We start from the raw sequence: 230686 nt of genomic DNA, 5'->3' as shown, positions 1-230686 counted from the left end.
AGATCGGTGATCAGCGCGGCCGTGCCCCGGTCACGGCGGTCGGCGCCGCTCTCCAGCCGCAGGCTCTCCAGCACCGCCCGGGCCCGAACCTCCCAGTCGACGAACAGCGAACGCGCGTCCTCGGCCAGGAACATCCACCGCGCGTAGTTGCGCTCGCCGGGCGGGACGGCCTCGAAGTCGGCGAACAGTGCCCGCGCCATCACGTTGGCGGCCAGCACGTCGGTGCTCCGGCCCAGGAGGAGGGCCGGTTGGCGGAGGAACGCGGCCAGGAGCCAGTCGCGGCTCGGGCGCATGCGCTGCACCGAGGGCCGGGCCTGGTTGCCCGGGCCGGCCAGGCCGACGAGGTTCTCGAGGTAGGCCCGCCCCGCCGCGTCGAGGTTCAGCGCCCGGGCGAGCCCCTCGAGCACCGCCGGCGAGGGCACGGTGCCCTGTTCCAGCCGGGCGTAGTAGCCGGTGGAAATCCCCGCCAGCAGCGCCACTTCCTCGCGGCGAAGGCCAGGCACGCGCCGGTTCCGGGAATCCGGCGGCAATCCGAGCCGGGCCGGGTCGCACCGGCTGCGGGCGCGGCGCAGGAAATCGGCGAGCACCCGGTTCTTCTCGGGCAGGTGTCGATCCACAATGGCCTTTCGGTCTCCAGGGCGGGAATCGACCTGGTTCGTCACCGGCGCCGGTTCCATCGACGGGTCGAGGAACCAGCGCCGGTGACCTCCCGGACATCCGAGTGGCCAGGGCCACACCGGACTCACGGCAGACGGTGCCATCCGTCCACAATGTCCACCGGTCAGGAGATCGTGGTCGACCGGCTGAGCGACTCCCACGCGGTGACGTCGGCCAGCAGGGCCTCGTGGTGCTGGCTCAGGCCCTCGAGCGCGTCTTCACCGAGGAGGAAGTGCAGGGGCGGGTTCTCGGACTCGACGACCTTGACGATCGCCGCGGCACCCTTGGCCGGGTCGTTCGGTTCCTGGCCCACGACGTTCTTGACCATCTGCCGCAGTTCGCCCGAGCTCGCGCGGTAGGCGGGGTTTTCCGGGGTCCACTGCAGACTGGTGCTGAACTGGGTGCGGAACATCCCCGGTTCCACCACCACGACCCGGATGCCGAGAGGGGTCAGTTCGAGCGACAGCGCCTCACCCAGAGACTTGAGCGCGTGCTTGGTGGCGTTGTAGCCGCTCAGGCCCGGGAAGGTGATCAAGCCGCCGATGGAGCTCATCACCACAATCGTGCCGTTCCCCTGCTCGCGCATCACGGGCAGGACGGCCTGGGTCAGCTCCACAGCACCGAAGTAGTTGACGTCGAACATGCTGCGCAAGTACTCGACCGGGGTTTCCTCGACGGCACCGATCACGCTGACCCCGGCGTTGTTCACCAGCACGTCGATGCGGCCGAACACCGCCAGCGTCGCGTCGACCGCGGCCCGGATGGATGCCGGGTCCGTGACGTCCATCGCCGCCGTGCTGAGCCGGTCGCCGCCGGCCTCCGCGAGGTCGGCGAGGGTCTCCGGGCGGCGCGCGGTGGCCATCACCCGGTCACCGGCGGCCAGCGCGGCCCGCACGAGCTCGCGACCGAAGCCGCTGGAGCAGCCCGAGATCAGCCAGACACGGCCCGGTGTTTCGTTCGTCATTCCCATGCCTTTCACGTTGGTGTCTTCCGATGTCAATGGTCGTCTCGGCCGCTGCGCGCCGTCCAACACCGGTTACCTGTCGTGGTTGTAGGCTTTTCCTGTGACCCCTGATCTTCGGCAGCTGAGGTACTTCGTCGCCGTCGCCGAGGAGTCCAGCTACACGCGGGCGGCCGAGCAGCTCCTGATCAGTCAGCAGTCGCTGTCGCAGCAGATCACCTTGCTGGAACGCATGCTGGGCGTGAAGCTCTTCGACCGCGACACCCGCGGCACCCGCCTGACCGCGATCGGCGCGCTGTTCCTCCCCGAGGCCCGTGCGGTCCTCGCCCGGGCGGACGAAGCGTTCGATCGCGTCGCCCGGGCCACGCGCGGCGAAGTCGGCAGCCTGTGCCTCGCGTTCCTCGCGACCACCACGAACTACCTGCTGCCGCCGGTCGTGCGCGCGGTCCGGCAACGACTCCCCGAACTCCGGCTGACCACCGAGGAGACGACCATCGCCCTGCTGGTCGAAGGGCTGCAGAAAGGCCGCTACGACGTGGCGTTCACCCGGCCGCCCCTCGTTGCCGGTCTGCGATCCCGGACACTCGTGACGGAACCGGTGTGCGCCGTCCTGCCCGAAGGCCACCCGCTCGCCGGCCGCGCCGAACTGGCGCTCGCCGAGCTGGCCGGCGAACGCTGGGTCCTGACCCCGCGCAGCTCCTGGGAGCCGTGGCACCAGGCGTTCGACAGCTCCTTCCGGACAGCCGGATTCACCCCGGACGTGGTCCACCGCGACGCGAGCGTTCAGGCACTGCTCGGCCTGGTCGCCGCCGGAGTCGGGATCACCCGGCTCGCCCGGTCGGCCAGCAGCCTGCGCCGCTCCGGTGTGGTCTTCGTGCCGATCGCCGGCGAGTTCGTCTCCACCGAGATGGTCTGGTTGGAGGGCAACGACTCCGCCGCGCTGCACGCACTGCTCGACGTCGTCACCGACGTCGCCGCCTCGACCGACTTCGCCGAAGCCGGCTGACCCGCGGGCGCACCACAGATCAGGCGGCGGCCCGTTCCCTGATCTCCACCGCCTTCTCGAGCATCTGCCCTGTGCCGGTGAACCAGTCCTGCAGGTTCAGGTCCACGATGAGCTCGTCCGCACCGGCTTCTTCGGCCGTGTGGATGTCCTCCATGATCTGGTCGAGCGTGCCGACGAACGCCGATCGGCCGGGGTCGGCCGGGCGGTCGGTGAAGGTGACGTTTCCCACCACGACCAGCTCCATCCTGCTCGCGTCCCGGCCGTACCCGGTTGCCATTTCCCGGATGCGGTCCCAGTCCGCGCGCAAGGCCGCGGCTCCGGCCGGCCCGGGTGTGGTGAGCAGCGGCAGCCAGCCGTCCGCCCGTTTCGCGATGCGCCGCAGGGCCGTGGAACTGGAGCTGCGGCCCAGGTTGCTGGCACCACCGGCGAGCATCACGGGGATTTTCGAAGCGGGCTTGGGCAGGACCGACGCGTTGTCGATGACGACACGAGAACTCCGGAAGGTCACCGGGTCCGGGCCCCACACGGCCTCGAAGACGTCCAGCATCTCGTCGAGGAAGCACCCGCGGTCCGCTCGGGTGGCGCCGGTGGCCCGCAGTACGTCGCTGGACCAGCCGGCGCCCAGGCCCGCGATGACGCGGCCACCGCTGATCTGATCGACCGTGGCCAGCGCCTTCGCCAGCGGGACGGGGGTGTGCAGGGCCGCGATCAGCACGGCCGTACCGAGGCGCACCCGCTCCGTCACCACCGCCGCGGCCGTGAGAACCGCCAACGGGTCGGCGGTCTGCCGCCCGCTTTCCGGCCACGGCACGTTCGGCGGCGCATACGGTTCGATGGGCGCCTCCGGGAACAGCAATTGTTCATAGGTCCACAAGCTCGAGTATCCGGCCGCTTCCGCCGTTCTAGCGGCCTCGACCACGTCGTGGTGCAGGTCCACGCCCAGCCGTTGGGGCAGGCGAAGTCCGAGTTTCATGCGAAGCCTCCGAGGTGATCGTGATTGTCGCGGGAAGGGTCCCTGCCGCGAGTCTCAACGCTCACATCGATGTGAAGGTCAAGGTAGGCTGCCACACGTGAGAATCGGAGAGCTCGCGGAGCGCACCGGCGTATCCCGTCGGCTACTGCGCTACTACGAGGAGCAGGGACTGATCACGCCCACCCGTTCGCCCAACGGTTACCGCGAGTACGGCGAGCCGCACGTGGACGTCGTGCAGCAGATCAAGGGACTGCTCGACGCCGGCCTCCCGACCCGCATCATCCAGCAGCTCCTGCCGTGCCTGGACAAGCCGCACACCATCTACGCGCCCTTCGTGACGCCCGAGATGATCGTCACGCTGCAACACGAACAAGCCCGGCTGTCCGAACGCATCGAATTCCTGACCCGCAACAGAGACGCCATCGCCGACTACCTCGGCACCGTTCTCACCGTCAGCGAACGGCGGGAACAGATCACGTCCTGAATTGCCGAGCGCTCATCGACCGCTCGCGCGGCGGTCGGGAGCAGAAGGCGCGACCTTGAAAAGTTTCTCGCTTGGCGGGCGGCCCGAACTCAGGCGATGGCCGCGTAGGCGCTGACGTGCTCGATGCGCATTCGCACGAGCAGCATGCCGGGAACGCTGTTGCGTTCGCCGAACTCGCGCGCACGGTCTTCGCCCATGTATCGCGCCGCGATGCTCGTTGCCCAGGTGCGCAACTGCCCGGGGTCCTCGGAGATGTCCGTGTGTCCCCACAGGACAGCGTGGGAGTAGGGCGCCACCTCGTCGTCGACGCAGACTGCGGCCCGTCCGTCGCGGACGAGGTCGTGGGCTTTCGCCGTCACGTTCTCCGTGGTGAACACGAGATCATCGCCGTCCAGGAGGAACCACACTGGTGCGATGTGCGGGCTGCCGTCCGCCCGCACGGTGGCCACCTTGCCCGTGCGGGTGCCTTCCGCGATGAAGGCTTTCCATTCGTGCTCTTCCATTTCGGTCATGCCGGCCAGCGTCCGTCCGCACTGCGGCAGACGCAATGCTGCCACCTTGTTTCTGCGCGCCGACCTGCGCAGACGCGTGATGTGGAGCATTCGGCGACGGTGAACCGTTCACGGCGGGTACCGGGCGGAACCGGAACAGTCCACAATAGACCGTAACAAGCGAGCGCGGTGACCCCGGCACCGCAGTCACCGCGTGGAGCGTCCCACGCTGCCCTCCGAGCCATAAACTGGTCCTCCCGCGGCAGCGCCCCGGCGACGCCGGGCAGCCGTGGCCTGGAGCTGGTGGACGGAGGCGATCAGGTGCTGCTGGGCCGGCACCGCGAGTGCGCGACGCTCGACAGGCTCGTCGGAGCCGTGCGGGCGGGGCAGGGCCGTGCCCTGCTGCTGGTCGGCGAACCCGGTGCCGGAAAGACCGCATTGCTGCGGTATACCGCCGCCCACGCCGCGGAGTGCCGGGTGTTGCGCACGGCCGGCGTCGAGGCCGAGATGGAACTGCCGTTCGCCGGCCTGCACCAGCTGTGCGTGCCCCTTCTGGACCGGCTGGACCGGCTGCCGGTCCCGCAGCGCCAGGCGCTGAGCACTGCCTTCGGCCTGACCGCGGGTCCGGCGCCGGATCGGCTCCTGGTCGGGCTGGCCGTGCTGGGCCTGCTGGCCGACGCCGGCGCGGAGCATCCGCTGGTGTGCCTCGTCGACGACCTGCAGTGGCTCGATCACGCTTCGACGCAGGCGTTGGCGATCGCGGCGCGCAGGCTGTTCGCCGAGTCCGTGGGCTTGGTCTTCGCGACGCGAGAGCAGGTGCCGGTGTTGATCGGAGTCACCGAGCTGCCGGTCCTGGGTCTGCCCGCCGGGGACGCCCGGGCCTTGTTGCGGACGGCGCTGCCGGGGCCGGTGGACGAGCGCGTGACGGAGCAGATGGTCGCGGACGCCGGGGGAAACCCGCTGGCCTTGCTGGAGTTGCCGCGGAGCCTGTCGCCCTCCGAGCTCGCCGGCGGCTTCGGCCTGCCGGCCACCCGAGACTCGCCGGGCCGGATCGAGGCGAGTTTCCAGGAGCGGGTCGCGCGATTGCCGGAAGCGTCCCGATGGCTCCTGCTGGTCGCGGCGGCCGACCCGCTCGGCGACGCGGTGCTGGTGTGGAGTGCCGCCGAACGGCTGGGGGTGGGGGTCGACGCGGCGGCCCCCGCCGTGGCGGCGGGCCTCGTCGACTTCGGCGCACGAGTGGGGTTCCGGCACCCGCTCGTGCGATCGGCCGTGTACGACGGCGCGACCGCGGAGCAACGGCAGCGGGTGCACCGGGCGCTGGCGGAGTGCACGAACCCCGAGTCCGATCCGGACCGCAGGGCGTGGCACCGGGCCCGGGCCGTCGCCGGGCCGGACGAGGACGTCGCGGCCGAGCTGACCCGGTCGGCGACCCGCGCGCAGGCACGAGGCGGCCTACCCGCCGCGGCGGCGTTCCTGGCTCGTGCGGTCGAGCTGACCCGCGACCCGGTGATCCGGGCAGAGCGGGCACTCGCCGCAGCGCGGGCCGCGTTCGACGCGGGCGCGCCCGAACTGTCGCTGGGTCTGTTGTCGGTGGCGCAGGCGGGCCGCTTCGACGACCTGCGCCACGCGCAGGCCAACCTGCTTCGAGCCGAGGTGGCGTTCGCGGTGAGCCGGGGCGCGGAGGCACCCATGCTGCTGCTCAAGGCCGCTCAGCAGCTGGAGTCGTTCGACACGCGCCTGGCCAGGGACACGTATCTGCAGGCCCTGTCGGCGGCGCGGTTCGCGCTCCACCTCGCGGTGGGCGGCAGCGTGGTGGAGGTGGCGGAAGCGGCGCTGCGCGCTCCCACCCACCCGGGTCCGCCCACCCCGGCGGACCTGCTCCTCGACGGCCTGGCCGCTCGCGACACCGGTGAACTCGCCGCCGGCAGCCATCTGATGAAACGGGCCTTGCGGGCGTTCTGCGACGAGGCCGACGCCGGCGTGGACGAACTGCGCTGGCTCTGGCTCGCCGGCACCACCGCACCGGACCTGTGGGACTACCGCAGCTGGGAGCGGCTCGCGACGCACCACCTCGATCGGGCCCGTGCGGCCGGGGCACTCACCACACTGCCGCTGGCCGTGACCTCGCGGGTGGCAGTGCACGTGGTCCTGGGTGAGCTGGCCGAGGCAGCCGCGCTGGCCGGCGAGATCGACGTCCTGGCCGAGGCGATCGGCGTCGGCCTCGCGCCTTACGGTGCGGTCATGCTCGCCGCCTGGCAGGGCCGCGCGGGAGAGACTTCGGCGATGATCGCCGCCACCCGCGGCGAGGTGCTGGCTCGCGGTGAGGGCGCCGGGGCGCAGATCTACGCGTGGGCGGAGGCGCTGCTGGGCAACAGCACGGGCCGCTACGCCGACGCGGTCGCCGCGACCGACCTCGCGGAGCGGGAACAGCTGCTGGTCGGAGCGGGTCTGTGGCTGTTGGCCGAACGCGTCGAAGCGACGGCCCGGAACGGGCAGCCGGAGGAAGCTGCCCAAGCGTTCCGACGGCTTTCCGCGCACACGACGGTCAGTGGCACCGAATGGGCACTCGGCATCGAGGCCCGCTGCCGGGCGCTGGTCACCGAAGGCTCGGTCGCCGAGGACAACTACCGGGAGGCGATCCAACGACTCGGCCGGACGCGTGTGCGCGGCGAACTGGCCCGAGCCCACCTGCTGTACGGCGAGTGGCTGCGCCGGAACCGGCGGCGACGGGCCGCGCGCGAGCAGCTGCGGACCGCACACGACCTGTTCACCGAGATGGGCATGAACGCGTTCGCGCGCCGGGCGGAGCGGGAGCTGCGTCCGGGCGGGGAACTGCCGCGCCGGCACGCTGCCGAAGGAAGTTCCGAGCTCACCGCGCAAGAAGTCCAGATCGCCTGGCTGGTGCGGGAAGGGCTGTCGAACGCCGAGATCGGGACACGGCTGTTCCTCAGTCCGCGCACCGTGGAATGGCACCTGGGCAAGGTGTTCGGCAAGCTCGGAGTCTCGTCGCGCAAGCAACTGCGCACGCGGGCGTGGCCGGCCCACCCCGGGCCCGACCGGGGCCGACCGGGGTGACTCCCGGGTCCGGGGACGGCCGCTGCGGCCCACTCTGGACGGATGACCTCTACGCCCGAGCTACGCACGGCGTCGCGGACTCTCGCCCCGGACGCCACCGAGATCACCACGGCACTCGTCGTGAACGGAGAACCGAGGGTGGTGGTCGCCGACTCACGCGTCACGCTGCTCGACGCGCTGCGCGACCGGTTGGACCTCACGGGTACGAAGAAGGGCTGTGACCAGGGCGCCTGCGGCGCGTGCACGGTGCTCTCCGACGGGCATCGGGTGCTGTCGTGCCTGACGCTCGTCGCGCAATGCGAAGGCCGTGAGGTGACCACCGTCGAGGGGCTCTCCCGCGACGGACGTCCGCACCCGATGCAGGAGGCGTTCGTCCGGCACGACGCTTTCCAGTGCGGCTACTGCACACCCGGCCAGCTCATGTCGGCCGTGGCGCTGCTGGCCGAAGGCCGCGCGAAGACCGACGCGGACGTCCGCGAGTTCATGAGCGGGAACCTCTGCCGCTGCGCCGCGCACCCCCACATCGTGGCCGCGATCCGGGAAGTGGCGGACACCGGAGGTACCGATGCGCGCGTTTGAGTACGTCCGGACGTCCGAGGTGGACGACGCGCTGGCGGCATCCGAGCGCGCCGGCGCCGCCTACCTCGCCGGCGGCACCACCCAGGTCGACCTGATGAAGGACGGCGTCCTCACCCCCGAGCGGCTGGTCGACATCACCCGGCTGCCGCTGCGCGGGGTCCTCGGCACCGGGAGCGCGCTGCACGTCGGCGCACTGACCACCATGGAGGAGCTGGCCGCGGACCCGCTCGTCACGCACCGGCTGCCCGTCGTGCGCGAGGCGCTCCTGCTCGGAGCCTCCGTGCAGCTGCGGAACATGGCCACGATCGGGGGCAACCTCCTGCAGCGCACGCGCTGCCGCTACTTCCGCGACCCGGCGGTCGCCGCCTGCAACAAGCGTGCGCCGGGGTCCGGCTGCGCCGCCGTCACCGGACCCGCCCGGATGCACGCCGTCCTCGGCGTCAGCGAGCGGTGCATCGCCCTGCACGCGTCCGACCTCGCCGTGGCCCTCGTGGCGCTGGACGCCCTGGTGCACCTGGAGAGCGCCCGCGGAACGCGGACCGTGCCACTGACGGAGTTCTACCTGGAGGCGGGCACGACGCCGGACCTCGAAACCGTGCTGGCACACGGTGAGCTGATCACCTCCGTCGAGATCCCGCTACTGGCGAAGACCACGCGCTCGGGCTACCTGAAGGTACGGGACCGGGTGTCGTACGAGTTCGCCCTGGTCTCGGTGGCGGCCGCGCTCGAGATCGCGGACGGGGTCGTGCGCACGGCGCGGATCGGCCTCGGCGGTGTCGGTTCGAAGCCCTGGCGGGCCCGGGCGGCCGAGGAGGTGCTGCGGGGCGCACCGGCGACCGTGGCGAGCTACCGCGAGGCCGCTGACGCCGCGGTCACCGGGGCGTGGACCGTGCCGGGCACCGCGTTCAAGGTCGAGCTGGCCAAGCGGGCGCTGGTCCGGCAGCTCCGGACGGTATCGGAGATGTCGCGATGACCACCTTCAAGGCGCTGCCGTTCATCGGTGCCGGACTCAACCGGGTCGACGGGCCCCGCAAGGTCAGCGGCCGGGCGCCCTACTCGTCGGACTTCAGTGCGCTCGGCCAGGCGCACGCCGCCCTCGTGCGGAGCACCGTTGCGGCCGGACGGATCACCGCGATCGACACAGCCGCCGCCGAATCGGCACCCGGGATGGTCCGGGTGTTCAGCCACCTGAACGTGCCCCCGCTGGTGCGGGGACCGATGACCCCGCTGGGCGCGTCACCGCCGGCTCCGATGCAGGACGACCGCGTGCTGCACCACGGGCAGCACGTCGCGCTGGTCGTCGCGGAGACCCGCGAACAGGCCGAGGCGGCCGCGGCGCTGGTGCGCGTCGAGTACGCGGCCGCCGATCCGGTCCTCGACCCCGACGATCCCCGTGCGGTCACCGTCGACAACCCGTGGGGCCTGGACAGCGAGCGAGGTGACCTCACGGCGGGTCTCGCCGCGGCCCACGTGACGATCGAGGCCGAATACGCCACTTCCGACAACACCAACAACCCGCTGGGCCTGTTCGCCACCCTCGCCGAGTGGGAGGACGACGGGCTCACGGTGCACGACGCGACCCAGTGGCCGTCGATGGTTCAAGAGACACTCGCGGTGGTTTTCGGACTGCCCGAGGAGTCGGTGCGGGTGCTCAGCCCCTTCGTCGGCGGCGGATTCGGGGCCGGGCTGCGGGCGTGGCCGCACGTGATCCTCGCCGCGATGGCGGCCCGGGAACTGGGCCGGCCGGTGAAGCTCGTGCTGACGCGGCCGCAGATGTTCACCGCGGTCGGCCACCGGCCCAAGGGCGTCCAGCGGGTGCGGCTCGGCGCGAGCGCCGACGGCCGTCTGCTGGCGCTGGAGCACCGCAGCCGCTCGCTGCTGGCTGTCGAAGACGACGACTACGAGCCCTTCGCGGCGGGCTCGGCCGTGGCCTACGCCTGCCCGAATGTCCGCACGCAGGACCAGCAGGTGCGGGTGAACATCCCGGCACCGGTGTCGATGCGGGCACCGGCCGAGGCACAGGGGAACTTCGCGCTCGAATCGGCGATGGACGAACTGGCGCTGGCCCTGCGGATGGATCCGCTGGACCTGCGCCTGCGCAACTACGCCGGCACGCATCCCGGGCTGGGCCTGCCGTGGTCGGGCAAGGCGCTGCGGGAGTGCTACACCGTGGGCGCCGAGCGGTTCGGGTGGTCCCGGCGCCCGGCCGAGCCGCGCACTTCGCGCGACGGGCACTGGCTCGTCGGCCAGGGCATGGCGGGCGTGAGCTACCCGTGGTACCAGGCACCGTGCTCGGCCCGGGCGACGATGGCGGCCGACGGGCGGGCCACCGTCAGCAGCGCGGCCATCGACATCGGCACCGGGACCTACACGGTGATGACCCAGCTGTCGGCGGAGCTGCTCGGCTTGCCCCCGGAGCGAGTGCGCTTCGACCTCGGCGACTCGGACCTGCCGAAGGCACCCCAGGCGGGCGGTTCGGGACTCACCGGCGCACTCGGCTCGGCCGTCCACGACGCCTGCGCGCGGCTGCTCGGCGCGGTGCTCGACCTCGTGCGCGACGACCCCCGATCACCGCTGTGTGGCAGTGATCCCGCCGACGTGGTCGCGACCGGCGGCCGGATCCAGCGGGACGACGACCCGGAGCGCGGCGAGACCTACACCGCCATCCTGGGCCGCCACGGACTGCCGGACCTGTCCGCCGAAGGGAGCAGCACTCCGGCTGATCCCCATGACCTCGGGATGGCGCCCGCCGGCGCGTTCGGAGCGCATTTCGCCGAGGTCCGCGTCGACGAGGATCTCGGCCTGATCCGGGTGGCGCGCGTGGTCTCGGTGATCGACGGTGGCCGCATTCTCAACGAAAAAACGGCCACCAGCCAGATCATCGGCGGTGTGATCGGCGGGATCGGCATGGCGCTGTTCGAGGAAACCGTCACCGACCCGGACACCGGCCGCATCGCGAACGCGACCCTCGGCGACTACCTGGTCCCCGTGCACGCGGACATCCCCGACATCGACGTCACCTTCGTCGGCGAGCCGGACCGGATGAACCCGATCGGGACCAAGGGCGTCGGCGAGGTCGGCCTGGTGGGCGTGGCGGCCGCAGTCGCCAACGCCGTGCACCACGCGACCGGGGTGCGCGTGCGGTCCCTGCCGATCACCCTGGACGCATTGCTGTGAGGGTCGCCAGGAGATCTTTGCGAACCCGACCCGGCCTTGATCGCGCCACCGAACACTGGACGAACAGCAGCATCAAATCGGCTTCGTCCACACCTTCCGCGCTGCCGCGTCGGTCAGCGAGAACTGCCGGAGCAGGTCGTCGGTGCTCGCGCCCGCCTTGAGCAACGGGGGGGAGAATCTTCCGACATCCGGCTGACACGACACTGACGCTGATCACGCTCAGCGCGCCCTCGCATCGACCGGCGTGGCCGTGTCCGGGTTCAGCAGCAGTGTTCGCCGCGCCAGGGTTCGCGGCCTTCCTTGACCGCGACCGCGGCGATGACGAGGGCGACGACGGGATCGGCCCAGGACCAGCCGAACACCGCGTTGAGCAGCAGCCCGACCAGCAGGATGCCGGACAGGTAGGTGCACAGCAGGGTCTGTTTGGAGTCGGCGACGGCGCTGGCGGAACCGAGTTCGCGGCCGGCGCGGCGCTGGGCGTGGGACAGGAACGGCATCACCAGCAGCGACACCGCCGCCAGCACGATGCCCACCGTGGAGTGCTCCGCGGGCTCCGCGCCGAACAGGCCGCGGAGCGACTCGACGCTCACGTAGGCGGCCAGTGCGAAGAACGACAGCGCGATCACCTTCAACGCGGTGCGCTCGCGGGCTTGCGGATCGCGGCCGGAGAACTGCCACGCCACCGCCGCAGCAGAGGCGACCTCGATGACCGAGTCCAGTCCGAACCCGATCAGGGCCGTCGACGACGCGAGCGACCCCGCGGAGATCGCCACCACCGCCTCGACGACGTTGTAGGAGATCGTGGCACCGACCAGCACCCGCACCCGGCGGGACAGCACCGCGCGACGTTCGGCGGGGACCGCGGCCGTCGGCCGGGGTGCCGGCGCGCAGCAGGCCTCCGTGCAGCCGTCCGGTTCGGGCTTGGCCAGTGGCAGGTTCGGGCGCTGGCGGGCTTCACTCACCGGGCCGCCTCCACACTCGCCGAAGACGCCGCGGGGCCGGCCTCGTTCAGGCACGCCTCGTCGGTGTCCACCGCCAGCACCACGTGCACCAGCTCGCTCAACGCCTTCGCCAGGTGCGCGTCCGCCAGCTCGTACCGCACCTGGCGCCCCTCGTAGGTCGCGACCACGAGGCCACAGCCACGCAGGCACGCGAGATGGTTCGACACGTTCGAACGGCTCAGGCCCAGCCGCTCGGCCAGCTGCCCGGGATACCGGACCCCGTCCAGCAGCGTCACCAGGATCCGGCACCGGGTCGGGTCGGCCAGCGCCTTGCCCAGCCGGGCCAGTGTCGCGCCCCGTGTCTCGCACGTCAGCACACGCCGAACAGTACAGCCAGCACTGATACAACAGCAAGGGCTGAACCGTTCCCGCGGACGCCGAGGCTCAGTGCATGGCTTCGCCGCGCTCACCCGGGGACCGGGCGCACGATCAGAGCGCGCCGAGGGTGAGGCCCACGCGCGCGAGCGCGATGGTCAGGGTTGGTGGACCCTTTCGGTGCGGAGTACCTCGACCTCGTCGAGAAGGACGGTGCCGTCGGTGATGAGCTCGTCGAGCTCGGGCAGGAACGCACGGATTTTGTCTTCGGCGTCGACGATGATCACGACAAGGGGAAGGTCCTCGGTGAGGCTCAAGATCTCGTCGGTGTGGATCAGTGACGTTGTCCCGAAGCCTTCGCAGCCGTGCAACACCGTCGCGCCGGCCAGGCCGGCGGCATGGGCGCGTTTCACGATTTCGTGGTGCAGTGGCCGGTGATGCCACGTATCGCTCTCACCGAGGAAGATCAAGGTACGCAACGCCTTTCCGATGAGCCGCATCGGTCGCACCTCCTGCCGGGAGTACTCGTGCCGGCTGCCGTTCTGGTCCGGTCGCGGGCTACTCGCGGTGATGCCACCAGCGGGCGGGTGGCCGCCCGGGCGCGCTGTAGTGGATGCCTTCGACCTCGTCGAGGGTCACCAAACCGCTCATGTCGAGGTCGTCCAGTTGCGGCAGAAAGGCCCTGATCCGCTCTTCGACGTCCGCGATCGTGATCAGCAAGGGGAGATCGTCGCCGAGTCGGAAGGCGTGCTGGGTGTGGATTCGGGAGGTGGCGCCGTAGCCCTCGATGCCGCGGATGACGGTCGCGCCCGCGAGACCGGCGTCGTGGGCACGGTGGACGATCTCCGCGGATAGCGGTTTGTGGTGCCAGAGGTCGCCGTCGCCGATGAAGATCGAAAGCCGCAAGACCCGCTTCGAGTTCTTGGTGTTCATCCGCGTCCTCCTGGCACGAGTGGTCGTCACACGTGTGCACCAGGAAGCCATCAGCCCCTTGCGAGGCGGTTCGGCCCGTGGGCCCGGCGGGATCCATCGCCAGGTCAAGTACAACCCCGGGAGCCCGATCGCGTCAAGCTCCCCGATATCGGGTTCATCGTGTGGCCCGGCATGGTCGCTTTCGTGCAGCCACCGCGCTTGGCGTTGGCTGGACTACCGGTGACCACGGTCCTCGTCGTCGCCGCAGCCGCTCCGCCGGTGTCCGTCGCGGTCATCACGCTCGGTCGTCCGAAAGGACACCAAGCCAGCTGCCGCCTGTCTCGTGCCGGGTCAGCAGGCGCAGGAACCGGGCCAGCGGGGAGAGGGCCGCGTCCGACGAACCACCTCGGGATCCCGTCGGGGCGCGAGAACTTCCCGGGCCGGCCGAAGGCGGACTCCGGCCGGCCCGACCGCAGGTGAAGCCGAGGCCTAGGCTTGCCCGTCGACGAACTCCGCCGAGTGGTCGTTCCACCAGCGGGCGATGTCGGCCCGGCGGGCGAACCAGGCGCCGCCCTTGGCCTGGGCGTATTCGATGAACTCCCGCAACGCCCCGGTCCGTGCCGCCTGCCCCACCAGCCGCGGATGAAGGCCGATGGACATCATCTTGGGACGGCCCCTTGAGCCTTCGAGCCACAGCTCGTCAAAGCCACGCTTCAGGTAGTCGAGAAACAGGCTCGGTGAGCGGGTTCCCTGAATGTCGTTGTAGGTCAGCGAATAAGGGACGACGAGCTGCCGGACTCCCTTGACGTCGACGTAGTACGGCAGATCGTCGTTGTAGGCGTCCGAGTCATACAGGAAACCTCCGTGCTCCACGACCAGCTCGCGCGTGTTGATCGAGGGCCCGTAGCGGCAGTACCAGCCGCTGGGCGCTTCCCCCCACGTCTCCTTGAAAGACGCCACGGCCTTCTCGATCCGGTTGGCCTCTTCCTCGCGCGACAAGCGCCATTGCTCTTCCCAGCGCCAGCCGTGCCCGAGCAGGTCGTGCCCGGCTTCCCGGGCCGCCGAGGCGACCTCCGGATTGCGCTCGAAGGCCACCGCACAGCCGAAAAAGGTCGCCTTGACGTCGTACTCGTCGAAGAGGCGAAGCAGCCGCCACACGCCGACCCGGCTGCCGTACTCGTACATCGACTCCTTGGCCAGATCCCGCAGATGAGCCGGAAAGGCGTAGTCCACTTCGGCGAGACTGTCGTTCTCACCGTCTCCCATCTCGTGCGAGTACTCGGAACCCTCCTCGTAGTTCACCACGAGGTTGACGGCCACGTTGGCTTCGTTCGGCCACCGGACAACCGGAACGTCCCTGCCATAGCCGACCAGGTCTCGACTGAGGTTGCTCGAAATGTCTTGCATCGACCTCAAATCCTCACTCACGAAGTTTTCATTTTACTTGGCGGACCCGTGGAGAACCTCGAGGGGAACCCGATGGGTTTCCGGAACGAACAGCGCGGCCAGCCCCAGCCCCAAATACATCACCGCCACGATGGCGAACACCCAGAACTCGCCGACACCCTGCAGCAAAGAGCTGGCAATCAAGGGCAGAAGTGCTCCGCCGACAAATCCGGTGTTGACGACGACCGCCGTTCCAAAACTGCGGACGCGGGTCGGGAAGAGCTCCGGCGCCCACGTCCAGATGGTGGTGTTGACGAGGAGCACGAAGATCTGGAACACGAAACCCAGTGTCAGGATGAGCCCATCGCCTTGAGCGAAGACGGCGAAGGCGAGCACGGCCACGGCAGCGCACACCGCACCCACACAGACCACGGTCCGGCGTGAAATGGCGAATCCGCCGTACGAGGCGATCGCGCAGCCGAGGAGGCCGCCCAGGTTCTGCAACATCGTGAACGTCACGCTGCCCTGCACCGAATAACCTCGGTCGACCAGCATGATGGGCATCAGCAGCACCACACTGAACTCCGCGCCCCACGCCAGGAACGCCGCGATCCCCAAGGCGATGGTGCGCCGGCGAAGCGGCTTGGCGAGCACACTCTTCAACGCCCGGGACGCGGGGCCGTCACCCTGCGCGCTCTCCGAGACGGCAGCGGTCTGGCTGTCGACGTAGGAGTGGATTTCGCCGCTTCGCAGGCGTAGCCGTCCGGTCGCCAGCCGGGTGAGGGCCTCGTTCGCCTCCTGGATCTTGCCCCGGCTCAAGAGGTAAGCCGGCGTCTCGGGCAGATACCGCCTGAAGAAGAAGATCAAGACCGCGGGCAGGCCCAGCAGGCCGAAGGCCCACCGCCAGTCGTTGTCGCCGGCGCCGACCGCCGAGGCGACCGGGCCGATCACGAGCAACGTGTAGGCGTAGGCGAGAAACAAGCCGACGCCCGCGGAGATCGTGTTGAACAGGGAGACGAACACGCCCCGGACCTTGGTCGGCGTCAGCTCGGACAGGTAGGTGAGCCCGACGGCGATCTCGCCGCCGACCCCCAGACCGGTCACGACCCGGGTGACGCCGAGAACGGCCGAGTTCGGCGCCAGGGCCGAAAGCACCGACCCCAGGCAGTAGATTCCCAGGCTGACGGCCAGCAGGCTCCTGCGGCCCAGCAGGTCCGCGACCACTCCGCCGATGATGCCGCCGATCACAATCGCGATGAGACTTACCGTGGAGAGCAACGCCAAAGCAGAGGCATCGATGCCGAGATCTTTTTGGAGAGAAGGGCCGAGCGCGGAGAGAATGAGTTGCTCGAAAACCTCGAAGAGGCCGCCCAGCACCACAAGGGTAAGCGCCAGATAATGAGTTCTGGTGAGCCCCATGTCATCGATGATTTCACCAAGTGACCTGGGTTTTCTGCCCATGGCGGCCTTCGCATCGAATGCCATGATTCCACTTCCTACGTTCGAGTGTTGTTGATCCGGTCCTCAAGACACCCTTTTGGCGCGCGTTGACGGCCGCGAAGGAGAGGGGAAGGAGAACACGGAGACGAGGTCTTCGCCTCCGGTGTTTTCGAGCGCATGCCACGAAGCCGCCGGAATGAAGATCGCCTGGCCTCGGTCGAAATCCAGAACGCCCTGGTCGGTGTGCAGCCGGCCGGCCCCTTGGGCGACGTACATGACCTCGGAAGTGGCATGCGCAATCGTGTCCGTCCTGGGCGATCCCGGTGGGATCGTCACCACTCCCAGACAGTTCTGGATCTCTGGGACATTGGCGGCGCTCAGCAACAAGCCGTCGGCCGGCGGATTCGCGGGATCGTAGGTGACCTGGACGTACTTTCCCGTGACACTGTCAGTCATGATTTCCTCTCCCGGATTCGGTCAGAGACCTGGCCACTCGACCCCCGCCTGTCCGGGGAAGAGCTGTTCCTTGTTCAGCCGCAGGTGATCCCTCATGGCATCTTCCGCACCGCGCGGGCCATCGCTGCGAATCGCGTCGAGGATGCGCTGGTGATCGTTGATCAGCTTGAGGCGATTTTCGCGGTCCTGCAGCACGATCTGGTTGATCAAGACCCACAGTGGCTGCCGGTCGATCTCGACCAGTTCCAACGCGAAGTGGCTGAGAATGTGGTTCGGGCACATCGCGGCCAGGTCGGCATGGAACGCCATCGAATGGTTGACGAAGTCGGGAAGCTGCGCCGGCTCGTCGATCAAGCGGGCGGCCAGGTCGAGTTCGTGTTGCACCTTGTCCAGGTCGAGATCACCGGGATTCGCCGCAAGCAGGCGGGAAAGCGGTGGCTCGACCACCAGCCGAGCGGCGATGACGTGCTCGGGCGTCGAGCCGATCTCATGCCCGGAGCGCTTGAACAGCCCCCGGCTCAGGTCCGCCACGTAGGTCCCGTCGCCGTGGCGCACCACGATGGCACCGCTCAGTTCCAGCGCGAACAGCGCCTCGCGCACACTCGCCCTGGACACCTCGAACTTGGCGGAGAGGTCGCGGTCGGACGGCAGCCGAGCCCCAGCAGTCAAACCCCCCTGCTGTATCTCACTCAAAAGCGCCTGAGCCACGCGCAAGTACCGCCGCTGCGGCAAAGAGGTCCGCTCGGAGTGGTCTGAAGACTGCATCCTGAGAGGTTAGACCAGTGCCTCAGGGCGCACAAGAGTCGGCTCATCGATCGGTCGACGTTGCGTGTTCGACCGCCCGGAACTGCGGGTATTACGCACAGTGGGCGACGAATCGCGGATCGACACCGCGCTGCGGACGGGTACCCGGGCCTCACCTCACCGAGCCGGCAAGGGATGAACGTTCGCCGGAGCACGCCGGTCCGGCCTGCGACGGATGTGCTCGCCACGGCATTCAGCCGAAGATGCTCTGGTGACCCAGCCGGTCCGATCGCCGTGCCGGTGATGCCGATCGGCATCACCGGCGCCGCGAACCCCGACGGTTCCGTCGTCTCGGCGACGGCTCGTCGGTGCCCCGCCCCGGGCGGCTGAGCCAGTATGAGCCTTCCGCGCACCCGGTGCTTCGAATCGACCTCGTTACGCGGTGACCGCGCCGTCGACGACCAAGTCGTGGCCCACCGCGAAGCCCGAGTTCCCCGACGCCGGCCACAGCACCGCGCCCGCGACCTCGTCCAGCGAACTCTGACGCCCCAGGCGAACATGCGCCTCCACGCTGTGCCGGGGGCCAAGTTCGAGCCGGGAGTGGCATCGGCCGGGGAAGGGGGAGCTACGTCGTCGCCGTTGTGGCGAAGGGAGGATTCGAGCGCATGGTCGGGGCGACCGTGGAGCGGTACGGCGCCTTCGACATCGCGCACCACAACGCCGGCGTGGCGCGGCGCTGGACCGCATCGGCGACGGCATCCGCAGCAACGCGGTGAGCCGGGGCGCTTCGACGAGCCGTGTCGTACCGGCCCGGCGAGAGCGACGACGTGCGCAAGGCGCGCTTGACCGGCGAGATTCCCGCTGCTTTCGTCGCCTCGATCGTGTCGACATCGGATCACCCGGTGCGACCGGTCGAGGGGCATCGTCTGCTCCGGCGATCCACCACGATCGTGGCGTCTTCTCGTCCCGTAGCGCAGGATGTGGGCATGCTTTCGTATCCGATGTGGCACCGGTGTGGGACGAACGTCGAGATCCCGGGGGTGCACGCGTGACCGAACCGACGATGCCCGGGCACCGGCTGCGGGGCTACGTGTCGCACGGCGAGGACCTGCGGTCCGGCCGGCTCAGCCCCCGTACGTACCTCGAAGAGACGCTGAACCGCATCGACGAGCTCGACGGCACGGTGGCCGCGTTCGTCGTCGTCAACCGGGAGGGGGCGCGGCGGGCCGCGGACGAGTCGGCGGAACGGTGGTCCGCGGGGAAGCCGCTGTCGCCGATCGACGGCATGCCCGTCGCGATCAAGGACATCATCGAGACCGCCGACATGCCGACCGGTCAGGGCTCGCCGCTGTGGGAGGGCACCGACTGGAAGCGCGACTCGGCGAGCGTGCACGCGTTGCGCGAGGCCGGCGCGGTCATCGTGGGCAAGACCACCACGACTGAACTGGCCTCGAAGCACCCGTGGCACGAGACCACGAACCCGCACGACCCGCGCCGCACGCCGGGCGGCTCGTCCAGCGGCACGGCGGCGGCCGTCGGTGCCGGCATGGTCCCGGTGGGCCTCGGCACGCAGCTGCTCGGCTCGATCCTGCGTCCGTCGAGCTTCTGCGGCGCGGTGGGCTTCAAGCCGAGCGTCGGCGCCGTCAACCGGAGTGGCTCGCACGACCACTTCAGCCAAAGCTGCCAAGGCTCGATCGGCGCGACGCTCGCCGACACCTGGGCGGTCCTGCGCGCCATCGCCGACCGCGCGGGCGGCGATCCGGGATATGCCGGCCTGGCCGGCGACGTGGACTTCACCCGGCGCACCAAGCCGGTGACGCTGGCCGTCCTCGAGACCGGCGGGTGGAGCGCGACGACCGATGGCGCGCGCCGCGCGTTCGCCGCGGTCAAGCAGCGCCTGCAGGACCACGGCGTCCAGGTGGTGGACCGCACTCAGGACGACCGGGTCGAAACCGTCGAAAAGGCGGTCGCCGACGCGCTGCGGCTGACCCAGGCGATCGTCGCGTGGGAAGGCCGCTGGCCGCTCAACACCTACGCCGACATGGACGCCGCGAAGCTCAGCCTTGACGCCCGCGACCGCTTGAAAACCGCCGAAGCGATGACACAGCAGGAATACCGCGAGCTCCTCGACCAACGCGCCACGGCGCGCGCCACCTACGAGGACGCCGCGGCGCACTACGACGCGATGATCACCCTCGCCGCCTGCGGCGCCGCCCCGGCCGGCCTCGACTCGACCGGCAACGTCGCCATGAACGTGACCGCCTCACTGCTCGGCTGCCCCGCACTGACCCTCCCGGTGCTGGCCGACGAAGACCTGCCGCTCGGCCTGCAGGTTCTAGGCCGCACCGGCCACGACGCGGCGCTGTTCGACGTGGCGAACTGGATCGCGGGCGACGCGCTGGGCCGTTCCGACCTGGTGGGCACGGTGGGGTGACCTCGGTACCTCGCTCCGCGCTCGGCGAGGCCGTCTGCGGTGTCGACGGCCTCGCCGAGGAACGCCGGGGCCGGGAGCGGTGGTCGGCAGACCGGCGGGCATGCCGAGAGATCCCGCTGTGGTGCTCGACAGCGCATCCGGCTCTCGACCACCCAGCTCGCGCACCGCGGTGCCCCAGGCTTCTCACCTCACCTTGCGGGAAGTCGCAAAGCGCAGCTCACCCCTGATCAAACCGGCACCCGCGTGGCCTCGGCCTGAGGTGGGCACCCCGCGCCCGCCAGGAGCAGACCAAGCAGCGATCTCTTCGCGCGTGGCCTGTCGGAGGCAATCCTCGATCCGCCGGCGAGCCGAATCGGCGCCCTCACCCAGGCGTACTCACGGGCCCGTGCGCGCTGTCTCCGCCAACCGTCGCACTCAACCTCCAGGGGAAGCCTGGCCCTGCTGACCGGCCCGGTGCCGGCCCGGTGTCGTGCCCACGAGGTTGGTGAACGCGGCGATGAAGTGGCTCGGGTTGGCCCAGCCGCAGGCGTGCGCGACGTGGGTCGTGTCGTGGCCTTCGGAGAGCAGGATGAAGGCGAGGGCTCGCAAGCGGTCGTCGCGGGGTTGCGGGGTTGCGGGAGCTGCAGGGGCTGTTTGTTCGGGGGCCTCGTGGAACTCGTCGACGAGGAAGCGGCGGAGGCGGGCGCGCGCGGCGGGGTCAAGAGGGCGCGCGGAGGGGTCGTCGTTGCGGGGCCCGGTGAGGGTCAGCAGGGCGCTGCGAGCGTGGTCGGAGGCCGCGAACACGGCGGGGTGGTCCGGCACGAGCCGCGCGAGGGACGGGGGCAGGAAGACGATCCGCATGTCCGTGTCGCCGTGGGCGCGGTGGTGGTGGGTGGTATCGGCGGGAGTCCAGGCGACCCGGTTGGCCGGGACGATCGAGGTGCCCTGTCCGGTGTGGACCGACAGCACGCCGCGGGCGGCGCACACCAGGTGGCCACGCGGGTGGGAGGACACGGCGCTCGTTCCGCCCGACGGCCAGAAGTGCGCGCCCCCGGACGGCCAGACGTGCGAGCGGGCGGGTCGGCGGCCGTCGGGCATGGGTTGGCATGTTACCGGTGGCCGGTCAGCCCGCGTCCAAGCGAGAGTGCAGGGCACGAGTGCGACGATTGCAGCGGCGGTTTGCGTCCGGGCGGGCGGGCCGGAGGTGCTGGAGATCCGTGGGGTGCCGGCGCCGGCGGTTCGCGCAGGCTGGAGCCTGGTGCGGGTGCGCGGCGCGGGCCTGAACCGGTCGGAGCCGAGGACACGCCAGGGGCACTCCCCCGACGTGACGTTCCCGCGGGTGCTGGGCATCGAGTGCGTGGGAACCGTGGCGGTCTCCACCGATCCCCTGCTGCCTGAGGGCACGACGGTCGCGGCGGTGATGGGTGAGCTGGGGGCGGGGGTTCGACGGCGGCCACGCGGAGTACGCCGTGGTGCCCGACCCGCTGCTGATGCCGATCACGACGACGTTGCCCCCGGGGCGTCCTGGCCGCGCTGCCGGAGGCGTACCTGACCGCGCAGGGCGCGCTCGACCCCCTGTCTGCCACGCGGGGACGGCTGCTGATCCGCGACGGGACGTCGTCGGTGGGGCGGGCGGCCGCGTCGATCGCGGGGTCGAGATCGCGGCCACGACCCGGCGGCCGGATTAGGCCGGCGCCTGCGCACGGCCGGCGTGGACCACGTGCTCCTCGACACCGGTGGCTCGCCGGCGTCGAGCGTGCACGCGCTCTGGCCCGCAGGCCCGGACCACGTGCTGGACCTCGTCGGGGCGAGCACGGCGGTCGACTCGCTGAGCCTGATCCGGTGCACCGGGACCGTGTGCGTGGCAGGTTCGCTGAGCGGGTGGCTGATCCCGGACCTCGAACCGGATCGCGATGATCCCGTCCGGAACGAAGCTCACGGCGTTCCACAGCGACAACCTCAAGGGGAAGCACACCTGTGCTGCAGCGGGTCGTCCACGAGGTCGAGGCGGGCGTCTACCGGCCCCACGTCGACCGGGTCTTCGGCCTCGAGGACCTCGTCGCGCCCCACCGCTACAGGGAAAACGACCGAGCCACCGAGAAACTCGTCGTGCTGCCCTAGCCGGGGCACCCGCAACGTCCACTCAGGACGGCAGCTCCACCTCGAGCCCCATGATCGTCGTGGTGCGGCTGCGACGGAACCACCTGCGGGCCGGGGTGATGTCGGGCAGCTCGTCGAGCAGAGCCTTGCGCTGCGCCGGGGTCACCGCGCGCCAGCGCAGCTCCAGCACGGGCCGGACCGGGGACACGTAGGCGCGCACCCGCTCGTGGACCTCGGCGACGCGGGTGTGGTAGTCGCGGTCCGGCTCGTAGGACAGTTCCAGGTCGATCAGCGGTTCGGCACCCCCGGCCCGGTGCCGGCACCGCGACAGCAGTCGCGCGATCTCGTCCACGGCGAGCTGAACCGTGGTGGTCATCCGGTCCTGCCAGGGGCCGGGGTGCGGAGCGTTGACCCCGGCCGGCGCCAGGTCCGCCAGCGGCACGATCAAGGCGCCGATGGCGGTCCCGGTGAGCTCGACGCGGAGCCGGCGCCCACCCGCGTCGGCGGTGAACCGGGGCACCCGGCCGGCCAGGCCGACGCCGGACCGCAGCCGCACCCACTCCGAGACGTCGCCGGGCGGGTGGCCCGACAGCACGAACGTGAACTCCAGCTCGTCACCCGCGAGGTTCATCCTCGCCGGGAACGGGGACCCGAGGTCGGTCATGAACGCCGAGCCGATGGTGAGTGCGACGCTGGACCCGCCTCCGGTCATCACCGCCTCCTCTGTGGGGGTGGAGCTAGACCTGCAGGTCCGTTTCGATGCGCTTGAGGTAGTGCCGCGCCAGCGCCAGGTTGGCTCGCTCGCGGTCCAGCACCAGGTAGAGGAACAGCGAGTTCCGGGAACCGACCGAGTTCAGCAGACGGATCAGGTGGTACTGGCGGTGCAGGGTGATCAGGATGTCCTCGATGCTGTCGTTGAGCGCGAGCGACGCCATCACGCGCAGCTTGGAGCGCACCACCTCGGTGTTGCCTGCCGCGGCGACCTCGAGGTCCAGCCAGTCGCCGCCGCCGCTCGTGCCCAGCGACATCCCGCTGTCGTAGTCGACCAGGGCGACGCCGATGGCGCCGGCGATGGACATGGCTTCCTTCAACGCGGTGTCGATGTTCATCATCACTCGAACTCCTCCTGTGAACTGGTGGTGGACGGGGTGCCGGGTCCGGCTAGGCGGCCAGGATCGTGCCGAGCCGCTCGATGACGGGGCGGGACTCGAACAGCAGGCGTCCGACGTTGAGTCCCTTGTCCCCCATGACGACCAGCACCGCCACCCGGCCGATCGCATAGACGGCCATGTAGCCGTCGCTGCTGAAAACCACGGTCTGCTTCAACGTGCCTTGCCCGCACACCTCCGACGCCTGGCGCGCGATCCCCAGGTCCGCGGCCGCCAGCGCGGACAGCTTTGCGGGATCGAGGTGGTCGGCCGCGTCGGCCATGATCGGTATCCCGTCGACCGCCGCGAGCACCGTGTCGGTGATGCCTGCGACGTTTTCCCGGAGTTTTCTCAGCTCGGCGGCCAGCGCGTCGAAATCCACTACTCTTTCTTCCTGCATCGAAAAGGACGAACGGATCGGATGGAATTCCGAAGACCCGGTGTGCCCCGGCGACCGGGTGGGCAAGATACGCGCACAGCACATTCGGAGTCGATCCGATGATCACGTTCCAGCAATGACTCCGAGTTCACTTCGTGGCGCGAAACCCGGCCGGCCGACTCGATCATCGCCCATTGGGGTCACTCTTGCGAGCGCAAACACTACCCACACGATCACTCCCGACCAACGGGCGGCACAAGATCACTTGCTGCGCTACACGATCGGCCCAACCACTTTGCGTCACCCCGGCCCAGAACCCGGGAAATGGTCTGGTCGCCGTCAAAAAATCACCGAACCGCGGTTCGGTCCGTTCCCCTTCTTCGATCACCCGCGCGAACTGCCACGACACAGCCGGGGAATCGCAGCCGCCGGCTCCGGATTTGCCGTCGGCTCACCTGCCCGGGCGCGCACCGGTTCACGGATCACGCAGGACTGGTACAACTGTGAAACACGCCACCTCGCCTCCGCAGCCGCGTCCATTCGGCCGCCGCGAATACGGCATTTCGACGAGTTCGTCTGCGCCTTCGAGTGCGGCGTTCCCAGCAGCACCACGGCGCCGGTTCGACACTCCGATGTGGACGCTGCCGGATCGCGCCGGCGCAGGTTAGCCCGAATGGCGCAGCAGCAGGCCTCACCCGAAGTGAGAACCATTCAGCGACCGCAGGCCGACCCTCCGGCGTCGAAGGCGTCCAGAACCGTCCAGCTCACCCGGACCGGGCGAGGCGGGCGAACGGCCCGGGCCGCGACCATGGCGGACAGACCACCGTCGGCACGCAGACGAGGAGGCGGACGTGGCCGAGGAAACCGGCGCCGGACGCCACCCCCAGGCGCGGCGGGCCCTCGCGGCCGTCGCGGCGCTGCTCGGCGCGCTCGCGGTGACCGCCGCGTGCTCGGGCGACCAAAGTGGACAGACGCCGGCGCCGTCCAGTGCGGTGTCCGCCCCGGCGTCGCCCGCGCCGACCTCGGGCGAAGGGAGCGTCGAGTGCGCTGCGGTCGCCACGGCGGGCCGGAACCTCGCGACCAAGACGGCCTCGCTCGTCGCCGGCCAGGCGAGCCGCGACGAGGTGACCACCGCGGCGCGTGACCTGCGCTCCTCCCTCGACGCCGCCCGTGACGTGCTCGGGCCGCAAGCGCAGTCCGACCTCGACGCCGCCGGGACGGCGCTCCAGCAGCTGCAGGACGTGCTGACGACCCAGCCGCTCGACGTCACCGCGCTGCGCACGGCCGCTACGCAGGTCGCCACGGCGGTCAGCGCCGTCGTCTCCGTGTGCGGCGGCTCGCGCACACCGAGCACCCCGAGCACACCGACGACGACGTAGCCGGCGCACGCGGTCCGCCGCGGAAGTTCACCGGGCTCGGTACCGCCGCCACACCACCGCGCCGGACTACCGTTCACCTCGGCGGTACCGGTGCCGGCCACGACGCCACGTCCGGAGGCTCCGCACCCACTCCGATCGAGCTCTACTACGAAGACCACGGCGCGGGGCGTCCGGTCGTGCTGATCCACGGCTGGCCGCTGTCGAGCCGCTCGTGGGAGGCGCAGGTGCCGGCGCTCGTCGACGACGGCTACCGCGTGATCACCTACGACCGCCGCGGGTTCGGGCAGTCGTCGCAGCCGTGGGAGGGCTACGACTACGACACCTTCGCCGACGACCTCGACCAGCTCCTCACGACCCTCGACCTGTCCGAGGTCACGCTCGTCGGGTTTTCGATGGGCGGCGGCGAGGTCGCCCGCTACGTCGGCCGCTACGGCACCACCCGGATCGCCAAGGCCGTGTTCGCCGCGGCCGTGCCGCCGTACCTGTACCAGGAAGACGGCAACCCCGAGGGCGGCTTCGACCAGGCGCTGCTCACCTCGTTCCACGACGGCATCCGCGCCGACCGGCTCGGGTTCGTCGAGGGGTTTGTCACGAACTTCTTCGCGGTGAAGGGCCGCACTGAACTGGTCAGCCCGTCGGTGCGCGCGTACAACACCGCGATCGCCGCGTTCGCGTCGCCGAAGGGCACGCTGGACTGCACCACCGCGTTCACCAAGACCGACTTCCGCGACGACCTGAAGGCCTTCACCATCCCGACGCTGGTGATCCACGGCGACTCGGACGCGATCGTGCCGTTCGAGATCAGCGGGAAGCGGGCCGCGGAGGCCATTCCCGACAGCCGGCTCGTGCTGGTCGAGGACGCCCCCACGGCCTCAACGTCACCCACACCGCCGCCTTCAACGTCGAACTGCTCACGTTCCTGCGCGAGTGACGGCCCGCGCCGGTGTGGTGCACGGGCACCATACCGGCGCCGGATCACCCGACCGGGTACCCCGCCTCGGCGAGCAGCCGAGCCGAGAGCGTCCACAGCCGCCGCGCCTTCGCCGGGTCGAGCGCGAAGTCCGCGACGCCGCGCCGCACGCCCTCCGTGAACGGCTCGGACTCCTGGCAGTCCTCGAAGTACTTCCCCGTCACTCCTTCCACCAGTGGCGACGCCGCGAGCAGCACCGAGGTCGCGGCACCCTGCGGGATGTCCTTCACGGACACCCCGGTCGCGCCGGCGGGATCGAAGGCCGAAGGCGGGTTCTCCCTGTGCCGGCCGAGGTTCGTGGACCAGATGCGGCCCGGGTTGAGCGCGTTCACCGTGATCCCCTCGACCGCCCAGAGCCGGGCCGCCTCGACGGCGAAGAGGATGTTGGCCGTCTTCGACTGGCTGTAGGCCGCCCACGGCTCGTACGGGGTACGCGTGAAGGAGACGTCGTCGAAGAGCACCTCGCCGTTGACGTGTCCCACCGAGCTGACCACGACCACGCGGGCGTGTCCCGCCGCGGCGAGCGCGCCGTGCAGGCCGGTGGCCAGCTGGAAGTGCCCGAGGTGGTTGGTGGCGAACTGCAGCTCCCAGCCCTGCGCCGTCCGCCGCTCGGGTGTGGCCATCACGCCGGCGTTGGCCACCAGGATGTGCAGCGGCCCTTCCCAGGCCCCCGCGAACGCGCTCACCGAGGCCGGGTCGGCGAGATCCAGCGCGGCCACGTGCACGCCCGGGTTGCCCGTGCTCGCCACGATTTCGCGCGCCACCCGATCTCCCGCTGCCACGTCGCGCACGGCCAGCATCACCTCCGCGCCGGCCGACGCGAGCGCGCGGGCCGTCTCCTCGCCGATCCCCGAAGCCGCCCCGGTCACGACGGCGCGCCGGCCGCTCAGGTCGACCCCGGCGCTCACCTCGGCCGCCGTGGACGTCGCGCCGAAGGGCGTGGTCACTCGCTGGGTCATGGTGCTGTCCTCTCTGCTCCGCTAGTCTCGTATGTGGAGCCGGTTCCACTTACGACTATAAGCGGATTCGGGTCCACTTAGCGGAAAGGAGTGGCGTGACGAACACCGGGCGGTCGTTGAGGGCCGACGCGCAGGAGAACCAGGACCGCATCCTCGAGGCCGCGGCGCGCGCGTTTTCCCGCCCGGGGGCCGACACCTCACTCAAGGCCATCGCGAAGGAGGCCGGCGTCGGCATCGCCACGCTGTACCGGCGCTTCCCGGCACGGGAAGACCTCGTGGAGGCGACCTACCGCAGCGAGACCGAGCGCCTGGCCGCATCCGCCGCGGACCTGCTCGCCGAGCTGGCACCCGACGCCGCGCTGCGCGCGTGGATGGACCGGTTCGTGGACTACATGCTCACCAAGAACGGCATGGCCGAAGCGCTGCCCGGCATCCTCGCCGCGCGCGAGGGCCTGCGCACGCACAGCCGCGACCTGCTGCGCGCGGCGATCGAGCGCATGCTGACCGCCGCGGCCGAGGCCGGCACGCTGCGCGCCGATGTCCCGGCCGACGACGTGATGATGGCGATCGGCGGGGTCACCCTGATCTCGGACCACGAAGACCAGCGCGAGCTGGCGACCCGGCTGCTGGACCTGGTCGTGGCGGGGCTCCGGCCCCGCTGAGCCTCAGGCGGTCTTCACCCCGACGAGCTCGGCCGAACGGTCCCACAGCCGGCGGGCGAGTTCGTCGTCGTTCGCCCGCGGGTTCACGCGCCGCGCGGGTTTGCCGCGCTCGTAATACACGCCGGACTCCCACTCGACGCCCGGCGCCGTCGTCGCCAGCCAGACCAGCTGGCGCGCGCCCTTCTCGGGGCTCACCATGGCCATCCGGCCGAGCGGGTTCTTGTAGATCAGGCTGAAGAAGCTGGCACTCTCGGTGGCGAAGGCCGTGGTGACGACACCGGGGTGGAATGCGGCCGCCGACAGGCCCCGGGCGTGGAACCGGGCGTGGAGCTCGCGCGTGAACAGGATGTTCGACAGCTTCGCGGTGCCGTAGGCCTTGTGCGCAGTGAAGGCCGCGTCGTGGTCGAGGTCGTCGAGGCGCAGGTCCCCGAAGAGCCGGGCGCCGGAGCTCGAAGTCTGGATCAGTGACGCACGCGAAGCCAGCAGCTTGTCCATCAGCAGTGTGGTGAGCAGGAACGGCGACAGGTGGTTGACCTGCAGCGTCTTCTCGAATCCGTCGGTCGTTTTCGCCCGGTCGCCGAAGATGCCGCCGGCGTTGTTCACGAGCACGTCGATACGCGGGTGGGTCGCGTCGAGTGCGGCGGCCAGGCGTCGCACGTCCGCGAAGCGCGCGAAGTCGGCGGTGTGGTGCTCGACCCCGAGCTCCCCGGCGACCGCCTCGGTCTTGGCGGGCGAGCGCCCGACGACCACGACCCGGTGGCCGTCGGCGTGCAGGCGGGGGGCCGCGGCCGCACCGATGCCGTCGCTGGCACCGGTGATCACGATCGTCTTCGGTTCGGACATGACGCTCCTCGTTCTCGAACTCCCCACCCGGCACTGTACGCCACTTGTGGCACCCAGTGCCAAATGTGCCACTCGCTGCTAGTGTGGCCCGGTGAACGACCACCCCCCCGGCCTGCGCGAACGGACCCGCCGGGCCGTGCAGCAGGACATCACCGAGGCCGCACAGCGGCTGTTCGTCGAACACGGCTACGAGCGCACGACAATGGACGACGTCGCCGAAGCCGCGGGCCTGTCGCGGCGCAGCCTGTTCCGCTACTTCCCCACCAAGGAAGACCTGATCGTCGGCAAGTTCGAGGTGCTGGCCGAGACGATGGTCGAGCGGCTGCGCGAGCGCCCGCTCGACGAGCCGGCGTGGACGTCGCTGCGCCGGGTGTTCGACCTGCTCGTGCCCTACGTCGACGCACCCGGCAAGTACGAGGTCGCCGAACCCATGCAGCGCATCGTCTTCGCGACGCCCGCTCTGCTGGCGAGCTACCTCGAGAAGCTGCACCGCATGGCGGCCGCGGCCGAGACCGTGCTGCGCGAACGCGCCGAAACCCGGGGCGCGCCGTCCGACCCCACCGACCCGGCGCTGCCCGCTGTCACCGGCGCCGCGTTCTCGTGCCTGCTCGCCGCGCAGCACGCGTGGCTCGCCGGCGGGGCCCAGGAGACGTTCGCCGTGTGCCTCGACCGGGCGATGGCCGCCGTCGCCCCCGCCGGGAAGGCTTGATCCCCACCGGTTTTCCCGATGTCGGCGGGGATTTTTCCTGCCAGCGCTGCCCTGCGGCGGGCCGGAGCCGCTGAAATCGTTGCCGTGGAAGGTGTGTCCGGGTCCCGCACAACGGCGCACCGAGCGCGTAGGGTGCGAAGAGCCGCCCCTGCCCCCGGCGGCGAGAGCCAGCGCAGTGAGGGGCCGCCATGGATTCCGTGGACTTGACGGGCATCGCCGAACCGCACCTGAGCACCGTGGCCGCCATCGTCGGCTACGTGCGCCAGGGCCGGTTCACCGAGGCCGAGGCGCAGCGGATGATCGACCGCGTCCGGGCGCGGGGCCCGGAGAGTCCACACGGGACAGTCGGTTCCGGGCTGACGCCGGCCGCCGGGGAGAAAGCCCCGGCGGAGCGGGCGAACTCGTGATCAGTTCTTGCGGTACGCCCGCGTCAGCACCACGGCCGGGTCGAGCTCGCGTTCGGCCAGCGAGCGGGCTACTTCGCTGAGCCGGGCGTTGTTGCTGCGCGCGTACCGGCGCAGCGCTGTGAACGCGTCGGCCATCGACAGGCGGCCGCTGACTGACAGCACACCCTTCGCCTGCTCGATGACCACGCGGCTGCTCAGCGCCGACTGCAGCTGGCCCGAAAGCACCTCGCCGCGACGGATGGCGCGTTCCTGCAGGATCCCGATCGTGGCGGTGTCGGCGAGGCCCTGCGCCAGCTCGAGATCCTCGGCCGGCACGTGCGCGCGGCCGAACAGATTCAGCGCGCCGATCGTCAGCCCGCGCAGCCGCAGCGGCAGCGCGTGTACCGAGGCGAACCCCGCCCGCTGCGCCGCCGCGGCGAACCCTGGCCACCGCCGGGTGTACGCGCCGATCGAGGCCGCGTGTACCGCCGCCCCGGTCCGGAAGCAGTCCACGCCCGGCCCCTCGTCGGCACCGAGCTGCAACAGTTCCCGCAGCCCGTCCTGGTCCGTCGAGGACGCCCGCACTTCCAGGCTCCCCCGCTCGTCCGCGAGCGTCAGCCCGGCGGCGCCGACGCCGAGCAGCTCGACGCAGCGCTGCGCCAGGATGTGCAGCAGCTCCGTGACGTCGTACTCGTCGACCAGTGTGTCGGCCATCGAGACGAACGCGTTGATCATCAGCCGTTCTCGGTCACCCATCGCGGCCACCTCCCCCATCTCGCCCGTTGTACCCATATTGGTCCTTTTTCCTCCGCTACGTCCAACGCCGGGCGATCGGCACGCCGGACGCCCGGCGGATTTCCCGGCGCCGAGCCGGCGACGAGTTCAGGATCCAGCGCACGCGCGCGGGATTCCGCACGCGGTCCCTCACCCAGTGAGGGCCGCGGCGCAGTCGAGCCACCGGGTCGGCGCGCGCACGGCACTCCGGCAGCCGGCGTCGTCGCAGCCCTCACCCACGCCGGCCGGCGGTGTGTCGATTTCCGCCGTCACCGGCGGGCGTTCGCGATCAGGAAGGTGTAGTGGCCCTCCAGGTCCTCCCGGACGTCGAGGACCTTCTCCGCGAGCCCCACCCTGGCCTCGCGCGAAAGGAACAGCTGCGTGTCGTCGATCGCGACGACATCGTCGCCCTTGGCCGGGCACGTCGCCACCTCCACCTCGACCGCCGCCCCGGCCCGGGGCGGCCCGTCGAGGAGCAGGCGGCAGCCGCCACGCCGCCCGACCTGGTGGGCCTCGGTGATCCGGTCGATCGCCGCGATCGCCGATCGGGTCATGGTGAGCATCCGCCATCCCGCCTTTCTCCGGTCGTTTCTCCAGTCCTGCTTCGTCTCCCGGTCAGGACCGCGTCTTGCGGTCCAGCTCCAGCGTCCACTCCTGCTGCCAGCGGCTGAGCCGCCGGCGGTCGAGCCCGAAGACGAGGACGCCGTAAAGCAGGCTCAGCAGTGCGCAGAAGCCTGCCCACGCACCGAATCCCGTCATCGCGCCCTCGACCGAGGCCGTGCGCGGGTCGAGCGGCGGCGGCACCGGGTCGCCGGCCCGGTCGAGCCACACCACGACCGTGTCCCCGGCCTTGGTCAGTGGTTCCGCGTCGACCTGCGCCACCCGGAAACCACCGTCGGGCAACCGCCACCGGGCGTCGCGCGGCTGGGGTCCACCCGGCACGCCGTCGGGGCCGACAGCCTGCGGCGGCGGCCCGTCGACGAGCAGCGTCGCCTCGACTCGGTCGCGGCTCGCCGCTTCCTCGATGGCCTGTTTTCCGCGCTGTGCGGCGGTTTCCGACCCGAGGACACCGGCGAACGGCACCGCCAGGAGCGCGAGCACCACGAAGGCGGCCAGCACCGCCGCCTGGAACCGGTCCGACGGCCGGACCACCACGCCGCCCCGCGGGAGCAGGGCGTGCCACATCCGCCTGAACCACTCGGCCGACCGGGTCACGGTGCTCGCCCCCTGTCGCCGGAACCTCCTCCGGCCACCGGCACGGGCGTGCGGGCCCGGTGCCCCGAAGCGCTGCGGGCCGCGACCCAGATGCACGCGACGCCACCGGCCAGGAACACCACGCCGACCACGACGAGCAGGACCGACAACCAGCCGATCGCCGGCACGGTCGCGCCGGCCTCCGCGTCGACGGCGACGCCGCGCGAGCCGTCGGCGTTCATCACCACGACGGTCCAGTCCCCGTCGCGCACGGGCCACGCGACGGACTGCGTGCCGGGGCCCGACGCCTGCCCGGCCCAGATGCCGGCCTGCTGCGGCGGGGTCGCGAGCGCGCCGCCCGGGTTGTCGAAGCCGACCGCGCCGCGGTCGCCGAAGTCGGTCACGGTGGTGTGCTCGACGCCGGCGAGGTACCGCGCCGCACCCGCGGCGGGCGCGATGCCGATGAAAACGCCCTGCGTGGCGTCGACGGCGGTGGCGCGGATCCGCGTGTCGCCGACGATCGCCGTGAGGTCCGGCCCGCCGGTACCCAGCCCGTGCAGCTGTACGGGGTCGCTCGCGAGCGCGTAACCCGAAGCGTTGAACGGCGCCGAGCCGGAGAAGTAGCCGTCGGCGTCACGCTGGTTGCGATCGGCCCACATCAGTGCGCTGCCACCGGAAAGGAGACCGGTGGAAAACAGCACGAGCACCGCGCCGCAGACGGCGGCGGCGACGCGGCCGCCCGTCCAGCCCGTGACCGCCGGGCCGGATCCGCTCGCGGTTGGTGTCGTGGGCGGGCTGAACGGCGTTGTCCCCGGCTCCGTGCCGGGCTCGGTCGCGGAACCGGAGGGCGGCTGGGTCAGCGGTTCCGGCCAAGGCGCCGGTCCGCCCGGTTCGCTGCCGCCCAGGTCGAGCCGGAACGGCGGGTACCGGTCGGTCAGCAGCGACACGTAGGCGGCCACCCGCAGCACCCAACGGTCGAGCCCGAGGACGAAATCGAACAGCGGGCGCGGGTACTTTCCGGTGAACAACAAGATGATCGCGGCAATCAGCACCAGGATGCCGACGAGACCGCCGGCCGCCCAGGTGAAGTCGTACCGGCCCGGCCGCGTGAACAGCCACGTGCCGCCGCCGACGAACAGCCCGACGATGATGAGCTGCGGCAGCGCCAGGAGCCACCACTTCACGAGCACAAGCCCCCGGGAGAGCCGTTGCGGGTACTCGACCTGCAGCCGCGCCGGGTACTCGGGCACGTCGCCGAAGGTGAACGGCGGGTACCGGTCGGTGCCGAGCGCGGCGTAGGAGTAGTACTGCACGCGAAAGCTCCACCGCAGCACGCCCACGGTGAACTCGAACAGCGAACGCGGGTAGCGGCCCGTCACGAGGATCGCGAAGAACGCCGCGAGGCCCACGAACGGGTAGGCAATCCACAGGGCCGCCAGAATGAGGTGGTGTGGCAGCGCCAGCAGCCACTTCACGAGCCAGAGCCAGCGGGACAACGGTTCGTCCAACTCGGCGTCGACGCGAACAGGGTAGACGGTGTGCACGGTCGTACCTCCTTCACCTCGGCCACCGGCGAGGCCGCGGATGCCCGCTCCGGTCCGAAGTGGACTGCTCTGCCCGGAACCGCCGGAGGTGGGCCGGTGGCGCACCGCGGGCGCGCCCCGCGCGGAACCTCCCGGGCGCTCGGTGGTGGAGTCCCACCTCGCCGAGGTCCGGAGCCTGCGCCGGGCAGTGCCCGAAGGGGAAGGACAGGCTTCGAGTGTTGCACGCTGTGACCGCACCCACCAGGGCCGCGGCCCGCGGTGGGTTCACCGTGACCCTCCGGAGACCACCGCGTGAGCCGGGCTCACGGGGACCGTCCACACGAGACGGGTGCCACCCGACGACGGGCACTCCACGCGAAACGTGCCACCCGACTCCCTCGCGCGCTGCTCCAGGTTGAGCAAGCCACTGCGCGCCACCCCCGCCGGCAGGCCCACGCCCGTGTCGGACACCTCGACCACGAGGTACTCGCCGAGCGTCACGGTGAGGACCAGCTCGTCCGCGCGGGCGTGGCGCAGTACGTTGCTCACGGCTTCGCGGACCACGGCTTCGGCGTGTTCGGCGAGGATCGGCGGCACCCGTTCGAGCGGACCGGACAGCCGCACGGTGGTGCGAATCGCCGAGTCGCCGGTCGTTTCGGTGACGGCGTGCCGGAGGCTCGCGCGAAGGCCGCCACGACGCCCCGGGGCTACGTGCAGCTCGAAGATCGCGCTGCGGATCTCCTCGATGACCTCCTGCAGCTGGTCGATGTGCCGCCCCAGCCGCGACGCGACGGCCGACGTCCCCGCCCGGCGCAGCGTGTCCTGCATCTGCAACCCGACCGCGAACAGCCGCTGGACCACGTGGTCGTGCAGGTCGCGGGCGATCCGGTCGCGGTCGGTCACCACGTCGAGCTCGCGGCGGGCGGCCTGGTTCCCGGCGTCGCGCAGCGCGAGCGCGGCCTGGTCGGCGAACGCGGACACGATCTGCAGCTCCTGCTCGTCGAACCGCGCCGCGCCCGGAGCGCGCACGGTGAGCAGGACACCCGCGATCGACTCGCCCGAGCGCAGCAGCACCACGAGCGCGGGGCCGAGGTCGACGCGCGGACCGTCGGCCAGGTCCACGGCGAGCCCGGAGACGCTGCGCGGCACGTGATCGCGCAGCACGGCACCGGACGTCGAGCCGGCGACGAGGATCCGGCGGCCGGTCAGGGCGTCGGAGTCCGGGCCGGCGCAGACGGTGACGACGAGCGCGTCTTCGCCGGCGGGCACGGCGATCAGCGCGTCGACGGAGCCGGTGAGACCGGCGGCGCGGCTCGCGATCAGGCGCAGGACCTCGCTGATCTCGGTGCCGCCGAGAAGGGCGGCGGAGATTTCGCCGGTGGCTTCGAGCCAACGCTGGCGGTTGCGGGCTTCCTCGTACAGGCGCGCGTTGTCGACGGCGATGCCGGCCGCGGCCGCGAGCGCGGCGAGCGCTTGTTCGTCGTCGTCAGTGAACCCGGTACCGCTTCGTTTTCCGGTGAGGTGAAGGCGTCCGAGCAACGTGCCGCGCGCTCGCAGGGCGACGCGAAGGGAAGTGCGGCCGGCACCCCGGTTCCGCGAGCGGTCGAGGGGGTCGAGTTCGGTGACGACGAGGCCGGTGGTGGCGCCGTCGGCGTCGAGCACCGCGAGCGCGCCGTAGCGCGCATCGACGAGATCCGCCGCGGTCGCCACGATCCGGCGCAGCGTGCCGTCCAGCTCCAGGCCGGAGGACAGCTCGAGAACGGCCGTGAGCAGCGCGTCCAGCCGGTCACGGTCACCGGCCGGCGCGGTCACGGGTACCCGGTCGACGTCCGGCATCCCGCCACTGTGGCACACCGATCCGGGCCCGGGGTCACCCGTGAACGGCGACCTTGGACCCGGCGCGCGGGACGTTCGGCACTAGGCCGGGACGGGTGCGCCGGCGCAGCGTGGGGGCCGGGGTGCGGAGGTGACCCATGAAGTCCGGAGTCATACCCGTCGGGCGGCTGAGCGCGCGCCAGGTCCGGTCCGTGCTGCTCGCCGCGACGACCCCGCCGCCTCTGCACGACACCCGGCCGTGGCGGTTCCTGTGCACGCCGGGGTCCATCGAGCTCCACGCCGGCCCGGCCGCGGGCGGCCGCCGCGGGCAGCTGCTGGACTGCGGTGCGGCGCTGCTGAACCTCCGGCTCGCGGTCAAGGCCCAGGGCTGCCACCCCGACGTGCGGCTGCTGCCCGCCGCCACGCGGCCGGACCTGCTTGCCGTGGTGCGCCCGCGCGGGCTCGAACCGGTGACGCCGGTCGACCGCCGCCTCGCCGAGGCGATCCGGCTCAGGCGCGGCAACCGCAACCCGTTCAGCTCGGCCCTGGTGCCCCCGGCGGTGCAGCGCGAACTTCGCAAGGCGGCCGAGCTCGAACGCGCCTGGCTCGCGACGATCGGCGACGCGCAACTGCCGCAGCTGTGCGAAATCATGCTTCCCCAGGGCGCCGCGTGCACCGAATTCGCCGTGGCGCCCGGCCGGCTGCTGGTCGCTGTCGGCTCGCTGCACGACACCCCGCTCGCCCAGCTGCAGGCCGGCCAGGCCGTGCAACGCGTCCTCCTCACGGCGGCGTCCGCCGGGTTGTCCGCCGCCCACTGGTCCGACACCCTCACCCCCGCCCGGCGCCGCGAACTGCGCCGCCTCCTCGGCGGTGGCGTGTGGCCCCAGGCCCTGCTGCGCCTCGGCCACGGCGCCCCCGTCCCTTTGCGACCCCACCCCGACCTCGACAGCGTGGTCGCGAGCGACGAACGCCCGCTCTCCCGCGGCTGGCCGTGATCACCCGCCCCGAGTGCGTACACGTCACCTTCACCCAGAGAATGTCCCTTCTTTCACCATCAGCCGGGATCACTCGCCCGCGCAACGCCTTCTGCCGGGCAACGCGGTCGGGCGCACGGCTGCGCGATGTGGTGCAGGCGCGTCGCTGCCGCGGTTTCAGCGACACCCCAAGCCGCGCCCGCCGAAACCGCTGCCACCCGAAGGGAACGGACGTTCTCTCCCGGGGCAGCCGGCTAGGCTCACCCCTCGGCCCGGCGTTCCTCGTCGCGGACCGCCGTCACCAGGACCGCCGCCTGGGTGCGGCGTTCCACGCCGAGCTTGGCGAGCAGGCGGGAGACGTAGTTCTTCACCGTCTTCTCCGCCAGGAACATCCGTTCGGCGATCTGCCGATTGGTCAGCCCCTCGCCGATGAGGTCCAGCAGCACGCGTTCCTGGTCGGTCAGCGCGGCGAGCGGACCGGGGCCGCGGGCGCCCTCGCGCAGCTTCGCCATCAGCGCGGCGACCGCGCGTTCGTCGAGCAGGCTGTGGCCCGCGGCGACGCGGCGGATCGCGTCGACGAGCTGGAGTCCCTTGATGTCCTTGATGACGTAGCCGTCGGCGCCGGCCAGGACCGCGTCGACCATCGAGCGCTCGTCGGTGAAGGACGTGAGCATCAGGCAGCGCAGGCCGGGCAGGGTGGCACGCAGGTCGCGGCACAGGCGGATCCCGTCGCCGTCGGGAAGGCGGACGTCGAGCACCGCGACGTCCGGGCGCACGGCGGGAATCCGGGCCAGCGCCTCGGCGACCGAGGCGGCCTGACCCGCCACCGTGAGGTCGTCCGCGTCCTCCACGAGCTCGGCCACGCCGCGGCGCACCAGCTCGTGGTCGTCGACGAGGAAGACGGTGATCAACCGCGGTCCGTCCACGGACCGAGGTTACGCCCCACCCGGCCGGTTAGACTGCGGGTAGCCACGTGGACCCCAGCCCCCGGCCACCGCGGGTTTCCGGAGAGGTACGGGATGTCCGTGGAGGACCAGCCGAAGGCCGATATACCGCAAATGCTTGCGCTGCCCGGGGTTTCCCGGGTGCGCACGCTCGTGAGCGGCGGGCTCGTGACCGTCGAGGTCTCCGGCGCGCTCAGTCCCGCGGGTGACGCGGTACTCGCCGCGCACCTCGCCGAAGCCGTGACCCTGCGGGCGGCCGCCGTCGTGGTGGACCTGACGGCGTGCACCGCCCTCGGCCCGGACTCGGTGGCCGCGCTCGACGGCGAACGGTTCCGCGTGCGCGCCGGAAACCCCGGAGTGACGGCCGTCCTCGACCGAGCGGGAGTCGCCCACGAAGCCCCCGACGACTCCGTGGAATCTCCCCCGCCCGGCCCGGCGACCGTCATCCGGTCCAGCGCCGCACGCTGAACCCGCTCAGGCGCGCCGATGGCGCCCGACGTGAAAAACCCGCCACGGCAACGAACGCGGCCGGTTGCCCGCCGAATGGCGGTTACGGCCCTGCGCCGCGTCGGTGACGTCCGTGACCGGAACCAGCTTGCTGGACCGTGGATCCGGTGTTTCGGCGTCCACGATCGGCACGTGCGAAACCGCGGCCGCGTCGACGCACTCGCCCGCGACCACCCCGGTCCGCACCGTCACGCCGTCGTCTTCCCGTGCCAGGTAGGCGAACTTCCGCCCCACCGCGAACGGCCCGGTTTCCGTCTCGAGTCCGTTGGTCATCCGCCTCCACCCTTCGCCGCCCAGGACCGCGAAGCCGGGTCCGGGGCCTCGTCGGCGAATCTACCCCATGATTTCCGCTTTCCGGGTTTTTCACCCGAACAGTCGCACCGTCCTCAGTGGATCATCAGCGCGGCCAAGGCGTTTCCCCGGCCCGGTTCGCACCCTCGGCAGGAGGGCAGGCGTCGAGGATGTCCGTGGCCCGCACCAGGCTCACCGGGGTGTCGGCAGCGGTGCCGCGCGGACGCACCGGGACCCACGTGGTGCTGGTGTGCTCGTCGCGCAGGCTGCGTCCCGCGATCGTGCCCGTCTTCTCTTGCCACGACGGTTCTGCGGATTCCCGAGTGGCACGGCGCACCCGGCACCGATACCGCACCCGCCAGCCCGGCGGGTACCCGCCGCCGTGGCGCAGCGGCCAGTCTCGGAAAGCGCTTCCGGTCTTCAGATCGCCGCCCTCAACGGACGGATTGCGCGGACCCTCGTCCCCCGACACCGCCGGTCACCCCGATCCCGCGTGAAAAATCGCCGTTGCCGGGGTCCTGGGCAAGAAGTTCACAGATTAGGCGCGCGCAGGCCGGTGGTCGCTCGGCCACCCGGGTGGTTACGGCGAGCGGCCGGATACGGTCCGTGTCCGAATTGAAGATCCACAGTGGACCCGAACCCCGCCCGGGTCCCCGGGGAAGCGTTTTCCCATCGCTCGTCACCCCACCGGGCACGCCGGAACGGGATATGCTGAACGATCCCCGCCCCTGCCCCCGGCGGCGGCCCCCGAGGCCGAATGAACGGAGGGCCCGATGACCATCCCTGCCCCACGCGCCTGCGCCGGCACCCCTGGCGGGCAGCCGTGAAGCGCACGACGGTGCCGTCCGTCGCCGACCTGCACAGCACCCGCGACCTCCCCGACGACCAGCGCCGCCACGTGGTCCGCCTGGTCGCCTCCGCGGCCGAGGACGTCGACGATTGCGCGCTGCTGCTGGCGATCCTCGGTCTCGACGCCGCCGACGGCCTCGCCCAGGACCGCCGCTGACGAAGCCCGTCAGCCGGTCGTTTCCAAGGCCAGCAAGGCCAGTTTCGCGTGTTCGCCGCCGCGGTACCGCCCGGAGCTGCCGTCGCAACGCACCACGCGGTGGCACGGCACGACCAGCGGAACCGGATTGCGCGCGCACGCCGAGCCAACCGCGCGCACCGCCTTGGGACTTGCCCGCCGCGGCGGCGACTTCGGAGCAGCTGCGCGTGCTGCCGTACGGGATCTCGCCGAGCCGCCGCAGGACCTCGCGGCGGAAACCCTTGGCCAGCCTCAGGTCCACCGCGACGTCGAACGTGTGGCGCCGGCCGGCGAAATACTCGTCGAGCTCACGAGACACCGCGTCCAGACGGGTCGGCGCGGCGAGCACCCGCGGGCTGATGGCAGCGGACAGCTCGGCGAGCACGGAACCGTGGTCCTCCACGGAGAACGCGACCCGCACGAGCCCGGCACCGGTCGCGGCCAGCAGCAGTGGGTCGACCGGCGAGTCGACCGTGCGATACGCGACGTCGAGCAGACCGTCGCGTTCTGCCGCGGCGATCAGCCTGGCGCGCAGGCGGTCCCGCGTGGCTTCGTCGTCCACCGGCAGCGCGGCGAACGGATCGGTGGTCATGGCGCCGCGCCTTCCAGCTCGCCTCGGCGGGACGCGGCGCGCAGGGCCTTCACCCCGTCGGCGGCCGGGCGGCGGGCGGCCGACCCGGCGCCGCCCGTGATGGTGGCGACCTCCTCGTAGGGGAACCCGCCGAGGCAGTGGTACGCGACGGCCGCCCGCTGCTCGTCCCGCAACGCGGCCAGCGCGTGCCACAGGTCCCCGTCCCAGTCTTCCGGCCGGCCGGTGCGGCTCGGCTCGTCGGGGGTGCGCTCCACGGGCACGGCGTGGTGCGCGCGGGCGCGGGTGATGTCCACCGCCTTGCGGTGCGCGATGGTGACCAGCCACGCCGCCACGTTCGCACCGGCCGGCAGGTCGGGGTAGGCCTTCATCGCGGCCAGGAACGTCTCGGACCACGCGTCCTCGGCGTCGTGCGGACCGACCACCGCCCGGCAGACTCGCAGCACCATGGCCCCCGTGATCCGCGACGGGCTCGTCGAACGGGCGCGGGCTCAGAACAGCCGGCCGTCGTCCTCGGCGGGCGGCTCCTCCAGGCTCAGCAGGAACCGCTTGCGGGTCATGCCACCGGCGTACCCCGTCAGGCCGCCGCTCGCGCCGACCACGCGGTGGCACGGCACGATGATGCTGATCGGGTTCCAGCCGTTCGCGTTGCCCACCGCCTGCGCGGCGCCGGGGTCGCGCAGCGCGGCGGCGAGTTCGCCGTACGTGCGCTTCTCGCCGTACGGGATCTTCGTGAGCAAGTCCCACACCTTGCGCTCGAAGCCGGACCCGCGGGGCGCCAGCTCGAGGTCGAACTCCCGGCGTTCGCCCGCGAAGTATTCCCCCAGCTGCCCGATCGCCTCGGCGAAGCCCTCGTCCGAGCGCGGCCCCAGGCTTCCCAACCGCGGTTCGCGCTGGTGGCCTTCGAAGTAGAGGCCGACGAGCGCCGTGCCGTCCGCGACCAGAGTGAGGTCGCCGATCGGCGACGCCGTGACCGTGTGCCGAACGCTCATGTCCCCCGTTCCCTTCTTGTCGCCTCTCACCGGGTAGACGCGCGGGCGCGCCGAAACGTGAGATCCGCGAGGCGAGCGATTCCCCCCTGCGCAACGATAGTCGGGCGAAGTCGGGGACGACCGTCCGGACGAGCCGCTAACGTCGCCGTCGGGCGCCGACGTCGCGGGAGGAACGCATGGACCCGAACCTGCTTTCGGCCGGGCGGCTCGCTGCGGCCCTGCGCGCCGGCGAAGTGACGGCCGTCGAGCTGGCCGAGTCGGCGATCGAGCGCATCGGAAAGTACGACGGGGCCGTCAACGCGATCTGCGTCCCCGATTTCGCCCGCGCGCTCGACGCCGCCCGCGCGGCCGACGCGGCGCGTGCGCGCGGCGAGGACGGTCCGCTGCTCGGCGTGCCGATCACCGTCAAGGAGTCGTTCAACGTGGCCGGGCTGCCGACCACCTGGGGTCTCCCGGCGTTCGCCCGCAACGTCCCGGCCCACGACGCGCTGCCCGTCGCCCGGCTCAAGGCGGCCGGTGCGGTGCTGCTGGCCAAGACCAACGTGCCGCTCGCCCTCGGCGATCTGCAGACCTACAACGACATATACGGCACCACGGCCAACCCGTTCGACCTCGCCCGCACGCCCGGCGGTTCGTCCGGCGGCTCGGCGGCTGCGCTGGCCGCGGGGTTCGGCGCACTGTCGATGGGCTCGGACATCGGCGGTTCGCTGCGCACCCCTGCGCACTTCTGCGGGGTCTACGCGCACAAACCGTCGTACCGGCTGCTGCCCTCGCGGGGCCACACACCGCCGCCGGCCCCCGCGCTGCCGACCGAAGTGGACCTGGCTGTGATCGGCCCGATGGCGCGCAGCGCCGCCGACCTCGGCGTGCTGCTCGACCTGCTCGCCGAGCCGGATCCGCTCACGTTCGGGGTCGCCTTCGAGCTGAGCCTGCCGCCGGCCCGCCACGAGCGCCTGGACGAGTTCCGCGTGCTCGTGCTCGAAGACCACCCCGACATCCCGACGTCGGCGAGCGTGCGCGCCGGCCTCACCCGCGTGGCCGACGCGCTGAGTGCGGCCGGCGCCCGCGTGCACCGCGGCGGCGGGCCGGTGCCCGACCTGGCCGAGTCGGCGCGGCTGTACCTGCGGCTGTTGTTCGCCACCTTCGGCACGAACTTCCCCGCCGAGGTCTACGAACGGTTCGGCGAGCGGCTGGCCGACCTCCCTCCGTGCGACGACAGCCTCGACGCCGCCCGTGTGCGCGGGGCCCGGCTGAGCCACCGCGACTGGTTCGCGGCCGACCTGGCCCGCGAACGTCAGCGCCACGCCTGGCGCGCGGTGTTCGCCGAGTACGACGTGGTGCTCTGCCCGGCCTCGCCGACGCCCGCGTTCGCCCACGACCAGTCGCCGCACCAGGAGCTGCGGCGCGTCCTCGTCGACGGCGCCGAGCACGCCTACGGCGACCAGCTGGTGTGGGCCGGCCTCGCCACGTTGCCGGGACTGCCGGCCACGGTCGTGCCCACGGGCCTCGACCCCGCGGGACTGCCGGTCGGCGTCCAGCTCGTGGGGCCGATGTTCGAGGACCGCACTCCCCTGCACCTGGCCGAGCTGCTGGAGCGGGAGATCGGCGGGTTCACCGCTCCGGACCTCGACCGCGGGTAGCTCCTAACCCGGCGGGGCCATCGACTCGAACTCGAGGGCGCCGAGCAACGCGAGCCGCGCGGCCGACTCGGTGCCGGGCCGGGCCGTGCAGACGACGATGCGCAGGTCGCCGTGGCGGCTGGCGAGCACGTCGCGGTCGAGGTCGAGCCGCCCGACCTCGGGGTGCACCACGGTCAGGCACGTCGGCTGGCGCGCGAGGTCGTCGACGCCGGGCGTGTCCCACCGGCTGCGGAACCCCTCGCTCACCGAGCCCACCCGGCCGACCAGCGCCGGCAGGTCCGGGTCCCGCGGGTAACGCGACTGCGCCAGCCGCAGGTCTGCGACCAGGGCCGTCTCGTAGTCCTCGCGCTCGACCGCGGTCAGCACCGCGCGCGTCGGGCAACCGGTGAAGTGGCGCCACACGGCGTTGCGCTCGTCGCCGCGCGCGGCGGGCTCGCCCAGCAGCGCGACCCACTGCCGGTTCCACGCGATGAGCGTCCACATCGCGTCGTGCACGGCGATCGGATGGTCGTCGAGACGTTCCAGCAGACGCCGCGTGCTCTCGGGCACCAGCCGCCCGACACGGCCGCCGCCCAGCTCGTGGCCGGCGAGCCGGAACAGCCGTTCCTGCTCGGCGTCGGACAGGTGCAACGCCCGCGCGAGCGCGACACACACCTGCACCCCGGGAGCCGGCGCACGGCCCTGTTCCAGGCGCACGACGTGGTCGACCGAGAGCCCGGCCAGCACGGCCAGCTCCTCGCGCCGCAGCCCACGCGCCCGTCTCGGCCCGTGCACCGGCAGGCCGGCCCGGCCGGGTACCAGCCGTTCCCGCCAGCCCCGCAGCGTCGACGCCAGCTCGTCCGGGCTGTTCACACCATCCATCCTCGCAAATCGCGGCCGGTGATCCTACCGCCGCTTTTCGCAAGCCTGGGGAGGCGTTCGGCTCCGGCCGGGTCGGCCACCCGTCTGCCGCCGCACCGCCGGGCGCAGCACTCAGTGGCGCAGACCTGCCTGCTTCAGCAGCGGCATCACGTTGTCGCCGAAGTACTTCAGCTCCTCGTTGTAGTCGATGAGGCCGAAGATCATGCCCTCCATCCCGGCCTCGTTGAGCGCGCCGAGTTCCTCGGTGACCTGCTCCGGCGTTCCCACGATGGGGTAACCGCCCCAGCCGGCGATGAAGCGCTCCTGCATTTCCTTCACCGCGTGGTCGAACGACTGGCTCGCACCCGACCCGGCGATCTTGATGACGTTGCCCGCGGCTCCCCAGTCGCCCTCGTCCACGACCTGCTGGAAGGCGCGCTTGGCTTCCTCCTCGGTGTCCCGGCAGACGACGAGGCCGTACGTCATCACCTTGATGTCGCGCTGGTAGTCGTCGCGGGCCTTGGCCTTGACCTTCGCGGTGTAGGCCTTGATGTTCTCCAGCGTGTCGAGCGAGGCGAAGTTGATGTCCACGTTGCGCGCGGAGAACTCGATGCCCGCGGGCGAGTTGCCCGCGTTGAGCAGCGCCGGGCGGGGGGCCTGGTGCGGCTTGGGGTAGGCCTCGACGTCGTTGCCCTGGAAGTACTTCGAGGCGACGTCGAACGACCCGGGCTCGGTCCACAGCCGGATGGCGTAGTCGATCCACTCCTGGCCGAACGCGTAGCGCTCGTCGTGCTGGCGCTGCTCGCCGCCGAACATCTCCATCTCCGGCGGCACCCAGCCCATCACCAGGTTGAGCGCGAAGCGCCCGCCCGAGATGTGGTCGATCGTGGTGGCGGCCTTCGCCGCGACGATCGGGTGCACGGTCGGCAGATGCGAGGTCGACGCGATGGCGATCCGCTCCGTCGCCTCGGCCAGGCCGGCGGCCCACGCGTAGGTCTCGAAGCAGTTGCCGTTGAAGTTCGTCGAGCCGCCGAAGCCCTTCCAGCGCGCGACCGGCACGAGCACGTCGAAGCCGAGGCCGTCGGCGCGCTGCGCGATCTCGCGGGTGTGCTCCCAGGTGATCTTGTAGGTGCTCGGGGCGTGGCTCATGATCAGCCCGTACGAGCAGTTGGTGCCGAACAGGCCCAGCTTCATCTTCTGGTCGCCGAACAGCGGGTTCGTCTCGGCCCGGTCCACCAGCGGCCGGGTCTCCTCGGCCGGGCGCGGGTCCGTCGGGGCGAGGCCGAGGCGTTCGTTGGCGGTCAGCGTCATGGTGGTCTCCTTCGAGGAACGGTGGTGGCTCAGCCGAGCTGGAACGGGTCGCGGGTGCCGCCGGTGAGCTCGACGAACACGGACTTGTTCTCCGTGTACTCGTTGATCGCGTCGACGCCGTTCTCGCGGCCGATGCCGCTGGCGCCGAAGCCGCCGAAAGGCATGTTCGGGGCGATCACGCGGTAGGCGTTGATCCACACGGTCCCGGCACGCAGCTTGGCGGCGACGCGGTGGGCGCGGTGCACGTCCTTCGTCCAGACGGCGCCGGCCAGGCCGTAGGGCGTGTCGTTGGCGAGCTTGAGCGCCTCGTCCTCGTCGTGGAACGGGTAGACGGCCAGCACGGGGCCGAACACCTCCTCGCGGACGATGGTGTTCTCCGCCGTCACGCCCGTGACCACGGTCGGCTTCACGAACAGGCCACCGCGAGCGGCGTCGGGCTCGCCGCCGCACGCGAACGTGGCGCCCTCCGCGGCCGCGCCCTGCAGGTAGCCGAGGACCTTCTCGTACTGCGGCCGGTTGGCGACCGGGCCCATTTCGGTGTCGGCGGCCGTCGGGTCGCCGAGCTTGATCGCGTTGGCCCGCGCGACGACCTTCTCCACCAGCGCGTCGTGGACGTCGGCGTGCACGATCAAGCGCGAACCGGCCATGCAGGTCTGCCCGGTGGCCGCGAACACCCCCGCGACCAGGCCGTTGGCGGCCGCGTCGAGGTCCGCGTCGGGGAACACGACCTGCGGCGACTTCCCGCCCAGCTCCAGCGTCACGCGGTTGAAGTTCGCCACCGCGGCCTGCGCGACCTTGGCGCCGGTCGCCGACGAGCCGGTGAACGCGACCTTGTCGATGCCCGGGTGCTTGGCCAGTGCCTCGCCGGTGGCGCGGTCCCAGCCGGTGACGACGTTGAGCACGCCCGCGGGCAGCCCGGCCTCGTGCAGCACCTCGGCGAACGCGACGGTGGAGGCCGGCGCGTGCTCCGACGGCTTGACGACCATCGTGCAGCCCGCGGCGAGCGCGGGGGCGAGCTTGAACGTGAGCAGCAGCAGCGGCGAGTTCCACGGCGTGATGGCGCCGACCACGCCGACCGGTTCGCGCCGGGTGTAGCCGAAGTAGTTGGGGTTGACCGGCGGGACCGTGCGGCCCTCGATCTTGTCGGCCAGGCCGGAGAAGTAGTAGTACCACTGCGGCAGGCTGTTGAGCTGCCCCAGCATCTCGCGCAGCAGCTTGCCCGAGTCGTTGACCTCCAGCCGGGCGAGGCGCTCGGCGTTGGCTGCGATCGCGTCGCCGCAGCGGCGGATGATCGCGGCGCGCTGGAAGCCGGTCATCGCGCCCCACTCGCCCTCGAACGCCGCCCGGGCCGACGCGACGGCCTCGTCGACGTCCTCGGGACCGCCGTCCGCGAGCCGGGCCCACGGTTGGCCGGCGTAGGGGTTCTGCGACTCGAAGGTCCGGCCCGAGCGGGCGTCGACGGACTTGCCGTGGATGAAGAGCTTGAGTTCCTCCAGCGGCGGCGCTGAGGTGGTCGTCATCGACCTCTCCTTCGTTGCAGGGGGCTGGACCTGGGGATGCCGGGAAACGCTAGGGATCGACGGCGGCCCGCCGATATCCCCGGACGGCAGCCTCGGATCCGCTCCGTGCGAAGGTGCCCGTCCCACCCGGCGAGACAAGAAGCACACGCAACCGGGCAGTGCTGCACTCAGCGGATAGCGTCACGCGCTTTCGGGCTAGTAGGGGGCCGCGGAGAGCACCTACTGTCGAGCTGCCCCGATCACCGGTCTGCTCGCCGAGGCCCGAACGGAACCGCGCGGACGACCACGACCCGCAGCAGATCGACGACACAGAGCAGATGAACGACACAAGGAGGTGTCGGATGGCTGCCCGTCCCGAGGGCGTCCCGGCCGAGGCGCCGCTGTCGCGCTACCGGGTGCTCGGCACCCGCTCGCTCGAGGAGGCCCGCGACGCGGTCACCAGGATCTACCTGGACCACGACCTGACGGTGCCCGGCAACGAGCTCGACATGACGCTGAACTCGACCGCGGACCGCATGTTCACCGTCGGCTACCTCAGCTACCAGTCGTGCGCGAAGCTCGTGATGCCGCCGACCGAGGACTGCTACCACGTCAACCTCACCATCAACGGCCGCACCGACGCCGACCGCACCGACGGGCGGCGCGCCACCACCCGCGCACGCACCAGCGGCGTCGTGCTGCTGCCCGACCAGGTCAACACCGTGCGGTGGTCACCGGACGCGGAGCAACTGATCCTCAAGATCGGGCGGCGGACGCTGGAGACCCACCTCGGCGAGCACCTCAACCGCCCGGTGGACGAGGTGCTCGACTTCGACTTCGGCATCGACTTCACCACGCCCGCCGGCAGCACCCTGCTCTCGTCGGTGGAGTTCCTCGCCCGCGAGCTGGAACGGCCCGGCGGCCTGGCCGACATGCCGATCGCGCGAGAGCAGCTGGAAGCCTTCGTGATGACGCAGCTGCTGCACGCCGGGCGCCACCAGTTCGCCGACGACCTCGCGGCGCCCGACGACCCCGTGCGCCAGAGCCGCCTCGGCCCGGTGATCGAGTACATGGAGGCCCACGCCGACGAGCCCCTCACGCCGCAGGAGCTGGCGAAGGTCGGTTGCATGAGTGTGCGCACGCTGCACGCCACGTTCCAGCAGGTCCTGGGCGAGTCGCCGATGAACCACCTGCGGCGCATCCGCCTCGACCACGTGCGTGCCGAGCTGCTGCGCAGCGATCCCGCCCTCACGCGTGTCACGGACATCGCGCTGCGCTGGGGTTTCTTCCACCAGAGCCGCTTCGCGCAGCAGTACCGGGAACGCTTCGGTGAGCTGCCGCGCGAAACGCTACGGGCCGTCTCGGTCGGAGCCGCGATCAGTTCTGCGCGCTGATTCCGTAGGCGCCGCGGTGAAACAGCAGCGGTGGGCGCGAGGGATCCGCGCCCAGCGCCCGCACCCGGGCGGCGACGATCGTGTGGTCCCCGCCCGCGTACTCGTGTTCCAGCGTGCAGTCGATCCACGCGGCGACGCCCTCGAGGATGGGCGCGCCGGACGGGGCCGGACGCCACTCGACGCCGGCGTACTTGTCGGTTCCGGAGCGGGCGAACGCAGTGCTGAGCCCGGCGTGGCCTTCGGCGAGGACGTTGACGCAGAAGCGGCCGGCGGCGCGGATCTTCGGCCAGCTCGTGGACGAGCGGGCAGGCGCGAACGACACCAGCGGCGGGTCGAGGGAGAGCGAGCTGAACGACTGGCAGGTGAACCCGGCGGGGCCGCCCGGCGCGATGGCCGTGACGACCACGACGCCGGAGGCGAAGTGCCCGAGAACCTCGCGCATGTGCGTGGGCTCGACCTGCGGCGGCTCGGTGCGTGTCCGGTTGTCCATGCGCCGCAACGGTAAGAGCAGTTCCGTCCCGGCACCATCCGCCGACCGCGGGCGAATAGCCGCGGCGCGCTGACCGGTTTCCGCGGCGGCGCACGGGACGGATAGTCCGCCACCGCGATCGGATATCTCGCCGCGCGCCCGCGTTCCTACGGTGTGCGTCGTGTCTGCCACCGACCTCCCCGCCGGCGCGCTCGCCGGGATCCGCGTCCTCGAGCTCGGCACGCTCATCGCCGGCCCGTTCTGCGGCCGGCTGCTCGCCGACCACGGCGCGGACGTGATCAAGCTCGAAGCCCCCGACCGGCCCGACCCGCTGCGCGGGTGGGGCCAGGCCGAGCTCGACGGGCACCACTTCTTCTGGACCGTCCACGCCCGCAACAAACGCTGCGTCACGCTCGACCTGCGCCGTCCCGAGGGCCGGGAGCTGTTCCTGCGCCTGGCCGACTCCGCCGACGTCGTGGTCGAGAGCTTCCGCCCCGGCACGCTCGAGCGCTGGGGCCTCGGCTTCGAGGTGCTGGCCGCGCGCAACCCCGGCCTGATCCTCGCCCGCGTCTCCGGCTACGGGCAGACCGGCCCGCACGCCGCGCGGCCCGGCTACGCGTCGGTGGCCGAAGCCGTCGGCGGAATGCGCTATCTCAACGGGTTCCCGGGCGGCCCGCCGCCGCGCGCGGCGCTGTCACTCGGCGACTCCCTCGGCGGGATGTTCGCCGCGCAAGGGGTGCTCGCGGCCCTGCACGCGCGCGGGACGAGCGGGCGCGGCCAGGTGGTGGACGTCGCGCTGGCCGAGGCGTGCCTGGCGATGCTCGAGTCCGTGATCCCCGACTACGACGCCACCGGGCTGGTGCGGGAACCGTCGGGTACGAGGCTCGACGGCCTCGCGCCCTCGAACCTCTACCGCTGCGCCGACGAACGCTGGATCGTCATCGCCGCCAACCAGGACACGGTGTTCGCGCGGCTGTGCACGGCGATGGGCCGCGAAGACCTCGTGACCGACCAGCGGTTCGCCACCCATGGGGCCCGCGGGCGCAACCAGGACCGGCTCGACGCGCTCGTCGGCGAATGGGCCGCGCGCCACGATTCCGCCACGCTCACCTCGATCCTCGAAGCCGCCGGCGTGGTCGTCGGCCCGGTCGCCACCGTCGCCGACGTGGTCGCCAACCCGCAGTTCCAGACGCGCGACATGCTGCTGCCGCACTTCGACGAGGCGATCGGCAAGGAAGTGCTGGGCCCCGGGGTGATGCCGGTGCTGAGCGGCACGCCGGGTGCGGTGCGCTGGGCCGGACCCGCTCGGCCGGGCTCGCACAACGCGGAGGTCTACACCGGACTGCTGGGCCTCACCGGCGCCGAGCTGGCCGCGCTCACCGAAGCCGGAATCGTCTGAGGGGCAAGCATGAACCTGCGTGAAGTCGGGCTGCGCGACGGTCTTCAGCTCGAAGCGCCGATCCCGCTGGCCGCCAAGCTGGACATCGTCGACGCCGTCGCCGCCACGGGCGTGCGGCGCGTCGAGGTGACGTCGTTCGTCTCCCCCGCCGCCGTGCCCGCGCTGGCCGACGCCGAGCAGCTCGCGGCCGAGCTCGGCCGCTGGCCCGATCTCGCGTTCTCCGCGCTGGTGGCCGGTCGCGGCGGCGCGCACCGGGCCGTGGCCGCCGGGATGGCCGACCTCGAGTACGTGATCTCCGCGTCCGACGGGCACAGCCTCGCCAACGCGCGCCGGACCACGGACGAGGCCCTCGCCGCGGTGCCGGACATCGCGAAGCTCGCGCACGACGCCGGTGGGCGGCTCGAGGCGATTCTCGCCGTGGCGTGGGACTGTCCTTTCGACGGGCGCACGGCGGTGAGCCGCACCGTGGACCTCGCGCGGCGGGCCGTCGACCTCGGCGCGGACGAGCTGTGTTTCGGCGACACCATCGGCACCGCCGTGCCCGGGCGGGTCACCGAGCTGCTGGGCCGGGTGCGCGAGGCGTGCCCCGACGTCGAACTCGGCGTGCACTTCCACAACACCCGCGGCTCCGGGCTCGCGTGCGTGCTCGCCGCGCTGCAAGCGGGTGTCACGAAGATCGACGCGTCGGTCGGCGGCCTCGGCGGCTGCCCGTTCGCGCCCGGCGCGAGCGGGAACATCGCCACCGAGGAGGTGGTGTACCTGCTGGAAGAGTCCGGTGTGGACACCGGAGTCGACCTCGGCAAGGTGCTCGAAGCCGCAGCCGTGGTGGAACGCGCCGTGGGGCATGAGCTGCCGAGCAACCTCTACCGCGCGGGCGGACCGAACCGGCCCCGCGGGCGCGGCTGACCGATACGCACAACGGCCATTCCGCTGCGGGTTACGGCTATCCCGGCGGCCGCGGTCCTCGTAGCCTCACGCCACGCCCACGACCACCGACCTTCCAGGAGCCGACGATGACCCAGCCCCGCACCCCGGCCGGCCTGCCCTCGACGCTCGCGGTGCAGCGCGCGGTCGCGGCGCTCGCGGCGGGCCGGATGATCGTGGTGACGGACGCGGCCGACCGGGAGAACGAGGGCGATCTGGTCCTGCCCGCCGCCGTCGCCGACGCGGAGCGGCTCGCGTTCGTCGTGCGCCACACCACCGGCATCGTGTGCGCGCCGATGACCGCCGAGCGCGCCGACGCGCTGCGCCTGCCGCCGATGGTCGAGGACAACACCGACGCCCACGGCACCGCGTTCACCGTAACCGCCGACCACGTCGGAAGTGGCACCGGCGTGTCGGCGGCGGATCGGGCCACGACGCTGCGCGCGCTCGCCGCACCCGGCACCCGGCCCGGCGAGCTGCGGCGGCCCGGGCACGTGTTCCCGTTGCGCGCCAGGGAAGGCGGGGTGCTCGTGCGTGCCGGGCACACCGAGGCCGCCGTCGACCTGCTGCGCCTGGCCGGGCAGGAGCCGGTGGGCGTGATCGGCGAGATCGTCGCCGAGGACGGCTCGATGTGCCGCGGCGAACGGCTGACGCGGTTCGCGGCCGCGCACGACCTGCCGGTGCTCGCGATCGCCGACCTCGTGCGCTACCGGCGGGCCACGGAACGGTTCGTGGAGCACGTCGCCACCTCCTCGATGCCCACGCTCTTCGGCGAGTTCCGCGCCGTCGCCTACCGTTCGACGACCGACGGCACCGAGCACCTCGCCCTCGTCCACGGCGACGCGGCCGCCGCGAGCCGCGGCCCGCGCGGCGCTCTCGTGCGCGTGCACAGCGAGTGCCTCACGGGCGACATCGTCGGCTCCCTGCGCTGCGACTGCGGCGCGCAGCTCGAACAAGCCCTGCGCGCCATCGCCGCCGAGGGCGCGGGCGCCGTGGTCTACCTGCGCGGCCACGAGGGCCGGGGCATCGGGCTGGGGCACAAGATCCGCGCCTACGCCCTGCAGGAGACCGGTCTCGACACCGTCGACGCCAACACCGCCCAGGGCCTGCCCGTCGACTCCCGCTCCTACGGCGTCGGCGCCCAGATCCTCGCCGACCTCGGCATCACCCGCCTGCGCCTGATCACCAACAACCCCGCGAAATACGGCGGCCTCGACGGCTACGGCCTCGAGATCGTCGACCGCGTCGGGCTGCCCGCCGCCGCCACGGCGCACAATCTGCGCTATCTGCGGACCAAGCAGCAGCGCCTCGGCCACACCCTCGACGTCGGCGAGAGCACCGGCTGAGCCGTTACCGAACCGGTACGCGCCGCGGACAGCCCGCGCACACCCGCCCGGCACCGTCGGTCTCGACGAAAACCGACGACGGGAAGGCGGACTAAGTGGCCAAGGGTGCGGCCGTGGTGCTGGCGGTTCTGGCGGTGCCGTTCACGACGGCGGTGGCGCCGCCACCGGCGCAAGGCTTGCAGTGGCAGCAATGCGCGAAAATCGCCGAAGGCTGGGCGAACGGCGAAGCGAGCGAGTGCGCGACGGTCCGCGTACCGCTGGACTACCGGCAGCCCGGCGGCCGGCAGCTCACGATCGCCGTCAGCCGTGTCCGCGCGAGCGATCCGGCGCACCGGCAAGGCGTCGTGCTCGTCAACCCCGGCGGCCCCGGCGAGCAGGGCACCACGTTCCCGGACGAGCTCACCCGGACTGAGCTGGCCGGCATCGGCCGCACGCACGACCTGATCGGCTTCGACATCCGCGGTTCGGACTACAGCGACAAGATCCTCTGCCCGGAGCTGGATCCGGCGAACGTGCCGCGGCCGCCCGCCACCGGCACCGCCGAGCAGCGCTTCAAGGACCAGGCGAAGATCGTGGCGGACCGCGTGCGCACCTGCGCCGGGAAGGACCCCGACCTCGCTCGGTCGATGACCACGGCCAATGTCGCCCGCGACATGGACGTGATCCGCCAGGCACTCGGCGAGGAGAAGATCGGCTACTTCGGCAACTCGTGGGGCACGGCGCTCGGCACCGCCTACCGCAGCCTGTTCGGCGACCACGTCGACCGGATGCTGCTGGACTCCGTGCTAGCGCCGGGCGAGGCGGTCGCGCGGTCCGACGACCAGACCGCCGCGTCCGAAGCGCATTTCGACGACTTCACGCGCTGGCTCGCCGAGCGCGACGCGATTTACGGGTTCGGCAGCACCGCCCCGGCCGTCTCACACGTTCTGCTCGCGCTGCAGAGCCGGCTCGCGGCCCAGCCCCTGGGCGACCGCGATGACCACTGGGCCAACCGGCAACTGCTCGCCTCGCGTGCAGACTGGGCGACGGCCGCGAAAGCGCTCGCCGCCGCCCGCGACGAGAAGCCGCCGGCGACCACGGCCCCGCCCGCGTCCGCGCCGGCCGGCAACGGGTTCGACGTCGGCTACCGCGACGGGGAGATCGGGTTCGTCCTGGCTGCTGTGAACTGCAACGACTCCCCCGGCGCCCGCGACATCGACCAGGCGTGGGAGCACGGGCGCGAGCTCGCCGCCCGGTACCCCGTGGCCGCCTACGAACCGGGGGGCGACGCGCGGTGCGCCGGGTGGCCGTTCGCGCCGCAGCCCACCGAGCTCGTGCGCGGTTCCGGCCCGCTGCAGCTCGTCGGGCACCGGTACGAGACCAACACCCCGTTCCCGTGGGCGCGTGAGATGCAGGCGAAAGTCGGCGGCGCGCTCCTGACCGTGGCCGACGATGTGCACTCGTCGTTCGCCCACCTCCCGTGTGCCGCGAAGGGCGTCGAGTTCTTCACCACCGGGACGACGTCGAACGGCACCTGTTCCGGATAGTCCTTTGTGGACCCGGCAGCCGGGTACCCACGAGGTGGAGTGGCAGGCCCCCGGGCGGACTTCGATCATGCTGACCGGGGGTTCCACCACGACCACGAGGAGTTGCAGGAAAATCGGTATCGGCCTGCCCAACCAGGTGCGCGAAGTGGACGCGACGGTGATCCCGGCGTGGGCGGCGAAGGCGGAGGAAGCCGGGTTCTCGACGCTCGGCACGGTCGGGCGCATCGCCTACCCGGCGGTGCTCGACACCGTCGCGCTGGCGGCGGCCGCGGGTGCCACGCGCACGATCGGGCTGCTCAGCACGGTGATGCTGGCGCCGGTCTGGCCGGCGACGCTGCTGGCCAAGGAGCTCGCGGGCATCCAGGCCGTGTCCGGCGGGCGGCTGACGTTCGGCGTCGGCGGACGGCCCGACGACTTCGTGGTCGAGGGCACGAGCACGAAGGGCCTCGGCAAGCGGATGGACGCAGCACTCGAGGCGTACCGCGACCTGTGGTCGGGCAAGCCCGTCGGGGCAGGGACAACGCGGGAGTTCCGGGTGGTGCGGTCGCGCTGCCGATGCTGTTCGGCGGATTCGCGCCCGCCGCGCTGCGCGGATGGCCCGGTGGGCGAGGGGTACGTCGCGGAGGCGATGCCGGCGCCGCAGGTGGTGCCCGCATTCGACGCCGCGCGGGAAGCGTGGCGCGCGGAAGGCCGCGAGAGCGAACCTCGACTGGTCGCGATCGCCTACTTCGCGCTCGGCGACGTCGCGCAGGGCCGCGCCAACGCCAACCACTACTACTCGGTGGCCGGGCCCCAGTACGCCGACCTCGTGTCCGCGGGCGTGCACGGCAGCACCCACGTGCTGCGCGAAACCGTGAAGTCGTCCCCGACCACCGACGACCTCGACGACGTCGCGCGGCTGGCCGAGATCGTCCTCTGACGCGGCGGGCACGGCGCGGCCGAGGGGCGCGCCGGGCCCTTGCCCGCCGCGCCGTTATGCGCCGAGGCCGGTGAGCGCGGCCCGCACAGGTCAGGTCACTGAACTCCGACGCGCTCCCTGCACGCTCAGCGCCTCGGCCGCCGGGCGCTGCCGGGGTAGCGCTCGCCGTTGAGCGCGGAGGCTGCGGCGTAGAGAATCGTGCCGTCGGCCCAGACCTTCACGCGGACCAGCGATCCCTCCGGCACTGGGGGATGAGCCCGGCCAGTGCCGCGAGCACGACCACCCCGGCGATCGCGAAGCGGGCCAGGAGCCCGACCGTGGGCCGGCTCCGCAGCGGGGACCTGCGCGCGCGGATATCGGCCCGGGCGCCCGGCCCGTGGCTGTCCGAGCGGACTACGACCTCCAGGGCCGGGCGGGACGGGAAACACGCACCCGGGCGGAGCACCCCGGCGGTCACTCTGCGTGGCATCTTGCGGGATCCGCTCGGCGTAGCCGCAGCTACGCCGTTTCGTGGCCCAGTCGTTGCTCCGCGTGAAGCGCGACGCGGCGGCGTTCGCCGGGTCCTGTGAGGGCGATCACTGCAGCGTAGCGGCCGGATGTGGGCGGTGTGCCCCGGTTTCCACCTGGTCGGCAGCGTCTCTAAATGAGACTCCCGCCTTCCGGGGACAGGCGTATACCGAGCGATGTGCCACCGCGACGACCAGGCACACGACCAGGCACATTCCGGATGCCCGACCAGGGAGCCAGCTCATGACCACCCTCGATACCAGTGCCGAAAGTGTCCCCCGAGTACCTGCCCAGCACACTGCGGAGGCCGCCCCCGAAGCGCCCCCGGCCGCCGACCCGATGATGGTCGGTCTGCCCAGTTTCATCGTCGGATCCGTCGCGCTGGGGCTCGTCCTCATCGGCTACGTGCCCGCGACCGCCGTCGGCGCGTCACTCGCCGTCATCATCGCCGCGACCGGCCTCGGACTGCTCATCGCAGCGGTCTGGGCCGCCGCCGTGGGCCAGAGCGCGGTGGCGGGCGTGTTCGCCATCTTCTCCGGGTTCTGGCTGAGCTACGCACTGCTCGTGCTCGGCCTGACCCACAACTGGTTCGGGATCGACGCGACAGCGGCCGTCGACACCCAGGGGTTGTTCCTCATTTCCTGGCTCGTCATCGTCGGCATGCTGACGCTCGCGACCCTGCGGTTGCCGGTGGCCTACACCCTGTTGTTCGCCCTCATCGAGGTCGCGCTCGTGCTCGTGCTGGTCGGCACGCTCCAGGGCTCGGCCGGCATCCTCCAGGTCGGCGGGTACGTCGTGCTCGTGTTCGCCGCCGTCGGCGTGTACCTGTTCTTCAGCTCGGCCTCGACGGCCACGGGCGGGTCCGCGCTCCCGCTCGGCCCGCCGATCATGCACTGAGCGAACTGCGTCACACGTGCCCCGGAGTCCGCGACTCCGGGGCACTTTCCTGCGACGATCGCGGTCTCGCCCAGGGGACACCAAGACGTGACAGGAGGACCATGCCCGACGGATTCCGCGGCATCCCGACCACGACCCTCGCCGACCTGCTGAGCCGCGACCAGGTGATGGACATCGGCGTGCGCCCGCTGTGGGGCCCGGTGCCGCGCGTCGCAGGCCCGGCCTACACGGTCCAGTGCCCGGCGGGCGACAACCTGATGCTGCACGCGGCCATCCACCGCGCCCCGGTGGGCTCGATCGTCGTGGTGGAGTCCGGCGACCTGGACTACGCGCTGGCGGGCGGGAACGTCTGCGCCGTGGCGCAGCGCAACGGGATCACGGCGTTCGTGCTCGACGGCGTGATCCGCGACCTCGCCGAGGTGCGCGAACTGGGGTTCCCCGTGTTCGCTCGCGGCCTGATCCCGATCCCCGGCACGAAGGCGGCCGTCGCGCCGCTGGGCGAGCCCGTGAGCTGCGGTGGGGTCACCGTGCACGCCGGCGACATCGTGACCGCCGACGAGGAGGGCGTCGTGGTCACGCCGGCCGCCGACGTGGAGCGGATCCTCCTGGCCGCACAGGCCCGGCTCGCCAAGGAGGAGGCGCAGACGCTCGACGAATGGGACGCCGACCACAAGGCCCGGATCGACGCGATCCTGAAGGAGCGCGGGTTCGAAGGCTGAGGGTTCCGCGCCGCGACCGTCGAGAGTGGACGGTCGCGGCGCGGTTTTCGTCGTCCGGAGCAGCCTTTACGGGTACGACTTCAGCATCGCCAGGCCCGTGACGGCGTCCGACGGGCCACCCGTTTCGTTGACGACGTGGGCGATCGTGCCCTGGCCGCCGCCGAGCGAGAAGGTGATCATGCTGTGGAACCGCACACCCGGCCGCTGCGGCGCGGCGATGGCCCGGTCGGACACGATCGTGCGATCCTCGGCGAAGATGCAGTAGCTGCCCAGGCCCCACGCTTCGTGCGTGCGGACGTTGTCGCCCACCGCGTAGGCGGGGAAACCGCGGTGGGGCCCGTCCATCCACGCGGCCTGGTTCGGTGGGTCGTAGGGCATCTCGTTCTGGAAGAAGTAGGTGCGGCCGCCTTCGCCATTCCACTGCACCTGCGCCTTCTGGTGGTGCTCGACGAACAGACCGTAGGCGATCACGCCCGAGCCGTTCACGACCAGACCGACGTCGGAGGTGTTGGCGTCCCAGCCGACGCCCGCGCCGTGATCGGCCCGCCACAGCCACATGTTGTCGATGAGCACGTCGTCGCTGTTGACGACCACGCACCGCTTGGCCTTGCCCACGCCGGCACCGCCGACGCGCACGAACACGTCGTGCATCGAGCTCGGGTTGCGTGCGTGGCCGCGGCGCGACCCGTCGGGCCCGAAGCGGATCAGCGGGTCGGACGTGACCGGTCCCGCGTCCACGAGCAGGCCGGCGACGCGCACGCCGTCCACGTCGGCGACGTCCAGCGCGGTGACGCCGTTGTCCGGGATCAGTGTGGCGTAGCCGAGGCCGAGCACGACGGTGTTCGCGCGCGTGACGGTGAGCGGCTGGTCGACGTGGTAGATCCCCGGTGTGAGCAGCAGGTGCTGGCCCTTCGCGAGGGCGGCGTTGAGGTCGGCTGCGGACTCCGCCGGCTTGGCGATGTGGAACGCCTCGATGGGCAGCGACGTGCCCTCGGGCTTGCGCGCCTCCCAGCTGGTGGCCTCCGCGTTGGTGCGGACGGCGGGCACGAACACCTGGTAGGCGCCGGCTCCGTCCACGTACAGGAACGGCTTCTCGCAGATCACCGGCGTGCGCTCGACAGATGTGTACGGCGGGGTCGGGAACGAGGTCGCGGGTGCGCCGGGCGAACCGACGAACACGAAGTTCCAGTTCGAGCCCACCCACGAGCCGACCACTGAGTTGCGCGTGAGCCACTGTTGCTGGGTGCCGGAATTGACCTGGCCGGTGAGCTGGCAGTCGGCGATGAACCCACCGCTGGAATAGCCGCCGTCGGACAGCTTGAGGTCACCGAGCAGGTAGATGCGACGGTAGTAGGTGGCCTGCGAGACCGCCCAGGTGTCGACGCCGCTCTTCGGCACGGCGTTGAGGTTCTCGGCGCCGCGCCAGAAGTTCACGAGCGTGCCGTTGCCGTGCGCGTCGCCTTCCACCCCGAGCGAGCCGGTGATGCTGGCGCCGCTGGGCTGCAGGCCGAGGCCGGCGACCTGGGTGTAGTAGCCGAGCTTGACGTCGACGGAGTAGGCGCCGGGTTTGAACAGCAGCGCGTAGCGGCCCTCGCCGAACTGGCTGCCGCGCTGCTGGGCGTAGACGGCGTCGAGGGTGGCCTGGATGTTCGCGGTACCGGAGTCGAAGATGTGGACGTTGGGGCCGAAGTCGGGCTGGCCGGCGGCGTGGGTGGCCGGGGACGGGGCTTGTTTCGGGGTTTCCGCCGTGGGTGCGGCCGCGGCGGGGCTCGCGAACGCGAGCCCGGACGTCGCCGCGAGGGCGGCGCCGGAGCCCAGCGCCAGGAAGCTTCTTCTCGCGAGTGTCTGGTCGGGGTGTTCGGACTGTGCTGGCACTGAGGAGGACCGTCCTTTCGACACGACACGACACGTGGCGGCGTGTGCGGGCCGAGGAATCCGTGCGGCATCGACATTTCCGAGCCGGGCTCACCGGTGTCAAGGCGGCTGTCGGTGACCGGGACAGCCGAAAGTCCTGAACACCGCGGTCGCGCAGCTACCGGGCAAAGGCGACAGGTTGCGGAAACGGCTAGGGTCGGGGGTGGGGACCGCGACGGCAGGAGAGCCACATGACCAAGAACCAGCCCGGCGACAGCCAGGAGCCAGTGGACGCCGAGATCGTCGAGAGCCCGGCAAGCTCTGGCGTTCCGGCGGCGGACCTGCCCGGGCCCGACTACAGCGAGGGCGGCGTGCCGTCGTTCGACTTCGTCCGCGACCGCATCGAGAACCGCTACAACACCTCGGTGGGCGCGCAGGAGCTCGCGGGCATCGGCGGGCCGGAGACGATCGAGTCGCTCGACAAGAAGATCGCCGACCGAGACAAGGCCGCGAAGGACAAGCTCGCCGAGATCCGCCGGTCGATGGGCAAGCAGTAGCGTCCCTTGTGGACGGTCAGCCCAGCAGGCCCAGCACGGCGTCGGCCGCCGCGGCGGCACCACCGGCGGCGGTGATCTCCTCGGCCAGCCGGGCCAGCCGGTCGTGCACGCCCGCGTTGCCGGCGACGCGCAGCACCGTCTCGCGCACGAGCTCCGGGGTGCGGACCTCGGAGTCGAGCACCTCGCCGAGGCCCAGCTCCCGCACGCGGCGGGCGTTGAGGGCCTGCTCGGGCATCTGGGGCAGCGTCATCAGCGGCACGGCTCGCGAAAGCGCCTCCATGATCGAGTTCATGCCGGCGTGGGTGACGAACGCGGTCGCGTGGCCCAGCACCGCCTGCTGCGGCACCGACGGCAGCGCCTCGACGTTCGGCGGCGGCCCGCCCAGCAGCGTGGGATCCGTGCGGCCGAGCGACATCACCACGTGCCACTCCGTTGCGGCGAAGGCCTGTGCGCACGCACGGAACACGTCCGGCCGGTCGGTGAACGCCGTACCCAGCGACACGAGCAGCACCGGCTGCGCGGCCGGCGGCGCCCATTCCCCGGCACGCACCGCCGGGCCCACGAACCGGTAGGTCTCGTCGAACGTCTCCGCCGCGTTCTGGAACACGGCCGGCACGAACACCAGCGTCAACGGCACCGACGGGGCCGCCATCGGCATCAGCGGCGCGGACAGGCCCTGCTGGCGAGAACTCATGCAAGCGCGTCGGGAACCGGACCAACGCCTCGTTGTCCGGCCGGAGGTCGGGCGGCCGCGGGGCGCCGCTCGGCCTGCGTGCACCGCGAAGGTGGTTTCTGCGCCGGGTCGCCGCCACGCTGCCAACGCAACCGGACCACTCGCCACGGGAACGCCGCACGGACCGCCCATTCGCACATCACCAACACCACGACGGGATCCTCGCGCCGCAGCAACCGCGCGAGCAGTCCCCTCACCCGATCCTCCGCCAGCAACTCCGCCGCGCCACACACCCCATCACGCACGGCCCCCTCACCCGATCCTCCGCCAGCAACTCCGCCGCGCCACACACCCCATCACGCACGGCCCCCTCACCCAATCCTCCGCCGCGCCACACCCGATCACGAACGGCCCCGCAGCGCCGTCGTTGCTGTGCGACCCCCACAGCCGCACATCGCCGAAGCCCGCCACACGACCACTCGCGCGGCGGCAGCGGCGCGGGTGGACCACTCGCGCCGTCCCGAGCGCCGCGACCACGCGGACGGCCACGCGGAGTAGCCCGCCGAAATCCACCCACCCCGCCGGCTCGGGCGTGCTTTGATCGACCCCATGCCTACCTCTGTGCGCGTCCCCGGTCTGGTCCTCAGCGAGCACGAGTTCGACGTCCCGTTGGATCACGGCGAGCCCGGCGGCGAGCGCATCACCGTGTTCGCGCGGGAGGTCGCGGAGCCGGGCGGCGGGGAGGAGCGGCCGTTCCTCGTGTTCCTGCAGGGTGGCCCCGGGCACGAGGCGCCGCGGCCGACGGGCGGTGCCTCGGGGTGGCTGGGGCGGGCGCTGCGGGACTACCGGGTGCTGCTGCTGGACCAGCGTGGCACCGGCAACTCCACCCCCGTCGGCACGTTGCCGGGGCGCACGCCCGCCGAGCAGGCGGAGTACCTCGCGCACTTCCGCGCCGACTCGATCGTGCGGGACGCGGAGCTGATCCGGCAGCGGCTGGGCGTGGCGCAGTGGAGCGTGCTGGGCCAGTCGTTCGGCGGGTTCACCGCGCTCGCCTACCTCTCGCAAGCGCCGCAGGGCCTGCGGGAAGCGTTCTTCACCGGCGGCCTGCCGCCCGTCGACCGCCACCCCGACGAGGTGTACAAGGCGACGTACGCGACGCTGCTGGAGCGCAACCGCCGCTACTACCTGCGCTACCCCGGAGACCGTGAGCGCGTGCGGAAGCTGCACACGCGCCTCGACGCCGGCGAGCTCGCGCTGCCCGACGGCACACCGATCACGTCACGCCTGTTCCGCCAGCTCGGCCACGTCCTCGGCTCGAGCGAGGGCGCCGAGACGCTGCACTACCTGCTGGAGCGCGACCCCGGCTCCCCGGCTTTCGCCCACGACGTCGCGGCGACGCTGCCGTTCTCGGCGCGCAACCCGCTGTACGCGGTGATCCACGAGGCCTGCTACGCCGACGGCCACGCCACCCGCTGGTCGGCCGAGCGCACGCGCCCGGCGGAGTACGACGACGACGTCACGCTCTTCACCGGCGAGCACGTCTTCCCCTCGGTGTTCACCGACCTGCCCGGCTTCGCCCCGCTGCGCGAAGCCGCCGAGCTGCTCGCCGAGCGCGAGTGGCCGCGCCTCTACGACGCCGACGTGCTGCGAACCTGCGAAGTGCCGTGCGCCGCCGCGATCTACGTCGAGGACGCGTATGTGGACCGCCGGTTCTCCGAAGAAACCGCCCGGCTGATCCCGGCGATGCGCCCGTGGGTCACGAACGAATACGAGCACAACGGCCTGCGCGCGGCGGGCGAGCACGTGCTCGGCCGGCTGATCGACCTCGTGCGCGGCCGCGCCTGAAGATCGAAAAGAAGTGCCGGATAGCGCTAGGGAATGGTGGGCGTGTTACGATCGGTTTCGTTATCAGGTCGTTTCCTGAGACCACACCAGAGCAATTTCATCGGCCCGGAAGCGCGGAACTTTACAGAATTCGAGCGTGGATTTTCCCACCCGGGAATCATTTCCCTTCGACGCTTTTCTGCGGCAGAATCCCGCCATTGCCCAACGTCGGGCACTGTCGCAGCAGGGAGTCGCCGTGAAGAAACCGCTGGGCCGTCTCGCAGGTGCCGTGCTCGCCGGCGCCGCCCTCACGCTCGCGTCCGCGCCGGCCGCCTTCGCGCAGGACGACCCCACCACGCCGGTCGAGACCACCGCGACGTCCGAGTCGACGGACCCGCCGGCACCGGCCACATCGGACTCCAGCACTTCCGAGACCACGACCGGCGACGCGAGCACCCCTGCGTCCGCCCCTGCGCCGAGTACCACCGGCGCTATCGAGACGCCTGCCGGCCCCGAGGTACAGACCACCGAGGGCCGACGCGCCCCGGCCGCCGCGAAGCCCCGCGCCGCCGAAGAGTCCGAAGGCTCCGAAACCGACCAGGACGCCGCCGAGACCACGGATACCTCCGCCCCCACCGACTCGTACACCAACAACGCCGGCCACGGCTTCGTCGGCCTCGGTGGTGAAGGCGTGCTGGTCATCGCCTGCGCGTCCGGCGCGCCCGGGAACGTCGCCACCGTCGGCCTCACCGTGACCGCCGGTCCGGACCAGGACGGCGCCGACGGCCGCTACTGGAACTACGACGTGCGCGTGGTCGACGGGTTCACCGGCACGACCGCGCCGTTCAGCTGGACCTGCGACGGCCAGGAAGGCCACGGCGACGTGTCCTTCGAACAGGTCACACCGCCCACTTCGGACACCAGCGAGACTCCGACGACCAGCGACACGACGACCTCCGCCAGCAGCCCGCCCGGCTCCACGTCCACTCCGGACACCACGCAGACGACGCCGGCACCCGTCCTCACCCGCCCGGCGGTCCAGGTCCGCTACGCACCCCAGGGCGGCGTCGAGACCGGCTTCGGCGGCACCGCGCGGTTCTGGTTCTGAGCCGATGAAGCGAACCAAGCTCGCGGCGGCAGCAGCCTCGGCGCTGGCCGTCATCGCCGTGCTGGCCGGCTGCGGTTCTTCGCCCACCCCGGCACCGGCCGCCGCGGCCAAACCGGCCCCGAGCAGCGTCCCGGTCACGAAACCGTTCAAGGGCCTGCGCCCGACGTCGGTGAGCATCCCGAAGATCGGCGCGAAGTCCAGCCTGGTCTCCGTCGCGGTCAACCTCGAAGGCAAGATCTCCGTGCCCTCGGTGAAAACGCCGATGCAGGCCGCGTGGTACCGCCTCTCCCCCGTACCCGGCGAAGTCGGCCCGGCCGTCGTTCTCGGTCACGTGGACGGCGACAAGAAGCCGGGTATCTTCTACAAGCTCAAGGACCTCGTGCCCGGCGACGAGGTGGACATCGACCGCAGCGACGGCAAGAAGCTGAAGTTCACCGTCGACCACCTGACGCAGGTCCCCAAGGACCAGTTCCCCCAGGACGCCGTCTACAGCAACAGCACCAAACCGGAGCTCCGCCTGATCACCTGCGGCGGCGTGTTCGACCACGCCGAGCACAGCTACGAGGACAACATCGTGGTCTACGCGAACCTCGCCCCGTAACTCAGACGAGCGCGCCGACCACCGCGTACCCGAGCGTGGCCGCGCCCAGCCCCGCGACGACGCTCAGCACCACGTTGGCCACCGCGAGACCGTACGCCCGCCGCTCGAGCAGGCGTACGGTCTCGTAGCCGAAAGTGCTGTACGTCGTCAGCGCCCCGCAGAACCCCGTGCCCACCAGAATCGAGACGGTGCCGGGCAATGTGGACCCGGCGCCGGCGAGCGAGCCCAGCACCAGTGACCCCACCAGGTTAACCGTGAACGTGCCCCACGGAAACCCACTGCGGTGGCGAGCCTGCACGAAGCGATCGGTGACGTAACGCAGCGGCGCGCCGACCACCGCGCCGACGAACACGAGCAGCGCCATCACGGCTCGACCGTCCTTTCCGGACGGATAAACGCCTTTCGCGCGAGCGCCATCCCCGCCACCACCGCGAGCAACGCCGCCACGAGCGTGCCCGCGAGGTAGCCGAACGCGAGCCCGACCGTTCCCGGCCGCAGCAGCCCGTGGATCTCGACGACGTAGGTCGAGAACGTGGTGTAGCCGCCCAGGATCCCGACCCCCAGGAACGGCCGCACCAGCCGATGCGCGGTCCACGCCTCGGTGACCGCGACCATGAGCACCCCGATGAGGAAACAGCCGGTGACGTTGATCAGGAACGTCGCCAGCGGGAAGTGCCCGGGTGCGGTGGGGAGCAGCTCCGTGAGGCCGTACCGCGCGAGCGCGCCGAGGCCGCCGCCGAGGGCGACCACGGCGAGGACCGGCGCGTTCTCCCGCACGGCCGTTCGGCGCCACAGCGGCGTCCGCGGGGAGGAACCAGGTGATTCGGGCACAGACGTCTCCTACTCAACGCGGGCATGCTAGCGCCCTCGGTTCGAGTAGGGACTGTCGGCAGCGAGCGCTGCGGTTGTCCGGAAGGCCCGAAGCGGCGAGCCCCACCGCCGCGCGCGCAGCTTATCCGGCCAGGCCCGCCGGCGTGCGCAGGGCCGTCAACGCGGGCGCGAACATCGTGGACTTGATCGCCCCGAGCGTGCCGCGGTCCTTGCCCGCCAGCGGCGCGACGACCTCGGTCGCCGTGCTGACCAGCGCGGCCTCGTCGGCCGTCGCGTCGACCAGGCCGAGCTCCCGGGCCTGCGGGCCGCCGAAGCGCCGCCCGGTGGTCATCGACGCGATCGCCGTGGCCGGCGTGAGCTTGGCCTGGATGAGCGCGGCCATGCCGGGTGTGAACGGGATGTTGATGTCGGCCTCGGGGAAGCAGAAGAACCCGCGGTCGGTCCGCATCACGCGGAAGTCGTGGGCCATGGCCAGCATCGCGCCGGCACCGAACGCGTGCCCGTTCAGCGCCGCGACGGTCGGCACCGGCAGGGCGAGCGCACGGGCGAGCAGGTCGTGGACGTCGGTGACGTACTTGCCGGCTTCGTCACCGTGGGCGGTCAGCCACTCGAGGTCGAGGCCGTTGGAGTAGAACTTGCCGCTGCCCGTGGTCACGAGCGCGGCGGGTGCCGAGCCGGCCGTGACCGTGTCGAGGTGGGTGTTCACCTCCTCCAGCCACGCGGGTGAGAACCGGTTCTCGTCGGCGCCGAAGCCGAGCACGGAGACGGCTTCGTGGTGGGTCAGTGCGGTCATCGCGAGGTCCCTTTTTCAGACGGTGGTTGCGGTGCGGGACGAACGCCGTTTCGGCGGCGGCAGAGCGAGCACCGCGCGGACGGCGGCGGCGAGCCTGCGGCGGCTGTCCTCGCCCACGCGGCCTTCGGCCAGCTCACGGCGGTAGATCGCGCTCGGCAGGTCGACGACGCACGTGGTGATCACCTCGACGGCCACGCCGTCGCCGCGCTGCCACAGCTCGCGCGCGAGGCGCACGAGCAGGCGCACCAGGCGTTTGTCCAGCGCGTGCAGCGCCTCGGCGACCTCGTCGGGCAGCTGCGGGCCGAGCACGCGGTCGGGCGAGACGGTGATCATCAGCCGTGCGGCATCCGGGCGTTGTCCCGCCACGACGGCCGGCGCGTCGGCTGCGGCGACGACCGCCGCGACCGGGCCCGCCTCGGCCAGAGCGGCGTCGACCAGGCCTTCCTGCACGTCGACGAAGTGGGTCGCGGCCCGCAGCCACGCCCGCCCGACGAGCGCGGGCAGCGAGCCGAAGCTGTGGTAGATCGCGCTGTTCGGCACGCCCGCGGCGAGGGCGAGACCGCGCGCGGTGACCTCTTCCGGACCGCGGTCGGCGACGAGCCGCTCGGCAACGTCGAGCAGCCGTTCGGGGTCGTGGATCCGCGGCCTGGGCACGAACTCGAGAGTAAGGGACACGCGCTCCACAACAACGGTGTTGTGGAGCACAGGTTCCCTTACTCGGCGACGAAGACGCAGTCGTGCCCGTCTCGGGTGCTCACGTCGGGGTCGTCGAGCCACTGCCCGCCCGTCGCGAGGTAGCGGAAACGCAGCCTCGCGCCGGGCCGCACCTCGACGGCGGCCGAGCGCGTGCCGTTGGACCGCTTGCGCAGCTCGTGACGCCCGGGCTGCCAGTCGTTGAAGTCGCCGACCACGCTGACGGACCCGGGCGGGGTGTCGAGCGGGAGGACGAACGTCACCTTCCGCACCCCGCCGCCACCTCGGCTGGTCTTGATCACGAGCGCTTCCCTTCACTTTCCGGCTGGTTTCGCCGAAAAGCGTTCCACGCGTTCTCGCTCACGGGCGCGCGAACCGCCTGCCCGTCCGGGTGAACTCACGGCGTGCGGCCGGGGACCACCTTCACGTTCTTGTTCGGGAACCGGCGTTCCACATGGGACTTGGCGGCCGATCCCGGCGTCACGTAGATCGTTTCTTCCTTGTCCTGCAACGGTCGCAGCACCGTGCGCATGAACTCGCGACGGTCTTCGAGGTACGGCCCGAGCACGTCCTCACCCGCCGGGCACACGGCCATGCAGTAGGCCGCCTTGTAGTTCGCCTTGAAGGAAAGGCTTTGCCACATCGACGCGTTCTCGGAATCGGTGACGCGCTCGCGGAACTCCGCGCCGTCCGCGCTGTCGGCCACGGTTTCCACCCAGTCGGTGAACCCGCCCATGAACTCGCGGTAGTTGTGCGTGGAGCAGGCCGCCCAGTCGAACTCGCCCGTCTTGGCGATGGCGCCGACCGGGCACGCGGCCACGCACAGCTTGCACTCCACACAGGGGTTGTAGTCCAGCGCCTCGCCGTAGTCGGTCACCTCGGCGTCAACGAGCAGCGTGGCCAGCAGGACGAAGTTGCCGAACTTCGGATGGATCACGTTGCGGTGCAGGCCCATCACGCCGAGGCCGGCCGCGACCGCCACGGTCTTGTGCGCCACCACCCAGATCCGGCCGGGGAAACCGTCCATCTCCATCGGGAAGGTCGCCGACGGGTTGAGCGCGCGGTAGCCGGCGTCCTGCAGCGCGCGGGTGATCGTGCGGGCCGCCTCGTTGATGATCTCGCCGCTGCGGTGGAACTCCTGGTTCGCGACGCTGCGCGCCGGCGTGCGCACGTTGTCGCGGTTCATCCGCACGACGAGGGAGACCAGGGTACGGGTGCCGGGCAGCGCGGCGAGCGCGTGCGGCCGCTCCCCCGCCAGGTCGGCGTGCTCCAGCGACACGGCCGCGACGTCATCGGCGCCCGCTGCCAGCGCCAGCTCGCGCAACCACGCGGCGTCGATCGGCCCGGGCTTCGGCCGGGTGCCGCGCGCCAGCACGGCCTGCACCGACGGGTGGGCGGCGAGTTTGCGTGGCAGCTCGGTCACGAGGAGTCCTCCATCGGTAGGAATTTCCAACCAACCCTCCCACGTGCTGAGTCCGATAACAAGACCGCGCCTACCGCGCCTGCCGCGGCGGGGCGCGCCCCGCCGCGGCGCCGGGCTCAGCCGGTGACCGAGATGTCGTCGAGCTGCTCGGCGGCCGGGCGGACCGGGTAGAGATCACCTCCCGGCGGGGCGGGGATGTGCGGCAGCGCGGCCTTGGCCTGGGCGTCACCCGCGTCGGCGGCGGCGTGGACGCTGTCGAGCGCCGCGTACTGCAGGAAGTTCAGGTCGGGCAGCGGCCACTGCGACGCTCCGCCCGTCGCGGCGGGCAGCAGGTGGTCGACGGCCTTGAACAGGCTGCCGCCCTCCGGGGTCCGGTAGGCCCACAGGTCCACGCCGACGTGGCGGCCGATCTGCGCGAGGCGGGTCAGCGCGACGAGGTTGAACGTGTGGTAGTGGAAGCTGCGCGTGCGCGTCGACTCCTCGGGCTGGCTGCCGTCGGCCGCGATCTGGTGGTCGAGGCGGGTTTTCTCCGCGGTGGCGACGATCTGCTTCGTGAGCGATTTGTCGCCGGTGTAGAGCGCGATGCCGGCGGAGAGCATGTCGTAGAAGGAGCCGTGGTTGTTGGTCTCGGCGGCTTCGTCCGTGCCGTTCTTGCTCGTGCGCAGCCAGGTCAGGAAGTCGGCCGACCAGCCCTTCATCGCCGTGGCATCGGTCTTCGACCAGCCGGGCGCGCCCGCGTCGAGGATCCGCGCCGCGTCGAGGACCTGGGTGAAGGTGTAGGCGAACTCGATGATGCCGATGCCTCGGCCGTCGTTCTTGCACGGGATGCCCTGCGCGAAGTTCAGGTTCGGGTTCATCTTCGTGGCCGCGTCGAGGAACCAGGTGCGCAGGTCGAGGGCCGCGCGCTGCGCGTACTCGGGCTTGCGCGTGTAGAACCAGGCGAGGGAGAGCTGGTAGATGGAGCTGAATGCGGTGAGCCGCTCGGCTTTGTCGGGCACGGCGGTGGTCTCGGGGTTGAGCACGCCGTCGCGCTGGACGTACGGGCAGCCCTGCGGGTTGTCCGCCGTCGCAGGCTGGCTGGGCCACCAGTACGGCGCGAGACTCAGGTAGTCGTGCTTGTCGCCGCTCGGCGGCACGCGCTCCTTGTCGACGACCGTCCACGGGCCCTTGGTGAGTGCCGCGTCGGCCTGCTTGAGGAGGTCGGTCAGCGATGTGCGAAGGGTGCCGTCACCGAGCAGCAACCCGATGCGGTTCTTCGTGAGCCGTGCCCCGTCGAGCACGACCGTGTCGGGCTGGCAGGCGAGCGAGGCGATCGGCAACGAACACACCTGAGGCGGCGGCTGCTGGGCGGGCGCGGCACCGGCGGCACCGGCGGTGGTGGCGAGCAGCCCGGCGACGGTGGCGAGGATCAGTGAGAGTCGGAACCGGGACCGTGAAGGAGGCAACACCGCAACTCCGTTCAAGTATCTGAATAGCTGGCAGATATGTGAACTCAACGTAGGCAGTGGAACGGGTCGAGCCCAGTCGGCAGCACGGCCCTGCGTTACGAAACTGCTAATCAGATGCCCTAAATGGCCCTGGCGGACGTTACGGTTGCGATCCTAGGGTCCAGACCATGCCGACGGACCCGCGCTGCCTCAGCTGCGGCGCTGCCCTGCCGGCGCCGCCCGGCCCCGCCGGCGGCCGCCGTGCCCGCTTCTGCTCCGGCGCCTGCCGCCAGCGCGCCTACCGCTGCCGGGTGCGGTCCCGCCCGGGCGGCGCGGGGTGCCCCGGGCGCGCCACGGAACTCGCCACCCTGCGACGGCTGCTGAGCCACCACCGGCTGGTCACGATCACCGGGCCCGGGGGCATTGGCAAGTCTCGCCTGGCGGCGCAGCTGGATGGGGCGTGCCGGGTGGATGTGTCCACGGTGGAATTCGTGCCGGCCAGGCCCGGGGAGCCGGCTGCGCAGGGAGAGAACGACGCCGAAACCGACCCGACCACAGCCGGCGGCGCGGCGGAGCTTGGGCGGTCGCCGGTTCGCCCCGGCCGCGAACGCCTGCCTGAAACAGGCACGATCCGCAGCACCTCCGACGCCGGCCGGCCGCTCGCGCCCGACGACGCGCTCCGCCTTGGCGCGAGCACGATCCACGTCCGGGACAACCCGGGCCAACCACTCGTGCGCAACCGGAGTGATCGCCTGCCCGGCGCGACCACAGCCGGCGCCCCAGCCACCCCCGGACTGGCGCTCGTTCCCGATGGCCGCGGCCACCAGACCCGCGCCAACACGATCAACGCCCCCACCAACGCACGACCGCTCACACCCGACCACAGCCACCAGACCCGCACCGACACCACGGACATCCCAGGCGACCCCACACAACCGCTCGCGTCCGACGAGCGCGAGCGGCTCCTCGATACGAGCACGCTGCGCATTCCCGCCGAGTTCGGGGACCTGCTCGTGCTCGATGGCTGCGAGGGGCGGGCCGAGGTGTGCGCCGCGCTGGTCACGCGGTTGCTGCGGGAACACCGAAACCTGCGGATCGTGGCGACCAGTCGTGTGGTGTTGGGGGTCGAGGGTGAGCAGGTGCTGCCGTTGCGTGGGCTGGCGCCGGCCGATGCGGCGCGGGTACTGGTGGACCGGATCCACCTGCTCGACCCGTTCTTCTCCGTGACCCCGGCCGAGGTCGCTGAGCTGTGCCGGGTGCTCGAAGGCGTGCCCGCAGCCCTCGAGCTGGTCGCGCCGCGCGTGCGGCTGCTGGGGCCGGCCGGGGCGCTGGAGGGCCTCCGGACCGCACTCGACCTGTCGCCCGGCAAAGGTTCGCTGCGCGCGGACCTGGAGCGCGACCACCGGCGGCTCGGAGCGGCCGAACGGGAAGCGTGGCAGCGGCTGTCGGTGCTGCCCGGGCCGTTCGACGCCGAGCTCGCGGCCGTGCTGGGCGCCGGCCCCGAGGTGCTGGAGCGGCTGGTGGCGGCATCGCTGCTGGTGCCCGAGCCGGCGGCCGACGGTACGACCGGCCTGCGCCTGTGGGCGGCCGGCCGCGCCTTCGCCCGCGAGCAGCTCGAGGCGGCGGGCGGTGCCGACGCCGCGTTCGAGCGGCTGGCCACCTGCTTCGTCGCGGAGATCGAGCCACACCTCACGGCGTTCCTGCTGCCGGACGGGCTCTGCCGGAAGCTGGTGGCGCGGGCCGAACCCGTGCTCGCCACGGTCGGCTGGCTCACCGCGCGGGGCGACGCCCGGCTCGCGGTGCCGGTGTGCGGGCTCGCGCGGTCGTGGCTGGCGCTGGGCCGCAACCTCGCCGAAAGCGAGGAACTGCTGCGCGGCGCGCTGCCGCACGTCGAGGACCGGCCGGACCTCAAAGCATCGCTGCTCGCCGCCCTGTGCAAAGCGGCGCACCGCACCGGCCGGTACGCCGACCAGCTGCGCCTCGGTGAGGAAGCCCTCGCACTGGAGTCCACTTTGGACCGAAAGGCGCGCGTCGCGTCGATCCTCGACCTGCTCGCCGCCGGGCTGCGGGCGTCGGGGCGGCGCGCGGACGAGCGTTACCGCGAAGCGCTGACGATCGCGCGCGAACTCGCCGACCCGGCCGTGATCTCCTTGCTGCTCAACGATCTCGCCTGGGCCGATCTCGAGTCAGGCGACCTCGCGACCGCCCGCGAAGTCCTCGCCGAAGCCCTCCCCCTCGCCCGCGCGCACGCGACACCCGGCCGGCTCGCCAGTGCGCTGCACACGGCCGGCTCGCTCGCCCTCGCCACGCACGACCACGCGACGGCCGAGGCCCGGTTCGTGGAGGCGCTGCTCGTCACCAATCCCACCGATGGGTTGAAGGTCCCGTACTTCACCGAGGGCGTCGCGATCGTCCTGACCGCCCGCGGCGAACACGAGCGCGCGCTGGGGCTGTTCGCCTGCGCCGACGCCGTCCGCCGCGGCCTGGGCGCCGCCGCCGAACCTGCGTGGCGCCGCCGCGTCCAGCAGGCGACCGCGACCGCCGTCGCCGGTCTCGACCCACGCCGCGCCCACGCCGCCACCCGGGCCGGCGCGCGCGTCTCCCTCGCCGCAGCCGTCGCCCACGCCCTCGACGCGAGCGCGCACTTCCACGCCACCGGCCACGGCCGCCTGACGCCCCAGGAGCACACCGTCGCCGCCCTCGTCACCGACGGCCTCACCAACCAGCAGATCGCCCGCCGCCTCGGCATCGCCCCACGCACGGTCGCGACCCACCTCGAACGCATCCGCGCGAAACTCGGCGTCCGTCCGCGGTCCGCCCTGGCGGCCTGGTTCACCCGCACAACCGCCGACGGGTGAGCGGACCCCGTCAGTGCGAATCGCGCGGAACGCCCGGGCCACGGGTGCCGTGCAGGAAGTCGAAGTCCGCGCCTTGGTGCGCCTGGGTCACGTGGTGCGTGTAGAGCCACGTGTACCCGCTGGCATAAGGCGATTCCGGTGCCTCCCACTCCGCACGGCGGGCCGCCAGCTCCTCGTCCGGCACGTGCAGGGTCAGCGAACGGGCAGGTGTGTCCAGGGTGATCCGGTCGCCCGTGCGCACCAGCGCGAGCGGGCCGCCCGCGGCGGACTCCGGGCTGACGTGCAGCACGACCGTGCCGTAGCCGGTGCCGGACATGCGGCCGTCGCAGATGCGCACCAGGTCGGTGATGCCGTCCTTGAGCAGTTTGGCCGGCAGGGGCACGTTGGCGACCTCCGGCATGCCCGGGTAGCCCTTCGGGCCGGCGCCGCGGATCACCAGCACGGTGTCTGCGGTGACGTCCAGGTCCGGGTCGTCGGCGACGCGGTGGTAGTCCTCGGCGGTATCGCACACCAGCGCCGGGCCGGTGTGCGTGAGCAGCTCCGGCGAGGCGGCCGACTGCTTGATCACCGCGCCGTCAGGAGCGAGGTTCCCGGTGAGCACGGCCGTGCCCGAGCCCGTGGGCTGAAACGGTTCGGCCACCGGGGTGATCACCTCGTCGTTCCAGCATTCGGCGTCGGACACGTTGTCCGCCAAGGACTTCCCGGTCACCGTGACCGTGCCGGGATGCAGCAGGCCGGCTTCGGCCAAGCGCCGCACGACGACGGGCAGGCCGCCGGCGTAGCAGAAGTCCTCCATCAGGAACTTGCCCGACGGCATGAGGTTCACGAGCGTCGGGACGTCGCGGCCCAGCACGTCGAAGTCCGCCATCTCCAGCGGCACGCCGACGCGGCCCGCGAGCGCCAGCAGGTGGATGATCGCGTTCGTGGAACCGCCGATGGCCGCGTTCACCCGGATCGCGTTCTCGAACGCCTCGCGCGTGAGAATCGACGACGGCCGCAGCTGTTCGTCCACCAACGCCACGATCCGCTGCCCCGCCGCCTGCGCCGTTTCGAAGCGGCGCGCGTCGACGGCCGGCCACGTCGCCGAGCCGGGCAGCTGCATGCCGAGCGCCTCGGCGAGGCACGCCATGGTGGACGCGGTGCCCATGGTCATGCAGTGGCCGTTGGACCTCGCCATGCAGCCCTCGGCGAAGAAGCACTCCTCCTGGCTCATGCGCCCGGCTTTGAGCTCCTCCTCGAACTTCCACACGTGCGTGCCGGACCCCACGTCCTCGCCGCGGAACTTGCCGTTGAGCATCGGCCCGCCGGTCACCATCACCGCGGGCAGGTCCACGCTCGCCGCGCCCATCAGCATCGCCGGGGTGGTCTTGTCGCAACCGGACAGCAGCACCACGCCGTCGAGCGGGTTGGCGCGGATGAGCTCCTCGACCTCCATCGCCATCAGGTTGCGATAGAGCATGGCGGTGGGGCGCATGAGCGTCTCGCCGGTGGCCATCGTGGGGAACGCCAACGGGAACCCACCGGCCTGCCACACGCCGCGCTTCACCGCCTCGGCCACGCGCGTGAGGTGCACGTTGCACGGCGCGAGTTCCGACGCACTGGTCGCGATCCCGATCACCGGCCGGCCGTCGAACACGTCCGGGCCGAAGCCCTGCGACCGCATCCACGACCGGTGGATCATCCCGGCGCGGCCCGACGCCCCGAACCAAGCCGCGCTGCGCCGTTCTCCAGCCTGCTCACCCACGCGAACCTCCTGCCGCCGACGGTCCGTACCTCCTCACTCCACCGCAGACCGCGGGGCGGGGCAAGTGATCAGCCCTTGACCGACCCGGTCAGCCCACCCACGATCCGCCGTTGCGCCACCACGAAGAACCCCAGCGCCGGCACCATCGACAACGCGGTGAACGCCAGCACCCGCGCCGTGTCCTGCGAGTACTGCGACTGGAACGTCGCCACGCCCAGTGGCAGCGTGAAATGCGCGCTGTCGTTGAACACCAGCAGCGGCAGCAGGTAGGCGTTCCAGCTCGTGACGAACGCGAGCACCGCCACCGTGGTGAGTGCGGGCGCCGAGAGCGGCAGCATGATCCGCCAGAAGAACCCGAGCCGGCTCGCGCCGTCTAGCACGGCCGCGTCCTCGAGCTCCCCGGGCACGGCGTGCATGAACGGCCGCAGGATCACGATCGTCACCGGCAGCGAGAACGCCGCCTCCGGGATCGCGACGCCCAGCGGGTTCTCCAGCAGCCCCAGCTGGCGCAGCCACAGGTACAGCGGCAGCGTGGCGACGCCCAGCGGGAACAGCAGTCCGAGCGTGAACAGGACATACACGGCTTCACGGCCTTTGAAGGCGTAGCGGGACAAGGCGAACGCCGCCATCGAACCCAGGCCCACGGCCAGCACCGTCGCGATCACCCCGATCAGCGCGCTGTTGCCGAGAAACCGCCAGAAGCCCGGTGAGGTGACCACGCTGCGGTAGTTGTCCCAGACCCACGGCCCCGGCAGGCCCGCCGGGTCGGTGTTGAGCTGCCCGTTGGTGCGGAAGCCTCCGAGCACCACGAACAGCAGTGGCACCACCGTGACCACCACGACGACGCCCGCGGCCGCGTAGCCCGCGACCAGGCCCCAGCGCCGGCCCGCCACGTCAGCCCACCGCCCGGGTCAGGGCACCCGCGGTGTCGCGGCGAAGCGCGAACCGCTGGTACACCAGCGCGAAGACGAAACAGATCGCGAACAGCACCACGGCGACCGCGCTGCCGAAGCCGAACTCGTAGCGCTTGAACCCGTGGTCCACGAGGTAGCTGGCCATCGTGGTCGACGCGTTGGCCGGGCCGCCGAGGGTCATGATCCACACGAGGTCGAACAGCTGCAGCGAACCGATCACGCTCAGGAAGATCCAGATCCGGATCGTCGGGCCGAGCAGCGGCAGCACCACGTGGCGCGTGGTCTGCCACGCGGTGGCACCGTCGAGCGCGGCGGCTTCCCGCAGCTCCGGCGGCACGCCCTGCAGGCCCGCGAGCAACAGGATGATGCCGAAGCCGAGGTACTTCCACGTCATGACCACGAACAGCGTGTACAGCACGATGCCCGGGTCCGCGAGCCACTGGTGCACGAGCCCGCCCAGGCCCACGCCGCGCAGCACCTCGTCCACGAACCCGTTCGGCTGCAACATCAGCAGCCAGATCACGGCGGTGATCGCCTCCGAGAGCACGTACGGCGCGAACACCACCATCCGCAGGAAGGCGCGGCCCTTGAGCTTGCGGTCCAGCAGCAGCGCGATGCCGACGCTCAGGGGCAGCTGGATCACGATCGAGAGCACGGCGATGACGACGTTGTGCCAGATCGCACCGCGGAACACCGCGCCGCCGAACGCGTCGGCGTAGTTCTGGAGCCCGACGAAGTCGGTGAGCGGGCCGAACCCGTTCCACGAGTACAGGCTGTAGTACACGGCGATGCCGATGGGCACGAGCACGAACCCGGCGAACAGCACTAGCGCGGGACCGAGCAGCAGCACCAGCTCGAGCCGGGTGCGGCCCCGGCGCCGCGCGGGGCGCCGGGGTGCACTGTGGACGGTCCGCGCGAGCGGCCGGGGCGGGGCGGGAGCCGCCATCACTTGTTCCCGGTGGCGGCCTGGTTCACGGCCTGCACCACCGCTTCCGGGTTGCCCTGCCCCGCGAACAGGTTCGCGACGGCGTCGTTGAGCGCCTGCCCGACGGCGGTCGGGAACGCGCGGTCGAAGTACATCTGCACATACGTTGCCTTGCGCGTCTGCTCAGCCACGGACTTCAGCGACTCGTTCTTCAACGACGCCACGGCTTCGGCGTTCACCGGAAGGCCCGAGCCGGCCTCGGCGATCTTCCGCTGCACCGGCGTGCTCGTGAGGTACTGCAGGAACCCGGCACACGCGGCGGGCGCGCGCGTCGTGCACGAGAACCCGTCACCGCCGCCGAGCAGCACGGCGGGGTCACCGGCGCCGCCGGGCACCGACGGGAAGGGGAACCAGCCGAGCTTGGCGTCGAGGCCCTTGTCGTCGGTGAGCGAGGACATCGTGCTCGGGTCCCAGTCGCCCTGCAGCTCCATCGCGGCCTTGCCGTTGGCGACGAGCCCGGCCGAGCTGCCGGCGCCCTGCTGCGCCGGCGTGCCGTTGAAGCCGGTCTGGAACGGCTGCGTCGCGAGGAAGCCCTGCAGGTCCTGGCCGGCCTTGACCCAGCACGGGTTCTGCAGCTTCACGGCCGCGATCTCGTCCTTGAGCACCTGCGTGGAACACGCGCGCACGGCGAAGTAGTCGTAGTAGAACGCGTCGGGCCAGCGGTCTTTGCCCCCGAGCGCGATCGGGGCGATGCCCGCCGCCTTCAGCTTGTCGACAGCGGCGGCGAAGTCGGCCATGGTCGTCGGCGGGGCCGTGATCCCGGCCTGCGCGAAGAGGTCCTTGCGGTACCAGAACCCGACGACGTGCTGCACGTAGGGCACGCCGTACTGCTTCCCGCCGACCTGCCAGCCCTGCGCCGTCGAACCGAGGCCGCCGATCCAGCCCTGCACGGACGAGGTCAGGTCCGCCACGCGGCCCGACTCGACCTGGGAGGCCTCGTCCCCGCCGCAACACTGCTGGTAGAGGTCCGGGGGCGTGTTCGACTGCAGCGCCAGCGGCACCTTCGTGGGGAACTCCTCGTTCTGGATCGGCTGCACCGTGAACGACACGTCGGGATGAACCTGGTGGTAGTCGTCGGCGACCTGCTGCCACAGCGACCGCACGGGTTCCGCGGTGCCGTTGTGCCACCAGGTCAGCGTGACCGGTCCCGACGCGGCGGCCGGGCTCTCGTCGCCACCTCCCCCGCACGCGGAGAGCACGAGCGCAGCTGCCGCGACGAGCGCGGCGAGGGGGAATCTCCGGCTGTGACGCATGACGGATCCACTCCTGACGACTTCGGCCGAGTTGGACGGGGCGTGACGGTGCCCGGGATGGCGAAGAGTCTGCGCGCCCGAAATTCCCGTGTCAATCGTTGTCGATAACGTTTTACATCGCTAGTCTGAGCCCGTGCAGCCTCGTTCCCGTGTCACGATCCGTGACGTCGCCGCCCGTGCCGGAGTGTCGGTCGCGACGGTCTCGAAGGTGATCAACCAACGCTACGGCGTCGCCGCCGACACGTTCGCGCGCGTTCGCGCCGTGATCGACGAGCTGGGGTACGAGGCGAGCCTGGTGGCGCAGAGCCTGCGCAACCACAAGACCAACGTGATCGGCATCCTCGTGGCCGACCTCGAGCCGTTCAGCACCGAGCTGCTCAAGGGCGCGGCGGACGCGATCCGCGGCACCGGGTTCGAGCTCGTCGTGTATTCGGCGGGCGGGCGGACGGGCGACCCCGAGGGCTGGGAGCGCCGGTACCTGTCGCGCCTGAGCGGCACGCTCGTCGACGGCGCGGTGCTCGTGACGCCCGCGGCCGAGCTCGAAGGCCTGCCCGGGACTCCCGTGGTCGCGGTGGACCCGCACACCGGGCGCTCGCCGCTGCCGGCGATCGTCTCCGACAACCTGCGCGGCGCGCAGCTGGCGACCGAACACCTGCTGGAGCTCGGGCACCGGAGGATCGCGCTGCTCGCGGGCCGGCCGGACCTGCAGTCCGCCCAGCTGCGCGAAACCGGCTACCGGCGCGCGCTGGCCGCGGCCGGTGTCAGCGTGGACGAAACCCTCGTCGTGGCCGGTGACTACGACGGCGAGCTGGCGGCCGCGTCGGCGCGGGAGCTGCTGACGCGCCCCGACCGCCCGACGGCCGTGTTCGCCGCCAACGACACCTCGGCCATCGCGACGCTCGCCGCCGCCGCGGCGCTGGGCCTGCGCGTGCCGGACGACGTGTCGGTGGTCGGCTTCGACAACATCCCCGAGTCGGCGCTGTGCACTCCCCCGCTCACCACGGTGCAGCAGCCCATCCGCGAGATGGGCCACCGCGCCCTCACCGTCCTCATCGGACTCATCAACGGCGACCCCGAGGAGCGTGAGCCCGTGGTGCTCGACACGGAACTGGTGGTGCGCTCGTCGAGCGCCGCGCCGCGGGTCCGCTCGTGACGACCGAGGCCGCGCCCGAGCCATGGCGCGACCCGCGGCTGCCCGTCGCCGAGCGGGTACGCGATCTCGTGGCCCGGATGACCACGCGCGAGAAAGTGGCGCAGCTGTCCGGGATTTGGGTCGGCATGGACTCCGGGGGCGAGGTCGCGCCGCACCAGCACGACTTCGCTCAGGACCCGCCGGACTGGGACGCGCTCGTGCCGCACGGAGTCGGGCAGCTGACCCGCGCCTTCGGCACGCGGCCGGTCGACCCGGAGATCGGCGCGCGGGGCCTCGCCCGGACGCAGGAGGAGATCGTGGCGCGCGGGCGCTTCGGCATCCCCGCCGTGGTGCACGAGGAGTGCCTCACGGGCCTGGCGGCGTGGCAGGCCACGGTGTACCCGGCACCGCTGTGCTGGGGCGCGAGCTTCGACCCAGAGCTCGTAGGGCGCGTGGCTTTCCGCATCGGGGAGACCATGCGGGCGCTCGGCGTGCACCAGGGGCTCGCGCCGGTGCTCGACGTGGCGCGGGACCTGCGCTGGGGCCGCGTCGAGGAGACCATCGGCGAGGACCCGTACCTTGTGGGCACGATCGGCGCGGCCTACGTCGCCGGGCTCGAGTCGGCCGGGATCGTGGCGACGCTCAAGCACTTCGCGGGCTACTCCGCGTCGAAGGCCGGGCGCAACCTCGCGCCGGTCTCGGTGGGGCCGCGCGAGCTCGCCGACGTGCTGCTGCCCCCGTTCGAGCACGCGCTGCGTGCCGGGGCCCGGTCGGTGATGAACTCCTACACCGACCTCGACGGGCTGCCGGCCGCGGCCGACCCGGGCCTGTTCACCACGCTGCTGCGCGAACGCTACGGGTTCACCGGCACGGTGGTGTCCGACTACTTCTCCGTGGCGTTTCTGCACGCTCTGCACCACGTCGCCACCGGACCGGCGGACGCGGCGGGGCAGGCACTGAGCGCGGGCATCGACGTCGAGCTGCCCACAGTGGACTGTTACGGCTCACCGCTCGTGGCGGCGCTGGCGGACGGCGGCATCGACGAGTCCCTCGTGGACCGTGCGCTGCACCGCGTGCTGACGCAGAAGTTCGAGCTGGGCCTGCTGGATCCCGGGTGGTCGCCCCACCCCGCCTCGACCGAACTGGACGGCCCCGAGTCGCGGGCGCTCGCGCGGGAGCTCGCCGAGCGGTCGGTGGTGCTGCTGTCGAACACCGGAGCGTTGCCGCTGCGTTCCGGCCTTCGGCTGGCCGTCGTCGAGCCACGCGCGGACGAGCCGGGCGCGATGCTCGGCTGCTACTCGTTCCCGATGCACGTCGGCGTGCACCACCCGGACGTGCCGTTCGGCCTGCACGTGCCCACGGTCGCCGAGGCACTGCGGGAGTCGTTCAACCTCACCTTCGCCCCCGGCTGCGGCGTCACCGACGGGACGGACGAGGACCTCGCCGCGGCCGTCGAGGCGGCCGCGGCGGCGGACGTCTGCGTGGCCGTGCTCGGCGACCGCGCGGGCCTGTTCGGCGGCGGCACCTCCGGCGAAGGCTGCGACGCGGCCGACCTGCGGCTGCCCGGCCGGCAGGAGGAGCTGCTCGAAGCCGTGCTGGCGACGGGCACACCCGTGGTGCTGGTGCTGCTGTCCGGCCGGCCCTACGAGCTGTCGCGCCAGGTCGAGCGCCTGGCTGCCGTCGTGTGCGGGTTCTACCCCGGGGAAGAGGGCGCGGCGGCGCTCGCCGGGGTGCTCACGGGCCGGGTCGAGCCGTCGGGCCGCCTGCCGGTGAGCTTCCCGGCCGCCGGGGCCACCCAGCCGTCGACCTACCTCGGCGCCGCGCTGGCCGCGCGCAGCGACGTCAGCTCGGTCGACCCCACGCCGGTGTTCCCGTTCGGCCACGGCCTCGCCTACCACCCGGCCACGTGGGTTTCGGTCACCGGCGCGAGCGCGTGGCCGTCGGACGGCTCGTGCCGGGTGAGCGTGACGCTGCACAACCCGCACGACACGGAGACGTCGGAAGTCGTCCAGGTCTACCTCCACGACCCGGTCGCCGAAGTGGCGCGCCCGCTGCGACAGCTGATCGCCGCGCCGCGCGTGCCGCTCCCGCCCGGACAGACCCGGGTGGTGCACCTGGACCTGCACGCGGACCTCGCCGCCTACACGGGCCGGGCCGGCGACCGGATCGTCGACACCGGGCCGGTGGAGCTGCGGGTGGGCCCGTCGAGCGCGGTCGCGCACACCGTGCTGGCGCTGCCGATCACGGGATCACGGCGCGTGGTGGGGTTCGACCGTGTGCTCCAGCCGCGGGTCACGGTGGTCGTCCCCGGCTGATAACTCGCTGAGAACTCCGGCAAACGGGACACTCCGCGGGCGCTCCCGGCGTTGAGCCAGGTGAACGACCCACCCTGAGGAGTGTGTGATGAGCCTGATCGGAACGCTGGTCGGGTACGTGCTGACCCTGTTCATCCTCGTGTTGATCGCGCGCATGATCCTGGACTGGACGCGCCTGATGACCACCGGGCCGTCCTGGCTCGGGAAGGCACGCTACTACAGCCACCGCGCGACCGAACCTGTGATCGCGCCCGTGCGCCGCGTGCTGCGGCCCGTACGCGCCGGCGGGCTGTCGATCGACCTCGCCTTCACCGTGGTGTTCATCGCGGCGCTGATCGTGCGGTCCATCGCGTTCGCCCTGTGACGGCTGCTGCCGGCCGCGCGGGCGCACCTTCCTGGTGTGCGAAATCGGTCCGGCTGCCGGGAACACCACCTCGTCCCGCTGCCAGGTACGGCTACCGGTCGGAGGCCGGGGTGGGTGATAGTCGCCTCGTGACCCAGGTGCTCCCCCGCTCTCCCGCAGACACCCCCGCCGCGCCCCGAGCCCACCGCCGGCCGGGTGCTCTACCGCGACGCCGTGGTCGCTCGGCTGCCGGCCGCTGCCGCTCGACCTCGCCGTGCCGGCCGGTCCGCCGCCGCTCACCGGGGTGGCCGGTGGTTGTGTTCGTGCACGGCGGTGCGTTCGCGCTCGGTTCGCCCAAACACGCGCCGCTCGGGCGCTACTTCCGGAACGCCTGCCCCCGGCCGGGTTCGCCGTGGCTTTGGTCCCCTTCAGGCACAGCCGCGAAGCGGTGTACCCCGGCGCAGCTGCACGACGTGAAGGCCGCGGTGCGCCGGCTGCGCCACCACCACACGACGCTCGCGCTGAACCCGGACCGGTTCGCCGCGTGGGGCCACGCCGCGGGCGGGCACCTCGCGGTGATGCTCGCCGTGACCGGCGGCCGGCGAGCTGGAAGGCGGCATCGGCGTGCCCGGCCCGGACAGCGGCGTGCAGGCGGCCGTGGCGTGGAGGCCGCCGTCGGACTTCACGCGGCTGCCGCCGCCTCCGCCGAGCTCACCGTTGCACGCCACCGGCGAAGACCCGCACGCGTGGCTGCTCGGCGGTGCGCCCGCGCAGCATCCGGCGCTCGCCGCCGCGGCCAGCCCGCTCACGCCCGTGAGCGAGTTCGCCGCGCCGCTGCTGGTCGTGCACGGCACCGCCGATGACGTCGTGCCCATCACGCAGAGCGAAACCCTGGTGGCCACGTACTGGCAGGCGGGCGCCGACGCCGAGTTCACGTGGCTCGAGGACGCCGGCCACGTCTACGGCCTCGGTACCCGCGGAACCATGACGGCCGCGGGCCGCGGCTTCCTCCGCAAACCGGTGCTCCGAGTCCGAGGACCCGGAGCACCGGACACCACCGCGCCGGACAGAACCGAAGTCCTACAGCTGCACACCGCGCGACAACGCACCGTCGGCCACCAGGTTGGTGCCCGTGATGAACGACGCCAGCGGGCTGGCCAGCATGGTCACCGCGTAGGCGATCTCCTCCGGCGTGCCCATGCGGCCCATCGGGTTCAGGCCCAGGGCCTGGTTGAACAGCTCCGGGTTGCCGCTCTCGGTGCTGTGCCAGATGCCGCCTTCGAAGTAGGTGTTGCCGGGCGAGACCGTGTTGGCGCGGATGCCCTTCGGGGCCAGCTGGAACGCCAGCCCCTGGATGTAGTGCACGACCGCGGCCTTCATGGTGCCGTATGCGGGAGCGGCGAAGTCGATCTCGCGGCCCGAGACGCTGGAGATGGCGATGATCGAGGCGGCCTCGCTGCGTTCCAGGTGCGGCAGCGCCGTCTCGGCGACGCGCACCGTGTGCATGAGATCGACCTCGAAGCTGGAGCGCCAGTTCTCCTCGGTCGGGCCGATGGACAGGGCGCTGACGTTCGCCACCACGATGTCGAGGCCGTTCAGGTCGGCCGCGGCGCGTTCGACCCACGCGGTCAGCGCTTCGCCGTCCGCGACGTCCACGGCCTCGCCCGACACCGTCGCGCCGGCGTCGCGGAATTTCTTCTCCGTGGCGCGCACCTCGGATTCGGTGCGCGCGCAGAACGCCACCGCGGCGCCCTCACCCGCGAGCGAGGCGACGACCGCGCGCCCGATCCCCTTGGTACCGCCGGTCACCAGGGCTTTGCGCCCGGCCAGCCGCAGATCCATGCGTTTTCCTCCTAGAGCTTCGCGGCCTGCTCGCGCAGGTACCGGTGCATTCCGCCGTAGGCCTCGCCCGTGGGCAGCAGGCGCTTGGCGATCTTGGTGACGGCGCTGTAGTTCGCGTCGACGACATTGGCCAGCGGGGCCTGGCTGATTTGCGTGAGCAGCTGGTAGGCGTCGAGCGGGTCGAGCCCGTAGAGCTCGCCGAGCCAGGCGATCATGCCGTGCTGGCTCGAGCGCCACGCGTCCTCCAGCGGGCGCGAGGACGCGACGACCACGTAGTTCTCGTCCTGCTCGATGCGTGGCCACACCGGTGCGCCGCCCTTGATCAGCTCCACGATCAGCGTCACGTTCATGGCGCCTTCCACGGCCGTGCCGCAGGCCTCGCCCTCACCCTGGCGGTAGTGCCCGTCGCCGACCGAGAACAGCGCGCCCGGCACGTTCACGCCGAGGTAGCAGGTGCTGCCCGCCTTCATCTCCGGAGTGTCCATGTTGCCGCCGAACATGTCCGGCACCAAAGACGTGCGGACCTCCCGCCCGGCCGGCGCGACGCCCACCGTGCCGAGCATCGGCTCCACCGGCAGGTCCACGCGGAAGTCGCCGCGCAGCGCCTCGAACACCACGACCTGCTTCTCGCGATCGAGCTGGTAGATCCAGGTCAGCTCGGGCAGTGGCTCGTGCAGCATCGCCGTGCGGTCGGTGGCCGTGAGCCCGCCGAAGAACGGGATGGTCGCCGACGCGGCCCAGTCACGCGCCGGTTCCAGGTCCACGAAGTGCAGCGCCAGTGTGTCACCGGGTTCCGCGCCGTCCACATGGAACGGTCCGGTCTGCGGGTTGACCTCCCGCATGTCGAGCTTCTCGCTCGGCTTGTCCGCCGTGCTCTGCAACCGGCCGCTGAACGCGTCCTCGGTCCAGAGTTTCAGTACCGTGCCGGGCTTCACCGTCCGGATGGGGGCGACCCCGCCGAAGGTCCACGCGTACTGCTCGCGTTCGGGGGTGAACTCGACGATCTCCACACTGGCTCCTCATGCCGAAGGCTGCATACGACCGGCCCCCCGCCGCGGTCGATCTTGCCGACCCGAGGGGCCGCGGGCAAGTCAGCGCGCCGGTGCCCGCGAGGGGGCTAGCATGGAATGCCTGACGTGACGGGGAGACCCAACGCCGCGCCAAACCTGTTCACCGACGAACGAGGAAGGCGGCAAGAAATTCATGGCAGGCAACAAAGCGGTCAGTTATGTCGGCCAGGGCAAGGTCGAGGTCGAGACGATCGAGTACCCCGGCTTCGTGCTCAAGGACGGGCCGGGGGTGAACCCGGCGAACGTAGGCCGGGAAACCCAGCACGGCGTGATCCTGAAGAACGTCGCGACCAATATCTGCGGCTCCGACCAGCACATGGTTCGCGGCCGCACGACGGCACCGCAGGGACTGGTGCTGGGCCACGAGATCACCGGAGAGGTGATCGAGACCGGTCGTGACGTGGAGTTCATCAAAGTGGGCGACCTGGTTTCGGTGCCCTTCAACATCGCGTGCGGACGCTGCCGCAACTGCAAGGAGGGCAAGACGGGCATCTGCCTGAACGTGAACCCGGACCGGCCGGGTTCGGCCTACGGATACGTCGACATGGGCGGCTGGGTCGGCGGCCAGGCGGAGTACGTGATGGTGCCCTACGCCGACTGGAACCTGTTGAAATTCCCGGACCGCGACCAGGCGATGGAGAAGATCCTCGACCTCACGATGCTCTCGGACATCTTCCCGACCGGCTTCCACGGCTGTGTCACGGCGGGTGTCACGGTGGGGTCGACGGTCTACGTGGCGGGCGCCGGCCCGGTGGGGCTGGCCGCGGCCGCGTCGGCGCAACTGCTCGGGGCCGCGGTGGTGATCGTGGGCGACCTCAACGCCGAACGGCTCGCGCAGGCTCGCAGCTTCGGCTGCGAGACCATCGACGTGTCGCAGGGCGAACCGAAGGACCAGCTCGCCGACATCGTGGGCGAGCCGGAGGTCGACTGCGCGGTCGACGCCGTCGGGTTCGAGGCACGCGGGCACGGGCGCGAGTCGGCGACCGAGCACCCCGCGACGGTGCTCAATTCGCTGATGGACCTCACGCGCGCAGGCGGGGCACTCGGCATCCCCGGCCTGTACGTGACGGGCGATCCCGGAGCCGGCGACGAGGCGGCGCGCCACGGCTCGCTGTCGATCCGGATCGGGCTGGGCTGGGCGAAGTCGCACTCGTTCACCACGGGCCAGTGCCCGGTGATGAAGTACCACCGGAAGCTGATGATGGCGATCCTGAACGACCGCGTGCAGATCGCGAAGGCCGTGAACGCGACGCCGATCAGCCTCAGCGACGCGCCGCGCGGCTACCACGAGTTCGACCAGGGCGCGGCACGCAAGTACGTGCTCGACCCGCACGGTCTGCTCAACTGAGCACCATCCGGTGGGGTGGCGCCGCGGCGCCGCTCCACCGGCTCGGCTCAGACCCGCACCAGGTCGCCGGCCTGTTCCGCGGCGGGCTGTTCGAACGCGGCGCCGTAGCAGGCGATCTTCATCCGGATGCGCTCCTGTGCCCGCGCAGCCGGTCGATCTGCTCGGCCACGAGGGTCTCGTGGTCCCGCAGCACGGCGAGGCGTTCGGCCAGGGTGTCGTCGCCCTCCCGCAGCAGCTCCACGTAACGCAGCATCTGCGCGATCGGCATCTCGGTGTCGCGCAGGCAGCGCGGCCGGTGCAGGAATCGCAGGTCGTCCTCGGTGAAGCGGCGGCGCCCGCCCGCGGTGCGGTGGACGTCGCGCAGCAGGCCGATGCGTTCGTATCAGCGGAGCGTGTCGATGCTGAAGCCGGTCCGGGCGGTCACTTCGGCGGGTGAGAAGGAAGCCACCCGTCCAGATTCCCACCTGAAGCACGCTCCGTGTCCGGGTCCGGAACCTGACCCGGACCTCGGTCCGGGTTGTCGACTCGGGGCATGACTGGTTTGGACGACTACCGGCCCCTGGGCCGTTCCGGGCGGCGGGTCTCGCCGCCGGCCTAGGTGCGATGACGTTCGGCACGGTCGGCCTGTGCTCCGACGACGAGGCCTCGCGCGAGGTGTTTCCGTACCTACGTCGGCGCGGGCGGCAATTACGTCGACACGCCCGACAACTACAGCGACGGGCGCAGCGAGCCGCGATCGAGACCGAGCACGGTCCACTGGCCGCCGAGTTCGGCATCGCGGTTCAACCGTGGAGCGCGCTGGCCTGCGGCTTCCTCACCGGCAAGAACTCCCGCGACGGAGCCGAGACCGGCCGGCTCGACGGCGAGGAGCACCCCGCGAGGCGCTGCGCGGTGCTCGACGCCGTCCGCGCGGTCGCCGCGGAGACCGGCCACACGCCGGCGCAGGTCGCGATGCACTGGGTGCTGCGGCGGCCCGGGGTCGCGGGCATGCTCGTCGGCGCGCGTCGGCGAAGCAGCTCACGGACACGCTCGGGGCGCTGGAGCTGGACCTGCCGGCCGCGGTGCTCGACGGGGTCACGGACGTGAGCGCGCCCGGGCTGCCGTTCCCGCACAACGACCTGACCCGGTTGCGGTGACGGCCGATCAAGCCTCGCCACGGAGACGGTCCACTGTGGACGCCGGGCCGAACTCCGATTCGAAGCGCGCCAGGAGATCGGCGAGCAGCGCGTTGAGCGTCGTCAGGCGGTCGGGTTCGAGGGCGCCCGCGAAGAGGCCGCGTTCGTCGTCGGTGCGCTGCTTCGTCGCGGCGGCCCAGCGGGCGCGGCCCTTGCGGGTGAGGCGGATCGGGCGGCTGCGGCCGTCTGCGGCCGGGACGCGTTCGACCAGCCCCGCGCGCGCGAGCCGGTCGATGCGGACGCTGACGGTGCCCGACGTGACGCCCAGCAGGTCACCGAGCTCCTTGGGCGTGAGCACGGGCGGCTCACCGGAGCGATGCAGGGCCGAGAGGGCCTGCCAGTCGCCGGGCGTGAGGTCGTGGTCGGCGGCCGCGCGGCCGAGCACCTGCTCGAACTGCCGCGACAGCCGCCCGATCCGCTGGCGCGCGGCCTCGACGTCCGCATCGACCCCGCCGGGCATCACGCGCAGCCACGCCGCGAGGCCGGCGCCGACCGAGTCCTGGTCCACTGGACACTCCCTTGAGTATCAAGGTAGTTTGGTTTGAGTATCAAGATACCGCGAATCGAGGAGACGGACATGAGCCGGGTCTGGTTCATCACGGGCACGAGCGCCGGTTTCGGGCGGGTGCTGGCCGAGGCGGTGCTCGCCCGGGGCGAGCGGGTGGTGGCGACCGCGCGGGACGTCGAGTCGGTGAAGGACTTCGCCGAGCGGGCGCTCGTCGCGCGCCTCGACGTGACCGACCCGGCGTCGATCCGCTCGGCCGTCGACACCGCGCTCGCCGAGTACGGGCAGATCGACGTGCTCGTGAACAACGCGGGTCACGGCCTCATCGGCGCGCTCGAAGAGCTCACCGACGAACAGACGCGCAAGGTCCTGGAGACCAACGTGTTCGGCGTGCTCGCCGTGACGCGCGCCGTGCTGCCTCACATGCGCGCACGGCGCAGCGGGCACATCGTGCAGCTCTCCTCCGTGGGCGGCGTCGTCGGCAACCCGGGCCACGCGATCTACGCGACGTCGAAGTTCGCACTGGAAGGCATGTCCGAGGCCCTCGCCGGCGAGGTGGGCTCGCTCGGGATCCGCGTCAGCATCGTCGAGCCGGGCCCCTTCCGCACCGAGTTCGCCGGCCGCTCCATGACGTTCGCCGACCCGATCGCCGACTACGCCGACACGCCCGCCGGCCGGCTGCGCTCGCAGTTCTCCGCGCAGGACGGGCACCAGCCCAACGACCCGGCCCGCGCCGCCGCGGCCATCCTCACGCTCGTCGACACCCCCGACGCACCACTGCGGCTGCCCCTGGGCCCGGAGGCGGTCACGCGGATCAGGGCGAAGCTGGAGAAGCAGCTGGCGGATCTCGCGGAGTGGGAGGCGGTCGCGCTGGATACGCGGTATCCGGACGCGTGAGTCGGCTGTGTCCGGCTGCGGCACGCCCGTGCCGCGGCCGGACCGGAATCGTGACGCGCGCCGGCGGCACTGCCCCTCCCGGGAGCCGGTGCCCGCGACGGTTCAGCACGCGGCTCCCCCGGCTGTGCCGTGCCACCTCTCGCGACTGGGACACGGGTGCGTCGGCCAGCCCCCGAGTCAGAAGCGGTAGCGCAACACGCACGTCCCCCGCCTCGACACCGCCGTGCTGCGGGCGGCCAGGCGGGTGAACCAGCGCAGCGCGAGCGGCTGCAACGCGACCTCGGGCGCGCGAGAAGCGAACTGCTCGTCGACGAGCTCCAGCTTCGGCACCCAGCGCTGCGGCACGCGCGGGTCGTCGAAGCCGGGGTTGGCCACGACGCCCGCGATGGAACCGGTGCCGCGGTAATGCTTGATGACCCAGACGTGGAAACGCGTGTAGCTGTTGAACGCGATCTCGCCCGTCGGGAAGCGGCCGGCGATCCCGGCGAGCAGGGCGACGAACGCGGCCTGCGGCAGGAAGGCGACGAGCCCGTCGGCGACCGCGACCGCGGGCCGGTCGGCCGGGATGCGCTCGAGCCACGCCGGGTCGGTGAGGTCGGCGGCCACCGGGTGGACGTGGGGGTGCGCCGGCAGGAGCCGTTCACGCACTGAGACGACGGCGGGCAGGTCGAGGTCGTACCAGTCCACTGTGGAGGGCGGCCGTACGCGTTCGAACCGGCCGTCGAGGCCGCAGCCGAGCTCCAGCACCACGGCGTCGGGGTGGCGGCCGACGAACGAGCGCACCACGTCGTCGAGCAAACGCGAGCGCACGGCGATGTCGAACACCTGGCTCTTCACCAGCGGCCCCGCGGCGGGGTCGTGCCCGAGTGCCGCCACGACGTCCGCTGCCGTCGGGTCGCCGAGCACCGGATGGGGTGCGCGGGCGTCGAGCGCGCGGCCGTCGAGGGTGAGGTACAGGCTGTTCTCCACCGCGGTAAACGCCGTCGTGTCCATGGTGACTCCCTTTTCCCGATCGGGAAACTACGACCGTCCACCGGGTCCGTCAACTCGGGTTTTCTCTGTGTTGCAATGGCTGCCACAAGTGCAACGAGGCGCTTGCGTTGCAATGACAGCGTACGCTCGGGCGCATGCCGGGAAGCCGCCTGACCCACGAGGACCGCCGAGCCGTCGCCGAGGGGCTGGAAGCCGGGCTCGCCTACGCCGAGATCGCGCGGCTCCTCGGGCGGCCGACATCAACCGTGAGCCGGGAGGTCCGGCGCAACGGCGGCCCGCGCGGCTACCGCGCCGACCACGCCCAGGCGGCCACGCACGAGCGGGGCCGGCGCGTGCCCGCGGGCACGCCGGCGGTGAGCGGGTTCGAGGAGAGGTTGACCGAGATGATGGTCCACACCGGACTCCCGCGCATGCCGGCCCGTGTGCTCGCGACGCTGCTCACCAGCGACCGGCTCGAGCTCTCGGCGGCGGACCTCGTGACGCGCGTGCGCGTGAGCCCGGCGTCCGTGTCCAAGGCGATCGCGTACCTGGAGCAGCTCGAGCTCGTCCGGCGCGTCAGCGAGCCCGGCCGCCGTGAGCACTACCGGCTCGACGACGACGCCTGGTACCGCTCGTGCCGCCGCGAAGCCGACGTGTGCACCGCGTGGGCCACCTCGGCGCGCGAGGGCGCCGACCTCTTGGCCGGTTCCCCCGCCGCCGCGCGGCTGGCCGCGATGGGCGATTACTTCGACCACGTCGGCCGCGACCTCGCCGACTCGGCCGAGCGGTGGCGGCACGTCTTCGCCGCCAGGTGATCAGGACGCGGCGGACAGCCCGCCGTCGATGGTCACGATGGTGCCGCTGATGTAGTCGGCACGGGCCGAGGCCAGGAAGGCCACCAGGTCGGCGACCTCGCCCGGCTCGGCGACGCGGCGCGAGGGCAGCGCGGCGAAGCTCGCGTCGACGTCGTCGTTGGCCGCGCGCATGGCGGTGATCCGCTCGGTGGCCACGGGACCGGGGTTCACGCCGACCACGCGCACACCTTCGCGCGGGCCCTCGGCACCGAGCGCGCGCGTGAACGCCATCAGGGCCGCGTTGCCCGCGCCGCCGGCGATGTACTCCGGCTTCGGCCGCTCGCCGCCGGCACCGATCACGTTGACGATCACGCCGCGGCCCTGCTCGCGAAGCCGCGCGTAGACGAGCCGGGTGAGGTCGACGTAGCCGAAGACCTTGAGGTCCCACGCGTGCCGCCACCGGTCGGCGCCGACCTGGGCGAGCGTGCCGGCCGGGATGTCGCCGGCATTGTTCACGAGGATGTCGGCGTCGGCCGTGGCCTCGGCGAGCCGTTCGAGATCGGCGGTTTCGCGCAGGTCGACGACGTGCACGGTCACCTCGACCCCGTGCGCTTCCCGCAGCTTCCGGGCGAGGGCTTCGAGCGCGTCGCCGCTGCGCGCGGCCAGGTGCAGGTGGCTGCCCTCGGCCGCGAGCACCTCGGCCACGGCGGCGCCGATGCCCTTCGACGCGCCGGTCACCAGGGCACGCCTGCCGCGGAGTTTCAGGTCCATCGCTCGTCCTCACGATCTTCACCGGTGGTTCCCAGTCTGCCGAAGGTCGGCGGCGGCCCGCCATGTCTCGTGGGTCTCAGGCGGGGTGTCTCAGGGGAGCGTGTCCAGGAAGGGCGCGTGCGCGTTCTGGAACGCCAGCCTGAGAAGTGGTCCCAGTTGATCGACCACGTCATGAGCCCCGCAGGCCGGGCACGGTGCCGCCGCGCAGGGTGTACCGGCCGCAGCCCGTGCCCTTCGTGAGGCAGGTCAGGGCCGTCTGCACGTCGGCGGGGGCGGTGTAGCCGTTGCCCGCGTTGACGGTGGCCGGCACGCGCAGGGCGATCTGGTCGGCGCGCAGGCCGGAGAAGAACGCGCCGCCGGCGACGGGGAAGCCGGCCTTGAGCATGTCGGTCATCGCGATGTGGAAGTCGGCCCCGCCCATGGTGTGGTACTCGTTGTCCAGGCCCATGACCGGCCCGGAGTTGCAGTCCTGAACGTGCAGCACGGTCAGGGAATCGCGCAGGGCGTTGATCACCGGCAGATACGCGCCGGTGCGCGGGTCGCCGGCCGACGAGCCGCCGTAGAACTGGTAGCCGACCTGCACGAAGAACGTCTCGGGCGCCATCGTGAGCACGAACCCGCTGCCGTAGCGGGCTTTCAGCGTCTTGAGCACGGAGATCAGGTTGACCACGACGGGCGTGGTCGGGTTGCGGAAGTCGGTATCGCCCGCGTTCAGCGACAGCGAGTGGCCCTCGAAGTCGACGTCGAGCCCGTCGAGGCCGTACTTGTCGATGATCGCGGAGACGGAGCCGACGAACGCGTCGCGCGCGGCCGTGGTGGTGAGCTGCACCTGGCCCTTCTCGCCGCCGATGGAGATGAGCACCTTCTTGCCCTGCGCCTGCTTCGCGCGGATCGCCGCGATGAAGTCGGCGTCGCTCTCCACGCCCGCGCACTCGCTCGCCGGGCAGCGGTCGAAGCGGATGTCGCCGGACGTCGGCGTGGTCGGCTCACCGAACGCGAGGTCGATGATGTCCCACGCGTCGGGCACGTCGGCCATGCGGACGTAGCCGGAGCCGTTGGCGAAACTGGCGTGCAGGTAGCCGATGAGGGCGTGCTTCGGCAGGCCGGAGTCGGTGCAGCCGCCGGTGCTGCCCGACACGGTGGCGCTGCGCGGCGACTCCCCCGCCGTGTTGTACGCGGCGACGGTGTAGCTGTGCGAGGTGCACGGCGACAAGCCGGTCAACGTCGCCGAGGTGCCGGTGACCGTGGTGCGCAGCGTGCCGTCCTCGTAGACGCGGTAGCCGATCACGCTGCCCGCCGGCGCGGTCCACGTCAGGCCGATCGACGTGCTGGTGACCGCGCCGAGCTTCGGCGCTGCCGGGGCGCTCGGTGCGCCGGGGGTCCCGCCGCCCGGACCGTCGAGGCTGACGTCGTCGGCGTAGTAGGTGCCGCCGCCGTACCAGCCGTGCAGGTACAGCTGCGCGGACGTCTGGCTCGCGCCCGTGGTGAACGACAGCGCCAGGCGCGTGTAGTCGCCCGAGCCCACCCACGTCGAAGGCCCTCCGGTGACCCCCAGGTACACCGGATTCCCCCGCACCCAAGCCTCCACGGCGTAGGTCGTGTTCGGCCGCACGGACACGGTCTGGCTGCACTGCCCGGTATCCGCCGCGGACGCCGTCACGGCCAGTGCTCCCGCGCCCGAACGCACCGGCGAAGCCACGGTGGCCGCCCCGCTCGCGCACTTCCACCCGGCCGTCGACCCCGCGTCGAACCCGGGATTGACCAACAGGTTCGCGGCCCCGGCACTGCCGGGCACGGCCACGAGCCCACCCAGGGCCACGGCGAACGCGGCCAGGAGCAGGGACAGTCGGGAACGCCTCATCGCGTACCTCCGGCTTCGGCGAGGAGAACGCTTATTGACTGGACCAATATGGAAGATGTCCAGACCAGTTTCGGAAGGCCACCCGGACGCCGAGCCGGGGCTTCAGCTTCCGTGAAACCCGGGGGCTAGGTAGAGTTCTTGCATGGCCGGCCTCCGAATGACCCTCCCGACCCAGCTGGTGCTCCACGCGCTGCTGCGGGACCCTTACCAGGAGCTGTACGGACTCGAGATCTGCGCGACCGCCGGGCTCCCCAGCGGAACGATCCACCCGATCCTCGCGCGCCTCGAGAAGGCGGGCTGGCTGCGGTCGCGATGGGAGGAAGCCGATCCGTCGGAGGCAGGCCGGCCGCGGCGACGCTACTACCGGCTTGACCCGCGCGGCCTCGATGCCGCGCGGGAAGCGTTGCACCGCGCCGAAACCTCGACGCGCGCGCTGACGCGGATGCGCCCGGGCCTGGCGGGGGACACGCGGTGAACCCGCCGCTCGACTTGCTGCTCGGGCTGGACCGGATGCTCAGCCGGACCCACGATCGCGTCGCGGCGACACTGCTCCCCCACCTGAGCAGCTCCCACCGCGTGATCGACCTGCCGCTCGTCAGGGGGCTGCTCGACGACCTGTGCCGCGAGCTCGACATGACAGGGAACCTCGCGAGCGCCGCCGATCTGGGACCCGCGCTCGGCAACGCCCGCGCCTACGCGTGGCGCGCGCTGGCGCTCGTCGGCGAGGGTACCGACCGCGACGACCACGACCTCGCGCGCCGCTGCGTGATCGAGTTGGTGGACCAGCTTTCCGCCGCGCGCACGGACGCGGTCGCTGTACTGACGGACCACGGCTTCGGCTCGAGGCGCCCTCGCTGGCGCGGGTGGGCCGGACCGGCGGCGAGCCCGGCGCAGGTGATCGCGTTCTCCCGCGTGACGGCCACGTGCGCGGCGGCCCTGCTGCCGGCCGGGAGCCGGGCCGAGTACGCCGAGCTGTTCCTCTCCGAGCTGCACGACCTCGCCCGGGCCCGGCGCGGCCGCTGGGTGCAGATCCGGTACGCGTGCCGGGTGCTACTGCGCGCACCCCGGCTGCGGCGCGCGCTGGGCTGAGCCCCGGCGGGTCGCCGGTGACACCGATCAGCGGGCGAAATAGGCTGAGCCCCGTCCGAAGGTCCACGAACGGAGAGTGCCGGCTGATGTCCGACAGCTACACCGCAGCGATCGTCCACTCGCCCGAGGCCGGGGTGCGGCTGCGTCCCGAGGGAGGCGAGCTGCCGACCGACGCGAACGACGTCAACCTGCTCGGCATGGCCATCGCGCTGGCACTCGGGCGGGCCGGGTACGAACACCACCCTGAGCCGCGCGACGCGCAGCTGCAGACGCTCGACGCGCTGATCGCCGGCGACACCGTGATGCCGTGGCGCCGGCCCGGTGACGAGACCGACGAGCAGCAGCTCACCTGCACCCGCGGCGCCGGTGGTGCGTGGCGCTGCGAGGTCAAGCCCGCCTGAGCCGCATTCGCGGCGCCCTCGCCCGAGTGGCCCGGGCGCCGCGCCGGCCCGGTCCCACGCACTGCCCGAACGGGCCGCGTCGATGCCCGCCCTCCCGGCGGACGCTGTCCTCCATGGTCTGGACTTCGTCGCCGGCGCCAGCCCGACCGGCCCCACCGCGCCGCATTCGCCACTGCGCTCGTACTACGGCATCCCCACCGCGGAGTTCTACGCGGACGCCGCCATCCAGAAGCTGCGCCGTGACGGCGTACCGTCGGCGAAGCTCTTGCTGGGCCTCGGGTTCTACGGCTGCGGCTGGGACGGGTCCCGCAGAGGCAGCCCGGCGGCACCGCGACCGGCCCGGTGAAGGCCACCACCACGGGTGAGGACGGGATCGAGGACTACAAGGTCCTCAAGACCACGTACCCCTCCAACGGCCTGATCGCCGGCACCGCCTACGCGCAGTGCGGCTCGCAGTGGTGCAGCTACGACACCCCGGCGACGGCGCCGGCCAAGGTGGGCTACGCGAAGTCGCAGCGGCTGGGTGGTGTCTTCGCGTGGGAGCTCTCCGGCGACACCACGAACGCCGAACTGCTCTCCGTGATCACCCGCTGATCGCCTCCGGGGCCGGGCCACGAGCCCGCGCCCCGGTGAAAAGCCCGTCGTTGTCCGGTTCGAGCGGCTCTGCGAATACTGGGTGATGCCCGAAGACCCCGCCGAAGCCTTGGCCGCGCGCGTGTTCGACGCCGCCGTCGCGACTTCCGACGTCATCGCCATCGCGCTCGGCGACCGCCTCGGCTACTACCGCTCCCTCGCCGGGGGCGACCGCACGCCCACCCAGCTCGCGGAGACGACCGGCACGGACGAGCGGTGTGCCCGCGAATGGCTCGAACAGCAGGCGGTGTCGGGGTTCCTGGACGTCACCGACACCGACACCGACACCGAACGGCACTACCGCTTCGCCCCCGGTGCCGCGACCGTGCTCGCCGACCAGGACGCGCTCACCTACCTCAGCCCGCTCGCGCGCCAGCTGGTGAGCGCCGCCGGGCACGTGCCCGAGGTCGCGGAGGCGTTCCGCACCGGCCACGGTTTCCCGTGGGCCGCCTACGGCGCCGACATGCGCGAATCGCAGGCGGCGCTCAACCGTCCGGGTTTCCTGCACCTGCTGGCGCCCCAATGGCTGCCCGCGATGCCCGACGTGCTCGTGCGCCTGGCCGACGGACCTTCGCGCGTCGCCGACATCGGCTGCGGCGGCGGCTGGGCCGCGATCGCCTTGGCGCGCGCGTTCCCCCGGACCCGCGTCGACGCCTACGACCTCGACCAAGCCTCGGTGGACCTCGCCCGGAACAACGTCGCCGAAGCCGGCCTCGCCGACCGGATCACCGTGCACCGCCAGGACATCGGCACGGTCGAGGCCGAGCCGTACGACCTCGTGATGGCGTTCGAATGCCTGCACGACCTGCCCTACCCCGTCCGCGCGCTCGCGGCGATGCGCGGCCTCGGCGGGCCGGTGCTCGTGGCCGACATGAAGGTCGCCGACGAGTTCACCGCCCCCGGCGACGCCGTCGAGCGGTTGATGTACGGCTTCAGCGTGGCGATCTGCCTGCCCGACAGCATGAGCAGCCCGAGCTCGGCCGCCACCGGCACCGCGATCCGCCGCTCGACCGTCGAGGCCTACGCGCGCGAGGCCGGGTTCGACCGCGTCGAGACCCTGCCGATCGACCACGACACGTGGCGCTTCTACCGGCTGGGCTGACCGCTCACTGGATGCGCCGCTCCACGCCGGCCCAGGCCTTCTCGCGCAGCAGGTACTTCCGGATCTTCCCGGTCGACGTCTTCGGCAGGTCCCCGAACGTCACGGACTTCGGCGCCTTGAACCGCGCCAGCCGCTCGCGCACGAACTCGACGATCTCCGCCTCGGTCGCGCTCTCGCCGTGGCGCAAGGTCACGTACGCGGCGGGCACCTCACCCCAACGGTCGTCCGGAACGGCGACCACGGCCACCTCCAGCACGGCCGGGTGCTCGGCGATCGCCTGCTCCACCTCCACCGATGCGATGTTCTCGCCGCCGGAGATGATCACGTCCTTGCTGCGGTCGCGCAGCTCGACGTAGCCGTCCGGGTGCACGACGCCGAGGTCGCCGGTGCGGAACCACCCGTCGGGCACGGCGGCACGCGTCGCTTCGGGATCGTCGAGGTAGCCGAGCATGACGTTGTTGCCGCGCAAGGCGATCTGGCCGACGGTGGCGCCGTCGGCGGGCACGTCGGTGCCGTCGTCGGCGATCACGCGGGCGGTGCAGGAGATCATGTTGCCCACGCCCTGGCGTGCTTTGAGCCGCGCCTGTTCCTGTTCGTCGAGCGTGTTCCACTCGGGGCGCCAGTCGCAGATCATCGCCGGGCCGTAGGTTTCGGTCAGGCCGTAGAGGTGCGTCACGTCGAAGCCGAGCTCGCTCATGCGCCGCAGAATCGCGGGCGAAGGCGGCGCTCCCCCCGTGGCGACGCGCACCGTCGTCTCGACCGGCGCCGCTTCCGGTGCGTAGGCGAGCATCGACAGCACGGTTGGGGCGCCGTTGAGGTGCGTCACGCCCTGCTCGCGGATCAGCTGCCACACGCGGGCGGGCTCGACCTTCGGCAGGCACACGTGCGTGGCCGCGGCCGCGGTGACCGCCCACGGGAAGCACCAGCCGTTGCAGTGGAACATCGGCAACGTCCACAGGTGCACCGCGGAGGGCGACAGGCCGGTGTGCCCCACCATCGCCAGCGCCTGCAGGTACGCGCCACGATGGCTGTACAGCACGCCTTTCGGCCGGCCGGTGGTGCCGGAGGTGTAGTTGATCGACAGCACGGATCGCTCGTCCTCGGGCGTGATCGCCAGCGGCTCGGCGGCCGCGAGCAGCCGCTCGTACTCCTCGCCCGCGCGGATCCGGTGCGGCGCGGTTCCGGGTAGCAGCCCGACGGCGTCTTCGACCAGCTCGTCGAACACCGGGTCGTGGACCAGCACCGCCGCTTTCGCGTGCGCCAGGATGTAGGCGACCTCGCGCGCCGCGAGCCGCGTGTTCACCGCGACGAGCGGCACGCCCGCCCACGGCACGCCGAAGTTGGCCTCCAGCAGCACGTGGGTGTTGGGCGCGAGCACGGCCACCGGCCTCCCGTCCGCGAGCGGCGCCAGCGCCCCGGCGAGCCGGCGGCACCGCTCGTGCAACTCGGCGTAGGTCCAGCGGTCTTCACCGTCGATCACGGCGATCCGGTCGCCGTGCGCGGCCGCTGCGCGGTCGAGGTAGGCGGTCGGCGTGAGCGGCTCGTACGACAGGGCGCTGTTTGAGTCCACGGATTCCTCTCCCGGCTTCGGCGACGGTGCCGCAGGAGAGAATAGGCCGCGCTCAGCCTCCGAAACCGGGAATGTGAGGCACCAGCGACTCCGGCGGCGGCCCGGGCGGACCCGAGACCGGTTGCGCCACGGCCCCGACCGCCGACGCCCCCGTCGGCCGCACCGCGAGCACGCTGGTCTGCGCCTCCGGCTGCGGCACGTCACCGGAGCCGCCCCCACCTTCGTAGAACGTCGAGACGCGGCCGGTGGTCAGGTTCCCGGAGCCGCCGCCGTGCGCTCCCTTGAGCTCGTAGTCCACGCCGCCGCGCCCGATGTGGGTGATCGACAGCGTATCGAGGTCGCCCCGCCCACCGGCCGAGAGATCGACCGTTTTCGTCACGAGGACTTCGCAGTTGCCGTCGGTGCAGGCCGCGTAGTCGCGCCCGGCGGCCGCGTTCGGCAGCTCGCCGCCGGCGGGGTGCGCCTGGCCAATCGTGCTCGTACTGCAGCCGGTGACCGCCGGCCGCAGCAACGGGGTGGGTGGGCCATTTGCGGGCCATCGGGCTTTTTCTCTCGCGTCGGGAGGAAGGTGACGCCGCACGGCGGGAGGGGTCCCGGTCCGCGACGTCGACACTGACGCGTGAGAACGTTGTCGCGCCGGGTCGAGCGGCGCGATCGGAGGTCGTCACGCTGACGTCGCGCCTTCCTGTTCGGCGAGGAACGTGCCGAGCCGTTCGAAGAGGACCGCGACAACGTGTGCCTCCTGCTCCGGTGTGAGGTTCCGCCGGTCGTTGTCATCGGGGAGGGCGATCTGCCGGATCTGGGCCTCCCAGACGAGGTTCGGGCTGACCTGGTGATCGCCATCAACCAATCGCGTCACCTTCCCAAGCCCGGCCTGCGGCGAAGTACTCACGCTCGCTGAGGTTGATCAGGTCGGTCACCCTGGAAACCCTGCCCATCCCGGCCCGGGTTGTCGACCGGCTTCCGGCAGCCGGACCATGCCCCGGCACTCACGACGCTTCACTGCACGATGCCGTCAAGCACATTCGTTGACTGAACCCGTCCCGTTCCCGGTGCAAGTCGGCGCCGCAACAGCGGACGGGGTCCCGGTCCGCAACGGACCGGGGCCCCTCCTCGGGTGCCCTGGCTCAGCCGACCGGGCCGTTGACCGGGGTCACCGAGACGTCGTGCTGCCGGCCGGTCTGGTCCACCACGGTGATGGTGAGCTTGTCGCCCGGGTGGTGGGTGTCCATGAGCGTGGTGAGCGCGGTCGCCGAGTCGACGGCCTTGCCGTCGACGGCGATGATCACGTCGCCGCCCGTGAGGCCGGCCGAGGCCGCGGGTCCGCCCGCGACGACATCCTGGATCTGCGCACCGGTCGAGCCGCCCTGCGCCTGACCCTGGCCACCCTGGTCCTGGCCCTGTCCCTGGCCGAAGCCGCCCGGGGACTGCTGCGCCTGGCCTGCGTCGCTCACCGACACACCGAGGAACGCGCTCTGTCCGATGTGGACGGAGTCGGACGACTTGCCGCCGATGATCTGGTGGGCGAGGTCGATCGCCTGGTTGATCGGGACCGCGAAGCCCTGGTGCCCGCCCGAGGCGCCCTGCTGACCGTCGCCTTCGCCGGGGCTGCCCTGGCCCAGACCGCCGTCGCTCTGGCCGAGGCCGCCCAGGCCGCCTTGGCCCTGACCCAGACCGCCTTGCCCCAGGCCTCCTTGCCCGAGACCACCTTGGCCGAGACCGCCCTGCCCCTGGCCGAACCCGCCGCGGCCGCGGCCGAACCCGCCCTGGCCCTGGCCGCCGTTGAACTGGAAGCCCTGCGACGCGGCGGTGTCGACGCCGATCACCTGGCCGTTGGCGTTGACCAGCGGGCCGCCGGAGTCGCCGGACTGGATGTCGGCGTCGACCTGGATCAGGCCGGTGAGCTGCTCCGACGAGCTGGCCGACTCATCCGACGCGGTGATCGACTGGTTCAGCGCGGTGACCTTGCCGGCCGCCACGGCCGGGGTGCCGCCGGCGCCGCCCGCGTTGCCGATCCCGACGACGGCGTCGCCGACCGCGACCGCGGAGGAGTTGCCGAGCGTCGCGGTCTTCAGGCCGGAGGCGCCATTGAGCTTGATCACCGCGATGTCGTGGCTGCGGTCATAGCCGAGCACGGACGCGGTGTAGGTCTTGCCGTCGCCGATGTCGGTCACCTTGATGCTGGTGGCGCCTTCGACGACGTGGTTGTTGGTGAGGATCTCGCCGTCGGAGGTCAGCACGATGCCGGTGCCCGCCGCGGCGGCGCTCTGGTAGCCCAGCTCGGTGTTGACGTCGACCAGACCCGGGTCGACCTTCGTCGCGATCCCGTTGGGGTCGATCGACGTGCTCGACGTGCCCCCGGGAGGAGCCACGGACCCGAAGTTCTGGTTGCCCGCGGCGGAATCCGAGCCGGGCGTCCACACGAAGTGCCCGATGCCCAGGCCGAGCACCACCGAAAGCCCGATGGCCCCGACGGCGATCGCCGCGCTGCGCATCGGCCGCGGCGGCCGGTGGTACGGCGTCTGCGGGAACTGCTGGGTGCCCGGGTACTGGCCCCAAGCGCCCTGCGGTGCCCAGCCCTGGTGGTAACCGGCGTAGGGGCCGTAGTGACCCTGCTGTCCCGGCGTACCCGCCTGACCCGTCGCGCCCGGCTGACCCGCTGCGCCGTGCTGCCCGTACGCGCCCGGCTGGGTCTGGTCGCCGTGTCCGTACGGCGTGCCGCCGGTCTGCCCACCGGTCGATCCCGGCTCCTGTTCGCTCATGTTCCCGCTCCAGCCTCGTCCCGCTCTTGGCTACCGCCTCGACCAGAACACACCCCGTACCTGAGATTTTCCTTGCCGGGCTCCGTGGGAAACCTGTGGAGTTCTCCCGGGTTCGACCGTGGATCGGGTGATTCCTCCCGCGAGCACCCAAATCGGACTCGCCTGGTGGCCGCGCGCGGTGATGGTTACCGTCGGGGCATGGGTGAGCTGATCGAGGACGAGGCGCAACGCGCGGCGCGTTTGCTGGACGCGCAGGCGAAGGCCGTCGAGCTGTTCGACGAGGTCGAGCGGCGCGGGCTGCTCGCGCCCGGCGTGCGCGAGACCGAAGCGAGCAACGCGGTGCGCGACCTCGCGGCGGAGCTGTTCGGCGTGGACCGCTACTGGCACAAGCGGATCGTGCGCGCGGGCGAGAACACGCTGCGGCCGTACCGCGAGAACCCGCCCGACCGCGTGATCGCCGGGGACGACATCGTGTTCGTGGACTTCGGGCCGATCTTCGAGGAGTTCGAGGCAGACTTCGGGCGGACGTTCGTGCTCGGCGACGACCCCGTGAAGCTGCGGCTGCGCGACAGCCTGCCCGCGGTGTGGCAGGCCGGGCGCGAGTACTTCGAGGCCCACCCGGACGTGACCGGCGCCGAGCTGTACGAGCGCGTCACCAAGCTCGCCGCCGAGGCGGGCTGGGAGTTCGGCGGCGCGCACTCCGGGCACCTCGTGGGGCAGTTCCCGCACGAGACGATCGACGGCGAGCGGATCGAGTCCTACATCGCGCCGGGCAGCTACCGGCCGATGCGCCGGCCGGACCGCAACGGGCAGACGTCGCACTGGATCCTCGAGGTCCACCTCGTCGACCGCGAACGGCGGATCGGCGGGTTCTTCGAGGAGCTGCTCGACCTCGGCCACGAGCGATCCGGCGGCGGCCCGGACTAGCCGGTGGCCGGTTCGGCGGCCGGCCAGGAGAGCTTGCCGAGCTTCGGCTGCTGGACCGTGTCCCCGCTGCCCACGGACCCGGCGGCCGCTTAGTACAGGCCGAGCGAGGCGAAGACGTAGCCGATAGACGGGCCGAGGTCCGTCATGCCCGGCGCGTCCCACGGCAGGTGGAAGCCTTCGGCCGCCGACCGGATGCCGAACGAGAACACCACGCTCCCGGAGAACACGAGGTTCGAGAACGCCCCGAAGACCAGCCCGAGGGCGAGCAGCGTCTCGATCACCGCCGGGCTCCAGCTCGCGAAAGTGAGCCCCTGCTCCAGCCACTGGTGCACCACGGGATGGTGATCTTGTCCGCAGCTGCGTGCAGCCGCCGGAAGGTGGGAGACACGGAACCCGCGACAGGCACGGCTTGGCGACCGGGTACTCACGGAGAAGGTCCTTTCCGGGCTCAAGAGGACGGCCCGGCAAGTCGGACAGGGGGCGGGCAAACCTCAGCGAATGTCGAGAGCGGGTTTCCTCTCGGCCCGTGCGGTGAACGTGCGGGGATGTGTCGCCGCAGGTCGGGGATTTTTCGGTTGAACCGGCCTGTTTGGGAATTATGACGCTTTTTTGAAAATGTGGGTCTATCCACCCATCTGGAGGCTTTGCGCGACACCGGCATCCACACGCGATGTCGCAAAAGGAGGCGGGCCGTGACTTCGGGCGAACCGTCGTGAGCCGGTGACGCACACGTGCCAGCGCCTGCCCCTGGCCGCTCGCCGGAGTGGGGCCTAGTTCTGGGAGCAGCCCGGCGCGCGTTGTGGCCATGCCCTGGCTGTCAGGGGCGACGGTCCTCCCCTGCGTCGGCTGCGAGAGCTTGCTTGTGAGACAGGGTGATCCGACGACGCACGGGATCGACGTCGAGGATCTTCACCGCGAGGAAGTCGCCGATTTTGGTGACGTCGTCTGGCGATTCATCCAGCTCGCTGGTGTGTACCAGCCCGACGAAGCCGTCCGCACGGTCCTCGATGCGAACAAGACGCCGACCTGCCCGAACTTGGTGACCGGTCCTGTCACACCTGCCCGATTCGCTGCGCCAGCTGTGGCCACGGGTCCTCCTGCAATGCTCGAAGCGACAACGGCACCCGTTCCCTGATCAGGTCGACATCGAGGATCTTTGCTGGGATCTCCTGACCGACGCTGACGACGTCGGATGGTTGATCGAACGGACGCCAGGAAAGCCCAGGCCCGGTCGCTGGGCGTCATCTCGGTCTGCCAGCGTGCACGCAGAACACCGCCGGGGTCGGGCAGCACCGCCGTGAACAGCGGTTGCCGCCCATCGACCGCCGACGAAAGCGCTCCGCAGCTCGCGCACTCGTGATCCGTGGGCCACTGCCTCGAATCGGGTGTCGTCCACGACCGTGCTGACGATCCGCCCATCTCGGTCCTCCTACGATTTCACCGTGCCGTCGTCAGGCAGGCCGGCCATGGGAGTGTCGACATCGGCAAGTCTCCTCCAGGATCGTGGCGCGGTGAGTTCCGACCACCCAGCGCAGGCGAGCCCAGAAGTCGGCGTCCGCCTGGCTGCCGACTTTGAGGTACTGGTCCCAGCCGGCATGCACCGTGAACGCTCCGTCCACTTCCAGCCGGCACCAAGCGCCGTTGTCAGGCAGCATGGCCCGGACGAGCTGGAGACCAACCTCGACCGACACCGAAGAGAGACTCGTACTCGACTCCGGACTCGGTGACCACCACGTAGCCCGGTTCGGTCCTCGCCGCGGCGTCGCGCGATCTGCCGACAAGCTCGGGTACGGGCACCTGGCGCACTGACAGCGCGGCAGCAACGCGGTCCCGGTGCTCGGCGATCTCAGGTTCGGCACGGACACGATCCCGGTCATCAGCGATCAGGTCACCCCTGCCCCTCGGACCTGGCGTACACCACCGGGCGACGCCCGTCCGCGTCATGGCACACGAAGAAGCGTCGCCTACCCAGCCACTTGCCCGCCGAAGGTCCGGTCACGATTCCGAGCCAACCCGCGCCGCCCGACTTCGGCGAACGGCCCGGCCCACGAAGGCACGCTTCGTGCCCACCTGCACCGCCTACCGCGGACCGCGGCGAGCCGCGAAGCACCCCTGCCCCTGCACGCGCCCCAAAACCCGCCGTTTCGGCCCACCCGCACGACAGCGGGGCCGGTCCACTTCGGACCGGCCCCGCCGCCAGCACAAAAACCTCAGTACCGGAACTGCTGCAACTGCCTCCCGTCGTACGAAGGCACCCAGCCGGTGCGCGTTGCCGGGTCGAGCTGCACCGAGCGTTCGGTGAGCGAGTTGTACTCGCCGCCGAAGGGGCTCGACACGAAGTTCAGCCCGGACACCACCGACACCTGCTTGCCGGTCGCCAGGTCGATCACCGCGAGCTGGCTCGTCGCGTTGTTGTCCGTGATCACGCCGCCGACCTTGCCGAACTGCGAGATCACCGGTGGCGTGCGGAACGCGACCAGGCCGAGGTGGTGCACACCGTCGACGGCGAGGAACGCCGCCTGCTGTTGGCGCACGGTGTACGAATCCCCCGCCGTCAGCGTGTCGCCCGCGATCGAGCCCAGCGAGGTGGTGCCGACGATGTTGAGGCTCACCGCGCGGTATACCAGCTGGTACAGCTTGTTCGCGCCGTCGTCGTAGGCCATCGCGTTCGCGCAGATGCTGCCCGCACCCGACAGGGTCGTCGCGCCCGAGTCGAGGTCGACGCTCGCCATCGAGGCCGCGCCGCCGCCGAAGCAGATCGGGCCGCCGCCGGTGCGCGCGAGGTAGACCAGCCCGGTGGCCTGGTCGAGCTCGATCATCTTGAACGCGCCCGCCACCGCACCCGGCGGGTCCGCGAGCAGCGGCGTGCCGAGCGCGCCGTCGGCCAGCGTGAGCGGCAGGACGAAATCGGTGTTGTCCGCCGTCCGCTTCGCCAGGATCGCCGCGCGGTGCCGGGTCGCGTCCACGCGGCCGCCTTGCACGGAGTAGCCGTCCGCGGTCGCGGAAGCCACCCGCTGCAACGACGTGGTGTCGTACGTTTCCAGCGCCCACCCGGCGCTCGTGAAGTGCAGCAACGCCAGCCGGTGCGCCGAAGCGTCCGCGCCGAGCACCTGGTAACCGCCGTCGCCGGACGCGTCGGAGGTGAGCACCCGTCCGTACGTGCCCTTCACTGCGTCGTACTCCTGCACCGACTCACCACCGCCCGGCGTGCGCAGCGCGGCGTACGACAGCCCCTGGGCCGCCGCGACGAAACTCGTCACCACGGTGTTGCCGGGCGCGTAGCCGTCGTCGACCGCGAGGAACGACGTCGGCGACGCCTGGCCGAGCACCTTGCCGTGACGGTCGGTCGCGAGCACGCGCACGTCGTAGCCCACCGAACCACCCAGCCCGAGCGTCACCGCGTCCAGCTTCGCGACGCCGTTGCGCGCCGGAAGCTGTTGGTACGCCACGGATCCCGCGCTCGGGCCGCCCTGGTCGCGCCGGTCGCCGTTGGCGTTGGTCACGGTGTTGAGCGAGTTGTACAGCGTCGGCGCGGGAGCCGACACCTCCACCGCCGCGCCGGTCGCACCCGGCACGCCACGCACGTCGTAGCCGAGCGAGAACGCCGGCGCGGCCCGGGTGATCTCCGCGAAGTGCCCGGAGCTCCCGCCCGCCGTGAGGATCGGCGCGTCGGGCCGCTGCGCGGCGCCGCCGACGCGGATGGCGGCGAACTCGCCGTACGTCGGGTCGCCGGCGGTGCCGGTCACCGAACGCTGCACGATCCCGATTCCGTAGATCCCGGCGCCGCTGGCGAACGCCGAAGCCGGCACGACCACGTCACCCGAGCTCGCGGTGATCGGCGCGACGAACCCCGTGCCGAACAGCGGCGCGCTGACCGGGTTCCAGTGCCCCAGCGTGGACACGACCACCTGCGGGTTCGACAGGTTTCGCACGCCGGTGAGGTCGTAGTGCACCCTCACTTCCTTGCCCACGGCCACGGTCGCCGGCGCCACCGGGGCGAGCGCCTCCGCGTAGGTGCCGTCGGTCGGGCCGAAAGTGAGCGTCTGCGGTGCCGACGCCACCACCCGGTGCCCCGAGCGGACCTCGAAGGTGACCGGAACCGTACGGTCCTCTGTGGACACCACCGGAAGTCCGGCTGCCGCCAGGATTTCCTTCGGGCTCAGCCGCACTGCGGGCACGGTCGAGGTGAACTCGTGCCCGTGGACGTCCACCGCGTAGGTCGCGTTCGCCGGGGCACCCACCACGTCGGCGCCGACGGTGACCGGGCCGACCAGTCCCTCCCCCGTGCCGCCGGTGTCGAGGTCGATGCGGCCGCCGTCGGCGTTCTCCGTGAAGGAACCGCCGAGTCCGCCCTCGGTCACGCGGTGCGCCACGGAAACCCTCGTGATGGCGGGGTCACCACGACGATCCCCGAGCACCGACTGCACGGCCGCAGTCACGTCGATCTGCGGACCGACCGTCACCGGCCGGTCCATCTGCGGCGGCGACGCGACGGGCCGCGCCGTGTGCTGCAGGACCGCCCGGACGTCGGCCGGGCTCAGCGAGCGGCCGGCCAGCTTCGCCGCCTGCAGCACCACCGCCGCCGCGGCCGCGGTCATCGGCGCGGATGCCGAAGTGCCGCCGTTGAGCACCGGCGTCACGTCCTGCGCGCCGCCGCTCTGCGTGTGCTCCACGACGAGGATGCCGTCGCTGGGCGCGGAAACGTCCACGCGCGTGCCGAAGCCCGAGGAGAAGTTCCCGGCTCCGTCGGTGCGGGTGGTGGCGAAGGTCGGGTTGTGCGCGGCCGTGCCGCCGGCCTGCTGCGGTACGGCGAGCGTGTCGTCGAGCGTGGTGCCGCCGACGGCGATCGCGCCGCTGTCGAGCACCTTCGTCGGCGTGGTGGAGAACTGGTCGTCCGCGATGTCCGTGGTGGCGCGGGCGTCCTCGGTCACGTCGGTGGGCGTGCTGCCGCCGTCCGGGCCGACCGCGGCCGGGGTGTAGAGGCGCGTGCCGTCGTTGGAGGAGATGGTGACGACGATGTGGTACTGCTTCACGATCGTCGAGATCACGGCCTGCGCCACCGGGTCGTCTTCGAGGTAGCGGCCCGGGAAGCCCGCGCTGTCGGTGCCGACGCCCAGGCTCGCGGTGATCACGTCCGGCCGCGGCGTCTGACGCGCGGCAGCCAGCAGCGCAACGGAGATCTGGTCGAGCGTCGGCTCCTGCGGCACCACCAACCGGTACTGCGCGCCGGGCGCGATGCCGAGCAGGTCCGTGAAGCCGTCGCCCTGGGCGCCGGCGCGCTGCGCGTCGTGCGGCAGCGGCGCCATCACGCCGAAGTCGAGCAGCACCTCACCGAGCGCGGGGTCCTGGTTCTCGACCGAACCCAGCGGATCGAGCCGGCCTGAGGAGTCGGCGGTGTAGGTGGGGATCAGCGGCATCGACGGCACGTCGAGGTAGCGCTGGCCGCCCTGCACGACGGTGGTCGGGCCGTAGTTGCGCACGTAGGTGTCGCCCGCGTCGGCCATGCCCTGGTCGGTGAGGTCGCCGAGGGAGACGTTGGTGATGATCTCGCCGCTGCCCGGGAGCTTCCCGTGCAGCAGGCTGTACGCGCCGAGCGCGTTGGTGCCGCCCGCGTTGAGGTAGCTCTGCGCCGACGACGTCACGCCGTAGTTCGAGGGCAGGCCGGTCGGCGGTTTCTGGTGTGCCTGCGGCAGTTTCGCCGCTTTCACCGCCGGCTGCGGCACGGGCACGGGTCCGGTGGACATCGCCGAGACGCGGCGGTCGGGCTGCGCGCTCACCACGCCGGGCGTAGCGGCGAGCTTCTGCACTGCGGCATCGGTGTGCTTGCGGTCGGCCAGGTGCACGAGCACGGTCCCGGCCAGCGCGGGCACGTCGGTGGCGTCCGGGAAGACCGGTTCGACGGAGGTCGCGCCGACCGCGGCCAGCGCCGCGTTGACGCCGTTGTCCGAGGTCTTGGCCGCGCGGCGACCGGCCGCGAGCGGGGCACCGGTCACCGCGGTGGAGGCGGCGAGCTGCACGAGGACGTCACTCGGCTGCCCGGGCGCGGCGCTCTGGGTGAATGCAGCGCGCACGGCGTCGTCGGTCGGCGCCAGTGAGCCGAGGGCGGAAGTCCCCTGCGGTAACGCGAGCACAGTCTTGCCGAGCGTCTTGCCGTGGGCGTCGGTGCGGGTCGCGGTGCCGTCGGCGTCGACGGTGATGGCGCCGCCGTCGGGCATCGCGACGTGTCTCGACGGTGGTGGCTGGTCGGGCTCGGCTGCCGCGGTGGCCGGTGCGACGGCGAGACCGGTGAGGGTCACGGCCGCGGTGACCGCGGTCAGGACACGGCGAAACGGGATCGTTCGGGCGCGGGGCACCTGGCTCCCTTTCGGGTCGGGGGGACGGGGAGGTCACAGGGGTTCGGGGGCGGGGAACACTGAGCGGTCGGCCAGTGATCGGATCAATTTCCCAGCCGTGGCCGCGGTGGCGCAAGATAGCCACCATGACCAATAGTCGCCAGGTGGCGGGTTCCCGCCAGCAGCTGCGGGACCTCGACGCGCTCGGCGTCCCGGCCACCGACGCGCGCGTCTACACGGCTCTGCTCGGCCATCCGCGCACGCGGGCAGTGGATCTGGTGGAACAATGCGGACTTTCCGCCCAGCAGGTCGCGCGGGCGCTCTCCCGGCTCACCGCGAGCGGCATGGCGAGCCGGGTACCCGGGCGCCCCGCGCGCTACCTCGCCGCGGCCCCCGACCTCGCACTGGGTGCGCTCGCGGCCGAACGCGCAGCCGAGCTGCGCAGCGCCCGCGCGGCGATCGAGGACCTCATGGCCGTGCACCGCGAGGCCAGCCGGTTCACCCATCCCGCCGAGCTCGTCGAGGTCGTGACCGGCGCGGAGAACATCGACGTCCGCGTGCGACGGCTGCAGGACGAGGCCCGAACGCAGATCCGCGGGTTCGACCGGCCGCCGTACGTCAGCGTGCCCGGGGAGAACCTCGACCCGGAACGGCAGCGGCTCAAGGACGGCATCGGCTTCCGCGTGATCTACGACCGTGAGGCGATCGCCGTCCCCGGCCGGCTGCAGAACGACATCCTCGTCAGCGGCACCCACGGCGAACGCTCGCGTGTGCGCCCGCAGCTGCCGATCAAGATGGTGATGGCCGACGAGGACGTCGCGGTGATCCCGATCAGCTCGTCACCGCACGTCGTCGACGCGGCTTACATCGTCCACGCCTCGGCCTTGCTCGACGCGCTCGTCACATTGTTCGAAGCGGAGTGGGACCGCGCCGTGCCGATCGCCGAGGCCCTCACCGACCCGGCGCCGGACCGCGATCCCGAGACCACGACGCTGCTCACCTTGCTCGCCGCCGGCCAGACCGACGCCGGCATCGGCCGCGCACTCGGCTGGAGCCCTCGCACGACGCAGCGGCGCGTGCAGCGGCTGATGACCGAGCTCAACGCCACGACCCGCTTCCAGGCCGGCATGAACGCGAAAGCCCGCGGCTGGCTGTAAGGCCACCGTGGACACCTACCGGGACACGGTTCCGGCCCGGGCCGGGTTTCGCGCCGCCGCAACGGAAAATCCCGGCCCGGGCCGGGTCTGGCCACCCCAGCGCGAGCTGGGCTCCGGAGCTTCGCCCGGCCCACCGCAAGTCGAGCCGGGCGAAGCCGGGGAGATTCGCGCCCGCTCGATCTCCGCCCGCCGCCGCCCGAATTCGCGGAGGCGTCCGGTGGCGTGAACCGTCCGGCTGAAAGGTCCGAAGTGGACGCTCAGCTCACGTGCACGTAGTCGACCACGAGCTGCTGCGGGAACTGCGTGCCACCGTCCGGGTCACCGGGCCAGTCGCCGCCCACGGCAAGGTTGAGGATGAGGAAGAACGGGTGGTCGTAGACCCACTTGTTGCCGTTCAGGTCGGCCGGCGTGCGTGTCTCGTAGGCGTTGCCGTCGACCGACCACACGATCTTGTTCGTGGACCAGTCCACCGCATAGGTGTGGAAGTCGTCGGAGAAGTCGGGGCCGTTGTAGGCCGCGCCGATGCCGTTGGCGCCCGAGTAGCCCGGGCCGTGAATCGTGCCGTGCACGGTGTTCGGCTCCTTGCCGATGTTCTCCATGACGTCGATCTCGCCGTCCGTCGGCCAGTTGCCGCCGCCGAGCATCCAGAACGCGGGCCACATGCCCTGCCCGCGCGGGAGCTTCATGCGGACCTCGGCGTGGCCGGAGCTGGTGGAGAACTTGCCGGACGTGTTGAGCCGCGCCGAGGTGTACTCGCACGGGCCGTACCAGCAGTTGTTGCCCGAACTTTCCTTCTTGGCCGTGATCACCAGGTGACCCTGGCCGTCGAGCGCCGCGTTGGCCGCACCGGAGGTGTACCACTCGCGCTCGTGGTTGTTCACGTTGTCGCCGGACTCGTAGTTCCACTTCGAGCCATCGGCCGGGCTGCCCGCGGGCCCATCGAAGTCGTCGGTTAAGGTGGCGGCCGGGCTCGCCGGAGCCGCGTTGCCGACCGGTGTCGCGGTGAGCGTCACGGCTCCCGCCACCACCAGAGCCGCCGGGATCGCCAGCAGCCGCCACCGGGCGGAGGTCTTCAGAGACTTCATCGTCGTCATCCCTCGTCACTCGAGGGGCGGCCTGGCGGCACCACCCGGGTTTGTTGTCGATGGCAACAAAGCTAGCCCGACCGGTTGTCACCGGCAAGGACTAACGTGAGGAATTTTCCGACAGTCTCACTCGGCGGTAACCGGGGCCTCCTCCAGCAACCACAGGACGCCGTTCGGCGGCAGCTGCAGCACCGCCGACGCCGGCAGGCCGTGCCACGGCTTCGCGACCGCCTCGACCGCACCCAGGTTGCCGACCCCGGACCCGCCGTAGACCTCGGCGTCGGTGTTCAGCAGCTCGGTCCAGCGCCCGGCGGCGGGCAGGCCCACGCGGTAGTCGTGGTGCGGCACGCCCGCGAAGTTCGCGATGCACGCCAGTCGCGAGCCGTCGGAGCCGATGCGCAGGAAGCTGAGCACGTTGCCGGCCGAGTCGTTGGCGTCGATCCACTGGAAGCCCTCCGGCCGCACGTCTCCGCTGAAGAGCGCGGCGGTGGACCGGTAGATGTCGTTGAGGCGGCGCAGCAGGTCCTGCACGCCGCGGTGCAGCGGCGCGTCGAGCAGATGCCAGTCGAGCGAGCGCGACTCCGACCACTCCTGCGGCTGCCCGAACTCGCCGCCCATGAACAGCAGCTGCTTGCCCGGGTGGGCCCACATGAACGCCAGCAGTGAACGCAGGCCCGCCGCCTTGTTCCAGTCGTCGCCCGGCATGCGCTGCCACAGGGAACCCTTGCCGTGCACCACTTCGTCGTGCGAGAGCGGCAGCACGAAGTTCTCGCTCCACGCGTAGACGAGCGAGAACGTCATCTCGTTGTGGTGGTAGGCGCGGTGGATCGGCTCGTGGCCGAAGTAGCGCAGCGTGTCGTGCATCCAGCCCATGTTCCACTTGAAGCCGAAGCCGAGCCCGCCGAGATGCGTCGGCCGCGTGACGCCCGGCCACGCGGTGGACTCCTCGGCCACCATCACCACGCCCGGGTGTCGCCTGTAGACAGTCGCGTTGAGCTCCTGCAGGAATCGCACGGCGTCGAGGTTTTCGCGGCCGCCGTACTCGTTGGGCAGCCACTCGCCGTCCTTGCGCGAGTAATCGAGGTAGAGCATCGACGCGACGGCGTCCACGCGCAGGCCGTCGAGGTGGAACTCCTCCAGCCAGTACAGCGCGTTGGCCACGAGGAAGTTGCGCACCTCGTTGCGGCCGAAGTTGAACACGAGCGTGCCCCAGTCGGGCTGCTCGCCGCGGCGCGGGTCCTCGTGCTCGTAGAGCGGGCTGCCGTCGAAGCGCGCGAGCGCCCAGATGTCGCGCGGGAAGTGCGCGGGCACCCAGTCCACGAGGACACCGATCCCCCGCTGGTGCAGGTGGTCCACGAGGTAGCGGAAGTCGTCGGGCGAGCCGAAGCGCGAGGTCGGCGCGTAGTACGACGTGACCTGGTAGCCCCACGAACCGCCGAACGGGTGCTCGGCCACGGGCAGGAACTCCACGTGGGTGAAGCCGGTGTCGCTCACGTAGTCGGCGAGCTGGTCGGCCAGCTCGCGGTAGTTCAGCCCGGGCCGCCACGAGCCGAGGTGGACCTCGTACACGCTCATCGGGGCGTCGGCCCAGTTCGTCACCTCTCGGCGCGCGGTCCACTCGTCGTCAGCCCAGGTGTAGGCCGACTTCGTGACCTTCGACGCGGTCGCGGGCGGCACCTCGGTGGCGAACGCCATCGGGTCGGCCTTCTCGTGCCAGTGCCCGTCGGCGCCGAGGATCCGGAACTTGTAGCAGGAGCCGATCGGCACGTCGGGCACGAACAGCTCCCACACGCCCGACGAGCCGAGCGAGCGCATCGCGTGCCCGCGGCCCTCCCAGCCGTTGAAGTCGCCGATCACCCGCACGCCGCGCGCGGTCGGCGCCCACACCGCGAAGGACACGCCTTCGACCGCGCCGTGGGGCGTGTCGAAGTCGCGCACGTGAGCGCCGAGGACGTCCCACAGCCGTTCGTGGCGCCCCTCGCCGATGAGGTGCAGGTCGAGCTCGCCCACCGTGGGCAGCCAGCGGTACGGGTCGTCGGTGACCACGGTGTGTCCGTCGTAGTCCACCTCGAGCCGGTAGTCGCCCGGGTGCTCGGGCAGCGGCGCCGCGAACAACGCGTCGGCCACACGTTCCAGCGGGAACCGCCGGTCCCCCGCCAGCACGGAGACGGACTTCGCCCCCGGCACCAACGCGCGCGCCACGACGGTGCCGGGGCTCGTGCTGCCGATGCCCACTGTCCCCTGGGCGTGCACGCCGAGCACCGAGTGCGGGTCGTGGTGCGATCCGGCCAGCAGCCGGTCGATGTCCTGCGGGGACGGAGCCGCCGCGGGCAGATCCCGGGAAACCGCGTTCACGTCTTCACTCACCTCCGTGGGCGATGCGGGCGATCGCCGCCAGCGGCACGGCCAGCCAGTCGGGCCGGTTCGCGTGCTCGTAGGCCACTTCGTACACCGCTTTGTCGAGTTCGAACGCACGAAGCAGTTCTCCGTGCTCGCGCGGGTCGCCGATCGGGCCGGCGGCCCCGGCGTACCCGTCGCAGAAGGCCGTGCGGTTGCGGCGGGCCCATTCGAGCGCGCGTTCGGTCAGCACCGGGTCGTCCGGCTGGCCCACCAGCAGCTGCTGGGCCGCGTAGTCGAACGAGCGCAGCATGCCCGCGACGTCGCGCAGCGGCGACCGCAGCGCGTGCCGCTCTGCCAGCGGCGCCGCCGGCTCGCCCTCGAAGTCGAGCAACAGCCATCCCCCGACTGTGCGCAGCACCTGGCCGAGGTGCAGGTCGCCGTGGATGTACTGCATCGAGACCCCCGGCCGGCCCGGCGGCAGCTCGCGCAGCGCGTCGAACACCTTGTGCAGCGCGGGTGCCTGCTCGGCCAGCTCCGGCACGTCACGCGCGATCCGGTCGAGCCGCTCGGTCATGCCCGCCACCGTGCGGTCGAGCTCGGACTCGTCCACCGGGTGCGCGCCCAGCGCCGCCGCGAGATCGGCGTGGACGTGCGCCACCGCCGCGCCGAGGCGCTCGGCTTCGCCGGCGAAGTCGCCGCCGACCTCGTCGGGGTGCAGCTCGGGCTCGGCCATCAGGTCGCGCACGCTCGTGGTGGCCATGGCCCAGCCGTCGACGGCGTCGGGCAGGAACACCTGCAGCATCGCGATCGTCGCCGGCTCCCCGGCGAGCTCGCCGGTGATCGAGCCGACGACCTCGGCGATGTGCTCGCAGCCCGCCTTCTGCAGCGCGCGGTGCAGCAGCAGGTCCTTGTTGGTCCCCGGGCTGAGCTTGCGGAACAGCTTCAGGATGTACTGCCCCCCGTACACCAGCGAGGTGTTGCTCTGCTCGGAGGTGATGGGCCGTGCGCGCAGCCCGCCGGTCAGCCGCGCACCGGGCTCGTGCTCGAACACCAGCGGGCCGACGCGGTCGCCGGCCACCATGTGGTCGAGCAGCACCGCGGTCAGGTCCGCGTCGCCGCTGGCCTCGTAGAAGTTGAGGCCGCCGTCGGCGCCGATCCACGCCGTCGACGAGATCTCCGGCGGGTGCGAACGGCGCCCGACCAGCAGCTGGTAAGGCTCGGACCGCTCGCCCTGCACCACCTCGACGACCACGTGCAGCAGCTGCGGATCGCCTTCGACCAGCACAGTGGACGCGAGCGCGCGGACGGCCGTGATCGGCCGGTCCTTGCCCGCGAACCACCGCTGCGCCGGAAGCCAGGACGGCAGCTCTGCGACGAGCTGCTCGACCAGATGCCCGTGGTCGCTCAAGGCACTCACCTCATTTCGCCTTCGGCTTCCCGCTCGAGGAGCTGGAACCAGTAGAACCCGTGTCCGGGCAACGTGAGCAGGTACGGAAGTTCACCGACCTCCGGGAACCGCACCCCGCCGGTGAGCTCCACCGGCACCGAGCCGCGGTGGCCCGCCAGGTCGAGCTCCACCGGCTGCGGGAAGCGCGACAGGTTGTTCACGCACAGCACCACGTCCTCGCGCCCGTCCGGCCGGCACCACTGGCGCTTGTACGCCAGCACGCTCGGGTTGGACCCACCGAGGTCCACGAAGTCGCCCTCGGCGAACGCGTGGTGCTGCTTGCGCACCTCGATCATCCGCCGCGTCCAGTTCAGCAGCGACGACACGTTGTTCGACTGGGCCTCGACGTTGAGGGCCTCGTACCCGTAAACCGGGTCCATGATCACCGGCAGATAGATGCGGCCGGGGTCGCACGAGGAGAAGCCGGCATTGCGGTCCGGCGTCCACTGCATGGGGGTGCGGACCGCGTCGCGGTCGCCGAGCCAGATGTTGTCTCCCATGCCGATCTCGTCACCGTAGTACAGAACGGGCGAGCCCGGCAGCGAGAGCAGCATCGCCGTGAAGAGCTCCTGCTGGTTGCGGTCGTTGTCCAGCAACGGCGCCAGGCGCCTGCGGATGCCGATGTTGGCCTTCATCCGCGGGTCTTTGGCGTACTCGGAGTACATGTAGTCGCGCTCTTCGTCCGTGACCATCTCGAGCGTGAGCTCGTCGTGGTTGCGCAGGAAGATGCCCCACTGCGTGCCGCTCGGGATCTGCGGGGTCTGCAGCAGGATCTCCGAGATCGGGAACCGCGACTCACGCCGCACCGCCATGAAGAGGCGCGGCATCAGCGGGAAGTGGAACGCCATGTGGCACTCGTCGCCGCCGACCTCCGGGTCGCCGAAGTACTCGACCACGTCGGAGGGCCACTGGTTCGCCTCCGCCAGCAGGATCCGGCCGGGGAACTCGTCGTCGACGACCTTGCGGCAACGCTTGAGGAACTCGTGCGTGCGCGGCAGGTTCTCGCAGTTGGTGCCTTCCTGCTCGAACAGGTACGGCACGGCGTCGAGCCGGAACCCGTCGATGCCGAGGTCGAGCCAGAACCGCAGCACGTCGATCATCGCTTCCTGCACGGCCGGGTTCTCGTAGTTGAGATCCGGCTGATGGCTGAAGAAGCGGTGCCAGTAGAACTGGCCGCGCACCGGGTCGTAGGTCCAGTTCGACGTCTCGGTGTCGACGAAGATGATGCGCGCGTCGGCGTAGCGCGAGTCGTCGTCGCTCCACACGTAGTAGTCGCCGTACGGGCCGTCCGGGTCCGAACGCGACTGCTGGAACCACGGGTGCGCGTCGGAGGTGTGGTTGAGCACGAGGTCGGTGATCACGCGGATGCCGCGCCGGTGCGCCTCGCCGAGCAAGTACACGAAGTCCTCGACGGTGCCGAACTCCGGCAGCACCGAGCGGAAGTCGCTGATGTCGTAGCCCCCGTCGCGCAGCGGCGACGCGTAGAACGGCGGCAGCCACAGGCAGTCGACGCCGAGCCACTCCAGGTAATCCAGCCGGCTCGCGAGCCCGCGCAGGTCGCCCGTGCCGTCACCGTTCGAGTCGGTGAAGGCCCGCACCAGCACCTCGTAGAACACGGCGCCCTTGAACCAGTGCGGGTCGCGCGGCGCCTCTTCGGCGTGCGCGAACTCGTCCGCCTGCGGTTCCACCAGCAGGCCCTCGGCGGTCATCGCCTCGCCCGTGTGGGGAACACCGTCCAGGCCCAGCGCTGCGTCGGGCCGGCTCTCGTCGTCCATCAAACTCCACCTCGTCCCGCGTCTGGCGGTACGTTCGATCGTCCCTGCCGCGTGCCGTGCGTGCAGGGTGGCTGGAAAATCCTTCGGGCCCGGTTACGCCGCGAGCCGGCGCCGGACCGCGACCACGTGCGCGACCGCACGCCACGGTTCGAGCCGGACGAAGTTGGCCTGGCCCCAGTCCCAGGTCTCCCCGGTGACTTCGTCGTGGGCGATGAGCCGCTCGTGCCAGTCGAAGCCGAGTGACTCCAGGTCGAGCCACAGGGTGCCTTCCTGCGCACCGTGCGGATCGAGGTTCACCACCGTGACGACGGTGTCGCCGGTCGCCGGGTCCTGTTTGGAGTAGGCGAGCAGCGCGCCGTTGTCGACGTGGTGGAACCGCAGGGTCCGCATGCCCTGCAACGCCGGGTGGATCTTGCGGATCGTGTTGAGCTTCGTGAGCCACGGCTCCAGCGAGCGGCCTTCGGCCAGCGCCCGCTCGAAGTCGCGCGGACGCAACTGGTACTTCTCCGAGTCGAGGTACTCCTCGCTGCCCTCGCGCACCGGCTGGTGCTCGTAGAGCTCGTAGCCGGAGTAGACGCCCCACGTCGGCGACAGCGTGGCGGCCAGCGCCGCCCGCAGCGCGAACATCCCGGGGCCGCCGTGCTGCAGCGACTCGTGGAGGATGTCCGGGGTGTTCACGAACAGGTTGGGGCGGCCCTCGTTCCAGTGCTCGACCAGGTCGGTGCCGAACTCGGTCAGCTCGTCCTTGCTCGTGCGCCAGGTGAAGTAGGTGTAGCTCTGGGTGAAGCCGAGCTTCGCCAGGCCCCACAGCCGTGCCGGGCGCGTGAACGCCTCGGCCAGGAACAGCACGTCGGGGTGCGCGTCCTTGACCGACTGGATCAGCCACGCCCAGAAGTCCGGCGGCTTGGTGTGCGGGTTGTCCACCCGGAAGATGCGCACCCCGTGCGACACCCAGTGGAGCACGACGCGGAGCACCTCGTCGTAGATGCCGCGCGGGTCGTTGTCGAAGTTGACCGGGTAGATGTCCTGGTACTTCTTCGGCGGGTTCTCGGCGTAGGCGATCGTGCCGTCCGGGCGCGTGGTGAAGAACTCCGGGTGCTTGAGGACCCACGGGTGGTCGGGCGCGGCTTGCAGCGCGAGGTCGAGCGCCACCTCCATGCCCAGCTCCTCGGCGCGGGCGACGAAGGCGTCGAAGTCGTCGAACGTGCCGAGGTCCGGGTGGATCGCGTCGTGCCCGCCCTCGTCGGCGCCGATGGCCCACGGCGAGCCGACGTCCTCGGGCGTGGCGACGAGGGTGTTGTTGGGACCCTTGCGGTTCACTCGCCCGATCGGGTGGATCGGCGGTAGGTACGCCACGTCGAAGCCCATGCCCGCAACCCGGTCGAGTGACCGCGCGGCGGTGGCGAACGTGCCGTGGACGGCGTTGCCGTGCTCGTCGACCCCACCCGTGGAACGGGGGAAGAACTCGTACCACGAGCCGAAGGCAGCGCGCTTGCGGTCGACCCACAGCTTCAGCGGTTTGCCCTTGGTGATCAGTTCCCGCACGGGGAATTCGTGCATCAAGTGGCGCACTTCGGGCGAAAGCGCGGCGCCCACGCGTTCGCCGAGATCGCGGCCGGTGTCGCGCAGGTCCCTCGCCGCACCCGCGAGCAGTGCGCGCTCGCCGCGGCGTTCGGGCCGGCGGGACACACGCTCGAGCAGCCGCGCGCCGTTCTCGAGGTCGTTGGCGAGGTCCTCGGGTCCTTGCCCCGCAGCGATCTTGACCTCGACGGCGTGTTCCCACGTCGCCCACGGGTCGCTCCACGCGTCCACGCGGTAGGTCCACAGACCCTCGGCGTCGGGCACGATCACGGCGGCGAAGAGATCCAGACCCTTGCCGCGCTCGGCCATCCGCGTCTGGCGCGAGACCCGGTCGCCGGGACCGCGCCACGCGACGGTGGCCGCCACGGCGTCGTGCCCCTCGCGCCACACCGTGGCGGAGACCGGAAAGTGTTCTCCCACAACGGCTTTCGCCGGGTACCGACCGCAGCTGACGGTCGGGTTGACGTCGTCGATACCGAGCCGGCCGGTCATGGCAACGCCCCTCTTGGCTGTGCTGATTTCCGTGCGAACGCGAGCACGGTCAGTGTGCCTGATTCCCTCAAAGCCCTTGACAGCGGGGCCTTTTACCGTTGTACCCGCCACCCGGTCGGACGAAACGAATCCGTCCGGGCGGAGTTTCCTCCCAGTCCCACACTTTTGGCGCATGCGCAACTCGAACGGCGGAACAATCACCCGAGCCTTTTTTTCGCAGATCCCGCGTAACGCAGAAGTCGAACAACGTTCACAGTTGCCCGTGCGGGTCGACGACCCGGCGGGACCCGGACCGGACTGTCCACAGTGGGCGCCGGACACAGGACCGCACCGCCGGTCCGGGGGTCTGTCTCCCCCGGTCCGGCGGCGCGGTGCAGTGGTACGGACCTGGCCGGCGCGGGCTCAGCCGACGCGGGCCGGCAGCGCGGCGAGGATGTCCTGCACGCGCTGCTTGGCGTCGCCGAAGAGCATCTGGCTGTTCTCGCGGAAGAACAACGGGTTCTGCACGCCCGCGTAGCCCGGCGCCATGGACCGCTTGAAGACCACGACGTTGCCGGCCTCCCAGACCCGCAGCACCGGCATGCCCGCGATCGGGCTGCCCGGGTCCTCCGCGGCCGAGGGGTTCACGGTGTCGTTGGCCCCGATCACCAGTACGACGTCGGTGTCGGCGAGGTCGTCGTTGATCTCGTCCATCTCCAGGACGATGTCGTAGGGCACCTTCGCCTCGGCGAGCAGCACGTTCATGTGCCCGGGCAGCCGGCCGGCGACGGGGTGCACGCCGAACCGGACGTTCACGCCCTGCTCGCGCAGCCGCCGCGTCAGCTCGGCCACCGGCGACTGCGCCTGCGCGACCGCCATGCCGTAACCCGGCGTGATGACCACCGAACTCGCGTTCGACAGCAGTTCGGCCACCCCGGCTGCGTCGATCTCGCGGTGCTCGCCCGTGACCTCCGCCGGGCCGCTGGTCGCCGGCGCGCCGAAGCCGCCCGCGATGACGGAGATGAACGACCGGTTCATCGCCTTGCACATCACGTAGGACAGGTACGCACCGGACGAGCCGACGAGCGCGCCGGTGATGATCAGCAAGTCGTTGCCCAACAGGAAGCCCGAGGCGGCCGCGGCCCAGCCGGAGTAGCTGTTGAGCATCGACACGACCACCGGCATGTCGCCGCCGCCGATCGAGGCGACGAGGTGGACGCCGAGCGCCAGCGCGAGCACCGTGACCACCACGAGCAGCCACGGGGCGGGGCTGATCACGAAGAACACCGTGAGCACCGCGAACGCGATCAGCGCGCCGAGGTTGAGCACGTTCTTGCCCGGCAGCTGCAGCGGCGCCGACGGGATCCGCGCCGACAGCTTCAGGTAGGCGATGATCGAGCCGGTGAACGTCACGGCGCCGATGAACACGCCGATCACGACCTCGGCGTGGTGGATGCCCAGCAGCGACCCCACGAGCTCGGTCTGCGCGGTGTTCCCCTCGACCTCGAGGAACCCGTTCCAGCCGACCAGCACCGCGGCGAGACCGACGAAGCTGTGCATCAGCGCGATCAGCTCGGGCATGCCCGTCATCTCGACCACGCGCGCCCGCCACACCCCGATCGCGGCGCCGATCACGAGCGCGATGAGCAGCAGCGTGATGCCGAGACCCGACGCCAGGCCCAGCGCGGTGGCCGCGGTCGCGACCAGCGCGATCGCCATGCCGGCGATCCCGAACCAGACCCCGCGGCGCGAGGTCTCGTGCTTGGCGAGCCCCGCGAGGCTGGCCACGAACAACAGGGCGGCGATCAGGTACGCCGCCGACTTCCACGTTTCAGCGTGCACTGCTCGCTCAGCTCCTCGAGAACATCGACAGCATCCGTCGGGTCACCAGGAAGCCACCGACGATGTTGATGGCGGCCAGCAGCACGGCGGCCGCGGCCAGGATGGTGGTGGCGAACCCGCCGCCGGTGATCTGCAGGATCGCGCCGACGACGATGATCCCGGAGATCGCGTTGGTGACCGACATCAGCGGCGTGTGCAGCGCGTGGTGCACGTTGCCGATCACGTAGAAGCCGATCACGATGGCGAGCACGAACACCGTCAGGTGCCCGGCCAGCTCGGGGGGCGCGAACGCCGACGCCAGGAACAGGACCACCGCGCCGAGCATGGCGACCGTCGCCCGCGCCCACGGCGAGCGGGGCTTCTCGGGTTCCGGCGCCGGGGCCGGGGCGGCGGCTGGCGCGGCCTGCGGTGCCGCGCTCACCGACACCTTCGGCGGCGGCCACAGGACCTCGCCGTCGCGGACCACGGTGAGCCCACGCTGCACGACGTCGTCGAAGTCGAGGGCGAGCCGGCCGTCCTTCTCCGGCGTGAGCAGCTTCAGCAGGTTGACCACGTTGGTGCCGTAGAGCTGCGAAGCCTGCGCGGGCAGCCGGCCCGGCAGGTCGGTGTAGCCGATGATCGTGACGCCGCCCTCGGTGGTCACGACCTCACCGGCCTCGGTACCGGCGACGTTGCCGCCCTGCGCGGCGGCCATGTCGACGATGACGCTGCCCGGCTTCATCGACGCGACCTGCTCGGCCGTGAGCAGCTTCGGCGCGGGCCGGCCCGGGATGAGCGCGGTCGTGATGACGATGTCGACGTCGGCGGCCTGCTCGGAGTAGATCTCCGCCGCCCGCTTGTCGTAGTCCTCCGAGGTCGCCCTGGCGTACCCGTCCGTGCTGGCCTCCTGCTCGACCTCGACGGCGAGGTACTCGCCACCGAGCGAACGGACCTGGTCGGCCACCTCCGGCCGCGGGTCGGTCGCGCGGACCACGGCGCCCAGGCTGTTGGCCGCCGCGATCGCCGCCAGACCGGCGACCCCGGCCCCCGCGACGAGCACTTTCGCCGGCGGTACCTTGCCCGCCGCGGTGACCTGGCCCGTGAAAAACCGGCCGAACACGTGCGCGGCCTCGATCACGGCCCGGTAGCCCGCGATGTTCGCCATCGAGCTGAGCACGTCCAGCGACTGCGCGCGCGAGATGCGGGGCACTGCGTCCATCGCGAGCGCCGTGACGCCACGGGCAGCCAGTGCCGCGAGCCGGTCCGGCTCGAGCGCGGGCGCCAGCATCGACACCAGGGTCGTACCGGGGCGCAGTCTCTCGATCTCACCCGGGTCGGGCGCGTTGACGGTGACGACGACGTCCGCGTCCCACACCGGATCGGCCGACACCTCGGCGCCCGCGGACAGGTAGGCCTCGTCGTCGAACCCCGATCGCACGCCGGCCCCGGACTCCACCAGCACGCGGTAGCCCAGGCCGATGGCCTTGCGCACGGTGTCCGGCGTCAGCGCGACGCGGGTCTCGGTTTTCGTCGACTCCGCGACCAGTCCGATTCGCAGACCGGGCTCGGATCCAGTGCCGTCGTCGCTCATGCACTTCTCCTCGGGATATCCACGGTGGATTTCAGCATCCAACGATCCGGCTGGCGAGGGGGATTCCGGCGTTCCGGGGTGAGAGTGATCTCTTGACCGATTTCTGCGAAACCTCTTGATCGATGCACCTCGAGAACGCCGGACCCCCGCGTCAAAGCGGCTGGGGGCCCGGCACGAAGTCCCGCGGCGCTCGGAGCAGCTGCAACGACCTGGCCGCCACCACGATGCGCGTCTTCGGATCCAGCGCCCCGACGTACGCGGGGCTGCCGTCCGCCGTGCCGGTGTCCAGCGTGGGTTTGTATGTGGCACCGTACTCGGGTCCGGGCAGCACCACCTCCACGTCGTCCTCGCCGGCGTGCAGGATCAGCAGCCACGAGTGGTCGGTGACGAGCTCGCCCTCGCGGTTGCGGGCCTGGGAGTTGGAGCCGTCGATCCACATACACAGCGTGCGGCGGCTCTCGTCGAACCAGTCGATCTCGTCGAACTCCTCGCCGTCGGGCCGGAACCAGACGAGGTCCGGTTTGCCGGTGGGCGTGGTGCGGCCTTCGAAGAACTCCGGCTGGCGCAGCGCGGGGCTGCTCGCACGCAGGCGGACCACGCGCCGGGCGAAGGCGAGCATCGGCTCCGACGCGGCCGAGGGCGTCCAGTCGACCCACGACGTCTCGTCGTCGAGGCAGTAGGCGTTGTTGTTGCCGCCCTGGGTCCGCCACATCTCGTCGCCCGCGACGAACATCGGCGTGCCGGTGGACAGCAGCAGCGTGGCGAAGAGGTTGCGCGCCTGCCGGGTGCGCAACGCGACGATCGCCTGGTCGTCGGTCTCGCCCTCCACGCCGTGGTTCCACGAGCGGTTGTCGGTGGTGCCGTCGCGGTTGTCCTCTCCGTTGGCCTCGTTGTGCTTTTCGTTGTAGGACACCAGATCCCGCAAGGTGAAGCCGTCGTGCGCGGTCACGAAGTTGATCGACTGCCACGGCCGGCGCAGGTTGTGGTCGTAGAGGTCCGACGAACCCGAGAGCCGGTAGGCGAGGTCGCGCACGCCCGTGACGCCGCGCCAGAAGTCGCGCAGGGTGTCGCGGTAGCGGCCGTTCCACTCCGCCCACTGCGCGCCGAAGTCGCCGACGCGGTAGCCCTCCCCCGTTGCGTCCCACGGTTCGGCGATGAGCTTGCACCGCGACAGCACCGGGTCGGTGGTGATGGCCGTGAGCATGGTCGAGTCACGGTCGAACATGCCGCCGCGCGGGCGGCCCAGCGTGCTCGCGAGGTCGAACCGGAAGCCGTCGACGCCGAGCTCCTGCGTCCAGTACCGCAGCGAATCCGTGACGAGCCGGACCACGGTCGGCGAGCCCGAGTCGAGGGTGTTGCCGCAGCCGGTGATGTCGGCCATGTGCCCGCGTTTGGTGTGCAGGTAGTACGCCGGCGCGTCGAGCCCGCGCAGGAACAGCGTGGGCCCGTCGGGGCCGCCCTCGCAGGTGTGGTTGAAGACGACGTCGACGATCACCTCGATGTTGGCCGCGTGCAGGGCCGCCACCATCGTCCGGAACTCCTCGATCTCCCGGCCGGGTTCGCTCGCGTACCCGGGGTGCGGTGCGAAGTAGCCCAGGGGCGAGTAGCCCCAGTAGTTGTGCCGGCCCGCGCGCACCAGCGCCGGCTCGTCGGCGAACGCGTGCACCGGTAGCAGCTCCACTGTGGTCACGCCGAGCCGCGTGAGGTGCTCGATCGCCACCGGGTGCGCGAGACCCAGGTAGGTACCGCGCAGCGCTTCCGGGATGAACGGGTGCAGTTCGGTGAACCCCTTCACGTGCAGCTCGTAGATCACCGACTCCTCGAACGGCACCTCGGGCTTCACGCCCGTGTCCGGCCCGCCGGGCGAGGTGACCACCGAGAGCGGCACGCTGCCCAGTGAGTCCACAGTGGACGCAGGACCGCGGTCCGGGTCGCCCGCGAAGCCCTGCGCGGCCGCGAGGTCGGTCAGCCGGCCGCTGATCCGGTGCGCGTACGGGTCCACGAGCAGCTTCGCCGGGTTGCAGCGCAGCCCTCGTCCCGGGTCGTAGGGGCCGTGCACGCGGTAGCCGTAGCGCTGCCCCGGCGTGACGCCCGGGACCAGCCCGTGCCACACGCCGAACGTCCGCTCGGTCAGCTCGATCCGGCGCTCGGTGCCGTCGTCACCGAGGAGGCAGACCTCCACGGCGTCGGCCACCGCCGAGGTGACGGCGAACCGCACCCCTCCGGCTTCCGGGTGAGCGCCGAGCGGAAAGGGGCGGCCGGCCAGGACCTGGGTGTCGGAAGCGGGTCGTGTTGCCATGGGGAGATCCTCCCAAACCGACCGGGCCCGCGGGTCCGGCTACCCGGCTGAACTTTCCGGGGAAAGCACCGGATTTCCGCGTAAACGCCGGTCAGGAGGTGGCCACGAGGACGAACGACGCGCCCGGAAGCCGCACGGATTCACCGGCATGGTCGAACTCCGGCGTGTCCCAGGAGGCCAGGACCTCCCCCGGCGTCCCGCCCAGTGGGACGGTGGCCGCGGTTTCGCCGAAGTTGCAGGCGAGCCGCAGCGCGCCGCGGTGCAGCACGAGCCACGAATCGTCGGGCGCCGCCCGCACGACGAACCCGTCGAGATTCGGGTCCGCGAGCTCCGGCCGTTCGCGCCGCAGGCGGATCAACGTGCGGTAGGTCCGCAGCATCTCCTGGTGCGCCGGCTGCTCCGCCTCGGACCAGTCGAGCCGCGACCGCGCGACGGTCGCCGGGTCCATCGGGTCCGGCACGTCGGCCTCGCCCCAGCCGTGGCGGCCGAACTCGCGCCGCCGGCCCGTGCGCACGGCCTCGGCCAGCTCCGGGTCCGGGAAGGAGGCGAAGAACTGCCACGGCGTGCTCGCCGCCCACTCCTCGCCCATGAACACCATCGGCGTGTACGGCGAGCAGAACACCACCGCGGCCGCGGCCGCGATCAGGCCCGGCGCGACGGTGGCCGAGAGCCGGTCGCCGGTGGCGCGGTTGCCGATCTGGTCGTGGTTCTGCAGGTAAGCAAGGAAGCGGTGGCCCGGCACCTTCCGCGTATCCACCGGGCGGCCGTGGGTACGCTCGCGGAACGACGACCAGGTTGCGGCGTGGAAGAACACCTCGCGCAACGTTTTCGCGAGGGCGCCGGGCGCGGCGAAGTCGGCGTAGTAGCCCGTGGTCTCGCCGGTGATGCGCACGTGCAGGCAGTGGTGCAGGTCGTCGGACCACTGTGCGTGCACGCCGTAGCCGCCCCCTTCACGTGGGGTGACGAGCCGGGGGTCGTTCTGGTCCGACTCGGCGATCAGGGTGAGCGGGCGGCGCAGCGCCACGGACAGCTCGCCGACCTCGGTGGACAGCTCCTCCAGCAGGTGCGTGGCGCGCTTGTCGACCAGCGCGTGCACGGCGTCGAGCCGCAGCGCGTCCACGTGGAAGTCGCGCAGCCAGCCGAGCGCGTTGTCGAGCACGTAGCGGCGCACCTCGTCGGAGCCGGGGCCGTCGAGGTTGAGGCCGGCGCCCCAGTCGGTGTGGCCGGCGAAGTACGGGCCGAAGCGGTCGAGGTAGGCGCCCGAGGGGCCGAGGTGGTTGTAGACGACGTCCAGCACCACGGCGAGGCCGCGGGCGTGGCAGGCGTCGACGAAGCGTTTGAGGCCGTCCGGCCCGCCGTAGGGCTCGTGCACCGCGCCCCACAGCACGCCGTCGTAGCCCCAGCCGGCTGTGCCGTCGAACGAGTTCACCGGCAGCAGCTCGACGTGCGTGATGCCGAGGTCCACGAGATGGCCGAGACGCTCGATCGCCGAATCGAACGTGCCGCCCTCGGTGAAGGTGCCCAGGTGCATTTCGTAGACGACACCGCCGGGCAGCTGACGGCCCGTCCACGCGCCGTCGGTCCACTCGAACTCGGCGTGGTCGTACACCCGCGAAGCCTCGTGGACACCGGCCGGCTGGCGCAGCGAACGCGGGTCCGGCAGCGGCTTGTCGTCGTCGCCGAGGAGGAAGGCGTAGTCGGTGCCGGTGACGTCGGCCTGCCACCAGCCACCGGCGGTTCGGCGCATCTCGTGGTCAGCGCCGTCGACACGCACCCGCACGCGGTCCGCGGCAGGCGCCCACACGGTGAACATTCAGGAATCCCCTCGCACCAGAAGAGCCACCGGGTACCGGTCGAACAGGGCGGCGGCGGGCGGCGCGTCGCCGAGCGCCCGGCCGGTCAGCACGTCGGTCCAGAAGCCGTCGGTCAGCGGGAGCACGGTGTCGCGCCAGCCGCCGGCCTTCTCGAGCCCGACGGGCAGCCGTGTCACGGCCACCGCCAGGTTTTCCCCGCGCTGGAACGCCAGCAGGTGCTCCGCGGCCGTCCCCTCGGCCTTCAGCGGGCGATAGCCGGTGAACAGCTCGGGCCGTTCGCGCCGCAGCGTCAGCGTCCGGTGGACCACGAGCAGCTTCGCGGCACCCGTTTCGTCGACCTCCGGCTGCTCGCCGGCCTGCACGCGCTCGAGGATCTCGCGGCGCACGCCGTAGTCGACCTCGCGCCGGTTGTCCGGGTCCACGAGCGAGAAGTCCCACAGCTCGGTGCCCTGGTAGACGTCGGGCACACCCGGCCCGGCCAGCTGCACGAGCTTCTGGCCCAGCGAGTTCACCCAGCCCGGCCCGCGCAGCTTCCCGACGAGCTCCTCGACCTCGGCCACCAGCTCGGCGTCGCCCAGCACCTGCTCCGGCCACGCGGCGACGGCCTGCTCGAACGCCTCGTCGTGGTCGGTCCAGGTGGTGCGGAGCTTCGACTCCTTCGCCGCCTTGTCGAGGTAGTCGCGCAGGCGCTCGGGCGCGATCGGCCACGCCCCCACGAGCGTCTGCCACGCCAGCAGGTTCAGCGCCGGCTCGTCGATGCCGCGGCGCTTCGTCCAGCGGCGCACCGCGTCGCCGAACTCCTCGGACAACTCCGACAACGCCGCCTGCCGCGCCCGCGTGTCCTCGGAGCGCTTGGTGTCGTGCGTGGTCAGCGTGGTCATGCTCGCCGGGCGTCCGGCGGCGCGGCCCGCGGCCAGCCGGTGGAACTCCGCGGTGGAGAGCCCGAACCGATCCGGGTCGCCGCCGACCTCGTTGAGCGCGGCGAAGCGGGTGAAGCGGTAGAAGGTGGTGTCCTCGGTGCCCTTGGCCACCACCATGCCGGACGTCTGCTGGATGCGGGTCGCCAGCTCGCCGCCGGGTTCCGCGCGGACCTGCGTGTCCAGCGCGGTCAGGGCTTCGCTCAGATCGGGCCGGCGCGACCGCGCGCGCTCGACGGCCCCCGTCCACTCGGCGGCGCCCTCCGGCAGGTACGAGCGGTAGACGCCGAAGGCGACCATGACCTCGGCCACGGCGGCGCGCGCGGCGTCCGGTTCCACGCCGTCGACCAGGCCGGCGATCCGGTGCACCTCGGCCACCAGGATCCGGTCGGTGACCATGCGCCGCGCTTCCTCTTCCACGGCGAGGTAGTCGGTGCGTCCGCCCAGCTCGCCCGCGAGCCGGGTGAACGCGGGCTCCGCGGCCGGGTCCACGAACACGCCGGTGATCTCGTTCAGCGCGTCGTAGCCGGTGGTGCCGTCGACGGGCCAGCTCTGCGGCAGCGCCTCGCCCGGGTGCAGGATCTTCTCGACGACGAGCCACGCGTCGGGCGCGCCCGCGCGCAGCCGGCGCAGGTAGCCGCCCGGGTCGGCCAGACCGTCCGGGTGATCCACGCGCAGGCCGGCGACGTCGCCGTCGGCCACCCAGCGCAGCACCTCGCCATGGGTCTCGGCGAACACCTCGGCCTTCTCGACCGTGACGGCCGCGAGGTTCGTGATGTCGAAGAAGCGGCGATAGTTCAGCTCGGCGTTGCCGCGGCGCCAGCCGACGAGCTCGTAGTTCTGGCGCGCGTGCACCTCCTGAGGCGTGCCCTCGCCGGTGCCGGGCGCGATCGGGAAGCGGTGATCGTAGTAGACGAGTTCCGCGTCCTCGCCCGAGCCCTCGACGGTCAGCTCGGCGACGGCCGCGTCCTCGCCCAGCACGGGCAGCAACACCTTGCCGCGGCTCCAGTCGATGTCGAAGAACCCGGCGTGCTCCGAGGCCTGCCCGTGCCGGAGCACGTCCCACCACCAGCGGTTGAGCTTCGGGACCTCGACGGACATGTGGTTCGGCACGATGTCGACCACGAGCGTGAGCCCGGCGGAGGCCAGCCGCGCGACCAGCACCCGGCGGGCTTCCTCGCCGCCCAGCTCCGGCCGCGCGCGGGTCGGGTCGACCACGTCGTAGCCGTGGGCGGAGCCGGTCGTCGCGTCCAGCACGGGCGACGCGTAGAGCGCGCCCACGCCGAGCGAGCGCAGGTAGTCGACGATCCCGGCGGCATCGGTGAACGTGAACTCCGGACGTAGCTGCACCCGGTACGTCGAGGACGGCGCACTCACTCCTGCTCCTCCCGGCCGGTGCGCTGCAGCACCACGAGCGACCGCGCGGCGAGCGTGTGCTTGCCCCCGCCCGGGATCGGTTCCACGTCGGTCTTCCCGACCTGGCCGGTGGCCGTGTCGACGACGACGGTCCACTCGGTGCCGTACCCGTTGGCGGGCAGGGTCATCGCGATGTCCTCGTAGTGCGCGTTGAACGCGAGCAGGAACGACTCGTCGACCACCGCCATGCCGCGCGGGTCGAGGTCGGAGATGCCCTCGCCGTTGAGGAAGATGACCACGGACTTGCCGAAGCCGTCGTCCCAGTTCTGCTCGGTCATCTCCTCGCCGGCCGGGGTGAACCAGGCGATGTCACCGAGCTCCTCGCCCTTGCGCACCGGCTTGCCCTGGAAGAACCGGCGGCGCCGGAACACCGGGTGCGCCTTGCGGAACTCGGTGAGCGCGGCGGTGAACTCGACGAGGTCGGCGTTCTCCTTCGCGAGCGCCCAGTCCATCCAGGACAGTTCGGAGTCCTGGCAGTAGGCGTTGTTGTTGCCCTGCTGCGTGCGGCCCAGCTCGTCGCCGTGCAGCAGCATCGGCACGCCCTGCGACAGCAGCACGGTGGCGAGCAGGTTGCGGCGCTGGCGGGCGCGCAGCGCGAGGACCTCCTCGTCCTCGGTCGGGCCCTCCACACCGCAGTTCCACGACCGGTTGTCGTCGGCGCCGTCGCGATTGTCCTCGCCGTTGGCTTCGTTGTGCTTTTCGTTGTAGGACACCAGGTCCTCGAGCGTGAAGCCGTCGTGCGCGGTGACGAAGTTGATCGACGCGAACGGCCGGCGGCCGTCGTCCTGGTAGAGGTCCGAAGAACCCGTGATCCGGGAGGCGAACTCCCCCAGCGTCGACGGTTCGCCGCGCCAGAAGTCGCGGACGGTGTCGCGGTACTGCCCGTTCCACTCCGTCCACAGTGGCGGGAAGTTGCCCACCTGGTACCCGCCGGGGCCGACGTCCCACGGCTCGGCGATGAGCTTCACCTGGCTCACGATCGGGTCCTGCTGCACGAGCTCGAAGAACGTGGACAGGCGGTCGACGTCGTAGAACTCGCGCGCCAGCGCCGAGGCGAGGTCGAAGCGGAACCCGTCCACGTGCATCTCGGTGACCCAGTACCGCAGCGAGTCCATGATCAGCTGCAACGTGTGGGGGTTGCGGACGTTGAGCGAGTTGCCCGTGCCCGTGTAGTCCATGTAGTACTTCGGCTCGTCCTCGACCAGCCGGTAGTAGGCCTCGTTGTCGATGCCGCGCATGGACAGCGTCGGGCCGAGGTGGTTGCCCTCGGCGGTGTGGTTGTAGACGACGTCGAGGATCACCTCGATGTTCGCCTCGTGCAGAGCGCGGACCATGCCCTTGAACTCCTGCACCTGCCCGCCCTGGCCCGGCATCGCCGCGTAGCCGTCGTGGGGCGCGAAGAAGCCGATGGTGTTGTAGCCCCAGTAGTTGCGCAGGCCCTTCTGGTCCAGGCCGTGGTCGGTCACGAACTGGTGCACGGGCATGAGCTCCACCGCCGTGATGCCGAGCTTCTTCAGGTGCTCGATCACGGCGGGGTGCGCGAGGCCGGCGTACGTGCCGCGCAGGCGGTCGGGCACGAACGGGTGCGTCATCGTCATGCCGCGCACGTGCGCTTCGTAGATCACGGTCTCGTGGTAGGGCGTGCGCGGCGCCCGGTCGTTGGCCCAGTCGAAGAACGGGCTTACCACCAGCGAGTACGGCACGTGCCCGGCCGAGTCCTGGTCGTTGCGCTTCTCGGGGTTGTCGAACTCGTACCCGAACAGCGCCTCCGTCCAGTCGACGCCGCGCGAAAGCGCCTTGGCGTACGGGTCGATCAGGAGCTTGTTGGGGTTGCAGCGCAGGCCGCGCTCCGGGTCGTACGGGCCGTGCACGCGGTAGCCGTAGCGCTGGCCGGGGCCGACGCCGAGCAGGTAGCCGTGGTGGACGAAGCCGTCGACCTCCTCCAGCCGCGAGCGGGTTTCCTTGCCGTCCTCGTCGAACAGGCACAGGTCCACGTGCTCGGCCACTTCGGAGAACAGCGCGAAGTTGGTGCCCACTCCGTCGTAGGTGGCGCCGAGGGGGTACGGCGTTCCGGGCCAGGGGCGCACGGGGCTCTCCTTGAAGGACATCGGTTTCTCGGGAAGGGGGTATCTCGGGACGGGTTTCACGGCGACGACTGACTTACCCGCACCGGCGGGTCTCCAACCACGAAGTTCGGCCGAGCGCGCTACGGGAGCGGACGGGCGGACTTGAGCGGGGCGACCGCCGCACGCACCCGTGCGTCGGCGAAGAACCCGTCGACGCTGACGGGGAGCGGGATCCGCCAGTTAGGGTACTGGTCGACCGTCCCGGGCAAGTTGGGCTGGCGCCGTTCGCCGACCACGTCGGCGGGTGAGGTGAGCACCAGCCGTGACGCCGCCGAGGCCAGGAGCGTGTGCAGGGCCACCACCGGGTCGTCGGCGGGGATGCCTTCGCGCGCGACGAGGTCGAGCAGGGCACTGCGTTCGTCCGCCGCCTCGGTGTACTCCTGGTCCACCGGCCGGTCGAGCAGGCCCAGCTCGGCCCGGACGCGCACGTGCTCCGCTTCGAGCCAGCCGGACACGGTGGGCAGGTCGTGGGTCGAGATGCTCGCCATCGCGTGCGGGTCCCAGTCCGCGGGGCGGACGAACGGTTTGCCCGGTGCGTCCCAGTCACGCTGGAACCACAGCACGGCGGAGCTGAGCACGCCGCGCTCGTGCATGGTCTCGGTGACGATTTCCTCGACCGTGCCGAGGTCCTCGCCGACCACCACGGCCCCGGCGCGGTGGGCTTCCAGCGCGAGCACGCCGAGCATCGCGTCGGCGTCGTAGTGCACGTACGTGCCGCGGCCGGCGGGCTCGCCCGGCGGGATCCACCACAGCCGCCAGAGCCCGGCGATGTGGTCCACGCGGATGCCGTCGGCGTGTTGCAGCACGCCGCGGATGACGTCGCGGAACGGCGCGTACCCCGCCTCGGCGAGGCGGTCCGGCCGCCACGGGGGGAGGTTCCAGTCCTGGCCTTGCTGGTTGAACGCGTCGGGCGGCGCGCCCACGCGCACGCGGGCGGCGAACACGTCGCGCAGCGCCCACGTGTCGGCGCCGCCGGGGTGCACGCCGACGGGCAGGTCGTGCACCACGCCTACCGTCATGCCGGCCTCACGCGCCGCGAGGCGGACCTCGTCAAGCTGCTCGTGGCACAGCAGCTGGAGCCAGCCGTGGAACTCGACGCGGTCGGCCAGCTCGGCGCGCGCGGCGGCGACCTCGGGGCCCGCCGGGTCGCGCAGCGCCTCCGGCCACTCCCGCCAGTCCGCGCCGTGCACTTCGGCCAGCGCGCCGAACGTCGCGAAGTCGCGCAGATCGCCGTCGAGCTCGACCGGGCGCGGGTGGTGCGGGCGCAGCAGCTCGAGCGCGGTGCGCTTGGCGTCCCACACGGCGTCGTAGTCGATGAGATCCGGAACCGCGTCCGGGGCCAGGCTCAGCACCTTCGTGCGCGTGGCCTCGTCAGCCCTGGCGAACGCCTCGGTGTCGGTGACCCGCAGGTACACGGGGTTGGCGAAGCGGCGGCTCGACGGCGAGTACGGCGAGCGCTCCACGGGGTGCGCGGGCGCGAACGCCTGCACCGGGTTGACCAGCAGCACGCCGGCGCCGAGCTCGGCGGCCGAGCGGGTCGCCATGGTCCGCAGGTCGCCGAAGTCGCCCATCCCCCACGACCCGGCCGAGTGCAGGGCGTAGAGCTGCAGCATCCAGCCCCACGCGGCGGGCACCTCGGGCAGCTTCGCCGGGACCACGGCCAGCGGCACCCGGCGCTCGCCGGCGACTACCTGGTGCCAGCCCAGCGGCAGGTCGGCAGGCAGCACCGTGCCGACCTCGCGGGTCGTCCCGTCCTCCAGCTCGACGATGACCTCACGACCCAGCTCGCGGGTGTCACCGGCACGCACGACGAACGTGGGCGGCAGGTCGGCCGACGCCCGCGCCGCCCGGACGCGCTCCAGTGCCCGGCGGATGGACTCCCCGCTCGAGGCGTCCACGTCGAACTGCGCGAGGACGGCGACCACCACCTCGGCCTCGACCCGGACTTCCACGTGGTCGGAGTTCTCGTAGCGGGTCGCCACGCCGTAGGCCGCGGCCAGCTCGGCCAGCTCGGGCGAAACGTCGGGGGTCGGTGATCCGGAGGCGGTCGGGCTCTGCACCGGTCCAGTCTCGCGGCCCGCGCCGGGACGCGCCAATCGCCTCGCCGGGCGGCACCCGAATGCCGGATGCGTACAGCGGTGACCGGCCAGTCGGGGGGCGTGCCGGCCGGTCACCGCCGCACCCACCGAGAGGACACCCGGTGAACAGAATGACGCGTGGGGGCGCACTTCACCTCTTCGGGTGAAGTGCGCCCCGCTCATCGTGCGAGCGAGCCCGGGTACAGGTATGCGGCCGGCGGGATCACGGAGCTGTGCGCCCACGCCGTGAAGAAGCCCGACAGGTCCTGCCCTGCCTGCGCCGACGCGAAATGCTCGAAGTCGGGCCAGGACGCGTTGCCGTCGCGGTGCGCGGCGATCCAGTGCTTGAGCAGTGCGAAGAACTTGTCGTCGCCCACCGTGCGGCGCAGGGCGTGGAGCATGAGCGAGCCCCGGTCGTACAACGCGAAGTCGAGCGGGCGGTCCTTGCCGGGGTCGTAGATCGGCACCTGCCAGTAGGCGGCGTCGCCCGCGTTCTGCTCGACGATCGAGCGGTAGCTCTCGTCGAGGTCGGCCCCGTTCCCGGCCTCGTCCCACAGCTGTCCGGCGTACTGGGCGAAGCACTCGGCGAGACAGCCGTCGCGCCAGTCCGAAAAGGACACCGTGTCGCCGAGCCACTGGTGCTCCTGCTCGTGCACCGCCGAGGCGTCGAAGAACGCGCCGTCGTAGGTCGGGCGGGTCTGCGTCTCCAGCGCGAGGCTGCCCTCGGTGGCCTCCGGCTCGACGACGATCGCGCCGGTCGAGTCGAACGGGTACGGGCCGAACGTCCGGGTGAGGAAGCCCATGATCTCCGGCAGCAGCGCCTCGGAGTCGGGGATGATGCTCGTGTTCTGCCCGTACGCGGTGATCACGGGCGTGCCGTCGGCGAGCTTCGAGGTGTGCACGGTGAACTTGTCGATCGCCATCGTCGTGGCGTAGGAGACGATCGGGTGGTCCTCGTGCCAGCGGAACGTCGTGTGCCCGGCGGTCTTGGTCGTCGGGCCGGGCAGCCCGTTGCCCACCACCGTCCACCCGGTCGGCACGGTCGCCTGCAGGTGCAGCGCCGCCTTGTCCGAGGGGTGGTCGTCGAGCGGGAATCACGCGGTGGCCGTGTGCGGCTCGCCGCTCACGTCGATGCCGCCGCCCACGAGCCGGTGCCAGCTCGCGCCCACCGGCCGGCCCGAGTACACGACGCGCACGGCGAAGGCGCTGCCGCGCCGCACCCGCGTGCGCGGCGTGATCACCAGTTCGTGCGCGCCCGACCGCGCGATCGCCTTCGCCGGCACGCCGTTCACGGTCACCGCGGAGACCGTGAACCCTCGACGTCGAGGTCGAACCGGTCGAGGTCCTGGCGCGCGGCCGCGTGGCCCGTGGTGTCGCCGGTGAAGGAACCGGGGTTCGCGGGGTCGTAGGACACCTGCGCGTCGTAGCGCGAGACGTCGTAGCCGCCGTTGCCGTCCTGCGGGAAGCACGGGTCGCCGACTCCGTCCGCGCCGATCGTCGACGGCTGCGCCATGCCGAGCGCCGCCGCTCCGCTCGTGACGAGGGCGAGCGCCTTGTACCAGCTCATGCGGTTTCCTTCGGGGTTCCGGGGTGGAGGAAGGGCTCGGGCGGGATCACGGTGCTGCGGGCCCACGAGGTGAAGAAGCCGGTGAGGTCGTGGCCGGACTCCTGGGACGCGAGGTGCTCGAAGTCGGCCCACGACGTTGGCGTCACGGTGCCGGGCGAGGAAATCGCGCAGGGGCCGGAAGAACACCGCGTCTCCGACGGTGCGGCGCAGCGCATGCAGCATGGGCGCGCCGGCGCTGTGAGCCGCCGTCGAACCCGTCGCCCGGGGCCGCGAGCGGGAACTTCCAGAAGTCCGGATCGGCGGCGGCTCCGGTGAGCGCGGCGCGATAGTCGGCGTCGAGGTCGTGACCTTCCTTCGCCTCCCGTCACAGCCATTCCGCGTAGGTGGCGAAACACTCCTTGAGGCAGATGTCCGACCAGCGCGCCACCGCGACGCTGTCACCGAACCACTGGTGCGCCCGCTCGTGCACGATGTCGGTCAACCGTTCGGGCGCCACCCCGCCCGGGTACACGGGCCGCTCCTGCATCTCGAACCCGCCACCGGCGTCGCCGGGGTAGAAGATGCCGCAGGCGGAGGAGAACGGGTACTTGCCGAAGCGCGAGGACAGAAATCCGAGCACCTCGGGCAGGCGATCCTCGAACGGCTTCGCGGCTTCCGCCCCCGTGGTGTACGCGTCGACGACCGGGGCGCCGTCGGCGAGATGTCCCGTGTGGACGGTCATCCGGTCGATCACCACGCCCGTCAGGTAGGAAGCAATGGGGTGGTCCTCGGTCCACGAGAACGTCTCCCGCCCGCCACGCACCACGGGCGGCGCGGGCACGCCGTTGCCCACCACGGCCCAGCCCGGCAGTTGCGGCATCGTCACTGCGAGGTGGAACGGCGCCTTGCCCGGGGGTGGTCGTTCACCGGGTACCAGCTCGACGCGGAATGCGGCTTCCCGAACGCGTGCACCGCGCCCGCGTCGTCGGCCGTCATCCAGAAGAAGCCCGGCGCGCCCTGGTGGCGCACCCGCACGCGGAAGGACTGCCCGCGCCGCAGGGGTTCGGCGGGCGTGAGCACGAGCTCGTGCTCGCCGGTGCACGTGAAGGCCGCGGGCGCGCCGGCCACCCTCACGCTCTGCACGGTGAAGCCCTCGAGATCGAGGTCGAAGCGGCTCAGGTCCTGGGTGGCGATGACGTCGGCCGTCGTGTCGCCGGTGAGGTAATCGGGTTTCGCCGGGTCGTAGTCCAGCGCGACGTCGTAATGGCTCGCGCGGTAGCCGCCGTTGCCGTCCAGCGGGACCAGCGGGTCGCCGATGCCGTCGGCCCCGGGGCCCGGGGCCCGGGGCGGCGACCGCCGTACTCGAGACGAGCACGAGGATCGAGCCGGCGGCGACCGCGCTCGCCCACACTCGCTTCAGCACCGCGCCAGGCTGGCAGAGCGGCGGGGCGAACCGGTCAGGAACTTGTCAGGGCCGGATGAGGGTTCCGTGGTCGAGCTCGCCCGCGAGCCGGCCGAGCCAGGCCACGACTTCGGCCGGCTCGCGGTCCGGCAGCCCGAAGATCATCTCCGTGACCCCGGCCCCTTCGAGCCGCGCGGCCCTCGGGCTCGGGCCGGGCCCGAAAGACCGAGCGCGGCCACCTCCGGCTCACCGGTGCGACCCTCGGCACGCCAGATCTCCGGCAGCAGCCCGGCGTTCTCCTCTATGTCCACTTCGGACGGAGTGGTGAGCCGGCCGTCGGCCGAGTGCGCGATCCAGCGGAAGGGGCGCTCGGTACCGGCCGCCCCCACGAGCACGGGAACCCGCTCCTGCACCGGTTTCGGCCGAACGCCACGTGCCGGCCGGAGTGGCTCGCCACCTCGTCGGTCCACAAGGCACGCATCGCGTCGAGGTGCTCACCCGGCACGGCACGGCGCTTGCCCGCGGGCACACCGTGGTCGGCCGGCTCGTCGGTGTTCCACCCGAACCCGACGCCGAGCGTGACTCTCCCACCGGAGAGGTGGTCCAGCGTGGCGATCGCCCTGGCGAGCGTGATCGGGTAGCCCTCCACCGGGAGCGCGACCGCCCTGGCCAGCCGGATGCGAGTGGTGACCGAGGCCGCAGTGGCGAGCGCGACCCACAGGTCCAGCGTGTGCAGGTACCGGTCGTCGGGCAGGCCCGCGTTGCCGGTGCGCGGGTGCGCGGCCGTGCGCTTCACCGGGATGCGCGTGTGCTCGGGGACGTAGCGCGGGTCGAACCCGGCCGATTCGGCCGCCTGCGCCGTGGCCGCGGGAGTGATCCCGCGGTCGCTCGTGAAGAGCACGAGGCCGTGTCTCACGGCTCCCGGCAGCATGAGAACGTGTTTCAGTTTGCCATAAACTCCGCCTGGCCGCCGGAAGTGTTCTACAGTGAGCAGGTGGCCTTCGGGCCACGGAGCGCCGCACCACCCATCCGGTTTGGCGATTATTTCTGGAAAAGCGCCGCTTGACGTGGGATGGGCAGCGGTACTCAACTGGTAGGGCGATCACCCGGCCCGATCCGTCCTGAGGAGGGGGTCATGCTTCCCCATCGTGACCGCAGCGCACTGCGGAAGATCGAAGAAGAGCTGGCCGCGAGCGACCCCGACTTCGTCGCGGCCTTGAGCGCCGGCGCCCCGCCCGTGCGGTCGCGCACGTGGCTCGCCACCTTGATCCTCGCCGACATCACCGTGGTGCTCATGATCGTGGTCGGGCTGCTGGCCGGCAGCACCGGCATGTTCCTGTGGGGCCTCGCCACGGTCCCGGTGTTCGTGTGGATCCACCGGTCGATCCTGAGGCGCAAGCGCGACCACACGGCCGACGACGCGAAGGCGTAGCGCAGGCTCAGAGCATCACGGTGATGTTCGGCCGCACCCCGAGCAGCGCCTTGCCGCAGATCTCGTGGTTCACCGCCGGCTGCGCCATCGCGTGGGTCAGTGCGAAGTTCGCGTCGCCCCAGTGCGCTGCAACGGGTGCGCATCGGCGAACCCTCCCGTGCCGTGCGCCGCCACAAGGATCCCGATCGCGTCGACGACGCTCTGCACCGCCAGTCCGATGTCCCGCGGACCCGCGACCGCGCCAGTTCGGTCATCGGTTCGCCGCTCGCGAGCGCCGCGTCGACATCGCCCGCGGCCGGCGCGGAATGCAGGTGCGCGGTGTCGATTTTCAACGCGGCTTCGGCGAACCGCACCTGGAACACCGCGGAGTCGGCCTGGCGGGCGTAGTCGGTGCCGGCCACACCTTTTGCCGACGCGGCGGCACCGACCAGGCGCAGCGCAGCCCGCCCGAGCCCCAGCTGCGGCGCCGCCGGCACCACGGTCAGGTACGGCGCGAACTATGAAACACGTTCCAGAAGCGCGGCCGTCCGCACGACGCGGTGCTCCGGCACGAAGAACTCGTCCGCGACCACGGTGTCACTGCCCGTGCCGCGCATGCCGGCGACGGCCCACGTGTGCTCGATGCCGTAGTCGGTCGCGGGCACGAGCGTCATCGCGGGTTCGCCGCTCTCTCCCACGGGGATCCTCGGCAGCGCCCAGCTTGCGTGCGCGATCCCCGACGAGTACGGCCGGCGCCCGCTGACGCGATACCCGCCGGGCACCCGCTCGGCCCGGGCGGTCGGCGCGAGCGCACCCGCGATCTTCACCTGTGTGTCCGCGCCGAAAACGTCGGCCCGCGCTCGCTCCGGGAAGAGACTCACCACCCACGCGCACGCGTTCACGAGCGTGAGCACCCACGACGTCGCGCCGTCCGCCTCGCCCGTTTCCGCGCCGACGTCCAGGAGCGTCCGCAGGTTCGCCTCGTGGCCGCCGACGCGCCGCGGCGTACCGGCCGGAACAGGCCGGCGTCGGCCAGCGCGCGCACGGCCTTGTCGGTGAGCCTCCGGTCGGTCTCGCCTTGCGCGGCCTCGGCGGTGAGCAGGGGCCGCAGCTCCCGCACCCGCGCGACAAGATCGTTCACGGCTCCAGTGGCCTCACTTCCCGGCCACAGCGCGCTCCAGCAGCGGCGTGATCCGGTAGGGCACCATCTCGCGCATCACGAGCGCGTTGTGCGTGCGTTCCACGCCGGGGATCTCGAGCATCTGCCCGGCGATGCGGTAGAGGTCGTCGGCCTCGCGGGCCACGACGTGCACCAGCAGGTCGGACTGCCCGGTCAGCCCGCGCACCTGCAGCACCTCCGGCACGGCGGCCAGCGCGCGGCCGACCTCGTCGAGCAGCCGCTGCGTGACCTGCACGGTCACGAACGCCGTGAGCGGGTAGCCGAGCGCGGCGGGGTCGATCCGGTGCTCCACCGAGCGCAGCGAGTCGCCCTGTTCCAGCCGCGCGAGGCGGCTTTGCACGGTGTTGCGCGAGAGCCCGAGCTCGTCGGCCAGCGCGACCGCGGTGGCGCGCGGGTTGCGGTTGAGCGCGAGCAGGATCCGGGCGTCGGTGGCGTCGAGCCGCTGGCCACTGGGCATGGTGCGCAGTCCTCTCGGCGCCTCGAGGCGCCATTCTGGGCTTTCTGCTCACTGAACAGACCTTCGGTTGTGCATCATACCCAGCTCTGATGGACTGAAGGCCGCGTTACGCCCAAGAAGATCGCAGAGAGGTCGTTGTCGTCGTGAGCAGTCCAGCCGCCGAGCGCACACCGGGAACCGCAGCGGACACGGAAGTCCTGCGCGAGGTGCAGGATCGCGTGCTGTGGCTTTCGACCGCGATCATCGACCACGCCAACCGCGTGCGCCCCAACCCGACCGGCCTCAAGGTCGGCGGCCACCAGGCCTCCAGCGCGTCGATGGTCTCGATCATGACCGCCCTGTGGTTCGCGCGGCTGCGCGCCGAGGACCGCGTGTCGGTGAAACCGCACGCCTCCCCCGTGCTCCACGCGATCAACTACCTGCTCGACGGCCTCGACGAGAAGTACCTGACGTCGCTGCGCGAGTTCGGCGGCCTGCAGAGCTACCCGTCGCGCTCGAAGGACCCCGACCAGGTCGACTACTCCACGGGCTCGGTCGGCATCGGCGCCACCGCGCCGATCTGGGGCGCGCTGGCGCGGCGCTACGTCGAGTCGACCACCGGCGGCGCGGGCACCGGCCGCCAGTACTCGCTCGTCGGCGACGCGGAGCTCGACGAGGGCGCCGTCTGGGAGTCCATCCTCGACCCGAACGTGCAGGAGCTCGGCGAGGTCGTGTGGATCGTCGACCTCAACCGCCAGTCGCTCGACCGCGTGGTGCCCAACATCGGCGCCACGCGCCTGCAGGGCATGTTCGACGCGGCGGGCTGGCAGGTGCTCACCGTCAAGTACGGCCGCCTGTTGCAGGAGCTGTTCGAGCGCCCGGGCGGCGAAGCCCTGCGCCGGCGGATCGACGACATGCCCAACCCCGAGTACCAGCGCCTGCTGCGCTGCACTCCGGCACAGCTGCGCGAGCGCCTCGCGTCGGCCGAGCTGGCGCCGCTGCTGGATTCCCTCGACGACGAGACGCTGCACGCGGCGATCCGCAACCTCGGCGGCCACGACCTGTCCGCACTGCTCGACTCGTTCGACGCCATCGACGACCGCCGCCCCACGGTGATCTTCGCCTACACCGTCAAGGGTTTCGGCCTCGCGAGCGAGGGCCACCCCCAGAACCACTCGTCACTGCTCACGGCCGAGCAGCTCGGGCAGCTCGCCGAGCGCGTCGGCACGTCCGTCGACGACCCGTGGCACAAGTTCCCCGAAGGCTCGGCCGCGGCCCGGCTGTGCGCCGAGACCGCGGCGCGGCTGCACCGCGAACCGATCGTCGCCCACGAGGTTCCGGCCATTCCCACCGACATCGGCAGGACGCCGTCGGGCCGCACGACCACGCAGGCGGCGCTCGGCCGCGCGCTGCTCGACCTGACGCGGGAAGCGCCCGAAGCCGCGAAGCTCGTGGTGACCTTGTGCCCCGATGTCTCGTCGAGCACCAATCTCGGCGGCTGGGTCAACAAGGTCGGCGTGTGGTCGCCGCAGGAGCGCGTGGACTGGTTCGCCGACGACCCCGAGACGATCCTGCACTGGCGCGAGCGGCCCACCGGCCAGCACCTGGAGCTGGGCATCGCCGAGGTGAACCTGGTGAGCGCGCTGGGCGAGCTGGGCACCACGTGGTCGCGCTGGGGCCGGCCGCTGCTGCCGATCGGCGTGCTCTACGACCCGTTCGTGGAGCGCGCGCTCGAACCGTGGTCGTTCGGCATCTACGGCGGCGGGCAGTCGATCCTCGTCGGCACGCCCTCGGGCGTCACGCTGGCGCCGGAGGGCGGCGCGCACCAGTCGGTGACCACGCCGTCGGTCGGGCTCGAGCAGCCCGGCTGCATCACCTACGAGCCGGCGTTCGCGATCGACGTCGAGTGGACGCTGCTGGCTTCGCTGGCGCGACTCGGCCGACCCGACGGCACGTCGGCGTACCTGCGGCTCTCGACCCGGCCCGTGGAGCAGAACCTGGCCGCGGTGCCCACCGACCCGGCCGCGCGCGAACGCCGGCGCCGCCAGGTCGTGGCCGGCGCCTACCCGATCCGCACGGCCGCGGTCGCGCGCCCGGACGTGACGATCGTGGCGATGGGCGCGATGGTCACCGAGGCGTTGGCCGCCGCCGATCGCCTCGACGCACTGGGCAAGCACGCCGATGTCGTGTGCGTGACGAGCGCGGGACTGCTGTTCCGCGCGCTGCAGGCGCGCTCGGGCCAGGACACCGCCGACACGTGGATCCTCGACTCGGCGCTGCCGTCCGAGCGCTCCGCGCCGATGGTGACGGTGCTCGACGGGCACCCGCACACGCTCGCGTTCCTGGCCAACGTGCACCGTGTGCGGGCCGCGCACCTGGGCGTGACGCGGTTCGGGCAGTCGGGCGACCTGGAAAGCGTCTACCGCCACCACGGCATCGACACCGACAACATCATCCGCGCCGCGCTGGACGTCGCGGACTGACGTGCTGATCGCCCGCGGCCGGTCACAGGCCGCCGCGGGCGATCAGCTGGCGCACGATCACGTTCTGCTGGATCTCGTTGGTGCCCTCGCCGACGATCATCAGCGGGGCGTCGCGGAAGTAGCGCTCCACGTCGAACTCGGTCGAATAGCCGTAAGCGCCGTGCACGCGGATGGCGTCGAGCGCCACCTCCATCGCAACCTCGGAGCAGAACAGCTTCGCCATGCCGGCCTCGAGGTCCGAGCGCGCGCCTGAGTCGTACTGCCGCGCGGCGTGGAGGATGAGCTGGCGCGCGGCCGTCAGCTTCGTCGCCATGCCGGCGAGGTGGTTGCCCACCGCCTGGTGTTTCCAGATCGGTTTGCCGAACGACTCGCGTTCCTGCGCGTAGCGGAACGCGTCGTCGAACGCGGCCCGGCCCACGCCGAGCGCGCGCGAGGCGACCTGGATCCGACCGATCTCCAGACCGCGCATCATCTGCGCGAAGCCGCGGCCCTCTTCCCCGCCCAGCAGCGCCGACGCCGGTACGTGACAATCCGAAAAGGACAGTTCACACGTCTCCACGCCCTTGTACCCGAGCTTGCCGAGATCGCGCGAGACCTCGAAGCCGGGCACCTTCTCCATCAGCAGCACGCTGATGCCCCGGTGCTTGGGCTCGGCGTCGGGGTCCGTCTTGCACAGCAACGCGACCAGACCGGCGCGGCGCGCGTTGGTGATCCACGTCTTCGTGCCGTCGACCACGTACCCGTCGCCGACGCGGCGGGCGCGCGTGCGCATCGCCTGCAGATCGGAGCCGCCACCCGGTTCGGTGAGCGCCATCGCGGCGCGCAGCTCGCCGGTCGCCATTCGCGGCAGGTATTTCTGCTTCTGCTCTTCCGTGCCGTACATGAGCAGCAGCTTCGCGACGACGGTGTGGCCGCCCATCGCGCCCGCGAGGCTCATCCAGCCGCGGGCGAGCTCCGCGGTGACGAGCGCGTAGCACGGCGTGGACACCTCGACCTCGCCGTAGGGTTCCGGAATGGCCAGGCCGAAGACGCCGAGCTCCTTCATGCGCTCGATCAGCGCCTCGGGGTAGGTGTCCGAGTGCTCGAGGTCGCGCACGACGGGGCGCACGTCGCGGTCGACGAACTCGGCCACCGTGTCCACAATGGCCTGTTCCTCGGTGTCGAGCTCTCCCATCAGGCCTCCGCCGCGATCCGGATCAGCGAGCGGGCGCCCTGCCCCGCGCGCATCCGGTCGAACGCGTCGGGTACCTCGTCGAGGGAAATCCGGTGCGTCACCAGGCTTTCCAGGTTCAGCTCACCGGAGCGCACCTCCTCGGCCAGCACCGGGATGTCGCGGTCCGGGTCGGAAGCGCCGTAAACGGTGCTGGTGAGCGTGCGCGCGAAGTGGAAGATCTCCAGCGGGTTGAAGACCACCTCCTGATCGCGGCGCCCGACGCCCACCACGGTGCAGTGCCCGCCGCGGCGAACCGAGCTCCACGCCGTGCGGATCGTCGCGGCCGCGCCCACGCACTCGAAGGCGTGGTCGGCGCCGCGGCCCTCGGTGAGACCCCGCACCTGCTTGGCGAGCTTTTCCTCGCTCAGCAGGAAGTGCGTCGCCCCCGCGGCGCGGGCCAGCTCTTCCTTCCCGGGCGAGACGTCCACGGCGATGATCGGCGACGCGCCCGCGAGCTTCGCACCCAGCACCGCGCACAGCCCGATGCCACCGAGGCCGACCACGAGCACGGACTGTCCACTGCGGACCTTGGCGGTGTTGCGCACGGCGCCGACACCCGTGAGCACCGCGCAGCCCATCAGCGCCGCCAGGTCGAGCGGCACCCCGTCGGGCAGCGGCACCACGGATTTGCCGGGCAGCACCGTCTCCTCGGCGAAGCCGCCGACGCCGAGCACCACGTTGAGCGGCTCGCCATCCACCTCGCCGCGCGGCAGTGTGGTGATGCCTTCGATCGTGGAGCACAGCCACGGTTCCCCGGCCTGGCAGAACCAACACTCGCGACACGCGGCTGCCCAGTTGAGCACCACGCGATCGCCGGGCTGCACGTGCGTGACCTTCGCGCCGGTCTCGGCGACGATGCCCGACGCCTCGTGCCCGGGCACGAACGGGTACTGCGGTTTCAGCGTGCCGTCGACCATCGAGAGATCGGAGTGGCAGACGCCGGCGGCGGCGATCCGCACCCGCACGTCGGCCGGCCCGACGGGCGGCAGGACGATGTCGCGGACCTCGGGTACGGCACCCGGCTCGCGCACGACCACGGCTTTGACCACGGTGTCTTCTCCTTCGTCGCGCTTGAGAACTGGTTCAGAGCTGGATGGACTTGATCTCGGTGAACTCGTCGAGCGCCGGGCGGCCCATCTCGCGGCCGACGCCGGAGGCCTTGTAGCCACCGAACGGCGCCAGCGGGTTGTAGGCGCCGCCGTTCACGTCGATCTGCCCGGTGCGCACGCGGCGCGCGAACGCCAGCGCGCGGTCCTGGTCGCCCGACCAGACGGCGCCGTGCAGGCCGTACTTCGAGTTGTTGGCGATCCGCAGCGCGTCTTCCTCGTCGTCGAACGGGATGATCGACAGCACGGGACCGAAGATCTCCTCCTGCGCGATCGTCGAGTCCGGGTCCACGCCCGCGAACACCGTCGGCCGCACGAAGTACCCGGTGCCGAGTCCGTCGGGGGTTTCGGCGCCACCGGTCACCAGCGTCGCGCCTTCGGCCACCCCCTTGGCGATGAACTCGCGCACGCGCTCACGCTGCGCCGCCGACACCAGCGGGCCGAGCTTCGTCTTGGCGTCCAGCGGGTCGCCGGGGGTGAAGCCTTCCGCGAACTTCTTCGCCAGCGCAACGGCTTCCTCGTGCTTCTCGCGCGGCACGAGCATGCGCGTCCACGCCGTGCAGGTCTGACCGGCGTTGAGGAAAGCGTTGGAGACGCCCACCTTCACGGCCGTGGCCAGGTCGGCGTCGTCGAGGATCACGTTGGCGGACTTGCCGCCCAGCTCCAGCGTCACGCGCTTGACCGAGCGCGCGGCGACCTCGGCCACGCGCGTGCCGGCGCGCACGGAACCGGTGAACGACACGACGTCGACCTCCGGGTGCGTCGCGAGCGCCTCGCCGACCACCGGGCCGAAGCCGGTGACCAGGTTGACCACGCCGGCGGGGAAACCGGCCTCGTGGATGGCGTCGAACAACTGGTAAGCGCTCAGCGGCGCGACCTCGCTGGGCTTGACCACCACGGTGCAGCCGGCGGCCAGCGCGGGCGCGATCTTGCACGTGATCTGGTGCAGCGGGTAGTTCCACGGCGTGATCGCCGCGACGACCCCGGCGGCCTCGCGCACGATCAGCGAGTTGCCGACCTTCTCCTCCGGCGCGTCTTCGCCGAGCAGATCCACGTACGTCTGCACGTCGGTCTGCGGCAGCGCGGCCTGGATGCGGGTGGCGATGCGCAGCGGCGTGCCGACGTCGCGCGCGATCGTCTCGCCGATCTCCTCGGCGCGCTGGGCGAGTCCGTCGTGGAGCTTGCGCAGCAGTTCTGCGCGCTCGGCCCGCGTGGTGGCCGACCAGGCCGGGAAGGCCTCGCGCGCCGCCCGCACCGCGCGGTCGACGTCGTCGGCCGAGCCTTCCGGGATCCGCGCCTGCACCTGCTCGGTGGCCGGGTTCTCGACGGCGATCGTGGCGGCTCCCGCCGCCGGGACCCACTTGCCGCCGATGTACAGCACGTTGCGCTCCTGCACCGAGTCTCCTTCGACCGGGAATCGCCTTCGCGGCGGATTCTATAGAAAACCCGGGCGCCCTGCCCAGTGCGGATTCGTCACTCCCCCGCGAGTACGCCCTGCGCCGCGAGGAAGTCGACCAGCAGAGCGCCGGCGAGGCGGATGTGCGCGCTCATCGCGGCCCGCGCCGGCGCCGTCGCCCCTTCGCGCAGCGCGGCGAGGATCGGCGCGTGGCCGTCGCGTGCGGCGAGCGGCCAGCCGGGGATGTCGGCGTAGGCGGTGAACGGCACGTACCGCAGCGTCAGCGACAGCATCCAGGTGAGCTTCGGCGCGGCCGCGGCGTGGTTGACGCGGCGGTGCAGCTCGAAGTCAGCGCGTTCGGTGGCGTCGAGATCCCCGGCGGCCACGGCGCGTTCGAGCTCGTCCTGCAACTCGGCGAGACCGGCGAGGTCGGCGGCGGTGAGCCGCCCCGCCGCCCGGGCCGCGAGCTCGCCGGAGAGGTAGGCCTGCGTGTCGTAGAGGTCGGTCACGTCCTGGCGCGTCACCGGCACCACGCTGAAGCCGCGACCGGGGCGGAAGTCGACCATGCCCTCGCCCGTGAGGGACATCAGCGCTTCGCGCACCGGAGTGGCGCTCACGCCCAGCTGGTCGGCGAGGTGCTCGGTGCGCAGCCGTTCGCCGCCGCGCACGGCGCCGCTCATGATGAGGTCGCGGACCTGCTTGGCCACCCGCGGGCTCAGCCGCTCCCCCGGCTGCCGCGTCTGTCCGGCTTCTGCCACGAAACGACCACCCTGCGGGGCTCCGGCGACGATTCACGCCATCGTAGCGCCGGACGATCCGCCGTGCGGCCGCTACCGCACGGGCGCCACCGGGCCTAGCGTTCGCCGCATGGAAACCCTCGACGCGGGCGGGCAGCGGATCGCCTACCGCACCAGCCCCGGGTCCGGCCCGGCCGTGATGTTCGTGCACGGCAACTCCTCGTCCTCGGCAGCGTGGGCGCGCGTGCTCGACGGCCCCTTCGGGCGGCGGTTCCGCGTGCTCGCGCTCGACCTGCCGGGCCACGGCGAGTCCGCACGGGCGAAAGACCCGGCCACCTACTCGATCCCCGGTTACGCCCGCGTGGTCGCGGACTTCGCCGAAGCGGCGGGCGCCGGCGACGCCGTGCTCGTCGGCTGGAGCCTGGGCGGGCACATCGCGCTCTCGGCCTCGACGCGGCTGCCCGGCGTGCGCGGGATCGTCGTGCACGGCACGCCGCCGGTCGCGTCGCCGGCCGACCTCGCCACGGCGTTCCTGCCGAACCCGGCCGTCGCCACCGGGTTCACCGGCGAAGTGTCCCGAGAGGACGCGGCGGCGTACGCCCGCGCCCAGCTCGCGCTCGGCTCGCCGCTGCCGGTCGACGCGGCGGTCGCCCACATCCTCGCCACCGACCCCGAAGCGCGCGCCGCGCTCGGCCGCAGCCTGCAGACCGTCGAGAACGCCGACGAGCGCGCGATCGTCGCCGGCGCCCGCGTGCCCGTGGCGCTCCTGCACGGCGCCGAGGAGCAGCTGGTGAACCTCGAGTACCTGCGCACCATCACCTCACCACGCCTGTGGCGCGGCGAAGTGCAGGTGCTGCCCGGTGCGGGCCACACGCCACAGGACGAGACCCCGGAGGCGTACGAGGCGGTGCTCACCGCGTTCGTCGACGAGCTGCCGTGATCCCGATCGTCCGGAGAAACCTCAGCCTCTCCCCGGGAGGCTTGCCCGGCAGGCCCACTCCGTGCGAGCGTTCGACTGGTGTCCGAAGTGGACATCCAAGGAGGGAGAACACTGGGGGGGAACAGGAAAAGCGGCGCTGGTGGCGGTCGTGGCGGGGGCACTGGCGACGGCGGGCACGATCGGGATCACCACCGCGTCGGCGAGCGGCGACCAGCCGCCGGAGGGCGCGCGGGCGACCGTACGCGTGAGCCCCGCCCCCGCCGCCGCGCGAGACCAGGAAGTCTCGATCACCGGGAACTGCGGGGGCGGCACCGCGCTGAAGTCCGTGCTGGGCGGGCTGCCGGAAACCCGGCACGCGCCGACATCCGCATCGCCGACCCCGACCCAGCGCACTACCGGGCCACCGCCCGCGTGGCGGACCGAATCGGCTCGGGGGCCGGGCCGGTCCTGGTCGACCGCGGCGGCGAAGCGGGCGCGCCCCTGCTGATGACACGCTTCTGAGGCCAGGCCCGGGGATCCCGGCGGCGGGATCCCGACCCGGCACCACCGTTCGGCACCACTGTGAGGTTGCTGTGCATCCGGGCGTTCGGCGTGCTTCGCGCCGGAAAGCGTGATGCCCTGAACGGGTGGTGATCAACGTTTCCCGGGCGGCGCTGGCGGTGTCGGCCGCCGCAGTGCTGGTGCTGACGGGCGGCGCGGCGGTGTCCACCTCGGTCGCGGACTCCGACGAGCTGCTGGGCGGCGACACAGTCGCGAGTGCGGCCGTGCCCGAGACCCTGTCAGCCACGCCCGCGACCGCGGCCACCGACGCGGTCGGCGCGTTGTTCTCCGGGGGTAAGCACTTCTGTTCCGCCAGCGTGGTCCACAGCCCGGCCGGCGACCTCGTCCTCACCGCCGCGCACTGCCTCGACGGCGGCACCGACGGCCTCACGTTCGAGCCCGGTTACCACGACGGTGTCGCCCCCTACGGCAGCTGGCAGGTGACGGCCGCGGCCGTGCCGGCGGGCTGGACCGCCTCGGCCGATCAGGACCTCGACTTCGCGTTCCTCACCGTCACGCAGCCCGGCACCGCCGCGTCGCTGGAAAGCCTGACCGGCGCGAACCGGCTCGGCGTCGACCGGGGCTTCACGAACCCCATCACGCTCACCGGCTACCCGGACACGGTCGACGCCCCGGTCGTCTGCGCGAACACCACGACCCAGTCGGACACCTACCAGCAGCGCGTGGCGTGCCCCGGCTTCCCCGACGGCACCAGCGGCGGCCCGTGGGTCACGGCGGCCGACCCGGCGACCGGGCTCGGCACGGTGGTCGGCGTGATCGGCGGCTACGAACAGGGCGGCGACACTCCGGACGTGTCCTACAGCGCCTACTTCGAGAACGACATCCAGCAGCTCTACGACTCCGTTGCCGGGTAACGACCAGCACAGTCTCTTGTGAGGACTGCCTGCCGCCAGCTAGGTTGTTTTTGCCAACCGAGCCGACGGGAGCCCCGTTCATGTCCCCAGCCCCGGTCCGTCCCGGCGCGGTCCTGCTCGTGGTCTCGGCCGCGACGTTCCTGGCGAGCCTCGACCTGTTCATCGTCACGGTCGCGTTCCCGGCCATCCGCGTGGCCTTCACCGGCGCCGATCTCGCGACGACGTCGTGGGTGCTCAACGGCTACACCGTGCTCTTCGCCGCCTTCCTCGCCCCGGCGGGCCGGCTCGCCGACCGCTACGGCCGCCGGCGGCTGTTCCTCTCCGGTGTCGCGGTGTTCACCCTGGCTTCGGCCGCGTGCGCGGCGGCGACCTCGATCGAGCTGCTCGTGGCGTTCCGCGCGCTGCAGGCGGTGGGCGCGGCGCTGGTGATGCCGACCGCGCTGGCCCTGCTGCTCACCGCGTTCCCGCCCCACCGGCGGTCGATGGCGGTCGGGGTGTGGGCGTCGATCGGCGCGGTGGCGGCGGCGTTCGGCCCGCCCGTCGGCGGCCTGCTGGTGGAAGCGTCGTGGCGCTGGGTGTTCCTGGTGAACCTGCCGATCGGGGTGCTCACGCTGGTGTTCGGCCCGCGGGTGCTGCGCGAGACGCGCGACGGCACCACCGGTGTCCCCGACTTCCTCGGCGCGCTCGGCCTGCTCGTCGGCGTCGGGGCGTGGCGTACGCACTGGTCGAGGCGCCCGACCGCGGCTGGGGTTCACCGGCCGTGCTGATCGCGTTCGCCGTCGCCGCGGTGGCGCTGGCGTGGGTCCCGTGGCGCTCGGCGCGGCACGCCGTGCCGGTGCTCGACCTGCCGGCGCTGCGCGTGCCGACGCTGTGGCTGGCGTGCCTCGCGGTCGCCGTGTACTCGGCGGGCTTCGGCGCGATGCTGTTCGGCAACGTGCTGTTCCTGACGTCGCAGTGGCACGACTCGATCCTCGTGGCAGGCCTGTCGCTGGCGCCCGGCCCGCTCGTGGTCGTGCCCATGTCGCAGCTCGCGGGCCGGCTCGCGCACCGCACGGGCCCCGGGCCGGTGATCGCGGCCGGCGGCTTGGCCATGGCGCTCGGCGTGACGGTGTGGCTGCTGCGCATGGGGTCCGAACCGGCGTACCTGACGGCGATGCTGCCCGGCCAGCTCCTGACCGGCGCCGGCGTGGGCCTCACCATGCCGAGCGTCTCCGGCATCGTCGCGACGGTCCTGCCCGCCGTCCGCTGGGGCGCGGGGTCGTCGATGATCAACACCAGCCGCCAGGTCGGCACGGTGCTCGGCACGGCCGTGCTCGTCGCGATCTACGCCGGCACGCAGGACCTCGCGGCCTTCCGGCGCGGCTGGCTGCTGATCCTCAGCACCGGCATCGCGACTTCCTTGGCCGGGCTCGCGATCGCCGCCCGGCGGCGCACGGACCACGTACCCGAGAGCGCGCCGGAGCCCACGCTCGCCACGCGAACTTGACCTGGAGCGCGCTCAAGCTCCTAGCCTCGAAGCCATGACCGTGACACAACAGCACAAGATCGGCTCGGGGTTCGGCTGGGATACGACAACGTCGGAGGTCCTCGCGGGCATCGACCTGTCTGGCAAGCTGGCGATCGTCACCGGTGGCTACTCGGGCATCGGCCTGGCGACCACCCACGCCCTCACCGCCGCGGGCGCGCACGTCGTCGTGCCGGCGCGCCGCCCCGATGCCGCAGCGGAAGCCCTCGCCGGCCTCGACAACGTGGAGACCGCCCCGCTCGACCTCGGCGACCTCGACAGCGTGCGCGCGTTCGCCGACGGCTTCCTCGCCTCCGGCCGCGGCATCGACCTGTTCATCGGCAGCGCGGGTGTGATGGCCAACCCGCTCGAACGCGTCGGCCCCGGCTGGGAACGTCAGTTCGCGACCAACCACCTCGGCCACTTCGCCCTCGTCAACCGCCTCTGGCCCGCCGTCCACCGGGGCGCCCGCATCGTCGCCGTCTCCTCCCGCGGCCACCACTACTCCGACATCCGCTGGGACGACCTCGACTTCACCACCGGCGAGTACGACAAGTGGGTCGCGTACGGCCAGGCCAAGACCGCCAACGTCTTGTTCGCCGTGCAGCTGGACGCCCTGGCGAAGCAGCACGGCATCCGCGCGTTCGCGTTGCACCCCGGGCCGATCGCGACGCCGCTGCTGCGGCACCTGTCGCGCGAGGAGATGGTGGAGCGCGGGTGGATCGACGAGGAGGGCAACCTGATCGCGAAGTTCAAGACGCCCGAGCAGGGCGCCGCGACGCAGGTGTGGGCCGCGACGTCGCCGCAGCTCGCGGAGCTGGGCGGGGTGTACTGCGAGGACTGCGACGTCGCCGAGGTCAACGAGGTGACGACCGGCAACGGGGTCGCCCCCTACGCCGTCGATCCCGAGTCGGCGGCGCGGCTGTGGCGGCTTTCCGCGGAGCTGACCGGGGTCGACGCGTTCGCGGGCTGAGCCGAAGGCCGAAGTGGACGGTCAGGGCGAGCTGGGCGGGGTGGCCGGCACCTGGTGCAGCGTCAGGTTCTGCCCGACCGACGGGTCGGCCGTCCACTTACCCGACGCGGCCGTCCAGGCTTGGCCGGCGAAGGTGACCTTGTCGACGCCCACCGTGGCGGCGCGGGCGACCAGCCAGGTGCTGATGGCCCAGCCCTGCGCGGCCGGGTGGGCGCCGCTGAGGCGGGCCGTGCCCAGCTCCGCGTCGGCGGTCTTCACCAGGTCGGCGGTGGCCGGGCCGACGGTGATGTTGCGGCAGGTCAGTGCGGCCGGGATCTGGCCGGTCAGCGCGTTCGCCGCGGCGCGCGCGACGGGTTCCCACTGGGCGTAGGCGTCGGGCGCGGCGGAGCGCTGCACAGCCTGCGCCGCCTGGGTGATCGGCATCGACTCCCAGCCCGAGAGCTTGGCGAGCTTGTCGTAGAACGCCGTGGCCGCGTAGACCGGGTCCTGCAGCTGCGCCGGTGTACCCCAGCCCTGGCTCGGCCGCTGCTGGAACAGGCCGACCGAGTCGCGGTCACCGCCGCTGAGGTTGCGCAGCTTCGACTCCTGCAACGCCGTGGCCAGCGCGACCGTGACGGCGTGCGACGGCAGCCCTTCCTTCGAAGCCACCGCGGCGATCGTCGCCGCGTTGCTCATCTGGTCGGGCTTCAGCGTGTACTGCGTCGGATCCTGCTGACCCGGCTCCTGCGGCACCGTGACCGTGCACCCGGGCGTCGCGACGTCACTGCCCCGCGACAGCACCACCACCACGACGACCACGGCCACGAGGACCACGACGACCGCAGCGATCGCCGCCTTGACCCCGCATCCGCGCACCCGTCCCCCCGCCCTTCTCCGAAACCTGTTCGGACAATTCTGCCCGGAGGACCGGTAGGGCCCGTGTGTGGGTGAAGGAGGACGGGCCGGGATCAGTCGCCGTCGGCGGCACCCAGGAAGATCGGGTTGGACATGGCGACCATCGCGTTCGGCGTGGTGGTGTTCGGCCCGCCCGACGGACGCCGCACCTCCACGCGCACCCACCGGCTGTAGCGCGGGTAGGTCGTCCACGTCACGGTGGCGGTGCCGCTGTCGGGCACCGTCTCGACGTGCTCGGTGCCGAGCTGGTCGAGAAACGTGACCGTGGTGCCCGGCGCGCCGGTCACCGTCGCGCTCACCGTGACCGCGGTGCCGGTGCCGGCCGTGAGCCGCTCGCCGATGCCCGCGCTGCGCCCGCCGCCGGACGCGCCGAACACGAGGTTCACGTCCTTCGACTCGGCCAGCCACGTCCGGCCCGCCTTGAGGCCGGCCAGCAGGTCGGCGCGGCGGAGGCTGTCCGCCTTCACCACCGTGTGCGGCAGGGCCACGATCTGGTCCGGGTTGTGGGCGTCGGAGTCGCCGATCGCGGGGATCCAGCGGCCGCCGCGCAGCAGGCCGTCCCAGTGCGTGACGCTGGCCTCGTCGTCCTGGGTCCACGGGCCGTTCCAGACCTCGACGAGGTCGGCGATCTCGTAGGCGAACTCGTACGTGCAGCCGAAGCAGTTCGCGAACGGGTGCGCCGCGGTGACCAGGCCGCCCGCGCGGTGCACCTGGTCGGTGAAGTGCCGGAAGTCCGCCGCGTCGGACGCGCGGTAGCGCCAGTCGATCCAGGTGCCGGCGGGCAGGCCGATCGCGGGCCAGTGGCCCGAGCGCGTGGTGACCTCTTCGCCGTTGAGGATCAGCAGGTCATCGGTGGCGTAGTCGCCCCAGATCAGCTGCGAGCTCTTGGTGTTGTGGTCGGTGGAGACGATGAAGTCGAGCCCGGCGGCGCGGGCGTCGGCGACGAGTTGATCCGGCGTGCGTTTGCCGTCGGAGTGGACGGTGTGCAGGTGGCAGTCGCCGCGGTACCAGGACTTGCCGCGCTCGCGGGCCGGCGCCGTCTCCGGCGCGGGGTTCGGCTTGAACGGCTTGCCGTCCGCGCCGAACGTCAGCGTGATGTCCACGCGGTAGTTCATGCCCTGCGGCGCCACGGTGTACGGGCCGAGGATCACGTGCCAGCGGCCCTGCTTGATCGGGCCGGCGACGTACCCGGGGGTGGCCTCCGAAGCGCTGATCGAGAAGCGGTCGCGGAACCCGCCGGACCAGCCGCGGAAGCCGCGCGTGTTGCCGAGGTCGTGCCCCTCGGGCCCGAACATGCCGATGTCACAGGCGTTTCCGCGCACTCCTGCGGGCACGCCCGGCCGGTCGTAGGAGTAGACGACATCGATCTGCTTGACCCCGCGGGGCACGTCGACGGGCAGGTAGTACCAATCAGGCACGTCAGGCTTGAACGTGCCCGTGACCGTCTTGGTCTGCTGCGCCGTGCCCGGCGCGGGAGCCGCGAACGCGACGCCGGGCAGCATGCCCATCGCCGCTCCGGCCGCCACGACACCACTCACGCGCAACAAGTTACGCCGGCTCAGATCCCCAGTGGACATGCGTTCCTCCGCATAGGTCGAAGACGGCCCGACGCTAGGCGAGGCCGAGCGCCGCCATCAACGACGCGCGGGTGAACACTCGGCGACCCGTGCTATTCGTCCGTTCCTGCGGGAAACACTCCGGCCAGCCAAGTGGTCCAGGCCGCTTCCGGGTCCGCCGGGCCGCCGAAGACGTGCGCCGCCACGGCGACCGGCCGGCCCCACGCGTCGCGGCCGTAGACGCGGTAGAGCGCGCCGGCCGTCCGGATGCCGAGGAAGCGATCGGTGCGGTAGTCGACGACGCCCTCGATCGGCGTCGGTCCCGCGGCCACGACCCGGTCGCCGACGGCCGCGTCGCCCACACCGAGCGCGTCGCACACCGCCGCGAACCCGCCGTCGGCCGAGGACTCCGGCGCGCCTGCCGACACGTACGTCGCGTCGCGGCCCGCGAAGTGGCGGACGTACTCAGTGAGCGAGTGGTAGTAGAACTTCGTGTGGTGCAGGCAGGAGTCGAGCTGCACGTCGTGGTCCTCGCCGAGCACGGAGCGGTGCCGGTAGCGCAGCAGCGTGCCGGCTCCGCGGGGCTCGAGGTCGTAGTCGAGCTGGTTGAACCACCCGTCGGCGGAGTCGGCGCGCGTAACGAACCGCCGCGCCGGGTCCCACTCGACGACGGTGCCGCCGGTCGACGTCAGGCCGCGCTCGGCGCCGCCGGGGCGCGGCTCGTAGGCGATCTCCCACAGCCAGCCGCTGGCGTGCGCGGTGAACGCGTCCCACACCTGCTCCGGCGTCCCCGCCAGCACGCCTTCCCACCGGACGTCGATCTCGGTGCCCATGTCGTCTCCTTCGCTCCGAGGGGACGCGCGGTGCGCCCCTTCACGGACGCGTCGGAGGGGGCGGACGCGCTTCGACAAATCGGCAGGGAAATTCTTCAGGCGGGTTTGCGCGGCCCCCGGTACGGCAGCGTCTGGCCGTAGACGACGTTCGTGGTCGTGCTGCCGAACCGCGCCAACTCCCCCATGAGCTGCTCGAGGTGCGCCCTGGACGTGGCGGCGACCTTGAGCGTGTAGCAGTCGTCGCCGGTGGTGCGCAGGCATTCGAGCAGCTCGGTGCGTTCGGCCAGCAGCCGGTGCAGCGGCTCGTGGCGGTTGCCGGGGAACTTCAGCCGCACCACGGCCCGCTTGCCCAGCTCGGTGAGCGCGAGCCGGCCGTTCTGCTGCAGCGCCGCGAGGATCGCCCAGTCGGTGTCGTCGAGAGCCTCAGCCATCCCGCACTCTACCGGCAGATCCACGGCCATCAGCCGATATGCCGGACAAGATTCCTTCACCGGTCCGGTCCGCGCGGATAGCGTTGGTGGCGTGCGACTCGGCGTGAACATCCCGAACTTCGGCCCCGGCGCCGACCCCGGCGTGTTGCGCGCGTGGGCGCAAACCGGCGAAGGGCTCGGTTACGACCTGCTGATGGTGTCCGACCACGTCGCCATCACGCCCGACGTGGCGGCGCAGTACCCCGCGCCGTTCTACGAGCCGTTCACCACGTTGTCGTGGCTGGCGGGCGCGACGACGGACGTGGGGCTGGGCACCACCGTGCTGATCCTCCCCTACCGGCACCCGCTGCTCACCGCGCGCATGGCCGCGAACCTCGCCGACCTCAGCGGCGGCCGGTTCGTGCTCGGCGTGGGCGTCGGCTGGGCGCGCGAGGAGTACGCGGCGCTCGGCGTGCCGTTCGACCGCCGCGGCGCGCTGACCGACGCGCACCTGGCTACCATCCGCGCCGCGTGGGCCGACGAGGACGACTACCGGGCGGGCCGGGTGCCCGTGTGGATCGGCGGCGGCAGTGACGCCGCCCTGCGCCGTTCGGTGCGCTTCGGCGACGCGTGGCACCCGCTGCGCTTCCGGCTGCCGTGGGTCCGCGACGCGCTCGGCCGGCTGCGGGACCTCGCCGGCGCCGAGGGCAGACCGGTGCCCGGGTTCGCGCCGCGGATCGTCCTGCGGCTCACCGACGCGCCGCCCACCGACCGGCTCGCGGGCGAGGGCACGCTGGAGCAGATCGTGGGCGATCTGGAGGAACTTCGGCGGCTCGGCGCCGAAGACGTGGTGTTCGACCCGTTCTCGGGCGACCCTGAAGAGACCCGGCGGCCCTCGGCGGCCTGGCGGGCGCTCGCGGCCGTCGCGGACGCCTGGAAGCAGCACTCCCTCGAAAGGGGACCACGATGACCGAGGCCCTGCTCCGCCGTGCGATCGAGCTCGCAGCCACGGCGCGGGCCAGCGGGAACCCGCCGTTCGGCTCGCTGCTCGCCACCGCCGAGGGCAAGGTGCTCGTCGAGGAGTGGAACACGTCGCTCACGGACCGGGACATCACCGCGCACCCCGAGCTGAAGCTCGCGCGCTGGGCCGCGCGCGAGCTCAGCCCCGAGACGGCCGCGCTGACGACGATGTACACCAGCTGCCAGCCGTGCGGGATGTGCACGGGCGCCATCGAACGCGCAGGACTCGGCCGGGTGGTCTTCGCCCTGTCCACGCAACAGCTGGCCACCCTGAAACCACCCGCGCCCGGCGCGAGTTTCGAACTGCGGGGCCCCGCGTTGTTCGACGAAGCCCGCCTGCCCGTGGACGGTTATTACCACTGAATTGCAATTGCGCGGCGACCCGGCGAATATCAGCCGCAGGTGGTGATCAATTCTCTTTCTCCGGCTCCCCGGCCGACTTCCCGGCGCACGGGAACGCAGGCCAGGAGCAGGGAAACAGCCACGACGCCCAGGAGCACGTGGCCGGCGAGGGCACACAATCCGCACAATGCGGTCCATAGGACGATCTTCATTCACCGAGTGTAGGGCCCGGCCCACAATGCAGCGGAAAACTTGGGAAAGACTTAGGGTTCCCATTCGGGCACACCCGGAAACGTAGGCAAGCCTCAATTTCCCGATACGGCGCGGGTACGGGAAGATCACCGCGTGCCCGCTCCCGGAACCAGTGCCCTCGTCGTCGAGCTCCCCGCCGCGAGCCACCTGCTCGAGGCCGCCGCCGCGATCAGCGCCACGCTGGTGCGTCCCGGCATGCCCCCGCACGTCACGGCGCTCTACCCGTTCCTGCCTGCCGCCGAGCTCACGGCCGAGGTCGACGCCGCCGTGACCGCGCTGGCGGCCGCCCACGAAGCGGTCGACGTCGCGCTGGGCGACGTGGTGGTCGCCCCCGGGTTCGTCGCCGCGGCGGCCCCGGCGCTGCAGCCGCTCGCCGACGCCGCGTGCGACCGCTGGCCCGGCGTCCGGCCGTACGGCGGCCGCTTCGGGCCGCACCCCCCGGCCCACCTCACGATCGCGATGGGCGGCAGCGACGAGCAGAACACCGAGGTGACGCGGCGCGTGGAGCGGCTTCTGCCGCTGACCGCGCGCGCCGAGGCATTGCACCTGGTCGTGCTCACCGAAGAGGGCTGGCAGCTCCGGCTGACGGCTCCGCTCGCAGCGCCCGCGCGATAGCCCGCAGCCGCGCGACGTCGGCCGCGAACGCGGTGTCGCCCTCGACGTCGCCGGCCGGACCCGCCACCGCGTCACCGCCGCCCCGCCGCAGCAGGCCGGCGGCCGCCTCGGGCGGAGCCGACGGCGGGATGCCGGCGAGCAGCAGACCGTCGTTGATCTCGCTCAGCACCGTCAGCAGCCGTTCGCGCCCGGTCGCGCCCGCGCGGCCGAGACGGACGACGTCGGGAAACCGCCGGGCGAGGTGCTCGCGCAGCGGGCGCAGCTCGGCCCGCGTCCGCGCATCGCGCGCCGCGCGCGCGGCCGCGGGGATCGCGGGCACGGTCAGGCCGACCACGATCAGCAGCACCGAGATCGCCGGGAAACCCACGGCCAGCGCGCAGTCGACCGTCGAGAACGCGCCGCGGCAGACCACGGCGACCGGGTGCTCGGCGGTCACGTCGGCGACGAGGTCCACGATCTTGCCCGCGAGGTAGGCCAGCGCGAACCCGCACGCCACGAGCAGCACCCCGAGTCCCACCCGCAACGCGCCGGTGCCCGCCCGGACCGCGCCCGCCGACACGATCGCGATGTCCACCACCGCGAACCCGAGGTAGAGCGTGTAGACCAAGACGTAGGCGACCAGCGTCGGGTTGGTCCGGTACAGCTCGTCGAACAGGCCGACGCCCACGGGCAGCCCGCGGGTCGAGAAGAACGCCACCACGAGTACGACGAGCGCGACCACGAGCGCGGCGAGCCGGCTGCGGCGCCGTTTCCCCGCCACGCCCCCGATCTCGGCGACGGTGATCTCGATGCCGTACGCGGCCACCATCGTCGCGAGGTTCGACAACAGCCGCCCGAGGCTCGGGTAAATCCGGCTTTCGATCGCCTGCGCGCTGTCGGCCAGCAAGCACAACGCGAGGCCGAGCGCGATCAGGCTCGTGGCCAGCCCGGCGCCCGCACCGGTGCGCCGCACCCGCACGGCGCGCCACGTCCCGGCGGCCACGGCGACGAGCCCGACCCCGAAGAACAGCGCGTCGATCATCCGGCCGCTACCCGAGCAGCGACGCGAGCCGCCGCGCGCGATCGGCCGAGCGCCCGGACGCACCGGGCCGGAGCGGTTCGCCCTCGGCCGTCGCCGCGCTCATCAGCAGCACCGCGATGAGCTCGGCCTCGTACTCGTCGACGTCGGTCGTCACGCGCGTGAGCAGGTGCGAAAGCGTGTGGGAACTGAGGTCGGGCGCCAGCGCCGCGGCTTCCGCATCGGACATCACGCAGGCCCCGCTGTGCTCGCACAGCAGATGCGCGAGCTCGTGGGCGATGATATGGTCCTGGTGCAACGGCGACGTGCCGGCCGTGTAGGCGATGAGGTCGTAATCCGTGCGCCGCTGCCAGGCGCCCGAGGGCCGGCCCGGCTCGTACTCCACCGCCACCAAGTCGATGTCGCGGCCGCGGCGGCGTTCCAGCTCGTCCACCCACGCGTTCATCGACCACGGGCGCGGTGGCGGCACGACGCGCAGCAGCTCGCGCACTCGGGTGCGGGCGCGCGCTCTCAGGCTCGGGTCGATGACCCCTCCGGGTGCGCTCGGCGGCTGGACCAGCCGGGTGCACCGCGGCGCCCCGGCGGTGATCAGCATAGCTACTCGGGCTTGCGTCCGCGGCGGGAGCGCTCGCGCCGGGCGTCGTAGCTGTTCAGCTGGTCCACCAGCGCCGACACGGTGTCGCGGTCGCGCGGGGAGAGCCGCATCGCGCGCTGTGCGAGGTCGCGGGCCCCGGTGTCGCGCCACGCGACGACGTCGGCGATCTGCCCGTCGACCCGGTCGGCCACGTCGTCGTCGAAGAAGTAGGTGACCGGCACGCCGAAGAACCGCGCCAGCGCCTGGATGTGCGAGCGCTTCGGGTCGCGCCGCGCCCCGACGGCGAGCTGCTGCACGTGGGTGGCCGACACGCTCACCCCGGTGAGCTCCGCCACCCCCTGTGCGATCTCGCGGTAGGAGTAGGGCTTGCGATCCGGCGGGTGCACTGTCGCGATCAAGCGCGCGAGCCGTTCGGCGAAGCTGGTCTCCTCGTCGGGACCATTCGCCGTGTCCCCGGTGTCCGGCGTCCCGGTCATCAGCCCCCCAACCGTCCTCCACTCGTGACGACGGGAAGCATAGCTGTCACGAAAACTTGACACCACCAGTCCCGTGATCGCTACACTCCCGCGCAAGGGATGTCGCGAAAACGAGACGGGCGCTCGCGTGTGGTCACTGGGGGTGGCCGCACGCGGGCGCCGGGAGTGGGCGGACCTACCGGACCTACCGGACATCCGGGACCGATCAGTCCGGCCGCGCTCGTCCGCTGTCCTGGCTCACAGGCTGCGGAGGTAGGTTGTGCGCCATGGTGCTGGAGAACGGTCCTGAAAGGACATCCGTCGTCGTCACCGGGGGCAGCGGCTTCATCGGCCGCGCGGCGGTGCGCGAGTTGCGCGATCGCGGCTATCCCGTCACCGTCGTGGACCGGGTCCCGTACGTCACCGAAGACGAGGGCGTGCGCGTGGTCACCGGCGATCTGCGCGACGCCGAAACCCGCGAAGCCGCCGTCACTCCGGGTACGGGCGCCATCGTCCACCTCGCGGCGCTCACGTCGGTGCTGAAGTCGGTGGAGCTGCCCGACGACACGTTCACCGAGAACGTCGCCGTGACCCACGGGCTGCTGGAGCTCGCGCGCGAACGCGGGGTGCAGACCTTCGTGCTCGCCTCCACCAACGCCGTGATCGGTGACGTCGGCACGTCGACCATCACCGTGGACCTGCCCACGCGGCCCCTCACGCCCTACGGCGCCACGAAGGCCGCGTGCGAGATGCTGCTCTCGGGCTACACCGGCGCGTACGGCATGACGACGTGCGCCTTGCGGTTCACCAACGTCTACGGCCCCGGCATGTCGCACAAGGACAGCTTCGTGCCGCGCATGATGCGCGCCGCGATGGCGGGCGAGGGCGTGCGCGTGTACGGCACGGGCGAGCAGCGCCGCGACCTCGTGCACGTGGACGACGTGGTGCGCGCCATCGCGCTCGCGCTCGAAAGCGGCTACAGCGGCCGCGCCATCGTCGGCGCCGGCCACTCGGTGTCGGTGCTGGAGATGGTCCAGACCGTGCGCGACGTGACGGGCGCCGAGCTGCCCGTGGAGCACGTGGCCGCGCCGAAGGGCGAGATGCCCGCGGTCGTCGTCGACGTGTCCGCCAGCGCCGCGACCATCGGTTTCACCCCGGCGATCTCGCTCGCCGACGGCCTCGCCACCGCTTGGAAGTACTTCTCGGAACTGGACCTGAAAGCGACCCCGTGAGCCTGTTCCTCCGCCGCCACGCCTTCCTGCTCCTCCTGCTCGTCGCGGGCACCGTCCTGCGCGTGCTCACGTGGGTGGCCTACCGGCCGGCGCTGCTGTACATCGACTCGTACCGGTATCTGGACAACCTCCACGCGCTGCGCGCCGACCAGCTCAACCCGATCGGCTACGACCTGATCCTGCGGCCGCTGCTGGCGGTCGGCGGGCTGTCGTGGGTCGCGGCCGTGCAGCACGTGGGCGGGCTGGCGATCGCGGTGGGGATCTACGCGCTGGCCCGCCGGCTCGGCGCGCGCCGCTGGGTCTCGGCGCTCGCGACGGCGCCGCTGCTGCTGGACGCTTACCAGCTGCAGATCGAGCAGAACATCATGTCCGAGGTGCTGTTCGAAGCGTTGCTGCTGGGGCTGTTGTGGCTCCTGCTGGCGAAGGGCGCGCCGAACTGGCGGCGGATCGCGCTCACGGGTCTCGTGGTCGGGTTCGCCGTACTGGTGCGGCTGATCGGCGCGGCGCTCGCGGTGCCGTTCCTGCTGTACGTGCTCAGCGCCGGCAGCGCCTGGCGGACGTGGCGCGGCTGGCGCAACGCCGGCATCGGCGTGCTGGCGATGCTCGTCGTGATCGTGCCCTACGCCGCGGAAGTCAAGGCGCAGACCGGAAAATGGGGGCTCACCGGACCCTCGGGCAGCATGCTCTACGGGCGCACCGCCGCCGTCGCCGACTGCCCGAACCTGCACCTGGCGCCCGAGGTGCAGGTGTTCTGCCCCACCGAAGACGTGTCCACGCGCCTGGTGGACAACTACACGCACGCCGACCTCGACCCGGCGTGGCCGGGCCCATTGCCGCCGGGCGCCGACCGGGCCGCGCTGGCGCACGAGTTCTCCATCGACGTGCTCAAGGTCCAGTGGTGGGACGTCGCGAAGGCGATCCTGAGCGACTTCTCCAAGAGCTTCCGGTTCACGCGCAGCACGGCGATCAACGACGTGCCGATCGACCGCTGGCAGTTCCAGCAGACCTACCCGGAGTGGAACGAGCCGGCCGACATCGCGATGATCACGCAGCAGTACGACGGCGTGAACCCGAGCGTGAACGAGCCGATCGCGACCTTCCTGCGCGACTACCAGATCAACGGCGGCTTCGTGCCCGGCGCCGTGCTCGGGTTCTTCGCCCTGCTCGGCCTGCTCACTTTGCTGCGCCGCAAGAAACCGCGCGACAAGGCCCGCAGCGGCGCGCTGCTCGCCGCGGGTTCCGGGCTGTTCCTCCTGTTCGCGTCGGCGGTGTTCGAATTCTCCTGGCGCTACCAGCTTCCGGCGCTCGTGCTGCTGCCCGTCGCGGGCGCGCTGGGCTTCACCACGCTCACGGCCGCGAGCCGGCGGCGCCTCGCTGCGTACCCGGACTCCGTGGATGTGGGCGCGGTCAAGGACTTCGACGACCGGCACCCGGGCGCGAAGCTGTCGGAGCTGACCGTGGTGATCGCCGCCTACAACGAGGCCGGCGGAATCGGCCAGGTGCTCGAGAAGATGCCCGACGAGTGCCTCGGCCTGCCGGTGGACGTGCTCGTGGTCGTCGACGGCGGCAGCGACGACACCGCCGCCGTCGCCGAGGAACACGGCGCCTACGTGTGCGTCGCACCGACGAACCGGGGACAGGGCGCGGCTTTGCGTCTCGGTTACCGAATCGCGGCCGAACGCGGCGCGCGCTATGTCGTGACGACCGACGGCGACGGCCAGTACGACAACAGCGAAATGGCGGAACTGGTCGCACCACTGCTCGACGACACCGCCGACTTCGTCACCGGATCGCGGCGGCTGGGCCACGAAGAGGCCGACAGCCGCATGCGCTGGCTCGGCGTGCGCGTGTTCGCGTGGCTCGCTTCGGCGCTGACGTGGCGGAAGATCACCGACACGTCCTTCGGTTTCCGGTCGATGCGCGCGGAGCTCGCGTGCGCGGTTCCGCTCAACGAGCCGCAGTACCAGTCTTCGGAACTGCTGCTGGGAGTCACCGCGCGCGGCGCCCGGGTGCTGGAACGGCCGATGAGCATGCGGCTGCGCAAGGCCGGCAAGAGCAAGAAGGGCGGCAGTGTCGTCTACGGCGCGAACTACGCGCGGGTCATGACGGGGACGTGGTGGCGGGGGTACGTGCTGCGCCGCGGGCGAACACGAAGCGGTCGAGCATCGTGAACTTCACCACGAAAACCAAAGCGTAACTGAGCACGTACGCACCGTCGATGAGAATGACCCACCACGCGTGCGGCAGGTCGAGCGGCGCGAGCAGATGCCCGGTGAGCGTGGTGAGCCCGACGGAGGCGAGCCCGCCGAGCGAGATGACGACGACGTAGGGCAGCAGCTCGCGCCCGACGGCTGGCTTGCCGCGCCGGCCCCAGACCCAGCGGCGGGTGAGGAAGAAATTCAGCACCGCGCCCGCGGCGAACGCGAACACGCTGGCCAGCCACGGAGCGCCGCCGACCGCGAGCACCGTGAGCAACGCCGCCTGGCTGAGCAACGTCGCCGCGACCGAACTGGTGGCCGCGCGGAAGAACCTGCCGGCGAGGCGACGCCGGGGCCGGGGTGAATCCTCCGTCGTGCGAGGCTCCACCGGGTTGGTTACCGTCGTCATGTCCCCCAGTCTCCCCTCGGGCCGATCGGCCTGCCGTCCGGCCCCCCGACGCACAGAAGATTCACAGCTGCCTGCCAGGTGATCATCAGCACTTGGTCGATAGGTTCGGACGTGTTCAAGGCGTCATGTACAAAGAGGAATCAGCGTGCTTGTCGCGTAAACGATACGGAAAGGCTCTTCAATGCGAGTGCTGGTTCTCGGCGGTGACGGCTACCTCGGCTGGCCCACGGCATTGCACTTGTCGGACAAAGGCCACGAAGTGGCTGTTCTGGACAACTACGCCCGCCGCAAGTACGACGTGGAGCTCGAAGCCGAGAGTCTCGTCCCCATCGAAGACCTGCCCGCGCGCATCGCGGCGTGGGAGGAGGTGTCGGGCAAGAAGATCGCTCTGTTCGAGGGCGACCTGTGCGACGCCGAGTTCACCTATTCGGCCGTGCGCGACTTCGCTCCCGATTCGATCGTCCACTTCGCCGAGCAGCGGTCCGCGCCGTACTCGATGATCGACCGCGAGCACGCCGTCTACACGCAGCAGAACAACGTCGTCGGCAACCTGAACGTGCTCTACGCGATCGCCGAGATCAACCCGGACATCCACCTGGTGAAACTCGGCACGATGGGCGAATACGGCACGCCCAACATCGACATCGAAGAGGGCTGGCTCGAGGTCGAGCACAACGGCCGCAAGGACCGCATGCTCTACCCGAAGAAGCCGGGCTCCTTCTACCACTTGTCGAAGGTGCACGACTCCCACAACATCGAGTTCGCGTGCCGCATCTGGGACCTGCGCGCCACCGACCTCAACCAGGGTGTCGTGTACGGCCAGCAGACGGCGCAGACCGCGCTCGACCCGCGCCTGGCGACCCGGTTCGACTACGACGCGGTGTTCGGCACCGTGCTGAACCGCTTCGTGATCCAGGCCGTGCTGGGTCAGCCGCTGACCGTCTACGGCAAGGGCGGGCAGACCCGTGGCCTGCTCGACATCCGCGACACCGTGGAGTGCATCCGGCTCGCCGTGGAGAACCCGGCCGACCGCGGGGAATTCCGCGTGTTCAACCAGATGACCGAGAGCTACTCGGTCGCCCAGATCGCGGAGATCGTGGCGAACACCTTCCCCGGCCCGGTCCAGATCGAGAACCTGGACAACCCGCGTGTGGAGCAGGCCGAGCACTACTACAACGTGAAGCACACCGGGCTGGTGGAGCTGGGTCTGCAGCCGCACCTGCTGTCCGACACGCTGATCGAGTCGTTGTTCGACATCGTCGGTTCGAACAAGCACCGCGTGAACGACGAGCGCATGCGCCCGACCGTCCGCTGGCGGGGTGCGGTCAAGTCCTGACCCCGTTCGCCGCTTTGGCACGCTGAAACGCCGGATCGCCGTTGCGCGGTCCGGCGTTTTTCATCGCGGCCCGGCAGGGGTCGGAAACTGTCGGTGGCGGATGAGATGCTTCTCCGGTCAGCCCCTCACGGGGATGGGAAACACGGAGCGGCAAGGGAAACGTGGCCGAACAGGTGGCAGCGCGCTGGAGTCGCGAGCAGGTCGCCGGGCTCGCGCCGGACCCGGCGTCGGCCAAGGCCGGGCGCGGGCTCGCGGTACCGGCGAAGTGGTCGGGCACCGGCGCTTCGGCGCGGGCGGTGTGGGGTTCGTGCCAGGGCAGTGGCGCGAAGCCGTACCGCACGGTGGTCGAGCTGGCGGGGCCGGCGTTCAAGTGCACGTGCCCGTCGCGGAAGTTCCCGTGCAAGCACGCGCTGGGGTTGTTGCTGCTGTGGTCGGCGGAGCAGGTGCCTTTCTCTGCCGAGGAGCCCGACGTCGCCACGTGGCTTGCCGAACGAGAGGCGCGGGCTTCCCGCGCGGAACGCAAGCCGGACGCGCCGAAGGACCTGGAAGCCGCGGCGAAACGCGCGCAGGAGCGGCTCGCGCGCGTCACCGCGGGCGCGGCCGAGCTGCGCGGCTGGCTCACCGACCGTGTCGGCGCCGGTTTCGCGAGCTTCGAGGGCGGTGGATTTTCAGGCGGGGGTTTCTCAGGCGGGGGTTTCGAGGGCAGGGGTTTCGAGGGCAGCGGTGCCGAGCAGCTGCGCGCGATGGCCGCGCGGATGATCGACGCCCAAGCACCGGGCCTGGCGGGCGGTCTGCGGCGCGCGGCCGGCCTCGTCGGGCGCGGCCGCGACTGGCCGGGTGATCTGCTGGCCGAGCTCTCGCTGCTGTACGTACTGGCGGGCGCGGCGCTTCGCCTGGACGAGCTGCCTTCGGCGCTGGCCGAAACCGTGCGCACGCGCCTGGGGTTCTCGGCGGGCACCGCGCAGGTGCTGGAGTCGGGCGAACGCGTCGCCGACCAGTGGCTCGTGACCGGCGCGGTCGACGACGAACAGGACAACCTCCGCACCCGGCGCACGTGGCTGCGCGGCCGGCATTCGGGGCGTGTGGCGCTGGTCCTGTCCTTCGCCCCGCCCGGGCGCCCGTTGGACAACTCCCTGCCTCCCGGCTACGTCGTGCCGGGCGAACTGGCCTTCCACCCGGGTGCGCTGCCCTTGCGCGCGCTCGTCGCCGATCGCACCGAGGCCGTGCCGACCCCGGTCCCCCGCGGCGACACCGTCTCGGACGCGTTGGCGGGGTGCGCCGAGGCCCTCGCCGTGGACCCGTGGCTCGACCGCTGGCCCGTTCTCCTGTCCGGCCTCACCCCCGCCCGTCACGACGGCGGCTGGACCCTGTCCGATGTGGACGGTGCCGCCCTGCCCCTGCTGCCGGGCGTCGACCCGTGGCCCCTGCTGGCCCTCGCCGCCGAACACCCGGTGACCCTCGCGGCCGAACTGACTCCGGCCGGCCTGCGCCCCCTGACGTGCTGGCACCCGAACGGGGTGGTGCGCCTGTGACCTCGACACGGTGGGAGAACCCGGAAACCTTGGCACCGCACGAAAACCCGCTCGCGCCACACCGGCCCGCGGCGCCGCCTTCGCGTCGCGCGACCCCGCCTGCGCCAAGGCTTCGCCCCAGCTCTCCAACCGGCGGGCTGTTGCCGCCGCGCCCGACCGATCGGCCCGGGCCGACAACGCACCACGCAACCACCCGCTCGACCCAAGCCCAGCGCCATCCGGCAAGCGGCGCCGGACAACGGTTGACGACGCGACCGACCCATCGGCCGAAGTCGGCAACGCACCACGCATCCGCCCCCTCGACCGAAGCGCAGCAGTATTCGGTACGCCCGACCGACCAACAGTTGTCGGCGCGCCCACCCGAACACCCCAAGCCCCCCACGCACCACGCCACCACCCCCTCGCCCCAAACCCAGCTCCACCCGCCAAGCGGCGCCGAAAAACGGGCGAGGACCCGACCGACCCATCGGCCGAAGTCGGCAACGCACCACACATGCGCCCCCTCGACCGAAGCGCAGCAGTATTCGGGACGCCCGACCGAACACCCCAAGCCCCCCACGCACCACGCCACCACCCCCTCGCCCCAAACCCAGCTCCACCCGCCAAGCACAGCCGGACAACGCTTCCCCACACCCCTGCCCCGGTCAACTGAGCCGACCCCCGGCCCAGGAACGCACCTCCCGTATCCGTGCTCCGCAACGGCGACCGGCCTCTCCTCCGCGCCGACCACCGCCCCGGGGCGGGGCGCGCGTCGGGCGTCGCGTCGTGGTGGGAAGGACGGGGCGGTGGTGGGCCGATGAAGGCGTGGGAGGACCTTGTCGGCACGGCGCTGCTGGGCACGCGCCGCCGGAGTCTGGATATGAGCGGGCTGCCGCCCGAGGTGCGGGAAGTCGCGGGCAAGACCGAAGACCAGGCAGACGCCGTGCTCGCCACCGCGGCGTTGCTCACCAACTACCGCCGCGCGGGCCGGCTGCCCGTGGCGAACGCGCGCCGGGAAGAGCCGGCCAAGCCCGACGGCCGGGCCTACGTCCCGCCGCTCGCGCGGGAGCGGCTGGCGCGGTTGCTGCATGCGAACCGCCCCGAGCTGCTCGAGGAGTGGCTGCACACGGTGGCCGGGCGGGGGTTCGGGGTGAGCCCGGAGCTGCTGCCGGCGCTGGCGGACGCGGCGCGGGCGCGGGTGTCGTTGCGGGCACCGCTCGCGGAGGTGGCGGGACCGGTCGGGGCATGGCTGGGTACGCGCAACACCGACTGGGCGTTCCTGGTCGCCGAGGTCGAGGACGACAGCGACGACGCCTGGCAGTTCGGCACTCCCGCGCGGCGTCAGGCGTGGTTCGAACGGGCACTCGCGCAGGATCCCGCGGCAGCGCGCGCGGCGCTCACGGCCACGTGGCGCACCGAGCCGGCCGACCTGCGCACGGTGTTCCTCACGGTGCTGGGCCGCCACCTCACGCGGGACGACGAGCCGTTCCTCGACGCCGCACTGTCCGACCGGGCGGCGGCGGTGCGCGACACGGCGATGCGGCTGCTCGGCGGGCTGCCGGACACGGAGCTCGGCAAACGGATGGCGGCACGGCTGCGGGAGTGCGTCACCGTGCACAGCCGATCGCTGCGGGCCGACGTCCTGCAGATCACGCTGCCTGGGCCGGACGACTCGCTGGTGCGCGACGGCGTCCGCGTGCCCCACGGACCCGGGCAGGACACCGCGCGGCTGCGGGCGATCATCGCCGCCACTCCCCTGGCGTTCTGGGCGGAGTTCGGCACGCCGGGCGACCTTGTGGGCATGCTCGTGGAGGGCTGCCCGCTCGCCGTGGTGCGCGAAAGCTGGGCCACGGCGGCGATCCGGCAGCGCGACGAAGCGTGGGCGCAGGCGCTCGTGGAAGCCGAACCCGGCGGCAGGGCCACGGCGGCGCTCGTCGGCGTGCTCGCGCCGGAGAAGCAGGCCGCCACCGTCGCCAAGCTGGCGCGCGGCCTGAAGGTCGAAGCGCTCACCCGGCTGATCCTCGACCTGCCGCAACCGTGGTCCGAGGAACTCGGCCGGGTGCTGCTCGACTGGGTCGGCGCGCAGCAGGACCACCGGCTCGTGGCCCACGCCGCCGCGCTCATCGCCAAGGCCGTGCCGCCGGCTTGCCTGCGCCATCGCCTGTCCATGGTCCCCCAGCCCGGCGAAGCCGCCCCGTGGCGGCGCGCTGTGGCCGAAACCCTGACTTTCCGCCGCGAAATGCACGAGGAGCTTTCATGACGTCCGCAGTCCTTCGGCCCCACGCCGAGCAGGAGTACGCCGGTGAACTGGCCGCGCTGGCCGCGGCCGACGACCGGGCGAAGCCGCCGTCGTGGCTGCTCTCGCCGTGGGCCGTGGTCACGTACCTGCTGGGCGGCACGCTGCCCGACGGCACCGAGATCAGCCCGAAGTACGTCGGTCCGCGGCGCCTGATCGAGGTCGCCGTCGCCACTCTTGCCACCGACCGCGCGCTGCTGCTGCTCGGCGTACCGGGCACCGCGAAGACGTGGGTGTCGGAGCACCTCGCCGCCGCCATCAGCGGCGACTCCACGCTGCTGGTACAGGGCACGGCGGGCACGGCCGAAGAGCAGATCCGCTATGGCTGGAACTACGCACGCCTGATCGCCGAGGGCCCGAGCGAGCAAGCGCTCGTGGAGAGCCCGATCCTGCGCGCGATGCGCGACGGCAAGGTGGCCCGTCTCGAGGAGCTCACCCGCATCCCGGCCGATGTGCAGGACTCCCTGATCACCGTCCTGTCGGAGAAAACCCTGCCCGTGCCCGAACTCGGCACGGAAGTTCAAGCGCGCCCCGGCTTCACGCTCGTGGCCACCGCGAACAACCGCGACAAGGGCGTGAACGAGCTGTCGAGCGCGTTGCGCCGCCGGTTCAACACGGTGGTGCTGCCGCTGCCGGACACCGCCGAGGCCGAGGTGGAGATCGTCAGCCGCCGGGTCGCACAGCTGGGCGCCTCGCTCGCCCTGCCGGCCGAAGCCGCCGAACTGGCCGAGATCCGCCGGGTCGTCACGGTGTTCCGCGAACTGCGCGCCGGCCGGACCGAGGACGGGCGCACGGCGGTCAAGACCCCGTCGGGCACGCTGTCGACCGCCGAGGCGATCAGCGTGCTCACCGGCGGGCTCGCGCTCGCCGCGCACTTCGGCGACGGCGTGCTGCGGGCGCAAGACGTCGCGGCGGGCATCCACGGCGCCGTGGTGAAGGACCCGGTCGCCGACCGCGCGATCTGGATCGAGTACCTCGAGACCGTGGTCCGCGAACGCGACGGCTGGGCCGACTTCTACCGTGCGGGGCAGGAGATCAGCGGATGACCACGCACCTGCTCGGGATCCGGCACCACGGGCCGGGTTCGGCTCGGGCGGTGGCCGCGAGGCTCGCCGAGCTGGAGCCCGACGTGGTGCACATCGAGGGCCCGCCCGAAGCCGACCGGCTCGTGAACCTGGCGGCCGACGAGGACATGCGGCCGCCCGTCGCGTTGCTCGCGTACGCGGCCGACGACGTGTCGCGCGCGGCGTTCTGGCCGTTCGCGGTGTTCAGCCCCGAGTGGCAGGCCCTGCGCTACGCGGCGGAGGCCGGCGTGCCGGTGCGGTTCTGCGACCTGCCGGCCACGCACCAGTTCGCGCTCGGCGACGAGGATCGCGTGCCGCGCACCGACCCGCTCGCCGAGCTGGCGGCCGCGGGCGGGTACGACGATCCCGAGCGGTGGTGGGACGACGTCGTGGAGTCGCGGCGCGGCGGGGAGTCGCCGTTCGAGGTGATCGCGGAGGCGATGACCGCGCTGCGCGAGGACGAACGCCCGGCGGATCTCCACGAGCAGCGCCGCGAGGCGTACATGCGCGGCGTGCTGCGCAAGACGCGCAAGGAAGGCTTCGAACGCATCGCCGTGGTGTGCGGCGCGTGGCACGTGCCGGCGCTGGCCGATCCCCTGCCACCGGCCAGCCACGACCAGACCGTCCTCAAAGGACTGCGGAAGCGCAAGGTCGTGTGCACGTGGGTGCCGTGGACCCACAGCCGGCTCGCGACGGCGAGCGGTTACGGCGCGGGCGTGCGCTCGCCCGGCTGGTACCACCACCTGTTCACCACGGCCGACGACGTCACCGCGCGCTGGCTCACCGGCGTGGCCGGGGTGCTGCGTGAGGAGGACCTGCCGGTCTCGACCGCGCACGTGATCGAGGCCGTGCGGCTGGCCGAAACGCTGGCGGCGCTGCGCGGCCGGTCCTCGGCGGGCCTGGCGGAGGTCGACGCCGCGACGCGCTCGGTGCTGTGCTCGGGCGACGACGTGCAGGCCGACCTCGTCACGCGCAAGCTCGTGGTCGGCGAACGTCTCGGCGAAGTCCCCGAATCCGTGCCGCAGGCTCCGCTGGCGGCCGACCTGATCGCGACCGCGCGCCGGCTGCGGCTCAAGCGCGAGCCGACCGCGCGCGAGCTCGATCTCGACCTGCGCACGCCCGGCGGCCTCGACCGCTCGCGGCTGCTGCACCGGCTGCGCCTGCTCGACATCCCTTGGGGCACGCCGGAAATCTCGGCGACCCGCAGCAAGGGCACCTTCCGCGAGACGTGGACGCTGTGCTGGGAGCCGGGCTTCGAGGTCGACCTGGTCGCGGCCGCCGTGCACGGCACCACGGTCGCCTCGGCCGCGTCCGCCCGCGTGCGCGAGGCCATGGCCGGCAAGCCGCCGCTCGCCGACATCACCACGGCCGTCGAGGGCTGCCTGCTCGGCGGTCTCGGCGACGCGCTGCCGGAAGTGCTGACCGCACTCGACGTCCGCGCGGCAGCCGACACCGACGTCGCCGACCTCATGACCTCGTTGCCTCCGCTGGCCCGGTCGACCCGCTACGGCGACGTGCGCCGAACCGACACCGCGCAGCTGCGGGAGGTCGCGGACCGCCTGCTCACCCGCGTGTGCGCCGGGCTGCCGCCGGCCGTCCACGGCATCGACGACGACGCGGCCCGGAAGTTCTGCGACCTGGTCGACAACGTCCACGAAGCCACGACCCTCCTCGGCGACGCGGCACGCGAACGCTGGCTCACCGCGCTGCGCAAGCTCGCCGGCCGCGACTCCCTGCCGCCGCTGCTGTCCGGCCGCATCGTGCGCCTGCTCCACGACGCCGACCTGTTCGACGGCGCGGAGGTCGAGCTGCGGCTCGGCCGCGCGCTCACCCCGGGTGTCGCGCCGGCCGCGGGCGCCGCCTACGTCGAGGGCTTCTTCGCCGGCGGCGCGCTCCTGCTGGTCCACGACGAGCACATGCTGCGGATCGTCGACACCTGGCTGGGCACCATCCCGTCCGACGTGTTCACCGAGGTACTTCCCTTGCTACGCCGCACTTTCGGCGCGTTCGCAGGACCGGAGAAACGCGCCATCGGGCAACGCGCCGCCACTCTCTCCGGCGGCGCCCCCGCGGCTCGCCACGCTTCCGAAGAGCTGGACGAGCTCCGCGCCCGCAGTGCCCTGCCCGTGCTCGCGACTCTTCTCGGAGCAGCGTCATGACCACCCCGGACCCCGATCGTCTGCGCCGCTGGCGCCTCGTGCTCGGCGGCGGCGAAGACGGCACCGGCCGCTCGTTGTCCGAAGAGGACAGTGGCCTCGACGCCGTGCTCGCGGCGCTCTACGACCGGCGCGACGAGCCCACCCGCTCGGGCGACCGCCGCGGCGCGACCTTGAACTCCTCGGCGCCGCGAGTCGCCCGCTGGCTCGGCGACATCCGGCGGTACTTCCCGGGTTCGGTCGTGCAGGTGATGCAGCGCGACGCCGTCGACCGGCTCGGCCTCACCCGGATGCTGATGGAGCCGGAGCTGCTGAGCGCGGTCGAGCCCGACGTGCACCTGGTCGGCACGCTGCTGTCGCTCAACGGCGTACTGCCCGAGGAGACGAAGGAGACGGCGCGCTCGGTCGTGCGCGCCGTCGTGGCCGAGCTCGAGGAACGGCTGGCCGAACCCACGCGTGCGGCGATCCGGGGCGCGCTCGACCGGGCCGCCCGCACCCAGCGCCCGCGCGCCGCGGACATCGACTGGGCCCGCACCGTGCGCACGAACCTGAAGCACTACTCCCCCGAGCTGAAGACCATCGTGCCCGAGCGGCTGGTCGGCTTCGGCCGGCGGCAGCACAACGTGCAGCGCGAGGTGATCCTGGCCGTGGACCAGTCCGGGTCGATGGCCGAGTCGGTGGTGTACTCGGGCCTGTTCGGCGCCGTGCTCGCGTCCATGCGGGCGCTGAGCACGAAGTTCGTCGCGTTCGACACGGCCGTGGTCGACCTCACCGAGCACCTCGACGACCCCGTCGAGCTGCTCTTCGGCACCCAGCTCGGCGGCGGCACCGACATCAACCGCGCCATCACCTACTGCCAGGGCCTCGTCGAACGCCCCGAGCAGACGCTGCTGGTGCTCATCAGCGACCTCTACGAGGGCGGCGTGCGCGAGGAGCTCCTGCGCCGCGTCGGCGAGTTGGTCGGCTCGGGCGTGCAGGTCGTGACCCTGCTGGCCCTGTCGGACTCCGGCGCGCCGTTCTACGACCACGAGAACGCCGCCGCGCTGGCCGAGCTCGGGGTGCCGGCCTTCGCGTGCACGCCGGACCTGTTCCCGGAGCTGATGGCCGCGGCCCTGCGCCGTGAGGACCTCGGCCGCTGGGTGAGCGCCGCCACCGCGAACGGGGATTAAACCGACCGGTCATCTGGTTGAAGAAGACAGAACGAGACTTCGAAGAGAGGACGGGTAACCATGAAGGTTCGCGCGTCGGTCAGGTCGCTGGCTCGCCAGCAGGGGGCGCAGGTCATCCGCAGGCACGGCAAGATCCTCGTGATCAACCGCGACAACCCGCGGAACAAGGCTCGCCAGGGCTGAGCTGCACAGCGTCGGGCGCCATCCACCTCAGGTGGGTGGCGCCCTTTTTTGTACGCTCAGGCCGGCGTCGGGATGCGTTCGTCCGCCCGGCGGAACGCCATGACACCGTCGTCGAGCCGGTTGAGCCGCATGTCGGCCAGGTCCAGCAGGTAGTTCTGGCGCATCACCCACGGGCGGCGGCCACCTTGTTTCGGCAGGGCCGCGGTGGCGCGTTTGACGTAACCCGACATCAGGTCGACGACCGGGCGCAGGCCCGTGGTCGGGGCGCGACCGGGGTCGGGGGAGCAGGCGACGTAGCCGTGGCGGTCCATGTGCGAGATCAGCCGGCAGACGTACTGGGAAGCCAGATCGGCGCGCAGTGTCCACGAGTTGTTGGTGTAGCCCACGCACCACGCCAGGTTGGGGATGCCGCCGAACATCATGCCCTTGTAGACGAGCTGCTCACCCGGGTTGATGGCCCGCCCGTCGACGGTCAACGCGACCTGGCCGAACGCGACCATCCGCAGGCCGGTCGCGGTGACGATGACGTCGGCGGGCAGCTCGCGGCCCGACGCCAGCCGGATGCCGTCCGGGGTGAAGCGGCTGATGTGGTCGGTGACCACGTCGGCCTTGCCGCTGCGCAGGGCGCGGAACAGGTCGGCGTCGGGCACCAGGCACAGGCGCTGGTCCCACGGGTTGTAGTCGGGCACGAAATGCGGGTCGACGGGGATGGACGGTGGCAGCTGCTTGGCCACGCCGTCGCGCAGCACCGCGGCCGCGCGCTCGGGCAGGCGGCGCATGAGCTGGAAGAACAGGGTGCCCATCACCACGTTCTTGCCGCGCACCAGCCGGTGCGCGAGGTTCTCCGGCAGCACGGCCCGCAGGCGGTCGGCCAGCGCGTCGGCCCCGGGGCGCGCGACGACGTAGCTCGGCGAGCGCTGCAGCATGGTCACCGAAGCCGCTTCGGGCGCCATCGCCGGCACCAGGGTCACGGCGGTGGCGCCGCTGCCGATCACGACGACGTTCTTGCCCGCGTAGTCCAGGTCCGCGGGCCAGTGCTGCGGGTGCACGATCTTGCCGGCGAAGTCCTCGCGGCCCGGGAAGTCGACGACGTGGCCGCTGTCGTAGCTGTAGTAGCCGCTGCACAGGTACAGGAACGAGCAGGTGAACGTGGCCCGCTCGCCGTCGTGCTCGGCCTCGACCGTCCAGCGCGCTTCGGCCGAGGACCACGAAGCGGACACCACGCGGTGCCGGAAGCGGATGTGGCGCTCGACGCCGTAGGCCTCGGCCGTCGCGCGGATGTAGCTGAGGATCGAGGGACCGTCGGCGATGGCCTTCGGGTCCTTCCACGGCCGGAACGGGTAACCCAGCGTGAACATGTCCGAGTCGGACCGGATGCCGGGGTAGCGGAAGAGGTCCCAGGTCCCGCCGATCGAGTCGCGGGCCTCCAGGATCGCGTACGTCTTGCCGGGAGTCCGCAGCTGCAGGCGGCACGCCGCCCCGATCCCGGACAACCCCGCACCCACCACGAGGACGTCGACGTGCGTGGCGATCGTGATCACTCTCCCCGGCTCGAGCATGCTCCCGAGATCGTACCGTCGGAATGCCCTCTTCGGCCCGGCCCGGGCAGAACGAGGTTCGGAAGTGGGGCCCTGCCGGGCCGGGCGGGGAATCACCGGTCCGGCAGGGAAACCGAGGGGTCAGCGCGGCAGGTTGACCACCTGTGTCGCACCGAAGGTGCCCTTCAGCGGCACCTCCACGGTCTGGCGCCGCACCGTCACCCGGACGCTGTCCTGCGACTGCGTCGGATCCGAGACTGCGAGCTGCCGGCCCGAGCCGCTGCGCCCCAGGGCCACGGAAGCCGGACCTGAGACAGTCACCTCATCCACAGTATCCGCCTTGTAGAAGTTTGCGAGGAGTGTGTTGTCCCACAGCCGGATCGCCTGAACGGCGGCTGTGTTCGCCCGCACTCGCCACGCGAGCACGGAAGCGACGGTGCTCACGACCGAAGCCGCAGGCAACACCGCATACGCGTACTTCGCGTCCGACGGCTTCACTCCGTGCTCGATCACGAGCTTCTGGTAACGCCGCGTGTACGGGTCGGTCGTGCCCTTGGTGTTTGCGCCCGTGTCGATGTCGCGCCACGCGCCGGTGCGGTCTTCGCGCAGCGCAGTCACGTCGGCCTTGTCGAGCAGCACGTAACCGCCGACGTCGTCGAGATGCAGCCAGTGCGGGTTCCGCAGCGACGTCGTGCGCCCCAGCGCGGACGAGACGAGCCGCGCGTCGGCCAGCAGCGTGCCCCGGCCGTTCTCCCCCAGATTGCGGTTCTCGATCGTGGTCCGCACCTGCTCGCCTGACGTATCGGTGATCCCCGCGCCGAGGCAGACGACGCCCGTCGGCGTGAAGAACCACGACTTCTTCGCGGTCAATGTGCCGTCGAGCGACACGAAGTCCATCGCGTACGCGCCGTGGCGCGCGTCCCAGCGCACGCCGCCGACGTGGGCCCTGGTCGACATCGGCGTGGACTGCAGCGCGCCCGTCGGCCCGGTCTTCGTCGTGGCGCCCGGCAGCAGCAGCGGGTCGACGGTCGGCCAGTAGGCGTCGGAGTAGTGGCCTTTGGCGTTCGGCAGGAACAGGTAGAGCACGCCGTCGCCGACGTACCAGCCGTGCTGGTTCATGCCGTTGATGGACTCGTAGCGCGAGATCCGCGTGGATCCCACGGCGAGCGAGCTCGACCAGCCCTCGGTCACGTGCAGCATCCGGTCCTGCTGGCCGAAGATCCGGTGCGTGGCCGTGATCGGCGTCGGCCCCACGTGGGTTGCGAGCATCTCCTGCGCGAACTCGATGCCCGGCGTCGCCACGAGGTCCGGACCCGGCGCGAACCGCTCCGGGTCGGGGATCTCCAGGAAGGGCGCGTACGTGCCTTCGGAGATCCACTTCGCCGCGAGGCCCGACAGCTCGGCCTTGGCCGTACCGGTGGCCGCGCGCGCCAGCACGAGCGTGGCGACGGTGAGCTGGTGGCCGATGTCGTGGCCGGTCTCGCCCTGGCGCGAGAGCATCCGCCCACGCACCGGCTCCATCAGCGCGCCCGCGTAGACGAACGGCGCGAAGGTGTCGGGCACCAGCGCGTAGATCTTCTGCTTGAGGTCCTCGGGCAGGGCGTACTCGGTGCCCTCGGTTACGTGGATCGCGCCGGAGAGCGCGGTCAGCAGCACGATGCCGTAGTGCCCGGGGTACGGGATGGTGTCGTGCTGGATGAACGAGCCGTCGACGTGGAACCCGTCGCCGCCCGACTTGTCCAGCTTGGCCACGAGGCTCGCCGCGCCGCCGCCGGCGACGTCGGTGAGCGCGTCGATGCCGGTCTTGATCCACGCGCTGTCGCCGATCAGTGCGCCGGAGACGATGGAGATCAGGGCCTTGTCGGCGCGGTTGGCGCCGGTCTCGACGGTGCTCGGGCTGTTGGCCCGCACGTTGGGGTTGCCCACGAACCGCTTGATCGGGCTGACGTAGCGCGCGAGCTCGTCGGCCGTCAGCTCGTCGGCGACCGTGACGAGCGTGTGCAGCACGTAGTACGGCACACCGATCTCGTAGGTGTACCAGTTGCCGATCTCGCCGATCTGCGGGTTGTACTGGCTCGCGTAGATCAGCTCGAGCGCCTTCTTGATGCGGTCGAGCACCTGCGGGTCACCCGAGAGCGTGCCGCCCGGCGTGCCCCAGTCGACGGCGATGGCCCGCAGCCGCGCGTACATCGACGTGGTGTAGTCGCTGCCCGGCCCGAGGGGCAGGTCGGTCCACAGTGGACCACCGGTGACGGTCATCGTGTCGTTGTAGGCCTTCGCCACGCGGCCGAGGTTCTTCAGCGCGGCCGTTCGCTCGGCCGACGGCCGGTTGATCCCGGTCTGCAGCTCGCGGTAGCCGGCCACGATCGCTTTGAAGGGTTCGGCGGGCGTGGCGTTCGCGGTGGCCACCGTCGCGGCGGGCGCGGAACCCGCCGCCAACGCCGGGTGCGCGGCGGCGCTCAGGGCCACCGAGGCGGCCGCGACGGCGCCGCCGCGCAGGGCAGTTCTCCGGTTTACGGGCATGACAATGCCTCCCAGGATCAAGACGTCCTTGGCTTGCGGGATTTTCGGGGACCTGAAAAGGAGAATTCAGTTGTGGTTACTCGGCGGAGAAAAGGTCAGCGCGCTCCGTCCGTGCGCCGCGGCAACTGCCACGGGTTCTGCTCCTGCAGCGGCTCGGGCAGCAGCGCGTCGGGGAAGCCTTGCCACGCGACCGGGCGCAGGAACCGCTCGATGGCGGCGGTGCCGACCGACGTCGTGGTGGGCGCGGTGGTGGCCGGGTACGGGCCACCGTGCTGCTGCGCCCAGCTCACCGTGACGCCCGTGGGCCAGTCGTTCCACAGCAGCCGCCCGGCGAGACGGGTCAGCGAAGGCAGCAGCGGGCGGACGTAGTCGGCCTCGTCCTCCTCACCCTGCACCGTGGCAGTCAGGCCTGGCTCCAGCGTGTCGAGCACGCCGATGAGCTCGTCGGCGTCGCGGTAGGTGACGATGAGCGACGCGGGACCGAAGTGCTCTTCGCGCACCGCTTCCCCACCGGCCATAAACTCCTTGGCCGTGGTGGAGAGCAGGCTCGGGGTGAACGACTCGCCCTGGTGCGTGCCGTCGACGACCGTGGTCACGCCCGGGGCCTGGCGCAGCTCGGACAGCTTGTGCGCGAAGCCCTGCGCGATGCGCTCGTTGAGCATCGGCTGGCCCGCAACAGCGCCGACGGCCTCACGCAGCGCGTCGTCGAGACCGTGGCCCTCGGGCAGGAACAGCAGGCCCGGCTTCGTGCAGAACTGGCCGGCACCGAGGCTGAACGACCCCGCGTACGCCTTCGCCACGGCCTCGCCGCGCCGGGCGACCGCGCCCGGCGTCACCACGACCGGGTTCACGCTGCCGAGCTCGCCGTAGAACGGGATCGGCGTGGGCCGCGAGACCGCGATGTCGAACAGCGCGCGCCCACCCGGCACGGAGCCGGTGAACGAGGCGGCCTGGATGCGCGGGTCCTTGAGCGCGGTCACGCCCTGTTCGAACCCGTGGATCACGGCGAACGCGCCCGCGGGCGCACCGGCCGCGGCGAGCGCCCCGACGACGATCTCGCCCGTGCGCGTGGACAGCTCCTCGTGGCCCGGGTGCGCCTTGAGGATCACCGGGCAGCCCGCGGCCAGCGCGGACGCGGTGTCGCCACCCGCGACGCTGAAGGCGAACGGAAAGTTGCTGGCCGCGAACACCAGCGTCGGGCCGATCGGCACGAGCACCCGGCGGATGTCGGGACGCGGACCCATGGGCCACTCGGCGTCGGCGTGGTCGACGGTGGCGCCCAGGAACGCGCCGTCGCGCAGGACCTGGCCGAAAAGGCGCAGCTGGAACGTGGTGCGGGCGAGCTCGCCCTTCAGACGCGGTGCCGCGGGCAGGTGGGTCTCGGTGTGGGCGAGGGCGATCAGCTCCTCGGCTTCGGCGTCGAGAGCGTCGGCGGCGGCTTCGAGCCAGCCGGCGCGCTCAGTGGGTGTGCTCGCCGCGAACCGGCGGGCGGCCGCGGCCGCGGCGGCGAGGGTGCGCTCGAGCTCCGGTGCGGAGGTTTCTCGGCTCATGGTGGAACGTGTCTCCTCGGTGAATCGCTCAGGTTCAAGCACGGTTCAGGGCAGGCTGCGTGCGGCCGCCGTGGCCGCGCGCAGGTCCGGCCACCGGCCGGGACCCCCCAAGCCCAGATGGTAGAGGTGCAGCTCGGCCGCGCCGGCCTTGCCGAGCTCGGTCACGTACGCCTCGATGTCGGGCACCGGGCTCGCGGCGACTGCGGTGATGTAGCTGCCCACCGCCACGTCCTCGGGCAGCGCCCGGCGGGCCGCGGCCACGGCGTCGACGCTGCTCTGGCCCGGCGCCCAGTTCTGCAGCACGACCACGGCGGCGTCACCGGCTGCGGCCGGCGTGAGGCCCGGCAGCGCCCCGGTGACCCACGGGTCGAGCTGGCCGTGCAGCACGATCCGCGTGCCCGGTGCCAGCTCGGCGAGCACCGCGGCGCGCAACGCATCGGTGGCGCGCTGGCGCCCGGCGAGCACGATGTCCTTGAGCGTGGCCGGCAGCCGGTCCTCGGTCACGGTGAGGTCGGCCGTGTCGAGCAGCCGGCGGACTTCCGTGCGCAGCGTCGCGCGCACCTCGGCGGCGTCGAGACCGGTCCAGCCTTCGGCGCACGCCTCGCAGCAGCAGATCGACAGCAGGCGCGCCACGGCGGGCGCCCACACTCCGTCGGTCTTCTCGTGCTGGTGCTGGTGCACCGCGCCGAGCGGGCCGCACGCCTCGAGGATCACCGAGGAGAGCGCCAGCCCCGCGACGGCCTCCGCGGTCAGCGTCGCCGCGTATTCGCGCACGGCGGGCTGGGCCGGGCACAGGGCCCACGGGTAGGACTCGCCGAAGCAGTTCTGCACGGTGTACTGCGGGAAAGCCGTGCCCAGCTGCGAATTGTGCGTGAGCACGATCCAGGCGGCGGCGGGAATCCCCGTGGCGTTGAGCAGGCGCACGGCGTCGCCGCCGCTGTCGGGCTGCGCGACCCAGTCCGGGGTGGACGGACGCAGTTCCCTGCCCCGCCACGCTGCTTCGCGCACGGGCCGGTAGCTCGCCGCCGTGCGCGCGATCACCGAGGTGCGCTCGGCGGAGTACGGCGTGGCGGCGCGGGCGCTGTGGTAGGTCAAAGCCACGGCGACCTCGTCCACCTCCAGGTCCTGCACGCGCTCCACGAAGCCGGGGTCGCCGAGGACGTCCCAGGAGTAGGCGTATCCGGTCACCTTCACGCGTCACCACCTCGCCGTGTTGGGTTCGAAGCCGGGCACGTAGGAGCGCATGTAGGTCACGTCGTCCCGTTTCGTCAGTCCACAGCGGACGTAGTCCTCGTGCGCGCGGGCCAGCGCGTCCTGGTCGAGCTCGATGCCCAGGCCCGGCTTGTCCGGCACGGCGACCGCGCCGTCCACGAACTCCAGCACGCCGGGCACGATCACGTCGGTGGTCTTCCACGGCCAGTGCGTGTCACACGCATACGTCAGGTGCGGCGTCGCGGCGGCCACGTGCACCATCGCGGCCAGGCTGATGCCGAGGTGGCTGTTGGAGTGCATCGACAGCCCGACCCCGAAACTCTCGCACAGCAGCGACAACGCCTGCGTGTCGCGCATCCCGCCCCAGAAGTGGTGATCCGACAGCAATACGCCGATCGCGCGGGCGCGGAAGGCGGACTCGATGTCACCGAAGTTGACCACGCACATGTTGGTGGCCAACGGCATGCTCGCCGCGGCCGCGACCCGCGCCATGCCCTCGATGCCCGGCGTCGGGTCTTCGAGGTACTCCAGGACACCGTCGAGCTCGGCCGCGACCCGGACGCTCGTGTCGACGGTCCAGGCCGCGTTCGGGTCGATCCGCAACGGATGCCCGGGAAAAGCCTCCGCCAGCGCGCGGATGCCCTCGATCTCCTCGCCGGGGTCGAACACCCCGCCCTTGAGCTTGATCGAGCGGAACCCGTACTGCTCGACCATGCGCCGCGCTTCGCCGACGAGGGCGTCCGGCGTGATCACCTCACCCCAGGAATCCTCGGCCGCACCGACGTGAGCGCCGTACTTGTAGAACAGGTACGCGGAGAACTCCACGGCGTCGCGGGCCTTGCCGCCCAGCAGATCGACCACCGGACGGCCCAGCACCTGGCCCTGCGCGTCCAGGCACGCGACCTCGAACAGCGAATAGACACTGGCGATCGTCTTGCGGATGGAGAACCCGCCGATCAAGCCGTGCTCATCCGTCAGCACCGTCCCGGCCAGCACCCGCGTGACGATCCGCTTCAACCCCGGCAGGTCGAACACGTCGTGCCCGGCCAGCTCCGGCACGACCTTGCGCACCTCGCCGAGAAACGCTGCGTCACCGTAAGACTCGCCGAGCCCGACGACACCGTCGTCGCACACCACCTGCACGACACTGCGCAACGCGAACGGCTCGTGCACCCCCATCACGTTCAGCAGCGGTGGGTCTGCGAACGCGACGGGCGTGAGCACCACATCCCGGATCTTCATCGGGTCTCGATCCCCTTGAGTACCTCGAACCCGCGCTCCACGATTCCGCCGAGCCGGTCGATCTGCTCGGTCGTCGGCTCCACCAGCGGCGGCCGGACCGTGCCGACCTTGTCGCCGCGTAGCCGGGCGGCGGCCTTCACCAATGACACCGCGAAGCCCGGTGTCTCGTCGCGCAACGCCACCAGCGGCAAGTAGAACCCGGCCAGCAGCGTGTCCATCACGTCCGTGTCGCCCTCGGCCAGTGCGCGGTGGAACCGGTGCGCGATCTCGGGCGCGAAACAGTGCACGGCCGAGGAATACCGTGCCACACCGATGGCCGCGTACGCCTTCGCGGAGGCCTCCGCCGTCGGCAACCCGTTGAAGAACAGGAAATCCTCGGAGCGCTGCGTGCCCAGCGACCGGATCGTGGTGACGATGCGGGTCATCACCTCCGCGTCGCCGTACCCGTCCTTGAGCCCGACGACCGACGGGATGTCGAGCAGCCGCGCGGCCGACGGCGCCGTGAACACCCCGGTGCTGCGGTGGTACACGATCACCGGCACCGACGTGTCGCCCACGGCGAACCGCACGAAGTCGACCAGCCCCGCCTGCGGCCCGGAAACCAGGTACGGCGGCAGCAGGAGCGCGCCGTCGGCGCCACCGGCCTGTGCCGCGGCCACGCCCGCGCGTGCGGCGGCCGCACCGCCACCGGCCCCGATCCATACCGGCACGCGCCCGGCCACGACTTCGCGCGCCCTCGCCAGCAGCGCCGCGATCTCGTCGGGCGACAGCGAGGAGAACTCGCCCGTGCCGCACGCGACGAACAACGCCCCCGCGCCGGCGGCCACGTGGCTCTCCACGTTCTCCGCGAACCCGTCGAGGTTCACCTCGAGGTCCTCGGTGAACGGCGTCAGCGGGAACGCCAGCAAGCCGTCCAGCTCGATCTTGGGCTGTGCCATCAGTTTCTGCTCTTTCCGTCCTCGTCGGGGCGTCCGGGTGGCGTGCCCGGCCACGGGTTCGACGATCCCACCGCTGCCGTCTCCTCGCTCGAGACCCACCCCGGTGTTCACATTCATGAATGGAGTCTGTTATGCTGATTATGTTCATCCATAAGAATGCTGTTCGGGACGCTAATATGGCCGGAGTCACAAGTCAACGGCCCGGTTGGAGGACGCACATGGCGCAGAAGCCGGCCACCGCGGAGCGGATCGCGACGCCCGGCGCGGAGAGCGCGGGCGTGAAGTCCGCGCGGCGCGCTATCGACCTCATCGAGACGTTCGCGGCCAACGACGTGTGGCTGTCGCTGTCCGACCTGCACGCGCGCACCGGCTTCCCCCGCTCGAGCCTGCACGGCCTGTTGCGCACGCTCCTGGAGGCGGGCTGGCTCGAAGCCGACGCCAACACCGCGCGCTACCGCCTCGGCGTGCGCGCGCTGATCTGCGGCACCGCCTACCTCGACCGCGACGCGATCGTCCCGTTCGCCACCGAGGCGCTGGAGCGCATCCGCGAGAAGACCGGGTTCACCGCGCACTTCGCGCGCCGCAACGGCACCGAGGTCGTGTACCTCGAGACCCGCGAGTCGCAGCACTCGACGCACCTCGTCTCGCGCGTCGGCCGCACGCTGCCCACCCACGCCACGGCGCTGGGCAAGGCACTGCTCGCCGAGCTGACCCACGACGAGATCGAAGAGCTGATGCCGGCGAAGCTCCCGCCGCTCACGCCGCACACGATCACCACTCGCGAGCAGCTGCACGCCGACCTCGCGCGCACCCGCGAGGTCGGCTACGCCGCCGAGATCGAAGAAGGCACGCTCGGGGTCCGCTGCGTCGCCGCCGTGATCCCGTACCGCATCCCCGGCACCGACGCGATGAGCTGCTCGATGCCGGTCGGCCAGGTCACCGACGCCGACGTTCAGCGCGTCGGCGAGCTCCTGGCCGAGACCACCGCCGAGCTCGGGCAGCAGCTGCGCCGGGCCGGCATCCGCTGACCGCCGCCATTCCCCTGTTGCGAAGCGTTTCGAGAGGAACCCCATGGCAGACCAGCGCGTGCTGATCACCGGATCGGCAGGCATCGTCGGCACCCTGATGCGCCCGCGGCTGCGCAAGCCCGGCCGGGTGCTGCGCCTGCTCGACCTGGCCGAGCAGGCCCCGGCCGAGGCCGGCGAAGCCGTCGAGATCGTGACCGGCTCGGTCACCGACCGCGAGGCGATGGCGGCGGCCTGCGCCGGTGCCGACGCCCTGATCCACCTCGGCGGCCACAGCCGCGAGAACACGTGGGAAGCCACGCTCGACGTCAACATCAACGGCACCCACACGGTTCTGGAAGCGGCCCGCGAAGCCGGGGTCAAGCGGGTGATCCTCGCGTCGAGCAACCACGCCGTGGGCTTCCGCCGCAACGCCGACGCCGGTGAGGCCGGCCTGCCCGCGGACTCGAGCCCGCGCCCGGACACCTACTACGGCGTGAGCAAGGCGGCCATCGAGTCGCTGGGCAGCCTGTACGCGTCGCGCTTCGCCATGGACGTGATCGTGATCCGCATCGGCTCGTGCTTCGAGACGCCGCTGCCGCTCGGCCCGCGCGGGCTGACCACGTGGCTCTCCCCCGACGACGGCGCGCGCCTGTTCGAGGCCTGCCTGAGCGCGCCCTCGCCCGGCTACCGGCTGGTCTGGGGCGTCTCGGACAACACCCGGCGCGTCTACTCGCTCGCCGAGGCCGAGGCGCTGGGCTACAAGTCCCTCGACAACGCCGAGGTCTACGCCGAGCAGCTCGCTGACCGGCCAGCCCCGACGGGTGCGGCCGCGGAGTTCGTCGGCGGGCCGTTCTGCACCGCTCCGCTCGGGCAGTTCAACCCGCTCTGAGCCGCTGCCGCTTGCCCCGGAAGGCCCGCCGACCTGCCCGGCGGGCCTTCTCTCGTCCGGTGAAGCCGCGCAGGCGCCTACACTCGTGGTGTTCGGAGACGGCGCGACGAGGAGGACGCGGGTGGGTGAGCTTTCGGCCGCCGACACCAACGGCATCCTCGCGCTGCCGTGGATCCGGCCCGAACGCACCAGCGCCGGTCTCGGCTGGGAGCACCTCTACCTGTCTAAGCAGCACGAACGGCCCCACCGCGGCCTGTTCGCCGCCGCCCCGACCCACCAGCTCATCCTGCACCTCGCCGGGCCCGTGACGGTCCGCCGCCGGGTCGGCACGCCGGGCGAGCAGAGCCGGCGCGTCCCGGCCGGCGGCCTGTTCCTGCAGCCCTCGCACGCGGACCTGTCCGTGGAGCTGGGCGGGGAGCTCGACACGCTGCACGTGTACGTCGCCGACTCGGCCGTGCAGGAGGCCGCGGGTACCGAAACCCCGATCCGGCTCTCGGAGGAGCTCGGCACCGTCGACCCGCTGCTGGAGCAGCTCCTGCTCTCCCTCGACGGCGTGGTCCGAGACTGGGAGCCGAGCGCCCGCACGTACGCCGACCAGCTGTGCGCCCTCGTGGCCACCCACCTCGCCCGCCGCCACCGTGCCGGGGGCACCACCGCCGAGCCGACCCCGGTGACGCCCGCCGCGTTGTCGGACCGGCAGTTCGACCGCGTGCGCGACCTGATGGCCGAGCGGCTCGCGGAACCGCTGGGGTTGCCCGAACTCGCGGCCGTGACCGGGCTGAGCGTGAGCCGGTTCGCCCGCCGCTTCAAGGCCCGCACCGGCCTGCCCCCGCACCAGTACCTGCTCAAGCTGCGCGTCGAGCAGGCCCGGCTGCTGCTTCGCACCTCCAGCGACCCGATCGCCGACATCGCGGCCGGCTGCGGGTTCTCGCACCAGGAGCACCTCACGCGGGTCCTGCGCACACAGCTCGGCACCACTCCGGCGGCTCTGCGGCGCGAGCGATAAGCGCCCGTCCGGGTGACGCGCGCGTTTCGTGCTGCCGGCGCGGCAGGAACGTGCAGGAAACCGGGCGGCGACATCCGGATACTCGAGGCACCCGCGTGGAAGGACCAACGATGTTCAGCTACACCGCGAACCCGGCCCGGGTCGTCTTCGGCAGCGGCACCCTCGCCTCACTGCCCGACGAGGTGCGCCGCCTCGGCGCCACCCGCGTCCTGCTGCTGGGCAGCCCGCCGCTGGCCGGGCCTGCGGACCGCGTCGCCGACTCGCTCGGCCCGCTGCTCGCCGCCCGCTTCGACGAAGCCGCCATGCACACACCTGTGGACGTGACCGAGCGCGCACTCAAGGTCGTGACGGAGAACGACGTCGACTGCGTCCTCGCCATCGGCGGCGGCTCGACGACCGGCCTGGCGAAGGCGATCGCGCTGCGCACGGATCTGCCCCAGATCATCGTGCCCACGACCTACGCCGGTTCCGAGATGACACCGGTCCTGGGCGAGACCGCCGACGGGCGCAAGACCACCCAGACCACGCCCAAGGTGCAGCCCGAGGTCGTCGTCTACGACGTGGACCTCACCCTGAACCTGCCCGTGCAGGTGTCGCTCACCAGCGGCATCAACGCCATGGCCCACGCCGTCGAGGCCCTCTACTCACCCGACGCCAACCCGATCGTGGACCAGTTCGCCCTCGAAGCGATCCGCCTGCTCGCCGCCGCCCTCCCCCGCATCGCCGCCAACCCGTCCGATGTGGACGCCCGCAGCGAAGCCCTGCGCGCCGCCTGGCTCGCCGGCACCTGCCTGGGCTCGGTCGGCATGGCCCTGCACCACAAGCTCTGCCACACCCTCGGCGGCAGCTTCGACCTCCCGCACTCCGAAACCCACACCGTCGTCCTGCCCTACGCCATGGCGTACAACACCACCGGCGCACCCGACGCCATGCGCCGCATCGCCGACGCACTCGGCGCACCCGACGCCGCGACCGGGGTGTACGACCTCATCGCGGGCTTGCCCGTACCGCACTCGCTGGGCGAGCTGGGCTTCACCGAGAACGACATCGCCAAGGCCGCCGAGATCGCCACGGCCAAGCCGTACCCGAACCCGCGCGAGGTCACCCGCGAGGGCATCGAGGGTCTGCTCCGGCAGGCCTGGGCCGGCACCCGCCCCGCCGCGGCCGAGGGCGCCAAACCGGATCTGCGCGGCCTCACCGCCGAGGTCGTGGACAGCTTCGCGGGGACGCCGAACCCACGGCTGCGCGAGCTTCTGCAGGAACTGGTGCGCACGTTGCACGGCTACGTGGTGCGGACCGACCTGACCCAGCAGGAATGGGAGTATGCGATCGACTTCCTGACCCGGACGGGCCACATCACCGACGACAAGCGCCAGGAGTTCATCCTGCTGTCGGACACCCTCGGTGTCTCCAGCGTGGTCGACGTGCTCACCAACTCCCGCACCCCGGACACGACGCCCTCGGCGGTGCTCGGCCCGTTTTACGTGCAGGGTCCACCGGAGACGGCACAGGGCGCGGACCTCGCCGGAGGACTGCCCGGCACTCCGTTGTGGACGGACGTGCGGGTCACCGAACCTGACGGTACCCCCGTGCCCGATGCGGTGGTCGACGTCTGGCAGGCCAACGAGGACGGGTTCTACGACGTGCAGCTGCCCGACCTCGACGGGCCGGTGCTGCGTGCCCGGTTCCGCACCGACGCCGACGGCCGGTTGCGGTTCTGGACCATCGTGCCCTCGGCCTACCCCATCCCGGGCGATGGCCCGGTCGGCCAGATGCTCGACTCGGCCGCGCGGCACACGTACCGCGCACCCCATGTGCACTTCATGATCGCCAAGCCCGGTTACCGCACGCTGGTCACGCAGCTGTTCGTCAAGGGAGGCGAGTACCTCGACTCCGACACCGTGTTCGGCGTCAAGGACGACCTCATCGTCGACTTCGCCGAGCAGACCGGCCCGGCGCCTGACGGCCGCGAACCCGAGCGTGGCTGGCGCCGGCTCGACTTCTCCTTCCACATCTCCCCCGTCCCGGTGAACTGACGAGGAATCCCACCATGAACGAGTACGACACCGACGTCATCGTGGTCGGCAGCGGGCCGGCCGGGGGGACCGCGGCGCTGCTGCTCGCCACTTACGGCGTGCGCACCGTGCTGGCCACCAAGTACGGCTGGACCGCCAACACGCCCCGCGCGCACATCACCAACCAGCGGACCATGGAAGTGCTGCGCGACCTCGGCATCGAGGAGCTGGCGCTCGCGCAGGGCACGCCGCCGGAGCTGATGGGCGACACCGTGCTGAGCACGTCGCTGACGGGCAGCGAGATCGGCCGCATCGCTAGCTGGGGCACCGGCGACCGTTCGGCCACGGAGTACGGGGCGGCCAGCCCCTGCCACATGATCGACCTGCCGCAGACCCTGCTGGAGCCGATCCTCGCCTCGAACGCGGCCGAACGCGGCGCGAAGCTGCGGCTGGACACGGAGTTCCTCGACTTCACGCAGGACGCCGACGGCGTCACTGCGCGGTTCCACGACCGCGTCCGCGGCGACGACTTCACGCTGCGGGCGCGCTACCTCGTCGGCGCCGACGGAGCCCGCAGCCGCGTCGCGGAGCAGGCGGGCCTGCCGATCGCCGGGCAGTCGGGCAAGGCCGGCAGCATGAACATCACGTTCACCGCCGACCTGACGAAGTACGTGGCGCACCGGCCGAGCGTGCTCTACTGGATCATGCGCCCGGGCGCCCACCTGGGCGGCATCGGCATGGGCCTGGTGCGCATGGTGCGGCCGTGGAACGAGTGGCTGCTCGTGTGGGGCTACGACATCGAGCAGGCGCCGCCGGAGGTCGACGCGGCCGAGGCGACGCGAATCGTGCGCGACCTCGTCGGCGATCCGGAACTGGAGGTCGAGATCACCTCGACGTCGCTGTGGACGGTGAACCACAGCTACGCCACCGAGTACTCCAAGGGCCGCGTCTTCTGCGCGGGCGACGCCGTGCACCGGCACCCGCCGTCCAACGGCCTCGGCTCGAACACGTCCATTCAGGACTCGTACAACCTCGCGTGGAAGCTCGCGATGGTCGTGCGCGGCGAGGCGGGCGAGGAGCTGCTGGAGACCTACTCGGCCGAGCGTGCGCCGGTGGGCAAGCAGATCGTGGACCGCGCGAACCTCTCCCGCGACCAGTTCGGCCCGATCTTCGAGACGCTCGGCATCACCGGCGACACCGACGCCGACGCCATCGCCGCCGGCCTGGCCGCGTGCGAGGCGCCGACCGAGGACGGAGCGCGCAAGCGCCGTCAGCTGGAGAAGGCCATCGAGCTCAAGCACTACGAGTTCAACGCGCACGGCGTGGAGCTTGACCAGCGCTACGCGTCGACCGCGGTGATCCCCGACGGCTCGGGCGGCACCGCCCCGGTGTCCGGCCGTGACCCGGAGCTGTTCCACCAGGCCACGACCACGCCCGGCGCGAAGATCCCGCACGTGTGGCTCGTCGGCTCGCACGGCCGTCGCGTGTCCACTTTGGACCTCGTGGGCCGGGGCCGCTGGAGCGTCGTCACGGGCCTGTCGGGCGAGTCCTGGCGCGTCGCCGCGGAGAAGGCGGCCGCGGAGCTCGGCCTGGACCTGCGGGTGGTGACCGTGGGGGCCGAGGGCGCCCGCGACTCCTACGGCGACTGGACCCGCGCGAGCGAGATCGACGAGGCCGGCGCGCTGCTGGTCCGCCCGGACGGCTACGTGGCCTGGCGCCACTCGACCGCCGCCGCGGAACCCGAAGCGACGACGGCGCTGCTGGCCGCGCTGAAGACGGTGCTGTCCCGCGCTTGAGCCCGGTGCTCTTCTTTCCGCCCGCGGGGTCACTTCGGTGGCTCCGCGGGCGGACCGCGTTACAGAGCTTCGAGATCCACCGCCTCTGGTCGACCAGAGAAAGCCACCCGTTGTCCGATGGGGCCGACGTCCTCGTGGACCACAGCGAGCACGGTGTTGTCGCCAAAGCAACACCATGCCTGCCCCGTTGCGGGGCGGCGGCAGGATGGCGGGATGGACAGCCCGTTGATGGTAGGACGCGACCACGAGCTGGGTCGGCTGGTCGGCCTCCTGGACGAAGTCGATGCCCACGGGACGGCCCTTGCCGTCAGCGGGATCGCCGGAATAGGGAAGTCGGCACTGCTTGACCGCACGCGGAAAGCAGCCACCCACCGGGGCATGGTTGTCCTGAGCACCACAGGAATCCCGGTGGAGGCGAACCTCGCGTTCGCGGGCTTGCACCGGCTTCTCCGGCCGCTCCTCGCGCACGTCGACGCGCTGCCCACGGCGCAACGTGACGCGGTCAACGCGGCCTTCGGGATGGGTGAACGGACCCCGCCCGAGCCCTTCATGATCGCCCTCGGGGTCCTCGGGCTGGTCAGCGACGCCGCGACGCGCACGCCTGTGCTGATCTGCGTCGAAGACGCTCATTGGCTCGATCGTCCGACCGCGGATGCCCTCGCGTTCCTCGGACGGCGCATCGAGTCGGATCGGATCGTTCTCCTGGCCGCGCTTCGCACCGGGTACGACAGCCCGCTGCGCTGCCCGTGGCTGATCCAGATGGAACTGGAACCGCTCACGCAGGAGGCGTCCCGGCTACTGCTCGACCAGGTGAGCCCAGGTCTCACGCCGTCGGCCAGCAGCCGGGTGCTCGCCGCAGCCGAAGGAAACCCGCTGGCGTTGCGTGAGCTCCCGGCGACACTCGGCTCGAGCGCTCAGGCCGGGCCCGCGGCTCCCGGAGTACGCCGGCCCTTGAGCGAACGGCTGGAAGCGGCGTTTGCGGCCCGCGTCACGGAACTCCCCGCCCCGGCACGCACCCTGCTGCGCGTGGCGGCGGCCGCGGAGGACGGCACGCTGGGGACGATCCTCGAGGGTGCGGAGATCATCGACGGTGCGCCTCGTACGGTCGCGGATCTCGTCGCCGCGGTCCGGGCTCGACTGATCGTGATCGAGGACCAGCAAGTCCGATTTCTGCACCCGCTCATGCGTTCGGCGATCTATCAGGCGGCCACGGTCGCCGAGCGGCAGGCGGCCCATGCGGCGCTGGTCGAGGTCTATGCCGAGGACCCCGATCGCCGCGTGTGGCACAGGTTGGCTGCCGCGACCGGTCCTGATCCCGCCGTCTGCGCGGAGGCGGAGAAAGCCGCACGTCGTGCTTTGCGCCGCGGTGCTGCTGCCACGGCGGCCGTCGTCTTCGAGCGCGCCGCCACTGCCACGCCGGACCCTGCTCGGCGCGGGCGGCTGCTGTTGGAGGCCGCCGCGGCGGCCAGCGACCAGGGACACGGCGAAACCGTCATGCGACTGCTGGCGGAGGCGAGTCTGCTCGACTTGGGATCGCATGAGCACGCACTGTGGATGTGGCTGGAGGAAGGCTTTCGGTCGGGACGTGTCGGCGACGCCGGCCGGGTGTCGGAGCTGACGCGGACGGCGACGAGGATGGCCGCGCTCGGTGACCGTGACCTGGCGCTGAACCTGCTCGTGTCCGCGGCCTCGCGCTGTTACTGGGGCGATCTCCGGGCCGAAGGCCTGGCGGTGGTGCGCGCCGCCGACGCCATCGGGGCGCCCGCCGGCGACCAGCGGATGCTGTACGTCCAGGTCTTCGCGGCGCCGATCGAACGCGGTGCGGTGGTGCTGCGCGAGCTCGACCGAAGCGGTGGCCCCGACGATGCGGCAGGTCTGTATCTGCGGGGCATGGCAGTGTGTCTGGCCGGTGCGTTCGACAAGGCGCTGCCGCTGCTGGCCGCCTCCGCGGAACGGCTGCGTGGCCAGGGGCGGCTGCGCCTGCTCGCGCAGGTGCTGTCGATACAGGCATGGGCCGCGCTGGAGGTCGGTGACTTCGCGGTCGCCATGCCGGCGGCACAGGAGTCGCAGCGCCTCGCCGCGGAGGTCCGGCGGCCGCTGTGGGAGACCGGTGGACGGATCGCGGAAGCGACGGCCGCAGCGCTGCGCGGTGACCAGAGAGCAGTGGAGACGCTCACCGCGGAGGCAAGCCGTGTGGCGCTGCCGATCGGCGCGGCGGCCTTGCTCAGCCTCGTGCAGTACACCCGCGGTGCGCTGGAACTCGCCCGCGGACGGTGCCTCGACGCCTACGAGCAGTTGCTCCGCATCTACCAGCCCGGTGACGCGGCGAGCCACCACCTCACCGCGTGCCATGTCATCGGTGATTTCGCCGAAGCCGCAGTGGGTAGCGGCCACCGTGAGCAGGCGGTGGCGCTGGTGCGGCAGGTGGAACCCGGTGCGCGCCTGTCACCAGGAGCGTGGCTTCACATTCAGCTGGCCTACGCCCGCCTGCAACTGGCTGCCGACGACGAAGCGGAGCCTCTCTTCGAGGAGGCACTCAGGCAAACCGGGGCCGCGTGGCCGCTCTGGCGGGCACGCGTGGAGCTTGCCCACGGCAAGTGGCTACGCCGGCGGCGAAGGCACCTCGAGTCGCGTGCTCCGCTGCGATCCGCCCGGGACACGTTCGACGCACTCGGCGCGACACCCTGGGCCGAGCAAGCCCATCAGGAGCTGCGCGCCGCGGGTGAGAGCAGCCCGCGCCGCCGGCTCGACGGGTTCGAAGAACTGACACCTCAAGAATTGCAGGTCGCCCAGATGGTCGCTCAAGGGTTGACCAACCGAGCCATCGCACAGCGGCTCTACCTGTCGCACCGCACGATCGAGTCACACCTGTACCGCATGTTTCCCAAGCTCGGCGTGCGATCGCGCGTGGAACTGGTCACCGTTATGCAAGGAAGGCTCGACCCGGTGGGCTGACTACTCGAGGTAACCGATCGCGCAGGGTCGCGGAATGCAGTGATGTCACTGAAGAGCGGGTCATCCGTTGGTGGCTATAACAGCAACGTACTCGGCCGATCAGTAAGGAAGTCGACATGACAGGGCTTGCATACTCGGTGTACGTCACGCCGTCGAAGGCCGCTGTATCCGATGATCTCCCGCCTGGAGAGCAGCAGCGCATGTGGTCCCCGACCGCGTCCACCCTGATCTACGGCGAGCGGGACGCCGTCCTGGTGGATCCGCTGATGACCACGGCCGAATCGACGGCCCTCGCCGAGTGGGTCGTCGCGACCGGCAAGAACGTGACGGCCCTCTTCATCACCCACGCCCACGGCGACCACTTCTTCGGTGCTCCCGCCGTGCTGGAGCGCTTCCCGAATGCCGAAGTCGTCGCCACCCCTGGCGTCGCCGCACGCATGGACGCCCAGTACGGACCGCAGTGGTTCGACGGGTTCTGGAACCCGCGGCTCCCCGGGCAGATCTCCACCCGCCACGTCGCCGCGCGGGCCCTCGTGGACGGAGTGGTCGACCTCGAGGGAGAACAGCTCGAAGCGATCGAGCTCGGTCACACCGACACCACGGGCAGCAGCGCGCTCCACGTGCCTTCCCTCGGGCTGGTGGTGGCCGGTGACGCCGTGTACGGCGACGTGCACCTGTACCTCGCCGAAGCCAAGGGCACCGGTTGGCGCGACTGGCTCGACGCACTGGACACCCTCGAAAAGCTCCAGCCCCGCGCGGTCGTCGCCGGCCACAAACGCGACGGCGACCCGGACGACCCCGAGGACATCGGCCGGACCCGCCGCTACATCGAGATCTTCACTTCGGCAGCCGAGAAGGCCGACGGCTTCGCCGACCTGTACGAGGCCGTACGTGCCCTGTATCCGGAACGGCTGAACCGCGGGGTCCTCTGGAACTCGGCCAAGTCCTACCTTGCGTAAGTTCCCTGGCCGGCCAGGGGGTCTCTACCCCGCGAGCCGACCGTCGGGTCCTATGTGGACATGCTGCGCGTGAACATGTCGGGCCCCTCGTTGGCGAGCACGCTCGAGAACACTCCACTCTCGATGCTCGGACCAAAACTCGCCACTCGGCATGGCGCGTTTTCGTGTGCAGCCAACCTCCGAGCAGGACGAGGACGTCGCCCGCGGGATCACTTCGTGTTTCTCAACAACGGCAACATCATTAACCTGGAGAACGAACACGATCCGAATGTCGGCCCGCAGGAGGACGGGGCGACCTTCACGATCCCGCAAGATCCGGTCAGGCGCCGCGTCCACGATATCCGGACGTTCAACGTGCTGTGCGGGGGCGAGTACATCTTCAACCCCTCGCTTTCCGCCTTGAGGTGGATGGCGGACATCGGCTGACCGGACTCAACGCCCTGTCCTCGCCGCGGAGGGCATGATCGCGACGGGCCCGGGTCGGCGCCATGCGGCGACTCGTGCGGCATATGATCTTCGCGGCACCGGTCGCGTCCCGGCCGTCGGCAGGACCGATGGTCACCCGCAACAGCGCAGCGCGCCCTGCGCAACCGCGGAGGGCGCCGCCTCTGGGTGCGGTGTCCGGTCGGCTGGAGCGGCCAGGCCACGTCGAGTGCGGGAAGGTTCTGATGGTTGCGTTGTCCGTGCTCGAACTGGCCACGGTGGAAGAAGGGCGCCGCGCGAGCGAGGCGCTGGAAGCGGTGACCTCGGTCGCGCGAGGCGTCGACCAACTGGGCTTCCACCGGATCTGGGTGGCCGAACACCATGGCTACCGCTCGGTCGGCAGCGTCGCGCCGCCGGTGCTGGCCACGCACCTGGCCGGTGCGACCGCCGCGCTGCGGGTCGGGTCGGGCGGTGCGCTGTTGCCCAACCACCCGCCGCTCGCGGTGGCCGAACAGTTCACGACCCTGGCCGCGTTGCATCCGGGGCGGGTCGATCTGGGCATCGGCCGAGGTTCCGGCACCACCGATGCCCGGGCAGTGCGGGCGTTGCGCGGGACCGACGAACCGATCACTGCCGCCGCCTACCGCGCCGCCGTCGTCGAACTGCTCGGGCACCTCGCCGGAGGGGACGGCGCGAGGGTACTGGCCGGGGCCGACGAATCGCCGGAGCCGTGGCTGCTCGCGTCGAGCCCGGACGGGGCCGCGATCGCCGCCGAGCTGGGCCTGCCGCTGGCGATCGGCCACCACATCCGGCCGGGCAACACCATCGACGCGCTGACCCGCTACCGCGACGAGTTCCGCGCTTCGCGCTGGCGCGAGCAGCCCTACGTGATCGTCTGCGTGGAGACCTTGTGCGCGCAGACCGACGAGCAGGCCCAGGAATTGGCGCGCCCCTCGGCACTGGCGATGGCCGGTGCACTGCAGGGACGGGGCACCGAGGCCGAACGGCCGACGCCGAAAGAGGCGGAACGGCAGGAAATTCCCTCCGAGGTCGGCGATCGCTTGGCCGCGTTGCGGGCGACCCAGGCGTACGGGTCACCGTCGACGGTGCGGACGCGACTCAAGCAACTGGTCGAGCGGACCGGTGCCGACGAGCTCATGCTGTCCACCCCGGTCTACGACCCGGCGGCCCGGCTCCGCTCGCTCGAGCTGGCCGCCGCTTGTGCGCGCGAAGAGTAAGCGCAGGCGGTAGTGGGGGAACCGGTCACAGCTCCGGCAGCGCCGGTGTCTCCAGCCAATCCGTGAAGAACGGCCGCAGCGAGCGAGCCGCGTACGCCTCGGCGGACGCGACGAACTCCTCGGTGCTCACCGTGGCGTGGCGGTGTTCCGAGGCCCACTCCTTGACGAGCGCGAAGAACGCCGGGTCGCCGATCTCGCCGCGCAGGGCGTGCAGCGTGAGCGCGCCGCGTTTGTACACGCGTTCGTCGAACATCCGCGCCACACCGGGGTCGCTGATGCGCACGTCGGCCGGCTTGGCCTTCATGCGCGCGTGCCACGTCCGCGCCAGCGAGTCCGCGGGCTGGCCGCCGGACTCCTCCGACCACAGCCACTCCGCGTACGTCGCGAAGCCCTCGTTGAGCCAGATGTGGCGCCAGTCGGCGACGGTGAGGCTGTTGCCGAACCACTGGTGCGCGAGCTCGTGCACGACCAGGCGCTCGTTCGTGCGCCGGCCGTCGACGTGGTTGGCGCCGAAGATCGACATCCCCTGCGCTTCGATCGGGTCGTCCAACGCATCGTCGGTCACGACGACCACGTACTCGCCGAAGGGGTACGGCCCGAACAGGCGCTGCAGCACGTCCATCATCCGGCCCTGGCGGCCGAAGTCGCGCGCGAACGCCCGGCGCAGCCGCGGCGGCACCGCGGCCCGCTGCGGCACGGTCGCCACCACGGACTCGACGCCGTTGCCCCGGCCGAAGCCCAGCGGCATCCGGGAGGACCGCGCCTCGGGGTGCGAGAACCAGCCCGCGCCGGACCCGGCCACGAGCTCGACGTCGTCGTAGCGCCCGACCTGCACGCTCATCAGGTACGTCGCCGTCGGCTCCGGCCGCTCGAACACCCAGGTCGCGGTGCTCGCCGACTGGTAGCGCGACACGAGGTTCCCCGTCACCGCGACCAGGTACGAGGACGAGGTCGTCACCGTGACGCGGTAGCTGGCCTTGTCGGCCGGGTGGTCGTTGCACGGGAACCACGACGGAGCGCCGATCGGCTGGCTCGCGACGAGCGCGCCGTCGGTGAGTTCGTCCCACCCGATGTCACCCCAGCGGCTCGGCACCGGCCGCGGGTTGCCGACGTAGCGGACCTCGACCCGGAACTCCGTGTCGGCCGCCATCGACCTGGCGGGCTTCACCTGGAGCTTCAGCCCGCGCCGGACGAACTTCGCCGGCCGGCCGTCGACGAGCACCCGCGACACACGGAACTCGCCGAGGTCGAGCGTCAGCCGCGACAGAGCCTGCGTCGCCACACAGGTGAGCACCGCGGTGCCGCTGAGCCGGTTGGGCCCGACGCGGTAGTCGAGGTCCAGGTCGTAATGGCGGACGCGGTAGCCGCCGTTGCCGTGACCGGGGAGGTACGAATCTGCGGAGGTTTCCGCACCGGGTGCCGGCGCGGCAGCCTTCGAGGTCACCCGAGCAGAACCCCGCTTTCCGTGAGGTGGTCTTGTCCCAGCAGGATCGCGCGGATCTTGGCGCGCCGCAACGGCCGGAGGCTCACCGACGCCAGGTCGAGATCGGGTTGCCGAGCCAGCGCGTGTCGGCCGGCACCGCGTCGCCCCGCGTGACGAGCGAACCCGGGCCCACGGTGGTGCGCGCGCCGATGCTCGCGCCCGGCAGCACGATGCCGTGCGGGCCGAGCGTGGCGCCCTCGTCCAGCTCCACCCGGGACATGCTCATGATCCGGTCGTGGAACAAGTGCGTCTGCACCACGCAGCCGCGGTTGATCGTCGCGCCGTCGCCGAGGCGGACGAGGTCCGACTCCGGCAGCCAGTACGTCTCCAGCCACACGCCGCGCCCGACCTTCACACCCATGGTGCGCAGCCAGGCGGTGAGCAGCGGCGTACCCCCGACCGAACCGATCAGCCACGGCACGGCGAGCGTCTCGACGAAGGTGTCGGCCAGCTCGTTGCGCCACACGAAGGCGCTCCACAACGGGTGCTCGATCGCGCGGAACTTCCCGACCAGCAGCCACTTCACCACGGTGGCGGTGAGCGCGGCGACGACACCGGCGGCCAGCAGCACCGGTCCGGCCAGCAGCGCGGCGTTACCGAACCCGTAGAGCGAGGCGATCGCCAGCAGCGAGGACGCGACGCCCACGCTGAGGGCGACCCCGCACATCACCGGCACGATCCGCAGCAGCTCCACGAACGCCCGTGCGGCCTTGAGGTGCAGCGCCGGGGTGTAGGTGCGGCTGGTGTCGGCGTCGCCGACCGCCCGGCGGACCGGGAGCGGCGGCATGCCGAGGTAGGACGAGCCCTTCTTGGCCTTCAGCGGCGTCGAGGACAGCACGCCCACGAGGCCGCGCTTCGGCACCGAACGGCCCGGCGCAGTCATGCCGGAGTTGCCGAGGAACGCCTGCTTGCCGATGCGTGCCGGCGCGACGTGCAACCAGCCGTGACCCAGCTCGTAGGTCGCGACCATCGTGTCGTCGGCGAGGAACGCGCCGCTGTCGACCTTGGTCATCTTCGGCACCGCCAGCACGGTCGACGCCTCGACGTTGCGGCCGACCTTGGCGCCGAGCAGGCGCAGCCACACGGGCGTGAACAGGCTGGCGTACAAGGGGAACAGGCCTTCGCGGGCCATGCCCATGAGGCGCTCGGTGGCCCACACCTGCCACGCGACGCGGCCGTGGACCGGGTGGTAGCCCTCGACCATGCCGATCCCCAGCAGCCGCACGCCGGCCAGGACGAGCAGCGCGTAGGTGAGGAAGTAGGCGACGGTGGCGACCGGGGTGAAGATCAGCGCCTGCGTCACGGCGGCGCCCGGCGTCGGCGCGCCCCAGATCGCGGCACCCAGCACGGCCACGCCCGGCAGCGCCGCGATGCCCGGCAGGAAGCCGAGCACGACCGACGTCATGCCATACACCGTCGCCCAGAACCGTGACCGCGGCGGGCGGCTGGCCGGCCACTTCAGCGTGTCCTTGGCGTCCTTGCCCGAGTGGGCCGCGGGCGAACCAGCCCAGCGCTGCCCGGCCGGGACGGCACCGCGCACGGTCGACCCGGCGGCGATCTCCGCGCCCTTGCCGATGCGGGCGCCCGGGAACAGGGTGCTGCGCGAACCGACGCGGGCCTCCGCGCCGATCCGGATCTTGCCGAGGTGCACGAGGTCCCCGTCGACCCAGTGGCCGGTCAGGTCCACCTCGGGCTCCACGGCGGCACCGCGGCCCAGTTTCAGGAAGCCGGTGACCGGCGGCGGCGAGTGCAGGTCGACGTCCTTGGCTACCCGGGCACCGAGCGCCTTGGCATACGTCGTCATCCACGAAGCGCCGGCGACGCTGTCCGCGCCGCTGAACTCCGCGAGCTTCTCGGCCGTCCACAGGCGCAGGTGCACGCCGCCGCCACGCGGGTAGCTGCCCGGCCGCACGCCCGAGAGCAGCACCCGCGCACCGCCGGCGGCGATCGCGATGCGGCCGGCCGGGCTGAACAGCACCAGCCACGCCAGCACGACCCACGCCCAGTTCAGCGTCGGCGCCCAGGTGACCCCGAGCAGCGACAACACGTTCGAGGCCGCCGCCGCGAGCGTCGCCCAGCGCAGGCCGACCAGGCCCATGAGCGGGAGCATCAACAGCGTCTGGATCACGCCCGCGCGGCGCGGCGTCGGCGCGATGTCGCGGCGCTCGGTCTCCTGGCCGCTGAGCTTGTCGAGCATCGTGGCCAGCGACCCGAGCTTCGGGTGCTGGTAGATGTCGTGGACCGACACCTCGGGGTGGCGGGTGCGGATGCGCGCGATGAGCTGCGCGGCCGTGAGGCTGCCGCCGCCGTGGGTGAAGAAGTCCGCCTTCGGGTCCGTCACGGACACCCCGAGGATCTCCGACCAGCCTTCGGCCAGCCACGCCTCGGTGGCGGACAGTCCGGCGGCGCCGGCGTCCACAGTGGACAGCGGCCACGGCAGGGCGGCGCGGTCGACCTTGCCCGAGGTGCGCGTGGGCAGGTCGCCGATGACCGCGAGCAGCGGCACCAGCGCGGCCGGGAGCTGCTCGCGCAGCCGCGTGGCGGCGTCGTCCGAGTCGAAGGGGGCGCCGGCGCTCGGCACGACGTACCCGACGAGGACCTGGTTGCCGGCCTTGGTGCGGCGGACCGCCGCAGCCGCGCCCTGCACTCCGGGCAGCGACTGCAGCGCGGCGTCGACCTCGCCCAGCTCGATGCGGCGGCCGCCGAGCTTCACCTGCTCGTCGAGCCGGCCGAGGAACAGTAGGCCCTCGTGCTCGGCACGGACCATGTCGCCGCTGCGGTAGGCGCGCTGCCAGCCCAGCGAGGGCAGCGGCGCGAATTTCTGCGCGTCCTTCTCGGGGTCGAGGTAGCGCGCGAGACCGACGCCGCCGATCACGAGTTCACCGGTCTCGCCCATGGCGACCGGGTCTCCGGCCTCGTTGACCACGGCCAGCTGCCAGCCCGCCAGCGGCAGGCCGATGCGCACCGGGCCTTCACCGGTCATCTGCGCGGCGCAGGCGACGACGGTGGCCTCGGTGGGGCCGTAGGTGTTCCAGACTTCGCGGCCTTCCACGGCCACGCGTTCGGCCAGCTCCGGCGGGCACGCTTCGCCGCCGAAGATGAGCAGGCGCACGTCCTCGAGCGCGTCGGTGGGCCACAGCGCGGCCAGCGTCGGCACGGTGGAGACGACGGAGATGCGCTGCGCGACCAGCCACGGGCCGAGGTCGACGCCGGTGCGCACGAGCGCGCGCGGCGCGGGCACCAGACAGGCGCCGTGGCGCCACGCGAGCCACATCTCCTCGCAGGAGGCGTCGAACGCGACGCTCAGGCCCGCGAGCACACGGTCACCGGGGCCGATGGGCTCCTCGGTGAGGAACAGCTGCGCCTCGGCGTCCACGAATGCCGCGGCGGAGGCGTGCGTGACGGCGACGCCCTTGGGCTTGCCGGTGGATCCGGAGGTGAAGATGATCCACGCGTCGTCGGCCGGGCCGGGGCTGCCGTCGCGGTCGCCCGGGGCGCCGGCGACGGTGATGCTGCCGTCGGTGACGATCGCGGCCACACCGGCTTCGCCGAACACGAGCTCCGCGCGCTCTTCGGGGTCGTCCGCGTCGACCGGCACGTAGGCGGCGCCGACGGACAGGGTGGCGAGGATCGCGACGTAGAGCTCGGCCGTGCCGGACGAGACGCAGACGCCGACGCGGTCGCCGAGGCCGACGCCGTGGGCGCGCAGGCGGCGGCCGTAGGTCTCGATCTCCTCGAGCAGCCGGCGGTAGCTCAGGGTGGTGGTGCCGTCGTCGATGGCGGCGGCGTTGGGGTGCTGCTCGGCGGTCTCCGTGAGGATCTGGAGCAGCGTGCGCTGGCTGGCGCCGAGGCCGGACCAGAACAGGGCACGGTCGGTGGCCGGCGTGCCGGAGGGAGCGTCGGTCACCTCGGCGACAGAGGCGAGAGCGGTGGTCGCCTCGTCGGCGGCCAGGGCGAGCTCGGTGGCGGGGGCGTGGTCGGCGGTGAGGGTCACCGCGCCGCCCCGTCACGCCGCGTAGCCGCAGGTTTCGAAAAAAGGCCGTAACGCATCGTACGGTGGGCGCGCAAGCCCATCACTCACCTTCCGCGAGCGTCATTCGGGCTGGCTCTCCGAATGAGGCGCCCGGTGCAGCCACCCACAATACGCGCCAGGTGAACTCCCGATAGCGCAAGGGTCACGGTCGAGTGTCGGACGTCACCGGTTCCGCACTCGGTGACAGAGCGCGAAAACGCGCCGGGTAAGCGACCGCCTCCGGCGCGTCCGAACCGTGTCCGATCAACGTGTCACGGTGTCACCGGCTCTTCGCGGCCTTGCCCCCGGCCTTGGGTTTCGCCTTCTTCTCGCGCACACGCACGTTCACCCGGACGGGACTGCCCTCGAAGCCGAACCGCTCACGGAACTTGCGCTCGATGAACCGTCGGTAACCGGCCTCGAGGAAGCCGGTGGTGAAAAGCACGAGCGTCGGCGGGCGGATGCCGGCCTGCGTGGCGAACAGCACCTTCGGCTGCTTGCCGCTGCGCACGGGCGGCGGCGTGGCCGCGATGAGGTCCGACAGCCACCCGTTCAACTGGCCGGTGGGCACCCGCTGGTCCCACGACTTCAGCGCCGTCCGCAGCGCCGGCGCGAGCTTGCGCACGGACCGGCCGGTGAGCGCGGAGATGTTCACCTTCTCCGCCCACGGCACGCGGACCAGGCCGCGGTCGAGCTCGCGCACCATCGCGTGGCGGCGATCCTCGTCCACCAGGTCCCACTTGTTGAAGGCGAGCACGAGCGAGCGGCCCGCCTCGACGACCATCGTGAGCACCCGCAGGTCCTGCTCGGACAGCGGCTCGGCGGCGTCGAGCATCACGATCGCCACCTCGGCCGCGTCGATCGCCGTCTTGGTGCGCAGGGAGGCGTAGTACTCGGCGCCGTTGGCGGAGTTCACGCGCTTGCGCAGGCCCGCCGTGTCCACGAACCGCCAGGTCTCGCCGTCGAGGTCGACCAGCGAGTCGACCGGGTCGACGGTGGTGCCGGCGACCGAGTCGACCACCGAACGCTGCTCGCCCGAGAGCTTGTTGAGCAGGCTCGACTTGCCCACGTTCGGCTTGCCGACGAGCGCGACGCGGCGCGGGCCGGTGCTCACGGTGCCGGCTTCGCGCGGCGCGGTGGGCAGGGCCTCGATGATCGCGTCGAGCAGGTCGCCCGAGCTGCGCCCGTGCAGGGCGCTGACCGGGTGCGGCTCGCCCAGGCCGAGGCGCCACAGCGACGCGGTGTCGGCGAGCAACCGGTCGTCGTCCACCTTGTTGGCGGCCAGCAGCACCGGCTTCTTCGAGCGCCGCAGCACGCGGGCCACGGCCTCGTCGGTGGTCGTGGCGCCCACGGTCGCGTCGAGCACGAGCAGCACGGCGTCGGCCGTCTGCATGGCGATCTCCGCCTGCGCGGCCACGGAGGCCTGCAGGCCGGTCGCGTCGGGCTCCCAGCCGCCGGTGTCGACGAGCGTGAACCGGCGGCCGCCCCAGTAGGCGTCGTAGGCGACGCGGTCGCGGGTCACGCCCGGCACGTCCTGCACCACGGCCTCGCGCCGGCCGAGGATGCGGTTGACCAGCGTGGACTTGCCCACGTTGGGCCTGCCCACCACGGCCAGCACCGGCTGCGCGAGGTTCGCCTGCTCGGCGGCGCCCTCCGCCTCGATCTGCGCGTCGAGCGCGGCGAACTCGGTCTCGTCGGACCAGGTGCCGTCGATCTCTCCGACACCCGCGAACTCCGCCGACGCACTTTCTCCCGCGGAGGCGGAATCAAACCCTGTCATTGCTTCCCACTTCACCTACGGCGAGCCGATTCGGTTCTCGGCGCGCCAATCGTCCAAAGTCTTCACGAGCCCCGCGAGCTGCAGGCGCAGCTCCTCGGTGCCCTCTTCCAGGCCGGTCCGGCCCGGGCCCACCTTCGGCGTGAACGGCTCCCCCACGAGGATGTCCACGCGCGGGCGCCAGCGCCGCTTCCCGTCGGCGGGTTTCACCGTGCCCCGCGTCGCAACCGGCAGCACGGTTGCCCCAGCGGCGCGGACCAGCCAGGCCGCGCCCTTCTCGGCCACGCCGACGTCGCCGGCGCCCCGGGTGCCCTCGGGGAAGATGCCGATGACCCCGCCGGCCTTCAGCACGCCGACCGCCGTCATCAGCGGCGTGCGGTCGATCTCGCCCCGCTTGACCGGGATCTGGCCGATCGCCCGCAGGAACCGCCCCGCTGCGCCCTTGAACATCTCGGCTTTGACCACGAACGCCGAACGCCGCGGGAGCATTCCGAAGATCAGCTGCGGTTCGATCATGGAGCTGTGGTTGGCGATCACTACGACCGGGCCGGCGCCGGGCATCCGGTCGCGCCCGTGCACGCGGATCCGGAAGGCCGACCGCAGATGGTACCGGGCGAACACCCGCCCGGCGTCGTGCAGGAGGCCGTTCGCACCCTCGGGGAGAGCGCCACCGGTCATGCGCGCGCCTCGGCCTCGGCTCCGGCGGGGCAGTCGTCGAGCAGGCCGCGGCGGCAGGCCAGCTCGGACAGCGCGACGATCACCTGGTCGATGGACAGCTCGGAGGTGTCGACGGGCACGGCGTCCTCGGCCGCGCGCAGCGGCGACGTCGTACGCGTGGAGTCGAGGCGGTCGCGGCGTTCGACGGACTGGCGGGCCGCCTCGACGCTCGTCTCGCGCCCGGCGGCGGTGTCCTGCCCGCTGCGCCGCGCGGCGCGGACGTCGGCCGACGCGGTGAGGTAGACCTTGAGTGGCGACTCGGGCGCCACGACCGTGCCGATGTCGCGGCCCTCCACGACGATGCCGCCGACGTCGGCCAGCACGTCGGCGATGATCCGGCGCTGACGGGCCACGAGCAGCTCGCGCACCTGTGGCACCGCGGACACGGCCGACACGGCCTGCGTGACCTCCGGCCCGCGGATGTCGGCGGCCACGTCCTCGTCGCCGAGGCGGACCTCGGGACGTTCGGGGCTGGTGCCGATGCTGAAGTGCACGTCGTGGGCGAGGTGGCCGACGGCATCGGTGTCGGCCGGGTCGGTGCCCGCACGCAGCACGGCGAGCGTCACGAGCCGGTACATCGCGCCCGTGTCGAGGTAGCCCGCGCCGAGCCGGTCGGCGAGCTTGCGCGCGACCGTGGTCTTGCCGGTTCCCGACGGGCCGTCCAGCGCGACCACACCACGTAGGGCTCCCGTCACCGAAACTCTCCTCGCGTTCGTCGTGCTCTGCGTGATCGGCGTTCATTCTGCCCGCCGCCCGGCACGGCCGGTGAGGCGGCTCTGCCAGGGCGTTCGCCTGGGTCCGACAAAGCCTCCGGGGACGCGTCCGGCCTGCACGGCGGCCTAGATCCGCCGCAGTCGCGCCGGCGGCGCAGGCGCCGGTTCGCAGCAGAAAATCTAGCACTGCTAGACAGCCTAGCGTAGATACGCTAGCGTTGGCAGAAATTCCTAGCATAGCTAGATTTCCGGAGGTCCCCCTTGATCGTCACCGCCTACGTCATCGCCGGAATCGTCGCGGTCGGCATCGTCTACGTGGGGCTCAGCTATCTGCTGGCGCCGGAGAAGACCGCCGCCGGCTTCGGCCTCGCCACGATCCCGACCGGCACCACGGCGTTCTTCCACATCAAAGGCGTCCGCGACATCGCGTCCGGCCTGGTGGTGGGCGCGGCGATGCTCGCGGGCGGCCCGCACGTCCTCGGCTGGATCCTGCTCGCCGAGGCTTTCATCCCCGTCGGCGACATGCTGATCATCCTGCGCCACAGGGGAAGCCGGGCAATCGCGTGCTCCGTCCACGGCGCGACGGCGGCCGTCATGGTCGTGGCGACGCTCCTGCTCGAGCTGTCCTGACCGCGGCCGGTCAGCGGGTGCGGTCCAGCCAGCCGGTGATGCGGTCGTTGAGCTCCTTCGGCCGCTCGACGAGCATGAAGTGGCCGACGCCCTCGATCAGCTCCGCCTCGGAGCCGGGGCCGCCGAACTCGGTCACCCGCTCGACCTGGGCCGCGGTCATCCCGTGGCAGCCGTCGTCAGTGCCGTGCAGGTAGAGCAGCGGCTGGGGCGCGCGGCCACCCCACGCGGCGGCCTGCTCGGCCACCCACTCCGGCGTGCCGAAGCGCGTCGGGTCGAACTGGCCCCAGTAATAACCCAGTGCGGCGTGCAGGTGGTCGGGATCGGCGAGCGCGGCCCGAAGGTGGCCCAGGTCCTCGTCGGCCGTATAGCCGGGAGACCAGTCGCCCCAGATGTCGCGGATGAAGGCGAAGTCGTCCTGGCGGATCCGGTCCTCGATCACCCGTTGCATCTGGAAGTACCAGAAGTAGAAGCTGCGCTTGATCTGCGCGTAGGTACCCAGGTTCTCGCCGAAGATCTCGAACGGCGGGATGTTGAGGACCACCGCGCGGCCCCACAGCTCGGGAGCCCGCCCGAGCGCGCCCCACGCCCCGACCGCGCCCCAGTCGTGCGCCACCAGCAGCGCCTCCGGACCGCCGCCGAGCGCCCGCGTCAGGGCGATCTGGTCGGCGACCATCACACTGGAGTGCACGAAGTGGCGCAGCGGCGGCAGTTCCGTCGGCGCGAACCCGCGCACGAAGGGCGCGACCGCGTGGAACCCCGCTGCGGCGAGCGCGGGCAGCAGGTGCCGGTAGGTGAACGGCGTGTCCGGGAACCCGTGAATGCACAACGCGAGCGGGCCCGCACCGGCCTCGAGGTACTCGAACGTGATCCCGTTCGCGGTGACGCGGCCCCGTGCGAACTCGGCCATCGTGGCCTCCTCCCACCACGGGAAACCCTAGGCGCGCCCGGCCGCGGTGCTCCAGACCTGGTGCGGGGCGCGAATTTCACCGGGCCGCCATGGTCGGCGACACGCGCGGTGGTCGTGACCACGCGTCCGCCGGAGCTCGCCTGAGCCTCACGAATCGGACAATGGGCTACCGTGGCCGGTGTGAACGTGGAAGTGACCCCCCTGCCCGGAATCGGTGTCCGGAAGGACTTCGCCACGCGGGCGGGACGGCGCATCGGTGTCGTGACCCAGCGGGACGGCAAGATCGAGCTGATCGTGTCCAAGGCCGACGACCTCGACGCGTGCCTCGCCTCGCTGCCACTCACCGCGGACGAGGCCGGCGCGCTGGCCAACCTGCTCGGCGCGCCGCAGCTCGTCGCGCAGCTGACCGAAGAGCACCGTGAGCTGCCCGGCATCCACACGCGCCAGCTGCCGATCACCGAGGACGGGCCGTTCGACGGCCGCACGCTCGGCGACACGGCGATGCGCACCCGCACCGGCGTGTCGGTGGTCGCGGTGGCGCGCGCGGGCCAGGTGCACCCGTCGCCGACCCCCGACTTCACCTTCACAGCAGGCGACCTACTGGTCGCGGTCGGGACGTCCGAAGGTCTGGACGCCGCCGCCAAGATCCTCAAGCAAGGCTGATGGACCACACCGCGCTGTCCCTGATCGAACTCGGCGGGGTTTTCTTCGTCCTGGGCGTGTTGGGCAGGCTAGCCGGCCGGATCGGGCTCTCCCCCATTCCGCTCTACCTCCTCGGTGGCCTGTGCTTCGGTTCCGGTGGCCTGATCCCGCTCACCGACATCGGCGACTTCACGCACCTGGCCAGCGAAATCGGCGTGGTGCTGCTGCTCCTGCTGCTGGGGCTGGAGTACTCGGCGGCGGAGCTGTTCACGGGCCTGCGCCGCTCGTGGACGGCGGGTCTGCTCGACATCGTGCTCAACGCGCTGCCCGGCGCGGCCGTCGCGCTGCTGCTGGGCTGGGGCGCGATCGGCGCGATCGCGCTGGCGGGTGTCACCTACATCTCGTCGTCCGGCATCGTCGCGAAGGTGCTCGGCGACCTCGGCCGGCTCGGTAACCGCGAAACGCCGGTGGTGCTGTCGATCCTGGTGTTCGAAGACCTCGTGATGGCGCTGTACCTGCCGATCCTCACCGCGATCCTCGGCGGCGTCAGCTTCCTCGGCGGACTCGAGGCCGTCGGCATCTCGCTGCTGGTGATCACCGTGGTGCTGGTGATCGCGCTGAAGTTCGGCCGTTACGTCTCCGCGATCGTGGACAGCGACGACCGCGAGGTGTTCCTGCTCAAGATCCTCGGCGCCGCGCTGCTCGTGGCGGGCCTCGCGTCGGCGATGCAGGTTTCGGCCGCCGTCGGCGCGTTCCTGCTCGGCATCGCCGTCTCCGGTTCGACGGCCCACAACGCCACGCGCCTGCTCGAACCCCTGCGCGACCTGTTCGCGGCGGTGTTCTTCGTGGTGTTCGGCCTGAACACCGACCCGGCGTCGATCCCGCCGGTGCTCGGCTGGGCCGTGGTGCTGGCCGTGGTGACCACGCTGACGAAGGTCGGCACGGGCTGGTGGGCCGCGCGAAGACAGGGCATCGGCAAACTGGGCCGCGCCCGCGCCGGCGCGGCCTTGGTGGCGCGCGGCGAGTTCTCCATCGTGATCGCCGGCCTCGCCGTCACCGCCGGCGCGGTCGACGGCGAGCTCGCCGCCCTGGCCACCGCCTACGTCCTGCTCATGGCGATCCTCGGCCCGACGGCGGCCCGGATCGTGGAGCCGGTGGCCCGGGCGCTGCAACGCAAACCGCGCGAGCAGCGGACGGAAGCCACCGCCTGACTCGTCAGTGGTGGCGCCGGCGAGAAACCGGCGCCACCACTCACCACCGCGTCAGCGGAGGTCGAGCTGCGGCCGGTTCGCCACCGCCGACAGTGCGGTGCGCGGCAGCGCCGCACCCGGGCCGGCCGGTGCGGTGCCCACCAGCGGCACCTGCACCGACGTCTTCGCCAGGTCGATCGTCAGCTTCGGTCCCTTCGCCGGGCCCGTGATGAAGTCGGCGTCGGTGCCGCCGATGACGAGCGCCAGCGTGTGGCCCGCCGGAACGACGTGGTCGGTGGTCGCCAGCCGGAAGGTCATCGTGTCGGGCTTGCCAGGCGTGAGCGGCGACTCGTCGCTCAGCGACCGGTAGTTCGCCAGGTCCGCCCAGCCTCGGCTGATCACGGTGAACCCGACGTTCGTGGTGTCGGCGCTGGTCACCTTGTAGCAGGCGTCGTCGCCGGGGGCGTTGGCGCCCCAGCACGTCTCGGCGGTGGCGGTCTTGATGCCCTCGCCGCCCGCAGAGTAGTTGCGGATGATGGCGGGCCCATAGTCGACGAGCATCGCCGAGAGCCGGGCCGAGGACGTGCTCGGTGTGACCGTGACGGTGATCGACGACGTGCCCGAAACCTGCAGTGGCGCGGACAGCGAACCGGTGCTGTAGAGGACGCGGTCGGGCGAGGTGGCCGACGGGTCCGCGGCCCAGCCGTTCTCGCTGCCGTCGAGGTCGTCGGTGAACGACGCCGTGCCCGAGGTCGCCGCCGTGCTCAACGTGCCGACGCCCGCGGTGGCGCCGGCGTGCGGGCGCAACGTGGTCGCCTTCACGCCTCCCGCCGGGTACGAGGACTGGTCGGCCCACTGGTCCGGCTGCCGCTCGACGGTGGCCATCGGTTGCTTCTCGATGCCGTTGTCGATGCCCATCAGGTAGTGGTCGAACCACTGGTGCAGCGTGTCCACCCACTCGGTGCGGCGGTAGTCGAACGGGTCGACGTGCCCGGTCTGCGCGAGCCAGATCTTTCGCTGTACCCCGGCTTTCGCGAGCGCGTCCCACCACTGGCCGAAGTTGATCGTCTTCACGTTCAGGTCGTTCACGCCGTGCGAGACAAACACGCTCGCGTGCACGTTCTTCGCCTGCGCCGCGTAGTCGCGCTCGGCCCAGAACGGACCAAAGTCGCCGTCGGCGGTGGCGCCCTTGGCGAGCTTCGCGTTCTGCGCCGAGCAGTCCTGGCCGCCGTTGCGCGTCTCGACGGTTTCGGCGAGGCCGTCGGGGTCGAAGCCGAACGACGCGCCGTCCGAGCGGTAGTAGTCGTACCAGGAGCTGATCGCGGAGATGGGGACGATCGTCTTCAGCCCGGCGACGCCGGTGGCGGCCACGCCGTTGGCGATCGTGCCGTCGTAGGACTTGCCGATCATGCCGACGCCGCCGTCGCTCCAGCTCGCCGCGACCTTGCTGCCGCCGGACTTCGCGCGGTAGCCCGGGGCGCGCCCGTTGAGCCAGTCGACGACCTTCTTCGCCGACTGCACGTCGGAAGCACCGCCGACGTCGACGCACCCGGTGGACCGGTTGGTGCCGGCCAGGTCCACGAGCACGACGGCGTAGCCGCGCGGCACGAAGTAGTTGTCGTAGTACAGCGGGAACCCGACCGGACGGCCCTGCTGGTCGTAGGTCTTGAACTCGCTCTCGTTGCCGCGCCCGAGCGAGGAGTAGTACGGGCTCGCGTCCATGATCACGGGGATCTTGCGCCCCTGCGCCGCGGGTTCGGCCGGTCGCACGATGTCGGCGGCGACGCGGTCGGATCTGCCGTCGCCGTCCCCGTCGCGCCCGACGTCGACCCACACCGTTTCGCGGATCGCACCGGCGAAGTCGTACACGGGTTCGGAGCCGACGGCGGGTCTTTCCGCCGCCGACGCCGCCTGCACCGGAACCACGAGCCCCGCGGCCACGACCACCGCCGCGCACAGCCCTCTGAACAGCCGCATCCTGCGTCCCCTCCAGCCGTCTGACCGATCTCGATCAAGCTAGGAGGACGCGGACGCGGTGCGCCAGGGCGGAAAGTGGGGACGGAGCGGGAAACCCCCGAACGGCTCAGAGGATCGTGAGCGTCACAGATCCACGTTGCGATACAGCGAGCCGACCTCACCGCGGTTGAGGCGGCGGATCGTGCCGGGGCGCTGGGCGCCGAGCTGCACGTCGCCGATCGCGGTGCGTACGAGCTTGCGCACGGGATGGCCGGTCGAGGCCATGAGCCGGCGCACGATGTGCTTGCGGCCCTCGTGGATCACGAGCTCGATCATGCTCCGGCCGGAGTGCATGTCCTTCACGCGGAACTGGTCGACCTTCACGATCCCGTCGGGCAGCTCCCAGCCGGCGCGCAGCTCCTTGCCGAGTCCGCGCGGCACGAGGCCCTCGACCTCGGCGAAGTAGGTCTTGAGCACGTGGTAGCTCGGGTGCATCAGCCGGTGGCCGAGGTCGCCGTCGTTGGTGAGCAACAGCAGGCCCTCGGTGTTCTCGTCGAGCCGGCCCACGTGGACGACGCCGGGGGTCTCCTCCCAGCGGCCGCGCAGGTAGTCGCCGACGCACGGACGGCCGCGGTCGTCCGACATCGTCGAGTGCACGCCCTTGGGCTTGTTGAAGGCGAGGTACACCAGGTCGTCGCGCAGGTTCACGCGCGTGCCGTCGACGTGGATCACGGCCTCGACCGGGTCGACGCGGCGGCCCAGCTCGGTGACGATCTGGCCGTCCACCTCCACCCGGCCCTCCACGATCAGGTCCTCGGCCGCGCGCCGCGAGGCGATGCCGGCCTGGGAGAGGACCTTCTGCAGCCGGACGCCGTCGGGGTGCTGGTCAGATGTCATCGATGGTGTCCACTTCGGGTAGCAGCGGAGCGATCGGGGGCAGGTCGTTCAGCGACGACAGCCCCAGTCGCTCCAGGAACAGCTCGGTCGTCACGTACAGCGTGCCCGTCGTCTCGGGGTCGGTGCCCATCTCTTCGATGAGGCCGCGGGCCAGCAGGGTGCGGATCACGCCGTCGACGTTGACCCCGCGCACCGCGGCGACCCTGGCCCTGGTCACCGGCTGCCGGTACGCGATCACGGCGAGGCTCTCCAGCGCGGCCCGGGTCAGCTTCGACCGCTGGCCGTCGAGCAGGAGCTTCTCCACGAACGGGGCGTACGTGTCCCTAGTGTAGAACCGCCACCCCTCGCCGACGCGCCGCAGGTCGATCCCGCTGCCCCGCTCGGTGAGCCGCTGCGCCATCGTCCGCAGGGCGACGGTGACCCGCGCCACCGGCTGCTCCACGGTCTCGGCCAGCATCTGCTCGCCCGCGGGCGAGTCGACGACGAGCAGCAGCGCCTCGAGTGCGGCCTCCAGCGCCTCGTCGGACGTCATGTCGGGCAGGTCGCTGACCGGCTCGACACCCCCCTCCGAGTCCGGCTGCTCGGCTCCAGCCGCCGCCTCCCCAGGCTGGCCCTCGCCCGGTTTCCCTCCGGACGCTTCGCCTTCGAGCGCGGCCGAAGCTTCGGCTTCCGGCACTTCGCCGCCGGACGCGTCGCCTTCCGCAGCCGCGACTTCGCCGCTGTCCGGCACGTCCGCGGCGAGCGACTCGCCGTCTGCCTCCGTTTCGCCCGGTTCGCCGGCGGCGGGCGCCTCGTGCTCGACGGCCGCGGCAGCTGGTGCTTCGGCGACATCGTCGTCCGGCGCCGCGTCGCCCGGTTCGCCGGCGGCAGGCGTCTCGTCCTCCACCGCCGCCGCAGCCTGCTCGCCGTCCCCGTCTGTGGTTCCCTCAGCGACAATGTCGTCCGGCGCCTCGGCCGGTGCCACGTTGACCTCGCGGTCCAGGTCGATCGCCTCCGCACCGGTTCCCTGGGCGGCCGGCGCGCGGTCGTCTTCGGTGCTCACCCGTACTCCTCTTCGTCGGCTGCCGCGCGGTCGTGGGCGGCGGCGGCCGAGGCCTCCGCGACGCTGCCGCCGGTCCAGCGCACGTGGAGCTCGGCGAGCGCCTCGAGCTGTTCGAACTGCACCGTCGACTCGCGGTACAGCTCCAGCAGCGCGAGGAACCGCGCGACGATCTCCACGGTGTGCTCGCAGTCCTCCACGAGCTCCTTGAACGTGGCCTGCCCCGCCTCGGCGAGCTTCAGCCGCAGCAGCGCCGCGTGCTCGCGCACGGACACACGGCCCATGTGCAGGTGCGCGAGCGACACCGTCGGCGGCGGCTTCGGCTTGAAGACCGCCACGGCGATCTCCGCGAACTTCTGCGGTGTCACGCCCAGCATCACCTCGGGAAGCAGCCCGACGTACCGCTCCTCCAGCGCCACCGAGCGCGGGTAGCGCCGCAGCGCGCCCTGCTCCAGCTCGCCGAACAGCGCCGCCACCTGCTTGTACGCGCGGTACTGCAGCACCCGCGCGAAGAGCAGGTCGCGGGCCTCCAGGAGCGCGAGGTCGTCCTCGTTCTCCACCTCCGCCGAGGGCAGCAGCCGCGCGGCCTTGAGGTCCAGCAGGGTCGCGGCGATGACCAGGAACTCCGTGGTCTCGTCGAGGTTCCAGTCGGACCCGAGCGCACGCGTGTAGGCGATGAAGTCATCGGTCACCGTGTGCAGCGCGACCTCGGTGACGTCGAGCTGGTGCTGCGAGATCAGCTGCAGCAGCAGGTCGAACGGCCCCTCGAAGTTCTTCAGGCGCACCTTGAACTTCGAGGTGCTGAGCTCCTGGGCGTAGCCCTCCGGGATCGTCCCGCCGTGCACGGTCTCGTGCTCGACCGGCTTCTCCTCCGGGTTCGGAGTTTCGTCCCGGCCCGCGGTTTCGCCGTCGCCCGGCTGCTCCTCCAGGCTCGGAGTCTCGTCCGGCCCAGGGGTTTCCTGCAGGATCGGCGTCTCGGTACCCGGGGCCGCGGCGTCCGGCTCCGGCTGCTCGGCCGATGCCGGTTCGTCCATCAGCCCTCGGTTCCGCCTTCGTCTTCCATCGCCTGCAATCGCTGGACCAGCACCGATTCTTCGCCGCGCTGGTCGAAGTCGGCGATCAGCACGGCCACGGCCTCGCGCACCAGGCGGCCGCGGTCGACCACGAGGTTGTGCTTGGCCCGCAGGTTCAGGCGGGTCTGCTCCATCGCGAGCAGCTCGTCGCCCGAAACGTACACGGTGATCTTCGCGTCGTGCTTCGTGCGGCCGGAGCCGCTGCGCGCCGCGGCGCGGCTGAGCTGGTCGGCGTCCGCGCTCTTCTTCGGGAGCGGTTCGGCCGGTGCGGGCGCCGCCGGGCGATCGAGTGCCGGGCCGGCCGGACTGGAGGTGAGGCGGAAGAGTTCCGACGCTCCGGGCAGGGAAGCGCGCCTGCTCACCGAGCGATCACCTCGCGAGCCAGCGCGCGATAGGCTGCCGCGCCAGCCGACTTGGGGGCCCAGGTCGTGATCGGCTCACCCGCGACAGTCGTCTCGGGGAACCGCACGGTGCGGTTGATCACCGTGTCGAACACGATGTCGCCGAATGCCTCCACCACGCGAGCCATGACCTCCTTCGAGTGCAGGGTTCTCGGGTCGTACATCGTGGCGAGAATCCCCGTGATGTCCAGTTTGGGGTTGAGGCGTTCCTGCACCTTCTCGATCGTGTCGATCAGGAGCGCGACGCCTCGCAGACTGAAGAACTCGCACTCCAGGGGGATGATCACACCGTCCGCGGCGGTCAATGCGTTCACCGTCAACAGGCCGAGCGAGGGCTGGCAGTCGACAAGAACATAGTCGTAGTCGTTCATGACCGGACGCAGGACCCGTAACAACGTGTGTTCGCGCCCTACCTCTGCGACGAGCTGGACCTCCGCCGCGGACAGGTCGATGTTGCTCGGCAGCAGGTCAACGCCGTCGACGCGGGTTTTGCGGAGCACGTCCTCGATGCCGACGGACCGCTCCATGATGACGTTGTAGACCGTCTGGTCCAGCTCGTGCGGCTGGATGCCGAGACCCACCGACAGAGCGCCCTGCGGGTCGAAGTCCACGAGCAGCACGCGGCGACCGCACTCGGCGAGCGCGGCGCCCAGGTTGATGGTCGACGTGGTCTTGCCGACGCCGCCCTTCTGATTGCACATGGCGAGCACCTTCGCCGGGCCGTGGTGGTCCAGCGGCGCCGGTTCGGGGATCTCGCGCAGCGGCCGGCCCGTGGGGCCGATCCCGCTCTCTTCGCGCTCCTTCGCACGCGCCCGGGCCCTCTCGGCGCGGCTCGGGCGGGGGCTGTCGGAGAGCTCGTCACCGTCGTGGTTCGCGGGGGTGGCGATTCGCACCTGGGAGAGGCTCGCCGCGGCCGAACCGGCGGACGCGGCCGGGCGCTCCGGCTGGTTCGGTGTCGACATGGCGGGAAAGCTCCTTGTTTAGGCGTCCCGGGCAGCCTATGCGGGGAATCGGAGCCCCGGCAAAGCGCCGCGCCGGGCCGGGCGCGCGAAGTCACCACTGGTGGCTGGTGCCCTGAGGTCCGTTCAGCCCAGTGCGCGCGGGTGGGCGGTGGCGTAGACCTCGCGCAGCGTGTTGACCGTGACGAGCGTGTAGACCTGCGTCGTCGTCACCGAGGCATGGCCGAGCAGCTCCTGCACCACGCGCACGTCGGCGCCGCCTTCGAGCAGGTGCGTGGCGAACGAGTGGCGCAGGGTGTGCGGCGAGACGTCGGCGGTGATCCCCGCGCGTTCGGCGGTGTCCTTGAGGACCTGCCACGCGCTCTGGCGGGAAAGCCTGCTGCCGCGGACGTTGAGGAACATCGCGGACGTGCCGCGCCCGTGCGCCGCGAGCACCGGGCGCGCCCGCACGAGGTACGCGTGGAGTGCCTCCACCGCGGGCCGGCCGATCGGGACGAGCCGCTGTTTGCCGCCCTTGCCGTCGAGCAGCACGGTGCGGTCGGTGTCGTCGACGTCGTCCACGTCGAGCCCGACGGCTTCGGAGATCCGGGCTCCGGTCGAGTAGAGCAGTTCGAGCAACGCCCGGTCGCGCAGCGCGCGCTCGCCGTCGGGCGGCGGGGTCTCGAGGAGCTTGAGGACGTCGGCGACGGGCAGTGCCTTGGGCAGCCGCTTCGCCGCGGCCGGCGGGCGCACCTCGCGCGCGGGGTCGTGCTCGGTGATGCCGTCGGCGTGGGCGAACTTGTGCAGCCCGCGCACGGCGACCAGCGCGCGCGCGGCCGACGACGCGGCCAGCGGCCGATGCTCGTCGTCGCCTTCGCGCAGGGCCGCACCGAACGACGTGACATGCGCCGGCGTCACGTCCGGGAACCGCGTCACATCCGCGGCGACGAGGTGCGCGGCGTACCGGCGCAGGTCGCGCGCGTAGCTGTCGAGCGTGTTGCGGGCGGTGCCGCGCTCGACCACGAGGTGGTCCAGGTACGCGGCGATCACGTCCCCCACCGCGGTCCTGCCCGTGCCCGTCACGGGGTCACACTCTAGGCCGCCGGGCCGTCCGTGCCCGCCGACGCGCGGCGGGCACGGACGGGCAGATCAGCCTTCCGCTCGGCGCCGGGCGAAACGGGTGGGCCGGTCCCGCCACGGCGCGTCCGCCGGACGGGCCTTCGCCGCGCCGGTGAGCACCGCGTGGGCGGCCAGCACGCCCGAGACGGTCGCGCCGTTCACCAGCTCGCCCGAGAGCGCCATGGCGACGGCTTCGGCGAGCGGGAACTTCTTCACCACGAGGTCGGCCTCCTCTTCGCCGAGCACCTCACGGTCCACTTCGGACAGATCGCGCGCGAGGAACACGCGCACCACCTCGTCGGTGAACCCGGGCGAGGCGGCCACGTCCACGAGCGTCGACCACTCGTCCGCCGCCAGCCCGACCTCTTCCACGAGCTCGCGCTTCGCCGCCTCGACGGGTTCCTCCCCCGGCTTGTCGATCAAGCCGGCCGGCAGCTCCCACAGCCGGTGCCCGAGCGGGTGCCGGTACTGGTGGACGAGCGTGACCGCGTCCTCGGCGTCGAGCGTGAGGATCGCGACGGCACCGAGGTGCTCCACGACCTCGCGCTTCGCGGTCTCGCCGCCGGGCATCACCACGTCGTCGACCCGGAGGCCGACGACGCGTCCGATGTGGACGACCTGGGTGCCGGCGACCGTGAACTCGTGCGTGCCGGGCTCGGTCACCGGGCCGCCAACGGTGCCTCGGCGAGCTCCACCGGCAGCCGCTCGGCGACCTTGCGGTCCACCACGGCCTTCACGAACGCGCTGAAGAGCGGGTGCGGCCGCGTCGGGCGGCTCTTGAGCTCCGGGTGTGCCTGCGTGCCGACGAAGAACGGGTGCACGTCGGCCGGCAGCTCCACGAACTCGACCAGGCGGTCGTCGGGCGAGGTGCCGGAGAAGACGAGCCCGGCGTCGGAGAGCTGCTTGCGGTAGGCGTTGTTGACCTCGTAGCGGTGGCGGTGGCGCTCGGACACCTCGGTGGTGCCGTACGCCTTCGCGACCTGCGAGCCCGGCTTGAGCTTCGCCGGGTACGCGCCCAGGCGCATCGTCCCGCCCATGTCGCGCTCGCCCGCGACCACGTCGCGCTGGTCGGCCATCGTCGAGATCACCGGATGCGTGGTGTTCTCGTCGAACTCCGCCGAGTTCGCGTCCTGGATGCCGGCCAGGTGCCGCGCGCCCTCGATGACCATGCACTGCAGGCCGAGGCACAGGCCGAGCAGCGGCACGCCGCGCGTGCGCGCGTACTCGATCGCGCCGACCTTGCCCTCGATGCCGCGGATGCCGAACCCGCCGGGGATCAGCACGCCGTCCACATCGGACAGCACCGACGCGGCGCCCGACGCGGTCTGCGCGTCGTCCGAGGCGACCCACACGATCTCCACCTTGGCGCGGTGGGCGAACCCACCCGCGCGCAGGGCCTCGGTCACCGACAGGTACGCGTCGGGCAGGTCGATGTACTTGCCCACCACAGCGATCCGCACCGTCTCGCTCGGGTTGTGCACCCGGTTGAGCAGGTCACCCCACACCGTCCAGTCGACGTCGCGGAACGGCAGCCCCAGGCGGCGCACCACGTAGGCGTCGAGCGCCTCGCCGTGCAGCACCTTGGGGATGTCGTAGATCGAACGCGCGTCCGGGCAGGCGATGACCGCCTCGGAGTCGACGTCGCACATCAAGCCGATCTTGCGCTTGAGGTCCTCGGGGATCTCCCGGTCGGCCCGGCAGACCAGCGCGTCGGGCTGGATGCCGATGTTGCGCAGCGCGGCCACGGAGTGCTGGGTCGGCTTGGTCTTGAGCTCACCCGACGGCGCGAGGTAGGGCACGAGGGAAACGTGCAGGAAGAAGCAATGGTCCCGCCCCACGTCGTGGCGCACCTGGCGGCACGCCTCGAGGAACGGCAGCGACTCGATGTCGCCGACCGTGCCGCCGACCTCGGTGATGACCACGTCCGGGGTGTTCCCGTGCTCGTCCGGACCGGCCGCGGCGGTGATGCGCGACTTGATCTCGTCCGTGATGTGCGGGATGACCTGCACCGTGTCGCCGAGGTACTCGCCGCGGCGTTCCTTGGCGATGACCTCCGAGTAGACCTGGCCGGTCGTGACGTTGGCCTTGCCGTCGAGGTCCCGGTCGAGGAACCGCTCGTAGTGCCCGATGTCGAGGTCCGTCTCCGCACCGTCGTCGGTGACGAACACCTCACCGTGCTGGAACGGGTTCATCGTCCCGGGGTCGACGTTGAGATAGGGGTCGAGCTTCTGCATCGTGACGCGAAGCCCGCGTGCGGTAAGGAGCTGGCCGAGGCTCGAGGCCGTCAAACCCTTACCGAGAGAGGAGGCGACGCCTCCGGTGACAAAGACAAACTTGGTAGCCCGCGACTGATGTCCCACGGGCCGCCAGCATATCGCACGCACGCCGATCCGCGCGTTCACGCCCGATTCCGGCGCGGCGGGGATGACGGGGACCACCACGCTAGGCTTCGGTGCGTGACGGATGCGCACGAAGACCACTGGGCCGCGCCGGTCGCGGCGGCGGCACTCGACGCGCGGGTGCGCGTCCCGGGCTCGAAGTCGATCACGAACCGCGCCTACGTGCTGGCCGCCCTGGCCGGCGCGCCCACGCGCGTGCGCGTGCCGCTCGACTCGCGCGACACGCGGCTCATGCTCGGCGCGCTGGCCTCGCTGGGCGCCCGGTCGGAGGAGACCGCCGACGGGTTCCTCGTCCACCCCCTCGGCGCGGGCGGCAGCAGCCACGGCGAGCCGGTCGAGGTCACGCTCGGCAACGCCGGCACCGTCGCCCGCTTCACGCCCGCGCTCGCCGCGCTCGGCGACTCCCCCGTGCTCTTCGACGGCGACGAGGCCATCCGCCGCCGCCCGATCGGCCCGCTGCTGACCGCGCTGCGCCGCCTCGGCGTGCGCATCGACGACGGTGCCGGACCTGGTCGCGGTGCCCCGCCCTTCACCGTCCACGGCGACGGCGGTGTGCGCGGCGGCACGGTCGAGCTCGACTCGTCGGCGTCGAGCCAGTTCCTCTCCGCGCTGCTGCTGGCCGGCCCGGCCTTCGACCGCGGCGTGACCGTGCGCCTGGTCGGCGACGCGCCGCCGAGCGAGCCGCACATCGCGATGACGCTCGACATGCTGCACCGCTTCGGCGCGACCGTGGAGCGTGAAGGCGCGGAGTTCCACGTCGCTCCGGCGAAGCTGTCATGTCCCGAATACGTCGTGGAGCCAGACCTCTCGACGGCCGCGCCCTTCGTGGCCGCCGCCGTGGCCGCGGGCGGCACCGTGCGCGTCACCGGCTGGCCGAGCACCACGACCCAGCCGGGCGACTGGCTGCGCGGGTTCCTGCCGGCGCTCGGCGCGTCGGTCCGGCTCGACGAGGACGGTCTCGTCGTCACCGGCGGCTCCAGCATCCCCGGGGTCGACCTCGACCTGCACGAGGTCGGCGAGCTGACCCCGGTGGTCGCCGCGCTGCTCTGCTTCGCCGACGGCCCGTCGGTGATCAGCGGCGTCGCGCACCTGCGTGGCCACGAGACCGACCGGATCACCGCGCTCGCCACGGAGCTGTCCGCGCTGGGCGCCGACGTGGCCGAAACGGACGACGGCCTGCGCATCACGCCGGCGCCGCTGCACGGCGGCGTCTTCCACACCTACGACGACCACCGCCTCGTCATGGCCGCGGCCGTGCTGGGTCTGCGCGTGCCCGGCATCTACGTCGAAAACCCCGCCACGGTCGGGAAAACGTTCCCGGCGTTCGTCGAGACGTGGACCGGGATGCTCGGCACAGGCCGATAGCAGTGTTTTCGGCTGTGTTTCGGCCCCCGCCTTCGGCAGGGCGTGCGAGATCGCCTTTGAGCCGGCGATCCCGCTGGCGGGGTGCGGCCCGTAGACCACGTCGCGCGGCTGCACCAGCGCCCACGACGAGCGCGTGACTCCCGCGCAGGGCTCGAAGACCACCGTGGGCGCGTCGGCCGAGGGACCGGGCGGCTCCATCGTGTGCAGCCGCGAGCCGTCGCGCGTGCGGACCCCACCGGGTTCGTCCTGGGGTCACCGCCGTGTCACGGTGGAAGCCCTCTTCGGCTGACGCGCTTGAGGTGAGGTCACCTTGACTTCAAGGCGATGCACAGCTCGTGCCCGCCATCGCGTCGGGTGACGCGGCGCGGGCGCGGGAGTTCGCCGCCGAGCACGTGCGGGTGAGAGTCGGCGATACTCACCGCCGCCCGGCGCGTCCGCGCCGCCGGCGCGGAGGTCCTCCTGCTCGGCTGCGCCGGGATGACGGGCCTCGACCGGCGGCTCTCGGCCTGCCCGTGGTCGACGGCGTCGCCGCGGCCGTGCGGCTGGCGGAGTCCCTGGTGGCGCTGGGTCTCACGACCAGCCGCGCGGGGTCGTACGCGGCCCCGTTGCCTAAGCGGCGGTGGCAGCCGCCCGCTTGAGCTCCAGCGGTGTCCGGCCCGTCAGCGCTCTGCTCCACGGCAGCCGCCGCAGTACCTCGACGAGCACGAGCGTCAGCGCCACCGTGGTCGGGTAGACGACCACAGTCGTCCACGGCGCCCCCATGCCGTCGCCGACGAACGCGATCAGGGGGCTCAGCAAAGCCAAGGCGAGCGGGTGCGTCAGGAAGATGGCGAACGACCGGCCCACCGCCCACGACACCACGCGGCCACCGGGCCGACCCGCCTCCGCCCAGCGGGTGCCCACCAGGAACAGGCCCGCGATGGCCGCGACGCACCACGGCACGAGATAGGGCCGGAGCGCGTCGCTCGCCAGCTCCGGCCACAGTCCGTTGTGGACACTGACGAGGTAACCCGTCTCGGCCACGGCGAGGGTGACCACCAGCCCGCCGGCCACGAACCACGGGTGCCGCCGCACCCACGCCTGCACGGTCTCGAAGTGCAGGGCCGCGACGGCGCCGAGGACCGAGTAGAACTGGTACGGCAGCAGCGTGGTGAAGAACCGGCTGACGGTCGAGTACTCCAGTCCCTCGGGTGGGTGGCTCAGGAAACACGTGACCGCGATCTGCACCGCGCCGGAGATCACCAGCACGAGCCACGGCCGGCGTTCCAGTGTGCGCACCAGCTTCATCAGCACCGGGAAGAGCAGGTACACCTGCAACGTCACGAGCAGGAAGTACAGGTGGTACCACGCCGTCCCGTTCGCGATCTCGATCCCGAGCGCGCGCAGCGCCGCGGCGGCCGACCCGGCGGGCTGCTCCGCGGTGAGCAGCGAGCAGCCCCAGTAGAGCACCAACCAGACCACGTACGGCACCGCGACCAGCGGCATCCGCCGGCGCCAGAACACCATCGGCCGCGGCGGGCGCGAGCGGTAGGAGAACACGAGCACGAACGTCGTCAACGCGAAGAACGCTTCGCGCGTGAGATGCAGCGGCGCCTCGATCCCGTCGGACACCTCGTCCTGCAGCCCACCTCTACCCGATCGACCTGTACCGCGTGATCACCTTCACCCTGGTGATCTTCGTGCACGTGCTGGGGGCCACGACCTTCCCGGCGCCCGGGTGCGGAGTGGATCATGCGACCACATTCGCCGCACTGCCTGTGAAGCAGCCATGAAGTGGCTGAGAACCCGCTTTACCGCAGGAAAACGGGCGTAGCGAACATCACGTCCGGCCACGGACCGGGAACCCGGCCGTACCACGGTGGTACATACCGCTCGAACCACCTGCGCAACCGAGGTCCCGAAAAGGGGGTGCGGAGCGGACGCCGGCCGGCGTAGCGTCCGACGGCCATGGGCGATCGAGACGATCCGGCCGACGGCTGGTTCCCGGAGAGTGTGGCCGCGGGGTACGACGATCCGGGTGGCGCGAACGCGCCCGAAGTGGTGACGCCCGCGGTGGATGTCCTCGAGGATCTGGCTGACGGCCCCGTGCTCGAACTCGCCGTCGGGACCGGGCGGATCGCCGCCCCGCTGGCCGCGCGCGGCGTGCGGGTGAGCGGCATCGAGCTGAGCCGGGCCATGGCGGCGCGGATCGCGAGCAAGCCGGGCGGCGACACCGTCGACGTCACGATCGGCGACATGAGGTCGACGCGGGTGGCCGGTGAGTTCTCGCTGGTCTACCTGGTGTTCAACACGATCGCCAACGTGACCACACAGGACGCGCAGGTCGACGTCTTCCGGAACGCGGCCGCGCATCTGCGGCCGGGCGGGCTGTTCCTCGTCGAGGTGGGCCTGCCGGAGCTGCGGCGCCTGCCGCCCGGGCAGGACACCGTCCCGTTCGCGGTGGCGCTCGACCACGAAGGCGCGGGCTACGTGGGGTTCGACCAGTACAACGTCGTGACCCAGGAGTTCACGTCGAACCACCTCACTGTGTCACCGGACGGAACGGGGCGGTTCCGCCGCATCCCGTTCCGGTACGCCTGGCCGGCCGAGCTGGACCTCATGGCGCGCATCGCCGGGATGAAACCGAGGTACCGCTGGGCGGACTGGGATCGTTCGCAGCTCACCGCCGCCGGCACCAAGCACGTGTCGGTCTGGGAGAAAGGCTGAAGTACTCCGGCCCCCGGCCGAGCGTCAGTCCGTCAGCCACGGCCGGAGTTTCTCGGGGTTGCGGATCACCCAGATGTGCTTGATCCGGTCGTCCACGACGTCGAACGCGTACACCGTCTGCGTGACGCCGTCCCGCTGGGCCACGAGACCGGGCTGGCCGTTGACCGTGCGTTCGACCAGCGTGGTGGTCCCGAGCGCGCGGTGGGCGAGCTCGATCCAGGCTCGCGCGATCTCCTCGCCACCTTCGATGGGGTGCAGGAAGGTCAGGGCGCGTCCGCCACCATCGCCGATCACCGTGGCCTCGGGATCGAGCAGCCCGATCAGGGCGGTGATGTCCTTCGCTTCCCACGCCCGTTTGAAGTCCCTGACGACGCTCGCGTGCCGGGCCGCCGAGCTCGCGGCGCCTGCGCCGCGCGGACGCGGCGGCGCGCCGAGGAAGCCAGCTGCCGGCAAGCCGCTGGCGTGCGCCCGACGATCTGGGCCACTTCACCGAACGTGTAGCGGAAGACGTCGTGCAGGATGAACGCCACCCGCTCGGCCGGGGTCATCGACTCGAGCACCACGAGAAAGGCCATGCCGACCGACTCGTCGAGGGTGACCCGGTCGGCCGGGTCACCCGCCGCCTGCCCGGCCGGGCCACCCCGCGGGCCCGGGCAGCGGCTCGGGGATCCATCCGCCCACGTAGGTCTCCCGCCGGGCCCGCGCCGAACCGAGCAGATTGAGGCAGAGTGCGGCCGGCGACCGTCGTCAGCCCGGAGACTCGACGGCGTCCTGCTGCTCCCGCGACAGCGCGTACCAGCGGGCGTAGGTCTCCTGCACCGCGTCCTCGGCCTCGGCCAGAGAGCCCAGCAGGGGGTAGGCGAGATTGGTCAAGTGCCGGCGCTCGCTCATGATCGCGCTCAGGCTCGGTTCGGATGGGGTGGTCATCGTGGCGGCGGCTCCTGTCGTCTCGTGCTGCCTTCAGCAGTACGACACGACAGCACCGCGGAATGTGAGCCCGGCGCGCCGCCTCACACTTCGGGGGCGTGTGTTGTCGAGCTGGTGAGACTTTCGACCACCACCAGGAGACCCCATGCCCACCTCGGCTCCGTCGTTCACCGACCCGGCTTCCGCGCAGCGCCTGCAGCGCACGGCCACCGCGCTGACCGCGCACGGCTTCACCGTCGAAGTGCTCGACGACGTCGCCGCGGCCCGCACCCGTGTCACCGAGCTGATCCCCGAGGGCGCCAGCGTACTCACCGCGGCCAGCGAAACGCTGCGCTTGTCCGGCATCGACGACGACCTCAACTCCAGCGGGCGGTACGAGGCGATCAAGCCCCGAACCCTGGCCATGGACCGCGCCACCGAAGCCGACGACATCCGCCGGCTGCGCGCCGGCCCCGACTTCCTCGTGAGCAGCGCCGCCGCGGTCACCGAAACCGGCTCGCTCGTGATCGCCTCCGGCAGCGGCAGTCAGCTGCCCGCGTCGTCCGGCGGCGGCGCCCGCGCGATCTGGATCGTCGGGGCGCAGAAGGTCGTACCCGACCTGGACGCCGCCCTGCGCCGAGTCGAAGACCACTGCCTCCCGCTGGAAAGCGAACGCGCCCTCGCGGCCTACGGCTGGCCCAGCGCCGTAAACCGGCTGCTCGTCCTCAACGCGGAACCCTTCCCGGGCCACGGCACCGTCTTGTTGCTCCGGACGGCCATCGGGTTCTGAGGCGCCGGGTCCGCGATTGACACCGCCACCGCGCGCCCAGCAGAATTCGCTCGCCACAGCCGCACCGCCGCCCGGTTGCCGTGGGGATCCCTGGCGTCCCCGGGAGTTCGAAGGGCGAAACAGTGCGAAGGCAGTTACGCGTTCTCGGCGCGACCGTGCTCACCACGGTCCTCGCGGTGATCCCGCTGAGCGGCACGACGGCGGCGGCGCAGCCGGTGCCGCACACGATCGTGACGGACGGCAAGAAGCTTGCGCAGATCCGCGCCGAGCTGCGCAGCGGGCACGCCACGGCGGCGCAGCGGTCGGCGCTCGAGACCTTGCTGGACAAGGCCGACGAGGCGCTGACCGCCGGGCCGTGGTCGGTGATGGACAAGCCCACGACCCCGCCGAGCGGCGACAGGCACGATTACCAGAGCCAGGCGCCGTACCAGTGGGCGAGCCAGCCGAAAACGCCGGACAACCCGCAGGGCTGCCCGTACGTGAACCGCGACGGCGAGCGCAACCCGGAAGCAGACGCGATCACCGACCACACCTACCGCATGGTGGCGTGGGACGCGATCTACTTCCTCAGCACGGCCTGGTACTACACCGGCGACGCGAAGTACGCCCAGCGCGCCGCGCTCGACATCCGCACGTGGTTCCTAGACCCGGCGACGCGGATGAACCCGAACATGACCTACTCGCAGATCGTGCCGTGCAAGAACACGATCAGCGGCACGGGGATCATCGACTCCACGCAGTCGTTCAGCCAGCTGCTCGACGCGTTCGCGTTGCTCGATTCCGGCGCGCCCGGCTGGACCGGACACGACCGCTCGGCGATCCGCGCGTGGCTCGGCCAGTACCTCACCTGGATGCAGACCAGCCCGCAGGCGAAGCTGGAGCTGGCCGCGACCAACAACCACGGCACGTTCCTCGACATGCAGAACGCCGCCATCGCCGCCTACCTCGGCAAGACCGCCCAGGCGCGCAAGATCGTGACCGACGCGCTGCACAAGCGGTTCCCGGTGCAGTTCGACGCCGACGGCACCCAGCCGCTCGAACTCACCCGCACGATCTCGTGGCACTACGTCAACTTCAACCTCACCGCGTGGGGCCGGATGGCGGAGGTCGGGCACACCCTCGGCGTCGACGTGTGGGGCTATCGCGCGGACAACGGCGTGACGCTGCGCAAAGTCGTCGACCAGCTCATCCCAGCGGCGCTGCACGGCGTGCCGTCGTGGCCGTACCCCCAGATCGCCCCGCTGGACCAGTCGATCGCCGCGGACATCTTCCACGCGGCCGCCGAGGAGGCCCACGACACCGACGCGGCGAAGGCGCTCGAACAGATGCCGCTGCCGGCGGGCGGCGACACGTGGCCGGTACGCGTGACGTGCTTCCCGCTCGACCCGCCGCTCAAGTGACGGCCGACCTTCGGCGGGCTTTACCGGACGAAACACCCGATAGCGCCCGTGCGTCGCAATTGGTCTAGTCCAAAGTCCTTGACTCTCCCTGTGCACTGGTTCACATTCTTCAAACGGGCCGGTACCGCTCACGCAGTGATCCACACGTCGCGTCGGTCCTCCGCGCACTCCCCGGGCGCGGAGGACCGTTCGCCTGCGCGAGGGAGAACCCATGCAGCACAAGGTATCCAGAAGAGCCGCGTGGCTCTGGGCTGCTGCCGCGGCCGTGGTCGTCGGCGGGCTCACGACACTGGCCGGCCCGGCCGCCGAAGGCGCGGCCGTCGCTCCCGTGGCGAGCCGGCAGGCCGCGGCCTCCGGCGGGCTGCGCGTCGCCTACTACGACCAGTGGAGCATCTACTAGAACGCCTACTACCCAAGAACGTCGACGCGCTCGCCGGCAACCTCGACTACCTGGTCTACGACTTCGAGAACATCGACCCGGCGAACCTCACCTGCTTCGAAGCCACGAAGGCCAGCGACCCCGACCCCGCGGGCGAGAACGATCCGAACGCGGGCGACGGAGCGGGTGACGCCTTCGCCGATTACCAGAAGTTGCTGAGCGCAAATCGGCGGCGGGTCCGAATCTCTCACCCTCCAAGAGATCCCGGCCCGCCGCCGACGTGCGTGGTGCTAGTTCCCGGCCGAAGACCCGACGCCCGGCGCGGGGGCCTGGGCGTTGCCGCCGGTGCCGTAGCGGCCGGCGCCGCCGTCGAGCTGCTCGCGCAGGGCCAGCAGCGTCGCGACGCGGCCGGCGGCGGAGTCGACGTTGTCCACAGTGGACAGGATGGACGTCGCGGAGGTGTCGGCGCGTACCACGCCGATGGGGCCGGAGCCGTCGGCCGAACCCGGGTCACCGGCGAGCACGGTGCCCGCGCCGGAACGGTCGAGCTGCGTCGCGAACCGCGCGATCGTGGCCGCGCGGTCGCCCGCGCCCTCGCCCGTCTGCTGCGCGCCGGTGAGCACGATCGCCAGCTGCGCCGGCTGCACACCCTGGCTGGGCTTCACAAAGCCGCCGTCGGTGAGGCCGCCGAGCGCGGCGGCCAGTTCGTCGCTCGTGGACTGCGGCTTCGCCGTGGACTTGTCCAGCAGCAGCACCGAACCGAGCAGCGCGCCGGCGAGCGTGCCGGAATCACCCGCGGTCGGGAACTGCGAACCGGCCGGCTGCAGGCGCGTGACGACGTCGCGGAGCTGGTCGGCCTTCTCCGGGTCGGTGAAGGAATCCGTGAGCTGCAGCTCCCCCGTGACCGAGGCGCCGGACTGCTGCACGAGCTGCTTGATCGCGTCGCGGTCGGCCGGGCGCGCGTCCTCGGTGGTCACGAGCACCACCGTGCGCTTGTCGAGCGTGCCGGCCACGACCTTCGGGCCCATCGACCCGGCGAACGCGTCGGAATCGGCCAGGCGCGCGTTGAGCGCGTTGCGCTGCGCCTCGAGGTCGGAGACCTGCGTGCCGAGGTCCTTCTTCTGGTCCGACAGGCCCGAGAGCAGCGAGCCGTTGAGCGCGGTGGAACCCAGGACCACGCCGACGGCCAGCGCGAGGAAGCACGCGGTGATGGAAACGATGTGGTACCGCAGGGAAATCACGTGAAGAGCCCCTTCACCCAGGTGGTGAACGTGGTCCAGGTGTGCTGGATCCAGTCCAGGTAGACGGAGCCGACGTCGGAGACCAGCAGTGCGGCGACCACCACGACGACGGCGGCGAGGACGAGCAGCGCGACGGCGCCCAGGGACACCCGGCTGCGGTGCAGCGTCGCGACGGCCTTGCCGTCGACCAGCTTCGTGCCCAGCTTGAGCCGGGTGAGGAACGTCGACGGGTTCGAGCCCGACCGGCCGTGGTCGAGGAATTCCCGCAGTGTGGCCTGGAACCCGACGGTGACCACGAGGCTCGCGCCGTGGGCGTCGGCCAGCAGCAGCGCGAGGTCCTCGGAGTTGCCCGACGCGGGGAACGTGACCGCGCCGATGCCCAGGTCCTGGATGCGCTCGACACCGGGCGCGTGGCCGTCGGGCTGCGCGGGCACCACGACCTCGGCGCCGCTGCGCAGGGTCGCGGTGCCGATGCCGGTCGGGTCACCCACGATCACGTCGGGTGTGTGGCCCAGCGCGCGCAGCGTGTCGGCCCCCGCGTCGACGCCGACGAGTACCGGCCGGTGCTCCCCGATGTACTTCTTGAGCTTCTTGAGGTCTTCGGCGTGGCCGTTGCCGCCGGCGACCACCAGCACGTGCCGGTCGCGCATCGGCAGCCGCAGCTCGGGCACCCCGACCCCGTCGAGGATCAGCGTGCGCTCGCGGCGGAGGAACTCGATGGTGTTGGCCGAGAACGCCTCCAGCTGCGTCGACATCCCGGCCTTGGCCTCGATCATCTGGTCGGCGACGCTCTCGGGCGTCTGCTCGTCGCCGGAGGCGATCTGGCGCTCCCCGATGTAGACGCCGCCCTCGTGCACGCGCAGCTTCGTGCCGTCCTTCACGGTCCGCAGCAGCTCGCCGCCGACCGAGTCGACCAGTGGGATACCTGCGGCCAGGAGGATTTCCGGACCCAGGTTCGGGAACCGGCCGGAGATCGACGGTGACGCGTTCACCACGGCGGCGACCTCGGCCTCGACCAGCGCGTCGGCCGTCGCGCGGTCGAGGTCGAGCTGGTCGAGCACCGCCACGTCGCCGGCGCTGACGCGGCGCAGCAGCTCCCGGGTGCGGCGGTCGACCCGCGCGACGCCGGTGATGCCGGGGAGGGCTTCGTGGTTTCGCGCGAGCAGACCGGTGAGCTTCATGTGGCTGATGGTGACAAATTTGTGGGTGGGACGAGCGCCGACGCGCCGAAGGCGACGTGACTCATTGTGGTGAGCCGTGTCGCCGTGAGCGTCGGTTCAGGGTTGGATGGTGGGTTCCGCGGCGGCGAACGACAGGTTCAGCCAAGGACTGGCGGGATCTTGAAGCAGCAGGTGATGGACCCGCACGGCCGAGGTGTACTCCTCGCCGAACTCCTCCTCGTCCAGCGCGAGGGCCCGGCCCATGACGTAGCTCGCGGACAGGTCGGCCCATGACTGGTGGTAGCGACGCGCCACCGCGCCGGCCTCGAGCACCATCAGCTCGGCCGTGAGCGGATCGCAGTGACCCACCGCCAGACCCCAGCGCGCCATCGCGACCGCACGGGCGATATCCCACCCGATCGTGGTGCCGACGACGCCGGAGGGTGACAGCAGGCCGTCGGCCCGGAAACGCTGTTCGTACCGCACGACGCGGCGCAGGACATCGGTGAGCACGGGCGCCTGGTCCTGCGCGCCGTTGTCCGCGCACCATCGCACCACGAGCTCGGCCCAGGACCACGGATCGAGCCCCGCGCCGTAGCGGTCGCGCAGCACGAGGACGAGGTTGCCGGGCGTGAGCGTGTAGTCGGGGCCGACGAGGTCGGTCATCGCGGCGCGCCAACCGGCCGCGTCGGACACGCCCCACCAGTCGCGCAGACCGCGGACCTCGGCGACGTAGTCGTGGTAGCGCGCGTCGAGCACGTTCCAGGGCTCGGCGGTGAGCACGGCCTGGTGCGCGCCGCAGGCGAGCGCGTGGGCCAACGGGCCGTCGAAGTGCCCGTAGCGCGCGGTGTTGAGCCGCTCGACCTGCTGCTCGACCGCCGTGACGCGGTGCGGGTTCGCGTCGAGCCACGGCAGCACGGCCGAACCGGGCACGCGCCACTCGCCGAGTGTGCCGGGGTTGAACACCACCTGCTCGTCGGCGTCGACCCCGTGCAGCGCCCAGTCGAGGTCGCCGCTGAGGAACACGACGTCGGCGCCGAGATCGGGCAGGGCGCCGCGCGTGAACAACCGCAGTGAACGCTCGCGGCAGCACGCTTTGGCCGACGACCAGCCTTGCTCGCCCGCGAGCTTCTTCGCGTCTTCCCGGAGCATCGGCACGAACAGCTCTTCGTCGCCGAGCAGCCCGAGGAACCGGTCGAGATCGCCGTCGCGCCGAGCCCGGGCGAGCTCCGCCTCGACGTCGGCCACCGCGGCCCAGATCATGAAGTGTGGTCAGCCCTTCTTGGCGCGCTTGCGTTTCGGCTCGGCGGCGGCCTTGTCCTTCTCCGCCACGGCGAGCAACTCCTCGGCGTGGGCGCGGCCGGTCTCCGTGCCGTCCATGCCGGCGAGCATGCGGGCCAGCTCCTTTACGCGGTCGGGCTGCTTCAGCGTCTTCACACCGCTTCGCGTGACGCCGCCGCTGGTGCCCTTGTCCACCACCAGGTGCTGGTCGGCGAAGGCCGCGACCTGCGGCAGGTGCGTCACCACGAGGACCTGGTGCGTGCGCGCGAGCCGGGAGAGCCGGCGGCCGATCTCGACCGCCGCGCGCCCGCCGACGCCGGCGTCGACCTCGTCGAACACCAGCGTCTGCACCGTGTCGGCGTGGGCGAGGACCACCTCGATGGCCAGCATCACGCGGGAGAGCTCACCGCCGGAGGCGGCCTTGTGCACCGGCAGCGGCGGCGCGCCGTTGTGGGCGCGCAGGAGCAGCTCGACCTCGTCGATGCCGTCCGGGCCGGCGTGGACCGCGTGGCCGTCGATCGCGAGCGCCTGGCGGTCGCCGTGCTCGGCGGGCTTCTGCTCGACGGTGATCTCCAGCTCCGCCTGCCCCATCGCGAGACCGGAGAGCTCCTTGGTGATCGCCGACGCCAGCTCGGCCGCGGCCTTGCCTCGCGCCGCCGACACCGCGGTGGCGTGGTCGCCCAGCTTCACTGCGAGCTCGTCGCGGCGGCGGGCCAGCTCTGCCAGGGCCTCCTCGGAGGTGTCCATCGACTCGAGCCGACGGCGGGCGTCGTCGGCCCAGGCCAGCACACCGTCGACGTCGGCCGCGTACTTGCGCGTCAGCCGCTTGAGGTCGGCCTGGCGCGCCAGCACCTTCTCCAGCAGCGCCGGATCGGCGTCGAGGCTCTCGATGTACCCGCCCAGCTCCGCGCCGACGTCGGTGAGCAGCATCGACGCTTCCTCCAGCCGCGGCACGAGCTCCCGCAGCGCCGCGTCCTCGGCCGAGGCCAAGCGTCGCAAGGCTTCGCCGACGAGGCCGAGCGCGCCGGGTGCGTCGGGATCGCCGTCCTGCGAACCCGAGACCGCGACGTGCGCCTCGGTCGCCGAAGCCCGCAGCTCGTCCACGGCCATCAGCCGCTTGATCTGCTCGGTGAGCTCCACGTCCTCGCCCGGTTCGGGCGCGACGGCGTCGATCTCGGTGAGACCGTGCTTGAGCAGGTCCGCCTGTTGCGCCATCTCCCGCGAACGGGTGGAGCGCTCGGTGAGCTCGCCGATCACGGCCAGCCACTCCTCGCGCACCTCGCGGTAGGCCGCGAGCGGTTCGCCGACCTCGGAGCCGGCGAACCGGTCGATCACCGCGCGCTGCTCGCTGGGGCGCAGCAGCCGCAGCTGGTCGTTCTGCCCGTGCACGGCGATCACCTGCTCGGACAGATCCGCCAGCACGCCGACCGGCACCGATCGACCGCCGAGGTGGGCTCTCGACCGCCCGTCGACGGCCACCGTGCGCAGCGCGATCACGCTGCCGTCCTCGTCGATGTCCGCGCCCGCGTCGGTGACGATGCGGCTCGCGGTGTCGGCCTTGTCGAGGGTGAAGCGACCCTCGACGAAGGCCTTGAGCATTCCGTTCCGGACCTTGGACGCTTCGGCCCGCCCTCCGGAGAGCAGGTGCAGCCCGGTCACGACCATGGTCTTCCCGGCGCCCGTCTCACCGGTGACGACGGTGAAACCCGGGTGCAGTTCCAGCAGGGCGTCCTCGATGACTCCGAGGCCCTGGATGCGCATCTCGGCCAGCACGACACCTACGGTAGCCGCCCCCACCGACCTTCCGTGCGCTCGACCGGTGCTAAACGTTCTTTTCCCTGGTCGAACACCTGTGCGGACGATTCGGGCCGGGCGTGTCACGGGTCACCTCGCACGCCCGCACCCGGTCAGACCGTGCGGCCGCCGGTGCGCCGTTCGCGCCAGCTGCGCACCGGGAGACCGAACTTGTACACCAGCCGGTCGGTGAACACGCCTTCCCACAGCCGCACGAGCCGCACCGGCCGGCGGCCGCAGACGACGCGCACGAGCGAGCCCGGCGGCATGTCGAAGCTGCGCAGCCCGTCGCAGGTCAGGACGGCACTCGGGCCTGACGGGTCGATCCCGACGGTGATCACGGAGTCGGGCGAGACCACGAGCGGACGCGAGAACAGGGCGTGAGCGTTGCTGGGCACCACGAGCAGCGCCCCGACGTCGGGCCACATGATCGGGCCGCCGGCGGAGAAGGCGTACGCGGTGGAGCCCGTCGGCGTCGCGCACAGCACGCCGTCGCAGCCGAAGGACGAGACCGGACGGCCGTCGACCTCGATCAGCGCGTCGAGCACGCGTTCGCGCGAGAACTTCTCCACGCTGGCCTCGTTGAGAGCCCACGTGCGGTAGAGCTCGACGCCGCCGTGGGTCACGGTGACGTCGATCGTCATCCGGTCCTCGACCTGGTACTCGCGGTCGACCACGCGCTGCACGGCGTCGGCGAGCGCGTCGGAGTCGGCCTCGGCCAGGAAGCCGACGCGGCCCAGGTTCACCCCGAGCACCGGCACGCCCGCGGGCCGCGCGAGCTCGGCCGCGCGCAGCAGCGTGCCGTCACCGCCGAGCACGAACACGAGCTCCGCTCCGCGCGCGGGGTCGTCCTGCGGCGCCACGACGGTGCACGGCATGTCCATGCAGCCGTCGGGGTCGATGAGCTGACGCACGTCTTCATCGGTCACGCGCAGCCGGATCCCGGCCTTGGTGAACCGCGCGGACACCTCGCGTGCGGCCTCCCGCGTGTGGTCCCGGTCCGGGTGCGCCACGAGAAGCACTTCACGTTCGCTGGTCACTGGGGTCCTTCCTGGACGGCGGCCCGCACGAGCCGCTCGACATCGTCCACAGTGCCATCGGCGGCCGCGGGTTCGCCGGGATCTTGACGCCGAAGATCCTGTCGCCGCAGCCACACGAAGTACTCGACGTTGCCGGAGGGGCCGGGCAGCGGGCTCGCGACGACCCCGCGCAGCGCGAGCCCGAGCTTCGCGGCTTCGGCGATGACGTCGACCACGGACCGCACCCGCAGCTCGGGATCGCGGACCACGCCGCCGCTGCCGAGACGGTCCTTGCCGACCTCGAACTGCGGCTTGACCATGGGCACGAGGTCGGCGCCTTCGCGCGCGCAGTCGGCGAGCGCGGGCAGCACGAGCTTGAGCGAGATGAAGGACAGGTCGCCGACTACGAGGTCGACCTGGCCGCCGAGCGTCTCCGGCGTCAGGTTGCGCACGTTCGTGCGGTCGAGCACGACCACGCGCTCGTCGGTCCGCAGCCGCCAGTCGAGCAGGCCGCGGCCCACGTCGGCGGCGATCACGGTCGCGGCGCCGTTGCGCAGCAGCACGTCGGTGAACCCGCCGGTGGACGCGCCGGCGTCGAGGCAGCGGCGGCCCTCGACCGTGAGGCCTTCGGGACCGAACTTGTCCAGCGCACCCAGGAGCTTGTGCGCGCCGCGCGAGGCCCAGCCGGGGTCGTCCTCGTCCTTCACCACGATGGGCGCGTCGGACTCGACGCCGGTGGCGGGTTTGGTCGCGACCATGCCCCGCACGGAGACCTTGCCGCCGGTGATCAGGGCCGACGCCTGTTCCCGCGAGCGGGCCAGGCCGCGGCGAACCAGCTCCGCGTCGAGGCGGGCCCGTTTGGGCACGCCGGTCAGACCCTGTCGATGCTGGACAGGGCCACGGTGAGCTCGGTGTGCACGGCTTCGAACCGGTCGACGTGCTCGGCGAGCGGCACCGAGTTCAGGTCGTCGAGGCCCGCCACGGCTTCCTCGATCCCCGCCCGGGGATCGATCTGCTGCGGGCCGGGTCCGGGTACCGGCGGAGGGCCCGGGACGGGCCGCGGGACGTTCGGGTGCACGAGCTCAAACTACCAGTCAGGCCAGCCGCAGCCCGGTCAGCGCCGCCTCGGCCGCGTCGCCTTCGGCGCGGACCTCGGTCACGCCACTCGCCCATGCCGCGTGGCACAGCGCGCGCAGCAGGTCCAGGGCTTCGCCGCCGCCGCGGACGGTCAGTACGTCGCCCTTCACGATCTCCCAGCCCGGCCGGGGGCCGATCTTCAGGTCCTCGGCGCGCTGCGTGAGCGCGGTCAGGTCGGCCGCCAGGTGCGTTGGCCGTTCGGCGGGGATCGCGGTCAGGAGACCGGCGGGCGTCGCGACACCGGAGAGCACCGCGAGCACGTCCATGCCCGCGGCGACCGCGCCGGCGATGTCGGTGTCGAGCCGGTCGCCCACGACCAGCGGCCGGCTCGAGCCGGCCGAGCGCGCGGCCGTCTCGAACAGCAGCGGCTGCGGTTTGCCCGCGACGACCGGTTCGGTGTCGGTGGCCGTGCGCAGCGCGGCGACCATGGAACCGTTGCCCGGCAACAGGCCTCGCTCGGTGGGCAGGGTCGCGTCCACGTTGCACGCAACCCACAGCGCGCCCGCGCGGATCGCCAGCGCCGCCTCGGCGAGGTCGGCCCACGCGGTCTCCGGCGAGTGCCCCTGCACGACGGCCGCGACGTCGTCGTCGACCTTCCGCACGGTGCCGAGACCGGCCGCTGCCACTTCGGCAGCCAGCGAGTCGGTGCCCACGACCAGCACGCGCGCGCCCGCGGGCAGGCGCTCCCCGAGCACCGCGGCGGCGGCCTGGGCGCTCGTGTGCACTTCGTCGACCACGGCATCGAGGCCCAGCGCTCGGAGATGCGCCACGACGTCGACGGGCGCTTTCGACGCGTTGTTCGTGACGTACCGGACGGCCGCGCCGTGCTCCCGCACGGCCCCGACCGCCTCCGGTGCGCCCTCGATCACCTGCGTGCCGTGGTACACGGTGCCGTCCAAGTCGAACAGCACCGCGTCGTAACCCGCGAGGAGCGCGTCACTCATTCGAGAGCTCCGCGGCCCGCTCGGCGGCGTCGGTCTCGTCTTCGTTGTCGGCTTCCGCCGCGTTGAGGAACCAGCGCACGGCCTCGTCCTTGCGCCCGGCGGCCACGAGGTTGTCGGCGTACGCGTAGAACAGGCGCGCGCTCCACGGGTCCCGCTTGCTGGGCACCAGGTCCGGCCCCTGCAGCGAGACGACGGAAGCGTCCACCTGCCCGAGGTCCCGCCGCGCCCCGGCCGCGACGATCGCGAGCTCGACCTGCGTCGCCTTCGACAGCTTCGCCGTGTCGGTCTCCTTCGCCAAGTCCAGCGCCCGCTCCGGCCGGCCCAGTGCCCGCTCGGAGTCGGCGATGATGGCGATGTGCTCGTCGCTGCGCGTCATGCGCCGCACGGCCCGCAGCTCCGACAGCGCCTCCTGCCAGTTGCCCGCGTGGTAGGCCGCCAGCCCCAGCGCCTCCCGCACGATCGGCACGCGCGACGCCTTCAGCTTCGCGTACTTCGCGTGCTCCAGCGCCGCCTCCGGGTCGACGTCGATCAGCCCGCCCGCCGCGACCAGGTGCTTGCCGACGGTCTCGGCCAGCCCCTTCGGCAACGTCCGCAGCTCACGCCGCACCTCTTCGTCCAGATCGGAGTACTCGATGCCCTCCGGCAGCTCCGGCGCTTCGAGCAGCTCCCTCGCCAGCGCCGCGTCGTCCAGCGCCTCCGCGCCGGCACGCGTGCCGCGCATCGGCCGCTCGTCCCGCCGTCGCTGCGGGTCGCGGCCTCCGCGAGCGTCGCGGTCGTCCCGGCGAGGGCGGTCGTCGCGACGGCTGTCCCGGCTGTCCCTGCTGTCCCGGCCCTCGCGGAAGTCACGCCGGGGACGGTCGCTACCGCTTCCGCGGTCGTCACGGTCACGCTGGGGCCGCTCGTCGCTGCCACGGTCACCACGGTCGTCACGAGAGGAGCGCTCGCCGCCGTTGCCACCGGTCCGGCTGTCGCCTGAGGCGTTGTCACGAGAAGACCGCTCGTCGCGCGTCGAGATCGCCGTGCCGTCGCGACTGTCTCGGTTGTCGCCCGAGCGGTTGTCGCCCGAGCGGTCACTGCCGCGGTCGTCGCGACCGGACTGCGCGCCGCCGTTGCTGCCCTGGCCGCGGTCCTCCCGCGAAGCGTCGTCGCGGCTGCTGCGGTCGCCGTCGTCTTCGCCCCGGAGCGTGGCGTCGTCTCGGTTGTCCTGAGCGGACCGTTCGCCGTCGCGATCGGCCGAGTCGCCGGCCTGCGACCGCGCGGCGTCGCGCGAAGCCGGCTCCGCGCGATCGGAGTCGCCGTCGGCCGAACGCTCGGCGGGCAGTGCGGCGTCGTCGGCATCCGCGTGGGCGCGTGTGAGGTCGCCGTCGGCGGTCACGGCAGAGTGCTCGCCGCGGCCGTTGTCGCGGGGCTTCGAGAAGTCCTCGCGGCCGGCCGTGTCATCGGCGACGAAGCCGTCGTCGGTGATGTCGAAGTCGTCGTCCGAGGCGGCGCCCCGGGTGTCGGCGCGTTCGAAGCCGCGGGAGTCGCCCGAGTCGCGGCGGTCGCGGAAGCCGCCGCGGTCCTCGCGGTTGAAGGAGCCGCGGGTGTCGCGCGGGCCGTTGTCGCGGCGGTCGGAACCGCGCGGGCCACCCCGATCGTCACGGCGGTCGGCGCCGCCCCGGTAGCCGCCCCGATCGTCACGGCGGTCGGCGCCGCCCCGGTAGCCGCCGCGGTCGTCACGGCGGTCGGCACCGCCCCGGTAGCCGCCGCGGTCGTCACGGCGGTCGGCACCGCCCCGGTAGCCGCCGCGGTCGTCCTTGCGGAAGCCGCTGCCCGAGCTGCGGTCGTCGCGGTCCTTGCGGAAGCCGGAGCCGCCACGGTCGTCACGCGAGCCGCCGCTGCGGAAGCCGCGGTCGTCACGATCCTTCTGGAACCCACCCGGCCGGCGGTCGTCACGCGACCCACCGGTGCGCGGACCACGGTCGTCGCGGTCTCCCCGGTAACCACCCGAGGTGCCCCGGTTGTCACGGTCGCCTCGATAACCGCCCGAGCCGCCGCGGTCATCGCGGTCGCCGCGGTAGCCGCCGGAAGTGCTGCCGCCGCGGTCGTTGCGGAAGCCGGATCCAGCGCTACCGCGGTCGTTTCGGTACCCACCCGAACTGCCGCCCCGGTAGCCCGAGCCACCACGGTCGTCACGCGAGCCCGATCCGCTGCCGCCGCGATAGCCACCGCGGTCGTCACGCGACCCACCCGAACTGCCGCCCCGGTAGCCGGAAGCACCACGGTCGTTCCGGAAACCACCGGAATTGCGGTCGTCGCGGTCATTGCGGAAACCGCCGCCGCGATTGTCGCGGTCGCCGCGGAAGCCGCGGTCGTCGCCTGAATCGCGGCGAGGGCGGAAACCGCCGGAGCCACGGTCGTCACGGAAGCCGCCGCGGTCGTCGCGGGGACCGCCGGAGCCACGGGAATCGCGGAAACCGCCGCCGGAGCGGTTGTCGTTGCGCAAGCCGCCGGGCGAGCCGCTCGAACCGCGGTCGTCCCAGCGACGCCCGGACGCCGACTTGCCTTGTGGCCGGCCGGCGCGGTTGTCGTAGCCGCCGCGAGAGCCGCGGTCGTCGGAACCCGTGCGAGGTCCGCCGTCGCGGTTCCCGGCGTACCCGCCGCTGCGCTGGTCACGGGGGTTGTCGCCACCAGAGGGCCGGCCCTGGTACCCGCCGCCGCGTGCGCCGCGGTCGTCCCGCCGGGGGCGTCCCTGGTAGCCGCCGTCACGCCCGCCGCGATCCTGCCGCGCGCCACGCCGGTCTGCCCGGGGCGCGTCCGACCGGTTGCCGCGGGAGCCCTGGTCGCGGCGAGCCGACCGGCCGGACCCATCATCCTCTGAGTCACGTCGACCGAACTCGGACACCTGGCCTCCTGCCATCGAAAAATCTTGTGTTCTCACAAGCCACCCGCTACGGGGGCCGACTGACCATCCTACGGGGCCGTTCGGAGCACCCCGCGCGCGCATGGCGCTCCGTCACGGGCACCGCACAGCACGCCACATAGAGATAGGCCCCGGGAGAACCGCTTTCGCGTTCTCAACCGGGGCCTAACCCTGACATTTAGTTCGGCGGCGTCCTACTCTCCCACAACCCTTCGGTTGCAGTACCATCGGCGCTACCAGGCTTAGCTTCCGGGTTCGGAATGGGACCGGGCG

Annotated in this window: 206 protein-coding genes, 1 rRNA gene and 13 pseudogenes (1 of these 220 cut by a window edge); 87 read left to right on the top strand and 133 right to left on the bottom strand. The window is 71.7% G+C overall.

The window, feature by feature from the left end:
• A protein-coding gene (locus tag AB0F91_RS17295; protein ID WP_360598518.1) for a helix-turn-helix transcriptional regulator crosses the window boundary here: on the bottom strand, positions 1-662 show its 5' portion. It extends 259 nt beyond the left edge of the window; 662 of the gene's 921 nt are visible here — the first part of the coding sequence; it begins with the start codon at positions 660-662; its stop codon lies beyond the left edge, outside the window.
• Between the two features lie 119 nt (positions 663-781).
• The gene (locus AB0F91_RS17290) at positions 782-1627 is read right to left on the bottom strand and encodes an oxidoreductase (RefSeq protein ID WP_360598517.1); all 846 of its coding nucleotides are present in this window, start codon (positions 1625-1627) and stop codon (positions 782-784) included.
• Positions 1628-1721: 94 nt separating this feature from the next.
• On the opposite strand from AB0F91_RS17290, the gene AB0F91_RS17285 reads away from it, so the two are divergent.
• Complete coding sequence (locus AB0F91_RS17285; protein WP_360598516.1) at positions 1722-2624, top strand: LysR substrate-binding domain-containing protein; 903 nt, start codon at positions 1722-1724, stop codon at positions 2622-2624.
• 19 nt (positions 2625-2643) lie between these two features.
• Here the strand turns inward: AB0F91_RS17285 and AB0F91_RS17280 are convergent, their stop codons facing one another.
• Positions 2644-3597 carry a TIGR03619 family F420-dependent LLM class oxidoreductase gene (locus tag AB0F91_RS17280; RefSeq protein ID WP_360598515.1) on the bottom strand — a complete coding sequence of 318 codons (954 nt, stop codon included), beginning with the start codon at positions 3595-3597 and terminating at the stop codon, positions 2644-2646.
• 97 nt (positions 3598-3694) lie between these two features.
• Here AB0F91_RS17280 and AB0F91_RS17275 point away from each other — a divergent pair, with 97 nt between their 5' ends.
• Positions 3695-4081, top strand: coding sequence for a MerR family transcriptional regulator (locus AB0F91_RS17275; RefSeq protein ID WP_360598514.1), 387 nt, complete (start codon positions 3695-3697; stop codon positions 4079-4081).
• A gap of 89 nt (positions 4082-4170) precedes the next feature.
• On the opposite strand, the gene AB0F91_RS17270 is transcribed toward AB0F91_RS17275, so the two are convergent.
• On the bottom strand, positions 4171-4593 hold the full coding sequence (locus AB0F91_RS17270; RefSeq protein WP_360598513.1) for a PPOX class F420-dependent oxidoreductase: 423 nt from the start codon (positions 4591-4593) through the stop codon (positions 4171-4173).
• Between the two features lie 282 nt (positions 4594-4875).
• On the opposite strand from AB0F91_RS17270, the gene AB0F91_RS17265 reads away from it, so the two are divergent.
• From AB0F91_RS17265 to AB0F91_RS17250, 4 genes are read left to right on the top strand one after another with little or no spacing between them, the layout of a single operon-like run.
• Positions 4876-7647 (top strand): AAA family ATPase, encoded by a 2772-nt coding sequence (locus AB0F91_RS17265; protein WP_360598512.1) that lies wholly within the window; start codon positions 4876-4878, stop codon positions 7645-7647.
• A 42-nt stretch (positions 7648-7689) separates the two neighbouring features.
• Positions 7690-8226, top strand: a complete 537-nt coding sequence (locus AB0F91_RS17260) for a (2Fe-2S)-binding protein (protein ID WP_360598511.1) — start codon at positions 7690-7692, stop codon at positions 8224-8226.
• Positions 8213-9199 (top strand): xanthine dehydrogenase family protein subunit M, encoded by a 987-nt coding sequence (locus AB0F91_RS17255; protein WP_360598510.1) that lies wholly within the window; start codon positions 8213-8215, stop codon positions 9197-9199. Before AB0F91_RS17260 ends, AB0F91_RS17255 begins: the two co-directional genes overlap by 14 nt.
• Positions 9196-11403, top strand: coding sequence for a xanthine dehydrogenase family protein molybdopterin-binding subunit (locus AB0F91_RS17250; protein WP_360598509.1), 2208 nt, complete (start codon positions 9196-9198; stop codon positions 11401-11403). Before AB0F91_RS17255 ends, AB0F91_RS17250 begins: the two co-directional genes overlap by 4 nt.
• 260 nt (positions 11404-11663) lie before the next feature.
• Here AB0F91_RS17250 and AB0F91_RS17245 read toward each other — a convergent pair whose 3' ends face one another.
• The 9 genes from AB0F91_RS17245 to AB0F91_RS17205 form a co-directional block, all read right to left on the bottom strand.
• Entirely contained in the window at positions 11664-12242 is a 579-nt protein-coding gene (locus tag AB0F91_RS17245) for a cation transporter (RefSeq protein WP_360598573.1), read from the bottom strand.
• 119 nt (positions 12243-12361) lie between these two features.
• Positions 12362-12721: a metalloregulator ArsR/SmtB family transcription factor gene (locus tag AB0F91_RS17240; protein WP_360598508.1), complete on the bottom strand. Its 360-nt coding sequence runs from the start codon at positions 12719-12721 to the stop codon at positions 12362-12364.
• A 156-nt stretch (positions 12722-12877) separates the two neighbouring features.
• The gene (locus AB0F91_RS17235) at positions 12878-13219 is read right to left on the bottom strand and encodes a DUF190 domain-containing protein (RefSeq protein WP_360598507.1); all 342 of its coding nucleotides are present in this window, start codon (positions 13217-13219) and stop codon (positions 12878-12880) included.
• Positions 13220-13277: 58 nt separating this feature from the next.
• Positions 13278-13652: a DUF190 domain-containing protein gene (locus AB0F91_RS17230; RefSeq protein ID WP_360598506.1), complete on the bottom strand. Its 375-nt coding sequence runs from the start codon at positions 13650-13652 to the stop codon at positions 13278-13280.
• Between the two features lie 468 nt (positions 13653-14120).
• Entirely contained in the window at positions 14121-15059 is a 939-nt protein-coding gene (locus AB0F91_RS17225) for a polysaccharide deacetylase family protein (protein WP_360598505.1), read from the bottom strand.
• Between the two features lie 12 nt (positions 15060-15071).
• Positions 15072-16502 carry an MFS transporter gene (locus tag AB0F91_RS17220; RefSeq protein WP_360598504.1) on the bottom strand — a complete coding sequence of 477 codons (1431 nt, stop codon included), beginning with the start codon at positions 16500-16502 and terminating at the stop codon, positions 15072-15074.
• 39 nt (positions 16503-16541) lie between these two features.
• Complete coding sequence (locus AB0F91_RS17215) at positions 16542-16913, bottom strand: cupin domain-containing protein (RefSeq protein ID WP_360598503.1); 372 nt, start codon at positions 16911-16913, stop codon at positions 16542-16544.
• 21 nt (positions 16914-16934) lie between these two features.
• Positions 16935-17678, bottom strand: coding sequence for a GntR family transcriptional regulator (locus AB0F91_RS17210; protein ID WP_360598502.1), 744 nt, complete (start codon positions 17676-17678; stop codon positions 16935-16937).
• Positions 17679-18092: 414 nt separating this feature from the next.
• Positions 18093-18227 carry a hypothetical protein gene (locus tag AB0F91_RS17205; RefSeq protein WP_360598501.1) on the bottom strand — a complete coding sequence of 45 codons (135 nt, stop codon included), beginning with the start codon at positions 18225-18227 and terminating at the stop codon, positions 18093-18095.
• A gap of 478 nt (positions 18228-18705) precedes the next feature.
• Here AB0F91_RS17205 and AB0F91_RS17200 point away from each other — a divergent pair, with 478 nt between their 5' ends.
• Positions 18706-20091 carry an amidase gene (locus AB0F91_RS17200; protein WP_360598500.1) on the top strand — a complete coding sequence of 462 codons (1386 nt, stop codon included), beginning with the start codon at positions 18706-18708 and terminating at the stop codon, positions 20089-20091.
• A gap of 414 nt (positions 20092-20505) precedes the next feature.
• On the opposite strand, the gene AB0F91_RS17195 is transcribed toward AB0F91_RS17200, so the two are convergent.
• Positions 20506-21168 carry an AraC family transcriptional regulator gene (locus tag AB0F91_RS17195; protein WP_360598499.1) on the bottom strand — a complete coding sequence of 221 codons (663 nt, stop codon included), beginning with the start codon at positions 21166-21168 and terminating at the stop codon, positions 20506-20508.
• 879 nt (positions 21169-22047) lie between these two features.
• Between AB0F91_RS17195 and AB0F91_RS17190 the strand changes: the two genes are divergently transcribed.
• Positions 22048-22191 (top strand): zinc-binding dehydrogenase, encoded by a 144-nt coding sequence (locus AB0F91_RS17190; RefSeq protein ID WP_360598498.1) that lies wholly within the window; start codon positions 22048-22050, stop codon positions 22189-22191.
• A 22-nt stretch (positions 22192-22213) separates the two neighbouring features.
• Here the strand turns inward: AB0F91_RS17190 and AB0F91_RS17185 are convergent, their stop codons facing one another.
• Genes AB0F91_RS17185 through AB0F91_RS17175 form a run of 3 tightly spaced genes read right to left on the bottom strand, consistent with a single transcriptional unit; the run spans position 22214 to position 23700 of the window.
• Positions 22214-22882 (bottom strand): hypothetical protein, encoded by a 669-nt coding sequence (locus tag AB0F91_RS17185; protein ID WP_360598497.1) that lies wholly within the window; start codon positions 22880-22882, stop codon positions 22214-22216.
• Positions 22883-22907: 25 nt separating this feature from the next.
• Positions 22908-23279 carry a hypothetical protein gene (locus tag AB0F91_RS17180; RefSeq protein ID WP_360598572.1) on the bottom strand — a complete coding sequence of 124 codons (372 nt, stop codon included), beginning with the start codon at positions 23277-23279 and terminating at the stop codon, positions 22908-22910.
• Between the two features lie 52 nt (positions 23280-23331).
• Positions 23332-23700, bottom strand: a complete 369-nt coding sequence (locus tag AB0F91_RS17175) for a roadblock/LC7 domain-containing protein (RefSeq protein WP_360598496.1) — start codon at positions 23698-23700, stop codon at positions 23332-23334.
• Between the two features lie 848 nt (positions 23701-24548).
• Between AB0F91_RS17175 and AB0F91_RS17170 the strand changes: the two genes are divergently transcribed.
• Positions 24549-25076, top strand: coding sequence for a hypothetical protein (locus AB0F91_RS17170; RefSeq protein WP_360598495.1), 528 nt, complete (start codon positions 24549-24551; stop codon positions 25074-25076).
• Positions 25025-26167, top strand: coding sequence for an alpha/beta hydrolase (locus tag AB0F91_RS17165; protein WP_360598494.1), 1143 nt, complete (start codon positions 25025-25027; stop codon positions 26165-26167). Before AB0F91_RS17170 ends, AB0F91_RS17165 begins: the two co-directional genes overlap by 52 nt.
• Here the strand turns inward: AB0F91_RS17165 and AB0F91_RS17160 are convergent.
• Entirely contained in the window at positions 26052-27005 is a 954-nt protein-coding gene (locus AB0F91_RS17160) for an SDR family NAD(P)-dependent oxidoreductase (protein WP_360598493.1), read from the bottom strand. The two genes, AB0F91_RS17165 and AB0F91_RS17160, sit on opposite strands and share 116 nt — an antisense overlap.
• Before the next feature lie 95 nt (positions 27006-27100).
• Between AB0F91_RS17160 and AB0F91_RS17155 the strand changes: the two genes are divergently transcribed.
• Positions 27101-27667, top strand: coding sequence for a helix-turn-helix domain-containing protein (locus AB0F91_RS17155; RefSeq protein WP_360598492.1), 567 nt, complete (start codon positions 27101-27103; stop codon positions 27665-27667).
• Between the two features lie 3 nt (positions 27668-27670).
• Here AB0F91_RS17155 and AB0F91_RS17150 read toward each other — a convergent pair whose 3' ends face one another.
• Positions 27671-28510, bottom strand: coding sequence for an SDR family NAD(P)-dependent oxidoreductase (locus AB0F91_RS17150; protein ID WP_360598491.1), 840 nt, complete (start codon positions 28508-28510; stop codon positions 27671-27673).
• Between the two features lie 91 nt (positions 28511-28601).
• Here AB0F91_RS17150 and AB0F91_RS17145 point away from each other — a divergent pair, with 91 nt between their 5' ends.
• Positions 28602-29219 carry a helix-turn-helix domain-containing protein gene (locus AB0F91_RS17145; RefSeq protein WP_360598490.1) on the top strand — a complete coding sequence of 206 codons (618 nt, stop codon included), beginning with the start codon at positions 28602-28604 and terminating at the stop codon, positions 29217-29219.
• A 188-nt stretch (positions 29220-29407) separates the two neighbouring features.
• Positions 29408-29626: a hypothetical protein gene (locus tag AB0F91_RS17140; RefSeq protein ID WP_360598489.1), complete on the top strand. Its 219-nt coding sequence runs from the start codon at positions 29408-29410 to the stop codon at positions 29624-29626.
• Here AB0F91_RS17140 and AB0F91_RS17135 read toward each other — a convergent pair whose 3' ends face one another.
• The 5 genes from AB0F91_RS17135 to AB0F91_RS17115 form a co-directional block, all read right to left on the bottom strand.
• Complete coding sequence (locus AB0F91_RS17135; protein ID WP_360598488.1) at positions 29627-30361, bottom strand: GAF and ANTAR domain-containing protein; 735 nt, start codon at positions 30359-30361, stop codon at positions 29627-29629.
• A gap of 287 nt (positions 30362-30648) precedes the next feature.
• Complete coding sequence (locus AB0F91_RS17130) at positions 30649-30933, bottom strand: hypothetical protein (RefSeq protein WP_360598487.1); 285 nt, start codon at positions 30931-30933, stop codon at positions 30649-30651.
• Between the two features lie 61 nt (positions 30934-30994).
• Positions 30995-31594, bottom strand: a complete 600-nt coding sequence (locus tag AB0F91_RS17125; protein ID WP_360598486.1) for a hypothetical protein — start codon at positions 31592-31594, stop codon at positions 30995-30997.
• Positions 31591-33117, bottom strand: coding sequence for a DUF4389 domain-containing protein (locus tag AB0F91_RS17120; protein WP_360598485.1), 1527 nt, complete (start codon positions 33115-33117; stop codon positions 31591-31593). The genes AB0F91_RS17125 and AB0F91_RS17120 overlap by 4 nt, the downstream gene beginning before the upstream one ends.
• A gap of 264 nt (positions 33118-33381) precedes the next feature.
• On the bottom strand, positions 33382-34932 hold the full coding sequence (locus AB0F91_RS17115) for a GAF domain-containing protein (protein ID WP_360598484.1): 1551 nt from the start codon (positions 34930-34932) through the stop codon (positions 33382-33384).
• A gap of 137 nt (positions 34933-35069) precedes the next feature.
• On the opposite strand from AB0F91_RS17115, the gene AB0F91_RS17110 reads away from it, so the two are divergent.
• Positions 35070-35906 carry a hypothetical protein gene (locus AB0F91_RS17110; RefSeq protein ID WP_360598483.1) on the top strand — a complete coding sequence of 279 codons (837 nt, stop codon included), beginning with the start codon at positions 35070-35072 and terminating at the stop codon, positions 35904-35906.
• 239 nt (positions 35907-36145) lie between these two features.
• Here the strand turns inward: AB0F91_RS17110 and AB0F91_RS17105 are convergent, their stop codons facing one another.
• On the bottom strand, positions 36146-36796 hold the full coding sequence (locus AB0F91_RS17105) for a response regulator transcription factor (protein WP_360598571.1): 651 nt from the start codon (positions 36794-36796) through the stop codon (positions 36146-36148).
• A 108-nt stretch (positions 36797-36904) separates the two neighbouring features.
• On the opposite strand from AB0F91_RS17105, the gene AB0F91_RS17100 reads away from it, so the two are divergent.
• Positions 36905-37297 (top strand): hypothetical protein, encoded by a 393-nt coding sequence (locus tag AB0F91_RS17100; protein WP_360598482.1) that lies wholly within the window; start codon positions 36905-36907, stop codon positions 37295-37297.
• A 6-nt stretch (positions 37298-37303) separates the two neighbouring features.
• On the opposite strand, the gene AB0F91_RS17095 is transcribed toward AB0F91_RS17100, so the two are convergent.
• Positions 37304-37609 carry a hypothetical protein gene (locus AB0F91_RS17095; protein ID WP_360598481.1) on the bottom strand — a complete coding sequence of 102 codons (306 nt, stop codon included), beginning with the start codon at positions 37607-37609 and terminating at the stop codon, positions 37304-37306.
• Positions 37610-37733: 124 nt separating this feature from the next.
• Entirely contained in the window at positions 37734-37964 is a 231-nt protein-coding gene (locus tag AB0F91_RS17090) for a hypothetical protein (RefSeq protein ID WP_360598480.1), read from the bottom strand.
• 486 nt (positions 37965-38450) lie between these two features.
• Here AB0F91_RS17090 and AB0F91_RS17085 point away from each other — a divergent pair, with 486 nt between their 5' ends.
• Positions 38451-38633, top strand: a complete 183-nt coding sequence (locus tag AB0F91_RS17085) for a hypothetical protein (RefSeq protein ID WP_360598479.1) — start codon at positions 38451-38453, stop codon at positions 38631-38633.
• Between the two features lie 9 nt (positions 38634-38642).
• On the opposite strand, the pseudogene AB0F91_RS17080 reads toward AB0F91_RS17085, so the two are convergent.
• The 3 genes and pseudogenes from AB0F91_RS17080 to AB0F91_RS17070 all read right to left on the bottom strand — a co-directional run bounded on the left by AB0F91_RS17080 (position 38643) and on the right by AB0F91_RS17070 (position 40232).
• Positions 38643-39243 (bottom strand): annotated as a pseudogene (locus AB0F91_RS17080) (methylated-DNA--[protein]-cysteine S-methyltransferase).
• Positions 39240-39689, bottom strand: coding sequence for an RNA polymerase sigma factor (locus AB0F91_RS17075; RefSeq protein WP_360598478.1), 450 nt, complete (start codon positions 39687-39689; stop codon positions 39240-39242). Before AB0F91_RS17075 ends, AB0F91_RS17080 begins: the two are co-directional and overlap by 4 nt.
• Before the next feature lie 42 nt (positions 39690-39731).
• Positions 39732-40232, bottom strand: a complete 501-nt coding sequence (locus AB0F91_RS17070) for a methylated-DNA--[protein]-cysteine S-methyltransferase (protein ID WP_360598477.1) — start codon at positions 40230-40232, stop codon at positions 39732-39734.
• Between the two features lie 176 nt (positions 40233-40408).
• On the opposite strand from AB0F91_RS17070, the gene AB0F91_RS17065 reads away from it, so the two are divergent.
• Positions 40409-41872 (top strand): amidase, encoded by a 1464-nt coding sequence (locus AB0F91_RS17065; protein ID WP_360598476.1) that lies wholly within the window; start codon positions 40409-40411, stop codon positions 41870-41872.
• A gap of 3 nt (positions 41873-41875) precedes the next feature.
• Here the strand turns inward: AB0F91_RS17065 and AB0F91_RS17060 are convergent, their stop codons facing one another.
• The 3 genes from AB0F91_RS17060 to AB0F91_RS17050 form a co-directional block, all read right to left on the bottom strand.
• Positions 41876-42724: a helix-turn-helix domain-containing protein gene (locus tag AB0F91_RS17060; RefSeq protein ID WP_360598475.1), complete on the bottom strand. Its 849-nt coding sequence runs from the start codon at positions 42722-42724 to the stop codon at positions 41876-41878.
• Between the two features lie 120 nt (positions 42725-42844).
• Complete coding sequence (locus tag AB0F91_RS17055; RefSeq protein ID WP_360598474.1) at positions 42845-44023, bottom strand: LLM class flavin-dependent oxidoreductase; 1179 nt, start codon at positions 44021-44023, stop codon at positions 42845-42847.
• A 29-nt stretch (positions 44024-44052) separates the two neighbouring features.
• Positions 44053-45543 carry an aldehyde dehydrogenase gene (locus tag AB0F91_RS17050; protein WP_360598473.1) on the bottom strand — a complete coding sequence of 497 codons (1491 nt, stop codon included), beginning with the start codon at positions 45541-45543 and terminating at the stop codon, positions 44053-44055.
• 341 nt (positions 45544-45884) lie between these two features.
• Here AB0F91_RS17050 and AB0F91_RS17045 point away from each other — a divergent pair, with 341 nt between their 5' ends.
• Positions 45885-46916 carry an AraC family transcriptional regulator gene (locus AB0F91_RS17045; RefSeq protein ID WP_360598472.1) on the top strand — a complete coding sequence of 344 codons (1032 nt, stop codon included), beginning with the start codon at positions 45885-45887 and terminating at the stop codon, positions 46914-46916.
• Here AB0F91_RS17045 and AB0F91_RS17040 read toward each other — a convergent pair.
• Positions 46900-47406 carry a flavin reductase family protein gene (locus tag AB0F91_RS17040; protein ID WP_360598471.1) on the bottom strand — a complete coding sequence of 169 codons (507 nt, stop codon included), beginning with the start codon at positions 47404-47406 and terminating at the stop codon, positions 46900-46902. The genes AB0F91_RS17045 and AB0F91_RS17040 overlap by 17 nt on opposite strands.
• Before the next feature lie 160 nt (positions 47407-47566).
• On the opposite strand from AB0F91_RS17040, the gene AB0F91_RS17035 reads away from it, so the two are divergent.
• From AB0F91_RS17035 to AB0F91_RS17005, 7 genes are all read left to right on the top strand, one after another.
• Positions 47567-48784 carry a CoA transferase gene (locus tag AB0F91_RS17035; protein WP_360598470.1) on the top strand — a complete coding sequence of 406 codons (1218 nt, stop codon included), beginning with the start codon at positions 47567-47569 and terminating at the stop codon, positions 48782-48784.
• Positions 48785-48793: 9 nt separating this feature from the next.
• Positions 48794-49690 carry a hydroxymethylglutaryl-CoA lyase gene (locus tag AB0F91_RS17030; protein ID WP_360598469.1) on the top strand — a complete coding sequence of 299 codons (897 nt, stop codon included), beginning with the start codon at positions 48794-48796 and terminating at the stop codon, positions 49688-49690.
• Between the two features lie 107 nt (positions 49691-49797).
• Complete coding sequence (locus tag AB0F91_RS17025; RefSeq protein ID WP_360598468.1) at positions 49798-51054, top strand: bifunctional 3,4-dihydroxy-2-butanone-4-phosphate synthase/GTP cyclohydrolase II; 1257 nt, start codon at positions 49798-49800, stop codon at positions 51052-51054.
• Between the two features lie 95 nt (positions 51055-51149).
• The gene (locus tag AB0F91_RS17020; protein WP_360598467.1) at positions 51150-52580 is read left to right on the top strand and encodes an alpha/beta fold hydrolase; all 1431 of its coding nucleotides are present in this window, start codon (positions 51150-51152) and stop codon (positions 52578-52580) included.
• Between the two features lie 67 nt (positions 52581-52647).
• Positions 52648-53499: an LLM class flavin-dependent oxidoreductase gene (locus AB0F91_RS17015; protein ID WP_360598466.1), complete on the top strand. Its 852-nt coding sequence runs from the start codon at positions 52648-52650 to the stop codon at positions 53497-53499.
• 750 nt (positions 53500-54249) lie between these two features.
• The gene (locus tag AB0F91_RS17010) at positions 54250-54903 is read left to right on the top strand and encodes a GPR1/FUN34/YaaH family transporter (RefSeq protein ID WP_360598465.1); all 654 of its coding nucleotides are present in this window, start codon (positions 54250-54252) and stop codon (positions 54901-54903) included.
• 101 nt (positions 54904-55004) lie between these two features.
• The gene (locus AB0F91_RS17005) at positions 55005-55622 is read left to right on the top strand and encodes an RraA family protein (RefSeq protein WP_360598464.1); all 618 of its coding nucleotides are present in this window, start codon (positions 55005-55007) and stop codon (positions 55620-55622) included.
• 66 nt (positions 55623-55688) lie between these two features.
• Here AB0F91_RS17005 and AB0F91_RS17000 read toward each other — a convergent pair whose 3' ends face one another.
• Complete coding sequence (locus tag AB0F91_RS17000; protein WP_360598463.1) at positions 55689-57497, bottom strand: coagulation factor 5/8 type domain-containing protein; 1809 nt, start codon at positions 57495-57497, stop codon at positions 55689-55691.
• 230 nt (positions 57498-57727) lie between these two features.
• Between AB0F91_RS17000 and AB0F91_RS16995 the strand changes: the two genes are divergently transcribed.
• Positions 57728-58033 carry a hypothetical protein gene (locus AB0F91_RS16995; RefSeq protein WP_360598462.1) on the top strand — a complete coding sequence of 102 codons (306 nt, stop codon included), beginning with the start codon at positions 57728-57730 and terminating at the stop codon, positions 58031-58033.
• A 16-nt stretch (positions 58034-58049) separates the two neighbouring features.
• Here the strand turns inward: AB0F91_RS16995 and AB0F91_RS16990 are convergent, their stop codons facing one another.
• Positions 58050-58727, bottom strand: a complete 678-nt coding sequence (locus tag AB0F91_RS16990; RefSeq protein WP_360598461.1) for a nucleotide disphospho-sugar-binding domain-containing protein — start codon at positions 58725-58727, stop codon at positions 58050-58052.
• 588 nt (positions 58728-59315) lie between these two features.
• Between AB0F91_RS16990 and AB0F91_RS16985 the strand changes: the two genes are divergently transcribed.
• The 3 genes from AB0F91_RS16985 to AB0F91_RS16975 all read left to right on the top strand — a co-directional run bounded on the left by AB0F91_RS16985 (position 59316) and on the right by AB0F91_RS16975 (position 62239).
• A complete protein-coding gene (locus AB0F91_RS16985; protein ID WP_360598460.1) occupies positions 59316-60551 on the top strand; it encodes an alpha/beta fold hydrolase in 1236 nt (411 codons plus the stop codon).
• Positions 60552-60786: 235 nt separating this feature from the next.
• Positions 60787-61638 (top strand): hypothetical protein, encoded by an 852-nt coding sequence (locus AB0F91_RS16980; RefSeq protein ID WP_360598459.1) that lies wholly within the window; start codon positions 60787-60789, stop codon positions 61636-61638.
• Positions 61639-61642: 4 nt separating this feature from the next.
• Positions 61643-62239: a class F sortase gene (locus tag AB0F91_RS16975; protein WP_360598458.1), complete on the top strand. Its 597-nt coding sequence runs from the start codon at positions 61643-61645 to the stop codon at positions 62237-62239.
• Position 62240: 1 nt separating this feature from the next.
• On the opposite strand, the gene crcB (AB0F91_RS16970) is transcribed toward AB0F91_RS16975, so the two are convergent.
• The 7 genes from crcB (AB0F91_RS16970) to AB0F91_RS16940 form a co-directional block, all read right to left on the bottom strand.
• Positions 62241-62606 (bottom strand): fluoride efflux transporter CrcB, encoded by a 366-nt coding sequence (gene crcB, locus AB0F91_RS16970; protein ID WP_360598457.1) that lies wholly within the window; start codon positions 62604-62606, stop codon positions 62241-62243.
• Positions 62603-63070 carry a fluoride efflux transporter CrcB gene (gene crcB / locus AB0F91_RS16965; RefSeq protein ID WP_360598456.1) on the bottom strand — a complete coding sequence of 156 codons (468 nt, stop codon included), beginning with the start codon at positions 63068-63070 and terminating at the stop codon, positions 62603-62605. Before crcB (AB0F91_RS16965) ends, crcB (AB0F91_RS16970) begins: the two co-directional genes overlap by 4 nt.
• Before the next feature lie 121 nt (positions 63071-63191).
• Positions 63192-63863 carry an enoyl-CoA hydratase/isomerase family protein gene (locus tag AB0F91_RS16960; RefSeq protein WP_360598455.1) on the bottom strand — a complete coding sequence of 224 codons (672 nt, stop codon included), beginning with the start codon at positions 63861-63863 and terminating at the stop codon, positions 63192-63194.
• A 15-nt stretch (positions 63864-63878) separates the two neighbouring features.
• Positions 63879-64517 carry a helix-turn-helix domain-containing protein gene (locus AB0F91_RS16955; RefSeq protein WP_360598454.1) on the bottom strand — a complete coding sequence of 213 codons (639 nt, stop codon included), beginning with the start codon at positions 64515-64517 and terminating at the stop codon, positions 63879-63881.
• 59 nt (positions 64518-64576) lie between these two features.
• Entirely contained in the window at positions 64577-64858 is a 282-nt protein-coding gene (locus tag AB0F91_RS16950; RefSeq protein WP_360598453.1) for an isoamylase early set domain-containing protein, read from the bottom strand.
• 95 nt (positions 64859-64953) lie between these two features.
• Complete coding sequence (locus tag AB0F91_RS16945) at positions 64954-65979, bottom strand: 4Fe-4S binding protein (RefSeq protein ID WP_360598452.1); 1026 nt, start codon at positions 65977-65979, stop codon at positions 64954-64956.
• Between the two features lie 116 nt (positions 65980-66095).
• Positions 66096-67427: an alginate lyase family protein gene (locus AB0F91_RS16940; protein WP_360598451.1), complete on the bottom strand. Its 1332-nt coding sequence runs from the start codon at positions 67425-67427 to the stop codon at positions 66096-66098.
• A gap of 167 nt (positions 67428-67594) precedes the next feature.
• On the opposite strand from AB0F91_RS16940, the gene AB0F91_RS16935 reads away from it, so the two are divergent.
• The gene (locus AB0F91_RS16935; protein ID WP_360598450.1) at positions 67595-70264 is read left to right on the top strand and encodes a LuxR C-terminal-related transcriptional regulator; all 2670 of its coding nucleotides are present in this window, start codon (positions 67595-67597) and stop codon (positions 70262-70264) included.
• Positions 70265-70274: 10 nt separating this feature from the next.
• Here the strand turns inward: AB0F91_RS16935 and AB0F91_RS16930 are convergent, their stop codons facing one another.
• From AB0F91_RS16930 to AB0F91_RS16915, 4 genes are all read right to left on the bottom strand, one after another.
• Complete coding sequence (locus AB0F91_RS16930; protein ID WP_360598449.1) at positions 70275-72008, bottom strand: IlvD/Edd family dehydratase; 1734 nt, start codon at positions 72006-72008, stop codon at positions 70275-70277.
• 68 nt (positions 72009-72076) lie between these two features.
• The gene (locus tag AB0F91_RS16925; protein ID WP_360598448.1) at positions 72077-72901 is read right to left on the bottom strand and encodes a carbohydrate ABC transporter permease; all 825 of its coding nucleotides are present in this window, start codon (positions 72899-72901) and stop codon (positions 72077-72079) included.
• Between the two features lies 1 nt (position 72902).
• Positions 72903-73868 (bottom strand): sugar ABC transporter permease, encoded by a 966-nt coding sequence (locus tag AB0F91_RS16920; RefSeq protein WP_360598447.1) that lies wholly within the window; start codon positions 73866-73868, stop codon positions 72903-72905.
• Positions 73868-75160, bottom strand: a complete 1293-nt coding sequence (locus AB0F91_RS16915) for an extracellular solute-binding protein (protein ID WP_360598446.1) — start codon at positions 75158-75160, stop codon at positions 73868-73870. The genes AB0F91_RS16920 and AB0F91_RS16915 overlap by 1 nt, the downstream gene beginning before the upstream one ends.
• A 133-nt stretch (positions 75161-75293) precedes the next feature.
• Between AB0F91_RS16915 and AB0F91_RS16910 the strand changes: the two genes are divergently transcribed.
• The 5 genes and pseudogenes from AB0F91_RS16910 to AB0F91_RS16890 form a co-directional block, all read left to right on the top strand.
• On the top strand, positions 75294-76313 hold the full coding sequence (locus tag AB0F91_RS16910) for a LacI family DNA-binding transcriptional regulator (RefSeq protein WP_360598445.1): 1020 nt from the start codon (positions 75294-75296) through the stop codon (positions 76311-76313).
• Positions 76310-78607, top strand: coding sequence for a glycoside hydrolase family 3 N-terminal domain-containing protein (locus AB0F91_RS16905; protein ID WP_360598444.1), 2298 nt, complete (start codon positions 76310-76312; stop codon positions 78605-78607). Before AB0F91_RS16910 ends, AB0F91_RS16905 begins: the two co-directional genes overlap by 4 nt.
• Before the next feature lie 88 nt (positions 78608-78695).
• Entirely contained in the window at positions 78696-78971 is a 276-nt protein-coding gene (locus AB0F91_RS16900) for a YggT family protein (RefSeq protein WP_360598443.1), read from the top strand.
• Positions 78968-79495 (top strand): annotated as a pseudogene (locus tag AB0F91_RS16895) (hypothetical protein); the annotation flags it as partial. The gene AB0F91_RS16900 and the pseudogene AB0F91_RS16895, both read left to right, overlap by 4 nt.
• A gap of 79 nt (positions 79496-79574) precedes the next feature.
• Positions 79575-79862: pseudogene (locus AB0F91_RS16890) on the top strand (prolyl oligopeptidase family serine peptidase); the annotation flags it as partial.
• 168 nt (positions 79863-80030) lie between these two features.
• On the opposite strand, the gene AB0F91_RS16885 reads toward AB0F91_RS16890, so the two are convergent.
• Together AB0F91_RS16885 and AB0F91_RS16880 are read right to left on the bottom strand one after the other, a co-directional pair.
• Positions 80031-80792: an SDR family oxidoreductase gene (locus AB0F91_RS16885; RefSeq protein WP_360598442.1), complete on the bottom strand. Its 762-nt coding sequence runs from the start codon at positions 80790-80792 to the stop codon at positions 80031-80033.
• An 11-nt stretch (positions 80793-80803) separates the two neighbouring features.
• Entirely contained in the window at positions 80804-81802 is a 999-nt protein-coding gene (locus AB0F91_RS16880; protein ID WP_360598441.1) for an acetamidase/formamidase family protein, read from the bottom strand.
• Between the two features lie 193 nt (positions 81803-81995).
• On the opposite strand from AB0F91_RS16880, the gene fdhA reads away from it, so the two are divergent.
• Entirely contained in the window at positions 81996-83210 is a 1215-nt protein-coding gene (gene fdhA, locus AB0F91_RS16875; RefSeq protein WP_360598440.1) for a formaldehyde dehydrogenase, glutathione-independent, read from the top strand.
• A 118-nt stretch (positions 83211-83328) separates the two neighbouring features.
• On the opposite strand, the gene AB0F91_RS16870 is transcribed toward fdhA, so the two are convergent.
• On the bottom strand, positions 83329-83478 hold the full coding sequence (locus AB0F91_RS16870; RefSeq protein WP_360598439.1) for a hypothetical protein: 150 nt from the start codon (positions 83476-83478) through the stop codon (positions 83329-83331).
• A gap of 45 nt (positions 83479-83523) precedes the next feature.
• Positions 83524-83574: pseudogene (locus tag AB0F91_RS16865) on the bottom strand (hypothetical protein); the annotation flags it as partial.
• A gap of 239 nt (positions 83575-83813) precedes the next feature.
• Between AB0F91_RS16865 and AB0F91_RS16860 the strand changes: the two are divergent.
• Positions 83814-84296, top strand: coding sequence for an aldo/keto reductase (locus tag AB0F91_RS16860; protein WP_360598438.1), 483 nt, complete (start codon positions 83814-83816; stop codon positions 84294-84296).
• A 57-nt stretch (positions 84297-84353) separates the two neighbouring features.
• Here the strand turns inward: AB0F91_RS16860 and AB0F91_RS16855 are convergent, their stop codons facing one another.
• On the bottom strand, positions 84354-84893 hold the full coding sequence (locus AB0F91_RS16855) for a MarR family transcriptional regulator (protein WP_360598437.1): 540 nt from the start codon (positions 84891-84893) through the stop codon (positions 84354-84356).
• Between the two features lie 69 nt (positions 84894-84962).
• Here AB0F91_RS16855 and AB0F91_RS16850 point away from each other — a divergent pair, with 69 nt between their 5' ends.
• Positions 84963-85787 (top strand): oxidoreductase, encoded by an 825-nt coding sequence (locus AB0F91_RS16850; protein WP_360598436.1) that lies wholly within the window; start codon positions 84963-84965, stop codon positions 85785-85787.
• Between the two features lie 177 nt (positions 85788-85964).
• On the opposite strand, the gene AB0F91_RS16845 is transcribed toward AB0F91_RS16850, so the two are convergent.
• The gene (locus AB0F91_RS16845; protein ID WP_360598435.1) at positions 85965-86780 is read right to left on the bottom strand and encodes a class I SAM-dependent methyltransferase; all 816 of its coding nucleotides are present in this window, start codon (positions 86778-86780) and stop codon (positions 85965-85967) included.
• A gap of 134 nt (positions 86781-86914) precedes the next feature.
• Here AB0F91_RS16845 and AB0F91_RS16840 point away from each other — a divergent pair.
• Both AB0F91_RS16840 and AB0F91_RS16835 read left to right on the top strand, forming a co-directional pair.
• Positions 86915-87094 (top strand): annotated as a pseudogene (locus AB0F91_RS16840) (helix-turn-helix domain-containing protein); the annotation flags it as partial.
• A gap of 69 nt (positions 87095-87163) precedes the next feature.
• A complete protein-coding gene (locus AB0F91_RS16835) occupies positions 87164-87574 on the top strand; it encodes a MarR family transcriptional regulator (RefSeq protein WP_360598570.1) in 411 nt (136 codons plus the stop codon).
• On the opposite strand, the gene AB0F91_RS16830 is transcribed toward AB0F91_RS16835, so the two are convergent.
• A complete protein-coding gene (locus tag AB0F91_RS16830; protein WP_360598434.1) occupies positions 87575-88324 on the bottom strand; it encodes a short-chain dehydrogenase/reductase in 750 nt (249 codons plus the stop codon).
• A gap of 169 nt (positions 88325-88493) precedes the next feature.
• Positions 88494-90185 (bottom strand): glycoside hydrolase family 18 protein, encoded by a 1692-nt coding sequence (locus tag AB0F91_RS16825; RefSeq protein ID WP_360598433.1) that lies wholly within the window; start codon positions 90183-90185, stop codon positions 88494-88496.
• 142 nt (positions 90186-90327) lie between these two features.
• On the opposite strand from AB0F91_RS16825, the gene AB0F91_RS16820 reads away from it, so the two are divergent.
• From AB0F91_RS16820 to AB0F91_RS16800, 5 genes and pseudogenes are all read left to right on the top strand, one after another.
• Positions 90328-90660, top strand: a complete 333-nt coding sequence (locus tag AB0F91_RS16820) for a PadR family transcriptional regulator (protein WP_360598432.1) — start codon at positions 90328-90330, stop codon at positions 90658-90660.
• Positions 90657-91274 (top strand): hypothetical protein, encoded by a 618-nt coding sequence (locus AB0F91_RS16815; RefSeq protein ID WP_360598431.1) that lies wholly within the window; start codon positions 90657-90659, stop codon positions 91272-91274. The genes AB0F91_RS16820 and AB0F91_RS16815 overlap by 4 nt, the downstream gene beginning before the upstream one ends.
• An 86-nt stretch (positions 91275-91360) precedes the next feature.
• Positions 91361-91675 (top strand): hypothetical protein, encoded by a 315-nt coding sequence (locus AB0F91_RS16810; RefSeq protein ID WP_360598430.1) that lies wholly within the window; start codon positions 91361-91363, stop codon positions 91673-91675.
• Between the two features lie 139 nt (positions 91676-91814).
• A pseudogene (locus AB0F91_RS16805) lies at positions 91815-92269 on the top strand (glycoside hydrolase family 18 protein); the annotation flags it as partial.
• Between the two features lie 85 nt (positions 92270-92354).
• Positions 92355-93410, top strand: a complete 1056-nt coding sequence (locus AB0F91_RS16800; protein WP_360598429.1) for a class I SAM-dependent methyltransferase — start codon at positions 92355-92357, stop codon at positions 93408-93410.
• 4 nt (positions 93411-93414) lie between these two features.
• Here the strand turns inward: AB0F91_RS16800 and AB0F91_RS16795 are convergent, their stop codons facing one another.
• The 4 genes from AB0F91_RS16795 to AB0F91_RS16780 all read right to left on the bottom strand — a co-directional run bounded on the left by AB0F91_RS16795 (position 93415) and on the right by AB0F91_RS16780 (position 97742).
• On the bottom strand, positions 93415-94980 hold the full coding sequence (locus tag AB0F91_RS16795; protein WP_360598428.1) for an AMP-binding protein: 1566 nt from the start codon (positions 94978-94980) through the stop codon (positions 93415-93417).
• Between the two features lie 52 nt (positions 94981-95032).
• Positions 95033-95491, bottom strand: a complete 459-nt coding sequence (locus AB0F91_RS16790; RefSeq protein WP_360598427.1) for a hypothetical protein — start codon at positions 95489-95491, stop codon at positions 95033-95035.
• 153 nt (positions 95492-95644) lie between these two features.
• Positions 95645-95830, bottom strand: a complete 186-nt coding sequence (locus tag AB0F91_RS16785) for a hypothetical protein (protein ID WP_360598426.1) — start codon at positions 95828-95830, stop codon at positions 95645-95647.
• 277 nt (positions 95831-96107) lie between these two features.
• Positions 96108-97742 carry a trypsin-like peptidase domain-containing protein gene (locus AB0F91_RS16780; protein ID WP_360598425.1) on the bottom strand — a complete coding sequence of 545 codons (1635 nt, stop codon included), beginning with the start codon at positions 97740-97742 and terminating at the stop codon, positions 96108-96110.
• A gap of 198 nt (positions 97743-97940) precedes the next feature.
• On the opposite strand from AB0F91_RS16780, the gene AB0F91_RS16775 reads away from it, so the two are divergent.
• A complete protein-coding gene (locus AB0F91_RS16775) occupies positions 97941-98669 on the top strand; it encodes a M24 family metallopeptidase (protein ID WP_360598424.1) in 729 nt (242 codons plus the stop codon).
• 89 nt (positions 98670-98758) lie between these two features.
• On the opposite strand, the gene AB0F91_RS16770 is transcribed toward AB0F91_RS16775, so the two are convergent.
• The 4 genes and pseudogenes from AB0F91_RS16770 to AB0F91_RS16755 all read right to left on the bottom strand — a co-directional run bounded on the left by AB0F91_RS16770 (position 98759) and on the right by AB0F91_RS16755 (position 105022).
• Positions 98759-99001 (bottom strand): hypothetical protein, encoded by a 243-nt coding sequence (locus tag AB0F91_RS16770; RefSeq protein ID WP_360598423.1) that lies wholly within the window; start codon positions 98999-99001, stop codon positions 98759-98761.
• Positions 99002-99486: 485 nt separating this feature from the next.
• The gene (locus AB0F91_RS16765; RefSeq protein WP_360598569.1) at positions 99487-99648 is read right to left on the bottom strand and encodes a S1 RNA-binding domain-containing protein; all 162 of its coding nucleotides are present in this window, start codon (positions 99646-99648) and stop codon (positions 99487-99489) included.
• 73 nt (positions 99649-99721) lie between these two features.
• Positions 99722-99877, bottom strand: a pseudogene (locus AB0F91_RS16760) (S1 RNA-binding domain-containing protein); the annotation flags it as partial.
• Between the two features lie 1002 nt (positions 99878-100879).
• The gene (locus AB0F91_RS16755) at positions 100880-105022 is read right to left on the bottom strand and encodes a S8 family serine peptidase (RefSeq protein ID WP_360598422.1); all 4143 of its coding nucleotides are present in this window, start codon (positions 105020-105022) and stop codon (positions 100880-100882) included.
• A 125-nt stretch (positions 105023-105147) separates the two neighbouring features.
• Here AB0F91_RS16755 and AB0F91_RS16750 point away from each other — a divergent pair, with 125 nt between their 5' ends.
• Positions 105148-106158 carry a helix-turn-helix domain-containing protein gene (locus AB0F91_RS16750; protein WP_360598421.1) on the top strand — a complete coding sequence of 337 codons (1011 nt, stop codon included), beginning with the start codon at positions 105148-105150 and terminating at the stop codon, positions 106156-106158.
• A 260-nt stretch (positions 106159-106418) separates the two neighbouring features.
• On the opposite strand, the pseudogene AB0F91_RS16745 reads toward AB0F91_RS16750, so the two are convergent.
• The 19 genes and pseudogenes from AB0F91_RS16745 to AB0F91_RS16655 all read right to left on the bottom strand — a co-directional run.
• Positions 106419-107234 (bottom strand): annotated as a pseudogene (locus AB0F91_RS16745) (glycoside hydrolase family 16 protein); the annotation flags it as partial.
• Between the two features lie 135 nt (positions 107235-107369).
• Positions 107370-109598, bottom strand: a complete 2229-nt coding sequence (glgB, locus tag AB0F91_RS16740; protein ID WP_360598420.1) for a 1,4-alpha-glucan branching protein GlgB — start codon at positions 109596-109598, stop codon at positions 107370-107372.
• A gap of 4 nt (positions 109599-109602) precedes the next feature.
• Positions 109603-110991 (bottom strand): aminoglycoside phosphotransferase, encoded by a 1389-nt coding sequence (locus AB0F91_RS16735; RefSeq protein WP_360598419.1) that lies wholly within the window; start codon positions 110989-110991, stop codon positions 109603-109605.
• A gap of 5 nt (positions 110992-110996) precedes the next feature.
• Entirely contained in the window at positions 110997-112805 is a 1809-nt protein-coding gene (gene treS / locus AB0F91_RS16730; RefSeq protein ID WP_360598418.1) for a maltose alpha-D-glucosyltransferase, read from the bottom strand.
• A gap of 93 nt (positions 112806-112898) precedes the next feature.
• A complete protein-coding gene (locus tag AB0F91_RS16725) occupies positions 112899-114878 on the bottom strand; it encodes a maltotransferase domain-containing protein (protein WP_360598417.1) in 1980 nt (659 codons plus the stop codon).
• A 402-nt stretch (positions 114879-115280) separates the two neighbouring features.
• Positions 115281-116699: a Re/Si-specific NAD(P)(+) transhydrogenase subunit beta gene (pntB, locus tag AB0F91_RS16720; RefSeq protein ID WP_360598416.1), complete on the bottom strand. Its 1419-nt coding sequence runs from the start codon at positions 116697-116699 to the stop codon at positions 115281-115283.
• Between the two features lie 7 nt (positions 116700-116706).
• Positions 116707-118269 carry a Re/Si-specific NAD(P)(+) transhydrogenase subunit alpha gene (locus AB0F91_RS16715; protein ID WP_360598415.1) on the bottom strand — a complete coding sequence of 521 codons (1563 nt, stop codon included), beginning with the start codon at positions 118267-118269 and terminating at the stop codon, positions 116707-116709.
• A 151-nt stretch (positions 118270-118420) separates the two neighbouring features.
• Positions 118421-120568 (bottom strand): glycogen debranching protein GlgX, encoded by a 2148-nt coding sequence (gene glgX, locus AB0F91_RS16710; RefSeq protein ID WP_360598414.1) that lies wholly within the window; start codon positions 120566-120568, stop codon positions 118421-118423.
• A gap of 91 nt (positions 120569-120659) precedes the next feature.
• A complete protein-coding gene (gene treZ, locus AB0F91_RS16705) occupies positions 120660-122381 on the bottom strand; it encodes a malto-oligosyltrehalose trehalohydrolase (protein WP_360598413.1) in 1722 nt (573 codons plus the stop codon).
• Positions 122382-124676 carry a malto-oligosyltrehalose synthase gene (gene treY, locus AB0F91_RS16700; RefSeq protein ID WP_360598412.1) on the bottom strand — a complete coding sequence of 765 codons (2295 nt, stop codon included), beginning with the start codon at positions 124674-124676 and terminating at the stop codon, positions 122382-122384.
• A complete protein-coding gene (gene glgX / locus AB0F91_RS16695) occupies positions 124673-126802 on the bottom strand; it encodes a glycogen debranching protein GlgX (RefSeq protein ID WP_360598411.1) in 2130 nt (709 codons plus the stop codon). Before glgX (AB0F91_RS16695) ends, treY begins: the two co-directional genes overlap by 4 nt.
• 119 nt (positions 126803-126921) lie before the next feature.
• A complete protein-coding gene (gene malQ, locus AB0F91_RS16690; RefSeq protein WP_360598410.1) occupies positions 126922-128901 on the bottom strand; it encodes a 4-alpha-glucanotransferase in 1980 nt (659 codons plus the stop codon).
• A gap of 197 nt (positions 128902-129098) precedes the next feature.
• The gene (locus AB0F91_RS16685) at positions 129099-129959 is read right to left on the bottom strand and encodes a M1 family aminopeptidase (protein ID WP_360598409.1); all 861 of its coding nucleotides are present in this window, start codon (positions 129957-129959) and stop codon (positions 129099-129101) included.
• 54 nt (positions 129960-130013) lie between these two features.
• Positions 130014-130217 carry a hypothetical protein gene (locus AB0F91_RS16680; RefSeq protein WP_360598408.1) on the bottom strand — a complete coding sequence of 68 codons (204 nt, stop codon included), beginning with the start codon at positions 130215-130217 and terminating at the stop codon, positions 130014-130016.
• The gene (locus AB0F91_RS16675) at positions 130214-130486 is read right to left on the bottom strand and encodes a hypothetical protein (protein ID WP_360598407.1); all 273 of its coding nucleotides are present in this window, start codon (positions 130484-130486) and stop codon (positions 130214-130216) included. Before AB0F91_RS16675 ends, AB0F91_RS16680 begins: the two co-directional genes overlap by 4 nt.
• Entirely contained in the window at positions 130483-130632 is a 150-nt protein-coding gene (locus tag AB0F91_RS16670) for a hypothetical protein (RefSeq protein ID WP_360598406.1), read from the bottom strand. The genes AB0F91_RS16675 and AB0F91_RS16670 overlap by 4 nt, the downstream gene beginning before the upstream one ends.
• A gap of 218 nt (positions 130633-130850) precedes the next feature.
• Positions 130851-131345 (bottom strand): M1 family aminopeptidase, encoded by a 495-nt coding sequence (locus AB0F91_RS16665; RefSeq protein WP_360598568.1) that lies wholly within the window; start codon positions 131343-131345, stop codon positions 130851-130853.
• A 2-nt stretch (positions 131346-131347) separates the two neighbouring features.
• Positions 131348-131599: a hypothetical protein gene (locus AB0F91_RS16660; RefSeq protein WP_360598405.1), complete on the bottom strand. Its 252-nt coding sequence runs from the start codon at positions 131597-131599 to the stop codon at positions 131348-131350.
• Positions 131600-131933: 334 nt separating this feature from the next.
• A pseudogene (locus AB0F91_RS16655) lies at positions 131934-132783 on the bottom strand (TIGR03619 family F420-dependent LLM class oxidoreductase).
• Between the two features lie 219 nt (positions 132784-133002).
• On the opposite strand from AB0F91_RS16655, the gene AB0F91_RS16650 reads away from it, so the two are divergent.
• The gene (locus AB0F91_RS16650; protein ID WP_360598404.1) at positions 133003-133299 is read left to right on the top strand and encodes a DUF3040 domain-containing protein; all 297 of its coding nucleotides are present in this window, start codon (positions 133003-133005) and stop codon (positions 133297-133299) included.
• 284 nt (positions 133300-133583) lie between these two features.
• On the opposite strand, the pseudogene AB0F91_RS16645 reads toward AB0F91_RS16650, so the two are convergent.
• From AB0F91_RS16645 to AB0F91_RS16630, 4 genes and pseudogenes are all read right to left on the bottom strand, one after another.
• Positions 133584-133775 (bottom strand): annotated as a pseudogene (locus AB0F91_RS16645) (oxidoreductase); the annotation flags it as partial.
• A 21-nt stretch (positions 133776-133796) separates the two neighbouring features.
• Positions 133797-134192 carry a hypothetical protein gene (locus tag AB0F91_RS16640; RefSeq protein ID WP_360598403.1) on the bottom strand — a complete coding sequence of 132 codons (396 nt, stop codon included), beginning with the start codon at positions 134190-134192 and terminating at the stop codon, positions 133797-133799.
• Positions 134177-134419 (bottom strand): hypothetical protein, encoded by a 243-nt coding sequence (locus AB0F91_RS16635; protein WP_360598402.1) that lies wholly within the window; start codon positions 134417-134419, stop codon positions 134177-134179. Before AB0F91_RS16635 ends, AB0F91_RS16640 begins: the two co-directional genes overlap by 16 nt.
• A 13-nt stretch (positions 134420-134432) precedes the next feature.
• Complete coding sequence (locus AB0F91_RS16630) at positions 134433-134915, bottom strand: Lrp/AsnC family transcriptional regulator (RefSeq protein ID WP_220241846.1); 483 nt, start codon at positions 134913-134915, stop codon at positions 134433-134435.
• Positions 134916-135058: 143 nt separating this feature from the next.
• On the opposite strand from AB0F91_RS16630, the gene AB0F91_RS16625 reads away from it, so the two are divergent.
• Positions 135059-137377 (top strand): transketolase C-terminal domain-containing protein, encoded by a 2319-nt coding sequence (locus AB0F91_RS16625; protein WP_360598401.1) that lies wholly within the window; start codon positions 135059-135061, stop codon positions 137375-137377.
• A gap of 22 nt (positions 137378-137399) precedes the next feature.
• On the opposite strand, the gene AB0F91_RS16620 is transcribed toward AB0F91_RS16625, so the two are convergent.
• The 4 genes from AB0F91_RS16620 to AB0F91_RS16605 all read right to left on the bottom strand — a co-directional run bounded on the left by AB0F91_RS16620 (position 137400) and on the right by AB0F91_RS16605 (position 141850).
• Complete coding sequence (locus tag AB0F91_RS16620; protein ID WP_360598400.1) at positions 137400-138551, bottom strand: acyl-CoA dehydrogenase family protein; 1152 nt, start codon at positions 138549-138551, stop codon at positions 137400-137402.
• Positions 138551-139639: a Zn-dependent alcohol dehydrogenase gene (locus tag AB0F91_RS16615; RefSeq protein ID WP_360598399.1), complete on the bottom strand. Its 1089-nt coding sequence runs from the start codon at positions 139637-139639 to the stop codon at positions 138551-138553. Before AB0F91_RS16615 ends, AB0F91_RS16620 begins: the two co-directional genes overlap by 1 nt.
• 34 nt (positions 139640-139673) lie before the next feature.
• Positions 139674-141092: an aldehyde dehydrogenase family protein gene (locus AB0F91_RS16610; RefSeq protein ID WP_360598398.1), complete on the bottom strand. Its 1419-nt coding sequence runs from the start codon at positions 141090-141092 to the stop codon at positions 139674-139676.
• A gap of 77 nt (positions 141093-141169) precedes the next feature.
• Positions 141170-141850: a GntR family transcriptional regulator gene (locus tag AB0F91_RS16605; RefSeq protein WP_360598397.1), complete on the bottom strand. Its 681-nt coding sequence runs from the start codon at positions 141848-141850 to the stop codon at positions 141170-141172.
• 109 nt (positions 141851-141959) lie between these two features.
• Here AB0F91_RS16605 and AB0F91_RS16600 point away from each other — a divergent pair, with 109 nt between their 5' ends.
• From AB0F91_RS16600 to AB0F91_RS16575, 6 genes are all read left to right on the top strand, one after another.
• Positions 141960-142769 (top strand): alpha/beta hydrolase, encoded by an 810-nt coding sequence (locus AB0F91_RS16600; protein ID WP_360598396.1) that lies wholly within the window; start codon positions 141960-141962, stop codon positions 142767-142769.
• A 148-nt stretch (positions 142770-142917) separates the two neighbouring features.
• Complete coding sequence (locus AB0F91_RS16595; protein ID WP_360598395.1) at positions 142918-143256, top strand: hypothetical protein; 339 nt, start codon at positions 142918-142920, stop codon at positions 143254-143256.
• Between the two features lie 139 nt (positions 143257-143395).
• On the top strand, positions 143396-144184 hold the full coding sequence (locus tag AB0F91_RS16590) for a trypsin-like peptidase domain-containing protein (RefSeq protein WP_360598394.1): 789 nt from the start codon (positions 143396-143398) through the stop codon (positions 144182-144184).
• A gap of 80 nt (positions 144185-144264) precedes the next feature.
• Complete coding sequence (locus AB0F91_RS16585; RefSeq protein WP_360598393.1) at positions 144265-144951, top strand: MFS transporter; 687 nt, start codon at positions 144265-144267, stop codon at positions 144949-144951.
• Entirely contained in the window at positions 144894-145670 is a 777-nt protein-coding gene (locus AB0F91_RS16580) for an MFS transporter (RefSeq protein WP_360598392.1), read from the top strand. The genes AB0F91_RS16585 and AB0F91_RS16580 overlap by 58 nt, the downstream gene beginning before the upstream one ends.
• A gap of 34 nt (positions 145671-145704) precedes the next feature.
• Positions 145705-146661 carry an SDR family NAD(P)-dependent oxidoreductase gene (locus tag AB0F91_RS16575; protein WP_360598391.1) on the top strand — a complete coding sequence of 319 codons (957 nt, stop codon included), beginning with the start codon at positions 145705-145707 and terminating at the stop codon, positions 146659-146661.
• Positions 146662-146682: 21 nt separating this feature from the next.
• Here the strand turns inward: AB0F91_RS16575 and AB0F91_RS16570 are convergent, their stop codons facing one another.
• From AB0F91_RS16570 to AB0F91_RS16555, 4 genes are all read right to left on the bottom strand, one after another.
• On the bottom strand, positions 146683-147516 hold the full coding sequence (locus AB0F91_RS16570) for a hypothetical protein (protein ID WP_360598390.1): 834 nt from the start codon (positions 147514-147516) through the stop codon (positions 146683-146685).
• Positions 147517-147608: 92 nt separating this feature from the next.
• Positions 147609-149132, bottom strand: coding sequence for a CehA/McbA family metallohydrolase (locus tag AB0F91_RS16565; RefSeq protein WP_360598389.1), 1524 nt, complete (start codon positions 149130-149132; stop codon positions 147609-147611).
• A gap of 92 nt (positions 149133-149224) precedes the next feature.
• Positions 149225-149944, bottom strand: a complete 720-nt coding sequence (locus AB0F91_RS16560; RefSeq protein WP_360598388.1) for an SRPBCC domain-containing protein — start codon at positions 149942-149944, stop codon at positions 149225-149227.
• 95 nt (positions 149945-150039) lie between these two features.
• Entirely contained in the window at positions 150040-150375 is a 336-nt protein-coding gene (locus AB0F91_RS16555) for an Lrp/AsnC ligand binding domain-containing protein (protein WP_360598387.1), read from the bottom strand.
• A gap of 91 nt (positions 150376-150466) precedes the next feature.
• Between AB0F91_RS16555 and AB0F91_RS16550 the strand changes: the two genes are divergently transcribed.
• The 3 genes from AB0F91_RS16550 to AB0F91_RS16540 all read left to right on the top strand — a co-directional run bounded on the left by AB0F91_RS16550 (position 150467) and on the right by AB0F91_RS16540 (position 152583).
• A complete protein-coding gene (locus AB0F91_RS16550; RefSeq protein WP_360598386.1) occupies positions 150467-151324 on the top strand; it encodes an LLM class flavin-dependent oxidoreductase in 858 nt (285 codons plus the stop codon).
• Positions 151321-151737 carry a nucleoside deaminase gene (locus AB0F91_RS16545; protein ID WP_360598385.1) on the top strand — a complete coding sequence of 139 codons (417 nt, stop codon included), beginning with the start codon at positions 151321-151323 and terminating at the stop codon, positions 151735-151737. The genes AB0F91_RS16550 and AB0F91_RS16545 overlap by 4 nt, the downstream gene beginning before the upstream one ends.
• Positions 151738-152061: 324 nt before the next feature.
• Positions 152062-152583, top strand: a complete 522-nt coding sequence (locus AB0F91_RS16540) for a 2'-5' RNA ligase family protein (RefSeq protein WP_360598384.1) — start codon at positions 152062-152064, stop codon at positions 152581-152583.
• Here the strand turns inward: AB0F91_RS16540 and AB0F91_RS16535 are convergent.
• Genes AB0F91_RS16535 through AB0F91_RS16525 form a run of 3 tightly spaced genes read right to left on the bottom strand, consistent with a single transcriptional unit; the run spans position 152525 to position 154672 of the window.
• Positions 152525-153604: a hypothetical protein gene (locus tag AB0F91_RS16535; protein WP_360598383.1), complete on the bottom strand. Its 1080-nt coding sequence runs from the start codon at positions 153602-153604 to the stop codon at positions 152525-152527. The two genes, AB0F91_RS16540 and AB0F91_RS16535, sit on opposite strands and share 59 nt — an antisense overlap.
• Before the next feature lie 7 nt (positions 153605-153611).
• Complete coding sequence (locus AB0F91_RS16530; protein WP_360598382.1) at positions 153612-154196, bottom strand: hypothetical protein; 585 nt, start codon at positions 154194-154196, stop codon at positions 153612-153614.
• A 2-nt stretch (positions 154197-154198) separates the two neighbouring features.
• On the bottom strand, positions 154199-154672 hold the full coding sequence (locus tag AB0F91_RS16525; RefSeq protein ID WP_360598381.1) for a helix-turn-helix domain-containing protein: 474 nt from the start codon (positions 154670-154672) through the stop codon (positions 154199-154201).
• A gap of 266 nt (positions 154673-154938) precedes the next feature.
• Between AB0F91_RS16525 and AB0F91_RS16520 the strand changes: the two genes are divergently transcribed.
• Positions 154939-155883: an NAD-dependent epimerase/dehydratase family protein gene (locus tag AB0F91_RS16520; protein ID WP_360598380.1), complete on the top strand. Its 945-nt coding sequence runs from the start codon at positions 154939-154941 to the stop codon at positions 155881-155883.
• On the top strand, positions 155880-158054 hold the full coding sequence (locus AB0F91_RS16515; RefSeq protein WP_360598379.1) for a glycosyltransferase family 2 protein: 2175 nt from the start codon (positions 155880-155882) through the stop codon (positions 158052-158054). Before AB0F91_RS16520 ends, AB0F91_RS16515 begins: the two co-directional genes overlap by 4 nt.
• Here the strand turns inward: AB0F91_RS16515 and AB0F91_RS16510 are convergent.
• A complete protein-coding gene (locus tag AB0F91_RS16510) occupies positions 157984-158490 on the bottom strand; it encodes a GtrA family protein (protein WP_360598378.1) in 507 nt (168 codons plus the stop codon). The genes AB0F91_RS16515 and AB0F91_RS16510 overlap by 71 nt on opposite strands.
• A gap of 181 nt (positions 158491-158671) precedes the next feature.
• Between AB0F91_RS16510 and AB0F91_RS16505 the strand changes: the two genes are divergently transcribed.
• From AB0F91_RS16505 to rpmJ, 7 genes are all read left to right on the top strand, one after another.
• On the top strand, positions 158672-159826 hold the full coding sequence (locus AB0F91_RS16505; protein ID WP_360598377.1) for an NAD-dependent epimerase/dehydratase family protein: 1155 nt from the start codon (positions 158672-158674) through the stop codon (positions 159824-159826).
• A gap of 161 nt (positions 159827-159987) precedes the next feature.
• Complete coding sequence (locus AB0F91_RS16500; protein WP_360598376.1) at positions 159988-161358, top strand: SWIM zinc finger family protein; 1371 nt, start codon at positions 159988-159990, stop codon at positions 161356-161358.
• Positions 161359-162154: 796 nt separating this feature from the next.
• A complete protein-coding gene (locus AB0F91_RS16495) occupies positions 162155-163597 on the top strand; it encodes a DUF5691 domain-containing protein (protein ID WP_360598375.1) in 1443 nt (480 codons plus the stop codon).
• Entirely contained in the window at positions 163594-164679 is a 1086-nt protein-coding gene (locus AB0F91_RS16490; protein WP_360598374.1) for an AAA family ATPase, read from the top strand. Before AB0F91_RS16495 ends, AB0F91_RS16490 begins: the two co-directional genes overlap by 4 nt.
• Positions 164676-166856, top strand: a complete 2181-nt coding sequence (locus AB0F91_RS16485; RefSeq protein WP_360598373.1) for a DUF5682 family protein — start codon at positions 164676-164678, stop codon at positions 166854-166856. The genes AB0F91_RS16490 and AB0F91_RS16485 overlap by 4 nt, the downstream gene beginning before the upstream one ends.
• On the top strand, positions 166853-168022 hold the full coding sequence (locus tag AB0F91_RS16480) for a VWA domain-containing protein (RefSeq protein WP_360598372.1): 1170 nt from the start codon (positions 166853-166855) through the stop codon (positions 168020-168022). The genes AB0F91_RS16485 and AB0F91_RS16480 overlap by 4 nt, the downstream gene beginning before the upstream one ends.
• Positions 168023-168082: 60 nt before the next feature.
• A complete protein-coding gene (gene rpmJ, locus AB0F91_RS16475) occupies positions 168083-168205 on the top strand; it encodes a 50S ribosomal protein L36 (protein WP_220241881.1) in 123 nt (40 codons plus the stop codon).
• A 56-nt stretch (positions 168206-168261) separates the two neighbouring features.
• Here the strand turns inward: rpmJ and AB0F91_RS16470 are convergent, their stop codons facing one another.
• From AB0F91_RS16470 to AB0F91_RS16445, 6 genes are all read right to left on the bottom strand, one after another.
• Positions 168262-169764: an NAD(P)/FAD-dependent oxidoreductase gene (locus tag AB0F91_RS16470; RefSeq protein ID WP_360598371.1), complete on the bottom strand. Its 1503-nt coding sequence runs from the start codon at positions 169762-169764 to the stop codon at positions 168262-168264.
• Between the two features lie 120 nt (positions 169765-169884).
• A complete protein-coding gene (locus AB0F91_RS16465; RefSeq protein ID WP_360598370.1) occupies positions 169885-172266 on the bottom strand; it encodes a polysaccharide lyase 8 family protein in 2382 nt (793 codons plus the stop codon).
• A gap of 95 nt (positions 172267-172361) precedes the next feature.
• Positions 172362-173858, bottom strand: coding sequence for an aldehyde dehydrogenase (NADP(+)) (locus AB0F91_RS16460; RefSeq protein WP_360598369.1), 1497 nt, complete (start codon positions 173856-173858; stop codon positions 172362-172364).
• A gap of 3 nt (positions 173859-173861) precedes the next feature.
• A complete protein-coding gene (locus tag AB0F91_RS16455; RefSeq protein WP_360598368.1) occupies positions 173862-175010 on the bottom strand; it encodes a hypothetical protein in 1149 nt (382 codons plus the stop codon).
• Positions 175011-175013: 3 nt separating this feature from the next.
• A complete protein-coding gene (locus AB0F91_RS16450; protein ID WP_360598367.1) occupies positions 175014-176270 on the bottom strand; it encodes a glucarate dehydratase family protein in 1257 nt (418 codons plus the stop codon).
• On the bottom strand, positions 176267-177208 hold the full coding sequence (locus AB0F91_RS16445; RefSeq protein WP_360598366.1) for a 5-dehydro-4-deoxyglucarate dehydratase: 942 nt from the start codon (positions 177206-177208) through the stop codon (positions 176267-176269). The genes AB0F91_RS16450 and AB0F91_RS16445 overlap by 4 nt, the downstream gene beginning before the upstream one ends.
• Before the next feature lie 218 nt (positions 177209-177426).
• Here AB0F91_RS16445 and AB0F91_RS16440 point away from each other — a divergent pair, with 218 nt between their 5' ends.
• The 10 genes and pseudogenes from AB0F91_RS16440 (at position 177427) to AB0F91_RS16395 (ending at position 189496) form a co-directional block, all read left to right on the top strand.
• A complete protein-coding gene (locus AB0F91_RS16440) occupies positions 177427-178236 on the top strand; it encodes an IclR family transcriptional regulator (protein ID WP_220241887.1) in 810 nt (269 codons plus the stop codon).
• Positions 178237-178279: 43 nt separating this feature from the next.
• Entirely contained in the window at positions 178280-179104 is an 825-nt protein-coding gene (locus AB0F91_RS16435; RefSeq protein ID WP_360598365.1) for an NAD(P)-dependent oxidoreductase, read from the top strand.
• Positions 179105-179225: 121 nt separating this feature from the next.
• Complete coding sequence (locus AB0F91_RS16430; RefSeq protein ID WP_360598364.1) at positions 179226-180110, top strand: AraC family transcriptional regulator; 885 nt, start codon at positions 179226-179228, stop codon at positions 180108-180110.
• A gap of 110 nt (positions 180111-180220) precedes the next feature.
• Complete coding sequence (locus AB0F91_RS16425) at positions 180221-182146, top strand: maleylacetate reductase and hydroxyquinol 1,2-dioxygenase domain-containing protein (RefSeq protein ID WP_360598363.1); 1926 nt, start codon at positions 180221-180223, stop codon at positions 182144-182146.
• 14 nt (positions 182147-182160) lie between these two features.
• Positions 182161-183921 carry an FAD-dependent monooxygenase gene (locus tag AB0F91_RS16420; protein WP_360598362.1) on the top strand — a complete coding sequence of 587 codons (1761 nt, stop codon included), beginning with the start codon at positions 182161-182163 and terminating at the stop codon, positions 183919-183921.
• A gap of 117 nt (positions 183922-184038) precedes the next feature.
• Positions 184039-184611: pseudogene (locus AB0F91_RS16415) on the top strand (ATP-binding protein); the annotation flags it as partial.
• A 261-nt stretch (positions 184612-184872) separates the two neighbouring features.
• Positions 184873-186876 carry a LuxR C-terminal-related transcriptional regulator gene (locus tag AB0F91_RS16410; protein ID WP_360598567.1) on the top strand — a complete coding sequence of 668 codons (2004 nt, stop codon included), beginning with the start codon at positions 184873-184875 and terminating at the stop codon, positions 186874-186876.
• A gap of 116 nt (positions 186877-186992) precedes the next feature.
• Entirely contained in the window at positions 186993-187835 is an 843-nt protein-coding gene (locus AB0F91_RS16405) for an MBL fold metallo-hydrolase (protein WP_360598361.1), read from the top strand.
• Positions 187836-188051: 216 nt separating this feature from the next.
• Entirely contained in the window at positions 188052-188261 is a 210-nt protein-coding gene (locus tag AB0F91_RS16400) for a hypothetical protein (protein ID WP_360598360.1), read from the top strand.
• A gap of 242 nt (positions 188262-188503) precedes the next feature.
• Positions 188504-189496, top strand: coding sequence for an LLM class flavin-dependent oxidoreductase (locus tag AB0F91_RS16395; protein WP_360598359.1), 993 nt, complete (start codon positions 188504-188506; stop codon positions 189494-189496).
• Between the two features lie 25 nt (positions 189497-189521).
• On the opposite strand, the gene AB0F91_RS16390 is transcribed toward AB0F91_RS16395, so the two are convergent.
• From AB0F91_RS16390 to cmk, 5 genes are all read right to left on the bottom strand, one after another.
• Positions 189522-190940 carry a M1 family metallopeptidase gene (locus AB0F91_RS16390; RefSeq protein WP_360598358.1) on the bottom strand — a complete coding sequence of 473 codons (1419 nt, stop codon included), beginning with the start codon at positions 190938-190940 and terminating at the stop codon, positions 189522-189524.
• 82 nt (positions 190941-191022) lie between these two features.
• Positions 191023-194886: a Pls/PosA family non-ribosomal peptide synthetase gene (locus AB0F91_RS16385; protein ID WP_360598566.1), complete on the bottom strand. Its 3864-nt coding sequence runs from the start codon at positions 194884-194886 to the stop codon at positions 191023-191025.
• Between the two features lie 385 nt (positions 194887-195271).
• Complete coding sequence (gene der, locus AB0F91_RS16380; protein WP_360598357.1) at positions 195272-196771, bottom strand: ribosome biogenesis GTPase Der; 1500 nt, start codon at positions 196769-196771, stop codon at positions 195272-195274.
• A gap of 15 nt (positions 196772-196786) precedes the next feature.
• Positions 196787-197446, bottom strand: a complete 660-nt coding sequence (locus AB0F91_RS16375) for a lysophospholipid acyltransferase family protein (RefSeq protein WP_360598356.1) — start codon at positions 197444-197446, stop codon at positions 196787-196789.
• Positions 197443-198159, bottom strand: a complete 717-nt coding sequence (gene cmk / locus AB0F91_RS16370; protein WP_360598565.1) for a (d)CMP kinase — start codon at positions 198157-198159, stop codon at positions 197443-197445. The genes AB0F91_RS16375 and cmk overlap by 4 nt, the downstream gene beginning before the upstream one ends.
• 300 nt (positions 198160-198459) lie before the next feature.
• Here cmk and AB0F91_RS16365 point away from each other — a divergent pair, with 300 nt between their 5' ends.
• Positions 198460-198828, top strand: a complete 369-nt coding sequence (locus AB0F91_RS16365; protein ID WP_360598355.1) for a DUF4267 domain-containing protein — start codon at positions 198460-198462, stop codon at positions 198826-198828.
• Between the two features lie 10 nt (positions 198829-198838).
• Here the strand turns inward: AB0F91_RS16365 and AB0F91_RS16360 are convergent, their stop codons facing one another.
• A complete protein-coding gene (locus AB0F91_RS16360; RefSeq protein WP_360598354.1) occupies positions 198839-199735 on the bottom strand; it encodes an alpha/beta hydrolase in 897 nt (298 codons plus the stop codon).
• Positions 199736-199915: 180 nt separating this feature from the next.
• Between AB0F91_RS16360 and AB0F91_RS16355 the strand changes: the two genes are divergently transcribed.
• Complete coding sequence (locus AB0F91_RS16355; RefSeq protein WP_360598353.1) at positions 199916-200398, top strand: cation:proton antiporter regulatory subunit; 483 nt, start codon at positions 199916-199918, stop codon at positions 200396-200398.
• On the top strand, positions 200398-201588 hold the full coding sequence (locus tag AB0F91_RS16350; RefSeq protein ID WP_360598352.1) for a cation:proton antiporter: 1191 nt from the start codon (positions 200398-200400) through the stop codon (positions 201586-201588). Before AB0F91_RS16355 ends, AB0F91_RS16350 begins: the two co-directional genes overlap by 1 nt.
• A gap of 51 nt (positions 201589-201639) precedes the next feature.
• Here AB0F91_RS16350 and AB0F91_RS16345 read toward each other — a convergent pair whose 3' ends face one another.
• The 9 genes from AB0F91_RS16345 to AB0F91_RS16305 form a co-directional block, all read right to left on the bottom strand.
• Positions 201640-203544 carry a Xaa-Pro dipeptidyl-peptidase gene (locus tag AB0F91_RS16345; RefSeq protein ID WP_360598351.1) on the bottom strand — a complete coding sequence of 635 codons (1905 nt, stop codon included), beginning with the start codon at positions 203542-203544 and terminating at the stop codon, positions 201640-201642.
• Positions 203545-203667: 123 nt separating this feature from the next.
• Complete coding sequence (locus AB0F91_RS16340) at positions 203668-204420, bottom strand: pseudouridine synthase (RefSeq protein WP_360598350.1); 753 nt, start codon at positions 204418-204420, stop codon at positions 203668-203670.
• Positions 204410-205096 carry an SMC-Scp complex subunit ScpB gene (scpB, locus tag AB0F91_RS16335; protein WP_360598564.1) on the bottom strand — a complete coding sequence of 229 codons (687 nt, stop codon included), beginning with the start codon at positions 205094-205096 and terminating at the stop codon, positions 204410-204412. Before scpB ends, AB0F91_RS16340 begins: the two co-directional genes overlap by 11 nt.
• Before the next feature lie 362 nt (positions 205097-205458).
• Positions 205459-206493 carry a segregation/condensation protein A gene (locus AB0F91_RS16330; protein WP_360598349.1) on the bottom strand — a complete coding sequence of 345 codons (1035 nt, stop codon included), beginning with the start codon at positions 206491-206493 and terminating at the stop codon, positions 205459-205461.
• On the bottom strand, positions 206493-206894 hold the full coding sequence (locus AB0F91_RS16325; protein WP_360598347.1) for a cobyrinic acid a,c-diamide synthase: 402 nt from the start codon (positions 206892-206894) through the stop codon (positions 206493-206495). Before AB0F91_RS16325 ends, AB0F91_RS16330 begins: the two co-directional genes overlap by 1 nt.
• Entirely contained in the window at positions 206891-207895 is a 1005-nt protein-coding gene (locus AB0F91_RS16320; RefSeq protein ID WP_360598345.1) for an AAA family ATPase, read from the bottom strand. Before AB0F91_RS16320 ends, AB0F91_RS16325 begins: the two co-directional genes overlap by 4 nt.
• 123 nt (positions 207896-208018) lie before the next feature.
• A complete protein-coding gene (gene xerD, locus AB0F91_RS16315) occupies positions 208019-208921 on the bottom strand; it encodes a site-specific tyrosine recombinase XerD (protein WP_360598563.1) in 903 nt (300 codons plus the stop codon).
• 99 nt (positions 208922-209020) lie between these two features.
• Positions 209021-209653: an NUDIX hydrolase gene (locus AB0F91_RS16310; RefSeq protein ID WP_360598343.1), complete on the bottom strand. Its 633-nt coding sequence runs from the start codon at positions 209651-209653 to the stop codon at positions 209021-209023.
• Complete coding sequence (locus AB0F91_RS16305) at positions 209650-211350, bottom strand: CTP synthase (RefSeq protein ID WP_360598341.1); 1701 nt, start codon at positions 211348-211350, stop codon at positions 209650-209652. The genes AB0F91_RS16310 and AB0F91_RS16305 overlap by 4 nt, the downstream gene beginning before the upstream one ends.
• Before the next feature lie 96 nt (positions 211351-211446).
• Between AB0F91_RS16305 and aroA the strand changes: the two genes are divergently transcribed.
• The 3 genes and pseudogenes from aroA to AB0F91_RS16290 form a co-directional block, all read left to right on the top strand.
• Positions 211447-212754, top strand: a complete 1308-nt coding sequence (aroA, locus tag AB0F91_RS16300; RefSeq protein ID WP_360598339.1) for a 3-phosphoshikimate 1-carboxyvinyltransferase — start codon at positions 211447-211449, stop codon at positions 212752-212754.
• A gap of 133 nt (positions 212755-212887) precedes the next feature.
• Positions 212888-213043: a hypothetical protein gene (locus AB0F91_RS16295; protein ID WP_360598337.1), complete on the top strand. Its 156-nt coding sequence runs from the start codon at positions 212888-212890 to the stop codon at positions 213041-213043.
• Positions 213044-213156: 113 nt separating this feature from the next.
• Positions 213157-213392: pseudogene (locus tag AB0F91_RS16290) on the top strand (aspartate/glutamate racemase family protein); the annotation flags it as partial.
• Here AB0F91_RS16290 and AB0F91_RS16285 read toward each other — a convergent pair.
• Positions 213364-214365 (bottom strand): acyltransferase, encoded by a 1002-nt coding sequence (locus AB0F91_RS16285; protein ID WP_360598334.1) that lies wholly within the window; start codon positions 214363-214365, stop codon positions 213364-213366. The pseudogene AB0F91_RS16290 and the gene AB0F91_RS16285 sit on opposite strands and share 29 nt — an antisense overlap.
• Before the next feature lie 336 nt (positions 214366-214701).
• Here AB0F91_RS16285 and AB0F91_RS16280 point away from each other — a divergent pair, with 336 nt between their 5' ends.
• Complete coding sequence (locus AB0F91_RS16280) at positions 214702-215460, top strand: class I SAM-dependent methyltransferase (RefSeq protein ID WP_360598332.1); 759 nt, start codon at positions 214702-214704, stop codon at positions 215458-215460.
• 24 nt (positions 215461-215484) lie between these two features.
• On the opposite strand, the gene AB0F91_RS16275 is transcribed toward AB0F91_RS16280, so the two are convergent.
• The 3 genes and pseudogenes from AB0F91_RS16275 to AB0F91_RS16265 form a co-directional block, all read right to left on the bottom strand.
• Entirely contained in the window at positions 215485-215913 is a 429-nt protein-coding gene (locus AB0F91_RS16275; protein WP_360598575.1) for a hypothetical protein, read from the bottom strand.
• A gap of 26 nt (positions 215914-215939) precedes the next feature.
• Positions 215940-216008 (bottom strand): annotated as a pseudogene (locus AB0F91_RS16270) (hypothetical protein); the annotation flags it as partial.
• Between the two features lie 199 nt (positions 216009-216207).
• Positions 216208-216387, bottom strand: a complete 180-nt coding sequence (locus AB0F91_RS16265) for a sigma factor (protein WP_360598330.1) — start codon at positions 216385-216387, stop codon at positions 216208-216210.
• Between the two features lie 145 nt (positions 216388-216532).
• Here AB0F91_RS16265 and AB0F91_RS16260 point away from each other — a divergent pair, with 145 nt between their 5' ends.
• The 3 genes from AB0F91_RS16260 (at position 216533) to AB0F91_RS16250 (ending at position 218956) form a co-directional block, all read left to right on the top strand.
• The gene (locus tag AB0F91_RS16260) at positions 216533-217156 is read left to right on the top strand and encodes an LUD domain-containing protein (protein ID WP_360598328.1); all 624 of its coding nucleotides are present in this window, start codon (positions 216533-216535) and stop codon (positions 217154-217156) included.
• A 122-nt stretch (positions 217157-217278) separates the two neighbouring features.
• Positions 217279-218556 (top strand): alginate lyase family protein, encoded by a 1278-nt coding sequence (locus AB0F91_RS16255; protein ID WP_360598326.1) that lies wholly within the window; start codon positions 217279-217281, stop codon positions 218554-218556.
• A 211-nt stretch (positions 218557-218767) separates the two neighbouring features.
• The gene (locus AB0F91_RS16250; RefSeq protein ID WP_360598324.1) at positions 218768-218956 is read left to right on the top strand and encodes a hypothetical protein; all 189 of its coding nucleotides are present in this window, start codon (positions 218768-218770) and stop codon (positions 218954-218956) included.
• Between the two features lie 269 nt (positions 218957-219225).
• On the opposite strand, the gene AB0F91_RS16245 is transcribed toward AB0F91_RS16250, so the two are convergent.
• The 10 genes from AB0F91_RS16245 to rrf form a co-directional block, all read right to left on the bottom strand.
• Positions 219226-220176, bottom strand: coding sequence for a copper transporter (locus tag AB0F91_RS16245; protein ID WP_360598322.1), 951 nt, complete (start codon positions 220174-220176; stop codon positions 219226-219228).
• Entirely contained in the window at positions 220173-221357 is a 1185-nt protein-coding gene (gene steA, locus AB0F91_RS16240; protein ID WP_360598320.1) for a putative cytokinetic ring protein SteA, read from the bottom strand. The genes AB0F91_RS16245 and steA overlap by 4 nt, the downstream gene beginning before the upstream one ends.
• A 96-nt stretch (positions 221358-221453) precedes the next feature.
• Positions 221454-222599 carry a DUF1266 domain-containing protein gene (locus tag AB0F91_RS16235; protein WP_360598319.1) on the bottom strand — a complete coding sequence of 382 codons (1146 nt, stop codon included), beginning with the start codon at positions 222597-222599 and terminating at the stop codon, positions 221454-221456.
• A 9-nt stretch (positions 222600-222608) separates the two neighbouring features.
• Positions 222609-224390, bottom strand: coding sequence for a DNA repair protein RecN (gene recN, locus AB0F91_RS16230; RefSeq protein WP_360598317.1), 1782 nt, complete (start codon positions 224388-224390; stop codon positions 222609-222611).
• A gap of 134 nt (positions 224391-224524) precedes the next feature.
• Entirely contained in the window at positions 224525-225451 is a 927-nt protein-coding gene (locus tag AB0F91_RS16225) for an NAD kinase (protein ID WP_360598315.1), read from the bottom strand.
• On the bottom strand, positions 225448-226296 hold the full coding sequence (locus AB0F91_RS16220) for a TlyA family RNA methyltransferase (RefSeq protein WP_360598313.1): 849 nt from the start codon (positions 226294-226296) through the stop codon (positions 225448-225450). The genes AB0F91_RS16225 and AB0F91_RS16220 overlap by 4 nt, the downstream gene beginning before the upstream one ends.
• 5 nt (positions 226297-226301) lie before the next feature.
• Positions 226302-226508 (bottom strand): hypothetical protein, encoded by a 207-nt coding sequence (locus AB0F91_RS16215; RefSeq protein WP_360598311.1) that lies wholly within the window; start codon positions 226506-226508, stop codon positions 226302-226304.
• Between the two features lie 16 nt (positions 226509-226524).
• Positions 226525-227511: an HAD-IIA family hydrolase gene (locus AB0F91_RS16210; RefSeq protein ID WP_360598309.1), complete on the bottom strand. Its 987-nt coding sequence runs from the start codon at positions 227509-227511 to the stop codon at positions 226525-226527.
• Entirely contained in the window at positions 227504-230395 is a 2892-nt protein-coding gene (locus tag AB0F91_RS16205; protein ID WP_360598307.1) for a hypothetical protein, read from the bottom strand. The genes AB0F91_RS16210 and AB0F91_RS16205 overlap by 8 nt, the downstream gene beginning before the upstream one ends.
• A 199-nt stretch (positions 230396-230594) precedes the next feature.
• Positions 230595-230686 (bottom strand): 5S ribosomal RNA (rrf, locus tag AB0F91_RS16200); the annotation flags it as partial.

Origin of the sequence: Amycolatopsis sp. NPDC023774 (assembly GCF_040639695.1) — a bacterium.
Lineage (GTDB): Bacteria > Actinomycetota > Actinomycetes > Mycobacteriales > Pseudonocardiaceae > Amycolatopsis.
The sequence above is the reverse complement of the archived record's forward strand: the minus strand, read 5'-3'. Positions and strand labels throughout refer to the sequence as shown.

Coding starts and splice junctions, on each gene's coding strand:
- AB0F91_RS16560 (WP_360598388.1), bottom strand. CDS start 149,944: ATGGGCACCGAGATCGACGTCCGGTGGGAAGGCGTGCTGGCGGGGACG.
- AB0F91_RS17025 (WP_360598468.1), top strand. CDS start 49,798: ATGACCCAGCCCCGCACCCCGGCCGGCCTGCCCTCGACGCTCGCGGTG.
- AB0F91_RS16800 (WP_360598429.1), top strand. CDS start 92,355: ATGCCCGAAGACCCCGCCGAAGCCTTGGCCGCGCGCGTGTTCGACGCC.
- AB0F91_RS17065 (WP_360598476.1), top strand. CDS start 40,409: ATGGACCCGAACCTGCTTTCGGCCGGGCGGCTCGCTGCGGCCCTGCGC.
- AB0F91_RS16535 (WP_360598383.1), bottom strand. CDS start 153,604: ATGATCGACGCGCTGTTCTTCGGGGTCGGGCTCGTCGCCGTGGCCGCC.
- AB0F91_RS16520 (WP_360598380.1), top strand. CDS start 154,939: ATGGTGCTGGAGAACGGTCCTGAAAGGACATCCGTCGTCGTCACCGGG.
- AB0F91_RS16985 (WP_360598460.1), top strand. CDS start 59,316: ATGCCTACCTCTGTGCGCGTCCCCGGTCTGGTCCTCAGCGAGCACGAG.
- AB0F91_RS17250 (WP_360598509.1), top strand. CDS start 9,196: ATGACCACCTTCAAGGCGCTGCCGTTCATCGGTGCCGGACTCAACCGG.
- AB0F91_RS16665 (WP_360598568.1), bottom strand. CDS start 131,345: ATGCCGCAACTGCCGGGCTGGGCCGTGGTGGGCAACGGCGTGCCCGCG.
- AB0F91_RS16975 (WP_360598458.1), top strand. CDS start 61,643: ATGAAGCGAACCAAGCTCGCGGCGGCAGCAGCCTCGGCGCTGGCCGTC.
- AB0F91_RS16280 (WP_360598332.1), top strand. CDS start 214,702: ATGGGCGATCGAGACGATCCGGCCGACGGCTGGTTCCCGGAGAGTGTG.
- AB0F91_RS16510 (WP_360598378.1), bottom strand. CDS start 158,490: ATGACGACGGTAACCAACCCGGTGGAGCCTCGCACGACGGAGGATTCA.
- AB0F91_RS16485 (WP_360598373.1), top strand. CDS start 164,676: ATGACCACGCACCTGCTCGGGATCCGGCACCACGGGCCGGGTTCGGCT.
- AB0F91_RS17055 (WP_360598474.1), bottom strand. CDS start 44,023: ATGACGCTGACCGCCAACGAACGCCTCGGCCTCGCCCCGACGGACCCG.
- AB0F91_RS16995 (WP_360598462.1), top strand. CDS start 57,728: ATGACCAAGAACCAGCCCGGCGACAGCCAGGAGCCAGTGGACGCCGAG.
- AB0F91_RS17075 (WP_360598478.1), bottom strand. CDS start 39,689: ATGGTGCTGCGAGTCTGCCGGGCGGTGGTCGGTCCGCACGACGCCGAG.
- AB0F91_RS17195 (WP_360598499.1), bottom strand. CDS start 21,168: ATGCCCGACGGCCGCCGACCCGCCCGCTCGCACGTCTGGCCGTCCGGG.
- AB0F91_RS16630 (WP_220241846.1), bottom strand. CDS start 134,915: ATGCCCAGTGGCCAGCGGCTCGACGCCACCGACGCCCGGATCCTGCTC.
- AB0F91_RS16495 (WP_360598375.1), top strand. CDS start 162,155: ATGAAGGCGTGGGAGGACCTTGTCGGCACGGCGCTGCTGGGCACGCGC.
- AB0F91_RS16395 (WP_360598359.1), top strand. CDS start 188,504: ATGGTTGCGTTGTCCGTGCTCGAACTGGCCACGGTGGAAGAAGGGCGC.
- AB0F91_RS17095 (WP_360598481.1), bottom strand. CDS start 37,609: ATGACCAACGGACTCGAGACGGAAACCGGGCCGTTCGCGGTGGGGCGG.
- AB0F91_RS16990 (WP_360598461.1), bottom strand. CDS start 58,727: ATGAGTTCTCGCCAGCAGGGCCTGTCCGCGCCGCTGATGCCGATGGCG.
- AB0F91_RS17215 (WP_360598503.1), bottom strand. CDS start 16,913: ATGACTGACAGTGTCACGGGAAAGTACGTCCAGGTCACCTACGATCCC.
- der (WP_360598357.1), bottom strand. CDS start 196,771: ATGACAGGGTTTGATTCCGCCTCCGCGGGAGAAAGTGCGTCGGCGGAG.
- AB0F91_RS16565 (WP_360598389.1), bottom strand. CDS start 149,132: ATGTCCACTGGGGATCTGAGCCGGCGTAACTTGTTGCGCGTGAGTGGT.
- AB0F91_RS16530 (WP_360598382.1), bottom strand. CDS start 154,196: ATGCTGATCACCGCCGGGGCGCCGCGGTGCACCCGGCTGGTCCAGCCG.
- AB0F91_RS16620 (WP_360598400.1), bottom strand. CDS start 138,551: ATGGGAGAGCTCGACACCGAGGAACAGGCCATTGTGGACACGGTGGCC.
- AB0F91_RS16265 (WP_360598330.1), bottom strand. CDS start 216,387: ATGACCACCCCATCCGAACCGAGCCTGAGCGCGATCATGAGCGAGCGC.
- AB0F91_RS16545 (WP_360598385.1), top strand. CDS start 151,321: ATGACCGAGGCCCTGCTCCGCCGTGCGATCGAGCTCGCAGCCACGGCG.
- AB0F91_RS16525 (WP_360598381.1), bottom strand. CDS start 154,672: ATGACCGGGACGCCGGACACCGGGGACACGGCGAATGGTCCCGACGAG.
- AB0F91_RS16360 (WP_360598354.1), bottom strand. CDS start 199,735: ATGGCCGAGTTCGCACGGGGCCGCGTCACCGCGAACGGGATCACGTTC.
- AB0F91_RS16960 (WP_360598455.1), bottom strand. CDS start 63,863: ATGACCGCACTGACCCACCACGAAGCCGTCTCCGTGCTCGGCTTCGGC.
- AB0F91_RS17030 (WP_360598469.1), top strand. CDS start 48,794: ATGAACCTGCGTGAAGTCGGGCTGCGCGACGGTCTTCAGCTCGAAGCG.
- AB0F91_RS16375 (WP_360598356.1), bottom strand. CDS start 197,446: ATGACCGGTGGCGCTCTCCCCGAGGGTGCGAACGGCCTCCTGCACGAC.
- AB0F91_RS16860 (WP_360598438.1), top strand. CDS start 83,814: ATGACGTTCGGCACGGTCGGCCTGTGCTCCGACGACGAGGCCTCGCGC.
- AB0F91_RS16850 (WP_360598436.1), top strand. CDS start 84,963: ATGAGCCGGGTCTGGTTCATCACGGGCACGAGCGCCGGTTTCGGGCGG.
- AB0F91_RS17040 (WP_360598471.1), bottom strand. CDS start 47,406: ATGGACAACCGGACACGCACCGAGCCGCCGCAGGTCGAGCCCACGCAC.
- AB0F91_RS17270 (WP_360598513.1), bottom strand. CDS start 4,593: ATGACCGAAATGGAAGAGCACGAATGGAAAGCCTTCATCGCGGAAGGC.
- AB0F91_RS16235 (WP_360598319.1), bottom strand. CDS start 222,599: ATGATCTGGGCCGCGGTGGCCGACGTCGAGGCGGAGCTCGCCCGGGCT.
- AB0F91_RS16825 (WP_360598433.1), bottom strand. CDS start 90,185: ATGAGGCGTTCCCGACTGTCCCTGCTCCTGGCCGCGTTCGCCGTGGCC.
- AB0F91_RS17210 (WP_360598502.1), bottom strand. CDS start 17,678: ATGCAGTCTTCAGACCACTCCGAGCGGACCTCTTTGCCGCAGCGGCGG.
- AB0F91_RS16440 (WP_220241887.1), top strand. CDS start 177,427: ATGGCGCAGAAGCCGGCCACCGCGGAGCGGATCGCGACGCCCGGCGCG.
- AB0F91_RS16845 (WP_360598435.1), bottom strand. CDS start 86,780: ATGGACACGACGGCGTTTACCGCGGTGGAGAACAGCCTGTACCTCACC.
- AB0F91_RS16870 (WP_360598439.1), bottom strand. CDS start 83,478: ATGCCGATCGCGCAGATGCTGCGTTACGTGGAGCTGCTGCGGGAGGGC.
- AB0F91_RS16250 (WP_360598324.1), top strand. CDS start 218,768: ATGCAGCACAAGGTATCCAGAAGAGCCGCGTGGCTCTGGGCTGCTGCC.
- AB0F91_RS16830 (WP_360598434.1), bottom strand. CDS start 88,324: ATGGACCTGAAACTCCGCGGCAGGCGTGCCCTGGTGACCGGCGCGTCG.
- AB0F91_RS16715 (WP_360598415.1), bottom strand. CDS start 118,269: ATGAGCGACGACGGCACTGGATCCGAGCCCGGTCTGCGAATCGGACTG.
- AB0F91_RS16725 (WP_360598417.1), bottom strand. CDS start 114,878: ATGACCGGCCGGCTCGGTATCGACGACGTCAACCCGACCGTCAGCTGC.
- AB0F91_RS16585 (WP_360598393.1), top strand. CDS start 144,265: ATGTCCCCAGCCCCGGTCCGTCCCGGCGCGGTCCTGCTCGTGGTCTCG.
- AB0F91_RS16490 (WP_360598374.1), top strand. CDS start 163,594: ATGACGTCCGCAGTCCTTCGGCCCCACGCCGAGCAGGAGTACGCCGGT.
- AB0F91_RS16470 (WP_360598371.1), bottom strand. CDS start 169,764: ATGCTCGAGCCGGGGAGAGTGATCACGATCGCCACGCACGTCGACGTC.
- AB0F91_RS17115 (WP_360598484.1), bottom strand. CDS start 34,932: ATGCCGGACGTCGACCGGGTACCCGTGACCGCGCCGGCCGGTGACCGT.
- AB0F91_RS16810 (WP_360598430.1), top strand. CDS start 91,361: ATGTCCGACAGCTACACCGCAGCGATCGTCCACTCGCCCGAGGCCGGG.
- AB0F91_RS16425 (WP_360598363.1), top strand. CDS start 180,221: ATGTTCAGCTACACCGCGAACCCGGCCCGGGTCGTCTTCGGCAGCGGC.
- AB0F91_RS16780 (WP_360598425.1), bottom strand. CDS start 97,742: ATGAGCGAACAGGAGCCGGGATCGACCGGTGGGCAGACCGGCGGCACG.
- AB0F91_RS16820 (WP_360598432.1), top strand. CDS start 90,328: ATGGCCGGCCTCCGAATGACCCTCCCGACCCAGCTGGTGCTCCACGCG.
- AB0F91_RS17135 (WP_360598488.1), bottom strand. CDS start 30,361: ATGGGTGACCGAGAACGGCTGATGATCAACGCGTTCGTCTCGATGGCC.
- AB0F91_RS16555 (WP_360598387.1), bottom strand. CDS start 150,375: ATGGCTGAGGCTCTCGACGACACCGACTGGGCGATCCTCGCGGCGCTG.
- AB0F91_RS17255 (WP_360598510.1), top strand. CDS start 8,213: ATGCGCGCGTTTGAGTACGTCCGGACGTCCGAGGTGGACGACGCGCTG.
- AB0F91_RS16445 (WP_360598366.1), bottom strand. CDS start 177,208: ATGGCACAGCCCAAGATCGAGCTGGACGGCTTGCTGGCGTTCCCGCTG.
- AB0F91_RS17010 (WP_360598465.1), top strand. CDS start 54,250: ATGACCACCCTCGATACCAGTGCCGAAAGTGTCCCCCGAGTACCTGCC.
- treS (WP_360598418.1), bottom strand. CDS start 112,805: ATGGACGACGAGAGCCGGCCCGACGCAGCGCTGGGCCTGGACGGTGTT.
- AB0F91_RS16650 (WP_360598404.1), top strand. CDS start 133,003: ATGCTTCCCCATCGTGACCGCAGCGCACTGCGGAAGATCGAAGAAGAG.
- AB0F91_RS16505 (WP_360598377.1), top strand. CDS start 158,672: ATGCGAGTGCTGGTTCTCGGCGGTGACGGCTACCTCGGCTGGCCCACG.
- fdhA (WP_360598440.1), top strand. CDS start 81,996: ATGGCAGGCAACAAAGCGGTCAGTTATGTCGGCCAGGGCAAGGTCGAG.
- AB0F91_RS16775 (WP_360598424.1), top strand. CDS start 97,941: ATGGGTGAGCTGATCGAGGACGAGGCGCAACGCGCGGCGCGTTTGCTG.
- AB0F91_RS17260 (WP_360598511.1), top strand. CDS start 7,690: ATGACCTCTACGCCCGAGCTACGCACGGCGTCGCGGACTCTCGCCCCG.
- AB0F91_RS17160 (WP_360598493.1), bottom strand. CDS start 27,005: ATGACCCAGCGAGTGACCACGCCCTTCGGCGCGACGTCCACGGCGGCC.
- treZ (WP_360598413.1), bottom strand. CDS start 122,381: ATGTTCACCGTGTGGGCGCCTGCCGCGGACCGCGTGCGGGTGCGTGTC.
- AB0F91_RS16915 (WP_360598446.1), bottom strand. CDS start 75,160: ATGCGTCACAGCCGGAGATTCCCCCTCGCCGCGCTCGTCGCGGCAGCT.
- AB0F91_RS16345 (WP_360598351.1), bottom strand. CDS start 203,544: ATGCGGCTGTTCAGAGGGCTGTGCGCGGCGGTGGTCGTGGCCGCGGGG.
- AB0F91_RS17045 (WP_360598472.1), top strand. CDS start 45,885: ATGGCTGCCCGTCCCGAGGGCGTCCCGGCCGAGGCGCCGCTGTCGCGC.
- AB0F91_RS16885 (WP_360598442.1), bottom strand. CDS start 80,792: ATGGATCTGCGGCTGGCCGGGCGCAAAGCCCTGGTGACCGGCGGTACC.
- AB0F91_RS16750 (WP_360598421.1), top strand. CDS start 105,148: ATGACCAATAGTCGCCAGGTGGCGGGTTCCCGCCAGCAGCTGCGGGAC.
- AB0F91_RS16480 (WP_360598372.1), top strand. CDS start 166,853: ATGACCACCCCGGACCCCGATCGTCTGCGCCGCTGGCGCCTCGTGCTC.
- AB0F91_RS17140 (WP_360598489.1), top strand. CDS start 29,408: ATGGATTCCGTGGACTTGACGGGCATCGCCGAACCGCACCTGAGCACC.
- AB0F91_RS16900 (WP_360598443.1), top strand. CDS start 78,696: ATGAGCCTGATCGGAACGCTGGTCGGGTACGTGCTGACCCTGTTCATC.
- AB0F91_RS16435 (WP_360598365.1), top strand. CDS start 178,280: ATGGCAGACCAGCGCGTGCTGATCACCGGATCGGCAGGCATCGTCGGC.
- AB0F91_RS17280 (WP_360598515.1), bottom strand. CDS start 3,597: ATGAAACTCGGACTTCGCCTGCCCCAACGGCTGGGCGTGGACCTGCAC.
- AB0F91_RS16420 (WP_360598362.1), top strand. CDS start 182,161: ATGAACGAGTACGACACCGACGTCATCGTGGTCGGCAGCGGGCCGGCC.
- AB0F91_RS17185 (WP_360598497.1), bottom strand. CDS start 22,882: ATGACCGGAGGCGGGTCCAGCGTCGCACTCACCATCGGCTCGGCGTTC.
- AB0F91_RS16935 (WP_360598450.1), top strand. CDS start 67,595: ATGCCGACGGACCCGCGCTGCCTCAGCTGCGGCGCTGCCCTGCCGGCG.
- AB0F91_RS16465 (WP_360598370.1), bottom strand. CDS start 172,266: ATGCCCGTAAACCGGAGAACTGCCCTGCGCGGCGGCGCCGTCGCGGCC.
- AB0F91_RS16575 (WP_360598391.1), top strand. CDS start 145,705: ATGACCGTGACACAACAGCACAAGATCGGCTCGGGGTTCGGCTGGGAT.
- AB0F91_RS16350 (WP_360598352.1), top strand. CDS start 200,398: ATGGACCACACCGCGCTGTCCCTGATCGAACTCGGCGGGGTTTTCTTC.
- AB0F91_RS17150 (WP_360598491.1), bottom strand. CDS start 28,510: ATGTCCGAACCGAAGACGATCGTGATCACCGGTGCCAGCGACGGCATC.
- AB0F91_RS17220 (WP_360598504.1), bottom strand. CDS start 16,502: ATGGCATTCGATGCGAAGGCCGCCATGGGCAGAAAACCCAGGTCACTT.
- AB0F91_RS17110 (WP_360598483.1), top strand. CDS start 35,070: ATGAAGTCCGGAGTCATACCCGTCGGGCGGCTGAGCGCGCGCCAGGTC.
- AB0F91_RS17070 (WP_360598477.1), bottom strand. CDS start 40,232: ATGAGCGTTCGGCACACGGTCACGGCGTCGCCGATCGGCGACCTCACT.
- AB0F91_RS17235 (WP_360598507.1), bottom strand. CDS start 13,219: ATGCGGCTCATCGGAAAGGCGTTGCGTACCTTGATCTTCCTCGGTGAG.
- rpmJ (WP_220241881.1), top strand. CDS start 168,083: ATGAAGGTTCGCGCGTCGGTCAGGTCGCTGGCTCGCCAGCAGGGGGCG.
- AB0F91_RS16600 (WP_360598396.1), top strand. CDS start 141,960: ATGGAAACCCTCGACGCGGGCGGGCAGCGGATCGCCTACCGCACCAGC.
- steA (WP_360598320.1), bottom strand. CDS start 221,357: ATGAAGCTCACCGGTCTGCTCGCGCGAAACCACGAAGCCCTCCCCGGC.
- AB0F91_RS17180 (WP_360598572.1), bottom strand. CDS start 23,279: ATGAACATCGACACCGCGTTGAAGGAAGCCATGTCCATCGCCGGCGCC.
- AB0F91_RS16835 (WP_360598570.1), top strand. CDS start 87,164: ATGATGGTCCACACCGGACTCCCGCGCATGCCGGCCCGTGTGCTCGCG.
- AB0F91_RS17005 (WP_360598464.1), top strand. CDS start 55,005: ATGCCCGACGGATTCCGCGGCATCCCGACCACGACCCTCGCCGACCTG.
- AB0F91_RS16405 (WP_360598361.1), top strand. CDS start 186,993: ATGACAGGGCTTGCATACTCGGTGTACGTCACGCCGTCGAAGGCCGCT.
- AB0F91_RS16320 (WP_360598345.1), bottom strand. CDS start 207,895: ATGTCGACACCGAACCAGCCGGAGCGCCCGGCCGCGTCCGCCGGTTCG.
- AB0F91_RS16210 (WP_360598309.1), bottom strand. CDS start 227,511: ATGAGTGACGCGCTCCTCGCGGGTTACGACGCGGTGCTGTTCGACTTG.
- AB0F91_RS17100 (WP_360598482.1), top strand. CDS start 36,905: ATGTCCGTGGAGGACCAGCCGAAGGCCGATATACCGCAAATGCTTGCG.
- AB0F91_RS16260 (WP_360598328.1), top strand. CDS start 216,533: ATGCCCACCTCGGCTCCGTCGTTCACCGACCCGGCTTCCGCGCAGCGC.
- AB0F91_RS16340 (WP_360598350.1), bottom strand. CDS start 204,420: ATGACATCTGACCAGCACCCCGACGGCGTCCGGCTGCAGAAGGTCCTC.
- AB0F91_RS17015 (WP_360598466.1), top strand. CDS start 52,648: ATGCTGACCGGGGGTTCCACCACGACCACGAGGAGTTGCAGGAAAATC.
- AB0F91_RS17130 (WP_360598487.1), bottom strand. CDS start 30,933: ATGACCCGATCGGCGATCGCGGCGATCGACCGGATCACCGAGGCCCAC.
- glgX (WP_360598414.1), bottom strand. CDS start 120,568: ATGGCAACACGACCCGCTTCCGACACCCAGGTCCTGGCCGGCCGCCCC.
- AB0F91_RS17290 (WP_360598517.1), bottom strand. CDS start 1,627: ATGGGAATGACGAACGAAACACCGGGCCGTGTCTGGCTGATCTCGGGC.
- AB0F91_RS16330 (WP_360598349.1), bottom strand. CDS start 206,493: ATGGACGAACCGGCATCGGCCGAGCAGCCGGAGCCGGACGCCGCGGCC.
- AB0F91_RS16450 (WP_360598367.1), bottom strand. CDS start 176,270: ATGAAGATCCGGGATGTGGTGCTCACGCCCGTCGCGTTCGCAGACCCA.
- AB0F91_RS16675 (WP_360598407.1), bottom strand. CDS start 130,486: ATGAGCTGGTACAAGGCGCTCGCCCTCGTCACGAGCGGAGCGGCGGCG.
- AB0F91_RS17230 (WP_360598506.1), bottom strand. CDS start 13,652: ATGAACACCAAGAACTCGAAGCGGGTCTTGCGGCTTTCGATCTTCATC.
- AB0F91_RS17050 (WP_360598473.1), bottom strand. CDS start 45,543: ATGACGACCACCTCAGCGCCGCCGCTGGAGGAACTCAAGCTCTTCATC.
- AB0F91_RS16920 (WP_360598447.1), bottom strand. CDS start 73,868: ATGGCGGCTCCCGCCCCGCCCCGGCCGCTCGCGCGGACCGTCCACAGT.